Origin of the sequence: Galbibacter mesophilus (assembly GCF_023721415.1) — a bacterium.
Classification (GTDB): Bacteria; Bacteroidota; Bacteroidia; order Flavobacteriales; family Flavobacteriaceae; genus Galbibacter; species Galbibacter mesophilus.
In genome coordinates this window covers 115,344-346,029 of the sequence record NZ_JAMQVC010000001.1, presented here as the reverse complement: position 1 = coordinate 346,029, position 230,686 = coordinate 115,344, and the positions used below count along the sequence as shown (strand labels likewise).

Sequence of the window (230,686 nt, the reverse complement as noted above, 5' to 3'; positions counted from 1 at the left end):
ATACAGCATTTCAGGGATGTATGCACCTCCGAAATCTCCGTAATATCCTTTTTCGTTGACGTTGTATGTTTTCATATGCTTTGACAAAATTTTATCCTTCGACAAGCTCAGGATGACTAATTTTTCTATTTTATTGTGAGTTTTAAAACCTTAGTTGGTATATAAACTCTTTTAGTAATTCTACATTTTTTAATCCTGGTTCCAACTCAAACTTGCTATTCACATCGATGGCATGAATCGGTAGGTTAGAATCTAAACTTTTAAGTTTTTCCAGTTCCTCCATTCCAATGCCTCCGCTCAAAAAAAATGGCTTTTCGGATGGATAATTTTTAAGCACTTCCCAATTAAAAGTGTATCCATTTCCACCGGGAAGTTTTCCTTTTGTATCAAACAGGTAAAAATCGACCACGGTTTCGAAGGGGTTTAAAACGGAGAAATCGAATTCATCCTTTATGGAGAATACTTTAATAATTTTAATGCCTGTTTCTAATGAATTTAACTTGTTTTTTAGCTGTCGGCAATATTCAGGAGATTCATTTCCGTGTAATTGTATTCCATGCAATTGATGATTTTTTACTTTTTCAAGAACGAAATCAATTTCAGCATCTACAAATACACCAATTTTTTGAATACCAGCTGGTAAATTTGGCACATTGTCTTCATTAAAACGAGCCGATTTTTCATAAAAAATAAAACCTAGGTAATCCGGTTGAAGCTTCGCAACTGCTTCAATATTATCGAGAAATTTCATTCCGCAGATTTTGAGGAGTCCTCTCCTTAATTCTCCCTGGAGCGGGGACGAGGCTTTTTCTTGGTTCTCGATATTTAAATGAAATCGTTTCATTACTTAAAATTCATAATTGTTTATCCGAAAGGCCCTTTATAAATTCAGTAGCACTTTCACCTGGATTGTCGGTTTTCATAAAGTTTTCACCAATTAAAAACCCTTTGTAACCAAACGGCTGTAATTCTTGAATGGCCTCTACGGAGCTTATGCCACTTTCGGAAACTTTTACAAAATCGTTCGGGATTTTTTCTGAAAGCGACTTGCTTACATCCAAACTGACATCGAATGTTTTTAAATTCCTATTGTTTACACCGAGCATATCCAAACTTGGCATAACGGATTTTTGAAGTTCTTCTTCGTTATGAACTTCCAACAAAACATCCAAACCGAGATTTTTTGCAGTTTCTGAAAATAATTTGATTTCTTCGCGAGTTAATATAGCAGCAATAAGCAAAATTACATCTGCTCCGTAAGCTTTGGCTTCCAGCATTTGATAAGTGTCCACAATAAATTCCTTTCGTAACAGAGGCATTTTTACAGATGCTCTAGCCAATAACAAATCATCTAAAGAGCCGCCAAAATATTTTCCATCTGTTAAAACCGACATCCCACAAACACCAGCATTTTCGTATCCGACGGCTACATCTTGTACATTTAACGACTGATTAATAACCGATTTCGATGGCGAACGTCGTTTGTGTTCGGCGATAATACCGGTTTCACTTATTTTCAATTTTTCAGCCAAAGAAATACAATCACGCTCAAAAAGCACACTCGACTCCAATTGTGAAATTGGAATTAACTGCTTTTTTAAAGCAACTTCCTTTTTTTTATCGGCTACTATTTTATCTAAGATGTTCATTTTAGTTAATTGGTTAAAAATGCCCTTCGACAGGCTCAGGATGACTTTAGGGTTAGTTTCAATTTCAGACTGAGCTTGTCGAAGACTATATATCTCTGTATTCCTTAAATTTTCAATTCTTAAATCGTTAAACTTTTTAATTTCTGAAACGCCTCCAACCCTTTTCCACTTAATAAAGATTCTTTGGCTTGCTCAAATCCTTGAATCGGACTCAAATTCTTTACGGTGGCAATTGCCATTCCTGCATTGGCGCAAACTACATTGTTCTGTGCTTCTGTCCCTTTTCCGCTAAGGACATTCACGAAAATTTTTGCTGAAGCGTCTATGGTTTCGCCGCCTACAATATCATTTTGCCCGTGTTCTTTAACACCAAAATCGGATGCTTGCAACATTTGCTCGGTTTGGTTTCTAATGGCTTTCGTTGGACCAGTAAGGGAAATTTCGTCATACCCATCCAGGGCATGTAAAATCGTGTAATTTTTATCAGTGTTTTGGTATAAATAACCATACATTCTTGCTAGTTCCAAATTAAAAACGCCCACCATTTGGTTTTTAGGAAATGCGGGGTTAACCATAGGCCCAAGCATGTTAAAAAAGGTTTTTACGGCCAATTCCTTCCTGATAGGCGCAACATTTTTCATAGCCGGATGAAAAAGAGGTGCATGTAAAATGCAAATCCCTGCTTCGTCAATCGATTTTTTTAAGAAATCTAAATTATTGGAAAATTGAATTCCTAAATGCTCCATAACGTTACTTGACCCACATTTGGAAGAAACCCCATAGTTTCCGTGTTTAGTAACATGTACTCCAGCGCCGGCAGTAACAAAAGATGCAAGGGTGGAGACGTTGAATGTGTCTTTACCGTCGCCGCCCGTTCCACATAAATCGATGGTATTGTAATCTTCTAAGTTTACAGCTAAGCATAATTCTAAAAGTGCATCGCGAAAACCTTCCAACTCTTCAATTGTTACGCTTCGCATCATGTAAACGGTTAAAAAAGCCGCAATTTGACTCGTGTTATAAGCGCCATTGGAAATATTTACCAATACATTTTTGGCCTCTTCTTTCGAAATGGTTTCGTGATTTATTAATCTGTTTAGTATTTCTTTCATAAGTCCCACTAGCTCCCCCGAAGGGAAAAATTTATTTAATGGTTATTGGATATTTTTAACTCTCAAAATTTATTGGTCCCTCATTACCTATCTCCTTTGGGAGGGGTTAGGAATGTAGCCAATTCTCCAAAATCTTTTTCCCTTCTGGCGTTAAAACCGATTCGGGATGATATTGCACTCCACACACATCATACTCCGTATGGGTAAGCGACATAACTTGTCCGTTTTCATCGTAGGAAGTTGCTTTTAGTACATCGGGTAAATTGGGGTCTACCACCCAACTATGGTAACGGCCGACTTCAATTTCTTCTGGTAAATCTTTATATATGGGATTATCTGTTGAGACCTTAATTTTTGTAGCCACCCCGTGATACACTTCATCTATATTGATGAGTTTTCCTCCAAAAACCTCTCCAATGGCTTGCTGACCCAAGCAAACTCCAAAAATACTTTTTGTAGGGGCGTATGTACGAATAATTTCTTTTAAAAGTCCGGCCTCATCCGGTATGCCAGGCCCTGGAGAAAGCACTATCTTATCAAAAGGCGCCACTTCTTCAAGAGTTAATTGGTCGTTTCTTTTAACCGTGACTTCGCAACCTAAATCTTCCAAGTAATGTACTAAATTGTACGTGAAACTATCATAGTTATCTATAACTAATATTTTTTTCATATTCTTTTACTATAATTTAATATCCTTCGACCTTACCGTCCGAAAGGCAGGCAAGCTTAGGATGAAAACGTGATTTACTATAAACCACTAAATATCTTCTGCCATTTCCATTGCTTTTTTCAAAGCACCCAATTTATTATAGGTTTCTTGTAATTCGTTTTCCGGTTTCGACTCCGATACAATTCCCGCACCCGCTTGATAATACAGTTCGTGGTTTTTACTTAAGAATGTCCTAATCATGATTGCATGGTTAAAATTTCCGTCGAAATCCATAAAACCAATGGCCCCGCCGTAATAACCTCGGTTTGTAGCCTCATATTTGTCAATTAATTTAAGAGCCATATATTTTGGTGCTCCACTGAGCGTCCCGGCAGGGAAGGTATCTGCCACCACTTGCATGGTTGGAATTTCTTTCTTTTTCTGCCCCGTAACTTTGGAAACCAAATGAATAACGTGTGAAAAAAACTGAACTTCCCTGTAAGTTTCCACTTCCACGGTATTACCATTTCTGCTTAAGTCGTTTCTCGCAAGGTCTACCAACATTACGTGTTCACTATTTTCTTTCTCGTCGGCAGCCAGTTGTTTTGCCAGCTCAGCATCTTTTTCATCATTCCCCGTTCTTTTAAACGTTCCTGCAATGGGATGAATTTCAGCTTTGTTATCTTTAACAACAAGTTGAGCTTCAGGTGAACTTCCAAAAATTTTAAAATTTCCGTAGTCGAAATAAAACAAATAGGGAGAAGGATTTATAGACCTTAAAGCTCTGTACACGTTAAATTCATCACCTTTAAATTTTTGAGCAAAACGTCTGCTTAACACCAATTGAAAAACATCTCCACGATGGCAATGTTTTTTAGCTTGCTCAACTAGCTTTTTGTAGTCGTTGTCTTCTAATTTGGAAGTAGGTTCCCCGACTTTGGAAAAGTTATACGAAGCATAGTTTTTCGCTTGCAAAAGTTGATGTATTTCTTCAATATTGTTTTCGTCGCCGTAACTGTGACAAAATATATAGGCTTCATTTTTAAAGTGATTAATGGCAATAATATTTTGGTAAACCGCATAAAAAATGTCGGGAATATCTAAGGAACCTTCCTTTTTAGTGATTTCTATATCCTCAAAATATTGTACTCCATCATATGCTATGTATCCAAACAAACCGTTGTTTATAAACTTGAAGTCACTTTTTTCCGTCTTAAAATATTTGGTGAAATTTTCAATTTCCGAAGGTATATGAATATCTCCGTTTATTTTTTCTTCGGAAGCAACTCCGTCTGGAAATGTTTTTGAAATGATGCCATTTTCCACTTTGATAGTAGCAATAGGATTGAAACAGATGTATGAAAAACTGTTATCGTTGGCATGGTAGTCACTACTTTCCAACAAGATACTATTTGGGAAACGGTCACGAATTTTCAAATACACGCTAACCGGAGTAATAGTGTCGGCAAGTATTTGTTTGTAATGGGTTTTTAAGGAATACGATTTCATATAATTTCTTCTGGTTTTAACAAAAAAAAGGCTTGTCGTGATTGACAAGCCTTTACATATTTTTTTAAAATACTACAGCAATGCTACCTCACGACGTTTTACGTAAGTTAGACCACCACCATGTATTTGTTCTGAATGTTCTCATTTATGTTTCAAATATAGAAATCAATTTTAAACTTTCAAACAAAAAAGAATAATTACCACTAATTTTATATTGATTGTGACATTGTTATACAAAAAAAGGAGCCTTTTACAGCTCCTCTTTCTTCTTTCTCTTTCATAAACAATTTTTAGAAAACCAAATCTACTACAAGGTCGAACTCGTCGTAAATGGTTTTGTCACCAAGATTATCGAAGAAACTCCCCGAACCGTAACGAACATTGTATTTTGTTCTATCAATTTTTACGTTGGCTGTCGCTTTATTTCCGTAAACAGATAAATCAAAAGTAACTGGGTGGGTTTCACCTTTAATGGTTAGGTCGCCTGTAACCTCGTAAGAGTTTTTACCTGTCGCCTTTACGGTTGTGAAAGACAGTTTAGCTGTTGGATGGTTTTCAACGCCAAAAAAGTCATCAGACTTTAGGTGTCCGTCTAGTTTGGTTTTGTACTCTCCTTCCAAATCAGTTGAACCAATGGTTGTCATGTCTACTGTAAAGTTTCCACCTACCAATTTGTCGTCATCAAAAGCGAGTTCTCCGCTTTTTAAAGTTACATTTCCTACATGGGAACCAGTAACTTTGTACCCTTTCCATGTAATTTCGCTTTTTTCAGCATCTACTTTTTTCGTGTCCAAATCTTTAAAGGCAGAAGAGCCAATAACTACGGAGAATGCTAAGACCGATTTTAAAATTTTCTTTTTCATAGTATTTAATTTTTAATTATATAGTTGTTATTAAATGTTCATAAATAAATCAGAAGAGGGTTTGCGAACCTTTTTTAAATGTTGGTAAGCATCATCTTCAGCTCTGTATCCAACGGGTGCAATTACGGTAGGCGTAAGTCCTAGTTTATCAAGGCCTAAAATCTCTTTGAATTGCTCGGCATTGAAACCTTCCATAGGACAAGTGTCAATTTTTAAGTCCGCAGCCGCAGAGAGTAAATTTCCAAGAGCAATATAGGTTTGTTTAGCAGCCCAAGTACTTTTCATATCTTCAGACAATGGAGCTAAAGTGCCTTTAATCATCCCTGAAAATCCTTCCAGCTCAGAGGCTTCTAGATTTCTTGTTTTGCTGATGTTATTGATGTATTCGTCTACGTGGGAATCGTTCAAATTATCGATGCTAGCAAAAATGATTAGATGGGAAGCATCGGTAATTTGTGTTTGGTTCCAAGCTGCTGGTTTTAATTTTTCTTTCGTTTCTTGATCTGAAACAATAAGGACCTTGTAAGGTTGAAGTCCATAAGAAGATGCCGATAATTGAATAGCCTCTTTTAGGGTCTCCAAATCTTGTTCGGATACTTTTTTAATATTATCAAACTTTTTGGTGGCATATCGCCATTCTAGATTTTTAAGGTATGTACTCATTATTATTGTTATTACATTAATTGTATATACAAGTGTTTATTTAAATTTTTTTATTCTGAATCTCTGAGTTTTTCCAATATCAAATTGAATTGTTCTAATTCTTCTTTGGAAACATTTTTAATCATTGCTTGATGTTGATCGTCTATAGGTTTATCCAATTCTGAAAGCACATCCAAACCTTTTTGAGTGATGGTAATTTCAACTTTCCTCCGGTTGGCTTCGCATGTCACTCGACATACCAACCCCTTTGCCAAAAGTTTATCAACCAATCGTGTGGTGTTACTCATTTTGGTAATCATACGTTCTTGGATGGTGCTTAGATTGGCAGGTTTGCCTTTTTGCCCTCTAAGAATACGTAAAACATTAAATTGTTGCGTAGACAAATCAAATGGCTTAAGGATTTCAGAAGTACGATCGTGTAACACATTCGTTGTGTACATAAGATTTATCGCCGTCTTTCTTCCTAGAGGCATTTTATTAGACATTATGATATTTTCAATTTTCATTTGTATTAACAACAATTGTATGTACAAATGTATATTATTTATTCGGTTTATTGTACAACTTATTTATAATTTTTTGTTAAAAATCGCTTTGTTCTGTTCCGGATTAATACATTTAACCGATGCAATTAAACAGAGAGGACACATGAGAACGATAATTGTAGCAGTTATAACGGTGCTTTTTATGAGTTGTAATGAGCAAAAGAAGACCAATAACTTCTTTGCTTTGGGAGAATTTAATGAAGTGATCCCAATGGACACGTTGACCGCCAACAACTTTGCTATTCCTGTTTATAACTTTGACCAATTTGAGAAACTTCTTCAGAAAAAAAGTAAAACGACTTACGTGGTTAACTTTTGGGCAACATGGTGCAAACCTTGCGTAAAAGAGCTTCCTTCTTTTGAAAAATTACAAAGAAAATACAATCGGGACGGAGTGGAAGTAATTTTGGTAAGCTTGGATTTTCCTAAAAAGGCAGATAAAGTGTTGGTTCCCTTTCTTGAAAAAAAGAATTTCCGCAACCAAGTTTTACTTTTGGACGACCCCAAACAGAATACTTGGATTCCCAAAGTTGACCAAAATTGGTCGGGCGCCATTCCTGCCACTATAATATTTAATGAAAAAAAGCGTTTATTTTATGAAAAATCCTTTACCTTTAATGAATTAGAGGCTGAAGTGAAAAAATTTGTAGATTAACGTAACTAACCTTTCTTATGAAAATAATAAAGCTCATCTGCCTAATGGGTTTAATGTCGCTATTTGCAGCATTTACTACACCAAATTCATTTAATGAAGGTTACCAAGTAGGTGACAAGGCATCCGATTTTAAACTGAAAAATGTTGACGGTAAATTTGTTTCCCTTTCCGATTATGCGGAAGCGAAGGGTTTTTTGGTGATTTTTACCTGCAATAGTTGTCCGTACGCTAACGCTTATGAGGATCGGATAATTGAATTGGATAAAAAATATCAAAAAATAGGAGTGCCTGTGGTAGCTATAAATCCAAACAGTCCGGAGGTTCAGCCCAAAGATAGTTTTGAAAATATGCAAAAAAGAGCCAAGGCGAAAGATTATACTTTCCCATATTTACTTGATGAAAACCAGGAGGTTTTTCCAATGTATGGAGCCCAAAGAACACCGCATTGTTTCTTGTTAGAAAAAACAGATGGCGGTTATGAAGTTAAATATATCGGTGCTATCGACGATAATTACCAAGACGCCGAGGCGGTGGAAGTAAAATATGTAGAAAACGCAATTGATGCCATGCTTAGTGGCAATGAAATAGAAATTAAAAACACCAAAGCCATAGGTTGTTCCATTAAAGTGTAATCAATTTCAGAAAGAAAATTATAAATTTGTGATCCGAGATTTGAATCTCGGATTTTTTTATTTTCCTATTTGGGAAATTGTAGCTTAAGTTTACATCCTAAAAGATATTTATTAAAAACGTTTAATTTGAAAAAATAATACCATGGTAGATTTAACACAAGAAGAATGGGCAGAACAATTAAAAAACGATGAGAATGCAGTGGTTCTAGATGTTCGCACCGATGAAGAGGTAGAAGAGGGGTATATTCCTAATGCTATCCAAATTGATATTTACAAAGGTCAGGGATTTTTAGATGAAATTGAAGAACTTGATAAATCTAAAAACTATTATGTGTATTGTCGTTCAGGAAAACGTAGCGCGCAAGCTTGCATGCTAATGAACCAGGCCGGATTTGAAAACACAAACAATCTGTTGGGTGGTTTCATGGAATGGGAAGGAGAAGTCGCAGAAGACTAAAAAATACAAAAAGAAAATAATCTATATTTATAATATTTTTACTATCTTCTTTCAAAATATAGAATCGTCTAAATCTTGAAAGAAGATTTTTTGCATTATATCTGGAAGTTTAAAAAATTTAACGGTGTAGAATTGGCTACTCAGTCCGGCGACTTAATCGAGTTGGTTTCCCTTGGTAACTACAATCAACATTCCGGGCCTGATTTTTTAAATGCCCAACTTCGTATTGGTGGGCAGCTTTGGGCGGGTAGTGTAGAAATGCACTTGAAATCTTCTTTTTGGTATGCGCACCATCATCAAAACGATAATGCTTACAATAATGTAATCCTTCACGTGGTTTGGGAGCATGACGTGGAAGTTTTCAATGCCGCTAATGCCGCAATACCTACGTTGGAACTTCAAAATATAGTTGATGAAAAGACGTTGTACGACTATCAAAACTTAGTGCTTAGACGTAAAAAGTTCATTAATTGTGAAAAAGACCTTCCTCAAGTGGATACTTTCCATAAAAACAGATGGTTTGAAAGACTTTTTTTTGAACGACTTCAACAAAAAAGTAAATTTATTGAAAGTCTTTTAGGTGATTTAAAAAACGATTGGGAGGCGGTGCTTTTTCAGATGCTGCTTAAAAATTTCGGTACAAAAGTCAATGCCGCGAGTTTTGCATCCATTGGGAATCAACTTCCTTTCGGAGTTTTCCGTAAAAACACGCATTCGATTAAGGCTCTGGAAGCTTTACTTTTCGGAATCTCAAATTTGTTGCCACAAGAAGGTTTAGACAGTTACCCTAAGGAACTTTCCGAAGAATATCATTATTTAGCAAATAAATTTAAATTATCGGAAGTACAGATTGTTCCACAGTTCTTTAAACTACGACCTTATAATTTTCCAACATTGCGACTGTCTCAACTGGCTAATTTGTACCATGTCCAGCGGCAATTGTTTCATCAAATAATCAGCTGTAACAATCTTGATGATTTCTACGGACTTCTTCAGGCGACCGCTTCACCCTATTGGAATAACCATTTTACTTTTCAGAAAGAAGCATCGTCCGTAAGAAAGAAAAAGATAAGTAAGAATGTAGTCGATTTGCTTCTGATAAATACCATAATCCCTTTAAAATTTTGTTACGCCAAACAACAAGGAAAAGAGATTGAAGAAGAAATATTGACCCTTTTAAGGGGCTTAACGGCAGAGCGAAATAATATTGTAGACGCTTTTATAGAACACGGAGTTGAAGTAGCTTCCGCTTTAGAAAGTCAATCGGTTCTTCAAATGTATCATAACTACTGTGCTAAAAATAAATGCTTACAATGCGAAATTGGAGTGCAATTGATGGGGAGATAGTTTTTTAACGGGAAGGTTGTTATATTTGTGCCATGGGTTTTTTTCAAAACATGAGGTATTATTTCGAGCGACATGGGTATGCTGTATCTTCCCGTTTGGCCGATAGATTGGGAATGAAGACAAAAAATGTGCGTTTATTTTTTATTTACGCGTCGTTTTTTACCCTCGGAATATGGTTTTTTGTGTATTTAACACTGGCATTTTGGTTAAGGTTAAAAGACTTAGTGTACACCAAACGAACTTCCGTTTTTGATTTATAATACATGAATATATCTTGTTTTGAAGCATTTTCACTGCAATTTTGTAAATTAACTGTCCGTAAAGGCTAATCTATGTTTAAACTTTTCAAGTCTAAGTTTTATATTGCCATAGCTTTATTGGTTTTTATTTTTTCCTTCGGAATTTTGGGCTATAGGCTTTTGGGAGATTATTCTTGGGTAGAGGCAGCTTACATGACAGTCATTACCGTGACTACAGTTGGTTTTAGTGAGGTGCGCCCAACAGATGATGCGGATAAAATTTTCACCATAATTCTCATAATTTCCAGCGTGTTTATAGTGGCGTACGCCATTTCCGTGGTTACCGAGTATGTTTTGTCAAGGAGCTCACTGTTTCATATAAAATATCGAAAAATGAAAAAGCAAGTCGATAAGTTAAACAACCATATAATTATTTGTGGCTACGGAAGAAATGGCATGCAGGCAGCAAAAAAGCTCAAGGCATACGAGAAGGACTTCGTGGTTATAGAGCAGGATGAAGAATTGGTGAACAAATATAGTGATGACGTTTTGTTTGTTATTGGCAACGCAAATGAAGATGAGACGCTTCAAGATGCAGGTATTACAAGAGCTGCTTGTTTGATTTCTGCATTGCCCAACGATGCCGATAATCTTTTTGTAGTGCTTTCTTCGAGACAATTAAATAAGGAAATTACTATTATAAGTAGAGCTTCCCAAGAAACGTCCCAACGAAAACTCATTTTAGCCGGAGCCAATAAAACCATCATGCCCGATAAGATTGGCGGAGACCATATGGCTTCTCTAGTGGTGTTGCCAGATTTAATTGAGTTTATGGATCAACTTTCCATAGATGACGAAACAACGATTAATTTGGAAGAAGTAGCCGTGGATAATTTGCCCAACGGATATTTGTACAAGACTTTGGTAGATTTGGACCTTAGAAGACAAACCGGCTGTACAGTAATTGGTTATAAGCAACCAGACGGAAAATATGTGATTAATCCGGACGCTAATGTGGAATTATTGCCAAAGTCTAAGTTGATGGTTTTGGGGCAGCCTTCCCAAATTAAAAAACTCCATACCATATTTCAAATACCGGAAAATACATTTAACGGGTAAAATTTGAATAACCGCCTTTTTTTTATGATATTGCCGCGTCAGTTTTTAAGAATTTTATAATTTAAATATAACCTAAACATAATTCTTTATGAGAAAACAATTTCTCTCTATTTTAATGCTGTTGGGTTCTGTGGCATTATTTGCACAGGAGCTTACTGTAAAAGAAAACTTAATAAACCCTTCTACAGGAATTAATGATGGACAAGTAGAGTTGGAAGTAACCGGTGGACAACCTCCTTACGAATACAGATGGAGCAATCAAAGTACACCACTGGATTCTAATGTAGCTTCTGGATTAACGGAAGGTATCGATTATTCGGTAACTGTTACAGACGCGGCAGGAGCTTCCGTAGAAAAAACCTTTAAGATTGAATCCAAATCCATAACAGAGATATTTAACGGAACAATGACGCCAGCAGTAGCAGGTTTAAGTTCCGTTTTATTTTGGGATCCATTTGCAGCAATAGGATTGTACGATCCAATAATCTACGCAGATAAAAAGATGGTTTCCATCCCTGGCTGGACGGCTCAGACCGAAAATAAATTTACTTTAAAAAAGTGGTTGGTTGAAGATGGAGCCCATGTGGAAACAGGGGATCCCATTGCTGTAATCTCTAAAAAGGACGGTAGCGATGTAACTGCAACAGCGCTGGCCGATGGAGAATTGGAGCATTTGTTGGATGAAGGAAAAGTTATTTACAATGCCAACAATACCGAGCATAAAATTGAAACTAATGCTGATGTTTTTGCAAACATAGTGTACGATAATCCAATTCCGTTAACACATCCTAACGGCGATTTTCAAACGATAACCATTCCATTTATTGTTGTTTGGTTAATTTTTGGAGCAGCTTTCTTTACTTTGAGAATGGGATTCATCAATGTACGTGGATTTAAGCACTCATTGGAATTGGCTAAAGGAAAATATGATGATCCCAATGCGCCGGGAAGTATTACGCATTTTCAGGCTTTGGCAACTGCTGTATCTGCAACGGTTGGTCTAGGTAATATTGCCGGAGTGGCGGTAGCTGTATCTTTGGGTGGAGCTGGAGCAACGCTTTGGATGATTGTTGCAGGACTACTTGGAATGTCTTCTAAGTTTGTGGAATGTACATTGGGTGTGAAATATAGGGATATCCTTCCAGATGGACGTGTTTTTGGAGGTCCTATGAATTACTTGCGCTACGGTTTAGAGAAAAAAAATAAGTCAGGACTTGGAAAAGTTTTGGCGGTGTTATTCGCTGTTCTCGCTGTTGGTGCTTCTTTTGGAGGTGGAAACATGTTCCAGGCCAATCAATCTTTTGAAATTTTATCAGGTCAGTTTGCCTTTTTAGATGGAAACGGATTTTGGTTCGGTGTTATTGTAGCTATTCTCGTGGGGGTAGTAATTATTGGAGGAATTAACAGTATCGCAAAAGTTACTGGTAAAATTGTTCCTTTTATGGCAGCGGTTTATGTAATTGGAGCGTTGGTTGTAATTTTTGTGAATATTAAAAATATTGGACCTGCATTTGCCGCAATTATCGACGGTGCTTTTAGTCCGAGTGCTTTAAAAGGCGGTATTTTGGGAGTGCTAATAGTAGGTTTTCAAAGAGCTGCATTCTCTAATGAGGCTGGTGTGGGATCTGCAGCAATTGCACATAGTGTTGCGAAGACTAATCACCCACCATCAGAAGGTTTTGTTGCGTTGCTAGAGCCATTCATCGATACAGTTGTGGTTTGTACGCTTACCGCATTGGTGTTAATTTTCACAGGGATGCACGAAGTTTCTGGAGTCGCAGGGGCAGAGTTAACATCTACCGCATTTGGTAGTGTTATTTCTTGGTTCCCATACGTATTGGCAGCAGCCGTATTTTTGTTCGCCTTCTCAACTATGATTTCTTGGTCGTACTACGGAATGCGTGCATGGACATACCTTTTCGGAAAAAGTAAAAAAACAGAATTCGTTTATAAAATACTTTTCTTATTCTTTGTAGTGGTTGGGGCTTCGGTAAGTTTAGGAGCTGTACTTGATTTCTCGGATATGATGATTTTGGCGATGTCTTTCCCTAACATTATTGGATTGTATATAATGAGTGGCGAGGTAAGAAACGATCTTCGTGAGTATTGGAGAAAATACAACAACAACGAATTGTTTAAAAAGCAAAGAGTAGAGAAGAAAACTGCATAATAATAACTATTCATTTTAAATGAAACTCATGTCCCACTTCCGGTTTTCTAAAAGCCAACGAAGTGGGATATTTTTTTTGATATTAGGAGTGCTGCTCATTCAGTCTTTTTCAATATGGGGTCATCTTTTTAAGAAGGATAATGTGGTTTTTGATAACAATTTTTCTTCGGAAAGAGAAACTTTCGCCAAGCTGATAATGTATCCATTCAATCCAAACTATCTATCCGATTTCAAAGGGTATTCAATGGGGTTGTCGACGGAAGAAATTGATCGCCTTTGGGCATTCCGTAACAGCGGAAAATTCCTAAACTCGGCTTCCGATTTTCAAAAAGTAACGAAAATTTCGGATTCCCTTCTTCTTCAGTTGTCGCCTTATCTCTTGTTTCCGAAGTTTGAGAAACGGCAACCAACAATTTTTTCAGTAAAGAGATTTAAAAAGTTGGATGTAAATACCGCCACTGCTAAAGATTTTCAAAAGGTTTACGGTGTAGGCGAGAAGTTGGCGACAAGGCTTATTAAATATCGTTCTTATTTAGGAGGATTTTATTTTCTGGACCAATTAGATGAGGTTTATGGTTTAAACAAGGAGGTAGTGGTAAGACTAAAAGAGCATTTTGAAATACGCAAAAAGCCAAGTTTTGTCAAATTAAATGTGAATACGGCTTCAGTCAAACAAATAAGTGAAGTGACTTACTTGAGCTGGGAAATTGCCAAAAAAATCGTAACTTACAGAACGAAATATCATAAGATTGATTCAATTGCTGAATTAACAAAATTAGAAGACTTTCCTACCAATAAATTAAATAGAATTGAACTATATTTGACAACAGATTAGCTTTTTTAAGCTACAAATCTGCTGAGAATAACGAACACTTTTCGAAGAATAATATAAACTCCGCCTAAGTGGCTTAAAATTGAGGGATGGAATTGGATATCGCTGCACAAATGAATTTTGATTATACCGAAACACAGCAAATGGTTGCAACGGCAGCTAAAGATTTTGCTGAACAATATATAAGGCCGCATGTTATGGAGTGGGACGAATCCCAGACTTTTCCTGTTGAGGTTTTTAAAAAAGCTGGGGAGCTTGGTTTTATGGGAGTTTTGGTGCCAGAAACGTATGGTGGTTCGGGGCTAGGTTACCATGAATACATCGCGATTTTAGATGAAATCTCTAAAGTAGATCCATCTATTGGTCTTTCTGTAGCAGCGCATAATTCATTATGTACCAATCATATTTTAAGTTTTGGTAACGAGGAGCAAAAGCAAAAATGGTTGCCAAAGTTAGCCACTGCCGAATGGATTGGGGCTTGGGGGCTTACCGAACACAACACAGGTTCTGATGCTGGCGGAATGGCAACTACTGCGGTTAAAGATGGTAATGAATGGGTTATTAACGGAGCTAAAAATTTTATTACCCATGGTAAAAGTGGGGATATTGCAGTTGTTATTGTAAGAACTGGTGAAAAAGGAGATTCCCATGGCATGACCGCTTTTGTGGTTGAAAAGGGAACAAAAGGTTTTTCTAGCGGGAAGAAAGAAGATAAATTAGGAATGAGAGCCAGTGAAACGGCAGAATTAATATTTTCCGATTGTAGAATTCCCGATGAAAATAGGCTTGGTGAAGTGGGAGATGGGTTCATTCAGTCCATGAAAATTTTGGATGGTGGCCGTATTTCCATCGGAGCTTTATCCTTGGGGATTGCAAAAGGAGCTTACGAGGCTGCTTTAAAATATTCAAAGGAACGAGTTCAGTTTGGCAAAGCAATTTCCCAGTTTCAAGGAATCTCTTTCAAGTTGGCAGATATGGCAACTGAAATTGAAGCTTCAGAATTACTATTGCATAAAGCAGCTTTTGAAAAAAATGCAGGCAGAAAAATGACCAAGCTGAGCGCTATGTGTAAAATGTATGCTTCCGAAGCTTGTGTTCGCATTGCCAACGAAGCTGTGCAAATTCACGGAGGCTATGGATATACAAAGGATTATCCAGTAGAGAAATTCTACAGAGATTCTAAACTTTGTACCATTGGAGAAGGTACTACCGAAATCCAAAAAGTTGTTATCGCAAGAAATATTTTAAAGTAATTTGAAGTGACTAAAGTCCGATGCCCGAAGTCAGATGTCGGGACTTTGTGCTTTAATCTCACGTCTAGGTCACTGTAGCAGAAATAGATAGCGGTTGAATAATTTTTTATTTTTTTATTTCAAAAATTAAAATATTGTATATCTTTGCCGCCATTAAAGAAAGGAGGTGGTCAACTTATGTTAATTATACCAATAAAAGAAGGAGAAAATATAGACAGAGCGCTTAAGCGTTACAAGCGTAAATTTGATAGAACTGGTACAATGCGTCAGCTACGTAGCCGTCAGCAGTTTACAAAACCTTCAATAGAGAAAAGAGCTCAAATTCAGAAAGCAGCTTATGTTCAAAATTTAAGAGACCAAGAAGAAGTATAGTTTCTTTTTCTTGATAAGAATATTAGGAATCCCGTTTCAGTTGAAGCGGGATTTTTTATTTTTCAATCCTTCCAGAGTGGCGAGAATAACAAAAACGTTTTCCTTATATTTGGAATAAACCTATCCGTAATGCCATTTCAAAAATTCATCGACTATCTTCAGCTAGAGAAAAACTATTCCAAGCACACTATTTTGGCATATCAAAAGGATTTGGAGTCTTTTCTTGAATTTAACCAAACCCATTTTGAGGAAAATTCTATTCAGCAGGTAAATTATTCGCAAATACGTTCGTGGATTGTGTCCTTGGTGGAAGAAGGTTTAAGTAATCGAAGTGTGAATCGAAAAGTAGCTTCCTTAAAAGCATACTATAAATTTTTACTGAAAACGAAGCAGATTGAAATAAACCCTTTGGCGAAGCATAAGGCATTAAAAACGGAAAAGAAGCTTGAAGTTCCCTTTTCTCCGAAGGAAATGAAAGAAGTGTTGAACGATATGCAATTTGAAGATACTTTTGAGGGTTGCAGAGACAAGCTATTAATAGAATTGTTTTACGCTACAGGGATACGAAGAGCAGAACTTATAAACCTATCAGTTTCCGATGTAGATTTGGGTGGGCAAACAATCAAAGTTTTAGGGAAGCGTAACAAAGAACGTTTTGTGCCAATCCCTTCTCTTTGTTCCACACTTCTTAAGGAATATTTGGCAAAAAGGGAAGAGGTTGTTAATGAAGCCTCAGCGGACTGTTTATTTCTTCTTAAAAACGGTCATAAAATTTATGAAAGCTTTGTTTATAGAACAATAAATAAGTACCTTAGTAAGGTGTCAACCAAGTTAAAAAAGAGTCCGCATATACTTAGGCACACCTATGCAACACATTTGCTGAACAATGGGGCGGACTTGAATTCCGTTAAAGAATTGTTGGGGCATTCAAGCTTGGCTTCCACCCAGGTATATACGCACAATAGTATGGCAGAATTAAAAAAGCAATATGGCAATGCGTACCCTAGAAATTCAAAAAAGTAATAATTAAAATAATTTCTTCATGAAGCACTAATACGCAATTCGGTATGATGCCGAAAAAAGGAGCCCTGTTTAGGGCAATGTTTAACTTTAAATTGTAAAGGAAATGGATGTAAACACACAATCTGTCAATTTCAACGTAGATCAAAAATTGTTAAACTTCATTCAAAAAAGAATGAATAAATTAGATCATTATTACGACAGGGTCGTCTATTCTGATGTGTACCTAAAGGTTCAAAATACCAGTGAAAAGGAAAATAAAATTGCAGAGGTAAAAGTGCATGTGCCTGGAGATGAATACATCGTAAAGAAAAAGTGTAAAACATTTGAAGAAGCCATAGATTGCGCAGCCAATTCTTTAGAGCGTTCCCTCAAAAAAAGAAAGCAAAAATTAAGGGCTTATAGCTAGATAAAAATTTTATACAATTTGTTTTGTATAAAGAATAATTTATATACATTTGCAGTCCGTTAGAAATAGCGGACTTTTTTACTGAATACGCCGATGTAGCTCAGCTGGCTAGAGCAGCTGATTTGTAATCAGCAGGTCGTGGGTTCGAGTCCCTCCATCGGCTCAATAAAAAGAGTAGTGTTTTTTGATAATTTGATGATTTCTAGCAGTGTAAAAATAATCTTTGCAAAAAGATGAAAAATATGATTGTTTATTGAGAAATAATAATTATTTTTGCGCTCGGAATTTTTGAATAGGGAATTGAGATTCATTGTTCAGAAAAAATTGGGGAGATACTCAAGCGGCCAACGAGGACAGACTGTAAATCTGTTGGTTTTTACCTTCGCAGGTTCGAATCCTGCTCTCCCCACAAAACTTACTTCGGGTATGGCAATATGTTTGCGGAAGTATAGTTAGGAATTTAAAAATAATGCGGGAGTAGCTCAGTTGGTAGAGCGTCAGCCTTCCAAGCTGAATGTCGCGAGTTCGAACCTCGTCTCCCGCTCTAAATAGATAAGGGCTTGTTTTTATAAGTCTGTAAAATAGAGATGAGACTATCTTAAGGAAATAAGGTGTGTTCTCTTCTCTAATTCTAGTACTTTGAGTTTATGGTTTTTGTTTAAAGCGTTTTTAAAAGCTTATTTTTTATAAACTGAAAAGCTTAAACTTATTAGCCGGTGTAGCTCAGGGGTAGAGCGCTTCCTTGGTAAGGAAGAGGTCACGAGTTCAATTCTCGTCATTGGCTCTTGTTGCGTTTAAATTTGAACACTAATATATAACTAAGATTAAATTATTAAATCATGGCAAAGGAAACTTTTGATCGTTCCAAACCACACTTAAATATAGGTACAATTGGACACGTAGATCACGGTAAAACTACTTTAACTGCTGCTATTACTAAAGTTTTAGCTGATGCTGGTTTTTCTGATGCACGTTCATTCGATTCAATCGATAACGCTCCTGAAGAAAAAGAAAGAGGTATCACAATTAATACTTCTCACGTAGAGTATCAAACAGCAAATCGTCACTATGCACACGTTGACTGTCCTGGTCACGCGGATTACGTAAAGAACATGGTTACAGGTGCTGCTCAGATGGACGGTGCTATTTTGGTAGTTGCTGCTACAGATGGTCCTATGCCACAAACTCGTGAGCACATCCTTTTAGGTCGTCAGGTAGGTGTTCCAAGAATCGTTGTTTTCTTGAACAAAGTTGATATGGTTGATGATGAGGAGCTTTTAGAGCTTGTTGATATGGAAGTAAGAGAATTACTTTCTTTCTACGAGTATGATGGAGATAACGGTCCTGTTATTCCTGGTTCTGCTCTAGGTGCTTTGAATGGTGAGCAAAAGTGGGTTGACTCTGTAATGAAGTTGATGGAAGCTGTTGATGAGTGGATCGAATTGCCACAGAGAGATATTGATAAAGATTTCTTAATGCCTATCGAAGATGTATTTACAATTACAGGTCGTGGTACAGTTGCAACTGGACGTATTGAGTCAGGTGTTGCTAAAACTGGTGAGGCTGTAGATATCATCGGTATGGGAGCAGAGAAATTGGCTTCTACTATTACAGGGGTTGAGATGTTCCGTAAGATATTAGATAGAGGTGAAGCTGGAGATAACGTAGGTATTCTTTTAAGAGGTATCGAGAAAACCGATATCAAAAGAGGTATGGTTATCTGTAAGCCAGGTTCTGTAACTCCTCACGCTAAATTCAAAGCAGAGGTTTACGTTCTTAAGAAAGAAGAAGGTGGACGTCACACTCCATTCCACAATAACTACCGTCCTCAGTTCTACGTTCGTACAACAGACGTAACAGGTACAATTACTTTACCTGATGGAGTTGAGATGGTAATGCCTGGAGATAACTTAACTATTACTGTTGAGTTGTTACAGCCAATTGCATTGAGCAAAGGTTTACGTTTCGCTATCCGTGAAGGTGGTAGAACAGTAGGTGCTGGTCAGGTAACTGAAATTTTAGATTAATTTCGTATCAGTATAACAAGTTAAAGGGTGTCCCGTCGCAGGCGGGATGCCTTTCAACTTGAATAAACGGGTGTAGTTCAAGGGTAGAATACCGGTCTCCAAAACCGTTGATGGGAGTTCGAATCTCTCCACCCGTGCAAGTGTAAAAGTGTACGGTATTAGTCTTTAGGTTATAAAATTGATTAATTATCGTTCTTAATATATAGAGTTAAAATGGTAAGTTATATTAAAGAATCATTTGAAGAGTTAAGAGCTAATGTAACTTGGCCTACTTGGGCTGAAGGACAAAACCTTATGGTTGTTGTTGCTGTTTTCTCTATACTTTTTTCATTAGCAATATGGGGCGTTGATACAGTTTTCGCAAAACTGATTGAGCTTTATTTTGGAGTAATTGGTAATTAATATATAAAGACGGGTATTGCAATGGCAGAAGCGTTGGCAAAACAATGGTATGTAGTAAGGGCTGTAAGTGGTCAAGAGAATAAAGTTAAAGGCTACATAGAGCAGGATATAGCTCGTCTTGGATATGAGGATTATGTAGATGAAGTATTAGTGCCTACCGAGAAGGTGGTTCAAATACGAAACGGAAAAAAAATAAATAAAGAGCGTGTTTACTTTCCTGGCTATGTGATGGTGAAAGCCAACTTAGGAGGGGAGATTGTGCACGTTATTAAGTCTATTACTGGAGTAATTGGTTTTTTAGGTGAGGTTAAAGGAGGAGATCCTGTGCCGCTTAGAAAGTCGGAAGTAAATAGAATGTTAGGTAAGGTAGATGAGTTGTCTGTTAAGACAGATAACGTTGCTATACCTTTTGTTCTTGGTGAAACGGTTAAGGTGATAGATGGACCTTTTAATGGTTTTAATGGAACTGTTGAAAAGGTTAACGAAGAAAAGCGTAAGCTTGAGGTAATGGTGAAGATTTTCGGAAGAAAAACACCATTGGAATTGAGTTATATGCAAGTAGAGAAAATATAATAGTTACATTATATAGATTCGTCTTGCTTCCAATTAAATGAGACGATTCAAATTTAAATTGAACATACACAATGGCAAAAGAAGTTAGTAAAGTAGTTAAGCTACAAGTTAGGGGAGGTGCTGCGAATCCGTCGCCGCCGGTTGGACCCGCTCTAGGTGCTGCCGGTGTTAACATCATGGAGTTCTGTAAGCAGTTCAACGCTCGTACGCAGGACAAGCAGGGTAAAGTGTTGCCTGTTGTTATCACCGTTTACAAAGACAAGTCATTTGACTTTGTAATTAAGACACCGCCGGCGGCAGTTCAGCTTATGGAAGCGGCTAAGGTTAAAAAGGGTTCTGGTGAGCCAAACCGTAAAAAGGTGGCTAGCGTTACTTGGGATCAAGTAAAAGCTATCGCAGAAGACAAAATGCAAGATCTAAACGCGTTTACCGTAGAATCTGCTATGAGCATGGTTGCGGGAACTGCAAGATCTATGGGATTAACGGTTTCAGGTGATAAGCCTTTTTAAATCTTAAAAGAATCTAGAAATGGCAAAATTGACAAAAAAGCAAAAAGAAGCAGTTGCGAAAATCGACAGAAGTAAATTGTACTCTGTAGAAGAAGCTTCGCAATTGGTAAAAGATATCACTAACGTTAAGTTTGATGCATCGGTTGATTTGGCAGTGCGTTTAGGAGTAGATCCTCGTAAAGCAAATCAAATGGTTAGAGGGGTTGTTACACTTCCTCACGGAACTGGTAAAGATGTTAAAGTACTTGCATTGGTTACTCCAGACAAAGAGGCGGAAGCTAGAGAAGCTGGAGCGGACTATGTAGGGTTAGATGAATACTTACAAAAGATTAAAGACGGTTGGACAGATGTTGATGTAATCATCACCATGCCAAGCGTAATGGGTAAATTAGGTCCCTTAGGTCGTATTTTAGGACCAAGAGGTTTAATGCCTAACCCAAAGACTGGTACAGTTACTATGGATGTAGCTAAAGCGGTAAGTGAAGTAAAAGCAGGTAAAATTGACTTTAAAGTTGATAAAACAGGTATCGTTCACGCTGCTATTGGTAAAGCATCTTTTTCAGCAGATAAAATTGCTGGTAACGCCAATGAATTATTACAAACATTAATGAAGCTTAAGCCAACTGCGGCTAAAGGAACCTATGTGAAGAGTATCTTTATTTCAAGTACTATGAGTCCTAGTATTCCTGTAGATCCTAAGGCAGTTTAATAGGTAGTATAAATTTTTTAATCATGACTAGAGAAGAAAAGTTAACGGTAATAGAAGATTTAACTGCGCAGTTAGGTGATAATGGAAATATCTATTTAGCAGATATTTCAGGTTTGGATGCACAAACAACTTCTAATTTACGTAGAGCTTGTTTTAAAGCAAACATCAAACTCGCAGTTGTTAAAAATACATTGCTTGCAAAGGCAATGGATGCTTCTGATAAAGATTTCGGTGACCTTCCATCAGTACTTAAAGGAAATACTTCTTTAATGTTTTCTGAAACTGGAAATGGTCCTGCAAAAGTGATTAAGGATTTCCGTAAGAAATCAGATAAGCCTCTTTTAAAAGGAGCTTTTATCGAAGAGGCAATCTACCTTGGAGATGATAAGCTAGATGCATTAGTTAGCATCAAATCTAAAGACGAGGTTATTGGAGATATCATTACATTGTTACAATCACCTGCTAAGAATGTTATTAGCGGACTTAAGTCTGGTGGTGGTAAGTTAGCTGGTATCCTTAAAACTTTATCAGAAAGGGAATCATAAGTAGTACGCACTTAAACAATTATATATTTTAAAAATTTATTAAAACGATAGAAAAATGGCAGATTTAAAAGATTTTGCAGAACAATTAGTTAATTTAACAGTTAAAGAAGTAAACGAATTAGCTGATATCTTAAAAGAAGAATATGGTATTGAGCCTGCTGCTGCAGCTGTAGCTGTTGCTGGTGGTGCTGCCGCTGGTGGTGACGCTGCTGCTGAGGAGAAAACAGAATTTGATGTAATCCTTAAAGCTGCTGGTGCTTCTAAATTGGCTGTTGTAAAACTAGTTAAAGAATTAACTGGTCTTGGTCTTAAAGAAGCAAAAGAGATAGTAGATAGCGCTCCTAAAGCTATTAAAGAAGGAGTATCTAAAGACGAAGCTGAAGGTCTTCAGAAGTCTTTAGAAGAAGCTGGTGCTGAGGTAGAATTAAAGTAATTCTTACCTACAGCTTCAAGCTGTAAGATACGGTTTAGGTCCTTTCCAAATTTTATGGAAAGAGACCTAAACCCTTTTTGCGTATATAAATGTATACGTATTTATAATTTCATTTTAATCAAAATATTGTCCATTGATGTTCACAAATCAGACTGAAAGAATTAATTTCGCCTCTGCAAAGAATACGCCGGCTTATCCGGATTTCTTGGACATTCAGATTAAATCATTCCAGGATTTCTTTCAACTGGAAACAAAATCTGAAGAGAGAGGTAACGAAGGTCTTTATAACACCTTCTTGGAGAACTTCCCCATTACTGATACGCGCAATCAATTTGTACTAGAATTTTTAGACTACTTTATCGATCCTCCTCGTTACTCTATTCAAGAGTGTATTGAAAGAGGGTTAACGTACAGTGTACCCTTAAAGGCTAGACTAAAACTGTATTGTACAGATCCAGAGCACGAAGATTTTGAAACCATAGTACAGGACGTTTATTTAGGGGTTATCCCTTACATGACGCCAAGTGGTACCTTTGTTATTAACGGAGCTGAACGAGTAGTCGTATCGCAATTACACAGGTCTCCAGGTGTATTCTTTGGTCAATCGTTCCACGCAAACGGAACTAAATTATATTCTGCCAGAGTAATTCCTTTTAAAGGTTCTTGGATAGAATTTGCTACCGATATTAACAGCGTGATGTACGCCTATATCGATAGAAAGAAAAAATTACCTGTTACTACACTTTTCCGTGCCATCGGTTTTGAGCGTGATAAGGATATTTTGGAAATATTCGATCTTGCTGAAGAAATCAAGGTGTCTAAAAGCGGATTGAAAAAAGTGTTGGGTAGAAAGTTAGCGGCACGTGTGCTTAAAACTTGGCATGAAGATTTTGTTGATGAAGATACAGGAGAAGTAGTTTCCATTGAGCGTAATGAAATTGTACTCGATAGGGATACCATACTTGAAAAAGAACATATAGATGAAATTATAGAAACCGACGTAAAAACTATCTTGTTGCATAAAGAAGATAGCCAAACCGGTGATTATGCTATTATCTATAATACATTACAAAAAGACCCTACAAACTCAGAAAAAGAGGCTGTAGAACACATATACCGTCAATTACGTAATGCTGAGCCGCCAGATGAAGAAACGGCTAGAGGTATTATTGACAAGTTGTTCTTTTCTGATCAACGTTACAACTTAGGTGAAGTTGGTCGTTATAGAATGAACAAAAAGTTAGGCTTGGATATCGCAATGGATAAGCAGGTTCTAACAAAAGAAGATATTATTACCATTATTAAATATCTTATTGAGTTGATTAACTCTAAAGCAGAGATCGATGATATCGATCACTTGTCTAACCGTCGTGTTAGAACTGTGGGTGAGCAATTGTCTTCTCAATTTGGTGTTGGTTTAGCTCGTATGGCAAGAACTATTCGTGAGCGTATGAATGTGCGTGATAACGAGGTGTTTACGCCAATCGATTTGATTAATGCAAAAACATTGTCTTCTGTAATTAATTCTTTCTTTGGTACCAACCAGTTGTCTCAGTTTATGGATCAAACGAATCCGTTGGCAGAGATTACGCACAAGCGTCGTCTATCGGCACTTGGGCCAGGTGGTTTGTCAAGGGAAAGAGCAGGTTTCGAGGTTCGTGACGTTCACTATACGCACTACGGTCGTCTTTGTCCGATTGAAACACCTGAAGGACCAAACATTGGTTTGATTTCTTCATTGAGTGTATTCGCCAAAGTAAACGGTATGGGATTCATCGAAACTCCATATAGAAAGGTAGATAATGGTAAAGTAGATCTTTCAGAAATACTTTATTTAAGTGCTGAAGAAGAAGAGGAGAAGAAAATTGCACAGGCAAACATTCCTTTAACAGACGATGGAACGATCGATTCTGAAAAAGTAATTGCTCGTGAGGAAGGTGACTTCCCAGTGGTAGATCCAGATGAGATTCACTATACCGATGTTGCACCTAACCAAATTGCTTCTATCTCGGCATCTTTAATTCCATTCTTGGAGCATGATGATGCGAACCGTGCATTAATGGGATCAAACATGATGCGTCAGGCAGTTCCATTATTAAGACCAGAATCGCCAATTGTAGGTACTGGACTAGAGCGTCAAGTAGCTTCTGATTCTAGAGTATTGATCAATGCTGAAGGAAATGGTGTTGTGGATTACGTAGATGCTTCTAAGATCAGAATTAAATACGACAGAACTGAAAATGATAGATTGGTAAGTTTTGATGATGATTTCAAAACATACGATCTTGTTAAATTCAGAAAAACAAACCAAGGAACTTCTATCAACTTGAAGCCTATCGTAAGAAAAGGTGATAAAGTTGAAAAAGGACAGGTGCTTTGTGAAGGATATGCAACACAGCAAGGAGAACTTGCTTTGGGTAGAAACCTTCAAGTGGCCTTCATGCCTTGGAAAGGATATAACTTCGAGGATGCAATCGTGATTTCTGAAAAAGTGGTAAGAGAAGATATCTTTACCTCTATTCATATCGATGAGTATTCATTAGAAGTTAGAGATACCAAATTAGGTGCTGAAGAATTAACGAACGACATACCAAACGTTTCAGAAGAGGCTACAAAAGACTTGGATGAGTACGGTATGATTCGTATTGGTGCAGAAGTAAAACCTGGTGATATTTTAATTGGTAAGATTACTCCTAAAGGAGAATCCGACCCAACTCCAGAAGAAAAATTACTTCGTGCCATCTTTGGTGACAAAGCCGGTGATGTAAAAGATGCTTCTTTAAAAGCGTCTCCATCATTAAACGGTGTGGTAATCGACAAGAAATTGTTCTCACGTGCTATTAAAGATAAGCGCAAAAGAGCAAAAGATAAAGAAGACATCGCTAAGCTTGAACTTGAATACGAAACCAAGTTCACAGCGCTTAAAGATGTGTTGGTAGATAAGTTGTTCTCTATTGTAAATGGAAAAACTTCTCAAGGTGTATTTAACGATTTAGGTGAAGAAGTATTCCCTAAAGGAAAGAAATACACGCAGAAGATGTTAAATGCAGTTGATGATTTCGCACACTTAGTGAGCGGAACTTGGACTACAGATGATGAGACCAATGCGTTGATCAATGATCTTCTTCACAATTATAAAATTAAATTAAACGACCTACAAGGAGCGTTGCGTAGAGATAAGTTTACAATTTCTGTTGGAGATGAATTACCAGCGGGAATCATGAAACTTGCTAAAGTGTACATCGCTAAAAAACGTAAGCTTAAAGTAGGGGATAAAATGGCAGGTCGTCACGGTAACAAAGGTATCGTTGCGAGAATCGTTCGTCAAGAAGATATGCCATTCTTGGAAGATGGAACACCGGTAGATATCGTATTGAATCCACTAGGGGTACCATCGCGTATGAACATTGGTCAGATTTACGAAACCGTATTAGGTTGGGCTGGTAAAAACATCGGTAAGAAGTTTGCAACTCCAATCTTTGACGGAGCGTCTTTAGATCAGATTAATGAACTTACAGACCAAGCAGGAATTCCAAGATTCGGTCACACTTATCTTTATGATGGTGGAACTGGAGAGCGCTTTGATCAAGCGGCTACAGTGGGTGTAATTTACATGCTTAAATTAGGCCACATGGTAGATGATAAGATGCACGCTCGTTCTATTGGACCATACTCATTAATTACGCAACAGCCTTTAGGAGGTAAAGCACAATTTGGTGGTCAGCGTTTTGGTGAGATGGAAGTTTGGGCACTTGAAGCTTATGGAGCATCAAGTACGCTTAGGGAAATTTTGACTGTTAAATCTGATGATGTTATCGGTAGAGCAAAAACTTATGAGTCTATCGTTAAGGGAGAAATGATGCCAGAGCCAGGGTTACCGGAATCGTTCAATGTATTGATGCATGAATTGAAGGGTCTTGGATTAGACATTAGATTGGAAGAATAATATTTTTAGTAGAGGCACTTGGTTTTTGCTGAGTGCCTTCACTAAAATAATAGTCATCAACTATCTTACAGCAATGCTGAAAGGTTTTTAAAGAAAAATAAATTAATTCTTTCCAGTAAAAGCTGGAGAATTAAACCCTCGACGAGGGTAAATTACACTTAATTCATTATCACCATATATTATGGCTAGAAATAAAGATAAGAATACAGTTCAACAGAGATTTAATAAAATCTCAATCGGTTTGGCCTCTCCAGAATCTATTTTGGCAGAATCTAGAGGAGAAGTGCTTAAGCCGGAAACCATCAACTACCGTACACATAAGCCAGAACGTGACGGTCTTTTCTGTGAGCGTATTTTTGGTCCGGTAAAGGATTACGAATGTGCTTGTGGTAAATACAAAAGAATACGTTATAAAGGTATTGTTTGTGACCGATGTGGTGTGGAAGTTACCGAGAAAAAGGTACGTAGAGACAGAGTAGGTCACATTAACTTAGTGGTACCGGTAGCACATATTTGGTATTTCCGTTCTTTACCTAATAAAATTGGATATCTTCTTGGGTTGCCATCCAAGAAATTGGACATGATTATTTATTACGAGCGTTATGTGGTAATCCAGCCTGGAGATGCTAAAAACGCCGATGGAGATCCTGTACAAAAAATGGATTTCCTTACGGAAGAGGAATACTTAAACATTCTTGAATCCATTCCTGCTGAAAACCAATATTTGGAAGATACAGATCCAAATAAGTTTATCGCTAAAATGGGAGCTGAATGTTTGATCGAGCTTTTATCAAGAATCGATCTTAACGAACTATCTTACGAGTTACGTCACAAAGCGAATACTGAAACGTCTAAACAACGTAAAACAGAAGCACTTAAGCGTCTTCAAGTAGTAGAAGCGCTTCGTGAGTCTCAAAAGAATAGAGAAAACAATCCAGAATGGATGATCATGAAAGTGATTCCGGTGATTCCACCAGAATTGCGTCCGTTGGTTCCATTGGATGGAGGTCGTTTCGCGACTTCAGATTTAAATGATCTTTACCGTCGTGTAATTATCAGAAACAACCGTTTGAAGCGTTTGATGGAAATCAAAGCGCCAGAAGTAATCTTGCGTAACGAGAAGCGTATGCTTCAGGAATCTGTAGATTCTTTGTTCGACAACACTCGCAAGTCATCTGCGGTTAAAACAGAATCAAATAGACCACTTAAGTCACTTTCAGATTCATTAAAAGGTAAACAAGGACGTTTCCGTCAAAACCTTCTAGGTAAGCGTGTGGATTATTCAGCACGTTCGGTAATTGTTGTTGGACCAGAAATGAAACTGTATGAGTGTGGTCTTCCTAAAAATATGGCAGCTGAGCTGTACAAGCCTTTTGTAATTAGAAAATTAATTGAAAGAGGAATTGTAAAAACAGTAAAATCTGCTAAGAAAATTATAGATAAAAGAGAGCCTGTAGTTTGGGATATTTTGGAAAATGTTCTTAAAGGACACCCAGTACTACTTAACCGTGCTCCTACGCTTCACCGTTTGGGTATCCAAGCGTTCCAGCCTAAGCTTATCGAGGGAAAAGCAATTCAATTGCACCCACTGGTTTGTACGGCATTTAACGCGGATTTCGATGGGGATCAAATGGCGGTTCACTTGCCACTAGGTCCAGAAGCTATTTTGGAAGCACAAATGTTAATGTTGGCTTCTCACAATATTTTGAACCCCGCTAACGGTTCACCAATTACGGTACCTTCTCAAGATATGGTGCTTGGTCTTTACTATATGACCAAAGCTAGAAAATCTACAGAAGACCATAAGATTAAAGGAGAAGGATTGACTTTCTATTCTGCGGATGAAGTAACCATTGCTTTCAACGAGAAAAAAGTTGATTTGAATGCTATTGTTAAAGTTCGTGCGAAAGACTTCAATGAAGAAGGTGAGTTAGTACCGCAAATTATCGAAACTACTGTTGGTAGAATTCTTTTCAACCAAGTGGTTCCAGAAAAAGCAGGTTACATTAATGAAGTATTGACTAAAAAGTCGCTTCGTGATATTATTGGAAAAATCTTAAAGGCAACCGATGTGCCAACTACGGCAGATTTCTTGGATAAAATCAAGAGCATGGGGTATAACTTCGCCTTTAAAGGTGGATTGTCTTTCAGTTTAGGTGATATTATTATTCCTGAAGAAAAACACCCAATGATTGCGGAAGCAAACGAGCAGGTAGATGGAATTATGGCCAACTATAACATGGGTCTTATTACCAATAACGAGCGTTACAATCAGGTGATTGACGTTTGGACTTCTACCAATGCTATGCTAACCGAACTTGCAATGAAGCGTATTCGTGAAGATAACCAAGGATTTAACTCGGTGTTCATGATGCTTGATTCAGGAGCGAGGGGATCTAAAGAGCAGATTCGTCAGCTTACCGGTATGCGTGGATTGATGGCGAAACCGAAAAAATCTACTGCTGGTGGTGGAGAGATTATCGAGAACCCAATTCTTTCTAACTTTAAAGAAGGTCTTTCAATTCTTGAGTACTTTATCTCTACGCACGGTGCACGTAAAGGACTTGCGGATACGGCATTAAAAACTGCGGATGCGGGTTACTTAACACGTCGTTTGGTGGACGTTTCTCAAGACGTTATTGTAAACACAGAAGACTGTGGAACACTGCGTGGTGTAGAAGTGGAAGCCTTAAAGAAAAATGACGAAATCGTTGAGTCACTTGGAGAGCGTATTTTAGGACGTGTATCTCTACATGATGTGTACGATCCACTTACTGAAGAGCTTTTAGTTGGAGCAGGAGAAGAGGTTTCAGAAGAAATCGTTAAGAAAATTGAAGCTTCGCCAGTAGAAAGAATGGAAGTTCGTTCACCGCTTACTTGTGAGGCGAAACAAGGAATTTGTGCTAAGTGTTACGGTAGAAACCTAGCCACTGGTAAAATGGTTCAAAAAGGAGAGGCTGTTGGAGTTGTTGCTGCACAGTCTATTGGAGAGCCTGGTACACAGCTTACGCTTCGTACATTCCACGTGGGAGGTATTGCAGGTAACATTTCAGAAGAAAATAAAATCATTGCTAAATTTAACAGTAAGGTTGAAATTGAAGACCTTAAAACAGTTAAAGGAACCGATGCTGAAGGAAAAGAGGTTGATATTGTAATTTCTAGAACTGCCGAGGTTAAATTTATCGATGAGAAAACCAATATCACATTGGCAACCAATAACGTTCCTTACGGTTCTCAAATCTTTGTAAAAGATGGAGCTAAAGTTGAAAAAGGTACGATTATTTGTCAGTGGGATCCATATAACGCGGTAATTGTTTCTGAATTCTCTGGTAAAATTGCTTACGAGAATATTGATCAAGGGGTTACTTACCAAGTTGAAATCGATGAACAAACCGGTTTCCAAGAAAAAGTAATTTCTGAATCTAGAAACAAGAAACTTATCCCAACATTGTTGATTAAAAACAGTAAAGGGGAGACATTACGTTCTTATAACTTACCTGTTGGAGCTCACATTATGGTAGATAATGATGAGAAAATTGAAGAAGGAAAAATCCTTGTTAAAATACCAAGAAGATCTTCTAAAGCAGGGGATATTACCGGTGGTTTACCAAGAGTTACTGAGCTTTTCGAAGCACGTAACCCTTCCAACCCAGCAGTAGTTTCTGAAATTGATGGTGTTGTTTCTTTTGGAAAAATTAAAAGAGGTAACCGTGAGATTATTGTAGAATCTAAGTTAGGGGATATCAAAAAGTATTTGGTGAAGTTATCCAACCAAATTCTTGTTCAGGAGAACGATTACGTTCGTGCCGGTATGCCACTTTCAGACGGTTCTATAACTCCGGAAGATATCTTAAGAATTAAGGGGCCTTCTGCGGTTCAGCAGTACCTAGTAAATGAAGTACAGGAAGTATATCGTTTACAAGGGGTGAAAATTAATGATAAGCACTTTGAGGTAGTAGTACGTCAAATGATGCGTAAAGTTAATATCCAAGATTCTGGTGATACTACATTCTTAGAGCAACAATTAGTTCATAAAGATGACTTCATTGAAGAAAATGATAGAATCTTTGGAATGAAAGTTATCGAGGATGCAGGAGACTCTGAAACACTTAAGGCTGGACAGATTATCTCTCCACGTGAGTTGAGAGATGAGAACTCTATCTTGAGAAGAAATGACAAAGAACTTGTAGTGGCTAGAGATGCAGTTCCTGCAGTAGCTACACCAATATTGCAAGGTATTACAAGAGCATCATTACAAACCAAGTCGTTTATTTCGGCTGCATCGTTCCAGGAAACTACAAAAGTACTGAACGAAGCTGCGGTAAGCGGTAAGGTAGATGATCTTGAAGGATTGAAAGAAAACGTAATTGTTGGGCACAAAATCCCAGCTGGTACTGGTATGAGAGACTATGATGATATTATTGTAGGATCTAAAGAAGAGTACAATGAGATTATGGCTAGCAAACAACAGCAGCACGTTAACTTTTAATGTCTTTTAATATAGATATTCAAACCCCAAAGGATTTCCTTTGGGGTTTTCTTTTTTAAAATACTATTTTTACCCAAGTCTAAAGAAAATTATTCAAAGTCAATACTGCTTTAAATTTTATAAACTTTCAAACACATACTATGAGTGATCAAAACGATAAAAACAAAAATCAAATCAATATAGAACTGGACGATGCTACAGCAGAAGGGACGTATGCTAACTTAGCGATTATCAACCACTCCGTTTCAGAATTTGTGGTAGACTTCGTGAGCATTATGCCGGGCAGGCCGAAGGCTAAAGTTAAAAGCAGGATTATTTTAACCCCACAACATGCCAAAAGGTTTTTAAAGGCATTGGGCGATAATGTGCATCGCTTTGAGCAGGCACATGGCGAAATAAAAGATTACGAACAGCCACCTATGCCGTTGAACTTCGGGCCGACGGGCGAGGCTTAATTCGTTAATATAGAATTTAGAATCGTTGTTGGGTTGGAGCGGGCATCATTTTCTGCGTCTTCCACAATGTTGAATAGACCATCGGTTAATTGTTTGGTTATCGCATCGTTTAACTGTACTGTGCCGTTTGCAGAACTACCGGTGCCTAAAACCACCCCAACAATTTCATTTAAAGAACTGTTGTTCCCGCCAAGAGCATTGTCCAGCAAACTGTTTATTCCAAGACTTTCGGTTTTTGAAGTTACAACCGGATTGATGGCTTTAGTAAGATCGGTATAGGTTTTGTCCTTAAGGTATTGCGTGGCTGCTCCTTTTCCTCCAGAAAGTATGGCTATGGCATCTTGTGGAGTCATCTTATTTATGGCTTTCGTAACAATAGGCTTTGCGGCCGTTATGGAAGCTTCTGCTACTTCGCTGATAAGCGCTTTTTCTTTTTCTACAACGCTTGATAGTCCGTAGGATTCTAGTTTTCGATTGATGTCTTTTAACTCCTTGGGCATGGCGGCATCAATAAGAGCGTTGGTCATAAATGCTTCGGTATCGCCAAAAACAGCAAAGGCATCTTGTGTACCGTTTTTCAAAACGGACTGAACCGTGTTTAAAACAACACTGCTGTTTTGAGAACTTCCGTTAGTTGTATTCAAAGAAGTACAGCTGGAAGAAAATATGGTTATTGCTAAAACAATTAAAGGAAGTTTTTTAATGGATGTATTCATGATTAAGGTTTTTAATATTCAGTTTCTTAGGAAAGTTAAACTCTTTTTTCCAACTCTATAATTTCAAGATTTTTTATTTGTTCGCCATCAATTACAAACCGCAACATGGTTCTCACTTTATGGAATCCATGTTTTCCGGCTGCTCCAGGATTCATATGTAGTAGATTTAGTTTTTTATCCCACATTACTTTTAAAATATGGGAATGGCCACTGATGAATAATTTTGGAGGATTCTTTTTTATTTCTTCTCGAATTCTTTTATCGTAACGATTAGGATAACCACCAATGTGAGTAATCCAAACATCCACATTTTCACATGTAAAACGGTTGTTCTCTGGAAATTCCAATCTTATTTTATCGTTGTCTATATTTCCAAATACCCCCTTTAATGGTTTGTATTTTTGTATGGTATCCGTAACTTTAGAATCTCCAATATCGCCCGCGTGCCATACTTCATCAGCTTGATTTACATATTTAAGGATTTTCTCATCCAAGTAACTATGTGTGTCCGATAACAATAGGATTTTACGCATAAATTTCATTCTTCAGGGTAAAGGTATCATTTCAATTAGAGAAATCATATCAGCAATAAAAAAATGTCTTTAAATGATAGGAACATTAGTTTTTGATTCCTCAGCACTTTCTGCATTCAGTTGGTGCAAAATAATGGTATCTTTGTTTCTTGGTTAAAAAACAACATTACTTAGGTTTTGAGATATTTTTTAGAACTTTCATACAATGGTAAGCATTATCACGGCTGGCAATACCAACCCAATGCTATTTCGGTTCAGGAAGTGTTAGAAAATGCGCTTTCTACATTGTTACGAAGCGAAATACAAATTGTAGGCGCGGGAAGAACAGACGCTGGGGTACACGCCAAACAAATGTATGCGCATTTCGATGTGGAATCTATTGTTGATGAGGAAGAGCTTCATTATAAATTGAATAGTTATTTGCCTACTGATATTTCCATACAGAACATTCAGAGAGTTCAAGATGATGCGCATGCACGTTTCGACGCTGTCCAACGCAGCTATGAGTATTGGGTGGTTTCTCAGAAAAATCCTTTTTACACGGATTATGCCTATAATTTAAGGGCAGAACTAGATTTAGACGCCATGAATGAAGCGGCTGATTTATTATTGAAGTATAAGGATTTTCAATGTTTTTCAAAGTCAAACACCGATGTAAAAACTTATATTTGTGATGTTAGGAAGGCCGTTTGGGTTCGTCAAAACGACTTGTTGGTGTTTCATATTACGGCCGATAGATTTCTTCGTAATATGGTTCGCGCCGTGGTAGGGACTTTACTTGATGTAGGAATGGGAAAACGTACTATGGAGGACGTTAAAAAAATTATTGAAAGTAAAAATAGGAGCAACGCAGGAGCATCGGTTCCCGCTCACGGACTCTATTTAACGGAAGTTTTGTATCCAGAAAGAATATTTAAAATTAATGAGTAAAGATAAAACAGGAAATACATTCGATCTCGGGCTTTTTACCCGATTGATGAAATACACCAAACCATACCGACTCACTTTTATTGGTGTGGCAATTGCCGCTATTATGCTTTCGGTCTTTTCTTCTGTAAGGCCTATTTTATTGAAATATACTGTTGATGATTACATTTTGAATAAAGATAGTCATGGATTGCTGATATTTGTAGTGTACATGACAATTGTGCTTTTTTTAGAAGTAATCAGTCAGCTTTCTTTTATCTATTACGCGAATTGGCTCGGACAATCGGTTATTGAAGATATCCGGGTAAAACTTTTTAAGCACATGCTTCGTTTTAGAATGAAGTATTTTGATAGCTCTTCCGTGGGAGTGTTGGTTACTAGGGCGGTTAGCGATATTGAACGTATCGCGGCTATTTTTAGCGATGGGCTGTTCATGATTGTGAGCGACTTGCTAAAAATGATTGTGGTGGCAGGGGTAATGATCTATTTCGATTGGAAACTTTCGCTCATTATTTTTGCGGTGCTACCTTTAATGCTTTATGCTACCCGTTTGTTTCAGAAGGCTATGAAAAAAGCTTTTGTGGAGGTACGTAGAGAAGTTTCCAATTTAAATTCTTTCGTGCAGGAACGCTTGTCGGGAATGAAAATCGTACAGCTTTTTGTTCGTGAAAATGAAGAATATCAACAATTTAAAGAAATAAACGATAAACATAAAAAAGCTTGGGTAAACACCGTTTGGTACAACTCCATTTTTATTGCGGTAGTAGAATTAATGTCTTCTATCACAACAGGTTTAATTGTTTGGTTTGGAGGCTTACGTGCCGTTATGGATGGAGCGGAAGATTTAGGTAATATATTTATGTTTATCATGCTCTCTTCCATGATTTTTAGACCTCTAAGACAAATCGCCGATAAATTTAACACCCTTCAAATGGGTATGGTTGCTGCCAACCGTGTTTTTGATATTCTTGACACGGATAGTAAAATTGAAAACAAAGGAACCTTAAAGGCTAATAATTTAAAAGGTGAAATTTCGTTTAAGAATGTTCGTTTTGGGTATGTTCCAGATGAAGAAGTGCTTCACGGTATTTCCTTTGATGCAAAACCGGGGGAAACCATTGCAATTGTTGGAGCTACAGGCGCGGGTAAATCAACTATAATTAATTTGCTGAATCGTTTTTACGATATTAACTCCGGGGAGATTTTGGCGGATGGCACAAATATTTCTGAATTCACCATAAAATCATTACGTTCACAAATTGCCATTGTACTTCAAGATGTATTCTTATTTGCGGATACTATATTAAATAATATCACCTTAAATGATAATTCCATAAGAGAGGAAGATGTAGTGCAAGCTGCAAAAGATATCGGAATTCATAAATTTATTACGAGCCTTCCAGGCGGTTATCACTATAACGTAAAAGAACGTGGAAGCATGCTTTCCAGTGGTCAAAGGCAACTAATTGCGTTTTTACGGGCTTACGTAAGTAATCCGAGTATTTTAATTTTAGATGAAGCAACTTCTTCGGTGGACGGACATTCAGAAAAACTCATTCAAAAAGCTACCGATAAAATTACCAAAGGGCGCACTTCAATTGTCATTGCACACCGCTTGGCAACCATTAAAAAAGCCGATAAAATTCTGGTGATGGAAGCTGGGAACATTGTAGAATCCGGGACGCATGAAGAGCTTCTGAAAAAACCTGATGGTTACTATAGAAATCTATATGAAGTTCAGTTTTTAGCGGAAGAGGCCGTATAAAACATTTGAAAAATTATTTTACCCATGGCCAACAAAGAAAAACCTTCCAAGATTTGTTTAGTTTGTGGTAGGCCTTTTACGTGGCGTAATAAATGGGAGCGAGACTGGGAGCATGTAAAGTACTGCAGTGAAAGGTGCCGAAGAAATCGATGATTGTAAAACATGCTGTCTTCGTAAAAACTAAACGTAAAAAAATAGCTTCATCCAGCAGCAAAATCCTTTTGAGTCATTTACAACTGAATGAAGCTCTATTCAAAATTTAAGCCGTAAGAATTTAAAAGTCTATCACACTACGCCATAGGAATCTCCATCAGCAATAATTTACTGTCGGCTGTTGCGTTTATTTTTAGTTCCTCCGCTTCTCTAATGCCAAGGGCGTCTCTCTTTTCAAGAGTTTCATCGTTTATGGAAACATTACCTTCCAAAAGAAATGCGTACACCCCATTTTTTGGATTATGTAATGTGTAGTTCAACCCTTTTCCTGCATCCATTTCCGTAATGTTGAACCAAGCATCTTGATTGATGGTCACCCCAGCATCATCTGGGTTTGGAGATACAATTTGCTGAAATTTGTTCTTTCTGTCTTTCAACTCTAGACTTATTTGGTCGTAAGTCGGAGTGATATTTCGTTTTTTTGGCATCAACCAAATTTGAAGCAGTTTTACTTCCTTATCTTGGTTTGCGTTGTATTCGCTATGAACAACACCCGTTCCGGCAGACATAGATTGCACGTCGCCCTCTTTTATCACTTTTTTATTGCCCATACTGTCTTCGTGCTCCAAATCGCCAGATAACGGAATAGTGATAATCTCCATGTTGTCGTGTGGGTGCTTACCAAAACCTCTGCCCGGTGCAATTGTGTCGTCGTTTAATACACGCAAAACACCAAAATTTATACGCTGTGGGTCAAAATAATTGGCAAAACTAAAACTGTGATAGGCGTTTAACCAACCATGATCGGCATGCCCCCTTGTATCTGATTTATAAAGTGTTGTTTTCATAGATATTTTTTTAATTTTAACTTCAATAGTTAGACGTTGAAATATTTGTTTTCTTACAAATTACAAGCTTCTTCCTGTAAGTAAAGTTATCCATAAAAATGAATGCATTAAAATTAATCCTAACCAATAAAAAGTATTTTGCTCCTGCTTGGGTTTTCGCTTCTCTAAACATACTTTTTGGGACGTGGGCTATTTATATTCCAACTATAAAATCTAAATTGGAAATAACAGAAGGTCAATTGGGAATAGCATTGTTTTTCTTCGCTTTAGGGACATTGGTTTTCATTCCCATAGCGCCTTTGGTTATCAAAAAACTAGGAGTAGGACATTCTACCTTTCTTGGAATTGTTTTATACGCTGTTTTATTCTTGCTGCCATTTTTAGCTCCTTCATATTTACTTTTGGCAGTTTCTTTATTCATAGTAGGAGCAAGTTCCGGTTTGACGGATATTGTAATGAATACGTTGGTTTCTGAAGTTGAACGGGAAGATAATATAACTATTATGTCTGCCACACATGGCTTTTTTAGCTTGGGGGGTGTTATAGGCGCAGGCGTTGGAAGCCTCTTAAAGCTGTTTATTGAAACTCCTTGGGTGCATATGCTTTGCGTTATAATTTTTGTAGTAATTACTAACCTGCTACTATTTAAGTTTTACAAAAGTGTAAAAGGCACGGTTTCCAGTGGAGGAGGCATGGATTTAGCCTATTTAAAGCCGCTCTTTGGACTTTGCGTAATTGGATTTTTAATTTTAGCAAGCGAAGGAGCCATTGCAGATTGGAGTAGTTTGTACCTGAAAAATGTTACGCTTACATCATCAACTTTTCTTATAGGATTAGGGTACACATTATTCTCTGCGACGATGACGTGCGGTCGTTTTTTTGGGGATTTTGCAAGCGATAAATACGGAGCATTAAAGATTATAAATGTAGGAGTGGGAATAGGGGTTGTTGGCTATTTGTTAATTCTTACTGCCAATACTTTTTTGGCACTTCTTGGTTTTGGTTTGGTGGGATTAGGTTTTTCTGTAATCATTCCCGAATTATTTAGGTTAGCCGGAAAAGTGGATGGAGTGGAGCCCGCTAAAGGCATCTCGTTTATTGCAGGGATAAGCTTTGTCGGGTTTTTAACTGGACCGGTAATACTTGGATTTTTAGCAGATTTATCTTCGTTAAGGCTTAGTTTTACTGCGCTGCTTGTAGCGGCAATCATTGTTTTTTTTACCAGTTACTATTTAAGAAAGAAAAATGATTAATTTTTAGTTAGCGTTACATCAATATTAGTGAAATACAACTTAAAAACACCGTTTTCATTTTGGTGCATGGTAGCAATTTTTAAGCCTTCATAATCACGGTAATCTTCCCAAGTAGTTATCATACAATTAGACGAACTATTATCTTCGCGGTACACCCATTCTTTTATTTCGTGGTTTTCATCTAGATAAAAGTCATATGCATCACCAGGAGTATAGCCACCTTGGCTGTTATAGGTTATAGTTAGCTTTTGTAAAGAATCGTTGCTGATGGGGGCTTTTGCCATTGTCGGTTCATCATATTCCAAACCTGTATCCCAAACTAATTTATATGGAGCCAAAAGCCAATACACATCATTAATGAAGTTTTTATCGGCAATCAATTCTTCGTCACTTAAAATCTGACTTCTGTTAAAGGTTAAAGATTCCCCATCTTTAATGGCGGTTACTTCATTTTTTTTAGGATTCCACTCCCAGCTTCTTTCAAAATGGGTGGTGTCCCTATCAACGTTAAAAGTAAACTTTATCGTTTCTACCTTGTTCCACTTTTTAAAACCATGGGCGTGAGCAACTTTCTCCAGAGGATTTAAATCGGTAGTTTGCTCTTTTTCTTTTTTACAGCTAATGATAAAAATAAATATTGTGAAGAATAAGGTTATATGTTTCATTTGGGTTTTAATTTTTTATAAAAATAGACATTTTTTTTAATGAGTGATCCCTTGATGAAGATGTATGTTATAGTGTCAATTTTTGAGAAATAAAAACGCTTCTTTTTCTATAAAAGAAGCGTTTAATTTTCAGCTAAAACTGAATTGATTTCTCTAATTGGCAGGGATAATTATTTTATTCTAGCTTGAAACTCAGAAATTGTATGGTCATAACTTCTAAGCACGCGATCCCATTCTTTAAAGAGATGGTCATTTTTAACGCTAGTAAGTGGTTCACCAGACTCTTCACTCACAAGCTTAACTTTATAAACTAAAGGGCTAGTAGAAGATTCTTTTACAATCATTCGTGTTCTAATGGTGTTTTGTTTGAAAGTTTGTAAAGACCAAGCAGTTCTTAAATAACCAGTCTCTTTGTCGGTCATTTCGATTACATCAATATAATTTAAAACAATCTGATTGATTAGTTTCCACGCTTTGTCTTTATCCATGTCGTCTACTTTAATTTCAATATCAACATTAGCAATGTCTGTTTGTACGGAAGCATCAAAAGCATCATCGTTATGCATTTCGAAGTGGTGTGACTTTGGAGGGGCAGCCATTCCCTTTTGGTTACAAAACTCAATTTGCTCTACCAGATACCCTATTTTTTTTACTAAAACAGTAACACAGTCGTCTTTTTGGACTAATACTTCTGCCGATCCTTTTCCGACAGTTTTTCCATTTACAATAATTTCAGCGTCCGATTCCGAAGCGCTTACTTGAATTTTTTTCTTTCCATAGTAAACTTCATTTGATCTTGCTGGCGTCACAGAAAAGATTAGCACAGCAATGAAAGTTAGAATTGTAATTTTTCTTTTCATTTTTTTAGGTTGTTTAGTTTGTAAAAAAAGATTTATAAAAAAATCTGTTTTAATGTAAAAGCATTTCGTTAATTGTGTGTTACTTCCTTTATGATTTTAACAAAAACAGCTAATTTATTGTGCACAAACTTAGGTTCTTCTAATTTTTATCACAATACCCTTTTATGGGTATTTTTTATATATTAGAATAGTAAAATTCTTAATAATTTAAAAGTGAGTGATTTTAAAAAGATTTCAAATTATTGGCGGGCTAATTACACTTCAAAGGTGAAAAGCTCTAATAGATTAACTATTCCAGAATATTTGAAAAAAATGATTAAGCTGGTCGCTCCAGGAAAATCTTATTATTATATTGTGAATTTCCATACAATGGAAATAGAATACATTTCTGATAGTGTGAAAGAATTTACGGGATTGGAGCCTTCCACATTGACTATGGAGCATTTGCTTTCTTTTGTATCATCGTCGGATATTGACCTAGTTTATAAGAAGGAACAAATCATACAGAGTTTTTATATGCATTATTTGAAGCCAACCGAAATGCAAGATTATAAAATTATGTACACTTATAAAATGAAGCATACCACAAATAGTGAACGGATAATGCTACATCAAGCCACGCCGCTATCTTTGAGTAGTGAAGGTTGTTTTGTACATGTTCTTGGGATTCACAGCGATATTACTCCATTCTCAATTAAGGCAGCCAACGATTTATCGTTTATACACATTAATGGGGGGCAATCGTTTTTTAATGTAAATATCGATGCGGATGCTTTTACTGCCGAATGCTCGGAACAAGTGGGCAAAATAACAGGACTATTAACGAATAGAGAATTACAGGTTGTAAGAGAAATTGCTTTGGGAAGCAGAGTTTCGGATATAGCAAAACATTTAAATATATCCGAGCATACAGTTCATACTCATAAAAAAAATATCCTTAAAAAAGCTGGATGTAAAAATTCTACTCACTTAATTACGCTATGTTTAGCAGAAGGATTGATACAACTTTAATTTTTGTGAATTGGAGATTTTTAAAAACTTCCCTCTAAGTGATTTTTTTAAATCGATTTTTCAGACTTTCTTCTTTTTCCTAAATAAGCTACCATAAGATATTTTGGAAATCTTTGCGCAATATTTGTATAACCTTTTAAACGACTAAATAGCGCTCAGAGCTTTCTTTACCTAAAGCTCCCAAAATACAGTATTGCATCTATATAAAAGCATTTGTAAGTTTTATTTTGGTAAACGGTCCAATATAGCTGACTGTGTAAACAATTTTTTGATTTTCTATTTAGTTATTTTTAGTAGTTTGGTGTCTTTTGTTATTATAATTATAAAGTGTGGCTTTTTCTTGCCTGTAAAAAACTTTAAAATCGCTAATCCACCAGTTTTCCATGGTGAATTCTATTTTATGTTCGTCTCCCTGTACGTCTAATTCATAAACTTTAATACATCCGATTAACTATAAAATCAGGGTCCAGTTTTAATTAAAACTTCTTTTTTACAAGTTTTATAGACTCTGGTAGACTTTTAAAAAAGAGATTTCTGTTTGGTTAGAGAAATATGTTTGGAAAGGAAGCGCACATGAATACAAGAACAGTAATATGTGGGCCGTGTTTTTAGGTGAGGAAAGAATAGCAGCAAATAAAAAGCCTCCCGATATAAAAACGAGAGGCTTTTTCCCTAAACTAATACCTACTACTATGTAATGATTACTTTATATACGGCCGTATTTTGCTTTTGGATTACGGAAAAGTAATTTTTTTTTAAAAAATTATGGTCGTCGTCCAGTTGCAAGTCTGTAAAGAATACCTATAATGGCTAATACCAGTAAGATATGGATTAAACTTCCAACGGCTTCTCCAAAGCCAAAATAGCCAACTAACCATCCAATAATTAGAATCACAATAATTAACCAGATTAAATCTCTCATAATTAAATTTTTTAAGCACTGAAAATTCAGTGGGGTTGTTAGATACAATTTAATATAAAAAATTGATATTCAGAAGTTTTTAAATGAACATCATTTCAATTCGAAACTTAGAAGAAATACAAACTGAAATTTGAGAATAGAGTGGAAAATAAAAACCCTCACTTATTTAGTGAGGGTTCGTTGAATATATATAGACGCTTGGAGCGATATTTTAGTATTTTTAATATATACGCCACGATTACGGATTTGGATTTTGAAAGTGTGTTAAATAAAAGTAAAAAGGCAAGCTTACAACAGCCTGCCTTTTGGTAATTAGATATCTATGTTTCTTTAAAGAGAACGCATTCTTACTCTGGAGTGAGTTTTTTAACCCGCTCTTCATATTCATTAATAGCCTCGCGAACCATATCCACGTTATCTGATGCCCTTTGATGGGCGTCTTCCATTACTTTTTCTAGTTTAGCATCTGGATGCTGAAAAAGGTCGGTAATAACGTGGTTAATCTTGTCGATGCTACTTTCCTGTGTATTCTTAATATCTTCCAATTTTGAAAGAATTTTTCGCATTCTATCCAATTTTTCGCTCATAACTAATGTTTTAAAGTTCCATTAATATACGGAATAATTTTTTAAGACATTAATTATCAGCGTTTTTTAAGGTTTCTTTATACGTTGGATAATCGGTATATCCTTTTTCTCCTGGAACATAGAAAGTGGCTTCATCCCACTCTGCAATTGGTGCGTTCAAAGCAAATCGTTCAGGTAAATCAGGATTGGATATAAAGGGTTTGCCAAACGATACCAAATCGGCATTTCCTTCTTCAATAACCTTATTTCCTCTTTCTTGATTGAAGTTTGTATTAATCATTAGCGTACCATTGTACAAAGGTCTGTAATGCAATGCAATATCGCTCACTAAAAAAGGGACATCAGAGACATCGGTGAAGGGTTCCGACAAGTGTAAATATGCTAAATTGTAATCGTTCAATTTCTTTATGATATGGTCGAATGTTGGAATGGTTTCCTCGTCTGCTTCCATTCCGAAAGCACCATGCAAAGACGGATTTAGACGAACTCCGATTTTGTTTTCTGGGAATATCTCTTTCACTTCATCCAATACCTCAAAAAAGAACCGCGTTTTGTTCAAAATACTGCCACCGTAATCATCAGTTCTCTTGTTAGAACTATTGTTAAAGAACTGATGAAATAAGTACCCGTTTGAAGAATGGATTTCTACTCCATCAAAACCAGCAGCTTTAGCGTTCTTTGCAGCTTGTTTAAAATCGGCGATGGTTCTCTTTATGTCGCTAACTGTCATTTCCTTCGGCGTTACCGTTTCTTCAAATCCGTCAGGGGTATATACTTTTTCTTTCGGATTTACAGCACTTGGCGCTAAAGGCAAATCGCCATCGTGAAAATAAGGATGGGACATTCTTCCTACATGCCAAAGCTGGGCAAAGATTTTACCGTCTTTTTCATGAACGGCTTCAGTCACTTTTTTCCATCCTTCAACTTGTGCTTCAGAATGTATTCCAGGAGTGTTAATATAGCCAACGCCCTCTTTGGAAACTTGAGTTCCTTCAGAAATAATTAAACCTGCACTTGCTCTTTGTTGATAATACTTAGCATGGATGTCCGTTGGGGCATTTTCTTTGTTATCAGCCCTAGAACGTGTCATAGGAGCCATAATCACTCGGTTTTGTATGGTAATGTCTCCCAGTTGATAACTTTCCAATAACGGTTGATTTGATTTCATAGAATTTTTTCTTTTTAATTTTTAAATTAAGATGTTTCAACTTTCGGTCGTAATAGAATTGAATTCCTTAACACCAAAAGTTTGTATTAAAATTTCCTTCTCACTCAAATATAATAATCGCTAAGGGGGCTATATGATTAAGATTCGTTAATAAAACCATATAATTTGTTAACTTTGTAGGGTATCCCGCATAAGCGGGTCTTTTTATATTTCAAGATTTCATGCAAACGCCTAAGAAAATTGCGATTACCGGCAGCGGTCTCGTAGGAAGTTTATTAGCCATTTATTTACGAAGAAAAGGACACCAAGTGGATGTTTATGATAGGCGCCCAGATATTAGGACTACCGAGTTTTCGGGTCGTTCAATAAACTTGGCTATGTCCAACCGCGGCTGGAAGGCGTTGGAGACTATAGGCATGGCAGAACCCGTTAGGCAGATTGCTATCCCGATGGATAAAAGAGCCATTCATACCCCGGATAAACCCATGTATTTTCAGTATTACGGGAATGAAGGGGAGGCAATTTATTCCATTTCAAGAGGGATTTTGAATAAAAAAATGATTGACTTAGCCGAAAACGCTGGGGTGAATTTCATATTTAATTCCAAAGTGTGGGACGTTTCCCTTCCGGAAGCCATTATTTATACGGGTGATGCGGAAGACGAGGATTGGACACCGCATAAATATGATATGGTTTTTGGTGCTGATGGTGCTTTTTCTAGGATACGGCACAAAATGCAACGACGAAGTATGTTTAATTACAGTCAGCATTTTTTAAAAACGGGTTATAAAGAGTTAAGCATTCCTGCCAATAAAGATGGGAGTCATAAACTGAATAAAAATTCCCTACACATCTGGCCCAGAGGGGAGTTTATGTTTATTGCGTTACCCAATTTGGACGGAAGTTTTACCTGTACACTTTTCATGCCTATAGAAGGAGAGGTTTCTTTTGAAAGTCTTGACACCGAAACAAAGGTTGAAAACTTTTTTTCTACCCACTTTGAAGATGTAAAAGAGGACATCCCTAATTTAATTCGGGATTTCTTTAAAAACCCAACCAGTTCTCTGGTGACCATAAAATGTGAACCTTGGACGTACTGGGACAAGGTTGCATTAATAGGGGATGCCGCCCACGCTATTGTTCCTTTTTACGGACAAGGAATGAATGCCGGGTTTGAGGATATTACAGTTTTGAACGATTTAATGGAGAAGCATGGCGACGATTGGAAAACAATTTTTGCTGAATATGAAACGAGCCGTAAACCCAACACTGATGCCATAGCCGAACTTAGTTACCGCAATTTTATGGAAATGAGTTCTAAAACAGCTGATGATTCTTTTTTACTTCGGAAGAAGATAGAAAAACATTTTCATAATAAATACCCTGAAAAGTGGATTCCACTCTACAGCCGTGTCACTTTTTCTAACGACCCATACAAAGAAGCCCTCGAAATGGGGGATTTCCAACGAAAGATAATGGATGAGGTGATGGAAATGGAGAATATTGAAGATAAATGGGATAGTGAAGAGGTAGAAGATAAAATATTGGAAAAATTATCAAAATAATGCAATGCGCATAAATTACGATAACAAAGCTTTTAAACCTGTTGCAAACACGGAAAACGGACAAACTTCGCAGGAAACTATTTTTAAATATAAGCAAGAGGGGCAAATGGTTTCCGCAAACTATGGGGGCGGAGAGATTGCGAAAGGCCATCTTTTGGGTTTGGTCGATAAAGACGGTGTAATAACCATGTGTTATCACCAAATAGACATCCATGGAAATCTAAGAACGGGTAAATGTACTTCTGTACCCGAAATTATTGAAAATAATAAAATAAGGCTTCATGAAACTTGGGAGTGGACGTCTGGAGACTTTTCAAAAGGCACATCGATAATTGAAGAAATTTGAAAGGGAAAAAGTTAAAAATACTTTTAAAAGAGCAATAATCTAATTCTATTTTTCTTACCTTTTTCAATGATTTACACGATGCGCCACGTGTAGCAAATTAGAATTGAATATGGAAATATTAGTGTTGGGAGCTACTGGAAGAACAGGTCGTCATCTCGTAAGATTAATTTTGAACGAGGGCCATCAAGTAACGGCGTTTGTTCGGTCCCCAGAGAAATTACCTCGACCGCAAACTGGGGTTAGGGTAATTCGGGGTGATGGAATAGATATTTCCAATTTGCAAAATCTGTTCGGTAACCAACGCTTCGATGCGGTAATTATAGCCGTGGGAGCGGATTCGTTAAAGTGTTCTACGGTTCGCGGAGATGTTACGAAAAATGTTGTGAAGTGTCTTTCGCAAACCAATGCAAATCCCCGAATTTGGGTGGTGAGCTCTGCAGGGGCTAATGAAAGTTTGGGCCATCTAGGCTTTTTTAGCAGAACATTTGTGAATACCATTTTAAAAGGACATATTTCAGATCATGAAGCTCAGGAAAACTACGTGAGGGAGAGTTCTCTTCCTTATACTATTGTGAGGCCAGTGGGCTTGACTGATGAAATGATGAACCAAAAGAATTACTTGGTGATGGAAAGTGGAAGAGTGCAAACTACGAATATTTCAAGGTTAAGTGTAGCTGACTTTATCGTTCAAAATCTTGATAACCCAAAGTATCTTGGAAAAGCAGTAACGCTTTGTTCGTCTTCAGAAAAAAATAAATAATTCAAAAGTTAAGAATAGAGTTGTAAGGACTTTCAGTTTTTGTCCATTTCCCTTCTTCGCATAGGCATACTGTCAATTAAATCGTAAATTTTTTGAGGTTCGATAAGGAAAGGTTCTTTCAATTTTACTCCTCCATCTTTCCCAATTAAAACGATACCTTCAAAAGTTTTTTTTAATCCAGTTTGTTTCCAAAAGTGTAATGGGTTCTCTTTTGTTTCTTTCCGTCCTAAATAAACAGTTGTTGAATCGACTGTGAAAATTACTAAATCACGTTCAGAATTTTGCGCCTCGTTTTGAAGAAATAGCGTAGTTTGTTTACTGTTTAGTATATCGACTTCTTTGTTGTGCTTAATGATAACAATTCTCTTTTTCCATTTTAAATCATCTAAATCTATATGCTGTGCTTTCATGTTTAAGCCCGTAAGCGTAATAAAAAGTGTGAGGATAAAAAGTTTCATTTTCTGTTTAAGTTACAAAAAGTGGAGGAAAATGAAAAGCCCCGCAAAATTGCGAGGCTTCTATTTTTTAGATTGTTTGCTACCTAAGGTAAATTATACTTAATCGTAAATGGATTAAATCGCAGCAAACATATCTTCCATTTTCTGTCTTTCTTCCTCAGCTAACGCAGGGTCAACTAAAATTCTACCACTGTGCTCATCAGTGATGATTTTTTTACGGGAAGCAATTTCCATTTGTACTTGAGGTGGGATTGTAAAGAAAGAACCTCCAGAAGCTCCACGCTCAATCGGCACAACTGCTAAACCGTTTTTAACGCTTTTTCTAATTCTTTTGTAAGCAGAAAGAAGTCTTGGTTCGATAAGGTCTTCGTAAGAAAGACTCTTGTCCATCAACGTTTTTTCTTCTTTTTCTGTTTCCTTAAGAATATCGTCAAGTTCCCCTTTTTTGTGTTTCAAGTGGCTTTCTCTCTCCGCCAAACGCTCTTTAGTTTGAGAAATCACCTCTTTTTTCTGCTCAATTTGAGCTTTAAATTCTTTGATGTGCTTTTCAGCTAGTTCAATTTCCAATTCCTGAAATTCAATTTCTTTGGAAAGTGAGTTGAATTCCCTATTGTTACGAACATTTTTTTGCTGTTCAGCATATTTCTTTATAGAAGCTTTAGACTCTTCAATTAGGTTTTTCTTGTTAGAAATTTCCTGTGTAATTTCATCAAGGTTCCCGTTGAGTTTGTCCAAACGTGTTTTAAGACCTTCTACCTCATCTTCTAAATCTTCCACCTCTAAAGGTAATTCACCACGCACATTTCTTATTTCATCGATTCTAGAATCAATAAGTTGCAAATCGTATAAGGTTCTTAGTTTTTCTTCTACTGTTGCTTCTGTTTTCTTTGCCATATTTCTTATAAATACTTGACGGGATTTGTATTACAAACTGATAAAACGACTGCAAAATTAGTGAATTTTTTTGTAAGAAACTCAACTAAAAGATTTTTTGTGAACTGTTCAGTTTCATAATGACCAATATCGGCTATAATAATCTTGTTTTCAGCTTTATAAAAATCATGATACTTTACATCTCCTGTTATATAAACGTCGGCGCCAGCGGCGATAGCGTTGGGAATGGCAAACGCGCCACTGCCCCCCAATACGGCTATTTTTTTCACCTTTTTGTCAATGATTTCTGAGTGTCTCACACAACCGGTTTGCATCCGTTCTTTTACGAATGTAAGAAATTCTGTGGGATTTACCGCCGTTTCTAGTTCTCCAACCATCCCAATACCAATATGTTGGTTGGTATTTTCCAAAGTGGTAATTTCATAAGCAACCTCTTCATATGGATGATTTTTGAATAACGCTTTCAGGATTTTACTTTCTAAATGTTTGGCAAAGGTTACTCCAATTTGTGTTTCCTCTTCAAAATGTGTTACTCCTTTTTTCCCAACAACCGGATTGGAAGCTTCGTTGCCTTTAAAACTGCCTTTTCCAGTAACATTAAAACTGCAATGGTCGTAATTGCCAATAGAGCCTGCACCTGCATTAAACAAAGCTTCCCGCAAGGTGTCTGCATTTTTGGTAGGCACAAAAGTGACTAACTTTTTAATGGTGCTTTTCTGAGGGATAAGTATTTTTTTATTCTGAAGTCCCAGTACATCGCAGATTCTATCATTTACTCCAACAATGCTATTATCCAGAGCTGTATGAGTAGCATAAATCGCAATATTGTTCTTTATAGCTTTTAAAACCACACGTTCCACATAGTTCTTACCCGTGATTTTCTTGAGTCCGCTAAAAATGATAGGATGAAAACTTACAATAAGGTTGCAGTTTTTTTCAATCGCCTCGTCTACCACCGCTTCTAAAGTGTCAAGACAAACCAAGACTCCGGTTACATTTTCCGATTTATCGCCAACTAAAAGGCCTACATTGTCAAAATCTTCTGCATAGGGCAGGGGAGCAATTTCCTCTATGGCATTTATTACATCTTGAATAAGCATACAATCATTTTTTTTCAAAGATAAAATATTCTAATTTCGCCTTCATGGGAAGTTGGAGAAAATTGCTTTTACCGTTTTCATGGATTTACGGAGCAATCATATTGGTACGTAATTATTTATTTGATGTACAGGTTCTTAAATCGGTACGTTATAATTTTCCTGTAATCTGTATTGGGAATTTAAGTGTGGGCGGTACAGGAAAAACGCCTATGACGGAATATGTTGCTAAACTTTTAAACGTTTCTTACAAAACAGCTATTTTAAGTAGAGGTTATAAACGTTCTTCCAAGGGTTTTGTATTGGCTTCTGAAGATACCACCGTTGAAATTATAGGGGATGAACCTTTTCAGTATTTTCAAAAATTGAAAGGTGTAACAGTAGCGGTTGATGAAAATCGGCAACATGGAATTTCTGAACTTCAACAAACGTTAAATCCAGATGTGGTTATTTTAGATGATGCCTTTCAGCATCGAAAAGTAACCGCAGGACTCAATATTCTTCTCACTATGTACGGCGATTTGTATGTGGACGACCTGTTGTTGCCCGCTGGAAATTTGCGAGATCTTAAATCTCAAGCCAGAAGAGCAGCGATAATTGTGGTGACCAAATGCCCTATTGACTTGGAAGAAATCGAAAAGCAGGAAATCAAGAGGAAATTGAGGTTACGAGCTGGACAACAAGTTTTCTTTTCAACAATCGCCTATCAAAAGGAATTTTTGGGTTCCCAAAGCCAACTTTCCTTAGCAGCCATAAAAGACAAAAATTTTACTGTGGTAACAGGTATTGCCAATCCCGCGCCATTTCTGTCTTATTTAAAAGGACAAGGGTTGCAGTTTGAACATTTAAAATACAGGGATCATCACAAATTTTCTGCCCGTGAAATCGATACTTTAAAGAAGAAAGAGTTGATTGTAACTACCGAAAAAGACTATGTTCGCTTAGCTCCCGAATTGAATAATGTAGTTTATCTTCCTATTAAGACCACTTTTTTGGATGGTAAGGAAGCCTTTGATGCTGCCATTCTGAATTTTGTTCAAAACCACGGCTGATTAAACCCTGCTGCTAGCTTTTGCCAGTGCGTTCCCAATTATTTTATAGAATAAATCTGGTTTGAATGGCTTTGTGATAATATCGTTGCAGCCAGAGCTAAAGAAATCGTCAGTGCTTTCATCTAGCGTCAAAGCAGTCAATGCAATTATCGGGATGGTTGCATTAAAGGTTCTTATTTCTTCCGTAGCCTTTAATCCACTTATTCCAGGCATATGAATATCCATTAAAATAAGGTCGTAATTGTTTTTCTTAGCTAACTCAATCGCTTCATAACCATTGTCGGCAACATCAGCATTAACACCTTTTTTGGCTAACATTTTCTTGGTAATCACTTGGTTGATTTTATTATCTTCAACTACTAGAAAATAAAGGTCTTTTAATACAGCCTCTTCTATTTCCTCTGCCTCTTCCAGTTCTATTTCTGCTGGATCTGGAGCTTTAAATTCGAGGTCGAAAAAGAAGGAACTTCCCATTCCTATTTCACTTTTCACCTGAATATCACTATTGAATAAACTTAAAAGGCTTTTTACGATGGTAAGTCCGAGACCTGTTCCTCCATATTTTCTGTTGATTTGGATGGATCCTTGCGAGAAACTTTCAAAAATATTCTTCTGCATTTCTTCAGAAATTCCTATTCCTTCGTCGTTTACTTCAAAATGAATCTTATAGGTGTCTTCTGTAGCGCTTAATAACTTGGTGTGGACAATAACTTTTCCATTTTCTGTGAATTTCAAAGCATTTCCTACTAAGTTGATAAGGATTTGCGACAACTTTAATGGGTCTCCCACCAATTTTTTAGGCGTATTTTTATCAATATCCAAAATGATGGTATTCCTATTTTCCTTCGCCGTTTGTTTTAACGAATACACCACATCTTCCAATGTTTTCTGAAGATCAAAAATTATATTTTCAGCAATAAGTTTATTGGCGTCGATTTTATTTATTTGAAGAATATCGTTTATGAAATCCAATAAGTACTCCCCTGAAAATTTAAGCGATTTTAAATGCTCTTTTTGACTCTCTTTCGGATCTTCTTCAAGTAACAAATGCGTTAATCCAGTAACCGCATAAAGGGGTGTTCGCAGTTCGTGACTAACCGTGGAAAGGAACTGACCTTTGGCACGCATCGCTTTTTCTGCTTTATCTTTTGCTAACTGTAGTTCGCTGTTCTTCTTTAATAAAAGATCGTTTGTTTTAAACTTTATTTGGTTGTTTCTGTATAAAGAAATAGTTAGCAACGAAATAATGATAAGAAGCGCCGAGCTTAAAACAGAAGTAAGCTTAGAAACATTTACTTTTTGTTGTTGCTCAATTTCGTCTTGGCTCATTCGGGCGATAACATTGTTAAGGAATTTAGCTTCGTTGGTGTACGCAGCTTCATTTTGCGACCTTAAAATGTCTGGATTGAAGTATTTTTGTTTAATACTATCGGCTTTTCTATAATATAATAGGGCAGCGTGGTAATCTTTACTTCTGTTGGCAATTTCATATCTCAGTAAATTCGTGCCAAGAAGGATTTCTGGAAATTTATGTCGGGCAGCAATTCTAATAATATTGTCCAATAGAATTTGAGCGCTTTCAAGATTGTTGCCATTTACATAAATCTTTGCCAGTGTAAGCTGTGTTGCGGCAGAAAGGTATTCCTGTTCGTAGTCATGATCCGGTGGAATCATCTTTTGAAAGATAGACTTGGCTCTTCCATTTTGTCCTAACTCAAAATAAATTAACCCTTGATAATACAAAAGCGTGTTCAATAAGCTCTTGTCTTTGTAATCTGCTGATTCAAAAGCTTCTTTCACAAATGCTTCAGCTTGATTGGGTTGCCTGCTTTTTGCTTTTAAATACCCCTCTAAAATAGCGGTTAAGGCTTTTCCTTTGTTGTATTTGTAAAGACTTAGTACTTCCCGAGCTTCATGTAAGTAAATTTCTGGGTTTACCGGTTTGTTGTATTTAAGATTTAATCTTGCTGAAAGATTGTAAAAATCTACAATAGATTCATATGCATTTATAGAATTGGCAATTTGAAGTCCTTTTTCAATTTCCGATAGAGCAAGTTCGTAATTACCGTTGTTTTTGTGTTTGTAAACTCGTTGAGTAATAGCCTCAATACTGTCTTTAAAGGCAGTGTTTAGCTGGGCCCCTATGGAAATAGGGAGCAAGGTTAAGAAGATTATGAGGACAACACAGCGCATATTTAAATAAATGCTATGCTGTAAATATAATTATTTCTATTTAATAAGCTGAATTAATTCGACAACCCGGTTACTATATCCATATTCATTGTCGTACCAACCGATTATTTTTACCATTTTACCGATTACGGAGGTCATTTGAGCATCGAAAGTACAGGAATAGGGATTGTTTATAATATCCACGGAAACAATAGGATCTTCAGTATAAGAAAGAATATTCTTTAATTTTCCTTCGGAAGCTTTTTTAAAAGCCTCATTCACGGCTTCAATTGAAGTTTCTTTTTTAACGTTGAAAGTAATATCCGTCAAGGAACCATCCGGAACAGGAACACGAATTCCACAGCCGCCAATAACATCACTAAGCGACGGAAAAATACTTGTTAAGGCTTTTGCAGCACCGGTAGTAGTGGGCACAATCGACTGACTAGCGGCGCGAGCCCTTCTTAGGTCACGATGGGGTTGGTCATGCAGACTTTGATCTGATGTGTAAGAATGAACGGTCGTTATGTATGCTTGTTCAATACCGCACAGTTCGTTTATAACCTTAATCATGGGTGCTGCATTGTTGGTGGTGCAGGAAGCATTGGAAATAATAGTTTCCGAACCATCTAAAATATGCTCGTTCACACCTAAAACAACCATTTTAATGGATTCATCCACTGGGGGAACCGATAGTATTACCTTTTTTGCGCCGCCCAAAATGTGATGTTGCAATTGCTCACGTTTTTTAAATTTTCCAGTGGCTTCAATAACAATATCAACTTCCAACTCTTTCCAATTAATTGCTTCGATAGTAGCGCAATTTAAAAGCTGGAATTTTTTACCTTCAACAATGATGTGTTTATCATCAAAGGTTACTTCCTTAGATAAAACACCGTGAATACTGTCATACTTTAATAAATGACTTAAAGTTCTAGTGTCCGCCAAATCATTTATGGCAACCACTTCAATTTCGGGGTTTTCTAACAAAAGACGGAAAACAGTTCGGCCAATTCTACCGAATCCATTAATGGCAATGCGGGTTTTTTCCAAAACATTCAATATAAAATAACAATCGAGTCTTAAAATATTATTTGTTCATTTTTTTCATCGATAAAAAAACGAACCAAAAAAATCTAGGCTTGCTATAAAAATATGAGAAAATACTACGGAATCCCCAGCCACTGATAAAAATAACTCGCCCTTCCTTACGGTCGGTCTCAAACAGATTTTTATCATTTATCCCCTGCTGCTTCCTTGATTTTCAATATTTTTCTAGATAGGCCAAAGCAAACTTGAACAATGCAAAAACTTTTAAAATAATTATCTGTAATGATGCTTTGTCTAAAACATTTAGGAAGCTATTTATAAAATAGCAACTCTAGCAATACTAAAAATTGAAAAATCACTCAATATGCTTGTGCGCTTTATAAGATGATCTCACCAAAGCGCCACTTTCTACATGTCTAAATCCTAAATCCAGCCCTATTTCTTCATATTTTTTAAACTGATCTGGTGTTATAAACTGTTTTACGGGCAAGTGTTTTTTTGAAGGTTGCAGGTATTGACCAATGGTAACAACATCTACATTGGCATCTCTAAGGTCGTGCAAGGTTTCTATGACTTCTTCTTCTTTTTCACCTAAACCTAGCATGATACCAGATTTTGTACGTTTAATGCCTTGGTCTTTTAGATATTTTAAAACAGCAAGGCTACGGTCATATTTTGCTTGAATGCGCACTTCGCGGGTTAACCTTCTAACTGTTTCCATGTTGTGGGAAACTACTTCAGGAGAAACGGTAACGATTCTATCTAAATGTCTTTCGATTCCTTGAAAATCTGGAATGAGTGTTTCCAGGGTGGTGTTTGGGTTCATTCTGCGAATAGCTTTCACAGTTTCTGCCCAAATGATAGACCCCATATCTTTTAAATCATCACGATCTACAGAGGTGATAACCGCATGTTTTATGCCCATAATTTTAATGGAGCGCGCAACTTTTTCAGGCTCTTCCCAGTCTACCGTCTCCGGTCTTCCGGTTTTAACTCCGCAAAATCCACAAGATCGGGTACAAACATTCCCTAAAATCATAAAAGTGGCGGTACCTTCCCCCCAGCATTCGCCCATGTTTGGACAACTACCAGAAGTACAAATGGTATGCAGGTTGTATTTATCTACTAACCCTCTTAATTCTGTATATTTTTTTCCGGTCGGCAGTTTTACCCGTAGCCATTTTGGCTTTCCTTTTTTAGGAGGGGCAATGCTGCTGGCAGTATCTATACTCATAATTAAATATTAGGGTACAAAGATACAAAGTTATGTCTGAAAATTACGTTAAACGGGATGAAGTATTAAAGGCTTTAAAATCAGAGAATAGTTGCTAAATACCAAAGTGTAAACCCTATTAAAAATAGAATTCCCATCCAGCTCAAAATATGCATGCAGGTGCTAGGTTTCCATTTGTTTGGCATGTGTTTCGAGGTAACCAATTTATAATTTATGATGGCATAAAACGGAGCTGTAATGAAAGATAAAATAGTGGCGATATCGATAAGCAGTTTCATTTCGGATAGTAAGAAAAACAAAATACATATAGTCCCGATGGCTAAACTTATGATCCAATAGGGATAATAGTTTCGATTCTTCTTTTTTAAAATTAAAGATGTGCAGGCAGCCATTGCCCTTGGCGAAGCATCTAAAGTGGTAAGCGTAGTGCTAAACATAGCCGTAAATGCCGCTATCGCGATGACGTAATAGGTGTTGCTGCCAAGCGTTTCTGTGTACATGTTTATAAACTGAAATGCAAATTGGGTAGCACCGTTGTTAAAATCTTCATTGGATTGGTACATAACCAAAGCGCCCAAGCTTAAAAAGAAAACACCTAAAATAATGGTGCTGAGGTAGCCAATATTAAAATCGGTAATGGCTCTTTTTGTTTTGTAGGACTTTTGACCTTTCTTTTTTTCAAGAGCCCAAAGGGAATGCCAAACAGAAATATCTAAAGGTGCTGGCATCCAACCCATGAAGGCAATAATGAAGGCAATCCCGCCAATATCCGTTGGGAATGTTTGCGTAAGATTTATTGATTTTTCTGAAGATGAAAATGCCATTAGAATAGCAACTACGGTACACAGCGTAAGCGTACAGATTATGATTTTCATCAAATTATCCAAAAGCTTGTACTTTCCGATTAGTAAAATTAACAAGCAGCAAATGGTAACAATAACGCTCCATGTAATAGGATTGGCCGTAATGCCAAAAAGATTCGAAGCCAAACCTGCGGTAACAATGGTTACTGCGGTTTGTATTGTGAACATGGTAGTTAGGTTTAGTAAAAAATAAGCGTATAAAACACCTTTTCCCAATTTTTTATAACCGTCCAATAAGCTTTCGCCGGTAGCCATAGCATACCGCGGCGCATATTGAAAAAAGGGATATTTGAAAAGATGCGCGAGTAACAGCGCCCAAAGTAAGCTAAAACCATAATCGGCTCCGGCTCTGGTAGATTGAACTAAATGGGACACGCCAATGGCGGCTCCCGCAAATAGAAGTCCGGGACCTAATTTTTTAAGAAACTTAATCACGTTGGTTTTGGTTGAAGTTAATTTTTCAACTCGTGAAATTAAGGATTTTTTTAGCAAATCTAATTGCAAAAGAAATGATGTTGGGTAAAGTGGGAGTAGGGAGCAGAAAAAGTTTACAGTTTTATTTCTGATGAATAATTTCTGCCAACAATTTTTTTGCCCGTAAAATTTTAACTTTAACGTTGTTTAAGGGTTCGTCAAGCTCTTTGGCGATTTCTGCATAAGATAATTCTTGGAAAAACCGTAGGTTGATCACTTTTTGATAATGTGGCTTCAATTTTTTTATATGCTGAAGTAAACTTGCAAGATTTTGTTCTTTAATCAAATTATCTTCTGCGGAAGGGCTGTCGTCTGCCAGATTGTAAATATTGTTATCCTCTTGTTGAAGCGTTTTGTGGTTAATTTCCGATTTCTTTTTTCGGACTAAATCAATATGAATATTCTTGGAAATCGTGATGAGCCACGTTTTAAATTCATAATCATCGTTGTAGCTGTCAATTTTGTCGAAAGCCCTGGAGAAAGTCCTTATGGTGATATCTTCCGCGTCATTTTCATTACGCGTTCTTAAAAGCTGAAAACTGTAGACATCAATCCAGAAACTGTTCAGTAAAAAACTAAACGATTTTTGATCGCCTTCCTTGGCGTTTTTTATATGTTCTTTAATGGTCTGTTCAGAAATTTGCAATACGGCAACGTTTTCAGTAATAAGTGGGTTAATAAATGGCTAGTTATGATATCAGCCATTCATTATAAATTTATTTTAAAGCGAATTTAGTTTTGTTTTGCTTCTGCTTTGCAGTCTTGTTCTTCCGGTAATTTTCCGCAGAAACTACAAGCTTCTCCTTCTTTGTTTAAAAAAGGCGACTGGCTGGCGCAGGTTCCAGCGAACTTACCGTCTTTTTTACCCCAAATTTTTATGGCGATTCCGGCAAATGCTAATCCTAATAATACAATGCTAATGAGTGCTAATTTCATATGCTCTTATTCGTTGTTCTTTCTTTAGACGCAAAAGTCTGGAAAACATTTCAAAGCGTCCTCTTCTTTGTGGGTGCAAAGGTACAAAACATCTGGGAATCTATCTTTTGTCCAGCCTTTATTTATCCTTTCGTTTTCTAAGCGCTTCTTTGTTGTCTTGCCTAAATTTGGAAGGAGAAATTCCGTAGTGGTCTTTGAAAATTTTAGAGAAATAACTTTTACTGGAAATCCCTATCCTGTCTTGAATTTCCAACATGGAATAATCGGTTTCCGTGAGTAATGTTGTAGCGGTATTCAAGCGAATTCTTTTTATAAAATCGTTTACGGTTTCGCCGTAAAGTTCTTGAAATCCCATTTGTAATTTATTGGGGTTGACTCCTACTTGAGCGGCAATTTCGGTAATGGTGCCTAAATTGCTGAGGCTATGATGTATATGATTGGCAGCTTTTTCTATAAGCTTAATTTCACTTTGGCGTATCAATTTTTTCTGGTCGCCGTTTTCTTTGTCGTCTTTGTATTGTAGGATTTGTTGAGCTAGTACCAAATATGTTTTTCCTTCCAGAAATAAATTCCGTAGAAACCTTTCCTCGGCGTAATTATTAATATTTTTTAAGGTGTTTGCTATAATTAAGCTGTAAAAACCTTCGTAGTAGAAAGAGTCGTTACCGGTTTTATCTTTAAACAGTTTCAAAAGATTTTCATCGAGATCGTCCATGTCGCATCTCAATCTTTCTTCAAATAAAGCCCGGATGACTTCTACGCTGTTAATGCACACTTCCGTATTCGCTTTTACCCTAAAAATATGGCCAAAACTATTTTGACTAGCTACAATAGCATTCTGAAATTGAGAAATGTGGTTTTCTTCTTCGGAATTTTCAAAACGATGGTAAAAATCTCCTTTCAGACAAAAAATAAATTTCACAGGATGTACATCGTCTACCACAAATTGAATTTCAATATCTTCTTTAAAAGTACAGTTGTATTGAATAAGTCCAAGTCCTCTATTGAAATTAATGCCTTTTATTTTACCAGATCCATGTTTTTCTGGTATTTCCAAGATATACTCGTCGCAAATAACTTTATAATCAGCGTCCAACGCGCTTGCAATATCTTGAATAACTTCATCTATGGGTAAAGACTGAACTTGTATGCTAATCATGAATATTAAGTGGTTGTTGAAATAGTAGTCTAAAGTACTAATAATTTTTAAATAAGGTGCCTTTAAAAATTGGTGTCGGGAAGGAATGGTTTGTAAAATAAACGTATAATCTATTGGTTAGATATGCTATAAATAACACAATAGCAAATATTACTAACACAGATGGTTAAATGTTGAGGGTTGGTACGTGCTTACCGAAGTGAATATAGTATCTTTACAATACGCTGAAAAACCTTTTTACCTAACCATCGAGAAAGAATTTATGTATCAAGAATTAGACTTTGATGTACAAATGGATGTGGAATCCATTCAGGACATAAAAATTGTCCCATCCATTTTAAATGTGATTTGCAAAACCACAGGTATGGGGTTTGCCGCTGTATCACGGGTTACCGAAAAAGAGTGGGTAACGTGTACATCGCGGGATAATATTAATTTCAAATTAAAATCTGGCGATCAATTGGAGGTGAACAACACCATTTGCAATGAAATTCGTCAGCACGGACAAAAAGTGGTGATAGAAGATGCAAATCAGGATTTGTACTATTCATCACATCCTAGTCCGCCTTTGTATGGTTACCAAAGCTATATTGCGGTCCCTATTTATCGCAAAAACAAGGATTTTTTCGGAACTCTATTCGCTTTAGATCCAAAACCGGTAAAACTCAAGAGTCCGGAAATTTTAGATATGTTCAAAATGTATGCGGAATTAATTTCGTTACATCTTGAAATGACAGACGATTTAAAAGCAACAACCCTACAATTGAGGGAAGAGCGTAAAATTGCAGAACTACGCGAAACCTTTATTGCGGTTCTAGGCCACGATTTGAGAAATCCCGTTGGAACCGCAAGAATGTCTGCTGATATACTTCTGAAAACCGACCTTCCAGCACCAGTTTTGAGACAGTTGGAGATGATAAAATCTTCTTCTTATCGCATGCAGGAACTCATCGATAATTTATTGGATTTTGCTAAAGGGCATTTGGGAGATGGAATTAAACTGAAGCTCGAACGCAATAAAAAGGAACTGCTGAAAGAGTTGAAGCAAGTAGTGGCAGAAGCCCGTGCACTGGACCCCTCCAGAGAAGTTATTGAAAATATAAGAATTAAAGAAGATGTGCTTTGCGATCCGCACCGTATCGCACAACTTTTATCCAATCTCTTGGGGAATGCCTTAAAACACGGTAGTCGAAAGAAGCCATTGCAGGTAGACGTGTATATTGAGAATAGAAATTTTGTTATTTCCGTTATTAATGGTGGAAAGAAAATACCAGAAGAAAGGATTAATAACCTTTTCAAGCCTTATTATAAAGAGCATACACCTAAAAACGAAAGCGGCTTAGGACTGGGCCTATACATTGTTTCAGAAATTGCCAAAGCCCATAACGGAGTTGTTAATGTTAAATCAAACGACTTGCAAACTACTTTCACTTTTAAAATGCCCTTGGTGCGCAGGCCTATTGATTGATAGGTAGCTTATCTAAAATATTTATTTCCACTTCATAGAATCTTGGGTTGCCAAGTTCTGAAGTGGATTTCGTTTTTAAGCGAATATTTCTTTTAGCAATTTCTTACTTTCTTTTTAAGCTAAAAATGGAGGTTTGTTTTAATTACTACTGAAATTTAAGCATAGGTTTTAAAAGTCTTTTTCACTTTTAAGAATCGCATTTCTCTGTTTTAAAATGTATATTGCTTTATAAATTAGTAGTTAAAACTTTTTGCGGAATCCATTTTAAAAAGAAATTTTACTGCGAGAAGAATCAGAAAAACACCAAACCAACTTAAATACATTTTATGAAACTTCACTATTACTTTAAAAAGAGAGGCCCGTTTCTTTGGGCTGTTTTATTTTTTTCTTTAACCAGTGTGGCTCAAAGCTGGAAGCCTGCCGGAGATAAACTTAAAACAAAATGGGCGGAAAAAATTGATGTGAATAATGTTTTGGGCGAATATCCAAGACCCATAATGGAACGGAAAGAATGGAAAAATTTAAATGGATTGTGGGATTTTTCCATACAAGAAAAAAATGCCGATGCTCCACAACAGTTTAAAGAAAAAATACTGGTGCCCTTTCCTGTGGAATCCAGTCTTTCTGGCGTAATGAAAGATGTAGGGGCAGAAAAGGTAGTTTGGTATAACAAAGCATTCATAATCCCAAAAAGATGGGAGGGGAAGCGTGTGTTATTACATTTTGGGGCTGTAGATTGGAAAGCCGAAGTTTGGTTGAATGATATAAAAATTGGCTCTCACACCGGCGGTTATACACCTTTTTCATTTGATATTACACCTTTTTTAACTTCGGAAGATCAAAATCTTGTGGTGAAAGTATGGGACCCAACCAATGATGGGCCTCAACCAAGAGGAAAGCAGGTAGAAGAGCCTAAAGGAATTTGGTACACCCCAGTAACAGGAATTTGGCAAACGGTTTGGTTAGAGCCGGTTTCAGAAAAATACATTGAGAATTTAAGAATAACCCCAGATATTGATGCGAGTTCGGTGTCAATTCTAGCTGAAACTGACAACACCTCTTACGGAGATGTAGTTGAGGTTTCGGTAATGGATGGAGAAAAAGTTATTTCGGTGTCAAAAACTCGAGCAGATGAAGCGTTGCAGGTTCACTTGAAAGATCAAAAGTTGTGGTCGCCTGAAAATCCATTTTTATACAACGTTAAAGTTAGGCTCCTTTCCGAGGGAGAACAGGTCGATGAGGTTAATAGTTATTTTGCTATGCGTAAGATTTCTAAAAAGAGAGATAAAAATGGAATCGTTAGAATGCAGTTGAATAATCAAGATTACTTTCAATTTGGACCTTTAGACCAAGGTTGGTGGCCAGACGGGCTCTACACTGCGCCAACAGATGAAGCCTTAAAATATGATATTGTCAAAACAAAAGAACTAGGTTTTAATATGATCCGTAAACATGTAAAAGTTGAGCCCGCCAGATGGTATACACATTGCGATCGACTGGGAATGTTGGTTTGGCAAGATATGCCCAACGGAGATGAACAGCCAATTTGGCAAAACCGAAAGTATTTCGATGGAACCGAATTGAAAAGAAGTCCTAAATCCGAAGCAATCTATCGAAAGGAATGGAAAGATATCATGGATTATCTGTATTCTTATCCGAGTATTGTGGTTTGGGTCCCTTTTAACGAAGGTTGGGGACAATTTAAAACGGTTGAAATCACAGAATGGACCAAAAATTATGATTCTTCAAGATTGGTGAATTCCGCCAGTGGGGGGAACCATTTTCAAACAGGCGATATATTGGATTTGCATAACTATCCAGGTCCGCAGTTGTATTTGTACGATGCCCAGCGGGTAACAGTTCTTGGCGAGTATGGCGGTATCGGACTCCCACTAGAGGGACATTTATGGAAACCGGATAATAATTGGGGATATATCAAGTTCAAAAATTCCAAAGAAACTACTGCAGAGTATATTAAATATGCCGAGGAATTAAAGAAATTGGTAAAAGCCGGATTTTCCGCAGCTATCTACACCCAAACGACCGATGTGGAAGGGGAAGTGAATGGATTTATGACTTACGAAAGGAAAGTGGATAAAATGAATGTTGAAAAAGTAAGGAAAGTAAATAAAGAAGTGATTGAAACTTTGAAAGAATAAAAGAAAAAACGAGGGGCTGGTAATTCAGCCCCTCGTTTGTCTTTATAAATATATGTGAAATTACATGCTTTTTGTAATTGGCACTTCTACACGAAGTTTATCCCATCCCATAATCATTTTCGCTCCATCATCCATCGGTTCGAAAGCTATTGAAAATGCCTCTAGAGATTTGTTTCCACTTCCGGCAGGTACTTCAATACGCGCTACATCGTTTCCTTCGTTGTAAGAATAAGCACCCCAAACATCCACATCTTTGTTGATAATTACCGTCCATTTATCTTTTCCAGGAATGGTGAACAAACTGTATGTTCCAGCGGGAATTGGTTTTCCGCCAAGGGAAACGTCTTGGTAAAATTTAATTTCAGTGGCTTCATTAGCTCCCGTTCTCCAAACACTTCCGTAAGGAGCTAAGTCGGTACCTACCGTTCTGCCTTTTAATTGAGGTCTGCTGTAGATGACTTTCATCATCGGTGGTGCATTTTTTTCAGGTTTGAAATATACAATATCAGCAGGGCTTTTGTCTAATCCGCTAAATTTTTGGGCTTCAACTTGTGTTGAGAATGTGAAAGCTGCTATGAAAATCATAGCAATAATAGATTTTTTCATGATGTATTTAATTTGTTTTAGTGTTTATGTTTGTATAAAAATATAACTAGAACTTACAATTTTAAAAAGAAATACTATTAAAATTATGATAAAGGTTTATTTCTGAATCTTATTACTCATTTTTAGTTTATAAATGTAATCTTTATCGATGTATTTGTTTGTAAATAGAAACTAACAATGCATATTTGCCTTATAAATAATTAGAAATAGAATAATACGATATATATTATGTGTGGAATTGTTTGTGCATTTGATCTAAAAGAAAAAGCAGAGGACTTAAGACCTCAGTTGTTGGAAATGTCTAAAAAGGTGCGTCATCGTGGTCCCGACTGGAGCGGTATTTATAGCGATGATAAAGCTATTTTGGCACACGAGCGTTTGGCTATAGTAGATCCAGCTTCTGGAAAACAGCCTTTGTTGAGTGAAGACGGAAAATTGATTTTAGCTGCCAATGGTGAAATTTACAACCACAGGGATTTACGCAAGCAGTTTGAAGGAAAGTATACGTTCAGAACGGAATCCGACTGTGAGGTTATCTTGGCGCTTTATAAAGAGAAAGGTCCTGACTTTATAGATGAAATGAATGGAATCTTTGGATTCGCAATTTATGATGTCGAAAAAGATGAATACTTCGTGGCTCGCGACCACATGGGAATAATCCCGCTTTATATTGGTTGGGATAAAAACGGTACTTTTTATGTGGCTTCAGAATTGAAAGCTCTTGAAGGGGTTTGTACTAAAATACAATTATTTCCTCCTGGACATTATTTGCATAGCTCCGATGGGGAATTTAAAAAATGGTACGTTCGTGATTGGACGGAGTACGATGCGGTTAAAGAAAACGAAACCAGTATTCAGAAAATAAAAGAAGCTTTAGAGGCTGCCGTACACAGACAATTAATGTCCGACGTGCCTTATGGAGTTTTGCTTTCAGGTGGTTTGGATTCCTCGGTAACTTCGGCAATTGCCAAAAAATATGCTGAAAAAAGAATTGAATCCGATGATACTTCGGAAGCTTGGTGGCCGCGTTTACACTCCTTCTCTGTAGGTTTGGAAGGTTCTCCTGATTTAGCAGCTGCCCAAAAAGTCGCTGATCATATTGGGACAGTGCATCACGAGATTAAATTTACAATTCAGGAAGGATTAGATGCCATAAAAGATGTGGTTTATAACCTAGAAACATACGATATTACCACTATTAGAGCCTCCACGCCTATGTATTTAATGGCAAGGGTAATCAAGTCCATGGGTATAAAGATGGTGTTGTCTGGTGAAGGTGCCGATGAGCTATTTGGTGGGTATTTGTATTTCCACAAGGCTCCGAATGCAAAGGAATTCCATGAAGAAACCGTAAGGAAATTAAGCAAACTTCATATGTACGATTGTTTGCGTGCTAACAAATCGTTGGCGGCTTGGGGAATTGAAGGTCGTGTTCCGTTTTTAGATAAAGAATTTATGGATGTAGCGATGAGTATCAACCCTCAGGATAAAATGATAAACGGCGAGCGCATGGAGAAGTGGGTGGTAAGAAAAGCTTTTGAAGATTACCTGCCGGAAAGTGTTGCTTGGAGACAAAAAGAACAGTTTTCTGATGGTGTGGGTTACAGTTGGATCGACACTTTGAAAGAAGTGGTGAATCAAGAAGTGAGCGATGAACAATTGGCGAACGCTAAATTCAGGTTCCCGATTCAAACGCCAACTTCAAAGGAAGAGTTTTATTACCGTTCTATTTTTGAAGAGCACTTTCCATCGGATGCTGCAGCGCTTTGTGTTCCACAGGAGGCTTCCGTAGCGTGTAGCACGCAGATTGCATTGGAGTGGGATGAAGCTTTTAAAAACATGAACGATCCATCCGGTAGGGCAGTAGCAAGAGTGCATGCCGATGCTTATGAGAAATAATATTTCAATTTAATTTATATTTTGAACCAAAAACCCTGCTTCTGCGGGGTTTTTGGTTTTTCAGCATCTCGTTGAAATGTTAAATTTAGGTAAAATTGAATTTAAAGTGGTTTTTAGGCGATTTAAGCGCTTTTTGAAGTAATCAACAATTGTTGATAATTTAAAGCTTATTTGCGTTAAAAGCTTTAAAAACACCCTTAAATTTCGTATATTTGTAGGTGTTCAAAAAATGCACCTAAAAGTGCATTTTTTTATGGACATATGGTACAGAAATATATGTTTAAATAAACTTAGCACTGGCATTACGTTATATTGTTAAGTTATGATTCTTTTTTATTGTCCGGTTAATGGAAAATTAAAAAGGAATCTTTAATTCATTTTAAAAATATGAGCGAAGAAGCTAAAAAGCAGAATTATTCAGCCGATAGTATTCAGGCACTGGAGGGGATGGAGCACGTACGTATGCGTCCGTCCATGTATATTGGTGATGTTGGTGTGAGAGGATTGCACCACTTGGTGTATGAGGTGGTAGACAACTCTATTGATGAAGCGTTAGCTGGGCATTGCGATACTATTCGCGTGGTTATCAATGAAGATAATTCTATTACAGTTGAAGATAACGGTCGTGGTATTCCTGTGGATCTTCATAAGAAAGAAGGGATTTCTGCACTGGAAGTGGTAATGACCAAAATTGGTGCTGGGGGTAAATTCGATAAAGATTCCTATAAAGTTTCTGGTGGACTTCACGGTGTAGGTGTTTCCTGTGTGAATGCACTTTCCGAAAACTTAAAAGCTACGGTGTATCGCGATGGAACCATTTGGGAGCAAGAGTACGAGCGTGGAAAAACGCTTTATCCTGTAAAATCTGTTGGCGAAACTGACCTTAGAGGTACTTTGGTTACGTTTAAGCCAGATCCAACTATTTTCACGCAAACACTGGAATATAATTACGATACGTTGGCAAGTCGTATGCGAGAACTTGCTTTCCTTAATAAAGGTATTACTATTACCCTTACTGATAAACGTCATAAGGATGAAAAGGGAGAAGACATTTTTGAAAAATTCCATTCCGAGGAAGGGCTTAAGGAATTTATCCGCTTTTTGGATGGAAACCGTGAGCCATTAATTGCGGATGTTATTTCAATGGAAGGAGAGAAAAATGAAATTCCTGTTGAGGTAGCAATGGTGTACAATACCTCCTTTACGGAAAATCTTCATTCGTACGTAAATAATATTAACACACATGAAGGAGGAACGCATTTATCTGGTTTCCGAAGAGGACTAACAACTACTTTGAAGAAATATGCAGATGCTTCCGGATTATTGGATAAACTAAAGTTTGATATTTCTGGAGACGATTTCCGCGAAGGATTAACAGCTATCGTTTCTGTAAAAGTTGCCGAGCCTCAATTTGAAGGGCAAACAAAAACCAAGTTGGGTAACAGGGAAGTTACTTCTGCAGTTTCGCAGGCGGTTTCTGAAATGTTGGAAATTTATTTGGAAGAGCATCCAGATGATGCAAAAACCATTGTTCAAAAGGTGATTTTGGCAGCGCAAGCACGTCACGCGGCTAGAAAAGCTCGTGAAATGGTGCAGCGTAAAACGGTAATGAGCGGTGGCGGACTTCCAGGAAAGCTATCCGATTGTTCAGAGCAAGATCCTGAAAAATGTGAAGTTTTCTTAGTCGAGGGAGATTCGGCAGGGGGAACTGCGAAGCAAGGTCGTGATAGGAATTTTCAGGCAATACTTCCGCTTAGAGGTAAAATCCTGAACGTGGAGAAAGCCATGCAGCATAAGGTTTTTGAGAACGAAGAGATTAGGAATATCTTTACCGCCTTGGGTGTAACCATCGGTACGGAAGAAGACAGCAAAGCCTTGAATGTAGAGAAGCTTCGTTACCATAAAATTGTAATTATGTGTGATGCGGATGTCGATGGTTCTCACATTTCTACTTTGATTCTTACTTTCTTCTTTAGATATATGAGGGAATTAGTGGAAAATGGCAATATTTATATTGCCACTCCACCTTTATATTTGGTTAAAAAAGGAAATAAAAAAGCGTATGCTTGGAACGATAAGGAGCGCGATAGATTGAATGAAGAATACGGCGGAAGCGCAGGTATCCAGCGATACAAAGGTCTTGGAGAGATGAATGCGGAGCAGTTGTGGGACACCACTATGAATCCTGAGTTTAGAACCTTGCGACAGGTAACTATTGATAGCGCCAGCGAAGCAGACAGAATTTTCTCTATGCTGATGGGAGATGAAGTTCCGCCGAGAAGGGAGTTTATCGAGAAAAACGCAGTGTATGCAAATATCGATGCTTAACTGAAAGAACAAAACATTATTTATACCGAAAAAACTCATGATATCCTCATGAGTTTTTTTATTTTGCGCACTGTTTCAAATCTTAAAAAATAAAAATTGAACATGAAAAAATCACTTATTGCTGTTGCTTCACTTTTGTGTGTAACTACTCAAGCACAAGATAGCTTTGATGCCCTTTTAGCTGCAGGTGTGGAGGACGCGCAGCGTTTTACAAATGATTATTTAGCTCCCGGAACGGATGCTTTAATGTATGGAATTAACAACGGTTGGTATAATACCGCTAAGGTGAAACCGCTGTTGGGTTTCGAGATTTCCGTTATGGCCAACGCGGGAGTTATCGATGATAGTCAAAAACAGTTTTTCATGGATACAAATGATTACGAAAACGTATCCTTTGTCCAAGGTCCGTCAGCGCAAAATGTGGGAACGGTTTTGGGTGAGAACGATCCTGCTGTCTTGGTTGAGGTTACTTACGACGATCCTATATTTGGAAATGCATCCGTAGAATTGGAGTTGCCAAACGGTTTGGCAGCTGAAGGCTTGAGCTTTTTACCGACAGCCTTTTTGCAAGGAAGCATTGGTTTGTCTTTTGGTACTGAATTCAAAGCGAGGTTTGTGCCTAAGGTTAACTCCGATGATACAGAGATCGGGATGTACGGCTTTGGTTTGCAACATGAATTTACCCACTGGTTGCCAGCCGATAAATTATTGCCAGTTGCAATCTCAGGATTAGTTTCTTATACACATCTTGATGGAAAACACGATTTTACGGAAACTTCGGGGATAGAAGGCGAAAACCAACGTTTAGAAAATGATACCAATACATGGTTGTTTCAAGCAATCGCTTCCACTCGTTTGCCAATAATTAACTTTTATGGTGGCATCGGATATTTAACTGGGAAATCCGAATCAGATATTTTAGGGACCTATATTGTAACCAATGATGCGCTCGGACTTTCTTCGGAGGCTATTGTAGATCCGTATTCCGTTTCCAGCAAAGTTTCAGGGGTAAGAGGGACGCTAGGTACGCGACTGAAGCTCGGTTTTTTCCGCCTTAATGCGGATTATACTTTTGCAGAATACGACAGCTTTTCCGTAGGGCTAAATTTCGGATTTAGATAAATTAAATAAATTTCCTACACATTTATAGAAAATTTTTAATACATTAGTTTCATAAAATATTTAAAATTATAGTATGAAACTAAATCTAAAAATTAAAAACTTTTTAATGGTACTGTTGTTGTCTAGTGCTGGTGTATCTGCACAAGATAATGTGGAAGCTGATGTCAATATGTTTGATCCGGTTTATAACAGTTATTCAGGAAATAAATTATCTATAGTTAAGTTGGGTGATGGTACGGTCATAGAAGGCTATAAAAAGGATGTGGATAGAAAGAAAGGTCAAATTTACTACATTAAAATAAAAGACAGTGTTAGCGGGAAGAAGCATCGGATTGACTCTGAAGATATTGACGAAATGTATTTGTATCCTGGCGGACTTGAGAAATTAGGTAAAATTTCACGTTTTTTAGAGGATACAAGACAGTGGGAGAGTCGAAAGCTAGATGGGGATATCATTTCGCAAGGATATATTTATTTTAAGAAGCACACGGTGTCACTTAAAAATAAGAAAAAGCACAAAGATTATTTAATGCAGCTTGTGAATCCAACTTTTAGTGATAAAATTGAAGTTTATGGAGACCCAAATGCTAAGCGAACCACTTCAATAGGTATTGGTGGGTTTAATGTAGCTGGAGGTTTGGACAAGTCCTATTATGTAAAAAAGGGAGACGATATTTTTTGGTTAAATAAAAAAGATTTCAAAGAAGCTTATGATTCCTTATTCGCCGATAGTGAAGCCTTCAAACTGAAGTACCCTAAAAACAAAATAGAATGGAAAAATTTAGGGACTTACATTTTTGAATATACGAAGATGGTAAATTAAGCTGAACGACTTTTTATAACATTTTTTAATAATTTTCAAAGCTACTGATTGTGTTAAAATTAGTAGCTTTGTGTTTTAATACCATTTATTAATTGATATTACTGTAAAAGAAAATGGATGATTTTTTCTTTTAGCGAAGAAGAAAATAACAGCATAGCCTAAGCTACGGTTTTATTTTGTGATAAAGATAAAAGTAAAAAGACACATTTTATTCTAGTAATATTGATGAGTAAATGGAATAATATACATTCATTTAAACTAATAATATAAAAATATGAAAGTTACAGTTGTAGGAGCAGGAGCAGTAGGTGCTAGCTGTGCGGAGTACATCGCAATTAAAGATTTTGCTTCAGAAGTAGTTATACTAGATATCAAAGAAGGTTTTGCTGAAGGAAAAGCAATGGACTTAATGCAAACGGCTTCTTTAAATAATTTCGATACTAAAATTACAGGAACAACCGGCGATTATTCTAAAACAGCTGGTTCTGATATTGCAGTTATTACTAGTGGGATCCCTCGTAAGCCGGGAATGACACGTGAAGAATTGATTGGTATCAACGCAGGAATTGTAAAGGATGTTTCTAGCAACTTAATTAAGCACTCTCCGGATGTAACCATTATCGTTGTGAGTAACCCAATGGATACGATGACGTACTTGGTTCATAAAACAACTGGACTTCCTAAAAACAAAATTATCGGTATGGGCGGTGCATTAGATAGTGCTCGTTTTAAATACCGTTTGGCAGAGGCGCTTGGAGCTCCTATTTCTGATGTAGACGGAATGGTAATTGGTGGGCATAGCGATACGGGAATGCTTCCATTAACGCGCTTGGCTACTAGAAATAGTGTTCCTGTAAGCAAGTTTTTAGCCGAAGACCGTTTGGAGCAAGTTAAAGAAGATACCAAAGTAGGTGGTGCAACTCTTACTAAGTTGTTAGGAACCAGTGCTTGGTATGCGCCTGGAGCTGCGGTTTCTGGTTTGGTACAAGCAATTGCGTGTGATCAAAAGAAAATGTTCCCTTGTTCTGTCTTGCTAGATGGCGAGTATGGGCTTTCAGATATTTGTATCGGAGCACCTGTAATTCTTGGAAAGAATGGTATCAAAGAGATTGTTGAAATAGAATTGACAGATGCTGAAAAAGAAAAGCTTCAGGAAAGTGCTGAAGGTGTTAGAAAAACTAACGGACTTTTAGAGCTGTAATTTTCGCATTTCTATAATAGAATTTATTAGAATCCTACAAAATTAAATTTTGTAGGATTTTTTGTATTTAAAACTTCAAAAAAAATAATTGTCAATTCTTATCGTAAACCCTATATTTGTCCGTTTTTAAAATTGACCATTAAATAAATTTAGAATGCAGAATAAAGGACTTATTAGGCTGTTTGCTATTTTGTTTGGTATTGTAAGTATCTATCAATTGTCTTTTACATTTGTTGCAAACAAGGTAGAAGGAGAGGCAGAAACGTATGCACTTAACAAAATTTCGGATGCAGAGGAGAACTATGTAGCGAAGCGTGAAGCCGAAGAATCTAGGTATTTGGATTCTCTTGGAAGTCAAGAGGTTTTCAATCTAGGATTTGCTGAATTTACCTATGATGAGGTAAAAGAAAAAGAATTAAACAAAGGTCTTGACCTTAAAGGTGGAATTAACGTAATTCTTCAAATATCTGTTAAGGATATTTTGAAAGGATTGGCAAATAATACCAAAGATCCTGTTTTTAATAAAGCGTTGGCACAAGCCGATGAAGCTTCAAAAGACAGTCAAGATGATTATATCGACTTGTTCTTTCAAGAGTTTGAAAAAGCAAGTGCTGGTTCTACAAAACTAGCTTCTCCGGATATCTTTGCTAATAAAACGTTAAGCGAAGAGATTAATTTTCAAATGACTGATGAACAGGTTCAGCCTATCATCCGTAGAAAAATTGACGAATCTATTGTTTCTGCATTCGAGGTATTGCGTAAGCGTATTGATAAATTTGGGGTTACCCAACCAAACATTCAACGTTTAGGTACTTCTGGACGTATTTTGGTGGAATTGCCAGGAGCTAAAGACGTAGATAGAGTTAAAAATCTATTACAAAGCACTGCGCAGTTAGAATTCTGGGAAACGTATAAAGCAGATCAAGTGGCACCGTTTTTAGTAGCTGCTAATAATACACTTAAAGATATTGTTGCTCCTGCTGAAAAAGAAGAAGCACAAGAAGAAACTACTTCTGAAATCGATTCTCTTTTATCCAATGCGGAGGAAGATTCTTTAGATATTGCCAATCAAGTAAATCCTTTATTTGATTTATTGGTGAGCGGAGGTGCACAAGGATCTCCAGTTATTGCCATGGTAGCAACAAAAGATACTGCACAATTTATGCAGTACTTAAAAATGCCAGAAATAAAGCAGCAATTACCTGCTAACCTTCAATATGCAAAATTTGCTTGGGGAATTCCTCCAAAAGAGGCTTCGGTTGTTGAGTTGTATGCATTAAAAGGGAACCGTGAGAACATCCCTAACATGAGCGGTGACGTAATTACCGATGCTCAACAATCATACGATTTGGCAGGAAGGCCAGCAGTTTCAATGCAAATGAGTTCTAGAGGAGCAAAAATTTGGGAAGAGGTAACTGGCAAAGCTTTTAGAGAGCAAGGTAATATTGCTATTGTGTTGGATAATATTGTGTATTCTGCACCTGGTGTTTCTAAGGGAGCAATTACAGGAGGGAATTCAGAAATTTCTGGAAACTTTACACTAGACGAAGCAGCCGATTTAGCGAACGTACTTAGAGCAGGTAAATTACCAGCTTCAGCGGATATCATTCAATCAGAAGTTGTTGGTCCGTCGCTTGGTCAAGAAGCTATCGATAGCGGGATGTTCTCGTTTATTGTTGCTATGATTTTGGTATTGATTTGGATGTTGGCTTACTACGGTAGAGCTGGAATCTTTGCTGATATCGCTTTAGTTTTCAACATTGTTTTAATTTTCGGGGTGCTGGCAGGTCTAGGAGCGGTACTAACGCTTCCTGGTATTGCGGGTATCGTATTAACCATCGGTATGTCGGTTGATGCAAACGTAATTATATTCGAACGTATTAAAGAAGAATTAAGAGCTGGAAAAGGACAAATGCAAGCAATTGCAGATGGATTTAGCAATGCACTATCTTCAATTCTAGATGCAAATATTACCACTGGTTTAACAGCGATTATCTTATTATTATTCGGTACTGGTCCTATCCAAGGTTTCGCCACTACCTTATTAATTGGTATTGCTACATCTCTATTCACTGCAATTTTTGTAACAAGATTGTTGGTGGAGTGGAATGTTAAAGGTGGTAAAAACCCGATGACTTTTACAACTGGAATTACCAGTAAATTACCTAAGAATCCACACTTCGATTTTCTTGCGAAGCGTAAAGTGGCATATATTGTTTCTGGAATTTTAATCTTGATAAGTTTAACTTCATTGTTTACCAAAGGTCTTGAAGGTGGTGTAGATTTTGTTGGAGGCCGCTCTTATCAAGTTCGTTTTGTAAATCCAGTGAACCCATCAGAAATTGCGAACGATTTAAATGCAGTTTTTGGAAATACTGAAGTGAAAACGTTTGGTGATGCAAATCAGGTGAAAATAACAACTAAATATAAAGTTGACGAAGAAGGAACTGAGGTAGATCAGGAAATTCAAAAAAGTTTATTTACAACTTTGAAGAAATACCTTCCGGAAGGAGCTACTTATGAAGATTTCACTACAGGAAGTGGAACTGATAAAATTGGTATTCTTCAATCTATAAAAGTAGGACCAACGATTGCAGATGATATTAAGAAAAATGCAGTTTGGGCAATTATCGGTTCGCTAGCGGTTGTGTTCTTGTACATCTTATTACGTTTCCGTAGATGGCAATTCTCATTAGGTGCGGTAGCAGCTGTATTCCACGATGTATTGATAGTGTTGGGAATCTTCTCAATCACTTCAAGTATTATGCCTTTTAACATGGAGATTGACCAAGCTTTTATTGCCGCAATCCTTACTGTAATCGGTTATTCATTAAACGATACCGTAATTGTATTCGACCGTATTCGTGAAGTGGTTAAAGAGAAAGGATGGCGCGGTGGATACCATACCAACGAGGCTTTAAATAGCACGTTGAGTAGAACGCTTAATACCTCTTTAACTACCTTAGTAGTATTATTGGCAATCTTCATCTTTGGTGGTGAATCCTTACGTGGATTTATGTTTGCGATGATTGTGGGTATCGCTGTAGGTACGTATTCATCCTTATTTATCGCAACACCTGTTATGTTCGATACGCTTAAAGATAAAGGTGAAAAGAAGAATTAAAGGAATAAGTAATATAACTACAAAACCACCTTTTTAGGGTGGTTTTTTTTTGCCTTGGTAAATCCTATTTTTCATGCTGCTCAATAATCAAAAAGGAAACCGTATCTTTGCGGCATGACAAAAGAGGCGATTTTAGAGCGTGTAAATGCGGGGCAAATGCTACCGTTAATGGAGGAGTTTTACACCATACAAGGGGAAGGTTTTCATAAAGGAACAGCCGCTTACTTTATAAGAATTGGCGGTTGTGATGTGGGTTGCCATTGGTGCGATGTAAAAGAAAGCTGGAATGCAGAAACTCATCCACCAACGGAGGTTTCCCAGATTGTTGAAAACGCTGCTAAATATTCCCATACAATAGTTATCACTGGAGGGGAACCTTTAACATGGGATATGTCTTTTATCACTTCAGAATTAAAGAAAAAAGGACTCAAAACGCATATTGAAACTTCGGGAGCTTATAAATTAACTGGTGAGTGGGATTGGATTTGTCTATCGCCTAAAAAACTGAAATTGCCTACTGAAGAAGTCTATAAGAAGGCACACGAGTTAAAAGTGATTGTTTACAATCAGCACGATTTTGTCTTTGCGGAAGAGCAAGCGGCAAAAGTGAATGGAGATTGTATTTTGTACCTACAGCCCGAATGGAGTAAGCGTGATAAGGTAGTTCCTGAAATTGTAGATTATGTAATGAAAAACCCGAAATGGAAAGTATCGCTACAAACCCATAAGTATTTAAATATTCCTTAGGAGACAGGAGACAGGAGACAGGAGACGGGAGACGGGAGACCGAAGCCTGGGGTTTAAATGTTAGGCATTTTCATCTATTGTATGTTTGTAACTATATCCTTTTGCTGTTTTAAAATCGGTTGAAATTTTAAATAAGTGAGCGATCGCCAAAGCCATTCCAAGGGTCCAAATCGAAATTTTGTAAGCCAAAGTTTGCTGAAAACAATTTGAAATAGCAAAATACACAAACCAATTAGCGTAAATGTAACGGGGCCGTGTTCGCCGGTAAGACCCAAACCTACGCTTTGATAAATAAATACACAAATTATACTTTGGGTGATGTAATTGGTTAGCGCCATTTGCCCAAAAGGAGCCAGAATTTCAAGTTTTTTCTGCCAAAATGGATTGGTGTATAGCCAAGCCAATCCCGCTGCGTAAGCTAGCCCCAATGCAGGAACACCAAAGGCATAAACCAACGGCTGTATAATTCCTTTTGGTGCTAAGTTATAGTAGGCATCCGTAGTCATCATTTGTGCTAAAATAGTATTACAAGGAATTCCAATGAGGAATCCCCATTTTACTACCTTTTTAAAAAAAGAGATATGTGTTTCAAGATTTCTGAAAAGTGTCTTCCGCGCCACCCAATATCCCAATAAAAACATAGCTAACACTTTAAAAAATCTTCCTGTAAATATAAGATCGGGATAACGCCCAAAGAATGTCCCACCAATATTAATCATTATAATATCTTTATAAGAACCTGTTTTGTAAGTCTGAAGAATAGTTTCAAAGAATGCGTATTGCCCGGAAAGGTCTAGAGGAGGATTGCCTAAATTCCCAATCCATTTTAAGGAATATTGAAATATTGGAAGGGTCAGCAATATAGCAGTCCAAATAAGCAGGGATCTGTTGGAGAATTTGGTGAAAAATAGGAGTACGAATCCTAAAAGAGCATACACCGTAAGAATGTCCCCGACAAAAAACAGGAAGGCATGCAGAATTCCAAAAAGTAAAAGGATAAATAACCTACGCATAAAGCGACCTGTAAACTTGACGCCATTGGCTTTAGCGCGATTTAGTTGCAAAGCAAAACCAATACCAAAAAGTAAAGAAAAAATGGAGTAAAACTTCCCATCGGTAGTAAAGTGTATTATCCATAGCAAGATGTTACCTGCTTCAGCATTTGGTAAGTTGTTTTGAGCTTCTGGAGTCATAAAGAAATAACCCGAATGGGCAAACATATTTGCAATAAGTACGCCTATTAAAGCAAAGCCACGCAGTACATCGAGCACTTTGTAGCGCTCTTTACGGGAGGTTGGTTGGATTGTTGACATGTTTACCTTTTTTAAGTTGGCGATAGTAATCATTGATGATTTCTACCGTTAAAGCATACCATTTTTTATTGCTTAAGCAGTCTATCTAGAAGTCAAGGACAAGTATATATTTGGGATAGATTGATGAAGGACTTTCCAAAGTTAAAGGTAGAAACAGGAATTTTCAAGGGGATAAATCGCCATTATGGACAGGGAAAAAGCCTATTTTCTTTGGGGTAGTCAATTATTTTTGAAATTAATTTACCTAATTTAATTCAAAGACTGATGTCTGAAGACGAAAGGCTTTTTGGTTTAACTGAATACTGAATACTGAAAACTGCGAACTGCATACTAATATAATCGCGCTAAATAATCGTAATGGTCACCTTCCGCTATTAGTTCACAAGTAAGTCCCGCCATTTCGGCTAGTGTTTGCAAGGTATCAAAATCCAAATACAGCCAAGAAGTCGTTTCGGTCTGCCCTTTGTATTTCAGGGTGTAGCTTAGTTCGCCGTAATAATCGCCGTCCATGGGAATCCACTTTCCGCCGTCTTCATCTTCATCAAACATGTAAATAATATCGGAGGAATCGATAAGAATCTGGCCATCTTTTTTCAGTAAGCTTTTTAGGTGTTTTAATTTATTAGGAACTTCTTTATAGCGTTCAAAAATCCCCGTACCGTTCATTAGTAATAAAACAGTGTCGTATTCTTCATTTTTCAACTGAAAAACATTTCCGTGAACGGTTTTTTCAACACCTCTATTTTTACAAACCTCGATAGCGCCTTCAGAAATATCTAAAGCAGTTACATCAACTTTCTTTTTATTCTGAAGATAAAGAGAATGGCTCCCAGCTCCGCAACCAATATCTAAAACAGTTCCTCTTGCAAGTTGAAGGGCTTTTTGTTCCAAAACTGGCATTTCATCATACTCTCGAAAAAGATAAGAGACAGGAAGAATGTCTTCTTCAGAAATAGAAGTTTCTGTATAGATTTCTTCGGTGAAATTATCATTGTAATAATCTTGAATTGCGAGGCCTATGAGGTCTTTCATTAAAAAATGGTTGAAAGCATTATTCCAGCAAAAGTAGTGAGATTATCTTAAATCCGCAGTTATTTCAAGTTTTACAAGCGGCGTTTTGTAATTTTGCACTTCGGAAAAGTAAAATATGCAAGATTTCTTAAAACAACTCCCGCAACTGGCCAACGATAAAAAGGCTGAAAACAAAAAATACTTTGCGAAGCTTAAGAAGAAGCCGCCAAAGGATTTGGATTACGTGATGCAGGAATTGCACGATGAAGAATTTGAAAGAACCGATTGTCTTACCTGCGCAAATTGCTGCAAAACAACTGGCCCACTTTTTACCAATGCCGACATCGAGCGTATTGCAAAGCACTTAAAATTAAAGCCACAACAGTTTGTAGAAACCTATTTGCGAGTAGATGAGGATAATGACCATGTGCTTCAAGAGGTGCCTTGTACTTTTTTAGGACACGATAATTATTGCTTGATTTACGAAGTTAGACCCAAAGCCTGCCGAGAATACCCGCACACCGACCGAAAGAAATTCCATCAAATAGGAAATCTTACCATAAAGAACACAGCTATTTGTCCCGCCGCTTACAATATTGTAGAAGCCATGAAAGCCCGATTACCGAAGTAGGCTTGCGAAAAGGCGTAGAAATATAGTCCTTATTTATGTCTCTTCTTTAAGTGATTAAAGCAAATCGGTTCAGAAGATTTTTAGATTGTTCCAGGTGATTTCGGCCTGTCTAGAAAAATATTGAAAATCAAGGAAGCAGTGGGGATAAATGATAAAAATCTGTTTGAGTCCGACCGTAGGAAGGGCGAGTTATTTTTATCAGTGGCTGGGGGTTCCGTAGTATTTTCTTATATTTTTATAGCAAGCCTAGATTTTTTTGGTTCGTTTTTTCATCGATGGAAAAAATGAACATATAGAGTTTAGGTACAATCATTGTCTGATAGTCAAATTAAACAAATTCAACTTTCAAAATATTTGTATCTTGTAATTATGGAAAAGATTATCAGTTATTTTGAAACCATACCTTCCTCGCACCGCAGTCTTATTTTGATTTCGGGAATCACCTTTTTTTGGCTATTGGAATATGGTGTTCCACTGTTTAAATTTCAGTATAAAAAGTTCCGTCATGCTTGGCCAAACCTCTTTTTTACCTTAACAACGATTGTGGTAAACTTTGTCTTGGCATTCTTGCTGTTAAAGACGAGTGATTGGGTGGTAGAAACTCAATTTGGGGTTTTGCAATGGCTAAATATGCCGTTGTGGGCAACTATCTTGGTTGGATTGCTACTGTTGGATTTTATTGGCGCTTGGCTAGCGCATTGGGTACAACACAAAATAAAACCATTGTGGATGTTCCATCTCATCCATCATACCGATAATCATGTGGATACAACCACGGCAAACAGGCATCATCCCGGTGAAAGTGTGGTGCGATTTGTGTTTACCTTGCTTGGGGTTTTTATTGGTGGTGTTCCCGTTGGTATTGTTTTACTATACCAATCACTATCGGTAGTTTTTTCGCAATTTAACCATGCTAACATTAAATTACCGAAAGGTGTTGATTCTGCTTTAAGTTGGATTATTGTTTCGCCAGATATGCACAAAGTACATCATCACTATGTACTCCCATATACAGATACCAACTACGGAAATATATTTTCCATTTGGGACCGTATTTTTGGGACTTTTTCCCGTATGCGAAATGAAGATTTAGTGTATGGTGTAGATACGTACCCCGATGTTGACTCCAATACAGATGTAGTTAAACTCCTAAAAATACCATTCTCCAAGTATCGGGCACCAGAGGGCGCAAAATTTAAGTAGTGACGGACTATCTTTAAACTTTATATCTTCTTACAATTTTTTTTAGAGGATTCGAGCGAGAGTATATTAAATTTCTTAGTATTCAGCTTGGAGGTTAACGCGTTCTATACAGATTCTTTAATGGGAATTAGAAACTTGTTTTGGCCTGTCTAGAAAAATATTGAAAATCAAGGAAGCAGTGTGGGTAAATGATAAAAATCTGTTTGAGTCCGACCGTAGGAAGGGCGAGTTATTTTTATCAGTGGCTGGGGGTTCCGTAGTATTTTCTTATATTTTTATAGCAAGCCTAGATTTTTTTGGTTCGTTTTTTCATCGATGGAAAAAATGAACATTAGAATACAATATTTTATCAATCATAAATCAAATACTTCTCCCGAATCTTTTTAAATGCATCCAAATCGGTTTTCCAAGTTGCGCGGATTTCTTCACTTGTCAAACCCGATTCTATTTGCTTTCTCAATTTTTCCGTTCCGGCATGAAGGGTGAAAGAGCCATCTTTAAAAAACTCAGACTTGTCTTCAGTGCCATTGTAAGCCTTTATAAGCCATTCCAGATTTACGGCTTTCGGAGCATCAATATTGCTTAAATCTTCCCCGTAGCACAGCTTTCCATCATGTTTTGGATTTTTAGAACCGAAATTCGGTTTTGGGGTGTATGAAAAAGGAAAATGCTCTTTGTTAAACCAAGGAGCGCCATAACGCTGAAACTGAAACTCCGTTCCCCGTCCAGCATTGATGTTAGTCCCTTCAAAAAAACCAAGACTTGGGTATAATGCTATCGATTGGTCATTCGGTAAATTAGGGGAAGGCCTTATCGGGAGGTTATATGCCGAAGTGTGGTTATAGTTTTTGTTCGGAATTACCGTTAAATCACATTTCACGCCATTTTCGAGCCACTTTTCGCCATTCAACATTTTACCATACTCCCCAATCGTTAGTCCGTATACCAATGGAATAGGGACTTTTCCTAAAAAGCTGGCATGTTCTATTTCTAGAGTTGGTCCGTCTACATAGCTAGCATTCGGGTTTGGACGGTCTAAAACAATAACAGGAACGTTATTTTCCGCACAGGCCTCCATAACCAAATGAAGGGTAGAGGTATAGGTGTAAAAACGAACTCCAACATCCTGAATATCAAAAACAACTACGTCGAGATTTTGTAATTGTCCGGGAGCTGGTTTTTTATGTTTTCCGTAAAGGGAAACAATTTCCAAACCTGTTTTGGTATCAATATTCCCTTTTACATGTTCGCCAGCATCAGCCTTTCCGCGGAAGCCATGTTCGGGTGAAAATATCTTTTTTATATCAACGTTTAAACTTTTTAAAGTATCTACCAAATGGCTATAACTGCCATCTTTCCTGAAAACTACGGAAGTCTGATTCGCTACGATACCTACCTTTTTATTCTTCAGTAAAGGAAGATATTCTTCCATTCTATTGGCGCCGACAATAATTTTTTCTTCGGAAGTTGTTTCCGTCTTCGTAAGAGGAGCATTTTTTTTCGGTTGATTATTCCCGCAGGAAATCGCTACGAAAAACAATAATAAAAATGTATTTTTGAAGCTCATAAAGTATCGTATAGTTTGAATTTAGAATATTTTATTGCCAAACGCCTTATAAAGGGAAAGGAGCATAAAAGTAGTATATCGGCGCCAATTATAAAAATTGCCATTACCGCAATTGCTTTGGGCGTTATTATGATGCTTATAGCTATTGCCACGGGAGTGGGGTTGCAACGAAAGATTCGGGAAAAAATAGCAGCTTTTAATGGGCATATTCAAATCTACAATTACGATAATAATACTTCCGATGTCTCGGTAAACCCTATTTCCCTTCAGCAAGATTTTTATCCTGAATTTAAAACCGTAGACGGCATTAGCCATGTGCAAGCGGTTGCCACCAAAGGAGGAATAATTAGAACGGAAAACACCTTTGAAGGGATTATTGCCAAAGGGGTTGGAGCAGATTATAATTGGGAGCCTTTTCAGGATTTTTTAGTGGAAGGGCGCTTACCGGATTATACCAAAAAGAGAAATGAAGAAGTTCTTATTTCCCGCTATTTGGCAAACAGACTTCATTTTAAAGTGGGAGACACGTTTTGGGCATTTTTCCTTAAGGAAGATGTTAGCGATATTCCCAATCAAATAAAATTTGAAATCGTAGGGATTTACGATAGCGGATTTCAAGATTTTGATGCCAATTATATCTTTACTGATTTACGCCACATTCAACGCATGAACCGCTGGAAAGACAATCAAGTAGGAACATTTGAGGTATTTGTGGATGATTTTGATAAAATTGAACAAAAAGGACGTGAGATATACGGAGTTACCCTTTCTACATTGGACTCGCAGACTATTTCCCAAAAGTATTATACCATTTTTGAATGGCTGGCGTTGTTCGATTTCAATATTGCAATAATCATTGGTATTATGGTAATTGTGGGCGGGATAAACATGATTACCGCTTTGTTGGTTTTAATTTTAGAGCGTACCCAAATGATTGGTCTTTTAAAAGGCTTGGGAAGTAGCAATTGGAGCATACGTAAAATCTTCCTATACAACGCTGCTTACTTACTAGTTGTAGGATTGTTCTGGGGCAATCTCATCGGACTCGGGGTGTTGTTTCTTCAGCAAAAATTTGGCTTTATTTCGTTAGATGCCTCCACGTATTACGTATCCCAAGCGCCAGTATATATCAACCCAATTCATGTTATTGTGCTTAACGTGGGTGTGTTATTGCTATGTATGCTCATGCTTTTAATTCCGTCTTACATTATCACCAAAATCTCTCCGGCGAAGTCCATTAAGTTTGAATAAATTTTACTCGATAATCGAGATTTAAATGCTCCTACGCTTACCTGTTCGAAATGCTAGCGCAAGCCCTGCGCCGAGAATGTTTACCTAAATAGATTAACAAACAATACTATTTTTGATGTATTCTACCCCTTAGGGGATGGGGGAGAAGGGTGATTAACAGGCATAGTTTCCATTTAGGGAGCATTAAAAGCCATATAAACAGCCTTCGTAGTGAAAAAAGCATGCTTCCATTCGATAATTTGATGCTTACTTGTGATACATTATCGCTTATTAGGCGCATCGGAAGGCTTCGAAGCCTTAAATTATCTAAAATAAAGGATAGAAAATCAAAAAATAGGCTGCCTATATGGCTTTTAAGCCTTAAAAACATGAAACTAAGTGTCTCTCTATCACTTCGAAGTACCTTTTTATCACTTAAAATGATGTCAGTCAAGGTATCGGACTTCCTAGTAAGGGTTAAAACTCATAAATTTTCAGAAATAGACGTGTTTGCATGGGGTAGAAGGCTGATGATTTCAAAAAAAAGGGATAAAATAACATTTATAAACTGTTGTGCTTCCCTTCCGAGGTAATCGGGATGGGGTGTGACCCATGTCAAGATGGGGTGCTCCCTGTGTGTTTATGCTTGTAACATGTGTTTTTAATAAACCATCGCATTTCACAAATCAAAACGTATCTTTGCACCTATGCAAACGAAGAAGAAAGACATACGGGCGTTGACGAAGGACCAATTGCGGGATTTTTTTGTGTCTCAGGGAGACAAGGCTTTTCGCGGAAATCAAGTATATGAATGGTTGTGGGGGAAAGCGGCATACTCTTTTGAAGAAATGACCAACATTTCCAAAGAAACCCGACAAATGTTGGAAGATAACTTTGTAATCAACCACATAAAGGTGGACCAAATGCAGCGGAGTAGTGATGGCACCATTAAAAATGCAGTGCGTTTGCATGACGATTTAATTGTGGAATCGGTTTTAATTCCTACGGATACCAGAACCACGGCGTGCGTTTCCAGTCAGGTTGGGTGTAGTTTAGATTGTAAGTTCTGTGCTACCGCCAAATTGAAAAGGATGCGTAATTTAAATCCAGATGAAATTTACGACCAAGTAGTGGCCATTGATAACGAAAGCAGGTTGTATTTCGACCGTCCGTTGTCCAATATTGTTTTTATGGGAATGGGCGAACCACTTATGAATTACAACAATGTACTGGCGGCTATTGAAAAAATAACTTCTCCGGAAGGATTGGGAATGTCACCCCGTAGAATCACCGTTTCCACATCGGGTGTTCCTAAAATGATAAAGAAAATGGCAGATACCGAGGTAAAGTTTAAACTTGCGGTTTCACTGCACTCTGCCATAGACGAAGTACGTACTTCCATCATGCCTTTTAATGCTACCTTCCCTTTAGCCGACCTTCGGGAGGCGCTTCAATATTGGTACAGCAAAACAAAGAGTAGAATTACCTACGAATATGTAGTTTGGCGTGGCGTAAACGATAAACCGAAAGACGCCGAAGCACTTGTACAGTTTTGCAAATTTGCCCCTTCCAAAGTAAATATAATTGAGTACAACCCCATTGGCGATGAAATGTTTCATCAGGCAGATAGCGCTGCTTTAGATATGTACAGGGAAATTTTAGAACGTAATGGCATTACCGTAACCGTAAGGCGTTCCAGAGGAAAAGATATCGATGCCGCATGCGGTCAATTAGCCAATAAATCGTAAGATTTAGATTTTTGTTCGGAATGGTTATCTGAGATTTCTACTGAATTTATTCCGATTAAAATCATTTTTACCCAATAGGAAAAAGTTTCTTCGAGTTCACTATCTTTACGCTTTCTATGAAAGTAGTAGAACAAATTAAAGAACCCATACGTACGGAAATGGAGCTTTTTGAGAAAAAGTTCCATGAATCCATGTCTTCAAAAGTAGCGTTACTTAACCGTATCACGTATTACATTGTAAACAGAAAGGGAAAGCAAATGCGACCCATGTTTGTTTTTCTCGTAGCCAAAATGGTTTCCGGAGGAAAAGTAAACGACCGTACTTATCGAGGGGCAAGTGTAATCGAGTTGATACACACTGCTACTTTGGTGCATGATGATGTGGTAGACGACAGTAACCGAAGAAGAGGTTTTTTCTCGTTGAACGCTCTTTGGAAAAACAAAATTGCTGTACTGGTAGGGGATTATCTTCTTTCCAAAGGCCTGTTGCTTTCTATAGATAATGAAGATTTTGATTTGCTGAAGATTATTTCCGTAGCCGTTAGGGAAATGAGTGAAGGGGAGTTGCTACAGATTGAAAAGGCACGTAGGCTAGATATTACTGAAGAGGTATACTACGAAATCATTCGCCAGAAAACAGCTACTTTAATTGCTGCCTGTTGTAGTTTGGGAGCTTGTTCCGTAAAACCGGATTCTGATGAAGTTCCTCAAATGCGAAAATTTGGTGAGTTAATCGGAATGGCTTTTCAAATTAAAGACGATTTATTTGATTATACCGACGGCCCAATTGGCAAACCGACGGGAATCGATATTAAGGAGCAAAAAATGACGTTGCCGCTAATTTATGCGCTCAATACAGCGTCTAAAGAAGATAAAAAATGGCTGATCAATTCCGTTAAAAAATACAATAAAGACAAAAAACGGGTAAAAGAGGTTATTACCTACGTAAAAGATAACGGCGGACTAGAATATGCCGAACAGAAAATGATAGCTTTCCAAGAAGAAGCATTGCAAATTCTTTCCAAATTCCCTGACTCTGTTTACAAAGATTCTTTAGAATTAATGGTAAACTACGTAATTGAGCGTAAGAAGTAAGGTTTAACTACTCTTTATTTAAAAGAAAACTCTTTTAGGACTTCACAGAGGCCAACTCCTTTGCTGCATAGGCAGCTCCAATTATACCAGCCTCGTTAAGTGTTTCTGCTTGTATAGTAGGTACTTTCATGTCGAGGTATTTCTCGTATTCTTCAAAGTACTTGCTGCCCCCACCACCGATGATAAATAAGTCTGGACTTAAAATTAGGTGAACGTAATTCAAAAACTTATTAAAACGCTTTCCCCATTTTTTAAAGCTCATATTTTTGCTTTTCCTAACGGAGTTTGCGGCGTAGTTTTCTATATTCTTATATTTCTTGAAGTACATCTGTCCCAATTCAAAATTTGGGATTAGTTTACCGTCGTAGAAAGCTCCGCAACCTAGTCCGGTACCAACAGTAATAATAAGTACAAAACCTTTTTTGCCCTTTCCAGCACCAAAGTTCATTTCGGCTATTCCAGCTACATCTGCATCATTAGCAACTGCGAAAGGAAGTCCTGTTTCTTGTTCAAAGAGATTTTCAGCGTTTACACCAATCCATTTTTTATGAAGATTACTTTCAGTAAGTGTAATACCGTTTTTAATAGCAGTTGGAAATCCGCAGCCAACAGGGCCTTTCCATTCAAAATGATCAACAATCTGTTTTATTACGGCTGCCATGGCTCCTGGGGTAGCAGGTCTAGGGGTTTCAATTCTAAATCGTTCAGTAAGTAAAACACCTTTATCAATGTCTACGATTGCCCCTTTCATTCCTGAAGCTCCTACATCTATACCTAAAATCTCCATTTATTTAATTTTTGCTAAAAAAGAAATATTTAATGGTAAAAGTAATGGATTGTAGTTATTATTCCACGTTTTTTTACTGTTTTTATAAAATCAAATTAACTTTTAGGTTATATTTATTCTGTAATGAAATAGCTGTTTTCGGATTTTATAAATGTAATTAAGTATGGAATATTTTAGTACATCTCCCACTGAATTAATTGGTTACGCGGCCTCTATAGGCGTGTTGCTTTCTTTTTTTATGAAGGAGATTAGGAGATTGCGGGTTGTTAATTCTATAGGGTGTCTCCTTTTTGTAATTTATGGGTTTTTATTACCGTCCATCCCTGTAATTCTTACCAACATAGCCATTCTGGGAGTTAACTTCTATTACCTAATATTTAGAAAAGATAAGGTATAAAAAAAGGTTTAGATGTGTTTTCTAAACCTTCTTGTACCGGGAATGGGAGTCGAACCCACACGCCCTAATGGACACATGGCCCTCAACCATGCCTGTCTACCAATTCCAGCATCCCGGTGTTTATATTTGCGAAAATAAAAAAAGTTAAGCTATTTGCTCAACTTTTTTTTGTTCTTAGTGACCCGACTGGGGCTTACCTCGACTTCGCTCGGTAGAGGCTTCTCGCCAAATACTACAAGGAATGATAAGCTTTACTAGCCAAAAGTCATAATGTGACCCGACTGGGGCTCGAACCCAGGACCCCAACATTAAAAGTGTTGTGCTCTACCAACTGAGCTATCGAGTCTAAAAAAAATAATAGCCCAAAAAGGCTATTTTGTAAATATTGTTTCGTTATGCTCTAAAAAAATGCATAACATTGTAACAGAAATGTTACAAAGTGACCCGACTGGGGCTTACCTCGACTTCGCTCGGTACAGGCTTCTCGCCAAATACTGCAAGGAATGATAAGCTTTACTAGCCAAAAGTCATTAAGTGACCCGACTGGGGCTCGAACCCAGGACCCCAACATTAAAAGTGTTGTGCTCTACCAACTGAGCTATCGAGTCAATAACGTAATTTTAAAGTACGTTGCAAAACGTTTGTCGTTTGCGGGTGCAAATATAAGACCATTTATTTATAATTCAAGCCATTTTTAATATAAATTTGTCATTTTTTTAGGTGCGTAGCCTAAAACCATGATAATTAATAATTTGAACTGAAATGACACAAGTGTTACTGGGATATATGGGAAGCGGTAAATCTACTGTTGGTAGACTATTGGCTGAAAAACAATCGTTACATTTTATAGATTTTGATGATTACATTGAAAATAAAGAAGGCTTAAGCGTTCCAGAAATTTTTAAACAGAAAGGGGAAATTTATTTCAGAAAAAAAGAAGCCGAGTATCTTCAGCAGTTATTGGCTGAAAAACCAAAAGCCGTTGTTTCGCTTGGAGGCGGAACTCCTTGTTTTGGGAATAATATGCAGGATGTTTTAAAAGCTACTGAACATGTTTTTTATTTGAAACTTTCCGTAGACGCTCTTGTGAAAAGATTGACCTTGGAAAAAGAACAGCGTCCACTTATAAAAGAAATTGGTGATGATGAGCTTTCTGACTTTATAAGAAAACATCTATTTGAAAGAAACTTCTTTTACCTCCAGGCGCCTCACATTATTAATGTTGAAAATGAGACTCCAGAAGAGCTGGTCGAAATAATTTTGAAAAAATTAGTTTAAATACACGGCGTCGTTTCCTTCTTCAAAAACTACAGAAACATGTTCCTGTAGGGAAGTGGAGAGGGAAATGCCTTTAAAATCGGCTTTAACAGGATATCTTTTATGGTTTCTGTCGACTAAAACTACCGTTTTTATTTTTTTAATGGGGACGTTTAAAAAATGTTTTACGCCGTAGATTAGAGTACCGCCAGAATTTAAAACGTCATCTACTAAAACAATAGCTTTGTTTTGGTAACCGTCTTTGTCAATAGAAGTTTCAATAGGTTTTAGAAGTTGTTCTTTATCTATTTTAACTTCACACAATTGCGTATTGATATCCGCGATTTCTCGCATTGTATCGTTGATTTTTTTTGCAAGTTCTAGTCCGCCAGAAGCAATTCCCGCAATAACGATTTCCTCTTCATCCACATAGGTTTCATAGATTTGATAAGCAATTCGTTTTATTTTATGCTGAATTTCCTCGTGGTTCAATATTTTATTTTGGTTACTTGCCATTGCTCAAATATTTTAGTCAAAGATAGTAAGAAATGCAATTAAAAGTTTAGTTGAGCAGGGAAAGGTTTCAAAGTGATAGGCCCATTATTTAATCACTATTTTTTTAATAGTTTCTTCGCCGCTGCTGGCTTTCAGTCGTACAATATAAACCCCTGGAGGTTGACTCCCGAACGTAACGTAAGAATTACTGGTGGTAATCTCTGTTGTGTAACAAAGTTGTCCTGCAATATTAAATAGGTTGAAGGTTACTTTTTCATTTGTAAAATCTTTCGTGTAAACATTTATACCATTGGTAGTGGGATTTGGAAAGATGTAAAAAGGAGTGTCTGTTAGAAAAATAGTTGTGGTAATTTCGGATAGAATTGTAGCTCCCGACTTCAATTTTATTTCTAATTGATATCGGTTAATGCCTTGGGTGGGGTTGTTGTCTAGCGACACAAAACTGCTTCCACTTGCAGTATTCAGGGTGGTAATGGGAATTCGTTCATTTTCTCTCAAAGAAAATACGGTTGCTGATTCAATATTGAAAGAGCTGTTAAGACTAGTAAAAATGCTTACGGTGGAAGTTTCCAAATCGGTATTTGCAAGGAAATTGTTTATGTAGCATATATTTTCGGATTCATTTACATTAATGGTTTCACTTCTTGCTCCTAAAAGACCATTTTCCAAAATGGGAGCAACTGCATAATACATCTTGTTTTCTTCAATTTTAGGTATAACAAAACTAGTGTCTTTAACGGTTGTTAGCGGAGCCATTCTATTATTTTCAAGTCGAAACAGCTGATATTCATCTACATTTTTAAGCGCATTCCATTTAATTTCTTTTGTGTCATTGCAGTTTAATGAAACCCGTACTCTTGGCGAAAAACTATAAGTAAAAATCGGTGATTCATAAGTTTGTGTGCTGGTTTTTATCCGAAGCTTGGCTGCTGAGTTTGTTTCGTTGGGGGCGTTATAAAGGTAGTTTCCTTTCGTTAGGTTTATATTGCTCTCAATAAGTTGCCAAGTGTTCCCGTTGTCGAAGCTTATTTCTAAATCGCCAATTTCTTCGCTCAGTGTGCTTTTCCATTTGAAGTTTGCAATAGATTCTCCATTGTAGGGTACATTGTCTGAAGATAACGGGTAGTGCCATTCAAAGGAATTGTCTGTTAAAAAATGATACGCAATCGCATATTTTTGCGATGCTGTTTGCAGAGCGTTGCTTTTCACGGAAAGCGTATAATTTTCTTTTGTTGGGTTTTCAATAACAATCTGCTCAATATTGTTTTTGTTGTCCACTCCCTCTTTCGCAGTTTGATTTAAGATATTTTCATTTGGAGAATCGTTTAAAATAAGGGGGTAGATTGTAATTGTTCCATCGGTTGCTGTAATGTCCAAATCGTTAACTAAAGCAATATTGTCGTTCGGATTAGCAGCAGGGTCTAGCCATGTTAAGGTGACTTTTATACTTTTAGTGTTTTCTGGTATTTCAATTGTGTGATTTTTTTTACTACTTGCTGAAATTTCATCTAAAATAAACTGCTCATTTTTTAGAATGTCAAGGCTTTCAGAAAGGTTTAATTTTCCAAAACCACTTTTATAATCTGGCCCTTTTTCTTCAATGTCATCGGCACCCGCAATTAGCATAGCCTTCATTAAATAAGAAGGAATATTGTCTTGGTAAAGAAGGTTGTATTTTTCTTGGAGCAATGCAGCGGCACCGGCTGTAATGGCGGCAGCGTTCGAGGTTCCAAATGAACTGTATGCCACCAATTCTGGTTTTATGCGGCCATCCGGAGCAGGCCCTTTAGACGATATTTCTATGACTTGATTATTGTAGTTGCAGGCTCCTACTGATAGGGTGTTTTTCGAATATTTAAAGTTTCCAGTGAGGTTGGCGATCGGACCCAAATCTTTGTATTTACCTTCGGTAGATGAGACCGAACCTTGGTTTCCGGCTGAAAAAACATGTAGTATATTGGGGAGCTCATAACTTTGCGCGTCGTAAAGGCTTGCCAATGCTCCGTAAAAAGGTTCTATGGACGTGCCGTATGAATGATTCTGAATGGTAATGTCATTCTCTAAAAAATAATTGTTTTCATCTGGAGGTAGTGAATTGAAGTTGGAAGAAGCTACTTTTGAAAATGGTGCAACCCCAAAACTATTCATCGCGGAATTGCCTAGTCCGGAAGTAATAGTGGCCATATCGGTGGCATGGGTTCCAATCTCGTTGGTGGTCGTGTCGGGAACAATAGTTTTACCGAGTAAATCTATATCATCTCGGTATAACAATTCATCTTTTACTGATATTGTGATATCGCTTCCTTGTAAGTTTATTTCTTCGTTGCGGACTTTTGTAATGTTATTCACCGTTAAGTCCATATCCAACACAATAGATTCTGTATTAGGTGAAAGTTGTTCCTCTCCAATATAATTTACGAAGGGTTGTTGAAGCAGTTTCTTCTCAACTACGGAAGTATTGGTTTTTATAATAAAGAAATCATCGATTCTTTTGATGATTTCAATTTCATTTAACCCTTGAAAATATGAGTGCGCCATATCTCCATTCGAGCTGGAAACGGTAAAGAGGGCGCTTCTTTTATTTTGAATGTTAGCATTTAGTTTCCAAAGATTATTGGCTTTTAAGATAGATGTAGGTTTTATTAGCTTTTCAATTTCGGATGGGTTTTTTGTACTTGCAATAAAATGGTTGTTGTCTAAAACCCTCTTAATTTCATAACTGCTATTGGTTGGGATAGCGTTTTTAAATGTATTGTGTTTAACGAGATAATATGAGGTAGTGTTCTCTGTTTTTCCTTCCTCTTTTTTGTCTAAAATGAAGTGTTGCCAATCCGTTTTTTGCTGCGAAAAGCAATTTAAACTGATTGCGAAAGCAATAATTAAGGTTAAGTGTTTCAATTTCAGCTTATTTGTTTGCAATATACTCATTATTTGGGTCGAATTTTTAACAACTATTCAATATTTATGTAACATTTTGTCTGTTTTAAAACTTTTTAAATCATTTTTGTTACAAATAAAACATTCGATTATTAGGATTAAATGATGCATTTCATCGATGAAGTGCTTTGTACGCTTTATCCTACGATTCATACTATAACGTTTTCGTATTTAAAATATGATTTTAAATTATGTTAAATTAACAAATTATACTCATTTTTTAGTCTTGAAATGTTTTAAATTTAGGAATATCAAAAAGTTGCAACTTTATAACATTAACTTAAAAAATTATTGAGATGAAAAAAATCAAATTAATCATGTCTTGGGGAGCCTTGGTTGCCCTTTTATTCGCTTCTTGTGCTAAAGATGAAGTAGATAGCCCTGTTGAAGAGTCACAAAATATCAGTCAAGAGGTACTCGATAAAATTGGCTCTTTATCTTTAAATACTAATGATGTTGTTATGAAAGACATTCCGCTACCGGATGGCACTTTGGTGTCTAGATATGTGGTGGAAGGAGATATTACCATCGACCCCGATAAATTAGACGGGATGAGTATTTATGGAGGTATCACTACAGAGCAATACCGTACAAATAATTTGGTAAGTTCGCCTAGGACATTAACCGTAATTGGTTACACAGGCGGTGGAGGTTATGCTCTAACCAATAGCATGCGTACGGGATTGCAATGGGCAGTAGCTAATTACAATCGTTTAAACCTTGGGATAACCATGTCCTTGAGTTTTGCTGCTAGTACCAACGCAGATATGGTAGTTTACCGCAATCCAACTGAAAGTGGGGCTGGAGGTTCAGCAGGATTTCCTAGTGGAGGTAATCCAAATAAATTTATTCAAATTTTTACTGGATTGGATAACGCCAGTAATAATGTAAATGAACATGTAGCCACTCATGAAATTGGTCATTCCATTGGATTTAGACATACAGATTGGTTTAGCCGTCAAAGCTGTGGTCAAAATGTAAACGAAGGTACAGCTGGAGTAGGAGCGGTGCATATTCCAGGAACACCTACGGGATATGACTCCACTTCAATCATGCTATCTTGTTTTAGCTTTAGTACAAATGGGGAGTTTAACAACAATGATATTACAGCGCTTAACTTCTTATATTAAAAGTGGATTGCTGAAAAAAACTGGTTAAAAGGAAAAAATTGCTATGGGCGGATGATATAACATCATCCGCTTTTTTTGTGGTATTAAAAATGGAAAAAGATAAAATGAAAAAACTCCGGTAATCAGCCGGAGTTTATTCATCAATCAAAAAACGAACAGTTTATGATAAACTGTTGTTGCTTTCTATATTTTTAGAGAATCATTTCAATTTTCAATGAAAGTAATAATCTCGATTCTTAGCAAATCTATTTTCAGTAGTAAAATACAAAAAAATAAATTTATAGAATTATCCTAAATAGGTTTTTAGGATTTTACTTCTCGAAGTGTGCTTAAGTCTCCTAATCGCTTTTTCTTTAATTTGGCGAACACGCTCACGGGTTAAATCAAAAGTTTCTCCTATTTCCTCTAGCGTCATTGGATGTTGGTCTCCCAAACCAAAATATAGTCTTATTACATCTGCTTCGCGAGGCGTAAGGGTTTCTAAAGCTCTTTCAATTTCTGTACGAAGTGATTCGTGCAATAAGTCTTTATCTGGGTTTGGTGATTCACCACTACGCAAAACGTCGTAAAGGTTAGAATCTTCACCCTCCACCAAAGGAGCATCCATCGATACATGGCGCCCAGAGTTTTTCATAGACTCTTTCACATCATTGATAGACATGTCTAGCTCTTTCGCAATTTCTTCCGCAGAAGGAACACGTTCATGAGCTTGCTCTAAAAATGCATAGGTTTTATTAATTTTATTAATAGAACCAATTTTGTTCAACGGCAAACGAACAATCCTAGATTGCTCTGCCAACGCCTGTAGGATAGATTGACGAATCCACCATACGGCGTACGATATAAATTTAAAACCACGCGTTTCATCAAAACGTTGTGCAGCTTTAATAAGACCTAAGTTACCTTCGTTAATTAAGTCAGGCAAAGTTAATCCTTGGTTCTGGTATTGCTTTGCTACCGAAACCACAAAACGTAAATTGGCTTTCGTAAGTTTTTCTAAGGCAATTTGGTCTCCTGCCTTAATTCGCTGTGCCAATTCTACTTCTTCGTCTGCTGTGATTAAGTCTACCTTACCAATTTCTTGAAGATACTTGTCCAGGGAAGCGGTTTCTCTGTTGGTAACCTGCTTCGTGATTTTGAGCTGTCTCATCTATTCTCTCCTGATTGTTTTAAATGAATAATCTTGGTGTACAGGTATTATACGAAGCAAACAGAGAAAAGGTTACAAAAAAAGATGAAATATTTTTATAGGAGTATTTCTAAAAACAAAAAACCCGCCATGCTACTGCGATGGCGGGTTTTAATTTTTTATAAATTAAATATTATCCTTTCAACCATGCTTCACGTAAAGCATCTTGTAGAGGTGTTGTAGTCTCCATTTTGGTAAGCTTCTTTTTCATGATGCTAGGTGTGCCAGCTTTTCCGGTGAGGGTAATTTCTTCCCCATCTCTATCTACAACAAGTGTAACTTCGGCATCTGGTTGCCATGACATAGAGCCCATAATTACATTTCTAATTGCTTCTACCGTAAATTCGGTTCCATTCACCGATTTAATGATGTCCCCACTCTGCAATCCGATTTCCTTCATTGAGGAGTTTAATTCAGTATCCCTTACAAAAATCTCTTTGTTTTCTGGTTTTACATCAATAAAGGGAATTTGACCGTTTAGGAAAAAAGAAGTGGTAATTATTTCATCTTCAAATGTGAGTCCGGCTTTTCCTAAGAAATCTTCATAGTTAATGGGCGTGTCTCCTATAACATAGGTATTAAAAAATGAATCAACTTCTGGATAGGTTAAAGAAACTATTTTATCAAAAAGCTCTTCATCTTTAAAGGATTTGTCCATGCCGTACTCTTGGGAAAGTTGCTTCATAAGCCATAAGATTCCTTTCTCACCATTGCTTTGCTCCCTTATTATTAAATCTACGCACATACCGATTAGCGCACCTTTTTCATACACGTTGGCATAGTTTTTCTTATAAGGTTCAACCAAAACGTTTTTACTCATTTCAGTAAAAGAAAGGCTGTCGTTATATCTTTTAGAATTTTCTATTTTTCCTGCAATTCTATCATAAAAAGCCTGCTCATCTATTAATCCTTGGTTTATTTGGAAAAGGTTGGCAAAGTATTCCGTTACCCCTTCATACATCCAAAGGTGTTTAGACATTTTTGGGTCGTTATAATCAAAAAACTCAATTTCTTCAGAATGAACCGTTAGCGGGGTTACAATATGGAAAAACTCATGGGATACTACATCTGTCATGGTTTCCACCAAAGCTTCTTTTGGCATGGATTCTGGTAAGACAACTGTTGTACTGGTGTGGTGTTCTAGTGCACCAAAGCCAGTTGGATCTCCTTCTTCCATAGCGCTTAAAAACAAAAGGATATCATACTTTTTGGTAGCATTGATGTCTCCCAAAAACGTTTTTTGCGCTTTCATCATTTTTTCCATCGGCTCTTTGATGCTCAAAGCGGAATATACTTTGTTAGGAGAATACACCGCTAAGGTAACTTCAATGTCGTTCACGGAAAAATTTTCCATATCAGGCTTGGCGTACATTATTGGATTGTCTGTTACTTCAAAATAACGGTTTGCCAAAAAAGTATCGGTATTGGGTTTTGGGTCTTTAGCGGTAACTTTTTCCAAAGAAGTTGATGCTTTAAAGCCAGATGGATGTGTAAAAGTAAGTTGGTATGGTCTTTCCTTTAAATCGGAAAAATAGCCAACAAACATATGAAGGTTTAAAAAGAAGTTTTTGTTTGCCTCAATATTTGATCCAGCGGGAGAAAAAACAGGCTCTTCGAAATCGGCTTCAGAATCAAAAGAATCGTTTACATCGTATTCAATTCTATCAAAATTGGTTGCATTGCTTATTTTCCAGGTGTTTTTATCTACGCTAACAATTTCCATAGTATTGTTGTCGTAATCGTAAGCAGTTACGTTTTCCAAAAACTGACCGTAATCATTATTGCTGTATGTTCCAGGTACCGTTTTCGGGATATAAAAATTTATAGTTTCAGAAGTAAATCTTCCCGGATCTACCGATACATGTACTTTATCATCTTTCACATTCACCAAATCGATGTTGGCATCTACAGGAACATTGGTCGCTAAATCGTTAACTTTTGGCGTACAGGCCAATACGGTTGCAGCCAAAGCTGAAAATAGTATTTTCTTCATTTTGAGTAATTATCAATTCATGCATTAGACAAACTTGTAGGGTAAAAGTTACAAGTTATTTAAACAAACTTTCAAGGTAAACAGCAACGCCATCTTCCTTGTGGTGGCTTGTTACTGCTTTTGCAACGGCTTTTACCTCGTCGCGGGCGTTGGAAACAGCAACTCCGTGACCAACGGCGCCTATCATTTCCACATCGTTATAATTGTCTCCAAAGGCAATCACTTCCTCCAAAGAAATAGAGGGATAAAAATCTTCTAGCAAAAGCTTAATCCCAGTAAGTTTGGAAACCTCTTTATTGGCAATTTCAATATAAGTGTCTTTAGAGCGGTATAGATGTAAAGAATCGTTAAAATTATCTTCCAAAAATTTAAAAATCCCATCGATATAGGCTGCATCGCCCATACACATTATTTTATGGGCGCCTTTGCCTGTTTCCTTCCAAAGGGAAACCACGTCTTTATTTTTCTTGATTTCCGGAGTTATTTTGGTATTGTTTTCTTCCCGTTTTGCCCAATAATCCATCTCTTCTACATACCAATTGTTGTGGTTAAAGAGGCCGATGTGTATTTTTTCTTCGGAAGTATTTTCGTTGAATTCAACAAGGGCTTCAATAATATTTATAGGAATTTCGGTGGAATGAATCGTTTTTTCACCTGCTGTTACCAAAGCGCCATTAAATGCGATAAGCGGCTCGTTAACAATATTCAATTTTTCTTGCAAATGATGCATTTGCTTAGGCATTCTCGCCGATACCAATACCAACGGAATGTGATTGATTTTTTTAAATTGAGAAATGGTGTTTTCGGTTAAATCTCTATCGGGACCCAAAAGAGTCCCGTCGATATCTGTAAAAATAATTTTGTACATAAACGTTTATGGTGTCGTTTTTATAAATGGAATTTCTTGTCCGTTTTGGTATAGTGTAAGTCCAACAATGGTATCATTCTCATCGCGGTCGAATACAATTTTTGCTTTTACCACTTTATAAATAAAAGTATCCTTTCCTTGGTAGAAAACCGGAAACTCAGGCTGGCCTTGCAGTTGCGCCTGCAGTGTGTCTTCTTTCAGAATAAAATCATAAGAGAATTTTAGTCCGTCGTTAATATAATTCCCTTCATATTCAATCAATTCTTCTACGGAAATGGCGACTTCTTCCTTGGCTACGTCCAGCGGATTTTTCTTCGGATCTATCAAAAACTCTGCAATATCTTCGGCCGGACTCGATCCAGAGTTCGTTAAAACAGCGATTACCCTTTTATTCTCCTTGTCAACCGCCAAAAAGGTTCTAAAACCACCTGTTCCTCCGCCGTGGAAAATAATGTTGTCTTCGTTAATAAACCAACCTAAACCATGTTTGTTCCCATCTTGGTCCGTGAATTTAGTAGTGGACGCTAATTTTTGGGAAGTAGCAAGCGGACTATCATTTTTTAAATAGCTTTTTCCATATTTCAAAAGATCCTTTACACTAGCTTTTAAACCGCCAGCAGCAGCCATTGCTTTAAAATGCCAATGATGTACTTCCTGCGTTCCCATGTATCCTTTGGCTAAGTTTTCTGTCTGTGTCTCTGAAACTTTTAAAAAAGTGTTATCAAGTTTTAGCGGACTTAAAATTTCATTTTGAAGCGAAGCCGTGTACGATTGTTTTCGTTCCATTGCCAAAATTTCACCTAACAAACCAACGCCTAAATTGGAGTATGAAAAGTTCTTGTCCACACTTTTCGGAATATAGTGAGCCAAAAATGTAAACATTTCTTTTCTGCTGTAATTGGCATAAGGATCCATTTGGTTTTTCGGTTTCAAATTATCCGGTAGTCTTGGCAATCCGCTTGAATGGGTCGATAGACTTTGCAATGTAACATCAACGCCTTTTTTATCGGTTAGTTTAATGGAGTCTGGTAGAAATTTATTGGCTGGATCTTTTAAGGACATTCTTTTTTCGGTAATGCCTTTTGCCAAAAGCAAGCCCGTGTAAGTTTTAGTGATGGAGCCTATTTCGTATAAAGTGTTTTCATCTGCTTTTACTTTTTGCTCCAAATTTTTAAATCCATGCACGTAATAATGTGTGCCGGTCGAATCCAATACCCCAATAGCGATGGATGGATTTATTTGATTCCTAACCCGATATTGAACTTCTTTTTTTACAACTTCAGGAATTTGGGTAAAACCGAAATGGAAAAATAAAAATAAGACTACATAAAAGGTAGTATGTTTAGTATTCATTGTTAACAGTCTGGATTTGTTGCTTTTCATTTGTCAATTTAAAATACAACATAATAAATAGGTGTTTGTTAGGGTTTATAGTTTTCTAGCGTTGAGGTAATTGGTTTGTAAAGGTAAGAAAGTAACGGGAATTTTAAAGAGGTCTTTACGCTTTAATTCTTTGCGAAAATCCGTATTTTTAAGGAGTTTACTTACCCGTTATCGTTTATGTTGCGTAACCTGTCTAAAAAGAGAACGTAAACTTAACAAAGGCGAATAGTTAAGTATAGTATTTTTGAATTAAAATCATCATTATGCGTTTATTAGTAATTGCAACTTTACTTTTTGTACAGCATATTTTTGGGAATACCCCTTTTTGGGGACAAACCGGTCACCGCGTTGTAGGAGAAGTGGCATCAGAAAATATTAAAAATAGCACCAAGCGAAAAATAGAGAAACTCTTAGATGGACAAAGTCTGGCAATGGTAGCTACCTATGCCGATGAAATAAAATCTGATAAAAGATATAGAAGTTTCAGTCCGTGGCACTATGTAAACTTTCCTTTTGATAAAAAATACACGGAAGTTACACCTAGCGAGGACGGTGATATTATAACTGGAATAGAAAAGTGTATTTCTGTTCTAAAAGATGAAAATGCTACTAATGATGATAAAGTTTTTTATTTGAAAATGTTAATTCATTTGGTTGGGGATTTGCATCAGCCGTTACATGTTGGTAGAGCAGAGGATAAGGGAGGCAACGATATTCAAGTTCGCTGGTTTGGAGACGGTAGTAACTTACACCGCGTCTGGGACAGCGATATGATTGATTCTTACGGAATGAGTTATACTGAGCTCTCTGAAAATCTGCCTAAGTACAGTAAAACACAAAGAAAAATAATTGTAAACGGAAGCATTCTAGATTGGGCAGAAGAATCGCAGAATCTGGCTATAAAGGTGTATGAATCTGCCGAAGTTGGTGAAAAATTGGGATACAATTATATGTACGACCATTTCAGCACAGTACAAGAGCAGTTAAAAAAAGGAGGGCTGCGTTTGGCAAAAATACTGGACGATATCTTCTAATGTTTTTGATACTCCAAGCGGTATTGCTTAGGGGTTTTCCCGAAATGCTTCTTAAAAGATTTCGTTAAATGACTTTCATCCGTAAAGCCTAGTTCGTAGCCAATTTCAGAAATGGTATAATTGGTGTTTCTAAGTCGGTACTTTACAAGCATCAATTTGTAGTTAATAATATATTGACGGATGCTTTCCCCTGTTTCCTTTTTAAATAGGTTTACAATATTGGCTTGAGACATATTAAATTGCGCGGCCAGATTTTCAATCTTCATTAATTCTTCATCATACACATTACTTCGTATATACGCTAGAATTTGGTCAGTACGTTTTAAATTAATGGAAGGGTCTATTTCTTTGTTTGGCGTATATTTTTTTATGATGTTTCTAGCAATTATACTTAAGCTAGTGGTCAACCCGTTGGTTATGATACTCCAATAGAATTCATTTTTAGTTTTGTATTCTTCTACTATAAAGTCGTGTATTCGCCATAATCTTTCTCGATCTTCTTCATTAGAAATGCAATCGCCTGGCATTATGTTGGGGTGATGTAAAATGTGTTCAATTTGTTGCAACCAATACTTTCTATCTGGAAGACTAGATTTATTGGAAAACAATATTTCTGTGAATTTAATAGAGGTGTAAGTTGTTTCTTCTGAAGGATCAATAGCGTACATGTCTTCGGGCGCCATGAGAAAAATACTGTTGGCAAGGTAATGCACATCAATTTTATTGATAATCATTTTTCCCAATCCTTCTTTGATGTACAAAATTTGAAAGAAATTGTGTTTACGGTCCAAAGTCATTTTTCGGTCGGTCTTTCCTTCCGTAAGCATAAAGCCTTCATGAAATATATCAGTATTCACAATTTACTTTTGGTGTTTAATGTTAAAATTGGTTAAAGCTCATGGAATGAGTTAATTAAATCAAAAATAGAAAATTTTTAAGCAGTTTTTACAAGTTTGCACCTTTATCAGCGGCGTATCTTTGTACTGTAATTCAAAGGAATACAAAAGTTCTTATAAAATATTTTTCATAGTGGTGTTTTTATCACCTTTTTAATTTTTTTGGTTGGTTAGTTAAGGGCCGTACAAATCCCCCCAATCCTCTATCCCCTAAACCTGTACGGCTCTTTATTTTAGGATGATGGATAGGGGTTGTTTGATTATTTTTTAAGTTGGTTAGTTTGAAAAAGCTGTATTTTCCCTAAAATACAGCTTTTTTTTTGTTTTAAAAGTCTCAAACTCTAAACGTATTGTCCGTATTACCGTTTTTGTTTCTTTAACTAAAAATCACAATACATTATGATGAAAATTGAAGGTTTGTCTTTTTTAAAGATGGAAATTTTTTGCTTGTTTTTTACAAGTTCTAAAGTGGCTGGCCGATGTACCTTTGTAATGTAATAAAGAAAGAGAAAAGTTCTTTAAAATATTTTTTCATAATAGATGTTTTTTTTGATTTGATTATTTAGCAGAGTCGTACATTTTTCATAGTTAGCCCCTTAAATTGTACGGCTCTACTATTCAAAAAGTTTGAAAATTGAAAATTAGTGCTGAAGAGATATTCCTTCAGTATCACTATATAAAAACTTGTTTGATTATTTTTTAAGTTGGTTAGTTTAAAGAAGCCGCATTTTTCCCTAAAATGCGGCTTCTTTCGTTTTAATAGAGTTCAAATTCCAAAATAAAGTTTTCGCAAATTGGATGATTTTGTAAATCAAGATCCAATTCAATCGTCTTTTTTAATCTTCAATCACTGTTTTCAATTCATTTCGATATTGAGAGGGTGTTTTTCCAGTGAATTTTTTAAACGATTTATTGAAATACGAAAAGTTATTAAATCCGCTCTCAAAGCAAATTTCTGTAATCCCTATGGGCTTTTCGGCCAAAAGTTTGGAGGCGTGCACCAGTCGGTATTCATTTACAAAATGCGTAAATGTTTTCCCTGTAATCTGCTTAAAATACCTGCAAAAAGAAGGCACGGTCATTCCGGAAATATTGGCAATTTCGTCCAGTGTTATAGGTTCCTGGAAATTCTTCTTTACATAATTGAACACCACATTGATGCGGTCGTTGTCCTGTACATCGGCTTGCATAGAAAAACCTTCAGCGTTCAATATTTGATATTCTTCAGAGAGTTGAAGTTCATTTAAAATGGAAAGAAAGCCTAATAAACGCTCAAAGTTGTTCATTTTTTCCAATTCTTCAATGCGGTTGCCAATTACCTCTTTTGTTTTTCCTGTGAAGGCCAAACCACCTTTGCATCGTTTAAAGAGTAATTTTATGTTGTTCATTTCGGGTTTCGACATCAATTCGGCTCCAAGAAAATCTGGAAGCATTTGTATTACTACCTCATTTTCGTTACCAGTAAATTCATCTGTAAATCCGCAGTGGGGAAGATTGGAGCCAATAAGTATTAAGTCACCATCCGTATAATAAGAAATGTGACTCCCAATCTGTCTTTTACCAGCGCCTCCCTTAACATAAACCAGTTCAATTTCTGGATGAAAATGCCAGTAGGAAGAGTTTTGGTTTTGCTTCTCATCATACTTCATAAAGGAGAAAGAACTCCCAAAAGTAGGGTTGATTACTTCTAAAGCAGGTTTTTTAATACTCATAATCAAATATTTAGGTTCTTAAATATAAACGCTTAATATGCAGCAAATATATGAAAAATTACCTTAAAAGTGTTCTATTTTAACCTTTACGTTTTCTTAACATATCATTTATGATAAAATAGGACATAAACTGGAAAATTGTGCAGTAGTGTACCCTGTGTTTCGAACCTATCTTTGTAACGTAGTTAAAATGAACGTATAACTCTTAAAAATTGCAAAAGATGAAAAACACATTAAGAAAAAGCATGCTAGTTGTAGTATTGAGTATTGCAACTTTGGCGATGACCAGAGCAAACGACTTTTACTTATCAGTAAAAAGTGACGACAACAGAACTGTAGATCTTTTCCTTGAGCAATCAAGCCACCCAATGAGTATCTCTTTTGAAGATGCTAGAGGGGAAATTTTATACAACTATAATCATAAAAGCCTATCCACAAACGCAAAACGATACAAATTCGACGATTTGCCTAACGGAGTTTACTATTTTGTTCTTGAAGACGATATAAAAATAGAAAGAGTACCAGTTTTATTTACAAACACGAAAACTATCGTAGAAACTGGAAAAGTAGAAACAGTTTACAAACCTTATTACAGAGTTGATAACAACATGGTGAGTGTTAATCTATTGACTATTGATGAAACACCTGTTGAAATCAAGGTTTACGATGAAGCAACAAACGCTTTATTGCACGAAGAAGTTTTAAAAACGGGAAAAAGTGTTGGAAAAAGATTTGATTTCTCATCTGCAAGATATGAATCTTACAGATTTGAAGTAACCCACAACGGGAATACATTTTACAAAACAGTTAGCTTGTAATCTTACAATTAGATTTTGAAGTTGGAAAAGGGAGTAGTTAGAGCTCCCTTTTTTTTGTTTATAGATACCAGTATGCCCAAAACATGAGTCCGAATTGCAAGGGGATTCGGGCAATTAAGACCCACCTAGGAGCTATTTTTTCAAACTTTTTATCTTCCAGCATGTAAATATGTACGGGAATAAATGCAATAAGCATTAAGATAATTCCCCAAAGCGCTATATCCTTAAATTGTGTAAATAGAAGCAATCCAAAAACAATTTCTGCAACCCCACTGAGGTACACCATCGCTTTTTGAAAAGGAATGTAAGAAGGCATTATAGAAACATACATTTTTGGTTTTACAAAATGTAAGAGTCCAGCAATAATATATAAAGCTGCCATCAGATAAAAGTGCCAACCATTATCCATTTTTAGTGGTTTTAATCCAATTATTAATTTTGTCCTCCAACAATTTTAGAGGGATGCAACCTGATTCCAATACTTTATTGTGGAAGATCTTAATATCAAATGCATCTCCCAGCTCTTTCTGGGCTTTGTTTCTAAGAGCAATTATTTTTAATTGTCCGATTTTATAGGACAATGCTTGCCCTGGCCAAGACATATAGCGCTCTATTTCTGCGATTATACTTTCTTCAGATTCTGCTTCATGATCTAGGGAATACTGTATAGCCTCTTCTCGAGTCCATCCTTTTGTATGGATTCCGGTGTCTACTACTAATCGTATAGCTCGGTGCATTTCGGCGCTTAGCATCCCAAAATATTGGTAGGGATCATCATAAAGTCCCAGTTCTTTTCCTAAAGATTCTGAATATAAAGCCCAGCCTTCGCCGTACGCACTGTACCACAATGTTTTTCTGAAATCAGGTAAGTTTTCATTTTCTTGCTGAAGGGAGATTTGGTAATGATGGCCAGGAATGGCTTCATGAAGGAACAAATCTTCGTCGCTGTACATGTTGTATTTTTTTACGTTGGGAATAGGAACATAGAAAATACCTGGGCGTGTTCCGTCCAGCGATCCAGGGTTGTACTCTGCGCTGGCAGAAGCTTCCCGGAAAGATTCGGTTCTCCTTACTTCAAACGCTGTTTTTGGGGTTAGATCGAACAATTTATTCAGTTGCGGTTTCATTTTTTCATGAATCGCATTAAAATTGGCAATCACTTGTTCTGGCTTATCAAACGGCATTAACTCATCAGCCGTTCTAACCGCTTGGAAAAAATCTTTTAAATCTCCTGCAAAACCAACTTGTTGCATTACTTTCTTCATTTCTCCTTCCAAACGTTTTACTTCGCTCAAACCTAATCTGTGAATAGAATCTGCTTCAAGTGAAGTAGTGGTGTAGACTTGTATTTGGTGACCGTAATAGGCATTTCCCCTTGGTACTTGGTTGATTCCTGCGGTTTCCCTAGAAGCTTGTAAGTAAGTATTTGCAAAAAAGTCTTCCAGTTTTTTATAGGTTGGAATAATTTTGTTTGCTACCATAGCTTCGTAAGCTGCAGCTAATGTATCTTTTTCCGCTTTAGAAAAAGAGGAAGGAAAATTTTTTGCGGGCGTATAAAACAAATGTTCGGTAGGTTCACCACTAGAAAAACTAGCCATTTGCGGTATTACTTTTACGGTAAGACTTTTTGGTAAAACGTAGCCCATTTCCATGCCTTTCTTCATGTTAACGATGGCCGTGTCGCACCAAACCACATAATCATCCAGCCGCTTCAACCAGTTTTTATAATCTTCAACCGTTTTAAAAGGCTGAGCCGAAGTCCCACCGGCGAGCTGGCCAATGGTTTGTGGCAGAGATGAAAACTGATTGATAGGAGTGAGTTCCGTTGGGTAAAGTAGTCCGTTTAAATTCGTGTTGCATTCCCACATCAACACATCGTAGCTCATTTTTTGCTCTTTGCTCAACGAATCTTTATCGTATTCTAGAAGCGCCTCTTTGTATTTGTTGTAGAAATCGGTTTGCTTCTTTTTAAAAGCTTGGGAAATATCATTGGGAAGGTAATCGTTGTAGCGATCATCGCCGGCATAGGTGGCATTTAAAGGGTATAGTTTTAGACTTTCTTCATAGTAATTTTTAAAAACCGAATCTATAGAAGCTTGTTTTTCAACAGCCTCTTTTTTTTCAGGAGTGTTTTTACAAGCAATAAATAAGGGGATGAATGCCAAAAGGAATTTTAATCTTTTCATTGGTTTTTGAGTTAGTGCGTTAAATAGGGGGCAAGAGTTGATTTTTAAATATATTCTTCCCTTCGAAAGCGTACTGCTTCCCAGTCGGGATTTATTTTAATATTTTTTACACGCTCGTAACGGTGTTTCGCTAACGGATGCCAATCGTAATCATCTGTAATGTCGGTTTTTAGTTTTTCTGATATTTTCCTAGGATGCGCCACCCAAAGTACCACATCGTCTTTTAGTTTAGGATGAAGGGTATGAAATTGATCTTCCAGCTCTTTGATGGTGGATACAAAAATTAACGCAAACTCCATTTTATTTACCTGAATCAACGATTGATAAATGTCGATATCTACCAAAGATGCCAATTCCTCCGCAAAACCTTCGGGTTCATTTAAAATGAGGATTTCCTTTTGGTTTTCCAGTTTCAGTTTTTCAAATAAAGTTTTCATCTCTTACTATTTATTTATGGACTCATACAGAAAGATACGCGCGACTGATTTCGCAACTACAAGTTATGAAAAAATAATGAATGCTTAGGATATTTTGCTTCAGAAGAAAGGTGCAATTGCGTTGAAAGTGACCTTCAGAATAAAAGGATAATTGAACATGCGATATGAAACAAATGTTACCAACTTCCTCCAGCGCCACCGCCGCTAAATCCGCCACCGCCGAAGCCGCCGCCAAAACCGCCACCGCCAAAACCACCTCCCGATGATCCGCCACCAAAGCTTCCGCCGCCCCGACCAAGGTTGCTAAGGATAATCATGTCCATTAAATCGAAACCGCCACCTCTTCGGCCACGGTTCCCACCACCGCGATTTTTACGCGATAGGATAATCATGATTATGATAAATAAGATGAAAAAGAAAATGATTCCGCCTCCACTAGAAGAAGAACTTCTCTTTCTTTGTTTGGCCGATCCTTTGTAGGTTCCGCTAAAAAGGTCAATTAAAGCGTCGGTACCTTTATCGAGACCGCTGTAGTAGTCGCCTCTTTTAAATTCCGGAATAATGACATTTCTTACAATTTCACCATTGATTCCAGCCGTAAGCTTTTGTTCGAGTCCGTACCCGGGAGAAATCCATATTTTACGCTCCTTTTCAGCTAAAAGAATAAAGACCCCATTATCTTCATTTGCTTGTCCAATTTTCCATTCATGGGCCCATTTAGGAGCAAGCGTTCCAATGTATTCACCATTTATGGTTGGTACCGTAGCAATCACAATTTGTGTGCTGGTGGTATCGGCATAATTTATAAGTTTCTGTTCTAACGCAGTTTTTTCCGAAGCAGAAAACACATTGGCATAATCATAAACGCTTGTTTGCTTTTCCGGTAATTTCGGAATATCAAATTGTGCAAATATTGAGTGCAGCAATATACTTCCAAAGAAAAATAAAAATGATAAGAATTTCTTTTTTGGTGTCAACATACTAACTTTTCGAAATTTCATTTGGAAGTTCGTTTACGTCGTCGTGCTGCCAAGGAAAATGTGCCTGTAATTCCTGTCCTGCCCTTAAAATCCCCTCTACAAGTCCGTCTTTGAATTGATTCTTTTTAAAATGTGCTAGAATAATATCTTTGGTGCTGTTCCAAAAATCATCTGGAACCAGTTTATCAATCCCTTTATCACCGTAAATGGCAAACGTTTTATCTGCGGTAGCAACATAAATAAGTACGCCATTCTCTTCTTTTGTGTTGTCCATTTTAAGGTAATGGAAAACTTCGTATGCCCGTTTTAATGGATCTTTTTTGCTGGAAGCTTCAATGTGCACACGAATCTCGCCAGAAGTTTCTTTTTCTGCTTGCCGGATTGCCTCTACAATTTCATTTTCTTCTTCTGAAGTAAGAAATGCTTCAACTTTAGACTTCTTCATAATGAAAGGCTTACGAATTTTTTAAGGGAAAAGATATTTTTCTCGATTTAGAACTGGTTGGATTTCTTATCCTTCGTTGTTGCTATTAAAGTCAAACTCCACATCTACAGGTCTTTCCGCACCAGCTTCCGCATCAAAATAAGGCTTACCTTCAAAGTCGAATAATCCCGCTAAAATTTTGTTTGGAAATTTTTTTACATGATTGTTGTAAGGTTTAATGGCTTCATTATAACGTACACGTGAGGTTTGAATACTGTTTTCTGTACTGGTAAGCTCGTCTTGAAGTTTCAAAAAGTTTTGATTTGCCTTCAATTCAGGATAACGCTCCACAGTCACCAAAAGCCGGCTCAAGGCACTACTTACTTGACCTTGCGCTTGGTTAAACTGCTCTAGTTGTTGCGCATTTAAATTATCAGCATTTACATTTACCGATGTAGCTTTGGCACGTGCTTCAATTACCTCGGTTAGTGTGTTACGCTCAAAATCGGCAGCTCCTTTTACCGTATTTACTAAATTTCCAATTAGGTCATTTCTACGTTGGTAAGAGGTTTGTACATTTCCCCAAGCTTCAGAAATATCTTCATTGTACCTAACCGCGGTATTGTTGAAGCGAACGGCCCAATTGTAAATACCAAAACCAATGATTGCCAAAACTATTAAACCAATGATCCACTTTTTCATACGTCTGAATTTTATTTTTAAGTTGCTATTTTTATTGTTGTAGTTAATTGCTCAATAAAAGCTCGTTAGTTACAGCTGCTCCTTAATTTTTATAAGCTCAGCCTTTACTCCTTCCAATTTACGAATTATCTCAAAATTAGAAAGTGTTTTTTGTTTTTGTTCTTTTAAGTGAAGTTTTGCGCCGTCCAAAGTAAATCCTCTTTCCTTTACCAAATGATAAATCAAACTGAAATTTTTAATGTCTTCTTGGGTGAATTTTCTATTGCCCTTGGCGTTTTTTTTCGGATTGATAATATCAAATTCCTTGTCCCAAAAGCGAATAAGCGATGCATTCACATCAAACGCTTTGGCAACTTCGCCAATACTATAATATAATTTTTCGGGCAGGTTAACATGCATTAGTCAAGCGATTGGTTTTCTTGTGATGCAACATGTAATAAAGCTTCGTATTCCTCTGCAGAAAGCGTTCCGTAGTAAAAATTAATAGGATTTATACGTTGGCCGTCTTTCCATACTTCATAATGTAAATGCGGTGCTTGCGACCTTCCTGTACTTCCTACAAAGCCAATTAAATCGCCTCGTTTTACTTTTTGGCCAGACCTTACTTTGTATTTGCTAAGGTGCGCATAAAGACTCATATAACCAAAACCATGGTCAATTCTAATGTGTTCTCCAAATCCAGAAGATCTATTGTCTGCTCTAGTTACAACACCATCTCCGGTAGCGTAAATTGGAGTTCCTCTTGGTGCTGTAAAATCCATTCCGTAATGCATTTTTCTCACCTTTGTAAAAGGATCCGAACGCCAACCGTAACCCGAAGCCATTCTGGTTAGATCTTCATTGCTAACCGGCTGAATCGCAGGAACCGCTGCCAATAGTTTTTCCTTTTCTTTGGCAAGTTCTGTAATTTCATCAAGGGATTTCGATTGAATAACCAATCTTTTCTGAAGTTTTTCCAGTTTTTTGGTAGCATCAATAATTAAATCGGAGTTATTGAAACCTTCTAATTTTTTATATCTATTAATTCCGCCAAAACCAGCGTTGCGCTGTTCAGCAGGAATGGGACTTGCTTCAAAATATAAACGATAGATGTTGTTGTCGCGGTCTTCAATATTGGCTAGCACTTCCTCCATTTGAGTCATTTTTTTATTCAATAACTCAAATTGAAATTCATAATTTCTCAATTCCCTCGCTTGCGAAAGTTCCTTTGGGGTGTTTACCAAATTTGTATTCAGTAAAATTAAAAGGCAGATACCGCCAAAAAGAAAAGAGGCTACTAAAAATAAACTAATATTGACAATTTTTTTGCCTTTTTTAGGCTCAATTCTTCGGTAGGATAACGTATCAGAATCGTAATAATATTTTACCTTCGCCATTAGTTTAAAAATTCTATTTTTGCCAATTAAATAAGCGTACTACTAAATTGTGTAACGAGCAAATATAAAAATTGTTTTTATAGTGAGCGCAATTTTTAGTAAATGTTAAGAGAATATTGGGGATAGCGAATCAATTTTAAATAAATTACCATTCAGTATAATCCCATAAAAATAAAAACAGAGAGAAGATGAACTCTAAAGAGATAAGAAGGCAGTTTTTAAATTTTTTCGAAGCCAAGAAACACCAAATTGTTCCTTCGGCACCAATGGTAATAAAAGATGATCCTACGCTAATGTTTACCAATGCGGGGATGAATCAGTTTAAAGAGTACTTTTTAGGTAATAAAACACCAAAAAATACGAGGGTGACAGATACCCAGAAATGCCTTCGTGTGAGTGGTAAACATAACGATTTGGAAGAAGTTGGAAAAGATACCTACCACCACACCATGTTTGAAATGTTGGGGAATTGGAGCTTTGGAGATTATTTTAAAAAAGAAGCCATACAATGGGCGTGGGAATTGCTTACCGAAGTCTATAAAATAGACAAAGATATTTTGTATGTAACTGTTTTTGAAGGTGCTGAGGGAGAAGGTTTGCCAATAGATCAAGACGCCTATGATCTTTGGAAAGAAATTGTTCCTGAAGATAGAATTATCCTAGGGAATAAAAAGGATAATTTCTGGGAGATGGGCGATCAAGGGCCATGCGGACCTTCTTCGGAAATTCATGTGGATATTCGCTCTGCGGAAGAAAAAGCAAAAACTCCTGGCGCCGAATTGGTAAATCAAGATCATCCGCAAGTAGTGGAAATTTGGAACTTGGTTTTTATTGAATTCAATAGAAAAGCTGATGGTTCGCTGGAAAAATTGCCTGCGAAACATGTGGATACGGGAATGGGCTTCGAGCGTTTGTCGATGGTGCTTCAAGGTAAAAAAAGTAACTACGACACCGATGTTTTTACACCTTTAATTCGTGAAATCGAAACTATTACCAATTCTAAATATGGAACTGCCGGAAAAGTAGGCGAAGAAGTGGATATTGCCATTCGTGTAATTGCCGATCATGTCCGTGCCGTTTCATTCGCCATTGCCGATGGGCAGCTTCCTAGCAATACAGGTGCTGGTTACGTAATCCGTCGGATTTTACGTCGGGCCATTCGCTACGGATTTACCTTTTTAAATCAGAAAGAACCTTTTATTTACAAGTTAGTAGATACGCTTACCAAACAAATGCAAGAGTTTTTCCCAGAATTGAAAAAGGAGAAAAATATAATTGTAAATGTAATTCGGGAAGAAGAGAATTCTTTCTTAAGAACCTTAGCACAAGGATTGGTATTGCTCGATTCGATTATAGATGCCAACGACGACAAGATTATTGCGGGAAGCAAAGCTTTTGAGTTGTACGACACATATGGATTTCCAATCGATTTAACGGCCTTGATTCTTCAGGAAAAAGGATATCAGCTCGATCAAAAAGGGTTCCAAATAGAATTGGAAAAACAAAAAAATAGATCGCGTGCCGCTACAAAAGTAGAGACAGGCGATTGGGAAGTGCTTATCGACGATCCAGAGGAGGAATTCGTAGGCTACGATATGCTGGAAGCTCAGGTAAAACTTACTCGTTACCGTAAAGTGGAAAGCAAAAAGGACGGTGAAATGTATCAATTGGTATTTAATATTACACCTTTTTATGCTGAAGGCGGCGGACAAGTAGGTGATAAAGGATATTTAGAGGCTTCTAATGGCGATGTAATTTACATTGTAGATACTAAAAAAGAGAATAATTTAATCATTCACCTATCTAAAAACCTTCCAAAGAACTTAGATGGAACTTTTAAGGCTGTAGTAGATGAAAAACAGCGCAGTAGAACAGCTGCCAACCATACGGCTACACACTTACTGCATCAAGGATTAAGAGCGGTTTTGGGTACACATGTAGAACAAAAAGGAAGCATGGTGCATAGTGGTTATTTACGTTTCGATTTCTCTCATTTTAGTAAAGTTTCTTCGGAGGAACTTACCCAAGTGGAAGATTTTGTAAATGCGAGAATTAGAGAGCAATTGGCATTGGAGGAAAACAGAAGAATGCCCTATCAGCAAGCTATTGATGAAGGAGCGGTTGCATTGTTTGGAGAAAAATACGGCGATTTAGTGCGTACAGTGAAGTTTGGCGAAAGTATGGAACTTTGCGGAGGAACGCATGTGAAGAATACAGCTGATATTTGGCATTTTATTATTACTTCGGAAAGTGCTGTCGCGGCTGGGGTACGTAGAATTGAGGCTATTACGAGTGATGCAGCGAAGGACTATTTTGCAAGTCAAACGGAAGCTTTTAAAGAAGTAAAGTCGATATTAAAAAGTAATAACGATCCGGTAAAAGCGATCGTTGCGTTGCAGGAAGAAAATGCTGCGATGAAGAAGCAAATAGAGCAATTGCTGAAGGATAAGGCTAAAGGACTCAAGGGAGAACTTAAATCGGAGTTGGAAACGGTTAACGGAGTTCAATTTCTAGCGAAGAAAGTAGATTTGGATCAAGGAAGTATAAAGGATTTGGCTTTTGAATTGGGAAGCGAATTTAAAAACTTGTATTTGTTGTTTGCATCAGAAAATGATGGAAAAGTTTTGCTAACCTGTTATGTTTCCAAAGAAATTGTTCAGGAAAAAGAATTGAACGCCGGACAAATAGTGAGGGAGCTCGGTAAACTCATTCAAGGAGGGGGTGGCGGACAACCATTCTTTGCTACGGCAGGAGGTAAGAATCCAGCAGGAATTCCAGAAGCTCTTGATAAAGCGAAGGATTTTATAGGGTAAAATTTAATAATTCATAAAAATGGATTGTCGAGAAGTATTTTTTGGCAATCTATTTTTTTTAGTAAGTTGAAAAGATTATTTTCGCCACAAATAATTAATTTAAACTATATTAAGATGAGAGAATTATTGCCCCTAATCGGAATTTTAACTTTGCTTTTTACTGCTTGTTCTAAAGATGATGATTCATCAACAACTGATCCAGCCGAAGATTTGGTGTTACCTAAAACCATAAGATACACTTATATTGATTATCCTGAAGACAACAGTGCAGTTAATGTTACCTATAACGAAAATAAAATCGTGGAGGTTTTGGGTGTAGACGGTTCATCTAAAAGTGTTTTCACCTATGATGGAGATTTTATTAGTCAAATTGTTGACTATGATATTGATGAGAACGGAAATGAAGTATTTGATTTTTCGAATACTTATACTTATAAGGATGGAAAATTAAGTTCTGCATTATCAAAGGAGGTATCTTCCCAAGATGGTACTGAATTTTATGTTCAGAAAACTGTTTACTCCCATGATTCTGATGAATATGTTTCGTATGTGATGTACGATGTGAATGAAGAAACTAACGAAGAAACCAAATATGGAGAAGGTAGATTATATTTTAAAGATGGTAACTTGGTGAAGGATGAAGAATTTTATGAGGGTGAATCAAGTTACGCAGATACATACGAATACGATGATAAGAAATCTCCACTGTCTAATGTTTTAGGATATAACTTATTATTAGATAATTCAAAAGAAATTAGCAAAAATAATGTGGTTAAGGAAAGCTTCAGCTACTCCAGTGGTGAGCCCAATATTGACATATACGAATATGAGTATAACGAAGATGGCTATCCTATCAAGAAAACCGAAATCGGTGACAATGGAGAGGATTATATAATAACAGAATATACTTATTAGAAAATAAATTTTTCAACATTTTAAAACCGGCGAAAGAGAACCTTTCTGCCGGTTTTTTGTTTGAGGGGTTGGTTGGACAATTACAAAATTGAGCTAACTAAAATGAAAAAATTAAACGTTAGTTTGCCGCTTTAGCTTTTTTCGTAATCGAAAGGCCCAAATAGTTGGGATTAATGCGATAAGCAGGCCGATTAATAAACCTTTTAAAGTAAAGCGAAGTGTTTGGTTGGTGTCAATATCGTGCCGATGATTCCAGAACTCCACGATTTTGCCATCTTTAATCCTAAAAACATTAATTATAGGGAGCGTTCCAGAACCAAAAAGAATTTTTCCAAACAATGTTTTCGGTTCGTACTTCATAAGCCAGCGGGTTGCCACTAAGTCGCCTTCTGCAATTTGATAATCTATGGTAACTTGGTTGCTGCCGTTATTCCAGAACATATCTGCAACATTCTTTTGTTCTATTGCTGGCTCGGTAACGTTTTTTCTGTCGCCAATATCATGAACCACATATTCATCGGCAACATAATCTTTGTATTTGTCGGTATTATTAGTAGCCCACAAATCTTGATAGAAATTTTTGGCTATTTCTTTGTTTTGTTTCAGTTTCTGAAAAGTTTTTGATTCTTCCGTTTGGGCAAAACAGATTTCAAAAATTAAAAGAATGAGTCCGAATAGAAATAGCCTTTTCATAATTATAAAATTTATAGAATTGATTAAAACGCTAACCGACGCTCGCGTGCTGTTATACAGTTCAATTCAGGGCAAAGGGTATCATAAAAAGCATAAACGGGAGAAGTAGAACGGGTGAATTGTGAGTATTTGTGAATTTCCCCGTGATGCTCGAACTTAATCACTAATTTTTGATGTGACATGAAAGTTGAAGGGATATTGGCATATTCTTTATCTACAAAATATACCCTAAATCTATGGGAGTAGCCGCTAAATGTTATTTGTGCGTGAATTGGAATTTTACTCCCGTTCCATAAAATGGATTGTTGTTCTGTGTTTACACTCGTTTTTTCAATTTTAAATGTTGAAGAATTCATATTAGTTTGGATTGGTTGTTGATTTGTTTGCCCAAAACTAACTAATTATCAAGGGTATAGTAAGAGGTAAATCCTTGTATTAAAAAGGGGGTTTTTCCTGATTCGGAAGAGAAAGAAAGATTATCTAAAAAGTATTTTATGAACGATTGTCGGTCAAATCATGTTGCAAGTCTAAGTCACGTTGGAAGTCCGACCGTGGTTTTTGTCAGTCTGAGCTTGTCGAAGACAGATAGCCTTCGACAAGCTCAGACTGACAAATTGTATTTCTGTTTGGAGTTTTACAGCACTTCGCAAAACAGGCCTTCATCAGTTTTGGAAACTTTTACAAGTTTGTGTTTTGTAAGTCCCTTAATGGTTTTGTCCCATTTTTTATTGCTCAATCCCGATTGGTTTTTTAATTCTTCCAATGGCATTTTTGTTTCTTTTTTAAGTATTTCAAGAACGGCTTTTTCTTCATCGTTCAAAGCAACTTCAGTCTTTTTCTCTGGTCGCATTTGTGGGAAAAATAAAACCTCTTGAATAGAAGCATTATTGGTTAACAGCATTACCAAACGGTCAATACCAATACCAATACCTGATGTTGGAGGCATTCCATATTCCAAAGCTCGAAGGAAATCCTGATCAATAAACATCGCTTCGTCGTCTCCTTTTTCAGATAGTTTTAACTGCTCTTCAAAACGTTCTCTTTGGTCTATTGGGTCGTTAAGCTCAGAATAGGCATTTGCCAACTCCTTACCGTTTACCATTAGTTCAAAGCGTTCTGTAAGTGCAGGATTGTCGCGGTGTTCTTTGGTAAGCGGACTCATTTCCTTTGGGTAGTCCGTAATGAAAGTAGGCTGAATGTAGTTGTGTTCACACTTTTCGCCAAAAATTTCATCAATAAGCTTCCCAATACCCATGCTTTCATCTACCGGAATGTCTAATTTAGTACAAACTTCACGTAATTCTTCTTCATTCATCCCTGCAACATCAAAGCCGGTGTGGTCTTTAATAGCCTGTAGAATAGGAACACGAGGATAAGGTGCCGTAAAATTAATTTCGTTTTTACCAACCGTTACTTTCGGACTCCCAGTAGCATCGGTGGCCACTTTTTCCAGTAACTCCTCCGTCATATTCATCATCCAGTTGTAATCTTTGTAAGAAACATACAGTTCCATTACCGTAAACTCAGGATTGTGGGTTTTGTCCATTCCTTCATTACGGAAATCTTTAGCAAACTCATACACCCCATCAAAACCGCCAACAATTAATCTTTTTAAATACAGCTCATTGGCAATACGCAAATACAATGGAATATTTAAAGCATTGTGGTGCGTAACAAATGGTCTGGCAGCAGCACCACCGGGAATAGCCTGAAGAATAGGCGTTTCCACTTCAATATAATCACGCGCGTTAAAAAATTCGCGCATGCTATTGGTTATTTTGGTACGCTTTTTAAACGTTTCTTTTACATGCGGATTCACAATTAAATCAACATAACGTTGTCTGTAGCGTAATTCTGGATCGTTAAACTCATCGAAAACCTTTCCGTCAGCATCTACTTTCGGCAGTGGTAAAGGTCTAAGGGATTTATTTAGAACGATAAAATTTTTCACCATTACCGTCATTTCCCCTACTTGGGTTTTAAATAATGTACCTTCAATTCCAATGATATCACCAATATCCAACAGCTTTTTATAAACATCATTGTAAAGCGTTTTGTCTTCGCCTGGGCAAATTTCGTCCCTGTTGAAGTAAAGTTGAATACGACCTTCACTATCTTGCAACTCAGCAAAGGAAGCTTTTCCTTGAATACGTCTGCTCATTAACCTACCGGCCAATACCACCTTTTTATCCTCTTCAAAATGCTGTTTCACCTTTTTAGAAGTGTGATCTACCGGATATAAATCGGCAGGATAAGGATTAATGCCCAATTCACGTAGCTTTCCAAGCTTTTCTCTACGAATAATTTCCTGTTCTGAAAGTTGCATAATTTATCTTGTCATTTTAAGCCTGCGAAGATACGGAGTATTTAACAATCTATCAATCAATTTGTATTATTACTGAAGCTAAGTTCTGAGTGTATTCCAAAGCAGCACTGGAAATATTATTGCTGAAATAATTCTGATAAAATTGTAACAAATCTTAAAGTTTAGCGTCTTAAAAATAGAGGCATATTATATTTGCATCGTCTTCAGAAGTAATCAAGCTGAAGTTAACTGCTGATTTTTTCAGCATAAATATTTTCATCAATCAAAAAAAAGTAAAAAATGAGTATTTGGAGAGTGTTACTTTCAATTCTTTGTCCGCCCCTAGCCGTGTTAGACAAAGGATGTGGTTCTATAATTATTGTATTTCTGTTATGGCTATGCGGCTGGATTCCCGGCGTTATTGCAGCCTTAATCATTTTAAATAATCCTAACAGATAACTTTACTTCTGAAAAACCAGTTGGATTCCATTTCCGGAATCTTCAATGGTCAATTCGTTGCCGGTCAAATCAATAATGTCAAAAATATTGAAGGCTTCTTCGTCGTCAAATAAAACTAACTGAAGATTTTCAGAAACCGCATACTTGAAGGCCTCGGCTGCAGTACTGTTGCACACATCGTTCATGTCTTTTCCGTAAGATTGTGTAATTACATCTTCTAAGTTTACAAAGTTTAGATAGGTTTGAGAAGTACATTCATCTGGTGCAGTAAGCATTCCATTCTGGGTGACACCCGTTAAAAACCATTGCCCGATGAGCCGTTGATTGTAGGGCGTGTATCCGTCATCGTCGTTTGAGCAAGAAGTGAACGTTATAAATAGGGTTAAGAGCGAGAAGAATAGAAATCGTTTCATGATTGGTCTAATTTGTTGGTATTCATAAAATTAGTAAAAAAATGAATATGTGGGAATTTTAGTTGATTGTAATGGACATTAGGAAATCCTTCAGTTTTATGTAATTGTTTAGGAAGTTGTATTTTTGTATAGGAATTTGAAAGAGATGAATAAGAAAGTTGTTTTAAGAGATTTAGGGTATAAGGATTACAAAGAAACGTGGGACTATCAAGAGGTGCTATTTAAAGAGATTCTGGATCTAAAAATTAGAAACAGACGCGAAAATAGGACAGATGAGACCACTAATTACTTTCTTTTTGTGGAGCACCCGCATGTGTATACGTTGGGAAAAAGCGGTGACCTAAGCAATTTGCTATTGAATGAAGTACAGCTGAAAGAAAAGCAAGCTACCTTTTATAAAATCAACAGGGGAGGCGATATTACATACCATGGTCCCGGCCAGATTGTTGGGTATCCTATTTTGGACTTAGACAATTTTTTTACGGATATTCATAAATACTTACGTTTTTTAGAAGAAGTAATTATTCTTACTCTCGATGAATACGGCGTAAAAGCCACGAGAAGTGAGGGCGAAACGGGCGTTTGGATAGATGTAGGAACCCCGTTTGCCAGAAAAATTTGTGCCATGGGTGTTCGTGCTTCACGATGGGTTACCATGCATGGTTTTGCTCTAAACGTAAATGCTAACTTAGGCTATTTTGATAATATTATTCCCTGCGGAATTCGAGGCAAGGGCGTTACCTCTTTAAATGTAGAGCTTGGGGTGGAGAAAGTAGATGAAACGGAACTGAAAAAGAAGCTTTTAAAACATTTTCAAACCCTTTTTGAAGCAGAATTTATTGAAAATGTAAACGCTTAATTTTTCAATTGACTATACTCTGACTAAATTCTTTTTGCAGCCGAACAATATTTGCGCGTAGCAACATGAAATAAGCCGGTAGCAATGCACGATTGATGAGTAGCAATAGAAAGTAAGCCGGTAGCAATACATGATAAGCCAGTAGCAATGGAAAATCAATTGGTAGCAACGTGATTTGAGTCAGTAGCAACCCAAAAATGATGAGTAGCAATTCAAAAGTGATGGATAGCAACCAAATTTTACAATTAAACTTTCATTTTAGAGGATAAGGCTATAGACTTTTAATTTTTACAATAGATGTATTAATTTAGTTTATAGCAGATTATCGAGTTTTTATCTCCCACTGTTACAAATTCCAAGTTTTTATCATTGTCCATGTCATCCAAATCGATAGCCGAGTCTCCATAGACTGGGAAATTTTCAATCATTTTGGCATTACTATCAAATAAATAGACTTTGTGCGTTTGTTTATCGGTGGTAGAAACATAAATTTTATCACCAATATAAAATATTTTGGGTTGCGTGTAGATGCCAAAATCCAAAGTTGCTTCATTGTCTTTAATGCTCAGTTTGTTTTCAGAAATAGAAGTCAATGTATGTATGGTGGCATCGATGAGGTGATTTTCTTTAAATCCTTTTTCAATTTTGTTCAGGCCACCTTTTTGGTCCACTTGAATAAGATCGCCAGAGGTGTTTGTAGTAGTGAACTTACGATCGTACAAATAGACTTCGTTTCCGGAGAAATCAATACTGCCTTTAACTCGTATTCTTACGTCACCCGTTCTGTGGAGAATATCCAGCTTGCCATCACTTTCCTGTAAAATAATATAATCCTTGTTTCCAATACGTATATGCTTCGGAGGATTAATTATAGTATTCTCAGTTTCTTTCAGAATAAAGCCATCAACAATATCTGCATTTCTGTTGTACATTTTTATCTGTTTTCCCATTACCACTAAGAATCGGTAGTCTTTATTGTTGCTATAATCAAAAACCGCTAGGGGCTGGGTGATTTTAGAATTGAATTCCAATGGAAATGGGTTGACATCCTCTCCGTTTCTGTCTACAATTCTAAATTTTTTGTCGGTTGTAAAAGCTAGTTGCAGTCGGCCATTTCTGTATAAATCAACCTGTGTGATATCGCCTAAAATTTTCCCCTCCAATTGTTTTTTCCAAAGTAATTTCCCGTCTGTACCTATTAAATAAAGGTTGTTCTCCGTGTCCTGCACCACAATTTCTTTCTTCTTGGTGTAGTGATTTAATACAAATTGAGGTCTTGTGGCAATATCAGCATCAAGCGTAGTGGTAAACATCTGAGTTATAATGTTCGATTGTACCGTAGATGTATTGGCTTTTTTAAGAAGTGTATGGAAATGGGCAAAATCACCTTCAGCAATATATTGAAAGGCAATAAATTTATAATCGTCAAACGATTTGTTTTCAATGGATTTTTCAAATTCTTCGTTCAGGATATTGTTAGAAGATTTAAGTTTTTCGAGATTCCCAATGCCCAATATAGTAGACTCATCGGCGAGTTCGCTTCTTAAATTTTTGTAGGAAGGCAATTGAGCAAGGGTAGCGCTATTTTGATAGTTTGAAATTATACTTTCTATATCGCTTTCATTTTCAGCAAAGACATAAAAATCGTCTACTTTGGAAACAAAATTAGTTGTGTTGCCTTTTGTGAATTTAGAAAAATGAAGTGAAATAATTTCTTCTTGATTAAGAGCCCAAATAGGATAGTCGCGAAAACTTTTCTTTTCCTTTACATATTTTTGCAGTCGGTCTTCAAAATCCAAATTGTCATTCATTAGAAAGGCAAAAACCTTTTCTTCATCCGTTCCTATTTCAATCATTTCACTAACCGTGTGGAAAAGTGAGTCGGTTACTTTAGTGGCGGAAGGCTCGTTTCCAGTAAGTGAAGGGTAGGAGATAAAGTAGGTTGCATTAATAGGTGTTATTTCGGCTGCCAAGCTATTCTTGGGCATAGAGCGCTTAAAAGTATTTAGTGTATTCTTTATGGAGTCGTTGGCAACAGCAATACCATTGAGCTTTACATAGTCTTGGGCTATGCTTGCATCAAGGGAAGTCCAATCGTTAAAACTAAAAACTTGTGTAGTTGTTTTTTCAGAAAGGACCTGTTCGAAGAAATACCGTCCTTTTTTATGGTTCACGAAAATATTGGCAGCAACATTCCTTTGGGAAACTTCATAAAGCTTTTGTAGTTCTGCAGGGCTTTGTAAATTATTGGAATTCCGAATAAAGTTTTCAATAATCAGTCGGGAAGAAGATCCAATAAAGTAATTGTTGATAGTAGTGCTGAATAATTTCTTGTCATTAATAGTTAGTGCTTTTATACTGGCATTTTCATAAGTAATAGTTTCCAATTTCCGGTTAACGGAAGAATCTATTTTGAATAAATTATTATGGTTTTTACTGATGAAGGTGTATTCAAATTTATTTTTCCCAATTTCATTGAAAGCAATAAGGGCTGTGGATTTCGGCTCTATATAATCTAATGTTGAAATTAATGATGAAGCATTCTTATAAACACTACTGTTGTTAATTAACTTTAGGAAGTCATTATTAATAAGTTCACTCTTAAAACCATTAAAGTCGTTTACCCTAATAACTACTGTGGCATTTCGAGGAGTGTATGCGATAAGGTTGTCTGGTTTTGTAGGGGGCTCTTTTTTACAAGAAAATAAAAAGGAAGATATTATTAAAAGGGCTATTAATTGCTTCATTGAAAAATGATTTTCAACAAAAATAAAATTTATACCATTGAAACGTAAAGTAGTTTAGTAAAAATAACTTTTGTTTATAAAAATCGTTGCAAGAATAGCGTATAATCTATGAGATAACGAAATTTATGAGAATACCTCATCAATTAACATAATTTAATATTTATTTTTTTTTTTTAATATTTTTTTAAGATATTCGTGCTACGCTAAATTCAAATTAATTAAAAATATGAGATCAAAGTTTACTTGGTTGCTGTCGCTTCTAATGGTGATAGCATTTCAGTTCTCCTATGCGCAGGAGAAGACAATTACTGGTACGGTGACGGACCAGGATGGGCTTCCGTTACCGGGAGCAAGTGTAAGGATTAAGGGTACATCAACCGGTACCCAAACCGATTTCGACGGGAATTATACTATTAACGCCTCTACTGGAGAGGTATTGGTGTTTTCTTTTGTTGGTCAGAAAACAGAAGAGAAAACGGTTGGAGCTGCAAGTGTAATCAATATTGCCTTGGAACAGGATGCTCAGGCATTGGAGGAAGTTATTGTTACGGGACAGGGCTCTGGAATACAAAAGAAGAGACTTTCAACGACGGTAGATGTTATTGATGCTGAGCAGATTGACCGTCTTCCAGCAACCCAAATTGACCAAATTTTACAATCAAACGCACCTAGTGCTCAGATAAGATTAAGTTCTGGTCAACCAGGGACTGCGGCGATTATTCGAACTAGAGGTCCCATTAGTGCAGCATCATCTTCAACTCCTGTTGTAATTGTGGATGGTATTAGAGTGGATAACTTAAACTCCAATCCTGAACTTGGATTGGATACTGGTGGAGCAAGTGTTTCTGCTTTAGCCGATATTCCAGTTGAATCTATAGAAAAGATTGAATATATTAAAGGTGGTGCAGCCACCACATTGTACGGTGCAGATGCCGCTAATGGTGTAATACAGATTATAACCAAAAAAGGTAAAGAAGGTAAAGCAACCGTGTTTTATGAAGGTAGAGTTGGTGTTATTAAGGGAACCAAGGATTATTTGGAATATGATAGAACCGCGGAGGCGTTGTTTGATCCAGGAGTTTCAATAGAGCACAGGTTTGGTATTAATGGCGGTTCCGAAAAATTCACCTATAATTTCGGAGGTAGTCTGTATGAAGATGATTCTTTTAATGATGTTAATGAACAAGTTAGAAGAAGTTTTACCTTCGGATTTGGAGCAGAAGTTTCTGATAAATTAAGATATCAAGGTTCTTTTTCGTATACAGGATTCGAGAACACCCTGGATTTCAATGCTAATACAAGTTTTTCGAGATTCTCAAATTTCGAGGGAGGTGTGTTTGGTGATTTAAATGAACTTTCAGATGCTGAATGGCAAGCTGAAATCGAAAGATCGGATGCTATAGCTCCTTTAGTTGATATAAACAGAAAAATTAACCGTTTCACTGCGTCAAACAAATTTACTTACGACATTACCGGTAATCTACAAGCAAACGCTACTTTAGGGGTGGATTATAGGGAGTCAAAAGATGAAGAGGTTGATAGTAATGCATTACAAATTGCTCTAGGTTCGATTCCAGAAGGTACGACTGATCAGGCTTTTCTGTCTAGAGTTTTAAGGTCTTCTTTTACTACTACTGCAGACCTTAACTTTACTCATTCTTATGACATGGAGAATTTTTCATTTGTAAGTATACTAGGTGGGCAATTTTTTCGAAGTTCAGATTTTCAGAATAGATTAGATGGTTCAGGTGGAGTTGATGGTACTTCCTCCATAAATAATTTTTCAATTAGAACGGCGTCAGATTTTTTGTTGGAAAACGCAAACTATGGATTGTACTTTTTGGAAAATATTGGGATTTATAATGTAGCATATTTGGAGCTTGGAGGTAGGTTAGATAAGAACACTTCAGCTGGAGAGAATACAAGTGCTATTTTCTTACCTAAAATAGGAGTAACTTATAACATATCAGACCATGAATTTTACAGAGAAAGTGGTTTGTATAATGCTGTATCGACCCTGAAGCTTAGAGCAAATTATGGAGAAGCAACTAATTTTGCTCAACCATTTTCTCAGGATAAAACCTTCGCTTTAGAGTCTTTTTTGGAGCAACCTGCCTTTAGATTTGATCAGCCTGGAAACCCAGATTTGGTTTCTGAACTTGTAAAAACATATGAGTTTGGAGTTGATTTAGGTTTTCTTTACAATCGTTTAAATTTTGGTGTTACTTATTATAATGCCACTACGGAGGACGCATTATTTACACCCGGAGCACCTCCTTCTTCAGGTCAATTAAATCAAATTCAGAATATAGGTGAGATTGAGAACAAAGGATGGGAGTTTGAATTGAACGCCAAAATATTGCAAGGTCAGAATCATAATTTATCAATGGGGGTCTCCTATAACACTAATGAAAACTTAGTTACTAGTACAGGAGGAAGTGCACCATTTAACGTAGGTGGTTTTACGGTAATTGGATCATGGGTTGAAGAAGGTGAAAGCTTAGGATACTTGCGAGGTACTATTGCAGAGTTGCAAGATGATGGTACTTATGCATTTACACCTAACGCTTCTCTAGGTAAGACGTTCGCTCCTTACTTTGGATCTCTTAACTTAAATTATTCTTACAAAAACTTTAGTCTTTTTGTAACAGGTGATTATCAGTATGGAGGAAGCATTGTTGACTTAAGTTTTCTCCTAAGGGTGTTAAGAGGTGTTGATTCAGAAGGTATTCCTGATGAGTTATTCGGACAAACATCACCTTTTAATTACACTAATTTTGTAACTTTTGACAACGACTTCTTTAAAATAAGAAACATTGGAGCTTCTTATCGTTTTGGTGATGCACTTAAGCCTTTTAATGATGTTATATTATCATTTAACGTAACTAATCCTTTTAACTGGACCGCTGGTGATTTCGACCCTGAAATTACTGGATCAGGTATTGGTACCCAAAATGGATTTTCAAGTGGTGGATTTGCCTACGGTACTGAATCTGCACCTAGAATTTTCTTGACATCTTTAAAATTTCAATTTTAAATAAAAAAAAATGAAAAAATTTATATATATAAATATTTTAGCGGCACTCATAGTTTCGAGTTGCACAGATAATTTTGACGGCGCTGTAGACTTTACAGACGTAGAAAATCCTAATCTATCAGAGCAATCAGTTGTTGGTCAACCAAACTCTTCAGAGATTTGGTTAACAGGTATTGAAAGGGAGGTATCGCTTACCTTGAATGAAATTCTGATACTAGCAGAGTTAGGTTCGGATAACTATGTTAATACTCAAACTTTTTATAGCCAGTTCTTGGATAATTTGGACATTAGGACTACGGATCCTGATATTAGAGATACTCAATTTAGAATTGCTCGATTGAGGGAAGCTGCTTTATTTGGATTGGAAACTGTGGGACCTGCCGATGTTAATTACAATACTGAAACAGAAGCTGAGTACCATTTCTTCGAGGGGTTATCTTATCTGTTCTCAGGAATGTATTTTTCTGGACTTCCACAGGAAGAACTAGGGCCAATCATTTCTTCAGATGATAACTATTTAAGTGCCATTGAGTCATTTAACCAAGCAATTTCGCTTAATGCTAAACCGGAATATCATTTGGCTAAAGCTCGTGCCAACTATTACTTAGGAGATAAGGTGAATGCAGTAGCATCTGCAAATAGCGCATTGGCACTAAGCAATGATTTTATAAGATTTGCTAACTTTGATGCAGCTAATGGGCCAACAAATACCATGGAGAGTGCTTTATACGGCCGTGCAACATTTGATGATTTTCAGCCTTTACCAACTTTAGACTTTCTGGATCCAAAATATTCTTTTTTGTCTGCATCTGAAGACGCTCCTGTAGCTTATCTTAAAGCGGAAGAAGCTCATTTAATTTTAGCTGAAGCCGATATCACCGATGGTAATTTAAGCTCTGCCCAAATGAAAATGGAAGATTTATTGAATTTAGTTAGTACACGGGAGGTAAGAAATATTGACGATAATATTGAACAAAGATCACAAATTGATCCAGGTTCAAGACCGGATAGTACAAATGTTGTTGTTAATGGTCGTTCTGGGCTTGTTTTGTATAGACTTGGGGATAGAATTGATGTTCCTTCAGTGTCTGGTACTTCATTGACTCAAAGTGAAATTGGTGGAATTGGTAATGAAGATGAAGCGTTAAGGCTACTTTATAGAACTCGACAAGAAATTTTTATTTCTGAAGGTATTAGATTTGTGGATATGGGGGTGAAACTAGTAGTAACCGAAAACGAAATACTTCAAAATCCCAACGTTTCCGAAGGAGATCCTTCTACAGTTCCAGTGATACCTTCTTTTATATCTAGTATTGTTGGTGATTTAGATAAAATAAATTATGAGCCTGGCTCAGGAACGGCAACTACTGAAATTGATTTAAATGAAATTCTAGTAGCTAACAAATCTTCCGATGCAGTTTTGCCATTTAATTAAAGACTGTATTCTAAGTATAAATTAGAGAAGCTGCCTCCCACCTTGGAGGCGGTTTTTTTATTTAAATTCCAAAACAAATAATTGTTTCTTACTGTTTTTATTGAAAATTTTTTAGAAGTGTTAACGTCAACTTCTAATACGACCTCGAACGGTAATTTTATTTTTTAAATCCAATTGGGAAGGACTGATTTCGTTGATCATTTGGTTGGTTTTATTAGGATTTTTGAGATAAAATGTCTTTGAACATCCTAAAGCTCCAACCGCAACTGCTCCGGTAATAACCGAAAAGACTTACGGTGATATTTGGTTGCTCCGTATTTCTTTATAGCTTCTCGGTGTTCTTTTGTTGGGTATCCTTTATTTTTTTTCCAATTGTACATAGGGAATTCTTCATGGATTTGCTCCATGTAAGCATCACGATAGGTTTTTGCCAAAATGGAAGCTGCTGCTATGCTCAAATATTTACTGTCGCCTTTAATAATGCATTGATGGGGTATTTCGCAGTACGGTTTAAACTTGTTGCCATCCACAATAATATGCTCAATGTTGGTTGTAAGCTGTTCCAAGGCTCGATGCATCCCTAAAATGGAAGCATTTAAAATGTTGATTTCATCGATTTCTGAAGGAAAAATGTGAGAAACTCCGAAGCAAAGGGCTTCAGATTCTATTATAGGTCGCAGAAGATTCCTTTTAATTTCCGTTAGCTGCTTAGAATCGTTTATTATCTCATTGTCGAATTCAGAAGGCAATATTACAGCCGCAGCGGTAACCGGTCCGGCTAAACAACCTCTTCCGGCTTCATCGGTTCCGGCTTCAAATTTGTAATGGCTATAAGATTTCAGCATTTTAGTCGTTATTGTGTTGATGAATAAAGGAGCATCAGCTTTCAAAGGTAAAAGATAAAATTTATACAAAGTGAACTTCAGTAGAAATTACGAACAGGACAACTTAGCTTTATATTTATGAAACCAGGCTCGTCGAAATATAGTTGGAGCATATTGTTAATCATGATTTTGTGTTTAAAATTTATTACTGGTTCATTTCAAGCAAATAATTTACCTTTGCTTTCAAACTAAAAATGGATGAGGTATATTAATTTCGTTTTGTTATTCTTTGTCATTGGATTGGGCTTTGGTTATGCGCAAACTGAGACGGATGCCGAAGTAGCTTCGGATACAACCTCGGTTCTTTCTGAAAGGAAATTCAACAAAAAAAAGGAAGACAAAAAAGAATTTGCAATCGAAGATTATAAAATTATTTCTTACGAAAGGGATACTACCCACTTCGACACTACACTTACCATTTTCAAAGAATACAAATACAATTACCTTCGGAAGGACAATTTTGAACTGTTGCCTTTTGCGAACGTTGGTCAGACTTACAACATTCTAGGAGCCGAGACCGAGCAAAAAGGCTTTTATCCAAGAATGGGGGAAGAGGCAAAGTATAATAATTACATGGAAGTTGAAGATATTGATTATTACCATGTACCAACCCCATCCACCGAACTGTTTTATAAAACTGTGATGGAGCAAGGGCAAGTGCTGGATGCCTTGATTACTTTAAATACATCTCCGCAGTTTAATTTTTCTTTCGCCTACAAGGGTACCCGTTCTCTGGGAAAATATCAGCATATTTTATCCAGTACGGGAAATTTCAGATTTACAACCAACTATCATACTAAAAGCGGAAAATATCAAATGAGAGGACATATTACCTCTCAAGACATACTGAATCAAGAAAATGGTGGATTGGCAGTTCCAGAGCAGTTTACTTCTGGAGACGAAGAGTTTCAAGACCGTTCCCGTATTGATGTTCGATTTGAAGACGCCGAGAATTTTCTGTTAGGTAAGCGATATTTTTTAGATCATCAATATTTTCTTTTTAAAGAACAAGATTCACTTCGTAATTACGGACTATCAATTGGGCATGAGCTCACATATGAAACCAAGATTTATGAATTCCGTCAAGGAAGAGCCAATCCTTATTTTGGAGAGTCCTTTCAAGCAAGTAATTTGGAGGACCGCGCTAGGTTAAAAACATTCAATAATCAGCTCAACTTAAATTATAACAATAAGATAATCGGGGAAGCTTCCTTTCTGGTGAACTTCTATCGTTACAATTATTATTTCAACAGTCTCGTTGTCCAAGAAAATCAAATTATTGGAAATCAGATGCAGAATAATGAAATTTCCTTGGGAGGTAAGTGGAAAAAGAGGATAGGCGGGTTTACGGTGGCTGCCGATTTTACCCAAAATATCGTGGGCGATATGGGCGGAACGCTCCTGAATGCTGAAGCGGGCTACGAAGTAAACGACGATATCAGCGTTCGAGCCAACTTACACGCATCTTCACGAATGCCAAATTTTAATTATTTGTTGTATCAAAGTGATTATCAATCGTATAATTGGCAGAACGATGATTTTGAAAAACAAAACATAAGCACCTTCGAAGGTACAGTAGCTTCAAAGAAATGGGGAGAATTAAGCGTGGCATATACCATACGCGATAAATATGCGTATTTCCAAGAGGTTTTAGATCAAGGAGATTCTACTTCCAGTATTGCTGATGACGTTCAAACCGTCTTACCAACACAATTTTCTGGATCGATCAACTCCATGAAGGTTAAATTTTCCAACGATATTCACTTTTTACGTAAATGGGGATTGGCAAATACTTTAATGTATCAAAATGTAAATCAGAGTGAAAACATTTTAAATGTTCCGCAGTTCACTACGCGCAATACTTTATATTACTCCAATCATTTGTTTAAAAAAGCATTGTATATACAAGTTGGATTAACAGCTAAATATTTCACGGAATATTACATGAATTCTTACAGTCCGGTGCTTGGGGAACTGCTGGTGCAGGACAGGGAGGAAATCGGTGGTTTCCCCATGATGGATTTCTTTATTAACGCTAAAGTCCGCCGTACCAGAATTTATCTCAAGGCAGAACAGTTTAATACTTTCTTTGCCGAGCCAGACTACTTTACGGCTCCAAATTATCCTTATCGTGACTTTATAGTTCGTTTTGGCGTGGTTTGGAATTTCTTTACGTAATTTTATGTTCTGAACCTTTTAGCTGAAAAACATGACCATAGAACAGTTTTCCAAAGACTTTCCTTTAGTTAGTCAATATACCTATGTAAATACGGCCGCAAGCGGATTACTTTCCGAAGAATTGATGGAGTGGCGGCAAACTCACGATATCGATTTGTTGATTGGGGGAAGTAAATTTAGGGAGTCCACTCATAAACTTATAAAAGAAATCCGAAGCGAGGTAGCCCAATTTTTGGATGCTAAAGCCGACCAAACTGTTCTAGTGCCTAATTTTTCATTTGCGCTAAAAACACTGGTTGCTGGGTTGGATAAAGATAAAAGCATATTGTTGTTGGAAGATGATTACCCTTCCTTGAACTGGCCGTTTAAAAGCAGCGGATTTAAAAAAGTGCAAACCCTATCTTCTGAAGGAATGTTGGAAGAAGACATAGAAGAAACATTTCAAAAAGAAAGCCCTGACGTTTTTGCTTTTAGTATCGTTCAGTATTTAAACGGAATCAAAATCGATTTGGACTTTATAAATCGCTTGAAGAAAGAGTATCCCGAAACCATTTTTATTGCTGATGGCACCCAATTTATTGGCACTGAAAAGTTTTCTTTTGAACAATCGGGAATCGATGTTTTGGGAGGGAGTGGCTATAAATGGTTGCTCGCCGGCTTTGGCAATGGTTACATGGCTTTTAAATCGCACATGGTAGATAAATTGTATGCAAAGTCATTTGACTTTGAGCCTCAGAAAGAGCCTTTTCTTCAGGATAAAAACCATCTTCAGTACCATTTTGAACCAGGGCATATTGATACGCTTAACTGCGGGAGCCTTTTGTTTTCAATTAAGAAGTTTAACGAAATAGGAATTGACACTATTGAGAATTATTTGAAAACACTTTCGGAATATGCAGTGAAACGCTTTTCGGACTTAAATTTATTATCAGATAAAATAAAGAGTCGAAATGAGCATTCTACCATTTTTAGCTTGAAAGTAAATAAGAAAATGCAAGAAGAATTAGTGGCTCGAAATGTGGTGTATTCTGTTCGTGGAGAAGGTGTTAGAGTGAGTTTTCATTTGTATAACACTACGAAAGACATAGATAGAGTTTGCAATATTTTAAAACATCAATAAATCTATTTGTTATTTTTTCTATCCTAATTTTACGCATTTCCTTTTTTAGTTAAGGCTGTTTTAATAAAATGATAAATATTTGTTTACTAGTTGTTTAAGAGGATTTTAATTTATTCTTTTGATAAAGTATTAACTGGATTAAAACATCTTAATTATGGCAATTTCAAAACAGTATTTAAAATCTAGACCGGTTTGTAAGGTAACTTTTACCGTTCCCGCAGAAGGTGCAGAAAACGTTTGGGTGGTTGGTGATTTCAACGAATGGAATAAAAAGTCAGCAGCACTTAAAAAATTGAAGAATGGAAACTTTAAGGGTACTTTTGAAGTTCCTAAAGACGAATCTTACGAATTCCGATACATTATCGATGGGAATTATATAAATGAAGCAGAGGCAGATGATTTTCGATGGAATGACTATGCGGGCACAGAAAATGCAGTTTTATCTGTTTAGTGCTCTAAACGGTCGTTCATTTCGTCTATAAAATCTTTGTAGAACTTTTCAACTACGTTTAAATCGTATTTTTCATCAACTGGAATAATTGCCCCGTTCCAGTTGCCAAGAATCCATTGCCCGTTTGCTAGTGGTTTTAAGTTGGCGTAATCGATTTTTTTGTTGCTGAAGGGATACGCGTAATAATAAGGTAATTGGTAAACGTTATCATCAGCAATTGCGTAGCCTAATCCGAATCCTTTTTCTTGGCTGTTATCTTCATAAACCAGCATTCCCGTATCAAAATGATGCGGCCAAACATAAATTGAAGAAGTATTATTTTGCTGAACTTTTACACTTTCCAATGCTTTTTGCGCAATGTTGCGTTGTTCGATGAGCTGTAAAATTATCTTTTCATCCTCATTATCTAATGACACAAACGTATCGAAAGGGGTTTCTATTGAAAAACCTAAGTCGTGATGATATTTACTGGCGGATAATCCAAAATCTTCCAGCGTTTCTCTTATCCAAGAATCAATGCCACTTTCTGTAAGTCCTAATAAATCGAGCTCTTTAAAAGTATCATTCTTATAAATTCTTAGGTAAACCTCTTGGTAACTAAGTTCAAGATACAAGTCATTCACTTTTTGTGACTGCAATGCGCTTTTAGAAATAGACCATATCAAAGCAGACTGACTATCATCAGGGCGTTTTTCAAGGTAACTATTGCTGAATGCAGCCAAGTATTGCGCTAAATGATGAAATTTGTTCTGTGTACTATTGATTAGTTCCATAATTTTCTAAATACTGAATACGTAATTTTTAAAAAGGTTGTTATCATCCGTAAATTGGTCGATAACTTTTAAATTGGATCTTTCTGCGAGCCAGTTTACCGTATGGTCATCGTATTTTTGGGAAATTTCCGTATGGATGGTTTCCCAAGCATCAAAATTCACGGTGAGATGAAGTTTTTTCAAAGTAACCTTTAGGTTTTCTTTTGCTACCAAAAAACTTTTCGCGGTTCCCGTTTCTGGGTCATACGTTTCCCAATGTAGAAATTGGTCAAGGTCGAAATTGGCTTCCAGTTCCCTATTGATACGGGTCAATAAATTTTTGTTGAAAGCTTCGGTAATTCCGGCTTTATCGCTGTATGCGTTAATTATTTGCTGCGGATGTTTCTTTTGATCAAACCCCATGAACAATAAATCGCCTTCATTCATACTTTGCTGTATGTTTTGAAGAAATTCAATCGCTTTCTCATGTAGCAAATTGCCAATATTTGAGCCTAAAACCATAATTACCTTTTTCCGGTGCTTATATTCAGCAAGCTTGCTCAAAACTTCAAAATACATTCCTTCTTGGGGCTGTACGTCCACATTCGGTAATTCCACCGCCAATGATTCTTTTAGATCTTTTAAAACATACTTACTAATATCAATGGGCAAATAAGTGAATTTATATTGCTCGTCATTTAAATATTTTAAAAGTACTTTAGTTTTTTTCCCATCTCCTGCACCCAATTCAATAAGGTCGAAACCCGTTGGGCCGGCAAACTTTTCGGCCAAGGATTTTTTATGGGTTTCAATAATGTTGTATTCTGCATTGGTTAGATAATATTCCGGCATGTTCATTATTTGCTGAAATATTTTATCCCCTTTCTCGTCATAAAAGTATTTAGATGATAATTTTTTGGGGTATGCTGTTAAGCCTTGGTACACATCTTCTTCAAATGCGTTTATAAAGTTGGGCATCTTTTCTTCTGTATGTAGTTTATCGTTTAGCAAGCCTAATTCCTGTAAATTGCCACCGTAAATGTGGATGAAAAAAGTTGCGATATGTGTATCTGGAATGGTCTTTTGCAGTTACTACGGAAGCACCGCGAAGTACTTTTTGGTTCACCATAAATTTCCCGTTGTATTCTCCTAATGCTCCTGGCTCTTTTTTGTAAAAAGGGTAGGGGGTGTAGGCACTTTCGGTCCATTCCCAACGTTTGCCCCAATCAAAATAATCTTGTGCAACTTCCCATTCAAATTCCGTGGGTAATTTCAATCCTTTCCACTCTGCATAGGCAAAAGCCTCGTAATAAGAAACATGGGTTACAGGCGCTTCCATATCCAAAGGTTTTAGTCCTTTAAAAGTATATTGATGCCACTCCTTGTCAATTTTATGCCAGTAAAGCGGACACTTAATTTCGTTCTGCTGAACCCAGTCCCAACCTTCGGCATGCCAATAGATGAAATTTGAGTAACCGCCATCATTTATAAATTCGAGATACTCTTCGTTGGTTACTAGTTTATTGGAGATTTTATATTTATGAAGAAAAACCTTGTGCTTTCCTAATTCGTTATCAAAACAAAAATCAGTAGTTGCATGACCTATTTCATAGGTGCCTTCCGGAATTTTAATCCATTTATTTTTTTGCTTTTCGATTAAGTTTTCTTCAAAAGTTTCAGAAAAATGAGGAAAAATAGGGTTGTTCCCTAAAATGTATTTTATATCCGTAAACAAAAGCTCTTGATGCTGCTGTTCATGGTTAATTCCAATGGTAATGAGTTTAGCAATTTCTTCATTTAAATTATCATCCAAGAATTCAGAAACATGATTGGTTACATGGTCTCTATAGCGATATACTTCCTCTACGGAAGGACGGGTTAAATTACCGCGATTGGTTCTCAATACGCGTTTTCCCATGCTCTCGTAATAACTGTTGAAGAGAAAGCTAAATTGTGGATCGAATTCTTCATAATCCTCTACAAATTTCTTGAGCACAAACTCCTCAAAAAACCATGTTGTATGACCCAAATGCCATTTAGGCGGAGAAACATCTACAGTGGGTTGTACCACATAATCTTCTTGGGTGAGCGGGGCGCAGATCTCTTCAGTAGCTTGCCTAGTTTGAAGGAAATTACCGATAATTTCGTTGGTGATTAACATTAATAATCGTTTTCTTTAATTTTTTGTACTAAAAATAACGATTTTAACAAAGGCTTTGTAGAATTGCTAGTTAAAAGATGTTAAAGTGGCAAAAGCGGTAAATTCTACGATTGCTAGCAAAAAGTTTAAAACCAAACTTTAAACTGCCACCGCTCCTTTAATATGTGGATGTGGGTTATAGTTTTCCAGCGTAAAATCCTCAAAAGTAAAACTGAAAATATCTTTCACTTCGGGGTTTAATTTCATAGTGGGTAACGGTCTTGGTGTCCGGGATAGTTGAAGTTCCAGCTGCTCTAGATGATTATTGTAAATGTGAGCATCCCCGAAAGTGTGGATGAAGTCACCAGCTTCGTATCCGCATACCTGTGCCATCATCATGGTAAGAAGGGCATAGGAAGCAATATTAAAAGGAACTCCCAAGAAAATATCAGCGCTTCGTTGGTACAGTTGACAAGATAGTTTGCCATCTGCTACGTAAAACTGAAAGAACGCATGGCAAGGAGGTAAAGCAGCTTTACCATTGGCTACATTTTCTGAAAATGAAACGGCAGTGTCTGGCAAAACGCTCGGATTCCAAGCAGAAACCAACATACGGCGACTGTTTGGATTGTTTTTCAAAGTATCAATAACCTCTTTTATTTGGTCAATTTCTTCACTGTTCCAATTGCGCCATTGGTGTCCGTACACGGGTCCTAAATCACCATTTTCATCAGCCCACTCGTTCCAGATACGCACTCCGTTTTCCTGTAAATATTGAACGTTGGTATCACCATTAAGAAACCAAAGCAATTCGTAAATAATGGATTTTAAATGAAGTTTCTTGGTGGTAACCATTGGGAAACCCTCACTTAGATCAAACCGCATCTGGTAACCAAAGACACTTTTGGTGCCCGTTCCTGTACGGTCTCCTTTTTCATTTCCATTTTCCAATACGTGCTTTACAAGGTCGTGATATTGTTTCATCTTACATCGTTCTTAAAGTGAGTGTTTTTAGGCTTTTCTTGTCATTCTGAGCATGTCGAAGAACAATTTTAATAGGAAGTAGCCTCACTCCCTAACGTACGATACGAAAATATAAAATCGAGTAGAAGATTTTTGAAATCGATGGTTTAATTTATCAAGATGTTATCAACTACCACTAGAAATCAGTATTTCCGTAGTTAAAAGTAGGGTCTAGTTTGGTAGCTTTCATTCCAATTCTAAAGATTACGTAGGTAACATTTTTAAAAGGATCGTTGTAATTTCCAGCAACTAAATCGGCATTCGAAACATTTTCGGGCACTAATTTTCCGTAGGTCGGATAATAATATGCGTTTGCATTTATCAGTTTTAAAAAATCCTTACCTCTGGCCAACACGCAAAATCCCGGAGTGAGCGCACCTATTTTTATACGTTCGTTGCCACTTGTATAGTCATTTTTTGCTTTTTGGGAAAGCGCCAACCGCAAAGGCCTACTTTTAAACAACACCTCAGGATCCGATTTGTCCAGTTTATTCAGTAATTCATCAACCAGATTAATGGCGGAAGCAGTAATGGCAGGAAAACCAATGGTACTGGTAAAAACCTGACCAGTCCCAGATTTAAAGAAATTGAAAATACGCTGCCACCATTTCGGTTCTTCGTGTTTTACCACTTCAAAAGTCATTTTTGCCAAGCCACCCGGGATTTCAATGGGTCGGTTAGCAAAAGCCTCTTTAAAATCTGCTTTTAAATCTTTAGGGGTTGCGGGTTTGTTTTTCGTTTTATTGTAAAGGTCGAGTCCCGCGGCAATGCTCCAAAATACGGTTTCAAAATAGGAGTTAGAAGAACTTTCGTCTTTCCCAATATTTATGCGCATGGTAGCCCGCGTTCGTTTATTTATTTTTACATCGTCCCCTATATGAAAAGATTGCATTTTTAAATTGACCAACACATCAGGCTGCTCTTCTGAACCTTCAATGTCAGGATTCACCTCAGAAGACTCCAGTACGGCTGCACCCTCCTTTTTATCAGATAATTGAAAGATAATAAATTGATTGCTAAGGTCTTTTTCAGAAATGATGGATTGCTCTTCATCTATAAAAGCGATAATACCTTTGCCTGTTGGTGACGCGTAAGCTGCTAGTTCTTCGTTATTTACTGCTGAAGTCAATTCGTTATCTGTTTCAGCAAAATAACTGGGTACAAGAACTTTATTTTGATTGAATTGAAATGCTTTCATGGTAGGGCTAATTTAGCCTAAAGATACGGAGAGAAATTTAATTATTCTGTGGGACTAGAGTATTTAGGATTTAGAAAGAATAGAAAAGTTAAGAAGTTAAAAAGTATAAAAGTCAAAAAGTAGAATTGCAGAAATTCTTGTTGATAATTGAGTGACCAACATTGCCATTAACCTCCACTTATAAATGGAAAAAGGCGTAAAAAACTAAAAACATAAAAAAATACTTACCCAATAATCATCCCAGCGATAGTTGCTGAAAGTAGGGAAGCCAAAGACCCACCAATTACTGCCTTCATACCAAATTCCGATAACGTTTTTCGCTGACCAGGGGCAAGTGAGCCTATGCCACCTATTTGAATACCGATGGAAGCAAAATTTGCGAAACCACAAAGCATGTAAGTGGCCATAATTACCGATTTATTATAAGTGAAATGCGTTAAGCTGTTGATGTCTTTTAAGTTGGCTAATTGCACATAGCCTACAAATTCGCTGGCAGCCAGTTTAATTCCCAGTAGCTGCCCCATAAGCATCATGTCTTCTTTGGCTACGCCAATAAGCCACATGAGCGGTGCAAAAATAAAACCAAGAATTGACTCTAGGGAGAACGATTCGTAAGGAGTATGTTCCGCCAAAAGGGTATTCAAACTTGTGAGTCCGCCAAGCCAACCCAAAATGTAATTAATCATAGCGATAAAAGCAATGAATACGAGTAACATAGCTCCCACGTTCGCAGCTAGTTTTAAACCTTCGGTGGTTCCGTTGGCGATAGCATCCAAGATATTGGCTCCAATTTTATCAGAAGAAACTTCTACATTGGTGTTTACCTTTTCCTGTTGCGGATAAAGTATTTTTGAAACGACAATTGCTCCCGGTGCTGCCATGACTGATGCTGCCAACAAATGTTTGGCAAATTGCAAACGTAGGGCAGGGTCATCACCGCCCAAAAAACCGATATAAGCCGCCAAAACACCTCCGGCAACGGTAGCCATACCACCAACCATAACCAAGAGAATTTCTGAACGGGTCATACGTTCTAGATAAGCTTTTATCATTAAAGGCGCTTCCGTTTGTCCTAAAAAGATGTTTCCTGCCACGGAAAGACTTTCTGCGCCAGATATGCCTAAAAGTTTAGAGAGCACTGTGGCCATTCCCTTTACAATTACTTGAATTACTCCTAAGTAAAATAAAACAGATGTTAAAGCGGAAAAGAAAATTATAGTGGGCAGTACTTGAAATAAAAATATGTAACCAAAACTGGTGGTGTCCATTAAGTCTCCCAATAAGAATTCACTACCCGCGGCGGTGAAGTCCAACACCAACACGAAAATGCTACCAACCCATTCAAACGCTTTTTGAACAAAGGAAACTTCCAATATACCTACCGCTAAAATAAGTTGTGCCCCAATACCAATACCTACAGTTTTCCAGTTAATGGCTCTTCTGTTACTGCTGAAAAGAAATGCGATAAATAGCAGGCAGAACATACCCAAAGCGCCGCGCCAGAGGCTTTGAAAGCTAAATCCTTGATTGGGAATTAAATCTTTTTTTTCTGAAGGTGAAACGATACCACCTTTAATCGTTTCGCTACCGGGAATAAATTTAAAAACGTTCGCTTTATTGGTAAAAACGAGGGTAGTATCGGTAATCTCATTGATTTTAAATCGCTCTAGACTATCGGTTGGAGAATTATAGTAGAGGATGAGGTTGTTATTTTGAAAAATATAACTTCCTGAAAATTCTTGATTTTTATTACTGAAGGAAAAATCTCCGTTGTTAAATTCGAGCTGTTCTATTGTATTATCGTCGCTAGGAATCCACTTTTTTTCAATGTCTTGAGCTGTCAAACTTCCCGTAAGAAAAATAGTTAACAGTAGTAAAAGAAATTTTTTTAACACGTTTCTTAAGTATTGATGTTAGTATTTTTACGGTAGATTGATTAACGGTGGAGAACTATTTTTCTTCTCTCTTAGAAATTTCGTCCCTTATTTTCGCTGCTTTCTCGTAATCTTCATTATTTACAGCGCCATCCAGCATGGTGTACAATTCTTGTAAGGAATAAGTTTTGTAGGAAGTTTCACTTTTTGGAGCCGACTCATTACTTAAAACTTCATCTACAATTATGCTTTCTTCCTGTTGCTCTTTTTCATCTTTAGGAGCAAATTTCAAGTAAATTCCAGCTTTGTCAAGTATGTTTTTGTAAGTGAAAATCGGAGCGTTAAATCGAAGTGCTAAGGCAATAGCATCACTAGTCCTAGCATCTATAATTTCTTCAATTTTATCGCGCTCACAAATGATACTGGAATAAAAAACACCGTCTACCAATTTGTGTATTATGACTTGCTTTACAACAATTTCGAACCGATCGGCAAAACTTTTAAACAAGTCGTGTGTAAGTGGCCTTGGTGGTTTTATTTCGTTTTCCAGTGCTATGGCAATAGATTGTGCTTCAAATGCTCCAATAACAATAGGGAGTTTTCTTTCGCCGTCTACTTCATTAAGAATCAATGCGTATGCACCATTTTGCGTTTGGCTGTAAGAAATCCCCTTTATGTTTAATTTTACTAAACTCATACTTCATTATAAATAGCAAAGGCTGTCTAAATTATGGGCAAATCCCAAAAATTTAGACAGCCCTTTAGGGGCACAATTTAACAAAAATTATGCGTTATTCGCTTTAAATTCTTTCAATTTTTCGATTAGCTGAGGAACAACCTCAAAGGCATCCCCAACAACACCGTAATCTGCGGCTTTAAAGAAAGGCGCTTCTGGATCGTTATTGATAACCACTTTTACTTTGGAAGCATTGATACCAGCCAAATGTTGAATGGCTCCAGAAATACCGATTGCGATGTATAAATTGGAGGCAACAGGCTTTCCTGTTTGTCCAACGTGCTCGCTATGCGGTCTCCATCCCATATCTGAAACAGGTTTGGAGCAAGCTGTGGCAGCACCTAAAACATCAGCCAATTCTTCAACCATTCCCCAGTTTTCAGGGCCTTTTAGTCCGCGACCTCCAGAAACAACGATTTCTGCATCAGCAATTGGCACTTTCCCAGTAACCTTATCTACAGAAGAAACTTCCGTAGTAAAATCAGCATCATTCAACGATGGTGAAAAATCTTCAGTTGAAGCGGCACCATCGCTTTCTTTCAGTCCAAAAGCGTTTTTAGACAATCCTACCAATTTTACATCCGTAGTAATTTCAGTAACATTAAAAGCTTTATTGGTAAAAGCAGTACGTTTCACTTTAAACGGGCTGTCACTTTCTGGTAATGCAACCACGTTAGAAGCGTAACCAGCGTTTAAGTTTACCGCTAAAATAGGAGCTAAGAACTTGGCATTTGCGCTAGAACTGACCACTACTACTTTACTGCTTTCCTTTTCGGCAGCTTGCTTTAGCACATCTGCATATGCTTTGGCGTTAAAATTATTCAGTTTATCATTTGAAACGGTCAAAACTTTTTCTACACCATACTTTCCAAGTTCGCTCACGTCATCAGCATTAACGGCAACGGCAGTTACGCTTGTGCCAAGCATATCTGCTACGCCTTTTGCGTAGGAAGCAACTTCAAAAGCTGTTTTTTTAAGTTTTCCGTTTTCGGTTTCGGTATATACAAGAACAGACATATGTTTTTAGTTAAAAAAGTTAAAAGTTAAAAAGTTAAAAGTTGAGTGTTTCTCAATGTAGAGAGCGATTCTAATTTCTATTCAGCTCCCTACCTTTATCTTTTCACTTTATGTTTTGTTATATTACTTTCGCGTCGTTGTGTAATAGATTCACCAATTCATCTAAATTATCAGGTGAAACCATTTTAACGTCTCCTTTAGGTGCTGGTTTTTCAAAAGAAACAGCCTTCGTAGCGTTACCTCCGTCAACAGGTTCTTTTACATCTAAAGATTTTTTACGCGCCATCATAATACCTCTCATGTTAGGTATTTTAAGGTCGCTTTCTTCTACCAATCCTTTTTGTCCGCCTATTACAAGAGGGAAAGAAGTTTTTAAGGTTTCTTTTCCACCATCGATTTCACGGATAGCCGTTGCCGTTTGACCTTCCACTTCTAAACTGATACAGTTATTCACAAAATTTGCATCAATTAAGGTGGCTAGCATACCTGGAACCATTCCGCCGTTATAGTCAATCGATTCTCTTCCTGCAATCACCAAATCAAAATCTTTGGCGATAGCCGCCAATTGTTTGGCAACGAAAAAACCATCAGTAGGTTTTGTATTTATTCTAATAGCCTCGTCTGCACCAATAGCTAATGCTCTTCTAAGGGTAGGCTCTGTATCTGCCTCTCCAACATTAACAACGGTTACACTTGCTCCTTGCTTTTCTTTGAACCACATGGCACGTGTTAAACCAAATTCATCATTCGGATTTATAACAAATTGCACGCCATTTGTATCAAACTTGGTGTCTCCATCAGTAAAGTTTATCTTTGATGTAGTGTCTGGTACGTGGCTTATACACACTAATATCTTCATATTTTAGGTAATTTTTTGTGATTTTACTAAACGTGCTACGAAGATACTGATAATTTCCAAAATATGCTATGCATGCATAATAATTTTTTATTAAAATCTTATTGAGTTAGTTGAGTAAGAATTACTATTTTTGCTAAGCCTAAAAAAACAGACGTTAATAATATCAAATACAATAAATGAAAACAATTCAGTTTAGAGAAGCCGTATGCGAGGCGATGAGCGAAGAGATGCGTAGGGACGAATCGATTTACTTAATGGGTGAAGAGGTAGCCGAATACAACGGTGCGTACAAAGCTTCTAAAGGAATGTTAGACGAATTTGGCCCAGAACGCGTATTGGATACTCCAATTTCTGAGCTTGGTTTTGCCGGGATCGGTGTGGGTTCTGCCATGAATGGTAACCGACCTATTATTGAGTTTATGACTTTTAACTTCGCCTTGGTAGGGATCGACCAGATTATAAACAACGCTGCAAAGATTCGCCAAATGTCTGGCGGACAGTTTAATTGTCCTATTGTATTTCGTGGTCCAACAGCTTCTGCAGGTCAGTTAGGGGCAACCCACTCTCAGGCTTTTGAAAATTGGTTTGCAAACACGCCTGGATTGAAAGTTGTAGTTCCATCAAATCCTTACGATGCGAAAGGCCTTTTAAAAGCAGCTATCCGCGATGACGATCCAGTGATTTTCATGGAGTCGGAGCAAATGTATGGTGATAAAGGTGAGGTGCCAGAAGATGAATACACAATCCCGTTAGGTATTGCTGATATTAAAAGAGAAGGGAAAGATGTAACTATTGTTTCCTTCGGAAAAATTATTAAAGAAGCTTATAAAGCAGCCGATGAACTTGAAAAAGATGGCATCAGTTGTGAAATTATAGATTTAAGAACGGTTAGACCGATGGATCATGAAGCCATTCTAAAATCCGTTAAGAAAACAAATCGATTGGTTATTCTGGAAGAAGCTTGGCCTTTTGGTAACGTTGCTACTGAAATTACGTACCAAGTGCAATCCAAAGCATTCGACTTTTTAGATGCGCCTATCGTAAAAATAAATACAGCAGATACACCTGCACCATATTCTCCTGTTCTTTTGGAGGAATGGTTGCCTAATTATGAAGATGTTATCAAAGCTGTAAAAAAAGTTTTATACAAATAAGAGATTTTTACCGTTATTATAACTTCACTGACTATCTTTAGCCAGTGAAGTTTTTTTGTTTTATGAAGTATTTACTATCCCTAATTTTAATTTTATTCACGTTAATGCTTTCCGCCCAAACCAAAGTAAGTGGTGTGGTGGTGGATGGAGCAGGGATAGAAATTCCTTACGCCAATGTTATGTTCCCTAATTCTACGGAGGGAACCATTACCAATGAGGAAGGACGATTTTACTTAGAATCAGAGAAAAGTTATGATTCCCTAACGGTTTCATTGCTTGGGTTTGCTACGGAAGTTTTAAAACTGGAGAAAAAAGCCAATTACAATCTTAAAGTGGTGCTTAACGAAGGGGAGGAGCTGGATGAAGTTGTTCTTTACGTTGGGAAACAGCCCAAAAAAGGTAATCCGGCGATTGCTATTCTGAAAAAAATATGGGCAAAGAAACGACAAAACGGGATTTACCTTTTTGATCAATATAAATATAACAAATACGAAAAAATAGAATTCGATTTCAATACAGTAGATAGTGCTTTTATGAGTCGAAAAATCTTCAACGGAATGGAATTTATTTTTGATGAAGTAGATACATCCAATATCACAGGAAAAACGTATTTGCCTATTTTTATCAACGAGGCCGTTTCCGAAGTATACGGAGATAACAAGCTTAATGAGAAAATTGAAAAACTGCGCGGGAATCAAAACTCTGGCTTCAGCAACAATCAGAGTATTATTTCCTTTGTTAAAGATCTGTATGCCGATTATAATATTTATAACAATTACATAAAACTCTTCAATAAAAGTTTTGTGAGTCCGCTTTCCAAAACGGGCGTGGATGTTTATAATTATGTGCTTTCAGACAGTGCTTTTATAGACAATAAATGGTGTTATAATATTGTGTATTATCCTCGACGCAAAAATGAAATGACCTTTAAAGGTGATTTTTGGGTGAACGACACCACTTTTGCGGTAAAGGATATTAATATGCAGGTTTCTAAGAGTGCCAACATTAATTGGGTGAAAGAACTGTATATTGAGCAGGAGTTTGAAGTATTGAGCGATTCGGTTTTTCTGCTGAAAAGGGATTATTTATTGAGTGACTTTAGCCTTCGGAAAAAAGAAGAATCCCGTGGACTTTATGGAAAACGCACCACGGTTTACAATAATTACGTTTTTGATGAAGAGAAGCCAAAGAGTTTTTACACCAAACGTGTAGATCCTTACAATGAGGTGGTTTACAATCGTGATAGTACTTTTTGGAATCAGAACAGATTGGAAAGTTTAAATGATGACGAGCGTGGGGTGTACAAAATGCTGGACACTTTAAAAACGGTGCCCAAGTTTAAGCGCCTAACCGATTTGGCGACTATTTTGGTTTCTGGATATGTGGAATTTCCAAGTATTAATTTTGACTACGGACCTATTTATTCCACTTTTGGATATAACGAAGCAGAAGGAATACGTCTTCGTACAGGGGGAAGAACCTATTCAGGGCCTAATGATCCTTGGCGAATTGAAGGGTACACTGCTTACGGATTTAAAGACAAAAAGTTTAAATACGGTATTTCTGCGAAGTGGTTGCTGGATAGAAAAAATAGATTGATAATTTCTGGAGGGACCCGAAGGGATATTGAGCAATTGGGAACCAGTTTAACGTCTTCTTCAGATGTTTTAGGTCGTAGTTTTGCTTCGTCTGCTATTTTCACTGCAGGCGCCAACAACACCCTTACGGATATAAACTTGACAACATTCGGGGTGCAATACGAGCCTATGAAGAATTTTGTGCTTCGTACAGAAACCAATTTTAGAACATTGCGCTCAGCGTTGCCAGATGATTTCAACTTAGATTACGTTGATCCGGAAGCTCCAGGCGGAATTTCTAGCGAAACAAAACAGTTTGATATTAATGTTTCCATCGATTTTACGCCTGGACGTAAAACAACGGGCTATGGTGTGGAAAGAAATAACGTTAGCAGTAATTTTCCTCGATTGTATTTAGTGTACACTGCCGGACTAGAAGGCTTTTTGGAAAGTGATTTCAACTACGAAAAATTACAGTTTTATTATCGTCAACCGTTCCAGTTGGGGGGATTGGGACGCACTATTACCACAATAGAAACAGGAAAAACATTCGGAGCCGTTCCTTTAGGTTTGTTGAGTCCCATTCCTGGAAACCAAACCTATTTCTCCATTTTTAATACGTTTCCTAACTTAAATTTCTACGAATTTGTAACCGATACTTATGTTTCTGGACAGATTGAACACAATTTCAACGGACGTCTCTTCTCGAAAATTCCGTTTTTAAAGAAATTGGATTTACGTGAAATTGTGGGCTTGCGCGGAGTTTGGGGTGAAATTTCCGATGAAAATATAGCGCTTAGTGCGCCTGCGGGAGCTATGTTAAGGGCGCCTTCCGAAAATGTTTATTACGAATATTCATTTGGGGTTGCCAACATTTTTAAACTGTTGCGTATCGACTTTAACTTCCGAGGAAATTATCTCGATATCCCCGATGCAAGACCGTTCTCCATTACTGGGAATTTAGAGTTTGTTTTTTAGGTTTTTTTGTTGAGTTAAGGAGGTAAAGAGTTAAGTAGGGAAGGAGTTGAAAAGGCAATTAGTTATTGGTTAATTATGAATTTAGTTAATTGAAAGGATTGAGGATGAAAATTTTCCGACATTCAGCAATCACCCAGCTTCCAGCATTCAATATTTAGGTTGAAAATTATACGTAGCCATTATTTTGTAGTTTATTTCACTTCCTTCATCAAAAAATACTATTCCCGCGCCGCGGGGAGGGTGATTTGCTTGCGGGAAAGGTGATTGCCTACGCGGGGAGGGTAAATTAGGGCGCGGGAAAGGCTGATGAAGATGAGGGAAGGGTCACCGGGACGAAGGAAGCGTTCCTCAGCTTGCGGGAAGTCTCATTTATATTCAAGGAAATAGGTTTTATCCGCTACCGCACGATTATATCGTGTGGACTTGAAGGATTGGGTAGGTGTAAGCTATCCAGTCTTCTAACACCCAGCCTCCAACCACTTTAACCATAACTTAATCTTTCTTTCGTTGCTTTTAATGCAGTATTTCACTACTTTTGCACTCCATTTTAAAGAAGTAATAAACAAATTCAGAAGTTCATTAGCGCTGGATTTACAATTCAATAAATAAATGAGTTCAGATCAAATAGAGTCTTTCGATGTGCTTATCGAAATCCCAAAGGGGAGCAGAAACAAATACGAGTACGATTTTAAATTAAAGAAAATCCGTTACGATCGTATGATTTTTTCATCTATGATGTACCCAGCAGATTACGGTTTCGTGCCAGAAACGTTGGCGTTGGACGGCGATCCGTTGGATGTTTTGGTATTGGTTACCGAGCCTACCTTCCCAGGTTGTGTTATGGAAGTGAAGCCAATTGGTGTTTTCCATATGGAAGACGAGAAAGGACCTGATGAGAAAGTAATTTGTGTTCCTGTTTCCGATCCTATTTGGAACCGTGTAAGGGATTTAAGCGAATTAAATCCGCACTTAATTAAAGAGATTGAACACTTTTTCCAAGTGTACAAAGATTTAGAAAAGAAAAAGGTTTCCATCGGTGGATGGGGTAATTTGCAGGAAGCTAAAGAAATTGTAGCTGCATGTATCAACCGTTTCCAAGATAGTGATGTTCCAAGAGAAGAAGTGAGTATCGACTAACTTTTTTAAATACATAAAATATTTCAAAAGCAGTAACCTAAAAGTTGCTGCTTTTTTTATTCTATTGATTTGCTTACATTTATAAAGATTAATAATTAACCGACGCATCAATATGAAATATTATCCGCCTATTCTTCACATTAAAATGATTCAATTAGCAATTTCTTGTAAATGAATCACCGCCTTTTTTTGAAAACACCCCACACTAAGATAGAGTAATTACTAACACGCCAGGATGATGGTTTTTGGGTGTCCCATCTAACTGCTTAAAAGAAATAAATATAAACAGATGAAATCTAATATTATTTACATTCCAATTTTAATGGCCATCCTTGGCCTTATTTTTATGGGTATAAAAGCTGCTTGGGTAAAACGCCAACCCGCTGGGAACGAACGCATGCAATCTATTTCCAAAAGTATTAAAGAAGGAGCACTTGCTTTTCTAAACGCGGAATACCGACTGCTATTCATTTTTGTTATTATTGCCTCTATTGCACTCTTCGGAATATCGGTCTTGGTGGAAACTACCAGTTGGATGATTGTTCCTGCTTTTATCATTGGGGCTGTTTTTTCTGCTCTCGCAGGAAATATCGGTATGCGCATCGCTACGGAAGCCAATGCAAGAACTACCGAAGCTGCCAAAACCAGTTTGCCGCAAGCTTTAAAAGTGTCTTTTGGTGGTGGAACGGTAATGGGGCTTGGTGTTGCTGGATTAGCAGTACTAGGATTGAGTCTATTCTTTTTGGTTTTTACTGGACAATTTCTGGGAACTTCCAGTTCTTTTTATGATGATATGACCATTGTTTTAGAAGCCTTAGCAGGTTTTTCGCTTGGAGCGGAATCCATAGCTTTATTTGCTAGAGTTGGGGGCGGAATTTACACAAAAGCCGCCGATGTGGGTGCCGATTTGGTTGGAAAAGTAGAGGCAGGTATTCCGGAGGATGACCCTAGAAACCCCGCAACCATTGCAGATAACGTTGGTGATAATGTAGGTGATGTAGCTGGAATGGGTGCTGATTTATTCGGGTCTTATGTCGCAACGGTTCTTGCCGCCATGGTGCTGGGAAATTATGTTATTCGGGATATGAGTATCGATGCTCCTTTCGCGGATGATTTCAATAATATGGGTCCGATTCTCTTACCTTTGGTGATTGCTGGAATTGGTATTCTGGCCTCCATTATTGGAACATTTCTAGTAAAGATTTCTTCGAATGATGCCAAAGAGCCCCAAGTACAGAAAGCGCTGGATATGGGAAATTGGATTGCGATTATTTTAACCTTAATAGCCAGTTATTTTTTAATTGATTATATGCTTCCGGAGGTTATGAACATGAAATTCTTCGGAAATGATTACACCGTAGCCATTCCTTCCATAAACGTATTTTGGTCGGCTTGTATTGGTTTGGCAGTGGGTGCGCTTATCTCCTATGTTACTTCTTTTTATACCAGTTTGGGTAAAAAACCGGTCTTGGATATCGTTCAAAACAGTTCTACTGGTGCGGCAACAAATATTATTGCTGGACTCGCAGTAGGGATGAAATCCACTTTTTGGTCGGTTCTATTATTTGCTGCGGCTATTTATGGGTCTTATGAATTGGCTGGTTTCTACGGGGTAGCATTGGCAGCTTCTGCTATGATGGCGACTACAGCTATGCAATTGGCCATTGATGCTTTTGGTCCTATTGCTGATAATGCAGGTGGGGTTGCAGAGATGAGTGAATTGGAGCCTGAAGTTAGGGAGCGTACTGATATTTTGGATTCCGTAGGAAATACCACCGCGGCAGTTGGTAAAGGTTTTGCCATTGCTTCTGCAGCTTTAACAGCCTTGGCTTTATTTGCGGCCTATGTAACTTTTACGGGAATTGATGGAATTAATATTTTTAAAGCAGACGTGTTGGCTGCACTCTTTGTGGGTGGAATGATTCCAGTAGTTTTTTCAGCATTAGCTATGAAGTCAGTTGGTAAAGCGGCGATGGAGATGGTCCAAGAAGTGCGTAGACAGTTTAGGGAGATTCCAGGGATACTAGAAGGTACTGCAAAACCTGAATATGGTAAATGTGTGGAGATTTCTACCAATGCCGCACTTAGGGAAATGTTATTGCCAGGACTATTAACAATCATTACTCCAATTGTAATCGGACTCATATTTGGTCCAGAGCCTCTTGGAGGTTATATGGCCGGTGTTTGTGTGTCTGGAGTTATGTGGGCAATTTTCCAAAATAATGCCGGAGGTGCTTGGGATAATGCTAAAAAGTCTTTTGAGGCAGGAGTGGAAATTAACGGGGAAATGACCTTCAAAGGTTCAGATGCTCATAAAGCTGCCGTTACGGGCGATACCGTAGGAGATCCTTTTAAAGACACTTCAGGACCATCAATGAATATTCTTATTAAATTAACCTGTTTGGTTGGCTTGGTGATAGCACCAATTCTCGGCGGGCATACTTCTGAAGCCATGGTGGCCAATTCAAAAGAAATCATTCAGAAGGAAATTACTATAAAATCGAATGCGGAAAAGTATGAATCGGCAAAAGCGGTTATAACCACTTCAAAAATGGTAAATGGAGAAATGGTGAAAGAGGAAGTTGTGATTGAAGGAACACCTGCAGAGATTGAAGCACAAGTAAAAGAAATGAAGAAGGAAGAATAAATCGGGTGTTAAAATCGATGTAAATAATTGTAAATCAAAATAATATAATTAAATTTACAGGTAAACTGTTGCTTGTGTTTAGAGTAGGGCGCAAGTAACTTGGGGTAGTTTTGAGAAGCTAAAAACGTTATCTTAACGTTTTTAGCTTCTTTTATATCTGCCAATGCTTTCGCTGTTATAATCCCGACCTTCAGCGTCGGGATCTGTTCTTTCTGTGCTCGAATTTCAAAAACCTTGGTTTATCGAAATGCGTTGATTTTAATAATCCTTATCATTAGTTTTTATTTTCCAGCTTCAAATAGTACCTATTTCCATAATTTTGATTATGTTACCCTTATGGAAGTAGTAAAGATGAAAGATTTTAAACTGAATTTAAAGTATTGGTTCGATAAAGTAATCAACGATGCAGATGAAGTCGCGATAAAATGCAAAGGAGCCAAAGATTTGGTCATAATTTCTTTGGATGAATATAATTCATTTAAAGAGACTATTCATTTGTTAACAGGAAAGAATAGGGATATTCTTTTGAATTCCATCAAAGAATTAGAAGCTGGAGATAGGGTTGAAAATGATTTTAAGAATTTTGATTGAAATAATTCATTTTCAGCTTAGAATGATCATGAGGTAACTAAAACAACCCGTATATTTCGGCATCTATTTTATTAATTATTTCTCCAAGGTCTTCGGGGTTGTCTACAAAATTATATTTATCTACATCAATAATTAAAAGTTTTCCTTTATCATAACCTTGTATAAAAGCTTCATAACGTTCATTCAATCGACTTAAATAATCAATGGAAATAGAGTTTTCGTATTCGCGTCCTCTTTTGTGAATTTGATTCACTAAGTTGGGAATAGAGCTTCTCAAATAAATTAATAGATCCGGCGATTGTACCAAGCTTTCCATCAAGGTGAAAAGGGAAGAATAGTTCTTAAAATCTCTGTTTGTCATTAATCCCATGGAGTGCAAGTTGGGCGCAAAAATATAGGCATCTTCATAAATAGTTCTATCCTGAATGATTTTCTTACCGCTTTCCCGGATTTCCAAAATCTGTCGGAACCTACTGTTCAAGAAGTAAATCTGAAGATTAAAACTCCATCGTTCCATTTGGTTGTAAAAATCATCCAAGTAAGGATTGTCCACAACGTCCTCAAAATGAGGCTCCCATTTAAAATGTTTGGATAGAAGTCTGGTTAAGGTCGTTTTTCCGGCGCCAATATTGCCTGCAATTGCAACGTGCATGGGTTTGTTTGTTTTATTGATATAGTAACTTTGGTAAAGATACAAGATATCGTGGTTTGACGAAAAATAATTTGGGGTCAACACAGGAAATCTATCCAGTTGCTAGGAAAATGGATATCATAGTAATTTTCGTGTTAAAAAAATGTGTTAAAGATTTTTCAGTTACAATCTTATCATTACATTTGTACCAGAATTTTGAGGAAAGATTTGACTGATTGCCACCTCGTAAAAAAAGAGCTAAAGCAGTGAAGAACTCCTTTAGACGTGCCTGTCAAAATTCTTTTTCTCCTTTACATATAGAATTTAAAATTTATGGCATATTTATTTACATCAGAGTCGGTTAGTGAAGGACATCCTGATAAAATAGCAGATCAAATTAGCGACGCGCTTTTAGATAATTTTTTAGCATTCGATCCTGAAAGTAAGGTGGCTTGCGAAACGTTGGTTACCACAGGACAAGTAGTACTGGCAGGAGAAGTAAAAAGTGCTACTTACCTTGATGTTCAGTCTTTGGCTCGCGAGGTAATCAACAAAATTGGTTACACCAAAGGTGCATATCAATTCAGTGGGGATTCCTGTGGTGTTATTTCGTTAATCCATGAGCAATCACAAGACATCAATCAAGGGGTAGACCGTGCTTCCAAAGAAGAACAAGGGGCAGGAGATCAAGGGATGATGTTTGGCTATGCAACCAACGAAACCGAAAACTACATGCCTTTGGCGTTAGATATTTCCCATAAAATTTTAATGGAGTTGGCTAATCTTCGGAAGGAAGAAAAGGAGATTACCTACTTAAGACCTGATGCAAAAGCGCAAGTAACCATAGAATATTCTGATGAAAACGTGCCACAGCGTATTGATACCATCGTAATTTCTACGCAACACGATCCTTTTGATGCTGATGATGAAAAGATGTTGGCTAAAATCAAAAAGGATATCTTGGAAATTTTAATGCCGAGGGTTATAGCACAATTACCGGAATATGTTCAAACGCTCTTCAGTGAAGATATAAAATACCATATCAACCCAACCGGAAAGTTTGTAATTGGGGGGCCTCACGGAGATAGCGGATTAACAGGAAGAAAAATTATAGTTGATACTTATGGTGGAAAAGGAGCACACGGAGGTGGTGCTTTTAGCGGAAAAGACCCGAGTAAAGTAGACCGAAGTGCGGCTTATGCGGCAAGGCACATAGCCAAAAACCTAGTAGCGGCTGGTGTTGCCGATGAGGTTCTAGTGCAAGTGAGTTACGCCATTGGAGTGGTGGAGCCTACTTCTATTTTTGTAAATACTTACGGAAGTGCGAATGTTGACTTAAAAGATGGAGAAATTGCCAAAAAAGTAGCGGAACTTTTCGACATGCGTCCTTTTGCTATTGAAGAGCGATTGAAGCTTAGAAATCCAATTTATTTGGAGTCGGCTGCTTACGGACATATGGGGAAACAACCGCAAACGGTAACAAAGGTTTTCGAATCACCTTACAACGGTAGAATTGAAAGGGAAGTTGAGTTGTTTACGTGGGAGAAATTGGATTTTGTAGATAAAGTAAAAGAAACTTTTGGTTTATAGCCAAATTTCCAATGTATCCTTTGGAAAATCAAATATATTTTCTGAATCTTTGGAGTTCGATGTTTTAGGAGTTTCCTAATAAATATTTAAGTAAAAATACCCACTCGATGGGAAGTTCATAAATAAATTGTTAATGTTATCAAGAAAGGCGGAGGGAATAGACCTGTTGATGCCTTAGCAACCCTTTACCCTGAATTTGTTTCGGGGCTACAAGAAGGTGCTACATTCTACCACATTTTAATGTGGATAGATAACAAGAATTTTATTCTTACACGTTTACGTTTTTCTTGTTAACATTTTTTTGGTCGAGCTATTTGTTCGGCAAGAATTAATTAAAAAATAAAAGAAATGGGTAAACAAGAATTTTCAACAAACGCATTACATGCTGGTCACGATGTGAAAAGTAATGGAGGTACAAGAGCAGTGCCCATCTACCAAACATCATCATATGTTTTTAATAATGCAGACCATGCCGCCAATCTATTTAATTTATCTGAGCCAGGTTTTATCTACACGCGCCTAAATAACCCAACCAACGATGTTTTGGAGCAGCGCCTAGCCGCTTTAGATGGAGGGATTGCAGCGGTAGTGACCGCTTCTGGTACTTCAGCAATTTCAACAGCGCTTTTAACACTATTGAAATCAGGAGATCATATCGTAGCTTCCAGTAGCTTGTATGGCGGAACGTATAACTTATTGAGTAATACATTGCCTAGGCTGGGAATCACAACCACATTTGTAGATCCAGACGAAGCAGGCAATTTTCAAGCAGCAGTTCAAGATAATACACGCGCAATTTTTATAGAGTCGTTAGGAAATCCAAAACTTGATGTGTTGGATATTAAAGCAATTGCTTCGGAAGCGAAGAAAGCAGAAGTTCCGTTAATTGTTGATAATACGGTAGCTACTTCATATTTGGTAAAACCAATTGAGCATGGAGCAAATATTGTTATTCATTCTTTAACCAAATACATCTGCGGAAATGGAACTTCATTGGGAGGCGTTATTGTAGATGCAGGTACATTTAATTGGGGCAATGGTAAGTTTCCGGAATTTACCGAGCCTTCGCCAAGTTATCACGGATTGGTATATCACGAAGTGCTTAAAGAAGCTGCTTTCATTGCTAAAGTTAGAATTGAAGGTTTACGCGATTTCGGTGCGGCACTTAGTCCGCTGAATGCATTTCAGATTTTACAAGGTTTGGAAACGCTTCCTATCAGAATAAAAAAACATAGTGAAAATGCTTTGGAACTTGCCAAGTGGTTACAGGATCAACCAGAAGTGGCATGGGTAAAATATCCAGGGCTGGAAGGCAATCAATATAAAAAATTAGCTGATGAATACTTGCCGGAAGGACAAAGCGGTTTGGTTACATTTGGTGTTCATGGAGGCTATGAATCGGCTAAAATAGTAGCGGATACTACCGAGATATTTTCCCTGTTGGCCAATATTGGCGATACCAAATCATTGATTATCCATCCAGCAAGTACAACCCATCAACAATTAAATGACGAATCTCAATTGGCTACAGGAGTTACAAAAGATTTAATACGGCTTTCAGTAGGCCTTGAAGCAATTGAAGACCTTAAAGCAGACCTAAAAAAGGCCTTTGAAAAAATTAAAAAATAAATACCTTGACAGATAAATTGTTACATATTCCTTTAAAAGACTTTCAAACGTTAAGTGGTGCTTCGCAAGACATAAACCTATCGTATCAATTGTTTGGTAAGCCTTTGCACAGCGCTCCTATCGTGATGGTGAACCATGCGCTTACAGGAAATTCTGACGTTAGTGGTGAGCAGGGTTGGTGGAAAGATTTAATAGGTGAAGGAAAAGCTATCGATACAAACTACTACACCATTTTAGCTTTTAATGTTCCTGGGAATGGCTATGACGGATTTGTAATTGATAATTATAAAGATTTTGTAGCGCGCGATGTGGCTCGGATTTTTCTTTTGGGACTGGAAGCGCTTCAAATTAAAAAATTGTACGCACTTATCGGGGGCTCCCTTGGCGGAGGAATCGCTTGGGAAATGGTTGCGCTAAAGCCTGCGATAACCGAACATTTTATTCCCGTGGCTACCGATTGGAAATCTACTGATTGGTTGATTGCAAATTGTCAAATTCAAGAACAGTTTTTGGTGAATTCCAAGCAACCGGTACACGATGCGCGTATGCACGCCATGCTTTGTTACCGAACTCCAGAGTCGTTTAAATCCCGTTTCAAACGTACCACAAATGAGGAGTTGCAAGTTTTCAATGTGGAAAGTTGGTTGCTTCATCACGGGAAAAAATTACAGGAACGCTTTCAGCTTTCAGCTTATAAATTAATGAATCAGTTGCTAAAAACAATTGATGTAACCCGAGATCGTCCCGAGCATTTCAATGTTTTGGAGTCTATCGATGCGAATGTGCACATTATTGGGGTGAATTCAGATTTGTTTTTTACTGCTGAAGAAAACCGCGAAACCTACAAGCAGTTGGCGCAATCGAGCGACCGTGTGCGTTACGGGGAAGTGGTTTCGGTGCACGGACATGATGCGTTTTTAATAGAATATGAACAATTGGAAAAATTAATAGGGAACATATTTCAATCGGCCCTTAAAGACAATAAAATGAAAGTATTAAAATTTGGAGGGAAATCGCTTGCCAATGGTAAAGGGATTAACAATGTTGTAGAGATTATAGAGAATAAAGTTAAAGAAGGGGAGCGCATAACCGTTGTTGTTTCCGCAAGAAACAATGCCACAAACGAGCTAGAAAGTATCTTGGAAACCGCAGCGGATGGGCAGGATTATGGACATTTATTCGAGGCTTTTAAAAAATATCAAACCGAAGATTATCCAAAAGCCGATTTGTCTGTCGAATTCGACCGATTGGAAAAATTGTTTTCCGGTGTTAGTTTGTTGGGCGATTTCAGTACCAAAATCAAAGATGAGGTATTAGCACAAGGCGAAATTATTTCGGCAAAGCTTATAACTGAAATCCTTCTAGAAAAAGGAATCAATGCCAATTTTACAGATTCGCGTGAACTCATTAAAACCGATGAAAAGTTTGGAGATGCACAGCCGTTGGAGAAAACTTCCAAAGAAAATGTTTTAAAGCATTTTGCCAAACATAATGGAACTACGGTCAATATTGTAACCGGATTTATAGGTTCCAACAAAAACAATGAAACCACTACTTTGGGTAGAAATGGCAGTAATTATACTGCTTCTTTATTGGCTAATTTCCTTGATGCTGGCGAATTACAAAGTTTTACACATGTAGATGGTATTTTTACCGCGAATCCGGACTTGGTGCCAACAGCGCAACGAATTGAAGAATTATCTTTTAACGAAGCCAATGAGCTAGCAAATTTTGGAGCAACTATTTTGCATGCAAAGACCATAATTCCGCTTCTGGAAAAGAATATTCCATTACGTATTTTAAATACTTTCAATCACGACAACAAAGGAACGCTTATAACGGCTAACCCGAAAAAAGAAGGGATTAAATCGCTGTCAGTTCTGGAAAATGTGGCGTTGGTTAATTTGGAAGGACGAGGTTTGCTTGGGAAAGCCGGTGTGGATGCCCGAATTTTTAATGCGCTTGGTAGAAAGGATATTAGTGTAAGTATAATTTCACAAGGTTCTTCGGAAAGAGGAATTGGATTGGTGGTAAATGCTAAAGATGCTACCGAGGCAATGATTGCTTTGGAAAAAGAGTTTGAAAACGATTTTTACTCCAAAGATGTCAATAAAATTTCCGTGGTGGATGATGTGTCGGTGATTTCCATTATTGGGCAAGATTTAAGTTCGTTTCACAAACCTTATAACGCGCTGATAAAGAATCAAGTGATTCCAATTTTGTTCAACAATACCGTTACGGGAAAGAATGTGAGTTTGGTGGTGAAAAAATCCGAGCTTCATAAGGCACTGAACGTAATTCACGGTGAGATTTTCGAAATTTCCAAAAAAATAAACATCGCAATTTTCGGCCATGGATTAGTGGGTGGAACGCTGATAGACCAAATCCTTACTTCCGCAGCAAATATTGAAGAGCGTAAGAAAATTAAATTGAACATTTTTGCGGTTTCCAATTCCAGACAGTTGTTGCTTGCGAAAGAAGGTATCGATACAAATTGGCGTGATGCTATTAAATCTACAAACCATTCGGCGCAAGTGAACGATGTAATTGCTTTTGCAAAAGATCATCATTTGGAAAATTTAATTGCGATAGACAACACAGCCAGTAAAGATTTTGTAGCAAACTATAAAACGTTGGTGGAGAGTGGATTTGATTTGGTGTCATCCAACAAGATTGCCAATACTTTAGACTTTGGTTTTTACAAAGAACTGCGAAGTTTACTGGAGAAAAATCAGAAGCAATATTTATATGAAACCAATGTGGGAGCCGGACTTCCATTAATTGATACGATTCGTATTTTGCACCTTTCTGGGGAGAATATTACACGTATTCGAGGTGTTTTCTCTGGGACGTTGAGTTATTTGTTTAATAGGTTTTCTTCGGAAGAAAAATCTTTCAGTGATATTTTAAAAGATACAATTGATGAAGGTTTTACAGAACCAGATCCTCGGGAAGATTTATATGGAAATGATGTGGGTAGAAAACTGCTCATTTTAGCACGGGAATTGGACTTACAAAACGAGTTTGAAGATGTGAATATTGAAAATCTTGTTCCTGAAAAATTACGGGATAAACATGTGCCGGAGTTTTTGAAAAGCTTAGGGGAATTTGATGCTCCATATTTAGAAAAGAAGAAAAATCAGCAGCCCGGACATGTGTTGCGATATGTAGGAGATTTGCATGGTGATTTGCAGCAGGACAAAGGTGTGTTGGACGTGAAATTGGTTTCCGTTCCTTCCGATAGCGTGTTAGGACAAGTAAAGGGAGCCGATTCAATATTTGAAATTTATACCGAATCCTACGGAGATAGACCTATTGTAATCCAAGGAGCAGGGGCTGGAGCAGCTGTTACCGCGCGCGGTGTATTCGGTGACATTTTAAAATTGGCCGAAAAAGGATAACCGTAGGGACAGACCTAGGTGTCTGTCCGTAACCAACGGACATGTCCATCAAATAAAACAACCGTAGTGACAGACCGGTGTGTCTGTCCAAAAAAAATGCAGGCACAGACCCATGCGCCTGTCCAAAATAACGGATGGACACATAGATTCGTCCCAACAAAAAAATATAAAGAATGAACAAAAAACATTTTGAAACCGAGGCAATTCGCACGCAAATTGAAAGAACGGAATTTTTAGAACATTCAGCACCACTGTATTTGTCTTCTAGTTTCGTATTTGAAGATGCCGAAGATATGCGAGCATCCTTTGCAGAAGAAAAAGAGCGTAATTTATACAGTAGATTTACCAACCCAAATACAACGGAATTTGTAGATAAAATCTGTAAAATGGAAGGAGCGGAAGCTGGTTATGCTTTTGCAACGGGAATGTCTGCTGTGTTTTCAACATTTGCGGCTTTACTGAATAGCGGCGACCATATTGTATCGGCAAGATCGGTGTTTGGTTCTACGCATGCCTTATTTACCAAATTTCTTCCGAAGTGGAACATAGAAACTTCTTATTTCAAAGTGGATGAAGTAGATTCCATTGAAGAGTTAATTCAGCCTAACACCAAAATTTTGTTCGCTGAAACCCCGACCAACCCAGCGGTTGATGTATTGGATTTAGAATTTTTAGGTGAAGTTGCCAAGAAACACAATTTAATTTTAATTGTGGATAATTGTTTTGCAACACCTTACCTGCAAAAACCTATAGATTTTGGAGCTCACATCGTGGTGCATTCCGCTACAAAATTAATAGATGGACAAGGTCGTGTGTTGGGTGGTGTAGCTGTTGGACCGGCGGACTTAATCCGAGAGATTTATCTATTTTCCCGAAATACAGGTCCGGCATTATCGCCGTTTAACGCTTGGGTGCTTTCCAAAAGTTTAGAGACGTTGGCGGTACGTGTGGATAGGCATTGTGAGAATGCATTAAAAGTTGCTGAATTTTTAGAGGCGCACGATAAAGTGAATTTTGTAAAATATCCTTTCTTAAAATCGCATCCCCAATACGAAATCGCTAAAAAGCAAATGAAAAAAGGAGGTAGTATTGTAGCTTTTGAAGTAAAAGGAGGGGTTGAAGCAGGAAGAAGATTTTTAAACAATATAAAAATGTGCTCACTTTCTGCAAATTTGGGAGATACTCGTACGATTGTTACGCATCCAGCATCTACTACGCACAGTAAACTTTCAGAAGAAGATAGACTGCAGGTGGGAATTTCTGACGGACTGGTTCGTGTTTCCGTCGGACTTGAAAATGTAGAAGATGTAATCGCAGATTTAGAGCAGGCTTTGGGGTAGCACAATCCGTTGAGAGTCAAATAAAATCCTCATTTTGAGTGAGGATTTTTCCTTTTCTTGAATTCTTTAGTTAAAAATCAACAAAAACGTTGGGATTTCTAGAATTATATATTACTTTCGCTATTAAATTCTATTAACCTATCGATTAAGTAGAGTAATAAAGGTAAAGAAGATGATTTTAGATAAGGTATTACAGGGGAGTCGTAGCAAGACAGGTGCTGAGAAAAGTGCCGCAGGAGATAAGATTTCAAGGAGCATAGCAAAATCGGTTAGTTGGCGAATTGTAGGAACCATGGATACCATTTTAATTTCATGGATTATTACTGGAACAATAGAATTAGCACTATCCATCGGTTTGGTGGAATTAATAACCAAAATGACCCTTTACTTTTTTCATGAGCGAATTTGGGAGCGAATTAAGTGGGGTAAATAATTAGAAAACAAAGAAAATGCAAAGTTTTAGAACAGAGATTGAAAATCCCGTTGTAGAAAAAGACATCATTGAGTTAGAAAAGAAAATTCGTCTTTTTAGAGAAGGGAAAGTAGATGAAGAACGCTTTAGAAGCTTGCGTTTGGCCCGTGGAGTTTATGGCCAAAGGCAAGAAGGCGTGCAGATGGTTCGTATAAAATTACCTTACGGAAAGGTAACGGGAGATCAGTTGTTGCGTATTTGCGATGTTTCTGATGAATATTCAAGAGGTAGGTTGCATATCACTACGCGTCAAGACATACAGATTCACTACGTGAGTTTGGACAGAACGCCAGAATTGTGGGCGGAACTTGAAAAAAGTGATGTTACCATTCGAGAGGCTTGCGGAAACACCGTTAGAAACGTAACTGCTAGTCCGGAAGCGGGTATCGATCCAAACGAACCTTTTGATGTTACACCCTATGCGCACGCTACGTTTCAGTTCTTTTTAAGAAACCCTATTTGTCAGGAAATGGGACGTAAATTTAAAATGTCCTTTTCTTCTTCAGATAGTGATACAGCACTTTCTTATATTCATGATCTTGGATTTATTCCGAAGATAAAAAATGGTGAGAAAGGATTTAAAGTAATGCTTGGTGGCGGATTGGGTTCTCAGCCCAGACATGCAGACGTAATGTATGAATTCTTGCCAGCGAATCAAATAATTCCAGTAATTGAAAGTGTATTGCGAATTTTTGATCGCCACGGGGAACGTGCAAAGCGTTTAAAAGCAAGGATGAAGTTCTTAATAAAAGATATTGGACTAGAAGCTTTTCTGCAACTGATTGAAGAGGAGAAATTGGCGCTATCAAACCATTCTTATCCAATTAGTGAGGATGGCTTTGATTTAGACCGCTCTGTGGTTGATGCAATAGCTGTTCCTAAAGTGGATTTAAAAGATGTAGATGGATACGAGAAGTGGAGAGATGCTAACGTGTATCCACAAAAACAAGATGGTTTATTTTCCATTGGAATAAAAGTTAAACTAGGCGATTTTTATACAGATAAAGCAAGAAAGCTGGCGCATTTAATTCAGAAATATGCTGCTGATGAATTACGCTTAACATTACGTCAGGATATTTTAATCCGTCACGTAAAAGCCGATTTATTGCCTTTGTTTTACTTGGAGTTGAAAGAACTCGGTTTTGTAGACTTAGGTTACAATTCCACTGCAGATATTACAGCTTGCCCAGGGACAGATACGTGTAATTTGGGAATTGCAAGCAGCACAGGAATTGCCGATGTATTGGAAGACATGTTGCAAAAAGAATATCCGCAATACATTAACAATCACGAGGTGGCTATAAAAATCAGTGGCTGTATGAATGCTTGTGGGCAGCACAATATGGCACACATTGGGTTTCAAGGAATGTCCATTCGTACCAAAAATAAATTGGTCGCTCCAGCACTTCAAATATTGTTGGGAGGCGGCGTTTTAGGAGATGGAGCAGGAAGATTTGCCGATAAAGTAATAAAAATTCCATCTAAGAGAGGGCCGCAGGCACTGCGTTCTATCCTAGATGATTTTCAGCAGAATAAGGAAGAAGGAGAAAATTTCTTGGCTTATTACGATAGAAAAGAGCAGAAATATTTTTATGATTATCTTAAACCTTTGTCAGATACAGACAATCTAACTGAAGATGATTTTGTAGATTGGGGCCATGATAAAGCGTATGTTCAGGAAGTAGGTGTCGGGGAATGTGCCGGTGTAGTTATCGATTTGGTAGCAACACTTCTTTTCGAAAGTGAAGAGAAAATTGAAAAAGCCCAACTTTCTTTCAATGAAGGAAAATGGGCAGATAGTATTTATCAATCGTACACATCGTTGATAAATACCGCCAAAGCATTGTTAACCGCAGAAAACAAAAAAACCAATACCCAAGCGGGTATCATAAATCAGTTTGACGAAGTGTTTGTCTCAACCGGGAAGGTTTCACTAAACTTATCTTTCCACGATCTCGTTTATCAAATCAAAATTAATAAACCATCTGAAGAGTTCGCCAAATTATTTCTTGAGGATGCGCAGGCATTTTACAAGAAAGCAGATGCCTTCAGAAGATTAGAATTAGCTAATGCAGACAAATAACCAACCAAAACTGACTTTGATAGGGGCAGGTCCGGGAGATCCGGACTTGCTCACTATTAAGGGGATGAAAGCTTTACAAAATGCCAACATTGTTTTATACGACGCTTTGGTAAACCCACAATTGTTGGAGCATGCACCAAATGCTTCACATATTTTTGTGGGAAAAAGAAAAGGATGCTATGCCTTTCAACAAGAACAAATTAATGAACTTATTGTTAGCAGCGCACGAGCGCATGGACATGTGGTTCGTTTAAAAGGGGGTGACCCATTTGTTTTTGGTAGGGGCGCCGAAGAAATGGAGTATGCAATTTCCCATGGTGTAGAAAGTGAATTTGTTCCCGGAATTTCATCCGCATTAGCGGTTCCGGCGTATCAAAATATCCCGATTACAAAGCGGGGAAGTTCAGAAAGTTTTTGGGTAATTACGGGCACCACCAAGAACCATAAACTATCAAATGATGTGGTGCTGGCGTCGAAGTCGTCTGCCACCGTGGTAATTTTAATGGGCATGAGCAAACTGGGAGAAATCACGGCCTTGTTCAAAAATGAAAATAAGCACGATGTTCCGGTGGCCATTATTCAAAGTGGCACTACTCCAGAAGAAAAAGTAGGTATTGGAACCATCGAAACTATCGAGCAGGTAGTGGCTGACAAACAGCTTTCCAATCCGGCTATAATTTTAATCGGAGAAGTAGTAAAGCATCGCGAAAAAATAGCGGAAATAACGAAGGAAGTAGCAATCTTTTAAAATTGAAGAGATGGAAGGGGAAGAAAGAAACGAGTTATACCCTGTATTTTTAAAGGTAAATAATTTACAAACCCTTATTGTAGGTGGGGGAAATGTCGCTCTGGAAAAACTTACTTTTTTACTGAAGTCGAGTCCGAATGCCCAAGTACAAATGGTAGCGCCTTATTTTAGGGAAGAAACCATTGAAAAGGCAGAAGCACATGGTGTAGAAATGATAAATGACATCTATGCCGAAAAATACTTGGAGGGAAAGCATATTGTAATTGCCACGACGGATAAGGAAGAGGTGAATGTACAAGTGTATAAAGACTGTAAAGAGAGAACCATTTTGGTAAACGTAGCCGATAATCCTCCATATTGCGATTTTTACATGGGTGGAATCGTTACAAAAGGAAACGTAAAAATAGCGATTTCTACCAACGGGAAATCACCCACAACAGCGAAAAGACTTCGTCAATTTTTTGAAGAAGTTATTCCTGAAAATATTGATGATTTGGTGAAAAATTTGAACGAGTATCGAAAAACCATCAAAGGTAATTTTGAAGAAAAAGTTGAAAAACTGAATGAGTTTACCAAGAGTTTGGTTGAAAAATAAAAAGTAGAATTTAAATATAAAAAGTTCCGTTGAACGGGAAAAAAGGGAAATCATGATTAAAACAGATATATTAATAATTGGAGCGGGTCCAACTGGATTATTCACGGTGTTTGAAGCAGGATTATTGAAGTTAAAATGTCATTTGATAGATGCCTTGCCGCAACCGGGTGGGCAGTGTTCAGAAATTTATCCGAAGAAACCCATTTACGATATTCCAGCTTTTCCAGAGATATTAGCAGGAGATTTAGTAAAAAATCTTTTGGAGCAAATAAAATCTTTTGAACCAACTTATACGTTGGGTGAAAGAGCAGAAACTATTGAAAAACTGGAGGATGAAACTTTTATTGTAACTACAAACAAAGGTACTAAACATCATGCCCCCGTAGTGGTTATTGCAGGTGGTTTGGGAAGTTTTGAGCCTAGAAAACCTCAAATCGAGAATATTACGAAATACGAAGATAACGGGGTTGCTTACATGATTAAAGACCCAGAAGTTTATCGAGATAAAAAAGTTTTAATTGCTGGAGGAGGAGACTCAGCTTTAGATTGGTCTATTTTCTTAGCAGATGTTGCTTCAGAAGTGTATTTGGTACACAGAAGAAATGAGTTTAGAGGTGCGTTGGACTCCGTTGAAAAAGTAGCTGAACTTTCCAAAAAAGGAAAAGTAGAGTTAATTACCGAGGCAGAAGTAACCCAATTGCACGGGGATGATAAATTAGAAGCGGTAACGGTAAAACATCTAAAAGATGGTGAATCGCATATAGAAGTTGACAGCTTTATTCCGTTGTTCGGACTTTCACCTAAGCTTGGACCTATTGCCAATTGGGGATTGGAAATTGAAAAGAATGCTATTAAAGTGAATAATGCATACGATTATTCTACCAATATTCCTGGAGTTTATGCCATTGGAGATGTTAATACATATCCTGGGAAATTAAAATTAATACTTTCTGGTTTCCATGAAGCTGCGGTTATGTGCCAGAGCGCTTATCAACGAATATTCCCGGATAAAAAGTACGTTATGAAATACACTACTGTTGGCGGCGTGCAAGGTTTCGATGGAACTAAAAAAGAAGCCAAGAAAGAAGTGGTGAAGAGTATTGTTTAACGGCTTTTTAATTATAACTTATTAAAAGCGGATACTTTAAGAAGTATTCGCTTTTTTAGTGTGAGTATATTTTCTTTATTTGCAACTATTATACATTTTTACAGATGAAGAAAATTCTTATAATTATTGTGATAGTTTTTAGTTTTCAGAAAGTACATTCTCAAAATAGTGATGTGGAAAAGTCTATTTTTGGAATCCAAACAGGATTTCTTGGGCTTTGGGGATTTAATGAAGCAAGGTTGGCGTCTAAATTGGCTTTACGCTCTGAAATAGGCTTAAATGCTGGCTTTTTTAGCGGCACTTTTATAGAAGATGGTTTCATATTAACACCAAGTATTACGGTCGAGCCTCGGTATTACTACAATATTAAAAAAAGGAATGAAAAGGGAAAATCCACTTTTCATAACGCGGCTACTTTTCTTGCTTTAGATGTCACCTATTTACCAGACTGGTTTACGATTTCTAATTTGGACAATGTGAGTGTGCTCGATAATGTTTCTTTCATTCCTAAATGGGGAATCCGAAGAAATATTGGTAAGCATTTTAATTATGAGGTTGGTTTTGGCCTTGGATACCGTTTCTACTTTTCAGATGAATTGGCACATCCAGAAGATAAACAAGAGCTGGCGGGAGACCTTCATTTAAGAATAGGATATACGTTTTAAATTCCAAGGTGTATAATACCTCATTTTATAGCCAAAATTATATTCATTTATAACAATTTCCATTTGTCTAACAGTAAAATGTAAATTATATTTGCGGTTCGATTGTTCATTACTTATTGAGCGTTATCAAGAAAGGTGTAGGGATTAGACCCGCAGAAGCCTTAGCAACCCTTTACCCTGAACTTGTTTCAGGGTCTTAAGATTCAATTTAGTTTTTTAAGACTCTTGTACATACTAGTTTCGGGGCTACAAGAAGGTGCTACGTTCTACCTTTACCCTGAATTCGTTTCAGGGTCTTTTTAAGACTCTTAGATTTAAAAAGACTCAAAAACTTCAGTGGTTAAGGACAGATAACAAAAAAGACTTCCTTTTTTATATCACAAATTCTTGATACGCCCTTACAAATTGAATATTTAAGTATTCAAATAGTTGAACTATGCCATGTTTTCTGCTGAAAAAAGAAAGCGAAAAATACGATTAATCGGTACGAATGAAAGATATTAGAAAAGAACTTGAAAAACGCATTTTAGTCCTAGACGGCGCCATGGGCACCATGTTGCAGCAGTACAAATTTACCGAAGCCGATTTTCGAGGCGAACGTTTTAAAGATTTTGAACATCCATTACAGGGTAATAACGATTTACTGTCTCTTACCCAACCAAAGGCAATCGCAGAAGTACACGCTAAATATTTTGAAGTAGGTGCAGATATCGTAGAAACCAATACGTTTTCAGGAACAACCATTGCCATGGCCGATTATCATTTGGAAGATATCGTTTATGAACTCAATTATGAGTCTGCCAAAATAGCTAAAAAAGTTGCAGACGAGTTCACTGCCAGAAACTCTGAAAAACCACGTTTTGTTGCAGGCGCCATTGGGCCTACAAACAGAACGGCAAGTATGTCGCCAGATGTAAACGACCCCGGCTATCGAGCCATTACATTTGAAGAACTTCGCATAGCCTACAAACAACAAGTAGAAGGTTTGATAGATGGTGGCGTGGATGTTTTGCTGGTGGAAACCATTTTTGATACGTTAAATGCCAAAGCTGCTCTATTTGCTATTGAAGAAGTAAAGGAAGAGCGAAATATCGACACTCCTGTTATGGTAAGTGGCACGATTACCGATGCTTCCGGAAGAACGTTATCCGGTCAAACAGCCGAAGCTTTTTTAATAAGTATTTCGCATATTCCATTGTTGAGTGTCGGATTTAACTGTGCTTTGGGAGCCGACCAGTTGCTGCCCTATGTAAAAAGACTTTCGCAGAAATCACCTTTCTATATTTCAGCTTATCCAAATGCAGGTTTGCCAAATCATTTTGGGGAATACGACCAAACTGCTGAAGAAATGCAAAAAATGATACGGGATTATATGGAGCAAAATGTTGTAAATATTGTAGGGGGATGCTGTGGAACAACTCCAGAGCATATAAAAATGTTGGCGGAAATAGCGCAAGAGTATACCCCTAGAAAAATTTATGAAGAAAGCTTTAGTTAAATGTGAAATTGTCATGCTGAGCTTGTCGAAGCATAGATGGAGATCAATGAAATGGACACAAAAAACAAACAACCAGTATTGGATACCCACAAAATAACAACGAACAACGAACAGCGAAAACCGCTCGTTCTCTCCGGATTAGAACCTTTGGTAATAGACGAAAACACCAATTTTGTAAATGTTGGGGAACGTACTAATGTTACCGGTTCCCGAAAGTTTCTTCGCCTGATTAAAGAAGAAAAATATGACGAAGCGCTGGAAGTTGCTCGCGCTCAAGTAGAGGGAGGAGCGCAGATTATCGATATAAATATGGATGAAGGAATGCTCGATGGTAAATACGCCATGGTGAAATTCCTAAATCTTATCGCTGCGGAGCCCGATATTGCCCGCGTACCGATTATGATTGATAGCTCAAAATGGGAAATCATTGAAGCTGGTTTGCAAGTAGTACAAGGTAAAGGTGTCGTAAACTCAATAAGTTTAAAAGAAGGGGAAGAGCAGTTTTTGCATCATGCTAAGCTGATAAAAAGATATGGAGCCGCAGTAATCGTGATGGCTTTTGATGAGGTTGGACAAGCGGACAGTTATGAGCGGCGCATTGAAATCTGTAAAAGATCTTACGACATTCTAGTAGATAAAATAAATTTTCCCCCTCAGGATATAATTTTCGATCCGAATATATTCCCAGTAGGAACTGGGATGGAAGAACATCGCCAGAATGCAGTAGATTTCTTCAGAGCCACGAAATGGATCCGGGAAAATCTTCCGCATGCGCATATTAGTGGAGGGGTGAGTAACGTTTCGTTTTCCTTCCGAGGAAATAATACAGTTCGTGAAGCGATGAATGCAGCCTTTCTTTACCACGGAATCCAACATGGTATGACGATGGGAATTGTAAATCCCGAAATGCTAGAGATTTATGATGAGATTGATAAAGAACTGCTGGAATATATTGAAGACGTTTTACTGGACCGTCGGGACGATGCTACGGAACGCCTGTTGGATTATGCTGAAACCGTTAAGGGAAATGGCAAAACGAATGAAAAGCAAGCTCAAGAATGGCGTAGCGGTACTTTGCAGGAGCGAATAACACATTCTTTGGTGAAAGGAGTTTTGGAGTTTGTGGAGGAAGACGCAGAAGAGGCCCGTCAATCAGTGGCGAAACCTATCGAGGTAATTGAAGGCTATTTGATGAACGGGATGAATGTGGTTGGTGATCTCTTCGGAAGTGGGAAAATGTTTCTTCCACAGGTTGTAAAATCCGCTCGGGTAATGAAAAAGGCCGTGGCGTATTTGTTGCCGTTCATCGAGGCAGAAAAGGATGAAACCTCTCGTTCAGCTGGTAAGATATTAATGGCCACTGTAAAAGGGGACGTGCACGATATTGGTAAAAATATTGTGAGCGTAGTGTTAGGTTGTAATAATTACGAAGTTGTAGATTTGGGGGTAATGGTGCCGCCTGAAAAGATTATACAAACCGCCATTGATCAAGAAGTAGATATTATTGGGTTAAGCGGACTCATAACGCCTTCACTGGATGAAATGGTGTATTTGGCCAAAGAATTGGAAAAACTTAACCTTTCTATTCCTGTTATGATCGGTGGGGCAACTACTTCAAGAGCACACACTGCAGTTAAAATTGCTCCGGAATATTCCAAAACGGTTGTGCATGTTAACGATGCATCCAGAGCGGTGAATGTAGCGAGTAATTTGCTAAATCCGAAATCGAAGGAAGAATATGGGTTGTCTTTAAAGACTGAATATGATAAACTTCGGGAAGGATTTTTAAACCGTTCAAGAGAGAAAAACTTTTTAACCATAGCGCAAGCCAGAGACAACAAACTGCGTCTCGATTGGGAACAATTCACTCCGTTTAAGCCTAATTTTATAGGAGTTAAGGAAGTTAGTGTAACGCTCGAAGAGCTATTGCCGTATATCGATTGGACACCATTTTTTAGATCGTGGGAATTGCATGGGAAATATCCTGCCATTTTAGAAGATGAAGTAGTCGGGAAAGAGGCTACCAAATTATTTGCGGAAGCCAAAGAAATGTTGAATAGTATCGTAAATGAGAAATGGCTAACAGCAAAAGGGATTTTAGGAATTTTTCCCGCAAATCAAGTGGACGACGATGATATTCAGTTGTATGATGAAGCTGGAAATGAATTGAATAGATTCTTAACCCTTCGCCAGCAATCAGAAAAAAATAAAAGGGCGAATAATATTGCTTTGGCAGATTTTATTGCTCCTAAAGAAAGTGGAAAGCAAGATTACATGGGAGCGTTTTGTGTGACCACCGGTTTTGGGGTGGATGAAATTTCTGATGAGTATGTAAAGAACCTGGATGATTATAATTCCATCATGATTAAAGCTTTGGCAGACCGCTTGGCGGAAGCTTTTGCTGAATATCTACACGAGAAAGTCCGTAAAGAAATTTGGGGCTATGCTTCCGAAGAAAATTTGAGTAATGAAGAATTAATTAAGGAAACATACAAGGGAATTCGTCCAGCACCTGGTTATCCAGCATGTCCAGATCATTTAGAGAAGAAAACGATATGGAAATTACTTAAAGTGGAAGAAACCATTGGAGTAAAATTAACGGATAGTTTGGCAATGTGGCCAGCATCATCAGTTTCTGGTTACTATTTCGCCAATCCAGAAAGTAAGTATTTCGGACTAGGAAAAATTAAGGAAGACCAAGTAGTGGATTACGCCCAAAGAAGAGGAATTTCTGTTGAAGAAGCCACCAAATGGTTAAATCCAAACATAGCAGATTGATGAATTGAAGTTAAAAGGTAAAAGTGAAAAGTATAAAGTGAAGGAAAAGCGATAATCGCTCCAGTTTTTGATAGCTTTATAGTAAGGCATGTAAAAATTGAAAATGGGTATGATTCATAAAATAAACTTAACTTTTTTTCTTCTTAACTCTTTAGCTTTTGAAAATCAGAAGCCTATAAAATAAAAAAAATGTCATCCTTAGCTTGCCTGTCAGAGAGGTTGGTCGAAGGATAAAAAAATAGAAAATGAAAGTAACCGATCATATAAAAAAAGCCGAGGGGAAAACGTTGTTTTCCTTTGAAATTATACCGCCACAAAAGGGCAAGAATATTCAAGAACTCTACGATAACATCGATCCGTTAATGGAGTTCAATCCGCCTTTTATCGATGTGACGACTTCACGTGAGGAGTTTGTTTACATAGAAAAAGACGGACTTTTCGATAGGAAAATTACCCGTATGAGACCTGGAACAGTGGGAATTTGTGCAGCGTTGAAACACAAATACAATGTAGATACTATTCCTCATGTGCTTTGCGGTGGTTTTACCAAAGAAGAAACCGAATATTTATTGGTAGATTGTCAATACCTTGGAATAGAAAATGTGATGGCCCTTCGCGGGGATGCCATGAAACACGAACGTTATTTTAAACCCACGGATGGCGGTCATGCCTACGCTACCGATTTGGTAAAACAAATTAGAAACATGTGCGATGGGAAGTATTTACATGAAACCATAGAAGCATCCAATTGCTCGGATTTCTGTATTGGAGTTGCTGGCTATCCTGAAAAGCATTTGGAAGCGCCGTCATTAGATTTCGATTTAAAGAAATTAAAGGAAAAAGTGGATGCTGGAGCCGACTATATTGTAACGCAAATGTTTTTCGACAATAGCAAATTTTTCGAATTTACAGAAAAGGCGAAAGCTTATGGAATCAATGTCCCGATTATTCCTGGAATTAAGCCTATTGCGGTAAAAAAACACCTTCAATTATTACCTCAAGTATTTAAAATTGATTTGCCAGAAGATCTGGTAAATGCCGTGGATAGCTGTAAAAATAATAAGGAGGTTCGTCAAGTAGGAATCGAATGGTGCATTCAGCAATCCAAAGAATTAAAAGATGCGGGTGTTCCATTATTGCACTATTATTCCATGGGAAAATCAGACAATATAAAAGCAATTGCTTCGGAACTATTCTAAAAATAGTATACTTTTGTCGCGAAATCATCTCTATGAAGCGATTACTCGTTATTCTATTATTTGCAATAACTTTTGTTGGAACAGCCCAGGAAAGCTCAAAAATGTATTCGTCTTACTTCGATGTAAATTATTTCTACGGAAATATTTCGAGGCACAATAACGATATCCTTCATTTAATAACAGGTCACCCTGAGGGATTTATTCTCAGTTGGAATCAAAAAACTTACGGAAATAAAGAGTGGGAGCAATTATATAATTATCCCGATTATGGAATCTCCTTAGGGTATCAGGATTTAAAGAATGAGTTTATGGGCGATAATCTCGCTCTTTACGGACATTACAACTTCTACTTTTTTAATCGAAATTTAATGCTCCGAATCGGTCAGGGTATTGCCGTGGCTTCCAATCCGTACGACAAAGAGGAAAATTTTAGAAATGTAGCTTTCGGTTCAAAATTATTGAGCAGTACTTATTTAATGCTCAATTATAAAAGAGAACGTATTTTTGGGCGACTTGGCGTTCAAGCAGGTCTTTCTTTAATTCATTATTCTAATGGAAATACAAAAGCGCCTAATACCAGTATTAATTCCATTACATTCAATGTAGGATTAAATTATCAGCTTCAGCAACAAGATCCAGCTTATCAAATCACAGAAGGACTTACCAATAAGTTTAATGAGCCAGTACGTTATAATTTTGTATTCCGAAGTGGCGTAAACGAAAGTGATGTCATCTCCAGTGGGCAATTTCCTTTTTATGTTTTCTCTTTTTATGCTGATAAGCGAATCAATAAAAAAAGTGCATTGCAATTGGGGACCGATGTGTTTTATTCCAATTTTTTAAAAGAATTTATTAAGTATAGCAGTATCGCTTATCCAGAAAGAGGTATTGATGGTTCAGAAGATTACAAACGAGCAGGTATTTTCGTTGGTCATGAGTTGTTTATCAACAGGCTTTCAGTAATTACACAAGCGGGATATTATGTATATTATCCCGTAGATTACGAAGGTAGAATGTATTTGCGCGGAGGAATAAAAGGGTATATCACCCAAAAGAAAAAGTTATTCGCCACGGTAGCTGTAAAAGCTCATGCAGCGCAGGCAGAAGGAATAGAAATAGGAATTGGATATAGATTGTAAGGTTGATTTTAATGAACAGAGTTAAAAGCGAAATTACTGATATGGTGAGATTTTAAAAACCTTATCCAGAGAATAGTAATCAAAAGCTCCGAAGACAGGAGCGTAGGCACGGAGCGACGCGGAGTTTTGATTACGGTTTTTCGACTTCATGGTCGAAAAAATTCCTTGGATAAGGCGCCTTTTTCTTTGTTTCGTTTCTTTTGGGCGAGCAAAAGAAATGAAAGGCCTTATCAAGGAAATATTCTTAGAATTGTAATTTGCTCAAAATTAGTTTCTATGTTGGGTCTTTCGTTTAAAGTTAATTTAATGAACATAAAAAAGAACATATTAAGATTTGTAAGCTTCTTTTTGCTTGGGTTTTTAATAACCTCATGCGACAGTAAAGACGCCAACGACTGCATCCAAGCTTCTGGAAAAACGATTCGTGAAGAAAGAAACATAACTCCTTTTTCTCGGATTTTAGTAAATGAAGAAGTTTCCGTAGTCATAAAACAAGACTCAATTTACAAAGTGGAAGTCCAATCTGGGGAAAACCTTTTAAATGATATTAAGGTTGAAGTGGTTAATGACCAATTAATTTTAACCAATAATAATATTTGTAACTTTTTTAGGGAATATAACAATACAACCATTTACATAACAGCACCTAACCTTACCGAAATTAGAAGCGCCACCCAAAGGGATATTCGCTCCGATGGTATTCTTAAAGTCGATAATCTGGCCTTATTATCAGAGAATTATTTAAACAACGAATATCTTACCAGCGCTAATTTTTACTTAGAAGTGGAAGCGGAATCCCTTCGGATGGTTTTCAATGGAATCTCCAATGTTTTTATCAATGGAAAAGCTAAAAACTTAAATATAAACATGGCTTCAGGAAATGGAAGGTTTGAAGGGAGAAACTTCTTAGTTGAAAACGCCAATATTTACCATCGTGGTTCTAACGATCTTATTGTAAATGCAAGCACTTCTTTAAAAGGTGATATTTTCAGCACAGGAAATGTTATTTTAGTGGGCCAGCCCGAAACCGTTGAAGTGACTGAACATTATAAAGGAAAACTTATAATTGAGGAGTAAGGGCTAAGATTTATTTTTGAATTAAATTTAGTGAGATAGATATTTTAATATTTGGTGTGAATACGTCCTTTCAAATTACGTCGATTAAAATTAGAAACTCGATTTTGATCTTGCTTTTTGAGAGTGAAATAAGTAAAAAATGGTAATCCAAAGGCTACTAATACGTATCCACTTTTAGAATAAAAAAGCATAGTAATGGCTATTACTATAACAACTAAAGTTACCAATAGGGAGGTTATTAAAGGTGAGTTTGAGGGATTGGCAAAAAGTTTATCTACATGAAATTCATTCTTCGTTCCACATGCCTTACAACTGAGATTTTTATTCTCTCCGTCTTTCATTGCAAATTCAACTCGTGTATTTGCATTGGTTCGATAAGGAATTTCATGATTACAATTTGAGCAGTTACCATAAACTTTCATATTAAGATATTTTAGGGGTTATATTTTTTAAGAATTTTTATTAGAGTTTAATTTTTCTAAAAATAGAGATTATTTTTGAATAAAATCATTGAAGTTTAAAAAGATTGAACCAATACTTATTTCAATTTCCACTACGAATTTCTCATTTTCTTTTAACTTTACATCCGAACACTATTTATATCATTTTTAATGAAAATTCAAGAGACCAAACTAAAAGGATGTTTCCTTATCGAACCTACTGTTTTTCACGATGAGCGGGGCTATTTTTTTGAGAGTTTCAATCAGTTAGTGTTTGAAAAAGCTGTCGGCCACAAAGTAGATTTTGTACAAGACAATCAATCGTTTTCTAAAAAAGGGGTTATCAGGGCGCTTCATTTTCAAAAAGGGGATTATGCTCAGGCAAAATTGGTAAGGGCCGTTCAAGGGATCGTGTTGGATGTGGCGGTGGATTTGCGCCCTAATTCCGAAACATTTGGTCAGCATATCGCTGCAGAGCTTTCAGCAGAAAACAAAAAACAACTTTATATTCCCCGTGGTTTTGCCCATGGTTTTGCAACGCTCAGTGAAACTTCAGAGTTTGCCTATAAGTGCGATAATTTCTACCATAAGGAGGCTGAAGGCGGCATAATTTATAACGATCCTACCTTAAAAATTGATTGGAAGATTGCTTCGGAAGACGTTATAATTGCCGAAAAAGACCGCACACTTCCCTTGTTCAAAAATTTTTTCAGTATAAAGTAATAGTTGATTGCCTCTAATTTCAATACTTTATGTGCTAAATGTGAAGATGGTACCGTGCAAATGACTTTCTTTAAATTTCTATTCTAATTTTAAAAGACTTGTAGAGCATTCAAAAATCTATAAATTAAACGGTTAGCTTTCAATTTATGGATTGCAGGCGCAACGGATTCAGCATGTTTTTGTAATTTTCTGAAAATAATTTAAGGCTCAGGCAACCTATGCCATTCGACTTGCGTCTATGTAAATAGAACCAACAATGAGAAAAATCTTGAAAGTAATACCGCTAAACAGCAACCAGGACAAGCTAATTAAAAAAGCAGTTCGGGGGCAAAGGGGAGCACAAGAAGAAATCTATAATCAGTTTTCTCCAAAAATGCTTTCGGTTTGCAGGTATTATGTAAAAGACATTCATTTTGCTGAAGATGTGATGATTACCGGTTTTTTTAAAGTGTTCAAGTATCTCGATTCCTATCAATTTAAAGGAAGTTTTGAAGGTTGGATACGGAGAATTATGGTGCGGGAATGTTTAACCTTTTTAAGACGTAAAAATAGATTGATTTTTTTTGAAGAAAATCATGAAAGTGTTTTTAAGGATAGCCATACCATTGATTTTCAGGATGTAGTGGACGTAGCATATCTGCAAAAAATCATTGATGAACTGCCCGAAGGTTACAAAACAGTTTTCTTATTATTTGCGGTGGAAGGCTATTCGCATAAAGAAATATCGGAACAATTGAAAATTAAGGAAAACACTTCCAAGTCGCAGTTGTTTAAAGCCAGACGGATGCTGCAGGAAAAATTAAACGAAACAAACAAACAAGGTTATGAGTCGAAATCCTCTTGACGAACATATTAAAAAAAATCTGGAATCCAGGGAGATAACTCCATCTGAAAATTCTTGGCATTCACTAAAGGATAAATTGGAGGCTGATGAAGTTTCCGTTCAGACTTCGTCTTTCAAAAAATTCTATTGGGTAGCTGCAGCAATTGTTATAATGTTGCTCGCTGGGGGCACTTATATTTTTTCTGAAGGCTTCAATAAAGACGAGCCGCAAATAGTAGCTAAGGAGGCTAAATCAGAAAGTAGTAAAAATCAGCTTGAAGAGAATGCCTTGCAAAATGAGATTGAGGAACCTGTAGTGGCGTCGGAAAGCAAACCAATTAAGAAAACTTTAGAGTCCCGAGAAGAGCCCAAAGACACTAAAGAAGCTATCCTGATGCCCGAGGAGTCGTTAGTGGTTACAGAAAAAAAGGAAGAGGAAACCGATTATGAAACTGAAAAAATAAATGAGGTAGCATCGAAAATCGTAACGCTTCAAGAGAGCAATTCGGTGACGGATGAGGAAATAGAAGCTTTGTTGCTAGAAGCTCAAAAATCCATTTACAAAGAGCGTATGGCGTTGCAATCCCCAGATAGTTTAAGTGCGCTGGCTCTATTGGAAGAAGTAGAAACTGAGCTGGATCAATCATTTAAGGAAAAAGTTTTTGAAGCCATCAAAGAAAGTTTTGTCAAGGTAAGAACCGCTGTGGCAGAACGCAAGGAGTAGTTTATTCATCAATCAAAAAATCAAAATTATGTTTTCAAAAAGAATCTACGTCGCTTTAGCGGCCCTGTTTTTTAGTGTTCAATTTCTAAGTGCTCAAACGGAAGAAGAAATGGATAGTTTACAAGTTCCCAATCAGCAAGAAATCGAGCACCTTGAAGCACAAAAACAAATGATTATCAATCAGGAAAAGGAAAAATTGAAGGAAGAAGTTCAACAGATTTCAGATGAAATATCTGCTGGAAAAATTTCTAAAGAAGCTGGCCAAGCAAAAAAAGAAGCGGCTGCCGAAAGAGCGGCTTTGAATATTCAGAATAAAACAAGTATAATAGATAACGAAATTGCTTTGTTGAGTAGGGGCGAAAACTTCGATACCAAGTCGACATTTTTTGATAACGATTGCGACGATTTTTGGGATTTTGACTGTGATTCAAAAGACCATGAACGGGTCTATGATAAAAGAACCTATTCGGATATTGTAATTGCATTTGGCTTTAATAATGCCATTATCGATGGAGAATCGTTTAATGAAACTCCTTATAAAGTGGGAGGGAGCAAGTTCTTTGAGATTGGTTGGCAGTGGAAAACCCGCCTGCTTAAAAACAGCAATGCTATACGTGTAAGTTATGGAATCACCTACCAAACGAGTGGTTTGAAAGCAGATGACAATATGTATTTTGTTAAAAATGATGAGCTTACAACCCTCGAGGAGTATGACGGCGTGGTGCATAAAGCCAAATTAAGAATGGATAATTTTGTAATACCTGTTTATTTTGAGTTTGGTCCGTCCGTAAAGAAAAACAAAGGAAGTTATTACCGCTACTCAACCCAACACAAATTTGTATTTGGCATCGGGGGCTACGCCGGATTGAATACGAGTACGCGCCAAAAATTTAGGGCGACAAATACGGAAGGGATTAAGTTTGAAGAAAAAATTATAGATAATTACAATACGGAAAACTTTATTTACGGAATTGGGAGTTATATTGGGGTGAGCGGTTTTGCATTGTATCTGAAGTACGATTTGAACGAAATTTTTAACAATCCCAATGTTTCACAACATAATATTTCCTTAGGTTTGCGAATGGAATTATAATACTTTTGAAAAGCTAAATATCAATCAGATTGTTTCTGCTGAATCCTGTTTTAGTATGCCGAAGGGTATATTGTATTTCCTCAGAAGTATTTTTACCGAGCCATTGCAAAATATTTAATAAATTTAGAATACAAAAAGCCTAAAATTGATTTCCAAAGCGACCATAGACAAAGTTTTTGATGCTTCCCGTGTAGAGGAAGTGATTGGCGATTTTGTGCAATTGAAAAAATCGGGGACCAATTTCAAGGGTTTAAGTCCATTTACAGACGAAAGAACTCCAAGTTTTATGGTTTCGCCAGTAAAGCAAATCTGGAAGGATTTCAGTAGTGGCAAAGGCGGAAATGTCGTTGCTTTTCTAATGGAACATGAGCATTATACTTATCCTGAAGCAATAAAATATTTAGCAAAGAAGTATGGAATAGAGGTTGAAGAAACGGAGCAAACCAATGAAGAAAAGGAAAAATCCAGTGAGCGGGAAAGTATGTATTTGGTGTCGGAATTCGCTCAGGGCTATTTTCAATCCACTTTAAAAAATACAGAGCCCGGAAAGGCCATTGGATTAACTTATTTCAAGGAACGTGGATTTTCAAAAGAAACTATAGACAAGTTTAAATTAGGATATTCGCTAGACGAATGGGACGCCTTTACAAAAGAGGCCTTGGGGAAAGGGTATCAATTGGAATTTCTGGAAAAAACAGGACTTACCATCGTAAAGGAAAAGGAGGGCTCTCCCGATAAACGAATGTTCGACCGCTTTAAAGGGCGTGTGATGTTTCCTATTCACTCCATGAGTGGGCGTGTTTTAGGTTTTGGCGGGCGAATTTTAACTTCCGATAAAAAAGCTGCAAAATATCTTAATTCACCGGAAAGTGATATTTACCATAAGAGCAAAGTTCTTTATGGAATTTATCATGCAAAACAGGCAATTGCTAAAGAAGATAACTGCTATTTAGTGGAAGGGTATACGGATGTTATTCAGTTTCATCAAAGTGGAATTGAAAATGTAGTAGCGTCTAGTGGAACGGCACTAACACCCGATCAAATCCGATTGGTAAACCGACTTACCAAGAATATTACGGTTTTATTTGATGGTGATGCCGCGGGACTTCGAGCTTCTATTCGTGGGATTGACCTTATTCTGGAACAGGGGATGAACGTAAAAGTATGTACTTTTCCTGAAGGGCAGGATCCCGATAGTTTTGCGCGCGAACATGACAAGCAAGAGCTGATAAATTTTTTAGAAGAAAATGCTACTGATTTTATTCGGTTTAAAGCATCTCTTTTAGTAAAGGAGGCTCAAAATGATCCTATTAAAAAGGCGGAAACCATCCGTGATATTGTACACAGTATCTTTAAAATTCCAGATCGAATACAGCGGGAAGTGTATATTCAGGAATGTTCCAGAATTATGGATATTTCTGAAGATGTTCTTTACAATACCTTGGCACAATTGGGAAGTAAAGAAATTTCCGATGCCAATAAGAAATACAAGGAAGAAAGAAAGAAAAATACTTTACAGAAGGTTGAAAGTACTTCAGAAAATGTATCACGAAAAGTTAATCAACTAGACGAATTGGAAAAATCGATTATTGCAATCTTGCTTTTTCATGGTGATAAAACAGAAACCTTTTCGGACGTTGTTCTTGAAGAAGATGAAGAAGGGAATATGACGGAAAAAGAGGTCAAGGTTGATTTGAAAGTGTACGAAAAGATTTTTCTAGACCTTCAAACCGATGAAATAGAATTGGCCAATGAACATTTTAATGCAATTTACACGCAATTAATAGAGATGTACAATCGTGAGGGCCAATTAAAGATGGACGACTTTCTTCAGCAGTTAACTTTTGAGCAAAACGCTTTGGTCGTGGATATTTTAATGAATGAAGAAAAATATGCATTGTCCAATTGGGAGAGCAAAGATATTTTGGTGAAGGACAAAGATATGTCGGTGCGTCTTTTGGTTTTTCAAACCATTTCCATGCTACGCTTAAAGTTGTTGAACATGTTGGTTGATAATATCCACACACTAATCGGTGCAAACAACAACGCTACTAGTGTGCAACTTGAAGATGTGAAAAATTATTGGGAACTACGAAAAATTCTTTCCGAACGATTTGGATTGGTAACCAACACCACTTTTCACTCTTAATAGAGTTCCAAAGCTTTGGCCTGCTGAAGCATATCCACCATGTTATCTACATTGAGTTTTCTCATTAATCGAGCCTTGTAGGTGCTAACTGTTTTTTCATTGAGCTGTAATTCTTCGGCCACTTGTTTGTTGCGTCGACCGGCTGCCAATAATTTCAAAACTTCAATTTCTCTTGTAGATAATTTTCTAAAAAATTTACGGGGTTTGCTAGAGCCTTCATCAAATGCCAACCGCTGTGCCAATTCGTTCGTAATAAACATGCCACCTTCAGCAATTTTAGCTATGGCGGCTCGAAGAATATCGATGGATGCGGTTTTGGAAACGTAGCCCGATGCGCCTGCTCTTAAAGTACTCAGCGCGTACACTTCTTCTGGTTGGGAGCTATAAATAAGAACAGAAATACTTTGATGATCTTTTTTCAATCTTCTCAATGCCGTAATACCATTAACCTCAGGAATGTCCATTTCCATTAAGACAATGTCGGGTTTTTTTACGGCAAGTATATTGAACAATTCTGTAGTTGTGGAGACTGTTCCAATAATTTCAATTTCTTCGTCTTTTTCGAAAATGGTGCTAAGACCTATCCTTACTATGGGATGATTATCTGCTATTAAAACCTTAATCATAGTACTTTATTTTAAAGTTTGTTAGAATAAGCCATAACAATGCAGAACGTACTTTATACGCTTCATGTTAGCTTGGGGGAAAACAAGTTATTTGTAAGTAAATATAGTAAAAATAAGTCTTATTTTCAAATATTTACGGGATAACTACAGAAACTATTTTTTTAACGCTTCAGGGATTTCACAAACCGGTATTGGTACCATTTTGTGTTTATTCGCTCGGTTAAAACGGGTGTAAATGTCGAAGACTTCTTGTTGCCTACCGCTGAAGTGGGAAGACGTTTTGCCTTCGTCTGCCATTTGCATAGCCCATTCCAACTCTGGGTAGGAAGCTCCAATTTGGTCTTCGTCTGTTCTATCGTCTCCCCAGAGTCCGTCTGTAGGAGCTGCGGTTTGTATTTCTTTATTAACACCTAAAACCTTTGCAATTTCGTAAACTTCAGTTTTAAGCAAGTCGGCAATCGGACTCAAATCTACGCCGCCATCTCCGTACTTGGTGTAAAAACCTACACCAAAATCCTCCACTTTGTTTCCCGTTCCGGCTACCAAATATGTTTCCAATGCAGCAAAATAATAAAGAGACGTCATACGTAAACGGGCGCGGGTGTTTGCCAATGTCATAAATCTATCTTCTTCGTTTTCAACTTTTGGAAAGGCATCTACCAAACTGTCAAAAACAGGCGTAAGGTTTACTTGAGTAGTTTTTACATTAGGAAAGTTTTCTTGAAGCCACTTAATATGGTTTAACGCCCTGCTTACTTGATTTTCCGCTTGATGAATGGGCATTTCAAGGCAGAGTACATCCAATCCTGTTTTAGCACATAGCGTAGAAGTGACCGCAGAATCAATTCCGCCAGAAATACCAATCACAAAGCCATTTACTTTAGCCGATTCAGCATAATTTTTAAGCCAAGAAACAATATGTGTAATAATTTTTTCAGTTTGCATAATTCAATGTTCTAGAATACGTTTATCTTTTCAAAAGTAAAATTAAAAAGGACTGGTACATTTTTACTTTCTTCTAACTTTGTAAACAAATGTAACAGATTCTTAAATTTATAAAAAACGAAAACACTTTTGCTTATAAAATAATGTGTATGAAGAAATTTTTGTGCTTTCTTTTTGTCATTTTGATAGTATATGCTTGCGCTACCGAATCTCAATTGGAAAAAGAGATTGGAAATATCCCTGTTGAAATTGAAATAAAAAGATTTGATAAAGAATTTTCTGAAGCGTCACCTTCGGATTTACCTAAGTTGAAAAGGGAATATCCCTATTTATTTCCTGAACAATTTCCAGATAGCGTTTGGGTAGCTAAAATGAATGATACTTTGCAAATAGAATTGTTTGATGAAATAAGCAAGCAATATCCTGATTTCGAATCGGACACAAGTGAAATAAGATCGCTCTTTCAACATATAAAATACTATTTCGAAAATTTTGAAGCGCCAAAAGTGGTTACTGTAATTTCGGATGTAGATTACAAGAACCGCGTAATTTATGCAGATACTTTACTGTTGCTGGGGCTAGATAACTATTTGGGGAAAGAACACCGTTTTTACGGAGGAATACAGCAATACATTAAAAACGATTTTGAAAAGGAGCAAATAGAGGTCGATATAGCTAAAACAATCGCTACTAGCAAAATTAGGAGCCCAAGAAACCGAACTTTTTTAGCTCAAATGGTTTACTACGGAAAACTCTATTACATAACACAGTTGTTTATCCCTTTCCGAGAAAGCAATCAAATTATAGGATATACAGAAGAAGAATATAATTGGGCGAAAGCCAATGAAAACTATATTTGGCGCTATTTTATTGAAAGAGAGCTTCTTTTTTCCACCGATAGGAAATTAAGCGAACGTTTTATAGATCCTGCCCCGTTTTCTAAGTTTTATTTGGAACTAGACAACGAATCACCAGGCCGATTGGGCCGATTTATTGGCTGGGAGATTGTACGTTCGTATATGGAAAATAATGAAGTATCTTTGCAGCAAATGCTGAACACATCAGCAGAAGAAATTTTTAATAATTCAAAATATAAACCCGAAAAGTAATGGCTAAAACACATCGCTCTGATATAAATTTACATATAGAACTCGATGAAAATAAAGTGCCCGAAAAATTGAGTTGGACGGCTAAAGATGGTGGCGTGGAAAATGAGAAAGCAAAGGCTTTTTTACTTTCTGTATGGGATAGCGACAAGCAAGAGACTTTAAAAATTGATCTTTGGACAAAGGATATGCCGGTGGATGAAATGAAAAAGTTTATGCACCAAACTTTGGTTTCCCTTAGCGATACCTATCAGAGAGCTACCCAAGATGATAAAATGACGGCCACAATGCGTGATTTCTGCAGCTATTTTGCGGAAAAATTGGAGCTTACCAAATAATACCATTTGTTCGTTAACATTACTCGAATAAAATGAAATTCTCCAAGCTTATTTTTGTTTACAATGCCAAAGGCGGGCTATGGAATGAGGCGGTCGGTGCAGCACACAAAATTTTGAGTCCGAATACCTATGCTTGCAATCTCTGTAAACTCACCCACGGAAATTTTAAAGAAAAAGAAGCTTGGAAATCCTTCAGGGAATCTTCAGAAGTAACGATGAAGTTTTTTCATATTGAAGATTTTCAGAAGAGATATCCTGAATTTTCAAATACCGAATTGCCTGCTGTTTTCAGCGAAAGCAAAGCTGGAAAAGTAGAAGCATTTTTATCTTCAGAAACCATTAATGCCATCGGGAGTATAGAGGAATTAATGGAAGTAATTCGGGTAAAACTAAAAGAGTAATTGTAACAATTCTTCTTGTTGTTCGTCTTCCCAGTATAACCAATACAAAATAAGATGAACAAAATTTTAAGTTTACTAGCCGTAGCCATAATCATGGTGTCTTGTGGTGCTTCCACTCCTTATGATTCTTTCAGAAAAGAAAATAAAGATGATATTGCGTTTTCATTAAGCGCCTCCAACTTTTTAGTTAATATGTTTGTAGATGACGAGGATTTGAAAGAGCTCAATGAGGTGGTAAGTGGAATTTCTAAATATCGTGTTTTGGTGGGGCAAGAGGTTTCTTCTTCTTCCTTGGAAACTCAGTTTAACAATTTTGTAAGTAAAAAAGGCTATGAATCGTTGATGTATGTGAATAGCGACGGGGCAAGAGTGGGACTTTATTATTTTGAGAGAAGGGGAAAAATAAGAGAAATCCTTATGAAGGTAAAAGACGATGAGGACTTTGTGGTGCTAAGTGCCGAAGGGAACATTAAAATAAAAGACCTTGATAAATTAATGAGCAAAGCTGTTGTTGAATTACAATAGCCCTTATTTAATTTGGCTGTTGATTTCTTCAATGTAATTCAACACTTCATCCCTTCCGGTTTTTGATGAGGACGAAGTGATGAAATAATTCGGAGCTTCTTCCCAAACACCTTCCAGGAGCGCGTCAATATAATTGTTAACGTTCCGCTCGATGGCTTTTGGTTTCAACTTGTCTGCCTTGGTAAATATGATAGAAAATGGAATTTGGTTTTCCCCCAGCCACTCCATAAATTCCAAATCGATTTTTTGAGGCTCGTGTCGAATATCAATTAAGACAAAGGCAGAAACCAATTGCTGGCGTTGCTCAAAATAGGCAGTTATAAATTTCTGAAAGGTACTTTTGGCTTTTTTTGAAACTTTTGCATATCCATAGCCCGGCAAATCCACTAAGAACCAGTTTTCATTTATTTTAAAATGATTGATCAACTGAGTCTTTCCTGGCTTGCCGGAAGTTTTAGCTAAATTTTTACGGTCGGTAAGCATGTTGATAAGCGATGACTTTCCAACGTTGGACCTGCCGATAAAGGCGTATTCTGGAAGAGGTTCGTTCGGACATTTACTAACGTCGGAATTACTCATTACAAAATGGGCCGATTTAATCTGCATAGAAGACTATTGTAAGTTTCTTTTTTCTAGCCAAGCATCCAAAATAGTGTTGAAATCGTTGGGATGCTCCATCATTGGGGCATGTCCACATTTTTCAATCCAAAACAATTCAGAATCCGGTAAAAGTTCATGAAATTCCTTCGCTACCGATGGCGGCGTTACTGTATCATTTTCTCCCCAAATTATACAAGTTGGAGTGTGCATGTGCGGCAAGTCTTTTGCCATATTATGTCTAATTGCACTTTTTGCAATGGCTAAGGTCTTTACCAGCTTATTTCGATCGTTAACCGTGGCAAAAACTTCATCTACTATTTCTTTGGTTGCTACCGCAGGGTCGTAGAAAACATCCTGACTTTTCTTTTTAATAAATTCGTAGTCACCTCTTTTTGGATAACCGTCGCCCATGGCATTCTCATACAAACCGGAGCTTCCGGTAATAACCAAAGCCTTCACTTTTTGTGGGTATAATTTGGTATGTAACAAACCGATATGTCCTCCTAAGGAATTTCCTAAAAGAATAACGCTATCTAAGTTTTTAAACTCTATAAATGCTTCTAAATAATTGGCAAAGTTCTTTACGTTTGTTTTTAGTAAAGACATGCTGTATATGGGGAGCTGAGGGATTAATACTTTGTATCCTTTTGCTGAAAAATAATTGGCTACACCGCTAAAATTGCTTAATCCACCCATCAATCCATGGAGTACAATCATTGGGGTTCCTTCTCCAACTTCCAAATAAGTAAATTTACCTTCCTTCTTTAAATCTTGTGTCATTAAGGATTAATTACATTCTTCGGAAACAAATATAGGCATTTCGAAATTATATTGAACGATTTCTAACAGCCCTGTCTATTTATTCCTTAAAAATCGCAAAAGTATCATTTTTCCGTCTTAAATAAAGAAAGCTTCAGTTATTAACAATTTTATAACGCACGCATTTACTGATGGTTGACGTCGATAGAGGGAATTTATCAACAAAGTGGTAAAAAGTGGCTAAAAGTGGTAAAAAGTGGTAAATATTTCTTTATATTTGAAAAGTTAACGACAAAACCATCCGGGGGTGATCCAGTTTTCAGAAGAATATGAGTGTAAGGCAGATAGCAAAGGGCGCATAATGGTGCCGTCTTCTTTGCGTGCTAAACTTGCCCCGGTTTTACAGGATGGTTTGGTGTTGAAACGGTCTATTTTTCAAAAATGCTTGGAGATTTACACCATGGCGGCTTGGGAGAAAGAAATGAAGCAAGTTGGAAAACTAAATCGCTTTGTGAAAAAGAATAATGACTTCATCCGTCAATTTACTGCAGGAGTTCGTGTCGTTGAGATTGATGCTAGCGGAAGGTTGTCGCTTCCTAAGAATTTAATGGCATTTGCCGATATTGAAAAAGAGGTGGTGCTTTCTGAATCGATAGATAGAATTGAGGTTTGGGATAAGCAGAAATATTACGACGTGCTTGAGGAAGGAGCGTCGTCGTTCTCTGATTTAGCAGAAGATGTAATGGGTGGTTTTGAATTAAATGAAGGAGAAGATGGAGTATCATAACCCAGTTTTGTTAAAGGAAACCGTTGATGGTTTGGCGATAAAGGAAGATGGAGTGTATGTAGACGTTACGTTTGGTGGCGGAGGGCATTCCAGAGAGATTTTAAGCAGGCTGGGGGAGAAAGGGAGATTGTTTGCCTTTGATCAAGATGAAGATGCGGTTAAAAATAAAATAGATGATGAGCGGTTTGTGCTGATAGAAGAGAATTTTAGGTTCTTAAAGCGTTATTTGAAATTCTACGGAGTAACAGAAGTGGATGGTGTATTGGGTGATTTTGGGGTTTCGTCGCACCAATTTGATGTGGCAGAACGTGGTTTTTCTACCCGTTTTGAAGCCGATTTGGATATGCGGATGAGCAAAAGAAACCCGATTTCTGCTAAAGAAGTAGTGAACGATTATTCGGAAGCAGACTTAAGAAGTGTCTTCAGTTTGTACGGGGAGCTTCGGAATGCTGCTGCGATTGCTAAAACCATTGTGGAGAAGCGAGCGGAATCACCTATAAAAACTTCCGAAGAATTAAAAGTTGCTTTAAAAAGGTTTTTGCCTCAGCATAAGGAGCATAAAATTTTGGCGCAAATCTATCAAGCCATTCGTATTGAGGTGAACCAAGAGATGGAGGTGTTGCGCGAGTTTTTGTTGCAAACTCCAGAGGTTCTTAAAAAAGGTGGGCGGTTGAGTGTGATAAGTTATCATTCGTTGGAGGATCGTTTGGTGAAACGATTCATGAGAGCCGGGAAGTTTGAAGGGGAGCCTGAAAAAGACTTTTACGGGAATATAGATGTTCCTTTAAGGAAAGTGGGCGGATTGATAACGCCATCGAGAGAAGAAATAAAACAAAATAATAGAGCGCGTAGCGCAAAATTGAGAATAGCAGAAAAGTTGTAATAAAAACATGAGGAAAGGGATTCTGGACATATTGAAAGGAAAGTTTTTAGTAAGCGAAGATTCTTTTAAGAATTGGCGCTTTATTCTTTTTGTGTCTATGTTGGCCGTGATAATGATTTCCAGTGCGCACCAAGCTGACAAGAAAGTGCACGATCTGGCAAAACTTACCAATGAAGTTTTGGAGTTGCGAAGTGAATTTGTAGATGTAAGGACGAAAGTGCAACAGGTGAGATTGGAATCGAATGTAACGGCCAAAGTGGTTTCATCTGGTTTGAAGCCGTCTTTAATTCCGCCGAAAAAAATTAGGGTTGCCCATAAAAAATGAAATTATGCCAATAACCGATAAAAACATATTAAGCCGCTTGTATTTCGTCGCAGGGTGTATGTTTTTCTTCGCCTTGGCAGTTGTGGTAAAATTATTTGCCATTCAATTTTCTGAAGGGGAGAAATACAGGGCGCTTGCCGAGCAACGTACCATTAAGAATTTTACAATTGAACCGAAAAGGGGCAATCTGTATTCTGATGATGGCAGTCTGTTGGCTACTTCAGTGACCAAATACGACATCCGTTTTGATGCCGTTACCCCGCAACATAAAGTGTTTGAGAGAAATATAAAAGCTTTGTCGGATTCTTTGTCAAAAGTATTGGGCAGATCGTCTTCCTATTATCAAAATTTAATGCGAAAGGCGCGGGCTAACAAGAACCGCTATTTACTTATCGCAAGGGATTTGGGGTATACGGAATATATTCAGATTAAAAATTTCCCTTTATTCAATTTAGGTCCTTACAAAGGTGGGATAATTGTGGAGCAGGAAACCAAAAGGGAATATCCTTTAGGCGGAATTGCGCACCGAAGCGTCGGGTACGAACGTGTAGACGATCAAGGGTATTACACAAGAGTTGGTTTGGAAGGTGCTTTTGGCGATTATTTAAGAGGAACCGAAGGGCATCGTCTAAAACAAAAAATAGCCAAAGGACAATGGAAACCCATTACCGATTACAATGAAGTTGAGCCTAAAGACGGCTATGATGTGGTTTCTACCATTAATGTGAATATTCAGGACATTGCCCATCACGCACTTTTAAATCAGTTAGAAAAATACAAAGCCGATCACGGTTCTGTAGTAGTTATGGAAGTGGCGACAGGAGAGATTAAAGCGATATCCAATTTAGGCCGTACCAAAAGTGGAAGTTATTACGAGCGTTTGAATTACGCCGTAGGGGAGTCCCATGAGCCAGGCTCCACCTTCAAATTAATGTCCATGATTGCTGCTTTGGAAGATGACGCGGTGGATACTAGTGATGTTATCGACACAGAAAAAGGTATTATCTCATTCTACGGAAAAAAAGTAAGGGATTCCAAGCATGGTGGTTACGGTGAAATCACAGTTTCTGAAGTATTGGAGCGTTCCTCGAATGTTGGAATTGTAAAAATTATCGATAAACATTATAAAAGCCAGCCTGAAAAATTTGTCAACCGTCTTTATAATATGGGACTGAATGAGAAACTGGGAATGTCTATAAAAGGCGAGGGAAAACCAATCATCCCACACCCAAATGATAAAAGCAGGTGGAGCGGGATTGCCCTGCAATGGATGGCATACGGGTATGGAGTGTCTTTTACGCCGTTGCAAACACTTACTTTCTATAATGCGGTTGCCAATGGTGGTGAGATGGTGAAGCCGAGATTGATAAAAGAAGTTCGTGAATGGGACAAGGTGGTTCATAAGTTCGATAAGGAAGTTATCAATCCTTCAATCTGTTCCAAAGAAACAATATCCAAAGTACAGGAAATGCTCAAAAATACAGTTGAAAGTGAACACGGAACAGGGCATGGCCTGTATTCTCCTAATTTTTCCATGGCCGGTAAAACGGGGACTTGTCAGAAAGATTATAGAGATAAAAGCAAACTAAATTATATCTCCAGCTTTGCGGGTTATTTCCCTGCTGAAAATCCGAAATATTCCTGCATCGTCGTAATTCACGAACCCGATAAAAGCGTTGGGTATTACGGAGCAGATGTGTCGGGGCCGGTGTTTAAAAGTATTGCACAGAAAATTTATACCAATTCTCCGTTAATCGATACGATTGAAGAGTTGGATGAAGAGAATTCGAAAGTTGAAAAAGATTACAAGGCTTATTACGCCCAAGTGAAGAAGCGAAATGAAAAAATGCCAAATGTGGAAGGCATGAGCGGAATGGATGCGGTTTCTTTACTCGAAAATCTTGGTGTGAAAGTTAGGGTGGAAGGAAGTGGAATAGGAAAGGTGAAAAGTCAGTCGGTTAAAAGCGGACAAAAATTGGAGTCGAACCAAACAGTAGTGTTGCAGTTATCATGATGTTGTTAAAAGACATATTATATAGGGTTACCATTAATGCGGTTGTTGGCAATACGGTAACGCATGTGAATTCCATTCATTTTGATTCCCGAAAGGTATCTTTGGATGATGTTTTTGTCGCTGTGCCCGGTACTGTTGTAGATGGACATAATTATATTACCAAAGCCGTTGAGGCAGGGGCAATAGCTGTTATTTGCGAGAAACTTCCTGAACAAACAATTAACGGGGTTACCTACGTGGAAGTGGAAAATTCGCACAGGGCATTGGCTATAATGGCAGCTAATTTTTATAAAAACCCTTCAGCAAATTTAAAATTGGTAGGGGTTACAGGAACTAACGGAAAAACTACTGTAACTACGTTGCTTTACAATTTGTTTAAAAAAGCAGGTTTTAAAGTCGGGTTGCTTTCTACCGTAAAAGTTATGGTTGGGGATGAAGACTTTCCAGCAACACATACAACGCCAGATTCCATCACTATAAATGAATATTTAAAAAAGATGAACGATGCGGGGGTGGAGTTTTGCTTTATGGAAGTAAGTTCCCATGGAATCCATCAACAGCGAACAGCAGGTTTGCAGTTTGCCGGAGGTGTTTTTACCAATTTGTCGCACGATCATTTGGATTATCATAAAACTTTTGCTGAATACAGGGATACCAAAAAAATATTCTTTGACGAACTGCCTAAATCAGCATTTGCGCTTGTAAATGTAGATGATAAAAATGGTTTGGTAATGTTGCAAAACACCAAAGCCAATAAGGTTACGTATGCCTTAAAATCGTATGCCGATTACAAAGCACAAGTCCTCGAAAATCAATTTACAGGATTGTTGCTGAAAGTGAATGACAACGAGGTATGGTCAAGATTGATTGGAAGTTTCAATGCCTATAATTTATTGGCGGTCTATGCTGTTGCTGATCTTCTGGGATTGGAAACGTTGGAGACGCTTCAGTACATGAGCGAATTGGAAAGTGTTGGCGGCCGGTTTCAGTATTTTATTTCCGAAGAAAAAATCACCGCAATAGTAGATTACGCGCACACGCCAGATGCATTAAAGAATGTTTTGGAAACTATAAATACTATTAGAACCGGGAATGAAAGTTTGATTACAGTGGTAGGTTGTGGTGGGGACCGTGATGCTGCAAAAAGACCGGTAATGGCAAATATCGCTTCGCAATTGAGCAGTAAAGCCATTTTTACTTCCGATAACCCAAGAACGGAAGATCCAAAAAAGATTATTGAAGACATGGAGGTGGGGGTAGAACCTCAAAATTATAATAAAACAATTTCTATAGAAGACAGAAAGCAAGCAATTAAAACGGCTTGCCAGTTTGCAAAGCCAAACGACATTATCCTTATCGCGGGAAAAGGTCACGAAACCTATCAAGAAATAAATGGGGTTCGTAATCATTTTAACGATTTGGAGGTAGTAAAAGAATTATTGTCAAACGTACAAAAATAAGCAAGGCCCTCAAAAAGAGGAATAAACGAGTTATATGTTATACTATTTATTCGAATTTTTAGAAAAACAATATCAATTACCGGGAGCGGGATTGTTTCAGTTCATCACCTTCAGGGCCTCTGCTGCGGTGCTATTGTCGTTGTTGATATCTACCATTTATGGAAAGCGAATTATCAATTATTTGCGATCGAAACAAATTGGTGAAAGTGTTAGGGAGTTAGGCTTGGAAGGCCAATCGCAAAAAGCGGGAACACCAACTATGGGGGGTATCATTATCATCTTATCTACCCTAATTCCTGTTTTGTTGTTTGCTAAACTGGAGAACATCTACATTATCGTGTTGATTGTAACTACGGTTTGGATGGGAGTTATAGGTTTTGTGGACGATTACATTAAGATTTTCAAAAAAGATAAAGAAGGATTAAAGGGTAAGTTTAAAGTTCTCGGTCAAATCGGAATCGGATTGATTGTTGGAGCGACCTTATATTTTCACCCGAACGTTACGGTAAAAGAAGAGTTAAAAACTGAAAATAAAGTGGAGGTAGTAACGCGAAGCGATGCGAGTCTGGACTATGGAGATGAGGAGAAATCTACCAAAACCACCATTCCATTTGTTAAAGATAACGAGTTTGATTATGCCTTGTTGCTTTCTTGGATGGGAGATAATTACAAAAGTTACGCTTGGTTAATTTTTATTCCAATTGTGGTATTCATTATAACCGCAGTGTCCAATGGCGCCAATTTAACCGATGGTATTGATGGCTTGGCAGCTGGAACCTCGGCGATTATCGCGTTGACCTTGGGAATTTTTGCTTGGGTTTCGGGTAATATCATTTTTTCAGATTATTTAAATATCATGTACATCCCTAGGGCGGGGGAAATAACGGTTTTTATCGCTGCTTTTGTGGGGGCATTGGTTGGATTTTTATGGTATAACACATTTCCGGCGCAAGTTTTTATGGGTGATACAGGGAGCTTAACCATAGGCGGAATAATTGCGGTTATCGCAATCGCTATTAGGAAAGAATGGCTAATACCTATTCTCTGCGGAATTTTCTTAGCTGAAAATTTATCCGTAGTCCTTCAGGTGAGTTTCTTTAAATACACAAAGAAAAAATATGGAGAAGGAAGGCGTATTTTTTTGATGTCGCCTCTTCATCATCACTATCAAAAGAAAGGATATCATGAAAGTAAAATCGTAACCCGTTTTTGGATTGTAGGAATATTGTTGGCAGTTATAACGGTAGTTACCCTCAAGTTGCGATAAAGCGTAACTCGTAACTCGAATAATATGAAAAGGCTTGTAGTACTTGGTGGAGGCGAAAGTGGTGTGGGAACAGCCATTTTAGGAAAGAAAGAAGGATTTGATGTTTTTGTTTCCGATAAAGGAAACATCAAAGAAAAATATAAGAACGTTCTTAAAAATATTGAAGTTGATTGGGAAGAAGGGGAGCATTCGGAAGATAAAATTTTGAATGCCGACCTCGTAATGAAGAGTCCGGGAATACCCGATAAAGCGCCGCTAGTTAAAAAGCTGGTGGAAGCAAAAATAGCTGTTGTTTCAGAAATTGAATTTGCTTCGGAATATACAGGTGCAACAATCGTGGGGATTACCGGAAGCAATGGCAAAACAACCACTACTATGCTTACCAACCATCTACTTAAAAATGGAGGATTGAACGTAGGTATGGCTGGTAATATCGGGGACAGTTTTGCGCAAATGGTAGCTGAAAGCCATAAGGATTTTTACGTATTGGAAATCAGTAGTTTTCAGTTGGATGGAATTAAAAATTTTCATCCACACATTGCTATCATTACCAACATCACCCCAGATCACTTAGACAGGTATGATTATAAGTTTGAAAATTACATTGCTTCCAAGTTTAGGATTGCCATGAATCAAACACAAGAAGATTACCTTATTTATGATGCCGATGATGCCGTAATTACCGATTGGCTTGAAAAGCATCCGGTAAAAGCACAACTGTTACCATTTTCAGTTGAAAAGAAGATAGAAAATGGAGCGTATTTAGAGAATAATAAGATTATAATAAACATAGATAAACAGCATTTAGAAATGTCAACAGATACATTAACATTAGAAGGGAAGCACAACACTAAAAACGCCATGGCGGCTTCTACAGTAGCACAATTATTAAAAATTAGAAAAGCAACCATTCGTGAAAGTCTTGAGAATTTTCAGGGAGCTTCCCATAGGTTAGAAAAAGTGTTGAAAATTCAGAATGTACAATACATAAACGATTCTAAAGCAACCAATGTAAATGCTACATTTTATGCGTTGGATAGCATGAAAACCCCAACAGTTTGGATTGTAGGTGGACAAGATAAGGGGAACGATTACTTATCGCTTATGCCTTTAGTACGCGAAAAAGTAAAGGCTATTGTTTGTTTAGGGCTTGATAATGCCAAAATCATAGAAACCTTTGGTAGTGTAGTAGATTTTATTGTGGAAACAACCTCAATGAAAGATGCAGTAAAAATTAGTAAAGAAGTAGCCGAAAAAGGAGATTCCGTTTTATTGTCTCCAGCATGTGCTTCTTTCGATCTGTTTACCAACTATGAAGATCGAGGAGACCAGTTTAAAGAAGAAGTAAGAAAGTTATAATCGATAAAAAAAGAGCCTTACCAGTGCAGGAAATATTTAAAAATATAAAAGGGGATAAAGCTATTTGGGCCGTTGTGGGCCTTTTGGCGCTGTTTTCCTTTTTACCTGTTTACAGCGCAAGTACTAACTTGGTGTATGTGGTAGGTAATGGTACTACTTTAAGTCATTTGTTTAAACATGGAGTGCTACTTTTGATGGGAATTTGTGTGATTTATGCTGTGCATAAAATTCCGTATCGATATTTTAAAGGCTTATCCATTATAGCAATGCCAATAGTTATCCTATTGCTTGTTTATACGTTAGCACAAGGAACTACCATTGGTGGAGCCAACGCAAGTAGATGGATACAGGTGCCTTTTGTAGGGATAACATTTCAAACCTCTACTTTGGCATCTATTGTATTGCTTATTCACGTAGCAAGATATTTGGCAAAAATAAAAGATAGAACCATCAGTTTTAAAGAGAGTATTGTGCCACTTTGGTTACCAGTTTTTGTGGTGCTGATGCTTATTTTGCCTGCCAACTTTTCTACTACTGCTATTATCTTTTTTATGGTATTAACACTATGTTTTTTGGGTGGATATCCATGGAAATATTTAACAGCCATAATCGGAGCGGGGATATTGGGGTTGACCATGTTTGTGCTTACCGCAAAGGCTTTTCCTGGATTGTTCCCAAATAGAGTGGATACGTGGATTAGCCGAATTGAAAGTTTTGCTGATGATGAAGATACGGAAGCTGATTATCAAATAGAGAAAGCTAAAATAGCCATTGCAACGGGAGGAGTTATTGGCGTTGGTGCAGGAAAAAGTGTAATGAAGAATTTCCTTCCTCAAAGTTCATCCGATTTTATTTACGCAATCATTGTTGAAGAATATGGACTTGTGGGCGGACTCATAATGGTGCTTATTTATTTGCTGTTACTCTTTAGAATTGTAGTCGTTGCCCACAAGTCGGAATCCACTTTTGGGAAACTGCTGGTCATTGCGGCCGGATTGCCTATCGTTTTTCAGGCATTCATCAATATGGCGGTAGCAGTAGAGTTATTCCCTGTAACGGGTCAAACGCTTCCGCTAATCAGTAGCGGGGGTACTTCCATTTGGATGACTTGTTTGGCCATTGGTATTATTCTAAGTGTAAGCGCTAAGCGACAGGAAAAGTTAGAGAAAGAAGAAGAAAAAGTTGAAAATCAAAATCCGTTAGACGTTTTAAGTGAGCAATTATAGATTCATATTATCCGGTGGAGGGACAGGTGGTCATATCTATCCCGCAATTGCTATAGCCAATGAGCTAAAGCAAAGGCACCCCAATGCCGAATTTTTGTTTGTAGGCGCTCAGGACAGAATGGAGATGGAGAAAGTGCCGCAGGCAGGATATAATATTAGAGGATTATGGATTTCTGGAATTCAGCGGAAGCTAACACTCAGTAATCTGATGTTTCCTTTCAAGTTGATGAGTAGTCTTTGGAAGTCAAAAAGCATACTAAAAGAATTTAAACCACATGTGGCTATTGGAACGGGCGGTTTTGCAAGCGGACCATTGCTTAAAATGGCTTCAGAAAAAAATATTCCATGCGTGCTTCAGGAGCAGAATTCGTTTCCTGGAATTACAAATAAGTGGCTGTCAAAAAAAGTGGAAAAGATTTTTGTAGCCTATGATAAGTTGGAGCGGTTTTTTCCTTCTGAAAAAATTGTAAAAACGGGTAATCCTGTTCGTCAGGATTTGTTGGAAATCCAAGGCAAAGAAGAAAAAGGTAAAAGATTTTTTAAGCTGAAGGAAAATCGTAAAACCCTGTTTGTCATGGGTGGAAGTTTAGGTGCACGAAGAATAAACCAATTAGTTGAAAAAGAGCTAAACTTTTTTAAAGAAAACAACGTACAAATTATATGGCAATGCGGTAAACTGTATTATGAAGAATACAAAAAGTACGAGAGTGAAATGATAAAAGTGAATGCTTTCATAAATGATATGAACTTGGCCTACGCGGCGGCAGATTTTATTATTTCAAGGGCGGGAGCCATTTCTGTTTCAGAGTTGGCCATAGTAGCAAAGCCTACTTTTTTTATACCATCGCCCAATGTTGCGGAAGATCATCAAACCAAAAATGCTTCAGCCGTAGCTGAAAAAAATGCCGCAATTTTATTGAAGGAGAATAAATTGGATGAAGTATTTGAAAATACTTTTTTATCTGTTTTTAATTCCGAAGAAAAGCAAAAAGAATTAAGTGGGAATTTTAAAAAATTGGCGTTGCCCAATGCTACCAAAACCATTGTTGACGAAATAGAAAAACTTTTAAAAACTGCTTAAAAATATATGAACTTACAAACAATACATAACGTTTACTTTATCGGCATAGGCGGCATTGGTATGTCTGGGCTGGCGCGTTATTTTAAGTTCATTGATAAAAATGTTGCTGGCTACGACAAAACACCCAGCGAGATTACACAGGGCTTGGAAGAATCTGGTATTGCAGTTCATTTTAACGATAATGTTGAAGCAATTCCAGCCGATTTCAAGAATAAAGAAAATACATTGGTAGTGTACACCCCGGCGGTACCGAAAGATCATTCCGAATATCAATATTTTATTACCAACGGTTTTGAAGTGCAGAAAAGAGCTGCTGTTTTAGGCTTAATCACAAAAGACTCGTACTGCTTTGCGGTGGCTGGAACTCATGGAAAAACCACAACTAGTAGCATACTGGCGCATATATTGAAAGAAACGGGAACACCAATTACAGCCTTTTTGGGAGGTGTTTCAGAGAATTTCAATAGTAACTTTTTAATTGAAGGCAGCGCTTATACGGTTGTGGAAGCTGATGAATTTGATCGTTCATTTTTGCATTTATCGCCAACTGTATCTTGCATTACATCCATGGATGCCGATCATTTGGATATTTATGGAAACAAGCAGGAGTTAGAACGTACTTTTAACGATTTCGCTTCCAGATTAAAATCCAACGGTAAACTATTTGTTAGAAATGGATTGCCTATTGAAGGAATTACCTATGGTATTGAGGATGACTCCGATTATACCATTCAAAATATTAAGATCACAAACTCAACCTATCTATTCAACGTGGTAACCCCTACAGAAACTATTGAAGGGGTTACGTTTAACAAACCAGGAAAACACAATTTGTTGAACGCATTGGCGGCATTGGCAATGGCGGCAACATTAGGCACCCCCCTAAGTCGCCTTGCCGAAGCGCTTGCCAGTTTTAAAGGGATTAAACGAAGGTTTTCATATCAAATCAATCAAGAAAATCTAGTTTACATAGACGATTATGCACACCACCCTACGGAAATCGATGCTGTTTATGAAGCAGTAAAGAGTGCACACCCAAATAAGAAAATTACCGTAATCTTTCAGCCCCATTTATTTTCCAGGACGAAAGATTTTGCCCCAGAATTTTCACAGAGCTTAACCCGTTTTGACGAGATTATTTTATTAGACATTTACCCAGCTCGGGAAAAACCGATTGAAGGAATTACATCAGATTGGTTGTTGGAAATGATAACAAACCCCAACAAGCAAAAAGTTGCCAAAGAAAACCTTTCTGAGGCAGTACGAAAAAGTGATTCCCAGGTTTTTTTAACCCTTGGTGCTGGAGATATTGGACTAGAAGTGAATACCTTAAAAAAAACGTTAAGTGAAAAAATATTTTAACCATATAAAAATTGGGATAGTGCTGCTAGCATTGGTATTTTTGTACTCTTTTTCAAATAGCAGAAATAAAAATCGTACCGTAAGCAAGCAATCAGACATCGTTTTTTTAAACGATGAGGGGCATTTTATTACCAGAAATACAGTTAATAAGTTGTTGATACAAAATGAAGTGGATACTTCGGGCGTACCAAAAGAAAAATTAGCTTTGAATAGAATGGAGCAGTCTCTTGTCGCCAATGAAATGGTGCAAGAGGCTGATGTGTACGTTTCTGTAACTGGGGAGATTGGGGCAAAAATCCGCCAGCGTACGCCTATAGCGCGTGTTGCATCCAATCCGTCTTTTTATATTGATGCTGAAGGAAAAAAAATGCCTTTGTCGCCAGTGTATGCTGCACGTGTTCCTTTGGTAACCGGTGTAGGTGATAAAAGCGACATAACAAAACTTTATAAACTTTCTGAGTTTATATATGAAGATGAATTTCTGAAAAAGAATATTATCGGGATTCATCAAAAAAAAGATCATTTTGAATTAAAGTTGAGAACTGAAGACTTCGTGATTCTTTTGGGAGAAGCCGAAAAGCTAGAAGCGAAGTTCAACAATTTTAAAGCTTTTTATCAAAAGGGATTACACGATAAAACGTTAGGGAAATACAAAGCGGTAAACCTTAGCTTTGATAACCAAGTAGTGTGTACCAAAAAATAGATTATGGAAAATACTAAATACGCGGTAGGATTAGATATAGGGACCACAAAAATTGTGGCCATGATCGGTCGTGAGAACGATTATGGAAAGATTGAGATTTTAGGTATTGGAAAATCTAAAAGCTTAGGGGTGCATCGGGGTGTGGTTAACAACATCACACAAACCATTCAATCCATTCAACAAGCCGTTCAAGAAGCTGAAAGTGTATCCGGATTGAAAATCCATGATTGCGTAGTAGGAATCGCAGGGCAACATATTCGAAGCCTTCAGCATAGTGATTACATCACTAGATCAGATTCCGAAGAAGTAATAAGCGATATAGATTTAGATAAACTTTGCAATCAGGTTTATAAACTGGTAATGCTTCCAGGGGAAGAGATAATTCATGTCCTTCCGCAGGAATATAAAGTCGATGGACAAGCAGAAATAAAAGAACCTATTGGAATGTATGGTGGCCGATTGGAAGCCAATTTTCACGTGGTGGTTGGGCAAGTATCGTCTATTAGAAATATTGGTAGGTGTGTAAAAAGCTCTGGTCTTGATTTGGCGGGAATTACCTTAGAGCCGTTAGCTGCTGCAAATGCTGTTTTGAGTCAGGAAGAAAAGGAAGCAGGTGTAGCATTGATTGATATCGGTGGAGGAACTACCGATTTAGCCATTTTTAAAGATGGAATTATACGTCATACCGCAGTAATTCCTTTTGGAGGAAATGTGGTTACGGAAGATATAAAAGAAGGATGCTCCATAATTGAAAAGCAGGCAGAGCTCTTAAAAATAAAATTTGGATCAGCTTGGCCTGGTGAAAACAAGGATAACGAAATAGTTTCCATTCCTGGTTTAAGGGGAAGGGAGCCCAAGGAAATTACATTGAAAAACCTTTCTAAAATCATCCATGCCCGTGTGGTGGAGATTATAGAACAGGTGTACATGGAAATTAAAAACTACGGTCACGAGGATCAAAAGAAAAAATTGATTGCAGGAATTGTGTTAACAGGCGGTGGTAGCCAGTTGAAACATTTAAAGCAATTGGTAGAATACATCACGGGAATGGATACTAGAATTGGATATCCAAATGAACATTTAGCAGGAGATTCTGATGCGGAAGTGGCTAGTCCGGTGTATGCAACGGCTGTTGGTTTGGTGATGAATGCCATTCAGCAGCAAAAGAAAAATGGAGTGAAAACTGTGGAGAAAGAACCGCAACCAACTTCAGAAGAAAAAGAAGAAACAGAAAATATCGAACATAACCAAACCGAGCCCCAACCAACGGAACCACCAAGAGAGCGTAAAAGCTTTTTGGAAAAATGGTCTGAAAAATTAAAAGACTTTTTAGATAACGCAGAATAGGTTACCAACGTCTAGCATGCGTAAAAAAATGAATAGTAAGTAGCAAAAAGGAAAACAGGGTAAAAAAAATTATTATGAGTAGCAACACAGATTTAGGGAACATCTCATTCGACTTACCAAAAAATCAAAGTAATGTAATTAAAGTTATTGGCGTTGGAGGCGGCGGTAGCAATGCAATTAATTACATGTTTCAACAGGGAATCAATGGGGTGGATTTTGTGGTTTGTAATACAGATTCGCAAGCACTGCAAAATACAGGCGTACCGAATAAAGTTCAATTGGGGGTTTCTTTAACCGAAGGATTAGGCGCAGGTGCCAATCCCGAAATTGGGGAACAGGCAGCGATTGAGAGCTTGGAAGAGCTCCAATCTATGCTAGATACCAACACTAAAATGGTATTTATCACCGCTGGAATGGGTGGAGGAACCGGAACAGGTGCGGCTCCTGTTATTGCAAAGTTGGCAAAGGATATGGATATTCTTACTGTTGGAATTGTTACCATACCTTTTCAGTTTGAAGGAAAAATGAGAAATCAACAGGCGCAACGTGGCGTGGAAAAGTTACGCGCACATGTGGATTCCCTAATTATGATTAACAACAATAAACTAAGGGAAGTCTATGGAAACCTTGGTTTCAAAGCTGGTTTTTCTAAGGCAGATGAAGTGTTGGCAACGGCAGCTAGGGGAATTGCAGAGGTAATAACTCATCATTACACTCAAAACATCGATTTACGTGATGCAAAAACTGTGCTTTCCAATAGTGGGACCGCCATTATGGGTTCTGCTACTGCTACGGGGGCTAACCGTGCGCCAGAGGCTATTATGAAAGCTTTGGATTCGCCACTTCTTAACGATAATAAAATCTCAGGTGCTCAGAACGTATTGCTACTTATCGTTTCTGGAGCTGAAGAGATTACATTGGATGAAATTGGAGAAATCAACGATCATATACAGAATGAAGCTGGGCACAACGCCAACATTATCATGGGTGTAGGGGAGGACGAAAGTCTTGGCGATTCTATTGCCGTTACGGTTATTGCTACTGGATTCAACCCAGAGCAGCAGCATGAGATTGTGAATACTGAAGCAAAAAAAATTATCCATACCCTGGAAGATGAACAAAAAGCTGTCCACGATCTTACTCCAAAAAATAACCCTACAAGATTTTCCAACCAACCTGTTGAAGCGCCAAAAGAAGCTCAACCAGAGCCGGTAAAAGAAGAAAAAATTGTAAAACATACCTTGGTTGATGATACGCAGGATGAGCCAAGCATGGAGTTGATACCAACTTCAGAATTGATTAAAAATATCAATGTTGTTTACGATGAGGTTACTTTAGAAAATGACGATGATTTTGTAATTATAGATACTACAGCAAAATTAAGGGACATCGATGTGGTGGATCCAGAAATAGTGCGTCCGGCAGAAGCCAAAAAGCAAACGATGCTTTCTTTTGATATGCCGCTGAATGAGAATGATCAAGAAGAAGAGGAAGAGCAAAATACGGTTACTTTCGACTTTTCGGAGGATGTTAATGATTACGAGGTGAAGGACCATGTTGAAGTGATTCCCGTAACGGAAGTTTCCCAAGATGGAACAAAGCGATATAGTTTGGATGATTACATGGAAATGGAAGATCAATTGAACAACGCTAAACCTTCAGCAAAAAAAGAAGAAAAAGTAGAAGAGGAATTGGCTTTTAAGAAGAAAGTCGTTGAAGAAAAGCCTTCTGATAATCAAGTTTCTGAAGAAGTAGACCCAATGAACAGTTCTATTGAGGATAGTTTGAGAAGTAGAGCAGAAGAGCGTCGACGCAAGTTGAAAGACTTCAACTATAAATTTCACAATAATGCCTCCAAGATTGAAGAAATTGAGAAACAGCCAGCGTACAAGCGTATGGGAATCGATTTGGAAGACAGAAGAAATTCTGATCAATCATCAAGGATGAGTTTAGGATCAGACAGTAACGATGAAATGCAATTGAGAAGTAATAATTCTTTTTTGCATGATAACGTAGATTAAACGAATTGTTAATAGGTTATTCGCAAGTAACCCGAAAACTTTACTGCTCCCATTTTTTATATAGGAAGTTTGTATAAGTTTTCGGGTTATTTTTTTATCTTCGCACAGCAAAAAATAGAACAGCACTGTTATGAGTTTACAAGATAAGGTAATGGCAGAAATGAAAGCAGCGATGAAAGCTAAAAATGCACCAGCATTGGAGGCATTGCGAGCTGTTAAATCGGAGTTGCTGTTGGCTAACACAAATGCTGCCACTAAAGACGGACTTTCTGAAGAGGAAGAGATTAAGCTATTACAGAAATTGGTAAAACAGCGTAAAGACAGCGCTGCTATCTACAATGAGCAAGGAAGAGCCGATTTGGCAGATCCAGAGTTGGAGCAAGCAGCAATAATCGAAAAGTTTCTTCCAGAGCAACTTAGCGAAGAGGAAATTGCGAAGGTTGTGGAAGAAATCATTGCAAAGACTGGTGCAGAAGGAATAAAAGACATGGGGAAGGTAATGGGAATGGCTTCCAAGGAATTGGCAGGTCGAGCGGATGGAAAAACTATTTCTACTGTAGTAAAAAGTAAATTGAGTTAAAAATAATAAATTCCTGCTTTAGCAGGGATAATAGGCCCCGTAGTTCAACTGAATAGAATATCAGATTTCGGCTCTGAGGGTTGCAGGTTTGAATCCTGCCGGGGTCACGAATAAATAGTTCAATAAGAAAAAACGCCAAGCTTGCTTGAGCGTTTTTTTGTTTGAACTATTTTCAAAGCGGAGCTTTGCAGGAAGGGCGAAGCCAATCCTGTTCACGAAAGGTCAATAATATTACGCCAAGCTTGCTTGAGCGTTTTTTTGTTTGAACTATTTTCAAAGCGGAGCTTTGCAGGAGGGGCGAAGCCAATCCTGTTTATGAAGGGTCAATAATATTACGCGCAAGCTTGCTTGCGCGTTTTTTTGTTTGAGCTATTTTCAAAGCGGAGCTTTGCAGGAGAAGCGAATCCAATCCTGTTCACGAAAGGTCAATAATATTACGCCAAGCTTGCTTGCGCGTTTTTTTGTTTGAGCTATTTCCAAAGGAGAGCTTTGCAGGCGGGGCGCAGCCAATCAATATACTTTCAATTATTTAGTAGGGAGATTGTTTTTTAACAGCAAGTTTTACGAGATACTTTCGATTTGTATGAACCTCTAATCGATATTATATTTATAAACAAAAAAATCCATCGGGTGAGCGATGGATTTTTATTGAGATATTTAATGAATTTATAACTTCAAAGAAGCACTCAAGATAAGTTGAGAAGGACGGGTGTCTATTCTTCCGCTTCCTCCAAACCCTACAAATTCTGCTTCGTTATCACTGAAACCTCTCTCGTAACGTAGGTCTATTCCTAAGTTTTCACCCAAGTTTACACCAACACCCATATTAAGGCCTACTGTAAAATCATTTTCAACATCATTTAAGGTTACCCCTTCTAAATCGGTATCAAGAATGTACTGTAAAGATGGTCCAGCAAAAATATGTAGAGGCCCAATAAGGTTTAGTCCTAGCAATAATGGCGCGTCTAATTTGCTCATTTCAAATTTACTATCAATATCAGCTCTTTCGTATTTCGAATTGGTTTTGGTATATACCAATTCAGGTCTAAAATACAATGTTCCGAAGTCAACTTTACCAAATCCACCTATGTGAAATCCTATTTTAGAGTCAGAGCCTATGTTTCTTGTGTCTTCGAAAACTTCGGCATCCCCGTTGGAGTTAAAATTGAAACCTCCCTTAAGTCCAAATCCAGAACCGGATTGTGCAAAGCCTGTAAAACCTGCCAAGAGGCAAATTATTAAAAGTGATTTTTTCATTTGTTTGTGTTTTTTAAGATGTTAATTAAACCTATAAACTGAAAAGCTTTCGGTTTATTTTCTTTTTAACACTTTTGTAACAGCTTTAACAATTGCTTCACTGTTTAAGCCGTACTTGTCCATTAACTGCGCAGGAGTACCACTTTCCCCAAAGGTATCTTGGGTTGCAACGAATTCCTGTGGAGCCGGTGTGTTGGTTGCCAATGTTCTAGCAACACTTTCTCCTAACCCGCCTAAAAAGTTATGTTCTTCCGCAGTAACTACACAACCTGTTTTAGAAACAGAAGCAAGAATAGCTTCCTCGTCGAGAGGTTTAATGGTATGGATGTCAAGAATATCTGCAGAGATACCTTGTTCTGCTAATTTTTCACCTGCAAGAATAGCTTCCCAAACTAAATGTCCGGTTGCAATAATGGTTACATCGGAACCGTCGTTAATTTTTACAGCTTTCCCGATTTCAAATTTCTGATCAGCAGGAGTGAAGTTCGGCACTGCAGGGCGTCCAAAACGCAAATAAACCGGACCATGATGTTCTGCAATGGCAATAGTAGCCGCTTTAGTTTGATTAAAATCACAAGGATTGATAACGGTCATTCCAGGAAGCATCTTCATAAGTCCGATATCTTCCAATATTTGGTGTGTCGCCCCGTCTTCCCCAAGTGTTAAACCAGCATGGGAAGCACAAATCTTCACGTTTTTATCAGAATAAGCGATAGATTGTCTAATTTGGTCGTAAACCCTTCCAGTAGAAAAGTTAGCAAATGTACCTGTAAAAGGAATTTTTCCACCAATAGTAAGTCCGGCGGCAATACCCATCATGTTCGCTTCAGCAATCCCAATTTGAAAGAAACGCTCTGGATTTTCGTTAATGAAATCTTGCATTTTTAAAGATCCCACCAAGTCGGCGCAAAGGGCCACTACATTTGGGTTGGTTCTACCCAGTTCGGTAAGTCCCGCTCCAAATCCGCTTCGTGTATCTATTTTTTCTGTGTATGTATATTTTTTCATTTTAAAATTTTCTTGTGTTAAACAATCAGTTGGATAAAGGCTTAATAATCCCCTAAAGTTTCTGGATTTTGAGCCAATGCTTTTTCCAATTGTTCGTCGTTTGGAGCTTTACCATGCCAAGCATGCGTACCCATCATAAAATCAACTCCATGTCCCATTACGGTGTGCAAAAGAATACAAACAGGTTTTCCTTTTCCAGTTCTGCTTTTAGCCTCTTTTAGTCCGGCAATTACAGCCTCTAGGTCGTTTCCTTTTTCAATTTCCATAACATCCCAGCCAAAAGCTTCAAACTTCTGTTTTAAATCCCCTAGCGGAAGTACATCGTTGGTTGCACCGTCAATTTGTTGTCCGTTAAGGTCTATTGTAGAAATTAAATTATCAACTTTATTTCCGGCGGCATACATAATCGCTTCCCAGTTTTGACCTTCTTGCAATTCGCCATCACCGTGCAAGCTATATACTATATGATTGTCTTTATTGAGTTTTTTAGCCAGTGCCGCACCAATAGCAACCGACATACCTTGTCCTAAAGATCCTGAAGCAATTCTAACGCCAGGTAAGCCTTCATGAGTGGTTGGGTGCCCTTGTAAACGGGAATCAATTAATCTAAAAGTGTTTAGTTCTTCCACAGGAAAATAGCCTCTTCTGGCTAAAACACTATAAAATACAGGCGAAATATGGCCATTGGATAAAAAGAACAAATCTTCGCCAATACCGTCCATTTTAAAATCGGTATCCAATTCCATAATTTCGTTATAAAGTGCTACAAAAAATTCTGCACATCCTAAAGAACCTCCAGGGTGGCCAGAATTTACTTTATGCACCATTCTTACAATATCCCTTCTTACTTGGGTTGTCAAATCGTTTAATTGTTGTGTCTCTGGCATCTGTAATCGTTAATTAATTATCTCAAACAAAAATAAACCTTTATAAAACCTTGGCAAAGTAATTTTCGACACATATTTTATTGTTTTGTTTGAAATGTAAGATTTTACGATGCTATTTTGGGCGAAAACGTACATTTCTTGACCATGAGTTCTTATATTTGCACGTTTTAATAAGAATTAGGTTGACGGTATTTTCTTCGGAAGATTACATCGATTTTATACTGAAGAGTTAGCAGGAATGGATTTTAAGTTAGTAGGAAAAGATAGCGGAAGCAAAGCAAGGGCAGGAGTAGTTACTACCGACCACGGCGAGATAGAAACGCCTATTTTTATGCCGGTAGGTACAGTGGCTTCTGTAAAAGGAGTGCATCAAAGGGAGTTGAAGGAAGATATTAATCCAGATATTATTTTGGGGAATACCTATCACCTGTATTTACGTCCGCAGACTAATATTCTTGAAGCCGCTGGTGGATTGCATAAGTTTATGAATTGGGACCGAAATATCCTTACCGATAGTGGAGGTTACCAAGTGTATTCTTTGTCTGCCAACCGAAAGATTAAAGAAGAAGGAGTTAAGTTTAAAAGTCATATTGATGGTTCCTATCATTTTTTCACCCCAGAAAATGTAATGGATATCCAACGTACCATCGGGGCAGATATCATTATGGCTTTTGATGAGTGTACACCGTACCCTTGCGATTACAATTATGCGAAACGTTCCATGCACATGACACACCGTTGGTTGGATAGATGTATTAAGCGTTTTAACGATACGCCTGATAAATATGGATATCAGCAAACGCTGTTTCCCATTGTTCAAGGTTCTACGTATAAAGATTTGCGCAAGCAATCTGCAGAATATATCGCCAATTCAGGAGCAGAAGGAAATGCTATTGGTGGACTCTCAGTCGGGGAGCCTGCTGAAGAAATGTACGCAATGACCGATGTGGTTTGTGAAATCCTTCCGGAAGACAAACCGCGTTATTTAATGGGCGTTGGAACACCAATCAATATTTTGGAAAATATTGCATTGGGTGTAGATATGTTCGATTGCGTTATGCCTACCAGAAATGCTAGAAACGGGATGCTTTTTACCGCACACGGAACCATAAACATTAAAAACAAAAAGTGGGAAGCCGATTTTTCCCCGATTGATGAAATGGGGATAACCTACGTAGATACCTACTATTCCAAAGCGTATTTGCGACATTTGTTTGCCGCTAACGAATATTTAGGAAAACAAATTGCTACAATTCATAATCTAGGCTTTTATTTGTGGTTGGTTCGTGAAGCTAGAAAACATATCTTAGCAGGGGATTTTTACGATTGGAAAAATACAATGGTAAAACAAATGGATAAGAGATTGTAGGTAGAATTGATAGGGAAGCAAATATTAAAGAGTCTAGAGTCAAGAAGTTAGACGAAAAAATTGCCAACTGATTTCTGACAACTGAACACTGAACACTGCCTACTGAATTCTGGCTACTGAATATTGAAAAACTGAAAACGATAAAGTGAAAATAATAGATTGGTATATATTAAAAAAGTATTTAATGACCTTTTTTGCAATGATTATGCTATTTATTCCCATAGGCATCATGGTGGATGTTTCGGAAAAAATAGATAAAATGATTGATAATGAAGCCCCAACCGATGCTATTATCTCTTATTATATTGATTTTACTTTTTACTTTGCCAGTTTCTTATTTCCGATATTCTTGTTTTTGTCTATCATCTGGTTTACTTCCAAACTAGCGAATAATACAGAAATTATTGCCATTTTAAGTTCGGGGATTTCATTTTGGCGCTTTTTACGGCCTTATTTTATCGGAGCTTCCATTGTGGCCGCTTTTTCATTCGTTTTGGGAATGTTTATTGTGCCGGATGCAAGTGAAGGGTATAATGACTTTAGAATAAAATATTTAAAAGGAGGTCGGGATAAAGATCGGGAAACTACTAATCTTTTCAATCAGATTAATGACAATGAATATATCTACGTAAGCAGTTTTACGCCAAGCACGAAAATTGGCTATAACTTTACGCTGGAACATTTTGACGGAAACGAACTTCAGTATAAAATAAGAGCGAGCAATATACGGTGGATCGATAAAGACAGCACCTACCGATTGAGTGGTTATGTGAAGAGAACGGTAGGCGAAAACAACGATATTCTGGAAAAGGAAAACCGTTTGGATACGCTATTCGAATTCGATTTAGATGATCTCACGCCTGTTTCGTATGTGGCCGAAACCAAAAATTTATTCGAACTTAATCAATTTATAGAAGAACAACGAAAAAAGGGCGCGCCCAACATCAACACCTATTTGGTGGTTAAATACAAACGGTGGAGCCTGCCTATTTCGGCATTTATTTTAACCCTTATTGCAGTTTCTGTGTCTTCCATGAAACGAAGGGGCGGTATGGGTGTGAACTTGGCCATTGGTATTTCCTTGGCTTTTATGTTCATTTTCTTTGACAAGGTATTTGGTACCATGGCAGAACAATCTGATTTTTCACCTTTATTGGCGGTTGCCATTCCTAACATTTTATTTGGGATCCTCGCGATCTACCTTCTTAACAATGCTAAACGATAAACTTAAAAATTATCTTCATCTACACTTTATTGTGTTTATTTGGGGATTTACGGCAGTGCTTGGTGCACTTATTACCATCGATGCAATTCCGCTGGTATGGTTCAGGATGCTTTTGGCTTCTTTCTTTGTTTGGCTATACGTAGCTTTTAAAAAGTTTCCGCTTAAAGTCCCAAAAAAGGCGTTGGGAATTTTTATAGTGGCTGGAATAACTATCGCCTTGCATTGGATTTTCTTTTTTATGGCCATTAAAGTTTCTAATGTTTCGGTAACCTTGGCAACTATTTCAACAGGTGCTTTTTTTACTGCAATATTGGAACCTATTTTTTACAAAAGAAAAATCATCTGGTATGAAATTGCTTTTGGGGTGATTGTTGTTTTCGGACTTTACATTATTTTTTCGGTAGAGACAGCCTATTTTCTTGGAATAGTGTTCGCCTTAATTGCAACGTTATTATCAGCAACATTTTCACTTATAAATGGTAAGCTTGCCAAACAGCATAAACCCTCTGTAATTTCTTTTTATGAGCTGACTTCCGGAGTAATATTTATCAGTCTTTATTTATTGGTGACGGGAAGCTTTTCTTCGGAATTTTTCATACTTTCTGCATCAGATTGGATCTATTTAGTACTTTTGGGAAGCATCTGCACCGCTTATGCCTTTATCGGATCCGTGAAAGTAATGAAGCTTATCAGTCCGTACACGGTGATGTTGACCATAAATATGGAGCCGATTTACGGAATTATTTTAGCTTTTGTAATTTTAGGGTCATCCGAAGAAATGAGCGAAGAATTTTATATTGGAGCTTTAATTATTCTGTCTACTGTGCTGGCTAACGGCATTTTAAAGAATTCTTTAAAAAGAAAAGCGCTAGTAGGACAGACTAAATAGTTTAAAATTTTATATTTGTACGCTAATAAATTATCAAAACAAAACTCATGGAGTATTTAGATTTTGAGTTGCCAATCAAAGAACTTGAAGAACAGTTGGATAAATGTAAAGTTCTTGGATCAGAAAGTGATATCGACGTTTCTGATACCTGTAAGCAATTAGATAAAAAGTTAGAAAAGACCAAAAAAGAAATATATAAAAACTTGACTGCCTGGCAGCGGGTTCAATTATCGAGGCATCCCTCAAGACCTTACACATTAGATTATATTAAGGCGATTTGCGGAGATACATTTTTAGAGCTTCATGGCGATAGAAATGTAAAAGATGACAAAGCGATGATTGGCGGATTGGGTAAAATAGGAGACCAAACCTATATGTTTATCGGTCAGCAAAAAGGGTATAATACTAAAACCCGTCAGTATCGAAACTTTGGGATGGCAAATCCTGAAGGATACCGAAAAGCGCTTCGCCTCATGAAAATGGCAGAAAAATTTAATATTCCTGTTGTTTCCTTGATCGACACTCCCGGTGCTTATCCTGGAATTGAAGCCGAAGAAAGAGGACAAGGGGAAGCCATTGCAAGAAATATATTGGAAATGACCCGCCTTAAAGTGCCAATTATTGTTTTGATCATTGGTGAAGGTGCTTCTGGAGGAGCCTTAGGAATAGGGGTAGGAGATAAGGTATTGATGCTGGAAAATACATGGTACTCGGTAATCTCCCCAGAATCCTGTTCTTCTATTCTTTGGAGAAGCTGGGAATACAAGGAGCAAGCTGCAGAAGCTTTAAAACTTACTGCTACCGATATGAAAAAACTTCATTTGGTAGATGACATTATTAAAGAACCATTGGGTGGAGCTCATGCTGATAGGGAAACTACTTTTAAAACCGTAGAAAAGAAAATTTCTTCGGTTTATGAAGAATTAAAAAAGTTATCCCCAGCCGATTTAGTTAAAAAACGTATGGACAAATATTCAAACATGGGAGTGTTCAGCAATTAACCCCTTTGTTTGTTACCTTATTGTTAAGACCGAAGTTTGCGCTTCGGTTTTTTTTAACTTTATTAACAAGAATTAAAAGTTATCAACAGGTAAATTGTTGACGATCAGTTAAAAACGAAGACTGATTTTTAACCCGATGTAAGACCACAATTATTTACATTCGTAGTCATGGAAAAAATAAACCCAATACAAGGAGTCAAAATAGATAAGTCCAATATAATTCAATTGGAAAAAGGGAAAATACCCCCGCAAGCCATTGATTTAGAGGAGGCTGTGTTGGGTGCGATGATGATTGATAAGAAAGGGGTAGATGAAATTATTGATATTCTACACCCAGATGCTTTCTATAAAGATGCCCATAAATACATCTACGAAGCGGTTGTTCAGCTTTTTGAAACCTCAGAGCCGATTGACTTATTAACAGTTTCTGCGCAGTTGAAGAAAAACAAAAGACTGGAAAGTGTAGGTGGGGATTTTTACTTGATTCAACTTACGAAAAAAGTGTCTTCATCGGCGCATATTGAGTTTCATGCACGTATTATCCTTCAGAAATACATTCAGCGAAGCCTTATAAAAATTTCAAGTGAAATTATTGAAGATGCTTACGATGAAGGAACGGATGTTTTTGATCTTTTGGACAATGCCGAGGCTAAATTGTATGAAGTAACCCAGGGGAATATTAAAAAATCTTCAGAAACTGCTCAAAGCTTGGTTATTCAAGCCAAGAAAAAAATTGAAGAAATTTCCAATAAGGAAGGTTTGAGTGGAATTCCATCAGGCTTTGATAAATTGGATAAGTTAACATCTGGTTGGCAACCCAGTGATTTAATTATTGTGGCGGCAAGACCAGGTATGGGTAAAACCGCGTTAACGCTTTCCATGGCGAGAAATATGGCGGTAAACTCTAATATTCCTGTAGCTTTTTTCTCTCTGGAGATGTCCTCTGTACAGTTAATTACTCGTTTGATTTCTTCGGAAACTGGTTTGTCTTCAGAAAAACTGAGAACTGGTAAACTGGAGAAGCACGAGTGGGAGCAGCTTAACGTAAAAGTAAAATCGCTAGAGTCTGCGCCGTTATTTATAGATGATACGCCTTCCCTTTCTATTTTCGATTTAAGGGCAAAAGCACGTCGTTTAGCATCCCAACACGGCATTAGAATGATAATAATAGATTACTTGCAATTAATGACGGCTGGAGGGTCGCAAAAGGGAGGAAACCGTGAGCAGGAAATTTCTACCATTTCCCGAAACCTAAAAGCGCTGGCAAAAGAATTGAACGTTCCGGTAATTGCATTATCTCAGCTTTCCCGTGCGGTAGAAACTCGTGGGGGAAGTAAAAGACCATTGCTTTCCGATCTACGTGAATCTGGGGCGATTGAGCAGGATGCCGATATTGTTTCCTTTATATACCGTCCTGAATATTATAAAATTGAGGAGTGGGACGACGAAGAACGCAGTCCAACACAGGGACAAGGAGAATTTATTGTTGCTAAGCACCGTAACGGTGGTCTGGAGAACATACGCCTTAAGTTTATCGGTCACCTTGGTAAGTTTGACAACCTAGACGATTTCGATTCACCTTTCGAGTTCCAATCAAAAATGAACGACGGAGATGAGAATCCGTTTAGCACCAAAGACCTTCCAAGCGCCGACGAAGCTTTTGGTAGTTCCATGAACAATGATTTTGACGATAATGACGTGCCGTTTTAAACTTTGTGAATAGTAATTTGCAAGATGTTCTTCCTATTTTTAGGAAGCTTTAATAATTTGTTCAGCAAGATGAACAAGATTAGTAACGTTAAAATCTGATTTTGGGTAGAAGGGATTATAAATCTCTTTTTTTCTTTGGATGTATGCTGTTTTAAGTCCAGCCTTCTTAGCTCCGAATAAATCCCAATCGTGTGAAGCCACCATAATCAATTCGGAAGTTTTTAAGTCTTGTTTTTCTGCCACGGATAAATAAATATCCTTAAATGGTTTATACTTTTCAACACTGTCTACTGAATAGAAACCATCGAACAAATGCAAAATTTCAGCATTCGAAAGTTGCTCTTGCATCATTTCCTTGGAGGAGTTAGACACAGCAAATAACTTGATATTTTCATTTTTTAGATGCTGAAGTGCCGATTTTACGTCTGTATAAGCGGGTAACTTTTTAAAGGCGCTTAGTATTTCTTGTTTGGTTTCCTTTGTCAGCTTTTTATCGTTTTCATAAAAAACATTTTCTAAAGCAGCGCCAGCCAACTCTCCAAAATTATGGTAAGTATCCATTATTCCTAATACAGTAGAGCTGTGTAATAGCTTTGCAAACCAATATTTTAAAACAAAGGGATCCTCAAAATACTTTTTGAATTCTTTATCCAACAAATTTAAATTGAGTAGCGTTTCATTCATGTCAAAAAAGACAGCTCTAATCATAATTTGGTATGTTTAGCCCTAAAACAATGTCTCTGTTGGCTGTTAAAATATCATTTTTCATTTCAAGTTGAATTACCCCAGAACCACCACGGTTTTTATCGGACTGTTTAATTTTATCTATTAGCAAAGGGTCACTTTCAAATAGATAATTGGACAGGTAGTAGGGAACTGTGTTTGGCTCCTTCACATAAATATGAATGTGTTCAGGTTCGTTGCTCGTTGGGTAACTCGCCGGACGAAACGTATAAAAAATATACTTACCATCATTTCCAGTTTTTAGCCATGTTCTGTGCTGCCCATGTCTTTTTTCCCAGCCTATCGGCTGGTTACTCGATTGGTAAATTCCTTTTCGGTCTACTTGATAGATGTATAACACAACATCGCTGGCAGGCGTTTTTCCATCCTTTTGAAAAACGGTTCCAGTTATTTTTATTTTCGGGTCATTTTTCAAAAAGCCGGGAATTGTATCGATGGCATTTGGTTTTATATTTAATTTCTTATAATCCAACAAAGCCTCACAATCTTCACAGGGACCACCTACATTTCTTTCCGTTTGTCCTTTACAAGAACTAACATTTAGAAGCAAAATAATTAAAAATACATTCAAGTAAATATTCATGATTTTAATTTCATTCCGTACCAGCATCATTGATAATGGTCTTTGGTTACAATCAAAATAGTATCAATAACTATTCCATTGAGTGTACTCCAAACATGTTTCCTTCGGTATCAGAAGCTAGCACGATGAAACCATGCTGCCCAATAGCCATTTTTGGTTTAAAAATTTTTCCACCTGCCTTTTCAACGCGGTTTTCTTCCACACTGCAATCCTTACTACCAAAGTAAATAAGTGTGCTGTTGTTACCAGGGGATACACCTTCCATTTTGGCTAGGGCTCCACCGGCACCGTGGTTATTCATATCTGAAGGGAAAGTGTACATTTCCATGTCGTCTTCCGTAGGATTTGGTAAATGTTGCATGGTAGTTTGAAAAACTTCTTCATAAAATTTCTTCGCCCTGTTCATGTCGGTTACATAAATTTCAAACCAAGTGGCAGGGTTGGGTAAGGCTGCATTTTTCATATTAAAAGAATTATTGGTTAATGAGTTTTTTGTTTTTATATAGCTAATATTCAGTGGGTTGAAAGTAAAATTAGTAAAAAAAATAATGCGATATCCCAGTTTTTAAAATAGGAATAAAAAGTAATTGTTTGATAATGTTTACTTTACAGTGGAAGCTACGTTAAAATAGTTCTACTGCCAGTTGGAAGAAAAATTAATTGCTAGATTTGAAGTTAAACCATGGGAAGATTGCGAATTCGCATTTCTTCCGCAACTGTAAACACACCTAACGTATGAAATTGAATGTTTTAAGAGTCTTTATTTTCTTGTTTTTCAGCAATTATATGCTGGCTAACGATATTGATAAATATTTGCTTTTCCCTCCGCAGGAAATGACCATAAAACAAGATGCCCCTGCCATCAAACAATTGCAATTAACGGATTTTAAAAACTTTTTACAGACCAGTATTCAAAAGAATTCTGCCGGTATTTGGCAGTTGACTCTTGGGAACGAAGTGATTGATGTTCATTTTGCAATTGATGCTAGTCTGGCTCATTTTGATGCGTATGCGTTGAACATTAAAAAGTCTTCCGTTAATCTCATTGCCAAAAACAAGAATGCTCTTTTATATGGGAAACAAACTTTATTGCACTTAGTAGAATATGCGCAGTCTAAAAATAAGGCGCTTCCTACAGTGCAGATTTCAGATTGGGCTAATTTTGAAAAAAGGGGCTACATGCTCGATGTTAGTAGAGATAAAGTTCCTACCATGCGCAGCCTTTACCAGCTTATAGATCAATTGGCTTCTATGCGTTTTAATGAATTTCAATTATATATTGAGCACACCTTTGCCTATAGAAATCACTCGGTAGTTTGGGAGAATGCTAGTCCGCTTACGGCGGAAGAAATACAACAGCTCGATGCATATTGTGTAAAAAAAGGGATTGATTTAGTACCGAATCAAAATTCCTTTGGGCATATGGAAAATTGGTTGAAGCATGATGAATACCTTGATTTAAGTGAATGTGAAACCGATTGTAACACTATTTGGGGGAATCGTAAAAGAACGGCGCTGGCTCCCACTAATCCTGCCTCTTTTGAATTAATGCAAGAGTTATATGCCGAGTTGATACCCAATTTTTCCAGTAAATACGTTAATATTGGATGTGATGAAACGGTGGAATTAGGATTAGGTAAATCCAAGGCGCTTAGCGACGAAATTGGTAAGGGACAGGTGTACTTGGATTTTCTTAAAAAGTTAAATGCTGAAATAAATAAAAATGGAAAGCTCACCCAATTTTGGGGTGATATTATTCTGAACCATCCCGAACTCATTAAGGATTTACCGGATAATATGACAGCATTGGTCTGGGGGTATGATGCAACTTACCCATTTGATGAAAACTTGGCGAAGTTCCATGAGGCAGGTATCGATTTTTATGTTTGTCCAGGAACTTCCACATGGCGTTCCGAAATTGGGAGGAACCATAATGCTTTTATCAACCTTAAAAACGCTGCTGTAGAAGGCCAAAAATATGATGCAAAAGGATTCTTACTTACCGAGTGGGGGGATTTTGGTCATTTTCAACCTAAATCAGTGAGTTATCCAACATTGATGTTAGGAGCGAGCTATGCTTGGAATTATAAAGATAAAACCTCAGACAATCTTGCCTTTTTGCTCAATACGTATCTATTTAAAGATGCAACAGGCAATACTGCCAAAGCACTGCTAACCTTAGGAGATGCCTATTTAAAAGCTGATATTCCTGCAGGAAATGCCAACGCGTTTCATTTAATGATTCGTAGGTATAAATGGACCATGATGGGGCATTACCAAACCAAACATCTCAATAAAAAAGGGTTATTGGCTGCTCAACAGGAAATTGAGAAAGGGTTAAATTATCTTCAAAAAGCAAAGCCAACTTCTATCGATGCGGCTATCCTTGTTCAAGAGTTACAGCAGGCCGCTAGTTTGGCATTGTTTGGTATTGAGTTAGGTTTGGCTAGACTCGACGCTAAGAATTTGGCAACAGAAGGAATTTCTTCACGTAAAAAAGAAGAATTATCAGAAGAACTTTCTGAACTAATAGAAAACCATAAAAAAGTTTGGGTTTTAAGAAATAGGGAAGGGGGATTAGCAGATTCCGCAGGGAAATTAGAAGAATTAGTAGAATATCTAAACCAGTAAATTTAAAGACTATCAAGCCTATCTTTTACAGATAGGCTTTTTATTTTGGTTTAATGGGAGACCGCTTTTAACCCAATGATGGAACAAATTAAGGTTGTAATAAAGAATAACCGTAAAAACGTAGCAGGTTCTTTAAATACTAGAATACCTACTAAAACAGTACCCACCGCGCCAATTCCTGTCCATACGGCATAGGCAGTTCCCATGGGTAAACTTTGGGTAGCTTTAATAAGTAGCCCCATGCTTATTAAAAGAGTAACAACAAAGCCTGCATACCACATATACATTTCATTCCCTGTAGCTTCTTTGGCCTTGCCTAAGCAAAAGGCAAAAGCAACCTCAAATAGGCCTGCAATAATTAGAATAATCCAATTCATTGTTTACGATTGTTTTTGTAAATAGGCTATTCCGCCCAAACGGATTTGCTGCAAATCATTTGCCATTCGTCATTTTTTTTCTGAAGCAAATTAAAGCCGCCGCCATATGTATTTCTATAGTAATAAACTGCCATGGAATCCCCTCTAAAAACCACAGGAAATGAAATAGTTTCGGTTTTGTGCGGCAAGTGCTTTTTACTCATTTTTGAATGCAAACCTGTAACTGATCGATCAATTCTACCCACACTTTGCAGCCTAAACTTTTCTTTAATATATGCCAGTTCTTCTACTGAAATTTTACCGGTGACGTCTTCAACGGTAGGAGTGCAAAGGTAAAAGTCGGTTAATTCTTCCTCAAACAAGGTGTCTAGAGGTTTCCCGATATCCGAAGTAATACTTTCATAATATATTTTGTTACTGGAGTGTTTCACAATGGCCTTTAGCGCCTCTTTGGAAGGTTTATCCAGTCTAGTTGAAGAGCAACTGAGTATCGAAAAAAACGATATGGTCACTAAAAGATATTTCACATTAAAAATTTTCATGAGGTAAATACGAATTGTTATCGCTAATATACAAATACGTTATTAGTCAGTCGCTGGTGTTGTCTAAATTTAAGAATACTTTTTCGCAGCCGACGCTAGGTTTCGCTCGTACTAATCCAAGAATGAATTCATTTAGCTGTGTTAACCATACTTTTAGGTACTACGGTTATTTTTTTAGGTGTTACACCTAAAATTTTAGGTTCGACACCTAAATTTTTAGGTCCCGAGCCTAAAGTTTTAGCCTCTTGACCTAAACGTTTAGCCTTATTCGTTAAATTTTTAGGTAAATCACCTAAACGTTTAATGAGCATACCTAAAGTTTTAACCCTTATACCTAAAGTTTTAAGCGGGAAGCCTAAAAATATGATCAAAACACCTAAACGGATCATGACAGGACGTAAAAGGAAGGTTGTTTTGCCAAAAAAGAGGATGGATAGACCTAATAGTTTATTGATTCGCGCTTAAATATTATCTCCTACGTATGAGAGAAAAAAATAAAGGGAAAAAAATCAACTTGAAAAGAACAGTGTTAAAAACCAGTCTTTTTTAATATCCTTTTGTAAGAATTATACTTATTTTAGTTGATATTATGAATGCTATGCGTTTCTATGCTAGTCAGCTGCAAGCTTAAAAAACACCGGATATAATAAATGAATATAAAGCATAATCAAATAAATATAACGGAAGAAAACCCATTTGAAAACTGTAAACTTAACAGAAAAAAATATGCTGACGTTCTTTCAAACATAGTTAATTCTTATACCTATGGTTTTGTCCTTCGAATAAATAATAAATGGGGAACTGGAAAAACCACGTTTGTAAAAATGTGGGAACAATATTTAAACAATGAGCAGATTTGAACTTAATAATTTTGAAAATGTACTTTTGATTGATGATTCAATCTTAATTAGCAATACGTTCTATCAGTCTGTTGACCATTTTAAGTTTCGAAATAAAAATTCCAAATCAGATGAACTCATTGCAATTGCAAGTATTCATGAGATTCAATACCATTCCATAGGAAACGTATTGACCTTAAAGGTTGGACTAAGGGTTGTGAAGCTAGAATTTAGTAAACACGAAAGGATGCTAGAATTCATAGATGTTGTAAAAAAAGATGATTTTAAGCTTATGAAAGAAGAAAGTATAGGCTTTAAAGGGGTGTCGGTTCAAGTGCTATTTTTCTTATTCATTCTTTTAATAATAGCATTTGTAATATTTGAAAAATCAGGAGTAAATGGAATTTTAAGAAAGACGTCTTTATTCGCAGGAATCATAGTAGCCGTATTTATAATAATTAAAAAACTATTAAAAAGTAAAATCGTGACTTATAAAAATGCTACTCATCACTAGTTTAAAACTTCTCTGAAATAGCTGGCAGTTACATCAGAAATCACTTTATACTTTGCAGGTTGAATTATTCTAATAAATTGAGAACCCCAACAACCCTACTTTTCATTCAATAAAATTATGTTTTTGCCTTTTCAGGGTGTAACTTTGGCATTTTAACCGAATATTCAACATAACTGCATACAAATGAACATCCTTATTTTAGGTTCTGGAGGCCGAGAGCACACATTTACTTGGAAAATTGCACAGAGTGAAAAAACTACAAAGCTGTTTGTAGCACCCGGAAATGCGGGTACAGCCAAAATAGCAACCAACGTAGCTATTTCTGTAACCGATTTTCCTGCAATTAAAAAATTGGTATTAGACGAGAAAATAGAAATGGTGGTTGTAGGCCCAGAAGATCCTTTGGTGCAAGGTATTCACGACTTTTTCTTAAATGATAATGCCCTTAAAAGTATTCCCGTTATTGGACCTGATAAGAGTGGCGCCATTTTGGAAGGAAGCAAGGAGTTTGCCAAAGAGTTCATGGCACGACACAACGTTCCAACGGCGGCGTACCAAAGCTTTACGGCTAAAAGTCTAGAGGCAGGATATGAATTTTTAGAAACTTTAAATCCGCCTTACGTTTTAAAGGCAGACGGACTCGCAGCTGGAAAGGGTGTTTTGATTATAAACGACCTTGAAGAAGCTAAAGTGGAGCTTAAAAACATGTTGGTGGATGCCAAGTTTGGTAATGCCAGCAACAAAGTAGTTATCGAAGAGTTTTTAAGCGGTATTGAGTTAAGTGTGTTTGTACTTACGGATGGTAAAAACTACATCACGTTACCTACAGCCAAAGACTACAAGCGTATTGGAGAAGGAGATACTGGCCTAAACACAGGTGGTATGGGCGCAATTTCCCCAGTTCCTTTTGCTGATGCTGAGTTTATGCAAAAAGTAGAGGAGCGCATTGTTAAGCCTACTATTGAAGGTTTTCAAAAAGATGAAATTAATTACAAAGGCTTCGTTTTCATAGGCTTGATTAAAGTGGATAATGAACCTTACGTTATTGAATACAACGTGCGTATGGGAGACCCAGAAACAGAAGTGGTTATTCCAAGAATTAAAAATGACATGGTAACCATGCTTACCGCTGTAGCGGAAGGTAATCTGGATTCTGTTAAGTTGGAACTGGATAAAAGAACAGCTACTACAGTTGTGGCAGTTTCCGGAGGCTATCCTGAAGCATACGAAAAAGGAAAGGAAATTACCGGGATTGATAACGTAACTGACTCGATAGTTTTCCATGCAGGAACACAGTTGAAGGGCGATACCGTGCTATCATCAGGGGGACGTGTGTTGGCGGTAACTTCTTATGGAAATGATTTTAAAGAAGCGTTGGCAACATCGTATGCTAGTTTAGAAAAAATCAGTTTTGATAAAATGTACTTCAGAAAAGACCTAGGTTTCGATTTATAATTGTATTTTTCAGTTAGTTTACGACTTGGGAATATGATTGAGACAAATTTTACATATACAAAGGAGCATGTCCCTAAAAAGTGGCTGCTCCTTTTTTTATTGTTTATAAATTTGCACATGGGTTTTGCTGCTTATATTCTGGTTCCCATGGATGCCGAAACCCAGAAAGACCACCTCAAAGCCTATGGAATTACTTATTGGGTGCTCAGTAAAAATGAAAAAGTAAAATGGCTGCTGAATTATCGTGGCGGCTCTTTTTTAATGCCCGATACGGAAGAAATACGAAAAGAGTGCCAAATACGAGGCGTTTCTTTTGAAGTAATATCCGATTCCAAAACGGAACAAATGTTAAAGGAAATAAGCAGTCCGTCCAAAAATCAAGAATCGGTTATCCTTGAAAAAGCTCCTAAAATTGCGGTGTATTCTCCAAAAGGAAACCTGCCATGGGATGATGCAGTAACTATGGTGCTTACCTATGCTGAAATTCCCTACGATATTGTATACGACCGCGAAGTATTGCAGGGAGATTTGTTGTTATATGATTGGTTGCACCTTCATCACGAAGATTTTACTGGACAGTATGGGAAATTCTACGGAGCTTACAGGGCGACGCCTTGGTATATCCAAGAAAAGAAAGAAGCAGAAGCACTGGCCGCAGAATTGGGGTATGATAAAGTATCCGAAGAAAAGCTGGCCGTAGCCTTAAAGATTAGAGATTATGTAGTAGGTGGTGGCTTTATGTTTGCCATGTGTTCGGCTACCGATAGTTTTGACATTGCCCTTTCTGCAGAAGGAGTGGATATATGCGAACCCATGTTCGATGGCGACCCTTCCGCACCTAACTATCAAAACAAAATAGACTTCTCAAAAACGTTTGCTTTTGAGAATTTCTTGTTGGAACGAAACCCAATGGAATATGAATTTTCTTCTATTGATATGACTTCGAAGAGACGTTCCGTAAAAAAAGAAACCGATTATTTTACGTTGATGGAGTTTTCAGCCAAATGGGATCCAATTCCAACGATGCTTTGCCAGAACCATACAGCTTTGGTAAAAGGTTTTATGGGTCAAACTACAGCTTACGATCCCAATACTATTCGCCCTACGGTTCTAGTGATGGCAGAAAACAAAGTGAACGGCGAAGCTCGATACATTCACGGCATTAAAGGAAAAGGTTTTTTTACTTTTTACGGTGGACACGACCCTGAAGATTATCAACATAGGGTTGGTGATCCTAAAACAGAACTTTCTTTACACCCCAATTCTCCTGGCTATCGCCTTATACTTAATAATGTGCTATTTCCAGCTGCCAAGAAGAAAAAACAGAAAACATAAGTTACTATTTTCTACACACCCACTCCTTTGTTTTCAATAAACTGATAGTCAAAAGGATAGAGCATTCAATCTTCAATAATACTATTTTATCATTCTATTATCATATTGATAATTAAGTCTTTAATTATCGATAATATGTCAATTTTTCCCGATAAAATTTATTAACTATACAATGACCAAGGATTTTTGTAGAATAAAATAACTACTAAAAATCCATACCCTACGATAAAATAGACACCAAAAACTTACTAAAACCTATTTTATCTAGAAACCAACATCATTAACTGTAAACTTAAATTATTTATTATGAAAAAAATTACTTTCAGTTTTAAAAAATTGATTGGAATTGCGCTTATGTGGTGCATTCCTTTGCTAGCTTTCGGGCAGGCAATTAACACCAAAAAGAACTACATCCGTGTAGATCAATTTGGATATTTTGAAGAAGCGACCAAAATAGCTGTTATCGCTAAAGCGGTCAATGGGTTTAACTCCGGAGCGGGAATCAACCTAGACATCAATGTAAATGTCAAATTAAAGAATGCCAATAACAACAATACCGTATTTCAAGCAAAGGCAACTGTTTGGAATGGAGGTAACACGCACGGACTCTCTGGAGACAGGGGCTGGTGGTTTGATTTTTCTTCCTATGAGACGCCGGGGGATTATTATATTCAGGTTACCGAAACTGGAGGGAATACGGTAAACTCCAATACCTTCGAAATAAGTAACAATGTCTATGATGATGTGTTGCGGGCTGCTGTGGAAATGTTTTACTACCAAAGGGTAAGCATAGACAAAACGGCTGCTTACGGTTCTGGAGCTGATTGGACGGATACCTCTTGGTACACCAAAGCCAACCAAGACAACAATGCCAAATACCTCTACAGTTCAGAAAGAAGAAATGTAAGTAAAGGTTGGATTGATGCCGGAGACCCAAATAAGTATATCACTTTTGCTCTTGAACCTGTTCATAATTTATTGACTACCTATGAACAACACCCTGGTTTTTGGGATGATTTCACGCTACGTATTCCTGAAAACAACAATGATTTACCTGATATTTTAGATGAAATTAAATGGGAAATCGATTGGATAAAAAACATGCATCGAAACGATGGTAGTGTGCACAGCAAAGCAGGGATAAAAGAAGATTTTAATTACATCTCGCCGCCCAGTACTGATACAAGAGAGCGTTACTATGCGCAAACTTGTCCAGTTGCCTCGGTGGCAGCCGCAGGTATGATGGCACATGCTGCGCTAGCGCTAGATGATTTTCCATCGCAATCTTCTTATGTTTCCGATTTAATTACAAGAGCTGAAAAATCATGGGATTATTATAGTAACTCACCAGATAAGGATGCGGTTTGCGACAACGGCGAAATAGAAGCTGGTGATGCCGATGGTTCAGGGAATCATTATTTGGTAGAGAATGTGGCCGAAGCTGTTTGCGCAGCTGTATACCTGTATGCCGTAACCGGAAAATCTAAATACAATGATTTTGTAAAGAATAACTATGCCCAGGCAAGGGCTTTTGTTTCGGGTGATTGGGGTATTTATCGGTCCAACCAAAGTGAAGCAATTTTGTTTTATACCACGCTTCCCAATGCCGATAATGCAACAAAGACTGCTATTCTAAACAAGAAAACAGGAAAGAACACTGAGTCCCCAGGACTACATACCATTAGTGATAACGCTGATTTTTACAGAATCAATCCGTTTTATCTCAATTGGGGAAGTAACAGTTTAATTGCCAGACAAGGTTCCGATACATATGATTTTATTAATTACAATCTGGAAACTTCCCAGCACAGCAATTACCAAAAAACCACCGACGGAATCTTACATTATTTTCATGGGGTAAATCCGCTCGGACTGTGTTATTTAACCAATATGTACAGCTACGGTGCAGAGTTGTGTGTGGATCAATTGTGGCACACATGGTTTTTCGTAGATGATAAATACGATGGTGCGCCAGACCCATCGCAAGGAATCGTGGGGCCTGCTCCTGGGTTTATGACAGGAGGCGCCAATCCACAAGCCAATGGAAGTACGGTTATTACGTTAAACGGAGTTCGATATGGCAGTGCTACCTTAGGTAACCAGCCATCTTTAAAAGCCTTCGCCGATGAAAACAAATATATCAATGTAGAAAATCAAAGTCCTTTCGCCTTGGTGGAACCTGCTATTTACTATCAAAGTGGGTATATAAAATTCTTAGCAAATTACGTTGCTACTGTTGGTGGCGGTTCTAACCCTCCAGGAAACAATGACAGCGGGGAATTCGAGATTGAAAATGTTTTTCAAGTAGTGAATGAGGCGGGCAGTAACAATACCGTTGGCCCCGACACCTACAATCCTAATGCTAGTGCCGGAGTGCATGTAAGGTTATTTGACACAAACGATGAGCTGTCTTTTCCATTTACCGTAAACCAGTCGGGGGACTATAAAATTGATATTCGTTTGCGAGTTGGGGAAGCTTCTGGAACTACTTCTAATTTGGCGGGACAATATGAAATAAAAGTGAATGGCAATGTATCTAGTTTCTCGTTGGATAATAGTTCTATTTCCGCACTGGACTTGGATACGTACTGGGGGAATTTAACGAACACGGTGTCTTTGAGTGCAGGAACGCATACCATAAATATTCGTGCCAAGGCCAATTGGCTAAAGGCAGATAAATTTAGCTATGCGCTGCAAAATAGCGTGCCGGATCCCGAACCGAGCTCACCGGTATTTTTCATTAAGAATAAGCAGACAGGGAAATATTTACGGGCCGAAAATAGCAGTGTTGGCGCTAAAATTCAGGTGGCTGCGAATGACAACTCCAATATTTTCAAATGGGAAAAGGTAACAACTTCCGATGGTTATTTCTTTCTGAAGAATATAGAAACAGGAAAGTATTTTAGACCAATTACCACGAGTGATGGTTCCTTAATGGAAGCTCAAAACACCACTGCAAACGGAACTAGAACTCAGTGGATAGAAGTTTTGTCTCCGGATAACACTAATTTTTATTTGAAAAACAGGGATTCCCAAAAATATATCCGTCCACAAAACGGGAACGCGGTCTCCGATGTAGAATTGCGACCAAGTTCGTATACAGGCGATTGGACCCGATGGTCTTACGAACCCGCTACGGTAACACCGCCAAGTGGAGATATTGTAATTCGTGCCGCCGGCGATTGTGGGATTGAAGATATGGAGTTACGTGTTAATGGACAAGTAGTAAAATCCTGGCAAAATGTGGGAACTTCTTTCGCTAATTATACTTACAGTGGTTTTACCAGCGGAAGTATATCCGTTCACTTTACGAATAATGATAATCCTGAAACAGGCTGCAGCGATAAAAACTTAACAGTTGATTGGATTGAAGTCTGCGGAAACCGATTGCAAACAGAAACGGAAGCTACGGAGAACTCCGATTGCTGCCAAAGCGTTCCAGATAAACTATTTACCAACGGTAATTTCGATTTTGGTTCGCGTAGCTGTAATGCTTCCAGCGCAAGAAGCAGTTCTGAAACAACCGAAGAAGTTTTGGTATTAGAGAATGAAGAAGAAACGATTGCCGATGGGATATTTATGTATCCAAATCCGGTAAAAGACGGTGTTTTAACCATTTCTTCTGAAGATAGAATACACGTAACCATTTATGATCTCAGTGGAAAACCAGCAATTTCGCAAGAAAATGTAAACGGAGAACAGGCCTTGAATGTAAGTAAACTGAATCCTGGAATCTATATTGTTACCGTTATTTCCCAATCCACTGGGGAAAAGCATACCACCAAAATTTTAATCGAGTAAATTATCTTTTGATTGGAAAACAAACACACCAATGTTTTGACAATCAGAATTGACTTTTTAAGTAGATAGTTAGCTTGCTTAAAGTTGAAGGCTGCCCATTTTTAGGGCAGCTTTCTTATTTTAAATAGAGTTTTATTTAGGATAATCGTTATCATGCTATTCTCAATTTGGAAATATTGAAGAAGAACATCAACTTTGCTCTATGGAATTTTATCAAACAGAAATAAGGCTAAAAGCGCAAAAAAGAGGGTTTCACCTCATTACAGACGAGATACTTCGGGCATTTCCCGAAATAAAAAATATTACTGTTGGTCAGTTACAGGTTTTTATTAAACATACCTCTGCCAGTCTTACGGTAAACGAAAACGCAGATCCTACCGTACGCACCGATTTTGAAAGCCACATGAACCAAATGGTTCCCGAAAATGCGCCTTACTATATCCACACTTATGAAGGACCCGACGATATGCCAGCACACATAAAAGCATCTTTAATGGGGGCTTCTGTCCAAATTCCCATTTCCAATGGGCGCCTGAACTTAGGTACGTGGCAAGGAATCTATCTTTGCGAACACCGTGATCATGGAGGTGCTAGAAAGGTGGTGATTACTGCTTTCGGGAATTAAGCGTTACGCTTCTTTCGCTTCGATAAGTTGATTAAGGATATATTCAACTCCGTTTTCATCGTTGCTTTTTGTTTGGTATTTTGCTGTTTTAACCACGTTTGGATGAGCATTTTTCATGGCGTAGCTAAAATCTGCCAGTTCCAGCATTTCCAAATCGTTGTTATAATCTCCAAAAACCATTGTTTCTTCTTTGGTAACCCCTAATTTCTCCTGAAGTAATTTTAAGGCATACCCTTTATTTGCATTGGGATGCGAAAGGTCTAACCAGTTTTTTCCTGATACTTTTACTTGTAACGAATCTTCGAGGTGCTTTACGGAAGGATAAATGTAATCTTCAGAACTTTCAAAATGGTACACCGCGATTTTTACTAGTTCTTTTTTATCAACACTGGTAAGGTCTTCTACCAATTCATAAGATGTGTAGAATTCATTAAAAAAATCGATAAAGCCTTTGTCTTTCGTTTCGATGTAAGAGGTTGATGTGCCGCATAAAACGACAAATACATCCTCAATATCACGAAGTAGGGCAATTAGCTCATCGGTGCGTTCTGCAGGTAAATTGGTAACCAGTAATTCCTCATTTCCCTGTTTTGCTAGTCCGCCATTCTCAGCGATTACAGTGATATCATCAGAAATGGTTTTAAGCTTATTGATAATACTATTGTATTGCCTTCCGCTTGCTGCAGCGAAATGGATGTTGTTTTGGCGTAATTTTTTAAACAATTCAAAAAAATCATTGCTTACTTCCCCTTTGCTATTAAGCAGGGTGCCATCCATATCGGTTACTACCAATTTTACTTTAGATAAATCCATATTTAAAAATAATAAGCTGCAAATGTAATGTTTATACGCTAATTTGACGTTAATTGTTTGTTAGGATGAGGTTGTTTTTCTTTTAGATGTTGGGTGCTGGTTCGCGCTTCCTTATTCTTTGTTCTTTGTTCTTTGCTCTTTGTTCTTGTTTCTTGGTTCTGCCTTGCGTTAGCGATTGCAGCAAGCTACCGTGTAGCGCGGAAAGCGCGACCCGAGGAAGCGATAGCGGACTTGGGGAACGCCCAAGTAATACCACTTATGATTAGAATTTACCGTAATAAAACACTTTTTTTTCCTTTCTAGTTCATTATAAAAAGAAACCGTAACTAAGGCTATGCTTTATTTTTCTAATTCCTATAAAGAAAAAAATATCATTTTCTTTTACAGTAAATTCTAAGCACAAATGGTATAAAAAAAATCCGATCTTAAAAAAGACCGGATTTTTATAAGCGGATAATATATTGTTAAACGTTAACTCACTAAATGGGAGCTTATTTTACTTTCTCAACGATTGCTTTAAAAGCTTCTGGGTGGTTCATTGCTAAATCGGCTAAAACCTTACGGTTAAGTTCGATATCTGCAGCTTTTACTTTCCCCATAAACTGAGAGTAAGACAAACCGTGCAATCTGGCACCTGCATTAATACGGGTAATCCACAAAGCGCGGAACGTTCTTTTCTTATTTCTACGGTCTCTGTACGAGTATTGCATCGCTTTTTCAACCGCATTTTTGGCTACTGTCCAAACGTTTTTACGTCTTCCGTAGTAACCTTTTGCTTGCTTCATCACCTTTTTTCTTCTTGCGCGTGAAGCTACTGAATTTACTGATCTTGGCATAATTTTACTTTTTTGTAGCAGGCGGTCGAAAAATCGACACTTTGTTTCACAACTTTTTACTTTCTGTGTGGCCTGACTCCAGGGTTAAACAATTTAAATTGAACCTAAAGAACTGATTACTTTAAACGTAATTGTTCTTTGATACTTCCCTCATCTGCTTTGTCTACTAAGGTAGAGTGAGTAAGGGCTAGCTTACGCTTTTTAGACTTCTTTGTTAAGATGTGACTTTTAAAAGCGTGCTTTCTTTTAATTTTACCAGTTCCTGTAAGCTTAAAACGCTTTTTGGCACTGGATTTTGTTTTCTGTTTAGGCATAATCCTAATATTTATTAATTATCTCGCTTATTCTTTTTTATTCCTTTGGATAGTAAAACTTCGTACCTCGTACTTTTAACTTTGTACTTTTGACTTTGTGCTTTATTTGGTTTTCTTAGGAGCGATGAACATAGTCATACGCTTACCTTCCAATTTAGGCATTTGTTCCACTTTTCCGATATCTTCCAATTCTGATGCTAAACGAAGCAACAGGATTTCTCCTTTATCTTTATAAACAATCGAGCGTCCTTTAAAGAATACATAGGCTTTTAATTTAGCGCCTTCTTTCAAGAACTTCTCTGCGTGTTTCTTTTTGAATTCGTAGTCATGATCGTCTGTATTTGGCCCAAAACGAATCTCTTTTACAACTACTTTAGAGGCTTTCGCCTTCATTGCTTTCTCCCGTTTTTTCTGCTCGTAAAGGAACTTTTTATAGTCCATTACCTTACAAACAGGGGGTTTAGCATTGGGTGAAATCTCAACAAGATCCAAACCCAGTTCTTCAGCTTTTGCTAAAGCTACTTTGGTTGGGTAAACATCCATTTCCACATTATCCCCTACCAGTCTAACTTCTGGCACACGGATTTCCCTATTGGTTCTGTGTGGGTTTTTTATCTCTCTTCTTTGAGCGTTTCTGTTAAATCTTTTAATTGCTATGGCTTATAAATTTTAATTAAACTTTATTTAATATATCAAAACTTCTTTAATGTACGATTGATTTCTGAATTTATCAAATCTGAGAACTCATTTATTGATATAGTTCCTATGTCGCCTTCTCCGTGTTTCCTTACAGAAATAGTACCATCTTTTTCTTCTTGCTCCCCTACAATCAGCATATACGGGATTTTCTTCATCTCTGCGTCCCGTATTTTCTTACCGATGGTTTCGTTTCTGTTATCTACGAGGGCGCGAATTTCGTCATTTTCCAATAAATTTAAAACTTTTTCGGCATATTTTTCATATTTCTCACTGATAGACAATATAATAGCCTGCTCTGGCATGAGCCACAATGGGAAGTTTCCTGCGGTGTGCTCCAAAAGTATAGCAATAAAGCGCTCCATGCTGCCAAACGGCGCACGGTGTATCATTACAGGTCGGTGCAACTTATCGTCGCTTCCTTTGTAGTTTAAGTCGAAACGTTCTGGTAAATTGTAATCTACCTGAATGGTTCCCAGCTGCCAACTTCTGCCAAGGGCATCTTTCACCATAAAGTCTAATTTCGGACCGTAGAAAGCTGCTTCGCCAGTTTCAATTACATAATTTAGACCTTTCTCTTTTGCTGCGGAAAGAATGGCATTTTCTGCTTTCTCCCAATTCTCATCCTTACCAATGTATTTATCGGGGTTTTCAGGATCTCTCAGCGATACTTGTGCCGTAAAGTTTTCAAAACCTAAAGAACCGAAAACATACAATACTAAGTCGATAACGTTTTTAAACTCTTCATCCAATTGGTCCGGTGTACAGAAAATATGGGCATCGTCTTGTGTGAATCCGCGAACCCTTGTTAGTCCGTGTAACTCCCCACTTTGCTCATAACGATAAACGGTACCGAATTCTGCATATCTCTTCGGTAATTCTTTATAACTCCATGGACGTGCATTGTAAATTTCGCAGTGATGCGGACAGTTCATTGGTTTCAGTAAAAACTCTTCGTCCATTTTTGGAGTGTGGATAGGTTGAAAACTATCTTCCCCATATTTGGCATAATGTCCGGAGGTTACATACAGCTCTTTTTGACCGATATGCGGTGAAACTACTTGTTCATAACCTGCTTTTTTCTGGGCTTTCTTTAAAAAGTTCTCCAAACGTTCGCGTAAAGCGGCGCCTTTTGGTAGCCATAAAGGTAAGCCTTGACCTACTTTTTGAGAAAATGTGAAAAGTTCCAATTCTTTTCCAAGCTTTCTGTGGTCACGCTTTTTTGCTTCTTCTAAAAGCTCTAGATATTCTTTTAAATCTTTTTGCTTCGGAAAGGAAATCCCATAAATACGGGTAAGCTGCGGTTTGTTTTCATCACCACGCCAGTACGCACCAGCAACCGACAGTAATTTGATCGCTTTTACGATTCCTGTATTCGGGATGTGCCCTCCGCGACAAAGATCCGTAAACGTATCATGGTCGCAAAAGGTAATAGTTCCGTCTTCAAGGTTTTCAATAAGTTCCACCTTGAATTCGTTCCCTTGTTTTTTATAGAAATCTAGTGCCTCTGCTTTGGTGACAGCGCGCATCTTATAATCATGTTTTCCACGAGCGATTTCCAGCATTTTAGCTTCAATGGCAGAAAAATCCTTTTCAGAAATACTATGCTCCCCTAAATCTACATCATAATAAAAACCATTGTCAATAGACGGTCCAATAGTAAGTTTTACTCCAGGGTACAATTCCTCAAGGGCTTGTGCCATAATGTGGGAAGTAGAGTGCCAAAAGGCCTGTTTCCCTTCGTCATCGTTCCACGTATAAAGCGTAAGACTTCCGTCGGTGGTTAATGGGGTTACCGTTTCTACTTTGGTGCCATTAAAGTTTGCAGAAATTACATTGCGGGCTAAACCTTCGCTAATGCTTTTTGCCACATCCATTGGAGTTGCATTTTTTTCAAACTCCTTAACCGATCCGTCGGGTAAAGTAATCTTAATCATTATATACGTTGTTTTTCAGTCTGCAAAGATAAGTCGAAGTCTTTACGCGTACAACTGTATTTTTGGTTGGTTTGCATAATTGTTTTTTAAGAATATGTCAAGTTTGAACGGTTTAATAAGTGGAAGTTTAAGCGTTCTAAAAGTTGTGCTTTGAAACTTATAAATCGAAGCTTAAGAGGTGTCATGTATTTATAACTGCTAGAACGCTCGTTTTCAGTAAGCAATCAAATAACCAAATTATCAACTTATCAAATTAAAAAGCTATAATTCCGAAGTGTACAAATTAAGCGGTCCGTTAATTAAATATTAATAAAAACGAGTTGAAAAGTTAAATTTTTGTTGTGATTTAATAAATTTTGCCTATTTTTAGTAAAAATTTTAACATCTAAAAGATTTTGGAAATAGGTCTAGTACATACTGTTACGCATTGCAAGCCACTTTCTCTTCAGGGGTTGCAGCCTATTTTTGATTGTTAGGGATTTTCTTTTACCCCTAGCAAATTTTGCCGATTGTTTTAGTTCGGCGTTTTCCCTTAACTTAAATTCACTCTTTGTTGTAATACCATTTTTATATGTATCGCACCAATTTAAATTACGCAACCACACCAAACCTTTTATGTAAGTCGCTTACATTAAAAGGTCTTCAGCCAATTTTTGACTGTTAAAAACATTCTTTCTTAAGTCTCGTAAAGTGCTTTTTTACAAAAGCGCCAATCGACTTATTGTTCTATATGCATGTTCTATTCTGAACGACGCATGTTCTAGTATTATATCTAAATTTTAATCAAACTATCTTAAAATGAAACTACCAAATTATTTAATTATTTGTTTGTTGATGTGTTTTGTAGTAACGGCATCGTATTCGCAACGCGTCATTACGGGCTCTGTTGTGGATCAAGACACACAAGAACCTTTATTGGGAGCCAATGTTGTAGTTCCTAATTCAACTCAAGGTGTTGTAACCGATTTCGATGGTAATTTTTCTATCGATGTTCCTGAAACCACCACTTCGTTGGAGGTATCTTATATTGGTTATGAATCTAAAACTGTAACCCTTACTGAAAAAAATGAATATCAAATTTCTCTGAGTCAGGGAGAAGTGCTTGATGAAGTTGTTGTGGTTGGGTATGGTACCCAATCGGAAAAAGACGTTAGTAGTAGTATTCAAACTATAAAAAATGATGATGTTGCTAAAATACCGACATCCAGTTTTGAAAATACTATTCAAGGACAGACGCCGGGGGTTAATATTGCAGCTTCCTCGGCAACGCCCGGTGCTGCCGTAAATGTAAATATCCGTGGGGTGTCCTCTATTTCAGCGAGTAGTCAGCCTTTATTTATTGTAGATGGGGTGCCGCTGGTTTCCCGAAATAATTCTGCTTTAAATAGCAATATTCAGCCAGCCAACCCAATCGCAGATATTAGCCCTAGTGATATTGAATCGATAACCATTCTTAAAGATGCTGCTGCTGCTTCCATTTATGGTTCTAGAGGAGCGAATGGAGTTATTTTGATAAAAACTAAAAGAGGTTCGCAAGGAAAAACTTCGGTAGATGTTGGGTATTATACTGGTTTCTCAACAATAACAAATACTCCAGAAATGGTGAACAGTACTAAGTTCAAGGAGTTTTTTAATACAGCTGCGGAATTTGACGGCTTGGGACCAGATTACTTCGATTGGATTGATACTTCAAATGGAGTGAACACTGATATTTATGATGAAATTTTAAGAACCGGAATTACCCAAAACCTGGACGTAAGTGTAAGTGGAGGTTCTGAAAAAACAAAATTCTATTTAAGTGGAAACTATTTCGATCAGGAAGGGATTCAAATCGGACAAGGATTTAAGAGATTGAGTTCAAGAATAAATCTTGATCATAAAATTAGCGACAACTTAAAAGTTGGAACCACGACTTTTATCAGTAGAGGTGACCATGAAAGAACAATCAATGAAAATGATGAATTTGGGGTGATTACCAACGCTCAAGGGTGGGATCCAACGGCTCCTATTTTTGATGAGGACGGAAATTACACCAATCCTTTTGATTACAATACATGGTGGCCGTTGGAAAACCCAGTTTACATTGCAGAAGAGTATGTAAATACTTCTAGAAGTACTCGTATACAGTCATCTAATTTTATAGAATGGGATTTGGTTCCAGACTTAACATTTAGATCCGCTTTTTCATTGGAGTATTCTAATTTTGTAGAAGAATCTTTTGTGCCGGTAGGATCCAACAAAGCGCCTAATGGAGAGGCTATATTTGCAACGTATGAAGAAACTACTTGGCAGTGGGAAAATACGTTGAATTACAATAAAATATTTGGTGGTGTTCATGCATTTGATCTTACAGCAGGTTGGACATTGCAAGAAACAAAAGCACAATTTTCAGATCAATCAGGAGTTGGTTTTGCAACGAATAACACAGCCAGTATTTCTGCAGCGGGAACTATTTTAACAAGTACCTCGGGGAAAAATCAATTCGGATTGCAGTCTTTCTTCGGAAGAACAAATTACACGTTTGATAACCGTTATATTTTCTCATTTACATTAAGAGCGGATGGTTCTTCCCGTTTTGGAGAAGACAATCAGTACGGTTATTTCCCATCGGGATCTGTAGCTTGGCGATTGAATCAAGAAGACTTTTTTGATGTAGAAAGCATTTCAAATTTGAAGTTTAGAGCTAGTTACGGTATTACCGGAAACCAAGAAATTTCTTCAAACTGGGTAGGAACTTACTCCTTAAACGCAAACTACGATGGTACGCCAGGTACCGCGCCAAATCGATTACAAAATAGTGATTTAGGGTGGGAGCAAACCAAGCAGTTTAACGTTGGTTTAGACTTTGGAATGTTCAATCAACGCGTAAGCTTTACAGCGGATTATTTTAATAAGCAAACAGAAGATTTGTTGCTGAGTGCTAATGTATCTGGGTTAACAGGTTTTGGTTCCGTATTTAAAAACATTGGTGAAATTCAGAATACAGGTTTTGAATTCAGTGTAAATGCAGGTGTGATTGAGGGTGATGGCTTCAACTGGAATACAGGGTTTAATATTTCGTTCTTGGATAATGAGATTAAAAGCCTGTTAAATGACGGTGAAATAATAGGAAGAAACCATATTTTAAAGGAAGGTGAAGCAGTAAGTACTTTGTTTTTAATAGAATACAATGGGGTTGATCCTCAAACAGGGGATGCCTTGTTTACCGATGTTAATGGTGATGGAGAAATTGATTTTGACGACAGACAAATTGCGGGAAGCGCGCTACCAAGTTATTTTGGTGGATGGACAAACAATTTCTCCTATAAAGGATTTAGCCTAACTGCTAACTTTCAGTTTTCAGGAGGAAATAAAATATTTAATCAAAGTAGACACGTTTACGACAACTTTGGTTTCACCAGAAGTGGTATTCCTTATGCCAACATAAGCGAGCGTGTGTATAATAATTACTGGAGAGAGCCAGGTCAAATTACAGATGTTCCTAGACCTTCAACGGAAGCTGGACAATTACAACGTTTCAGTTCGCAGTTTTTGGAAGATGGGGACTACATCCGCTTAAAGACCTTACGTTTAGGGTATAACATTCCGAAGAACATTTCAGATAAACTCGGCTTAAGCAACTTATTGCTTTATGTACAAGGTCAAAATGTATTTACCATTACCGATTACTTAGGTTTTGATCCGGAAGTTTCTACCAATACGGCCAGTCAAGGGGATTTGAATGTATTACAAGGTGAAGATTTTGGAACCTTAGGGCAGGCAAGAACTATTACCATTGGTTTAAATACATCATTTTAATAACTACTGAATTTTATAAAGATGCAAAAGATAAATATTTGGCTTTTAGCTACAGCAATATGCCTTTTTGTTTCACTGCAGAGTTGTAGTGAGGTTTTAGAGGTAAATCTAGATGACGAAGTGCCTTCTGAAGAGGCAATAACAGATCAGATTTCATTGAATTCTGCCGTTGTAGGATTGTATGACATTCTACAGAGCGGAACCTATTACGGCGGAGAATTTACATTGGTCCACGCCGTTACGGGAGGTATAGGAGATGCTTCTGGTTTTCGCGAGCGTTTTATCGAATTAGAAAATGCAAAAATTCCTACTACAAACCTTTACATTGAAAGTGCTTGGATTGATGCGTATGCGGTTGTAAATGCTAGTAATTTAATTCTAAATAAAGCTGAAGAATTACAAATAGACGATGCCAATGCTATTGGTTCCGGTCATTTTTTGAGAGCATTAGGTCTTTTTGATGCATTACGTCAATTTGGACAATTTACGGATATGAATTCTGAATTTGGTATACCTGTCTTCACTAATTACATTGGTGCAGACGAAGCTTTAACAATTCCAAGAGCCTCCGTATCAGAAGCGTATCAACAAATTATTTCAGACCTTTTGATGGCAATCGATATGTTGGACTATAGCGATAACAGATTTTTTGCTTCAAAAGCAGCAGCCGAAGCGTTATTGGCGAGAGTGTATTTATACCAAGGGGAATATGCCATGGCCGAGCAATACGCCGATGCGGTAATTAGTAATGGGGATTATGATTTAAATAGAGATTACAATGATATTTATGACGTTGAAGGTTCTTTGGAAGCTATTTTGGAACTTCAATTTTTAGATACCGACGGGAATAGCCTTACATCATTTTTGTCTATTGGAACACCAGAAATTTCTGCTAGCTATGATGATTTCTATGTGAATATGGCAGATGACGACGATCCGAGGGGTGATAAATATTACGACGATGGAAGAGTAGTTTTTGTAGATAAATACGGGACCAATGATGGTGAAGTAAGTGCCAACGCAATTCTAATAAAACTATCTGAAATTTATTTAATAAAAGCAGAAGCGCAAGCAAGACAAACACCCAATAACTTAACCGATGCTATCGAAACCCTAAACATGGTGCGCACAAGATCGCTGCCAGGCATGCCTATTACAGCTGCCGATGCACCAAATTACGATGCCTTTGTAGATGTTCTTTTGGAAGAAAGAGCAAGAGAATTAGCTTTTGAAGGGCACCGCTGGTTTGATGTTGTGCGTTTGGAAAAGGCAGAAGAAATTTTAGGGATCGAATCTTTTAGAACGGTGTATCCAATCCCCCAATCGGAAGTTGCTATTTCCGGAGGAGTCATTGTTCAAAATCCTGGGTACTAGATACCCACCCCAAACCTATAGTCGGGAAGCCTTTTAGTTTCATGTTTCGTAAAAGGCTTTCCCGACTTAAAACATCGTTTAGAGAATTAAAATTCGTTTTTGATTCTTTTCTTATTAATCCCTCATAAAAGACACAGCCTACGTTGCTTGTTTAGTGGTAGGATGGATCGTGGACGTTGAACGTCTTATTGAGTTGAATTATAATATTTAGAATGAGTAAAAAGCAAAAATTTTCGTTGTGCATACATGGTGGTGCAGGAGTGATAAGTAAAGAGGAACTTTCCGATAAAGAGAAAAAAGCAATCGTGAAAGATCTGAAAAAGAGCCTTACGGCAGGAGAAAAAATCCTTGAAAAAGGAGGAAGCGCCGTAGATGCGGTTTGCGCTGCGGTTGAGGCTTTGGAAAACAGCGCCTATTTTAATGCAGGAAAAGGGTCTGTATATGCTAGAAGCGGAAAACATTTCTTGGAAGCTTCCGTAATGGAAGGAGCCACTTTACAAGCAGGTGCGGTAGCTAATAGCGAACGGGTTAAAAATCCGGTGTTGTTTGCCAAGGAACTTTTGAAAAATAAAGATGTGGTTATGATGTCTGGAACAAATGCCGATGTTTTTGCTGAAAAATTAGGTTGTGAAATGGTAGAAAACCAGTATTTTGACAACGATTTCAGAAAGAAACAATGGGAGCAGGCGAAGGAATTATCAGAAGATGCCATTTTTCTGGATCATTCAAACCTAAAAATGGGAACCGTAGGTGCAGTAGCAATTGATTCTGATGGAAATGTAGCCTCGGCAACTTCTACGGGAGGAATGACCAATAAATTAGATGGACGTGTTGGAGACACAGCAATTATAGGATGCGGTACTTATGCCAATAATAAAACTTGTGCCGTTTCTTGTACGGGAATTGGCGAGTTTTTTATTCGGGCTACAGTTGCCTCCACAGTTTCCAACTTAATGGAATACGGACAACTTTCTTTGGAAGAAGCGTCTAAAATCGCCATTCATGAACACCAGGGAAAAATGGGTGGTGAAGGCGGACTCATAGCCGTGGATAAAAATGGTGGCTTTACAATGCCGTACAATTCCGGCGGGATGTATCGTGGTTTTGTAACAGATTCCGATAAGAAAGTTTTCATCTGGGATGATGAAGAATAAAACTTAAAAAGCAAATTATGAAACTCTCAAAATGGTTTAGAGTACTTTTATTGTGTTTTGTTTTTTTTAGCTGTGAAAGTAAAAAAGCAGATTTAAATGAAACGCTAGCTGATGAAAAATTGAAAGTTGAAAATACTGCAAAAGGAAAGCTATTCATTATCGGTGGTGGTAAAAGACCTCCTGAGTTGATTCGAAAGCTTCTTACTGTTAGTGATTTTACTTCGGAAGATTATTTGGTGATTCTTCCTATGTCTAGCAGCGAACCGGATTCTGCGGTGTATTATGCTTCTAAACAATTTTTAGAGTTAGGCATTTCCGAAGAAAAAATAAAGGGATACAATTTTCAGAAAGAAAATAATAATCCAAATTGGATTGACTCTCTAGAACAGGCAAAGCTCATTTATATTTCTGGCGGCGACCAAACTAAGTTTATGGATGTGACACTAAATACGCCTATTCAAAAAGCAATAAAATCGGCTTATGAGAAAGGGGGTATCATTGCAGGAACGAGTGCAGGCGCAGCAGTAATGAGTAAAAAAATGATTACTGGAGATGAGTTTAAACATCCAGAATACACGGGTGACTTCAAAACCATTGAGGCAGATAATATTGAGATTGTAGAAGGATTGGGACTTTTGGAAAATGCAATTATCGATCAGCATTTTATTCAGCGTATGCGTATGAACCGTTTGCTAAGTGTAGCGTTGGAGCATCCACGGGAAACAGCCATAGGGATAGATGAGTCTACCGCAATTATTGTGGAAGGCGACTCTGCCACGGTAGCTGGGAAATCCCAAGTGATTGTAGTAAAAAACAAGGCTACTAAAATTCAGAAACAGAACGGACTACTGGGTGGTGATTCCCTTCAAACCCAAGTAGTTTTGCCAGGAAAAAAATTCAGTTTAAGAAACCACTAAATAGTGCACAAATGCAACTAAAGAAATTTCCAGACACGATTACCATTATTCTTGTGATAAGTCTTTTTTTTATTGCACTTACATGGATTGTTCCAGCCGGAGAATTTGATACGGCTGTAGTTGATGGAAGAGAAGTGATTGTAGCGGGTTCTTACAAAGAAGTTGCCCCTAAACCGCAGGGAATTGCCGCTTTTTTAACGGCTCCCATTAAAGGTTTTAATGCTGCATCCTTTGTAATTGCATTTGTATTCTTGGTAGGGGGTGCATTTTCAGTAATTACTTACACGGGCGCTATAAATGCAGGCTTGTACCGAATAATCACCTTCGGAAAGAAATATCCACAATATAAAAAAGCAATCTTAGCAGGAATTACCGCATTGTTTTCCTTAGCGGGAGCTACTTTTGGGATGAGTGAAGAAGTATTGGTGTTTATTTTAATTACCATTCCTCTAGCAAAAGCGATGGGCTATGATGCTTTATTGGGAACAGCCATTCCAGTTTTGGGAACGGGTGTTGGTTTTGCGGGCGCAATTACAAATCCGTTTACCATTGGTATTGCACAGAGTATAGCTCAAATTGCAATTTTTAGCGGAATTGAATACCGATTAATAGTGTGGGTTATTTTAACTTCCATTGCATGCATTGCCATTGTTCGTTATGCTGCTAAGTTGGATAAAGATCCGAAGAATAGTTTGCTAATAAATCAGGAAAACCAAGAAGAAGAAAATTACGAAACTGCTGATTTCCCTGAATTGAATTCGTCAAGAAAATTGATATTGATTACTTTTTTTCTTGCGTTGGTTTTGCTCATCATTGGAGTGGTTTATTTTGAATGGTATATCAATGAAATAGCGGGCTTGTTTATTGGACTTGCAATGGTTTCAGCCTTTATTTTTAAAATTCCAATTAACAAAGCAATTGCCGTTTTTATTGATGGTGCCAAAGAAATGATGACGGCCGCCTTGGTCATCGGCTTGGCAAAAGGATTATTGGTCATAGCTCAAGATGGAAAGATTATAGACACTATTTTAAATGAAGTCGCTTTGGTCGCAGGAAATATGCCCAAATTTGTTTCTGCAGAATTGATGTTTGTTTTTCAATGTTGCTTAAACTTTTTTATTCCTTCTGGTTCGGGACAGGCAGCTTTAACAATGCCCATTATTGCTCCTTTAAGCGATTTAATTGGTGTGAGTAGGCAAGTAGCTGTGCTGGCTTTTCAAATGGGGGACGGATTAACAAATGTAATTGTGCCAACCAGCGGGGTTACCATGGGCGCTTTGTCTATTGCAAAAATCCCATACAACAAATGGTTACAGTGGATTTTACCAATTTTCATATTGTTGGTTATAGTTGCAATGCTGTTGATGTTGCCACCGCTACTATTATTTAGTTGGTGATTTTTAAAAAACTGAACTACTTTAATGACTCATAAATAGGAATATAAATGTCAGGTCGAGCGCAGTCGAGACCACATTTTACATGCTTGAAGCCTAGATTACCTCTCGACTGCGCTCGAGGAGAAAGTAAATTAAGTAAGACAGATTACGGATATTCGAATAAAAAATTAATTTAAAACAATATGAAGATGGATTATTTAAGAATGATGTTTTTAATGATAGGAATTTTAGTTATTTCCTGCTCTTCAGGAGGAGAAGACGAAACACAAACGACTCCAGAACCGGATCCGCCGGTAGCATCAAAAGATTATGTGTCGTATGTTACGGGAAGTGAAACTGATAAAAAAACGACGCCGAAAGGAGGAATTTGCCTAATGGGAGGCGCGACAGAAAACGACCGTGCCATGAAATGGTTTTTAAACCGTGCCGATGGTGGTGATGTTTTGGTGTTGCGTACTTCTGGAAGTGACGGCTATAACAACTACATGTTTTCAGAGTTAGGAGTCGATCTAAACTCTGTAGAAACCATTGTTTGCAAGAATGCAAAAGCTAGCGATGATGATTATCTACATACGCAAATTAACAATGCAGAAGCCATTTGGTTTGCAGGCGGTGATCAATGGGATTATGTTTCGTTTTGGAGAGACACAAAAGTAGCGGAACTCATTAATAAAGCCATTACGGAAAGAAATATAGTTATTGGCGGTACCAGCGCCGGAATGGCCATTCAAGGAGGGTTTTATTATTCGGCACAACGAGGGTCGGTAAAATCAGATGAAGCGTTGATGAATCCTTATAATCAGGATATGACAATTGGAAACGAAGAATTTATAGATAATAAAATTCTTGCTGAAGTAATTACCGATACCCATTATGACAATCCTGATCGGAAGGGTCGTCACGTAGCTTTTCTTGCAAGAATTCGTAAAGATAACGGTGTTGCAGGAAAAGGAATCGCATGCGATGAATATACGTCTGTATGTATTGATGAAAAGGGTTTGGCTACCATCTATGGAGGAGCACCTGATTATGATGACAACGCTTATTTTATTCAACCAAATCCAGAAATTGAAAACAATGCACCAGAGGTTTGTGAAGATGGGGAACCTTTGGAATGGAATAAAAATAGCAAAGCATTAAAAGTATATGCAGTAAAAGGCACCAATGACGGTAACCACACCTTCAATCTTAACGATTGGCAAACAGCTAATGGAGGTGAGTGGCAATATTGGTATGTGGAAAATGGTGAGTTAAAGGAATAAGCTTCTCTTGGAACGGGTAAGCGATAAATAAAATAAGATAGGTTTTATGGGAACTAAACATTCCTACTAAATTTTTCAAATAAGACTGGATTTTTCAGTTTCAGATTTTAACCAACGCTCTTATGAGTTGTTAGAAAATCTGTACACATTTTTATTAACCTTTTAAATCTTACATTATGAAATCATTCTTAAATGTTACGCTTGCCTTTTTATGTATTGTAATCTGCTCTTGTTCCGAAGAGCAAACCGAAGAAGCAACTTTAAACCCGGCCTTTGCTACGACTTCCAACAATTACACATCCTATAAAGTTGGAAGCACCAACGATAAGACTACAAGTCCCCAAGGAGGAGTCTGCTTAATGGGTGGTGCTACAGAAGATGATAATGCCATGAAATGGTTCTTAAACCGCGCAAAAGGTGGTGACGTTTTGGTTTTA

General features: G+C 37.3%; 204 protein-coding genes, 9 tRNA genes and 1 riboswitch (2 of these 214 only partly in view). Of the genes, 127 read left to right on the top strand and 86 right to left on the bottom strand.

Annotation, left to right across the window (positions count from 1 at the left end; genetic code table 11):
• The 9 genes from trpB to NDQ75_RS01465 form a co-directional block, all read right to left on the bottom strand.
• A protein-coding gene (trpB, locus tag NDQ75_RS01505) for a tryptophan synthase subunit beta (protein ID WP_202028995.1) crosses the window boundary here: on the bottom strand, positions 1-75 show its 5' portion. Its footprint begins 1,110 nt before the window's first position; only the first 75 of its 1,185 coding nucleotides appear in the window; the start codon lies at positions 73-75; the stop codon falls past the left edge of the window.
• A gap of 67 nt (positions 76-142) precedes the next feature.
• Positions 143-751 (bottom strand): phosphoribosylanthranilate isomerase, encoded by a 609-nt coding sequence (locus NDQ75_RS01500; RefSeq protein WP_202028993.1) that lies wholly within the window; start codon positions 749-751, stop codon positions 143-145.
• Between the two features lie 103 nt (positions 752-854).
• Positions 855-1,649 (bottom strand): indole-3-glycerol phosphate synthase TrpC, encoded by a 795-nt coding sequence (gene trpC / locus NDQ75_RS01495; RefSeq protein ID WP_202028992.1) that lies wholly within the window; start codon positions 1,647-1,649, stop codon positions 855-857.
• A 119-nt stretch (positions 1,650-1,768) separates the two neighbouring features.
• A complete protein-coding gene (trpD, locus tag NDQ75_RS01490) occupies positions 1,769-2,761 on the bottom strand; it encodes an anthranilate phosphoribosyltransferase (protein WP_202028991.1) in 993 nt (330 codons plus the stop codon).
• 106 nt (positions 2,762-2,867) lie between these two features.
• The gene (locus tag NDQ75_RS01485; RefSeq protein WP_202028990.1) at positions 2,868-3,431 is read right to left on the bottom strand and encodes an anthranilate synthase component II; all 564 of its coding nucleotides are present in this window, start codon (positions 3,429-3,431) and stop codon (positions 2,868-2,870) included.
• Positions 3,432-3,518: 87 nt separating this feature from the next.
• The gene (locus NDQ75_RS01480; protein ID WP_202028989.1) at positions 3,519-4,919 is read right to left on the bottom strand and encodes an anthranilate synthase component I family protein; all 1,401 of its coding nucleotides are present in this window, start codon (positions 4,917-4,919) and stop codon (positions 3,519-3,521) included.
• Positions 4,920-5,209: 290 nt separating this feature from the next.
• Positions 5,210-5,782 carry a YceI family protein gene (locus NDQ75_RS01475; RefSeq protein ID WP_202028988.1) on the bottom strand — a complete coding sequence of 191 codons (573 nt, stop codon included), beginning with the start codon at positions 5,780-5,782 and terminating at the stop codon, positions 5,210-5,212.
• Positions 5,783-5,812: 30 nt separating this feature from the next.
• Positions 5,813-6,445 carry an NAD(P)H-dependent oxidoreductase gene (locus NDQ75_RS01470; RefSeq protein WP_202028987.1) on the bottom strand — a complete coding sequence of 211 codons (633 nt, stop codon included), beginning with the start codon at positions 6,443-6,445 and terminating at the stop codon, positions 5,813-5,815.
• Positions 6,446-6,495: 50 nt separating this feature from the next.
• On the bottom strand, positions 6,496-6,951 hold the full coding sequence (locus NDQ75_RS01465; protein WP_202029128.1) for a MarR family winged helix-turn-helix transcriptional regulator: 456 nt from the start codon (positions 6,949-6,951) through the stop codon (positions 6,496-6,498).
• A 142-nt stretch (positions 6,952-7,093) separates the two neighbouring features.
• Between NDQ75_RS01465 and NDQ75_RS01460 the strand changes: the two genes are divergently transcribed.
• From NDQ75_RS01460 to NDQ75_RS01330, 27 genes are all read left to right on the top strand, one after another.
• A complete protein-coding gene (locus NDQ75_RS01460; protein WP_202028986.1) occupies positions 7,094-7,645 on the top strand; it encodes a TlpA family protein disulfide reductase in 552 nt (183 codons plus the stop codon).
• A gap of 17 nt (positions 7,646-7,662) precedes the next feature.
• Positions 7,663-8,277 (top strand): thioredoxin family protein, encoded by a 615-nt coding sequence (locus NDQ75_RS01455; protein WP_202028985.1) that lies wholly within the window; start codon positions 7,663-7,665, stop codon positions 8,275-8,277.
• Between the two features lie 142 nt (positions 8,278-8,419).
• The gene (locus tag NDQ75_RS01450; protein ID WP_202028984.1) at positions 8,420-8,734 is read left to right on the top strand and encodes a rhodanese-like domain-containing protein; all 315 of its coding nucleotides are present in this window, start codon (positions 8,420-8,422) and stop codon (positions 8,732-8,734) included.
• A gap of 75 nt (positions 8,735-8,809) precedes the next feature.
• Positions 8,810-10,081, top strand: coding sequence for a DUF2851 family protein (locus NDQ75_RS01445; RefSeq protein WP_202028983.1), 1,272 nt, complete (start codon positions 8,810-8,812; stop codon positions 10,079-10,081).
• Positions 10,082-10,113: 32 nt separating this feature from the next.
• Complete coding sequence (locus NDQ75_RS01440; RefSeq protein WP_202028982.1) at positions 10,114-10,341, top strand: PspC domain-containing protein; 228 nt, start codon at positions 10,114-10,116, stop codon at positions 10,339-10,341.
• Positions 10,342-10,413: 72 nt separating this feature from the next.
• Positions 10,414-11,439, top strand: a complete 1,026-nt coding sequence (locus NDQ75_RS01435) for a potassium channel family protein (protein ID WP_202028981.1) — start codon at positions 10,414-10,416, stop codon at positions 11,437-11,439.
• A gap of 88 nt (positions 11,440-11,527) precedes the next feature.
• Positions 11,528-13,609 (top strand): amino acid carrier protein, encoded by a 2,082-nt coding sequence (locus tag NDQ75_RS01430; RefSeq protein WP_202028980.1) that lies wholly within the window; start codon positions 11,528-11,530, stop codon positions 13,607-13,609.
• A gap of 28 nt (positions 13,610-13,637) precedes the next feature.
• Positions 13,638-14,444 carry a ComEA family DNA-binding protein gene (locus NDQ75_RS01425; RefSeq protein ID WP_202028979.1) on the top strand — a complete coding sequence of 269 codons (807 nt, stop codon included), beginning with the start codon at positions 13,638-13,640 and terminating at the stop codon, positions 14,442-14,444.
• 110 nt (positions 14,445-14,554) lie between these two features.
• The gene (locus tag NDQ75_RS01420; protein ID WP_202029127.1) at positions 14,555-15,694 is read left to right on the top strand and encodes an acyl-CoA dehydrogenase family protein; all 1,140 of its coding nucleotides are present in this window, start codon (positions 14,555-14,557) and stop codon (positions 15,692-15,694) included.
• Positions 15,695-15,871: 177 nt separating this feature from the next.
• Positions 15,872-16,066: a 30S ribosomal protein S21 gene (gene rpsU, locus NDQ75_RS01415; RefSeq protein WP_202029126.1), complete on the top strand. Its 195-nt coding sequence runs from the start codon at positions 15,872-15,874 to the stop codon at positions 16,064-16,066.
• Between the two features lie 129 nt (positions 16,067-16,195).
• Complete coding sequence (locus tag NDQ75_RS01410) at positions 16,196-17,089, top strand: tyrosine-type recombinase/integrase (RefSeq protein ID WP_202028978.1); 894 nt, start codon at positions 16,196-16,198, stop codon at positions 17,087-17,089.
• 103 nt (positions 17,090-17,192) lie between these two features.
• Positions 17,193-17,495, top strand: a complete 303-nt coding sequence (gene hpf, locus NDQ75_RS01405) for a ribosome hibernation-promoting factor, HPF/YfiA family (RefSeq protein ID WP_202028977.1) — start codon at positions 17,193-17,195, stop codon at positions 17,493-17,495.
• An 89-nt stretch (positions 17,496-17,584) separates the two neighbouring features.
• A tRNA-Thr gene (locus NDQ75_RS01400) sits at positions 17,585-17,658 on the top strand.
• A 163-nt stretch (positions 17,659-17,821) separates the two neighbouring features.
• A tRNA-Tyr gene (locus NDQ75_RS01395) sits at positions 17,822-17,904 on the top strand.
• 62 nt (positions 17,905-17,966) lie between these two features.
• A tRNA-Gly gene (locus NDQ75_RS01390) sits at positions 17,967-18,039 on the top strand.
• A 168-nt stretch (positions 18,040-18,207) separates the two neighbouring features.
• Positions 18,208-18,279: transfer RNA gene (locus NDQ75_RS01385), tRNA-Thr, on the top strand.
• A gap of 55 nt (positions 18,280-18,334) precedes the next feature.
• Positions 18,335-19,522, top strand: coding sequence for an elongation factor Tu (tuf, locus tag NDQ75_RS01380; protein ID WP_202028976.1), 1,188 nt, complete (start codon positions 18,335-18,337; stop codon positions 19,520-19,522).
• Positions 19,523-19,588: 66 nt separating this feature from the next.
• A tRNA-Trp gene (locus NDQ75_RS01375) sits at positions 19,589-19,659 on the top strand.
• Between the two features lie 76 nt (positions 19,660-19,735).
• Positions 19,736-19,924 (top strand): preprotein translocase subunit SecE, encoded by a 189-nt coding sequence (secE, locus tag NDQ75_RS01370; protein WP_202028975.1) that lies wholly within the window; start codon positions 19,736-19,738, stop codon positions 19,922-19,924.
• Positions 19,925-19,945: 21 nt separating this feature from the next.
• Positions 19,946-20,497, top strand: coding sequence for a transcription termination/antitermination protein NusG (nusG, locus tag NDQ75_RS01365; protein WP_202028974.1), 552 nt, complete (start codon positions 19,946-19,948; stop codon positions 20,495-20,497).
• Positions 20,498-20,568: 71 nt separating this feature from the next.
• Complete coding sequence (gene rplK, locus NDQ75_RS01360; protein WP_178951241.1) at positions 20,569-21,006, top strand: 50S ribosomal protein L11; 438 nt, start codon at positions 20,569-20,571, stop codon at positions 21,004-21,006.
• A gap of 19 nt (positions 21,007-21,025) precedes the next feature.
• Entirely contained in the window at positions 21,026-21,715 is a 690-nt protein-coding gene (rplA, locus tag NDQ75_RS01355) for a 50S ribosomal protein L1 (protein ID WP_202028973.1), read from the top strand.
• A 23-nt stretch (positions 21,716-21,738) separates the two neighbouring features.
• A complete protein-coding gene (gene rplJ / locus NDQ75_RS01350) occupies positions 21,739-22,260 on the top strand; it encodes a 50S ribosomal protein L10 (protein ID WP_202028972.1) in 522 nt (173 codons plus the stop codon).
• A 55-nt stretch (positions 22,261-22,315) separates the two neighbouring features.
• The gene (gene rplL, locus NDQ75_RS01345; protein ID WP_202028971.1) at positions 22,316-22,693 is read left to right on the top strand and encodes a 50S ribosomal protein L7/L12; all 378 of its coding nucleotides are present in this window, start codon (positions 22,316-22,318) and stop codon (positions 22,691-22,693) included.
• A 136-nt stretch (positions 22,694-22,829) separates the two neighbouring features.
• Complete coding sequence (rpoB, locus tag NDQ75_RS01340; protein ID WP_202028970.1) at positions 22,830-26,639, top strand: DNA-directed RNA polymerase subunit beta; 3,810 nt, start codon at positions 22,830-22,832, stop codon at positions 26,637-26,639.
• 181 nt (positions 26,640-26,820) lie between these two features.
• Positions 26,821-31,128, top strand: a complete 4,308-nt coding sequence (rpoC, locus tag NDQ75_RS01335) for a DNA-directed RNA polymerase subunit beta' (protein ID WP_202028969.1) — start codon at positions 26,821-26,823, stop codon at positions 31,126-31,128.
• Between the two features lie 140 nt (positions 31,129-31,268).
• On the top strand, positions 31,269-31,583 hold the full coding sequence (locus tag NDQ75_RS01330; RefSeq protein WP_202028968.1) for a DUF3467 domain-containing protein: 315 nt from the start codon (positions 31,269-31,271) through the stop codon (positions 31,581-31,583).
• Here the strand turns inward: NDQ75_RS01330 and NDQ75_RS01325 are convergent.
• Both NDQ75_RS01325 and NDQ75_RS01320 read right to left on the bottom strand, forming a co-directional pair.
• Complete coding sequence (locus tag NDQ75_RS01325; protein WP_202028967.1) at positions 31,580-32,299, bottom strand: DUF4197 family protein; 720 nt, start codon at positions 32,297-32,299, stop codon at positions 31,580-31,582. The two genes, NDQ75_RS01330 and NDQ75_RS01325, sit on opposite strands and share 4 nt — an antisense overlap.
• Before the next feature lie 35 nt (positions 32,300-32,334).
• A complete protein-coding gene (locus NDQ75_RS01320) occupies positions 32,335-32,832 on the bottom strand; it encodes a metallophosphoesterase family protein (protein WP_202028966.1) in 498 nt (165 codons plus the stop codon).
• Between the two features lie 177 nt (positions 32,833-33,009).
• Here NDQ75_RS01320 and truA point away from each other — a divergent pair, with 177 nt between their 5' ends.
• From truA to NDQ75_RS01305, 3 genes are read left to right on the top strand one after another with little or no spacing between them, the layout of a single operon-like run.
• On the top strand, positions 33,010-33,762 hold the full coding sequence (gene truA / locus NDQ75_RS01315; RefSeq protein ID WP_202028965.1) for a tRNA pseudouridine(38-40) synthase TruA: 753 nt from the start codon (positions 33,010-33,012) through the stop codon (positions 33,760-33,762).
• Positions 33,755-35,524, top strand: a complete 1,770-nt coding sequence (locus tag NDQ75_RS01310) for an ABC transporter ATP-binding protein (RefSeq protein ID WP_202028964.1) — start codon at positions 33,755-33,757, stop codon at positions 35,522-35,524. Before truA ends, NDQ75_RS01310 begins: the two co-directional genes overlap by 8 nt.
• Before the next feature lie 24 nt (positions 35,525-35,548).
• Complete coding sequence (locus NDQ75_RS01305; protein WP_202028963.1) at positions 35,549-35,677, top strand: DUF2256 domain-containing protein; 129 nt, start codon at positions 35,549-35,551, stop codon at positions 35,675-35,677.
• Positions 35,678-35,814: 137 nt separating this feature from the next.
• On the opposite strand, the gene NDQ75_RS01300 is transcribed toward NDQ75_RS01305, so the two are convergent.
• Positions 35,815-36,525, bottom strand: a complete 711-nt coding sequence (locus NDQ75_RS01300) for a pirin family protein (RefSeq protein WP_202028962.1) — start codon at positions 36,523-36,525, stop codon at positions 35,815-35,817.
• 98 nt (positions 36,526-36,623) lie between these two features.
• Here NDQ75_RS01300 and NDQ75_RS01295 point away from each other — a divergent pair, with 98 nt between their 5' ends.
• Positions 36,624-37,778 (top strand): MFS transporter, encoded by a 1,155-nt coding sequence (locus tag NDQ75_RS01295; RefSeq protein ID WP_202028961.1) that lies wholly within the window; start codon positions 36,624-36,626, stop codon positions 37,776-37,778.
• Here NDQ75_RS01295 and NDQ75_RS01290 read toward each other — a convergent pair.
• Positions 37,775-38,443, bottom strand: coding sequence for a hypothetical protein (locus NDQ75_RS01290; RefSeq protein WP_202028960.1), 669 nt, complete (start codon positions 38,441-38,443; stop codon positions 37,775-37,777). The genes NDQ75_RS01295 and NDQ75_RS01290 overlap by 4 nt on opposite strands.
• 170 nt (positions 38,444-38,613) lie before the next feature.
• Positions 38,614-39,303 (bottom strand): hypothetical protein, encoded by a 690-nt coding sequence (locus NDQ75_RS01285; protein WP_202028959.1) that lies wholly within the window; start codon positions 39,301-39,303, stop codon positions 38,614-38,616.
• 213 nt (positions 39,304-39,516) lie between these two features.
• On the opposite strand from NDQ75_RS01285, the gene NDQ75_RS15950 reads away from it, so the two are divergent.
• Complete coding sequence (locus tag NDQ75_RS15950) at positions 39,517-40,314, top strand: response regulator transcription factor (RefSeq protein ID WP_202028958.1); 798 nt, start codon at positions 39,517-39,519, stop codon at positions 40,312-40,314.
• Positions 40,315-41,077: 763 nt separating this feature from the next.
• Here NDQ75_RS15950 and NDQ75_RS01275 read toward each other — a convergent pair.
• The 3 genes from NDQ75_RS01275 to NDQ75_RS01265 form a co-directional block, all read right to left on the bottom strand.
• The gene (locus NDQ75_RS01275; RefSeq protein WP_178951271.1) at positions 41,078-41,236 is read right to left on the bottom strand and encodes a lmo0937 family membrane protein; all 159 of its coding nucleotides are present in this window, start codon (positions 41,234-41,236) and stop codon (positions 41,078-41,080) included.
• Between the two features lie 347 nt (positions 41,237-41,583).
• Entirely contained in the window at positions 41,584-41,823 is a 240-nt protein-coding gene (locus tag NDQ75_RS01270; protein ID WP_202028957.1) for a hypothetical protein, read from the bottom strand.
• A 49-nt stretch (positions 41,824-41,872) separates the two neighbouring features.
• Positions 41,873-42,991 (bottom strand): alkene reductase, encoded by a 1,119-nt coding sequence (locus tag NDQ75_RS01265; RefSeq protein ID WP_202028956.1) that lies wholly within the window; start codon positions 42,989-42,991, stop codon positions 41,873-41,875.
• Positions 42,992-43,212: 221 nt separating this feature from the next.
• Between NDQ75_RS01265 and NDQ75_RS01260 the strand changes: the two genes are divergently transcribed.
• The 3 genes from NDQ75_RS01260 to NDQ75_RS01250 all read left to right on the top strand — a co-directional run bounded on the left by NDQ75_RS01260 (position 43,213) and on the right by NDQ75_RS01250 (position 45,662).
• Positions 43,213-44,556, top strand: coding sequence for an FAD-dependent oxidoreductase (locus tag NDQ75_RS01260; RefSeq protein ID WP_202028955.1), 1,344 nt, complete (start codon positions 43,213-43,215; stop codon positions 44,554-44,556).
• Between the two features lie 4 nt (positions 44,557-44,560).
• On the top strand, positions 44,561-44,902 hold the full coding sequence (locus tag NDQ75_RS01255; protein ID WP_202028954.1) for a n-acetylglutamate synthase: 342 nt from the start codon (positions 44,561-44,563) through the stop codon (positions 44,900-44,902).
• Between the two features lie 109 nt (positions 44,903-45,011).
• Positions 45,012-45,662, top strand: a complete 651-nt coding sequence (locus NDQ75_RS01250; RefSeq protein WP_202028953.1) for an NAD(P)-dependent oxidoreductase — start codon at positions 45,012-45,014, stop codon at positions 45,660-45,662.
• Between the two features lie 32 nt (positions 45,663-45,694).
• Here the strand turns inward: NDQ75_RS01250 and NDQ75_RS01245 are convergent, their stop codons facing one another.
• From NDQ75_RS01245 to NDQ75_RS01235, 3 genes are all read right to left on the bottom strand, one after another.
• On the bottom strand, positions 45,695-46,120 hold the full coding sequence (locus NDQ75_RS01245; RefSeq protein ID WP_202028952.1) for a DUF4174 domain-containing protein: 426 nt from the start codon (positions 46,118-46,120) through the stop codon (positions 45,695-45,697).
• Positions 46,121-46,234: 114 nt separating this feature from the next.
• Positions 46,235-47,014 carry a zinc ribbon domain-containing protein gene (locus NDQ75_RS01240; protein WP_202028951.1) on the bottom strand — a complete coding sequence of 260 codons (780 nt, stop codon included), beginning with the start codon at positions 47,012-47,014 and terminating at the stop codon, positions 46,235-46,237.
• Positions 47,015-47,019: 5 nt separating this feature from the next.
• Complete coding sequence (locus tag NDQ75_RS01235) at positions 47,020-48,114, bottom strand: Nif3-like dinuclear metal center hexameric protein (RefSeq protein WP_202028950.1); 1,095 nt, start codon at positions 48,112-48,114, stop codon at positions 47,020-47,022.
• 44 nt (positions 48,115-48,158) lie between these two features.
• Here NDQ75_RS01235 and lpxK point away from each other — a divergent pair, with 44 nt between their 5' ends.
• Positions 48,159-49,163 (top strand): tetraacyldisaccharide 4'-kinase, encoded by a 1,005-nt coding sequence (lpxK, locus tag NDQ75_RS01230; protein ID WP_202028949.1) that lies wholly within the window; start codon positions 48,159-48,161, stop codon positions 49,161-49,163.
• Here the strand turns inward: lpxK and NDQ75_RS01225 are convergent, their stop codons facing one another.
• From NDQ75_RS01225 to NDQ75_RS01195, 7 genes are all read right to left on the bottom strand, one after another.
• Entirely contained in the window at positions 49,164-51,356 is a 2,193-nt protein-coding gene (locus NDQ75_RS01225; protein ID WP_202028948.1) for a tetratricopeptide repeat-containing hybrid sensor histidine kinase/response regulator, read from the bottom strand.
• Between the two features lie 36 nt (positions 51,357-51,392).
• On the bottom strand, positions 51,393-52,388 hold the full coding sequence (gene gap / locus NDQ75_RS01220; protein WP_202028947.1) for a type I glyceraldehyde-3-phosphate dehydrogenase: 996 nt from the start codon (positions 52,386-52,388) through the stop codon (positions 51,393-51,395).
• 352 nt (positions 52,389-52,740) lie between these two features.
• Positions 52,741-53,619, bottom strand: a complete 879-nt coding sequence (lipA, locus tag NDQ75_RS01215) for a lipoyl synthase (RefSeq protein ID WP_202028946.1) — start codon at positions 53,617-53,619, stop codon at positions 52,741-52,743.
• Between the two features lie 80 nt (positions 53,620-53,699).
• Positions 53,700-54,917: an Nramp family divalent metal transporter gene (locus NDQ75_RS01210; protein ID WP_251762009.1), complete on the bottom strand. Its 1,218-nt coding sequence runs from the start codon at positions 54,915-54,917 to the stop codon at positions 53,700-53,702.
• Positions 54,918-55,038: 121 nt separating this feature from the next.
• On the bottom strand, positions 55,039-55,602 hold the full coding sequence (locus tag NDQ75_RS01205; protein WP_202028945.1) for an RNA polymerase sigma factor: 564 nt from the start codon (positions 55,600-55,602) through the stop codon (positions 55,039-55,041).
• 86 nt (positions 55,603-55,688) lie between these two features.
• Positions 55,689-55,892, bottom strand: coding sequence for a membrane or secreted protein (locus tag NDQ75_RS01200; RefSeq protein WP_202028944.1), 204 nt, complete (start codon positions 55,890-55,892; stop codon positions 55,689-55,691).
• Positions 55,893-56,010: 118 nt separating this feature from the next.
• Positions 56,011-57,051 carry a helix-turn-helix transcriptional regulator gene (locus NDQ75_RS01195; protein ID WP_202028943.1) on the bottom strand — a complete coding sequence of 347 codons (1,041 nt, stop codon included), beginning with the start codon at positions 57,049-57,051 and terminating at the stop codon, positions 56,011-56,013.
• 199 nt (positions 57,052-57,250) lie between these two features.
• Between NDQ75_RS01195 and NDQ75_RS01190 the strand changes: the two genes are divergently transcribed.
• Both NDQ75_RS01190 and NDQ75_RS01185 read left to right on the top strand, forming a co-directional pair.
• Positions 57,251-58,519 carry a GAF domain-containing sensor histidine kinase gene (locus NDQ75_RS01190; protein ID WP_202028942.1) on the top strand — a complete coding sequence of 423 codons (1,269 nt, stop codon included), beginning with the start codon at positions 57,251-57,253 and terminating at the stop codon, positions 58,517-58,519.
• 326 nt (positions 58,520-58,845) lie between these two features.
• On the top strand, positions 58,846-60,678 hold the full coding sequence (locus NDQ75_RS01185; RefSeq protein ID WP_202028941.1) for a glycoside hydrolase family 2 protein: 1,833 nt from the start codon (positions 58,846-58,848) through the stop codon (positions 60,676-60,678).
• A 60-nt stretch (positions 60,679-60,738) separates the two neighbouring features.
• Here the strand turns inward: NDQ75_RS01185 and NDQ75_RS01180 are convergent, their stop codons facing one another.
• Complete coding sequence (locus tag NDQ75_RS01180; RefSeq protein ID WP_202028940.1) at positions 60,739-61,284, bottom strand: DUF2911 domain-containing protein; 546 nt, start codon at positions 61,282-61,284, stop codon at positions 60,739-60,741.
• A 228-nt stretch (positions 61,285-61,512) separates the two neighbouring features.
• Between NDQ75_RS01180 and asnB the strand changes: the two genes are divergently transcribed.
• The 7 genes from asnB (at position 61,513) to NDQ75_RS01145 (ending at position 72,528) form a co-directional block, all read left to right on the top strand.
• Positions 61,513-63,183, top strand: coding sequence for an asparagine synthase B (gene asnB / locus NDQ75_RS01175; protein ID WP_202028939.1), 1,671 nt, complete (start codon positions 61,513-61,515; stop codon positions 63,181-63,183).
• A 387-nt stretch (positions 63,184-63,570) separates the two neighbouring features.
• On the top strand, positions 63,571-65,511 hold the full coding sequence (gene gyrB, locus NDQ75_RS01170) for a DNA topoisomerase (ATP-hydrolyzing) subunit B (protein WP_202028938.1): 1,941 nt from the start codon (positions 63,571-63,573) through the stop codon (positions 65,509-65,511).
• A gap of 102 nt (positions 65,512-65,613) precedes the next feature.
• Complete coding sequence (locus NDQ75_RS01165; protein WP_202028937.1) at positions 65,614-66,633, top strand: DUF6588 family protein; 1,020 nt, start codon at positions 65,614-65,616, stop codon at positions 66,631-66,633.
• 73 nt (positions 66,634-66,706) lie between these two features.
• Positions 66,707-67,456, top strand: a complete 750-nt coding sequence (locus tag NDQ75_RS01160) for a hypothetical protein (RefSeq protein WP_202028936.1) — start codon at positions 66,707-66,709, stop codon at positions 67,454-67,456.
• A gap of 274 nt (positions 67,457-67,730) precedes the next feature.
• Positions 67,731-68,657 (top strand): malate dehydrogenase, encoded by a 927-nt coding sequence (gene mdh / locus NDQ75_RS01155; RefSeq protein WP_202028935.1) that lies wholly within the window; start codon positions 67,731-67,733, stop codon positions 68,655-68,657.
• A gap of 154 nt (positions 68,658-68,811) precedes the next feature.
• Positions 68,812-71,781, top strand: coding sequence for a protein translocase subunit SecDF (gene secDF, locus NDQ75_RS01150; RefSeq protein ID WP_202028934.1), 2,970 nt, complete (start codon positions 68,812-68,814; stop codon positions 71,779-71,781).
• A 114-nt stretch (positions 71,782-71,895) separates the two neighbouring features.
• The gene (locus NDQ75_RS01145; protein ID WP_202028933.1) at positions 71,896-72,528 is read left to right on the top strand and encodes a 7-carboxy-7-deazaguanine synthase QueE; all 633 of its coding nucleotides are present in this window, start codon (positions 71,896-71,898) and stop codon (positions 72,526-72,528) included.
• A gap of 74 nt (positions 72,529-72,602) precedes the next feature.
• Here NDQ75_RS01145 and NDQ75_RS01140 read toward each other — a convergent pair whose 3' ends face one another.
• Positions 72,603-73,841, bottom strand: coding sequence for a DUF418 domain-containing protein (locus NDQ75_RS01140; protein ID WP_202028932.1), 1,239 nt, complete (start codon positions 73,839-73,841; stop codon positions 72,603-72,605).
• A 330-nt stretch (positions 73,842-74,171) separates the two neighbouring features.
• Positions 74,172-74,873, bottom strand: coding sequence for a class I SAM-dependent methyltransferase (locus tag NDQ75_RS01135; RefSeq protein ID WP_202028931.1), 702 nt, complete (start codon positions 74,871-74,873; stop codon positions 74,172-74,174).
• A 115-nt stretch (positions 74,874-74,988) separates the two neighbouring features.
• On the opposite strand from NDQ75_RS01135, the gene NDQ75_RS01130 reads away from it, so the two are divergent.
• Complete coding sequence (locus NDQ75_RS01130) at positions 74,989-75,483, top strand: YkgJ family cysteine cluster protein (protein ID WP_202028930.1); 495 nt, start codon at positions 74,989-74,991, stop codon at positions 75,481-75,483.
• Between the two features lie 369 nt (positions 75,484-75,852).
• Positions 75,853-76,686, top strand: coding sequence for a sterol desaturase family protein (locus NDQ75_RS01125; RefSeq protein ID WP_202028929.1), 834 nt, complete (start codon positions 75,853-75,855; stop codon positions 76,684-76,686).
• A 349-nt stretch (positions 76,687-77,035) separates the two neighbouring features.
• Here NDQ75_RS01125 and NDQ75_RS01120 read toward each other — a convergent pair whose 3' ends face one another.
• Positions 77,036-78,253: an exo-beta-N-acetylmuramidase NamZ family protein gene (locus NDQ75_RS01120; RefSeq protein ID WP_202028928.1), complete on the bottom strand. Its 1,218-nt coding sequence runs from the start codon at positions 78,251-78,253 to the stop codon at positions 77,036-77,038.
• A 15-nt stretch (positions 78,254-78,268) separates the two neighbouring features.
• On the opposite strand from NDQ75_RS01120, the gene NDQ75_RS01115 reads away from it, so the two are divergent.
• From NDQ75_RS01115 to NDQ75_RS01105, 3 genes are all read left to right on the top strand, one after another.
• Entirely contained in the window at positions 78,269-79,504 is a 1,236-nt protein-coding gene (locus NDQ75_RS01115) for an ABC transporter permease (protein ID WP_202028927.1), read from the top strand.
• Between the two features lie 686 nt (positions 79,505-80,190).
• Positions 80,191-81,231 carry a 23S rRNA (adenine(2503)-C(2))-methyltransferase RlmN gene (gene rlmN / locus NDQ75_RS01110; protein WP_202028926.1) on the top strand — a complete coding sequence of 347 codons (1,041 nt, stop codon included), beginning with the start codon at positions 80,191-80,193 and terminating at the stop codon, positions 81,229-81,231.
• Between the two features lie 116 nt (positions 81,232-81,347).
• Positions 81,348-82,325, top strand: a complete 978-nt coding sequence (locus NDQ75_RS01105; RefSeq protein ID WP_202028925.1) for a polyprenyl synthetase family protein — start codon at positions 81,348-81,350, stop codon at positions 82,323-82,325.
• A gap of 34 nt (positions 82,326-82,359) precedes the next feature.
• On the opposite strand, the gene ppgK is transcribed toward NDQ75_RS01105, so the two are convergent.
• The gene (ppgK, locus tag NDQ75_RS01100) at positions 82,360-83,112 is read right to left on the bottom strand and encodes a polyphosphate--glucose phosphotransferase (RefSeq protein WP_202028924.1); all 753 of its coding nucleotides are present in this window, start codon (positions 83,110-83,112) and stop codon (positions 82,360-82,362) included.
• A gap of 163 nt (positions 83,113-83,275) precedes the next feature.
• Here ppgK and NDQ75_RS01095 point away from each other — a divergent pair, with 163 nt between their 5' ends.
• Positions 83,276-83,509 (top strand): YgjV family protein, encoded by a 234-nt coding sequence (locus NDQ75_RS01095; protein WP_202028923.1) that lies wholly within the window; start codon positions 83,276-83,278, stop codon positions 83,507-83,509.
• A gap of 34 nt (positions 83,510-83,543) precedes the next feature.
• Here the strand turns inward: NDQ75_RS01095 and NDQ75_RS01090 are convergent.
• The 3 genes from NDQ75_RS01090 to NDQ75_RS01080 all read right to left on the bottom strand — a co-directional run bounded on the left by NDQ75_RS01090 (position 83,544) and on the right by NDQ75_RS01080 (position 84,117).
• A tRNA-Leu gene (locus NDQ75_RS01090) sits at positions 83,544-83,627 on the bottom strand.
• A gap of 155 nt (positions 83,628-83,782) precedes the next feature.
• A tRNA-Lys gene (locus NDQ75_RS01085) sits at positions 83,783-83,855 on the bottom strand.
• 189 nt (positions 83,856-84,044) lie between these two features.
• A tRNA-Lys gene (locus NDQ75_RS01080) sits at positions 84,045-84,117 on the bottom strand.
• Between the two features lie 154 nt (positions 84,118-84,271).
• On the opposite strand from NDQ75_RS01080, the gene NDQ75_RS01075 reads away from it, so the two are divergent.
• A complete protein-coding gene (locus tag NDQ75_RS01075; RefSeq protein WP_202028922.1) occupies positions 84,272-84,787 on the top strand; it encodes a shikimate kinase in 516 nt (171 codons plus the stop codon).
• Here NDQ75_RS01075 and NDQ75_RS01070 read toward each other — a convergent pair.
• Both NDQ75_RS01070 and NDQ75_RS01065 read right to left on the bottom strand, forming a co-directional pair.
• Positions 84,779-85,282 (bottom strand): phosphoribosyltransferase family protein, encoded by a 504-nt coding sequence (locus tag NDQ75_RS01070; protein ID WP_202028921.1) that lies wholly within the window; start codon positions 85,280-85,282, stop codon positions 84,779-84,781. The genes NDQ75_RS01075 and NDQ75_RS01070 overlap by 9 nt on opposite strands.
• 84 nt (positions 85,283-85,366) lie before the next feature.
• On the bottom strand, positions 85,367-88,210 hold the full coding sequence (locus NDQ75_RS01065) for a S8 family peptidase (RefSeq protein WP_202028920.1): 2,844 nt from the start codon (positions 88,208-88,210) through the stop codon (positions 85,367-85,369).
• Positions 88,211-88,515: 305 nt separating this feature from the next.
• On the opposite strand from NDQ75_RS01065, the gene NDQ75_RS01060 reads away from it, so the two are divergent.
• On the top strand, positions 88,516-89,349 hold the full coding sequence (locus NDQ75_RS01060; RefSeq protein ID WP_202028919.1) for a M57 family metalloprotease: 834 nt from the start codon (positions 88,516-88,518) through the stop codon (positions 89,347-89,349).
• Positions 89,350-89,635: 286 nt separating this feature from the next.
• On the opposite strand, the gene NDQ75_RS01055 is transcribed toward NDQ75_RS01060, so the two are convergent.
• The 4 genes from NDQ75_RS01055 to NDQ75_RS01040 form a co-directional block, all read right to left on the bottom strand.
• On the bottom strand, positions 89,636-90,499 hold the full coding sequence (locus NDQ75_RS01055; protein ID WP_178951504.1) for a sigma-70 family RNA polymerase sigma factor: 864 nt from the start codon (positions 90,497-90,499) through the stop codon (positions 89,636-89,638).
• A 172-nt stretch (positions 90,500-90,671) separates the two neighbouring features.
• On the bottom strand, positions 90,672-92,531 hold the full coding sequence (locus NDQ75_RS01050) for a M61 family metallopeptidase (RefSeq protein WP_202028918.1): 1,860 nt from the start codon (positions 92,529-92,531) through the stop codon (positions 90,672-90,674).
• A gap of 55 nt (positions 92,532-92,586) precedes the next feature.
• The gene (locus NDQ75_RS01045; RefSeq protein WP_202028917.1) at positions 92,587-93,399 is read right to left on the bottom strand and encodes an HAD family hydrolase; all 813 of its coding nucleotides are present in this window, start codon (positions 93,397-93,399) and stop codon (positions 92,587-92,589) included.
• A 6-nt stretch (positions 93,400-93,405) separates the two neighbouring features.
• The gene (locus NDQ75_RS01040; RefSeq protein ID WP_202028916.1) at positions 93,406-94,752 is read right to left on the bottom strand and encodes a serine hydrolase; all 1,347 of its coding nucleotides are present in this window, start codon (positions 94,750-94,752) and stop codon (positions 93,406-93,408) included.
• A 293-nt stretch (positions 94,753-95,045) separates the two neighbouring features.
• Between NDQ75_RS01040 and NDQ75_RS01035 the strand changes: the two genes are divergently transcribed.
• Positions 95,046-95,816: a S1/P1 nuclease gene (locus tag NDQ75_RS01035; RefSeq protein ID WP_202028915.1), complete on the top strand. Its 771-nt coding sequence runs from the start codon at positions 95,046-95,048 to the stop codon at positions 95,814-95,816.
• Here NDQ75_RS01035 and NDQ75_RS15945 read toward each other — a convergent pair.
• On the bottom strand, positions 95,813-96,673 hold the full coding sequence (locus NDQ75_RS15945; protein WP_202028914.1) for a helix-turn-helix domain-containing protein: 861 nt from the start codon (positions 96,671-96,673) through the stop codon (positions 95,813-95,815). The genes NDQ75_RS01035 and NDQ75_RS15945 overlap by 4 nt on opposite strands.
• An 875-nt stretch (positions 96,674-97,548) precedes the next feature.
• Entirely contained in the window at positions 97,549-98,424 is an 876-nt protein-coding gene (locus tag NDQ75_RS01025) for an AraC family transcriptional regulator (protein WP_202028913.1), read from the bottom strand.
• A 221-nt stretch (positions 98,425-98,645) separates the two neighbouring features.
• Between NDQ75_RS01025 and NDQ75_RS01020 the strand changes: the two genes are divergently transcribed.
• Complete coding sequence (locus tag NDQ75_RS01020; protein ID WP_202028912.1) at positions 98,646-99,242, top strand: DUF3244 domain-containing protein; 597 nt, start codon at positions 98,646-98,648, stop codon at positions 99,240-99,242.
• Positions 99,243-99,300: 58 nt separating this feature from the next.
• On the opposite strand, the gene NDQ75_RS01015 is transcribed toward NDQ75_RS01020, so the two are convergent.
• The 8 genes from NDQ75_RS01015 to NDQ75_RS00980 form a co-directional block, all read right to left on the bottom strand.
• Positions 99,301-99,651, bottom strand: coding sequence for a DoxX family protein (locus NDQ75_RS01015; protein WP_202028911.1), 351 nt, complete (start codon positions 99,649-99,651; stop codon positions 99,301-99,303).
• Positions 99,644-101,428 carry a DUF885 domain-containing protein gene (locus NDQ75_RS01010; RefSeq protein ID WP_202028910.1) on the bottom strand — a complete coding sequence of 595 codons (1,785 nt, stop codon included), beginning with the start codon at positions 101,426-101,428 and terminating at the stop codon, positions 99,644-99,646. The genes NDQ75_RS01015 and NDQ75_RS01010 overlap by 8 nt, the downstream gene beginning before the upstream one ends.
• Positions 101,429-101,472: 44 nt before the next feature.
• Complete coding sequence (locus tag NDQ75_RS01005; RefSeq protein WP_202028909.1) at positions 101,473-101,865, bottom strand: hypothetical protein; 393 nt, start codon at positions 101,863-101,865, stop codon at positions 101,473-101,475.
• 176 nt (positions 101,866-102,041) lie between these two features.
• Positions 102,042-102,866 (bottom strand): TPM domain-containing protein, encoded by an 825-nt coding sequence (locus NDQ75_RS01000; RefSeq protein WP_242513688.1) that lies wholly within the window; start codon positions 102,864-102,866, stop codon positions 102,042-102,044.
• Positions 102,847-103,290 carry a TPM domain-containing protein gene (locus NDQ75_RS00995; protein WP_202028908.1) on the bottom strand — a complete coding sequence of 148 codons (444 nt, stop codon included), beginning with the start codon at positions 103,288-103,290 and terminating at the stop codon, positions 102,847-102,849. The genes NDQ75_RS01000 and NDQ75_RS00995 overlap by 20 nt, the downstream gene beginning before the upstream one ends.
• Positions 103,291-103,356: 66 nt before the next feature.
• The gene (locus NDQ75_RS00990; RefSeq protein WP_202028907.1) at positions 103,357-103,971 is read right to left on the bottom strand and encodes a LemA family protein; all 615 of its coding nucleotides are present in this window, start codon (positions 103,969-103,971) and stop codon (positions 103,357-103,359) included.
• A 69-nt stretch (positions 103,972-104,040) separates the two neighbouring features.
• A complete protein-coding gene (locus NDQ75_RS00985; RefSeq protein WP_202028906.1) occupies positions 104,041-104,370 on the bottom strand; it encodes a MerR family transcriptional regulator in 330 nt (109 codons plus the stop codon).
• On the bottom strand, positions 104,370-105,347 hold the full coding sequence (locus tag NDQ75_RS00980) for a M23 family metallopeptidase (protein ID WP_202028905.1): 978 nt from the start codon (positions 105,345-105,347) through the stop codon (positions 104,370-104,372). Before NDQ75_RS00980 ends, NDQ75_RS00985 begins: the two co-directional genes overlap by 1 nt.
• Before the next feature lie 188 nt (positions 105,348-105,535).
• Here NDQ75_RS00980 and alaS point away from each other — a divergent pair, with 188 nt between their 5' ends.
• The gene (alaS, locus tag NDQ75_RS00975; protein ID WP_202028904.1) at positions 105,536-108,160 is read left to right on the top strand and encodes an alanine--tRNA ligase; all 2,625 of its coding nucleotides are present in this window, start codon (positions 105,536-105,538) and stop codon (positions 108,158-108,160) included.
• Between the two features lie 126 nt (positions 108,161-108,286).
• Positions 108,287-109,075, top strand: a complete 789-nt coding sequence (locus NDQ75_RS00970) for a hypothetical protein (RefSeq protein ID WP_202028903.1) — start codon at positions 108,287-108,289, stop codon at positions 109,073-109,075.
• Positions 109,076-109,186: 111 nt separating this feature from the next.
• Here NDQ75_RS00970 and NDQ75_RS00965 read toward each other — a convergent pair whose 3' ends face one another.
• The 3 genes from NDQ75_RS00965 to lysS all read right to left on the bottom strand — a co-directional run bounded on the left by NDQ75_RS00965 (position 109,187) and on the right by lysS (position 112,094).
• Positions 109,187-109,768 (bottom strand): nuclear transport factor 2 family protein, encoded by a 582-nt coding sequence (locus NDQ75_RS00965; RefSeq protein ID WP_202028902.1) that lies wholly within the window; start codon positions 109,766-109,768, stop codon positions 109,187-109,189.
• A 23-nt stretch (positions 109,769-109,791) separates the two neighbouring features.
• Positions 109,792-110,124 carry a hypothetical protein gene (locus tag NDQ75_RS00960; protein ID WP_202028901.1) on the bottom strand — a complete coding sequence of 111 codons (333 nt, stop codon included), beginning with the start codon at positions 110,122-110,124 and terminating at the stop codon, positions 109,792-109,794.
• A gap of 278 nt (positions 110,125-110,402) precedes the next feature.
• Positions 110,403-112,094 carry a lysine--tRNA ligase gene (gene lysS / locus NDQ75_RS00955; protein WP_202028900.1) on the bottom strand — a complete coding sequence of 564 codons (1,692 nt, stop codon included), beginning with the start codon at positions 112,092-112,094 and terminating at the stop codon, positions 110,403-110,405.
• A gap of 279 nt (positions 112,095-112,373) precedes the next feature.
• Between lysS and NDQ75_RS00950 the strand changes: the two genes are divergently transcribed.
• Positions 112,374-112,532: a YqaE/Pmp3 family membrane protein gene (locus NDQ75_RS00950; RefSeq protein WP_202028899.1), complete on the top strand. Its 159-nt coding sequence runs from the start codon at positions 112,374-112,376 to the stop codon at positions 112,530-112,532.
• A 2-nt stretch (positions 112,533-112,534) separates the two neighbouring features.
• Here the strand turns inward: NDQ75_RS00950 and NDQ75_RS00945 are convergent, their stop codons facing one another.
• The gene (locus NDQ75_RS00945; RefSeq protein ID WP_202028898.1) at positions 112,535-112,945 is read right to left on the bottom strand and encodes a lipocalin-like domain-containing protein; all 411 of its coding nucleotides are present in this window, start codon (positions 112,943-112,945) and stop codon (positions 112,535-112,537) included.
• Between the two features lie 145 nt (positions 112,946-113,090).
• On the opposite strand from NDQ75_RS00945, the gene lipB reads away from it, so the two are divergent.
• A complete protein-coding gene (lipB, locus tag NDQ75_RS00940; RefSeq protein ID WP_202028897.1) occupies positions 113,091-113,804 on the top strand; it encodes a lipoyl(octanoyl) transferase LipB in 714 nt (237 codons plus the stop codon).
• Positions 113,805-114,106: 302 nt separating this feature from the next.
• Here the strand turns inward: lipB and NDQ75_RS00935 are convergent, their stop codons facing one another.
• Positions 114,107-116,551 carry a ribonuclease HII gene (locus NDQ75_RS00935; RefSeq protein WP_202028896.1) on the bottom strand — a complete coding sequence of 815 codons (2,445 nt, stop codon included), beginning with the start codon at positions 116,549-116,551 and terminating at the stop codon, positions 114,107-114,109.
• A gap of 226 nt (positions 116,552-116,777) precedes the next feature.
• On the opposite strand from NDQ75_RS00935, the gene NDQ75_RS00930 reads away from it, so the two are divergent.
• Both NDQ75_RS00930 and NDQ75_RS00925 read left to right on the top strand, forming a co-directional pair.
• The gene (locus NDQ75_RS00930; RefSeq protein ID WP_202028895.1) at positions 116,778-119,588 is read left to right on the top strand and encodes a TonB-dependent receptor domain-containing protein; all 2,811 of its coding nucleotides are present in this window, start codon (positions 116,778-116,780) and stop codon (positions 119,586-119,588) included.
• A gap of 10 nt (positions 119,589-119,598) precedes the next feature.
• Positions 119,599-121,023, top strand: a complete 1,425-nt coding sequence (locus NDQ75_RS00925; RefSeq protein WP_202028894.1) for a tetratricopeptide repeat protein — start codon at positions 119,599-119,601, stop codon at positions 121,021-121,023.
• 248 nt (positions 121,024-121,271) lie between these two features.
• Here the strand turns inward: NDQ75_RS00925 and NDQ75_RS00920 are convergent, their stop codons facing one another.
• Positions 121,272-121,868: a ribonuclease HII gene (locus NDQ75_RS00920; RefSeq protein WP_202028893.1), complete on the bottom strand. Its 597-nt coding sequence runs from the start codon at positions 121,866-121,868 to the stop codon at positions 121,272-121,274.
• Positions 121,869-122,105: 237 nt separating this feature from the next.
• On the opposite strand from NDQ75_RS00920, the gene NDQ75_RS00915 reads away from it, so the two are divergent.
• The 3 genes from NDQ75_RS00915 to NDQ75_RS00905 all read left to right on the top strand — a co-directional run bounded on the left by NDQ75_RS00915 (position 122,106) and on the right by NDQ75_RS00905 (position 125,656).
• Positions 122,106-124,085 carry a putative porin gene (locus tag NDQ75_RS00915; RefSeq protein WP_202028892.1) on the top strand — a complete coding sequence of 660 codons (1,980 nt, stop codon included), beginning with the start codon at positions 122,106-122,108 and terminating at the stop codon, positions 124,083-124,085.
• Between the two features lie 31 nt (positions 124,086-124,116).
• Entirely contained in the window at positions 124,117-125,205 is a 1,089-nt protein-coding gene (locus NDQ75_RS00910) for an aminotransferase class V-fold PLP-dependent enzyme (protein ID WP_202028891.1), read from the top strand.
• Positions 125,206-125,359: 154 nt separating this feature from the next.
• On the top strand, positions 125,360-125,656 hold the full coding sequence (locus NDQ75_RS00905; protein ID WP_202028890.1) for an isoamylase early set domain-containing protein: 297 nt from the start codon (positions 125,360-125,362) through the stop codon (positions 125,654-125,656).
• On the opposite strand, the gene NDQ75_RS00900 is transcribed toward NDQ75_RS00905, so the two are convergent.
• The 9 genes from NDQ75_RS00900 to NDQ75_RS00860 form a co-directional block, all read right to left on the bottom strand.
• On the bottom strand, positions 125,653-126,429 hold the full coding sequence (locus NDQ75_RS00900; protein ID WP_202028889.1) for a hypothetical protein: 777 nt from the start codon (positions 126,427-126,429) through the stop codon (positions 125,653-125,655). The two genes, NDQ75_RS00905 and NDQ75_RS00900, sit on opposite strands and share 4 nt — an antisense overlap.
• A gap of 6 nt (positions 126,430-126,435) precedes the next feature.
• On the bottom strand, positions 126,436-127,386 hold the full coding sequence (locus tag NDQ75_RS00895) for an L-histidine N(alpha)-methyltransferase (RefSeq protein WP_202028888.1): 951 nt from the start codon (positions 127,384-127,386) through the stop codon (positions 126,436-126,438).
• 19 nt (positions 127,387-127,405) lie between these two features.
• Entirely contained in the window at positions 127,406-128,569 is a 1,164-nt protein-coding gene (gene egtB / locus NDQ75_RS00890) for an ergothioneine biosynthesis protein EgtB (RefSeq protein ID WP_202028887.1), read from the bottom strand.
• Positions 128,570-128,707: 138 nt separating this feature from the next.
• A complete protein-coding gene (locus NDQ75_RS00885; RefSeq protein ID WP_202028886.1) occupies positions 128,708-129,532 on the bottom strand; it encodes a thymidylate synthase in 825 nt (274 codons plus the stop codon).
• Between the two features lie 175 nt (positions 129,533-129,707).
• Entirely contained in the window at positions 129,708-130,769 is a 1,062-nt protein-coding gene (locus tag NDQ75_RS00880; protein ID WP_202028885.1) for a hypothetical protein, read from the bottom strand.
• 224 nt (positions 130,770-130,993) lie between these two features.
• A complete protein-coding gene (locus tag NDQ75_RS00875; RefSeq protein WP_202028884.1) occupies positions 130,994-132,664 on the bottom strand; it encodes a nucleoside transporter C-terminal domain-containing protein in 1,671 nt (556 codons plus the stop codon).
• Between the two features lie 55 nt (positions 132,665-132,719).
• Positions 132,720-133,340: a bifunctional nuclease family protein gene (locus NDQ75_RS00870; RefSeq protein ID WP_202028883.1), complete on the bottom strand. Its 621-nt coding sequence runs from the start codon at positions 133,338-133,340 to the stop codon at positions 132,720-132,722.
• Between the two features lie 87 nt (positions 133,341-133,427).
• Positions 133,428-134,396 carry an electron transfer flavoprotein subunit alpha/FixB family protein gene (locus NDQ75_RS00865; protein WP_202028882.1) on the bottom strand — a complete coding sequence of 323 codons (969 nt, stop codon included), beginning with the start codon at positions 134,394-134,396 and terminating at the stop codon, positions 133,428-133,430.
• A gap of 118 nt (positions 134,397-134,514) precedes the next feature.
• Positions 134,515-135,255 (bottom strand): electron transfer flavoprotein subunit beta/FixA family protein, encoded by a 741-nt coding sequence (locus NDQ75_RS00860; protein WP_202028881.1) that lies wholly within the window; start codon positions 135,253-135,255, stop codon positions 134,515-134,517.
• 176 nt (positions 135,256-135,431) lie between these two features.
• Between NDQ75_RS00860 and NDQ75_RS00855 the strand changes: the two genes are divergently transcribed.
• From NDQ75_RS00855 to NDQ75_RS00835, 5 genes are all read left to right on the top strand, one after another.
• Positions 135,432-136,409, top strand: coding sequence for a pyruvate dehydrogenase complex E1 component subunit beta (locus tag NDQ75_RS00855; protein WP_202028880.1), 978 nt, complete (start codon positions 135,432-135,434; stop codon positions 136,407-136,409).
• A 62-nt stretch (positions 136,410-136,471) separates the two neighbouring features.
• Complete coding sequence (locus tag NDQ75_RS00850) at positions 136,472-138,964, top strand: DUF5686 family protein (RefSeq protein ID WP_202028879.1); 2,493 nt, start codon at positions 136,472-136,474, stop codon at positions 138,962-138,964.
• 609 nt (positions 138,965-139,573) lie between these two features.
• Positions 139,574-140,101 carry an inorganic diphosphatase gene (locus NDQ75_RS00845; RefSeq protein ID WP_202028878.1) on the top strand — a complete coding sequence of 176 codons (528 nt, stop codon included), beginning with the start codon at positions 139,574-139,576 and terminating at the stop codon, positions 140,099-140,101.
• 289 nt (positions 140,102-140,390) lie between these two features.
• Positions 140,391-142,748 carry a sodium-translocating pyrophosphatase gene (locus tag NDQ75_RS00840; protein ID WP_202028877.1) on the top strand — a complete coding sequence of 786 codons (2,358 nt, stop codon included), beginning with the start codon at positions 140,391-140,393 and terminating at the stop codon, positions 142,746-142,748.
• A gap of 252 nt (positions 142,749-143,000) precedes the next feature.
• Positions 143,001-143,339 carry a type II toxin-antitoxin system Phd/YefM family antitoxin gene (locus NDQ75_RS00835; protein ID WP_251762008.1) on the top strand — a complete coding sequence of 113 codons (339 nt, stop codon included), beginning with the start codon at positions 143,001-143,003 and terminating at the stop codon, positions 143,337-143,339.
• 37 nt (positions 143,340-143,376) lie between these two features.
• Here the strand turns inward: NDQ75_RS00835 and NDQ75_RS00830 are convergent, their stop codons facing one another.
• Entirely contained in the window at positions 143,377-143,991 is a 615-nt protein-coding gene (locus tag NDQ75_RS00830; RefSeq protein WP_202028875.1) for a deoxynucleoside kinase, read from the bottom strand.
• 312 nt (positions 143,992-144,303) lie between these two features.
• Here NDQ75_RS00830 and metK point away from each other — a divergent pair, with 312 nt between their 5' ends.
• From metK to NDQ75_RS00755, 15 genes are all read left to right on the top strand, one after another.
• Entirely contained in the window at positions 144,304-145,560 is a 1,257-nt protein-coding gene (gene metK, locus NDQ75_RS00825) for a methionine adenosyltransferase (RefSeq protein ID WP_202028874.1), read from the top strand.
• 133 nt (positions 145,561-145,693) lie between these two features.
• A riboswitch (SAM riboswitch) is annotated at positions 145,694-145,817 on the top strand.
• A 91-nt stretch (positions 145,818-145,908) separates the two neighbouring features.
• Positions 145,909-147,189, top strand: a complete 1,281-nt coding sequence (locus tag NDQ75_RS00820; protein ID WP_202028873.1) for an O-acetylhomoserine aminocarboxypropyltransferase/cysteine synthase family protein — start codon at positions 145,909-145,911, stop codon at positions 147,187-147,189.
• Between the two features lie 5 nt (positions 147,190-147,194).
• Positions 147,195-150,590, top strand: a complete 3,396-nt coding sequence (gene thrA, locus NDQ75_RS00815; protein ID WP_202028872.1) for a bifunctional aspartate kinase/homoserine dehydrogenase I — start codon at positions 147,195-147,197, stop codon at positions 150,588-150,590.
• Between the two features lie 173 nt (positions 150,591-150,763).
• Positions 150,764-151,930 carry a trans-sulfuration enzyme family protein gene (locus NDQ75_RS00810; protein WP_202028871.1) on the top strand — a complete coding sequence of 389 codons (1,167 nt, stop codon included), beginning with the start codon at positions 150,764-150,766 and terminating at the stop codon, positions 151,928-151,930.
• Between the two features lie 172 nt (positions 151,931-152,102).
• Entirely contained in the window at positions 152,103-152,363 is a 261-nt protein-coding gene (locus NDQ75_RS00805; RefSeq protein WP_202028870.1) for a DUF2061 domain-containing protein, read from the top strand.
• A gap of 16 nt (positions 152,364-152,379) precedes the next feature.
• A complete protein-coding gene (locus NDQ75_RS00800; protein ID WP_202028869.1) occupies positions 152,380-154,485 on the top strand; it encodes a HEPN domain-containing protein in 2,106 nt (701 codons plus the stop codon).
• Entirely contained in the window at positions 154,472-155,233 is a 762-nt protein-coding gene (gene cobA / locus NDQ75_RS00795; protein WP_202028868.1) for a uroporphyrinogen-III C-methyltransferase, read from the top strand. The genes NDQ75_RS00800 and cobA overlap by 14 nt, the downstream gene beginning before the upstream one ends.
• Positions 155,234-155,243: 10 nt before the next feature.
• A complete protein-coding gene (locus tag NDQ75_RS00790) occupies positions 155,244-155,828 on the top strand; it encodes a precorrin-2 dehydrogenase/sirohydrochlorin ferrochelatase family protein (protein ID WP_202028867.1) in 585 nt (194 codons plus the stop codon).
• A gap of 52 nt (positions 155,829-155,880) precedes the next feature.
• The gene (locus tag NDQ75_RS00785) at positions 155,881-156,936 is read left to right on the top strand and encodes an NAD(P)/FAD-dependent oxidoreductase (protein ID WP_202028866.1); all 1,056 of its coding nucleotides are present in this window, start codon (positions 155,881-155,883) and stop codon (positions 156,934-156,936) included.
• A gap of 104 nt (positions 156,937-157,040) precedes the next feature.
• Positions 157,041-157,601, top strand: coding sequence for a hypothetical protein (locus NDQ75_RS00780; protein ID WP_202028865.1), 561 nt, complete (start codon positions 157,041-157,043; stop codon positions 157,599-157,601).
• A 490-nt stretch (positions 157,602-158,091) separates the two neighbouring features.
• A complete protein-coding gene (locus NDQ75_RS00775; RefSeq protein WP_202028864.1) occupies positions 158,092-159,099 on the top strand; it encodes a homocysteine S-methyltransferase family protein in 1,008 nt (335 codons plus the stop codon).
• Between the two features lie 51 nt (positions 159,100-159,150).
• Entirely contained in the window at positions 159,151-161,877 is a 2,727-nt protein-coding gene (metH, locus tag NDQ75_RS00770; protein WP_202028863.1) for a methionine synthase, read from the top strand.
• 245 nt (positions 161,878-162,122) lie between these two features.
• Positions 162,123-163,076, top strand: a complete 954-nt coding sequence (gene metF / locus NDQ75_RS00765) for a methylenetetrahydrofolate reductase [NAD(P)H] (RefSeq protein ID WP_202028862.1) — start codon at positions 162,123-162,125, stop codon at positions 163,074-163,076.
• 32 nt (positions 163,077-163,108) lie between these two features.
• Positions 163,109-164,215 carry an acyloxyacyl hydrolase gene (locus NDQ75_RS00760; RefSeq protein WP_202028861.1) on the top strand — a complete coding sequence of 369 codons (1,107 nt, stop codon included), beginning with the start codon at positions 163,109-163,111 and terminating at the stop codon, positions 164,213-164,215.
• Between the two features lie 306 nt (positions 164,216-164,521).
• Positions 164,522-165,292 (top strand): head GIN domain-containing protein, encoded by a 771-nt coding sequence (locus NDQ75_RS00755; protein WP_207190453.1) that lies wholly within the window; start codon positions 164,522-164,524, stop codon positions 165,290-165,292.
• 44 nt (positions 165,293-165,336) lie between these two features.
• Here the strand turns inward: NDQ75_RS00755 and NDQ75_RS00750 are convergent, their stop codons facing one another.
• Entirely contained in the window at positions 165,337-165,714 is a 378-nt protein-coding gene (locus tag NDQ75_RS00750; RefSeq protein WP_202028860.1) for a hypothetical protein, read from the bottom strand.
• 189 nt (positions 165,715-165,903) lie between these two features.
• Between NDQ75_RS00750 and rfbC the strand changes: the two genes are divergently transcribed.
• The 5 genes from rfbC (at position 165,904) to dnaG (ending at position 171,244) form a co-directional block, all read left to right on the top strand.
• Positions 165,904-166,455 carry a dTDP-4-dehydrorhamnose 3,5-epimerase gene (rfbC, locus tag NDQ75_RS00745; RefSeq protein WP_202028859.1) on the top strand — a complete coding sequence of 184 codons (552 nt, stop codon included), beginning with the start codon at positions 165,904-165,906 and terminating at the stop codon, positions 166,453-166,455.
• A gap of 256 nt (positions 166,456-166,711) precedes the next feature.
• Positions 166,712-167,299: an RNA polymerase sigma factor gene (locus tag NDQ75_RS00740; protein ID WP_242513687.1), complete on the top strand. Its 588-nt coding sequence runs from the start codon at positions 166,712-166,714 to the stop codon at positions 167,297-167,299.
• Complete coding sequence (locus NDQ75_RS00735) at positions 167,280-168,002, top strand: hypothetical protein (protein WP_202028858.1); 723 nt, start codon at positions 167,280-167,282, stop codon at positions 168,000-168,002. Before NDQ75_RS00740 ends, NDQ75_RS00735 begins: the two co-directional genes overlap by 20 nt.
• A 28-nt stretch (positions 168,003-168,030) precedes the next feature.
• Positions 168,031-169,095: a hypothetical protein gene (locus tag NDQ75_RS00730; protein WP_202028857.1), complete on the top strand. Its 1,065-nt coding sequence runs from the start codon at positions 168,031-168,033 to the stop codon at positions 169,093-169,095.
• A 145-nt stretch (positions 169,096-169,240) separates the two neighbouring features.
• A complete protein-coding gene (gene dnaG, locus NDQ75_RS00725) occupies positions 169,241-171,244 on the top strand; it encodes a DNA primase (protein WP_202028856.1) in 2,004 nt (667 codons plus the stop codon).
• Here the strand turns inward: dnaG and NDQ75_RS00720 are convergent.
• Together NDQ75_RS00720 and nadE are read right to left on the bottom strand one after the other, a co-directional pair.
• The gene (locus tag NDQ75_RS00720) at positions 171,241-171,870 is read right to left on the bottom strand and encodes a response regulator (protein WP_202028855.1); all 630 of its coding nucleotides are present in this window, start codon (positions 171,868-171,870) and stop codon (positions 171,241-171,243) included. The genes dnaG and NDQ75_RS00720 overlap by 4 nt on opposite strands.
• Before the next feature lie 153 nt (positions 171,871-172,023).
• Positions 172,024-172,815, bottom strand: coding sequence for an NAD(+) synthase (nadE, locus tag NDQ75_RS00715; protein ID WP_202028854.1), 792 nt, complete (start codon positions 172,813-172,815; stop codon positions 172,024-172,026).
• A 149-nt stretch (positions 172,816-172,964) separates the two neighbouring features.
• Between nadE and gldB the strand changes: the two genes are divergently transcribed.
• Genes gldB through NDQ75_RS00695 form a run of 4 tightly spaced genes read left to right on the top strand, consistent with a single transcriptional unit; the run spans position 172,965 to position 175,185 of the window.
• A complete protein-coding gene (gene gldB, locus NDQ75_RS00710; RefSeq protein ID WP_202028853.1) occupies positions 172,965-173,924 on the top strand; it encodes a gliding motility lipoprotein GldB in 960 nt (319 codons plus the stop codon).
• Positions 173,924-174,259, top strand: a complete 336-nt coding sequence (gene gldC / locus NDQ75_RS00705; protein WP_202028852.1) for a gliding motility protein GldC — start codon at positions 173,924-173,926, stop codon at positions 174,257-174,259. Before gldB ends, gldC begins: the two co-directional genes overlap by 1 nt.
• 32 nt (positions 174,260-174,291) lie before the next feature.
• The gene (locus NDQ75_RS00700; protein ID WP_202028851.1) at positions 174,292-174,660 is read left to right on the top strand and encodes a GTPase; all 369 of its coding nucleotides are present in this window, start codon (positions 174,292-174,294) and stop codon (positions 174,658-174,660) included.
• A 54-nt stretch (positions 174,661-174,714) separates the two neighbouring features.
• Positions 174,715-175,185 carry a DUF4252 domain-containing protein gene (locus tag NDQ75_RS00695; protein ID WP_202028850.1) on the top strand — a complete coding sequence of 157 codons (471 nt, stop codon included), beginning with the start codon at positions 174,715-174,717 and terminating at the stop codon, positions 175,183-175,185.
• Positions 175,186-175,188: 3 nt separating this feature from the next.
• Here the strand turns inward: NDQ75_RS00695 and yihA are convergent, their stop codons facing one another.
• A complete protein-coding gene (gene yihA / locus NDQ75_RS00690; RefSeq protein ID WP_202028849.1) occupies positions 175,189-175,791 on the bottom strand; it encodes a ribosome biogenesis GTP-binding protein YihA/YsxC in 603 nt (200 codons plus the stop codon).
• Between the two features lie 6 nt (positions 175,792-175,797).
• Positions 175,798-176,565, bottom strand: coding sequence for an alpha/beta fold hydrolase (locus NDQ75_RS00685; protein ID WP_202028848.1), 768 nt, complete (start codon positions 176,563-176,565; stop codon positions 175,798-175,800).
• A gap of 286 nt (positions 176,566-176,851) precedes the next feature.
• Between NDQ75_RS00685 and mraZ the strand changes: the two genes are divergently transcribed.
• The 15 genes from mraZ (at position 176,852) to NDQ75_RS00610 (ending at position 193,066) form a co-directional block, all read left to right on the top strand.
• Positions 176,852-177,331, top strand: coding sequence for a division/cell wall cluster transcriptional repressor MraZ (gene mraZ / locus NDQ75_RS00680; RefSeq protein ID WP_202028847.1), 480 nt, complete (start codon positions 176,852-176,854; stop codon positions 177,329-177,331).
• Positions 177,318-178,214 (top strand): 16S rRNA (cytosine(1402)-N(4))-methyltransferase RsmH, encoded by an 897-nt coding sequence (gene rsmH, locus NDQ75_RS00675; protein WP_202028846.1) that lies wholly within the window; start codon positions 177,318-177,320, stop codon positions 178,212-178,214. The genes mraZ and rsmH overlap by 14 nt, the downstream gene beginning before the upstream one ends.
• Positions 178,215-178,221: 7 nt before the next feature.
• A complete protein-coding gene (locus NDQ75_RS00670; RefSeq protein WP_202028845.1) occupies positions 178,222-178,539 on the top strand; it encodes an FtsL-like putative cell division protein in 318 nt (105 codons plus the stop codon).
• Positions 178,540-178,543: 4 nt separating this feature from the next.
• Positions 178,544-180,553 (top strand): penicillin-binding protein, encoded by a 2,010-nt coding sequence (locus NDQ75_RS00665; RefSeq protein WP_202028844.1) that lies wholly within the window; start codon positions 178,544-178,546, stop codon positions 180,551-180,553.
• Positions 180,550-182,013 carry a UDP-N-acetylmuramoyl-L-alanyl-D-glutamate--2,6-diaminopimelate ligase gene (locus tag NDQ75_RS00660; RefSeq protein ID WP_202028843.1) on the top strand — a complete coding sequence of 488 codons (1,464 nt, stop codon included), beginning with the start codon at positions 180,550-180,552 and terminating at the stop codon, positions 182,011-182,013. Before NDQ75_RS00665 ends, NDQ75_RS00660 begins: the two co-directional genes overlap by 4 nt.
• Positions 182,014-182,047: 34 nt before the next feature.
• Positions 182,048-183,280, top strand: a complete 1,233-nt coding sequence (mraY, locus tag NDQ75_RS00655; RefSeq protein ID WP_202028842.1) for a phospho-N-acetylmuramoyl-pentapeptide-transferase — start codon at positions 182,048-182,050, stop codon at positions 183,278-183,280.
• Positions 183,281-183,304: 24 nt separating this feature from the next.
• Positions 183,305-184,639 (top strand): UDP-N-acetylmuramoyl-L-alanine--D-glutamate ligase, encoded by a 1,335-nt coding sequence (gene murD / locus NDQ75_RS00650; RefSeq protein WP_202028841.1) that lies wholly within the window; start codon positions 183,305-183,307, stop codon positions 184,637-184,639.
• Positions 184,640-184,662: 23 nt separating this feature from the next.
• Positions 184,663-185,865, top strand: a complete 1,203-nt coding sequence (locus tag NDQ75_RS00645) for an FtsW/RodA/SpoVE family cell cycle protein (protein ID WP_202028840.1) — start codon at positions 184,663-184,665, stop codon at positions 185,863-185,865.
• Positions 185,852-186,946: an undecaprenyldiphospho-muramoylpentapeptide beta-N-acetylglucosaminyltransferase gene (gene murG, locus NDQ75_RS00640; RefSeq protein WP_202028839.1), complete on the top strand. Its 1,095-nt coding sequence runs from the start codon at positions 185,852-185,854 to the stop codon at positions 186,944-186,946. Before NDQ75_RS00645 ends, murG begins: the two co-directional genes overlap by 14 nt.
• A 6-nt stretch (positions 186,947-186,952) precedes the next feature.
• A complete protein-coding gene (murC, locus tag NDQ75_RS00635) occupies positions 186,953-188,308 on the top strand; it encodes a UDP-N-acetylmuramate--L-alanine ligase (RefSeq protein ID WP_202028838.1) in 1,356 nt (451 codons plus the stop codon).
• Positions 188,292-189,011: a cell division protein FtsQ/DivIB gene (locus tag NDQ75_RS00630; protein WP_202028837.1), complete on the top strand. Its 720-nt coding sequence runs from the start codon at positions 188,292-188,294 to the stop codon at positions 189,009-189,011. The genes murC and NDQ75_RS00630 overlap by 17 nt, the downstream gene beginning before the upstream one ends.
• A gap of 3 nt (positions 189,012-189,014) precedes the next feature.
• Positions 189,015-190,358, top strand: coding sequence for a cell division protein FtsA (gene ftsA, locus NDQ75_RS00625; RefSeq protein WP_202028836.1), 1,344 nt, complete (start codon positions 189,015-189,017; stop codon positions 190,356-190,358).
• 74 nt (positions 190,359-190,432) lie between these two features.
• Positions 190,433-192,379: a cell division protein FtsZ gene (ftsZ, locus tag NDQ75_RS00620; protein ID WP_202028835.1), complete on the top strand. Its 1,947-nt coding sequence runs from the start codon at positions 190,433-190,435 to the stop codon at positions 192,377-192,379.
• A 130-nt stretch (positions 192,380-192,509) separates the two neighbouring features.
• Positions 192,510-192,959: a GatB/YqeY domain-containing protein gene (locus tag NDQ75_RS00615; protein ID WP_202028834.1), complete on the top strand. Its 450-nt coding sequence runs from the start codon at positions 192,510-192,512 to the stop codon at positions 192,957-192,959.
• A 33-nt stretch (positions 192,960-192,992) separates the two neighbouring features.
• A tRNA-Arg gene (locus NDQ75_RS00610) sits at positions 192,993-193,066 on the top strand.
• A 559-nt stretch (positions 193,067-193,625) separates the two neighbouring features.
• Here NDQ75_RS00610 and NDQ75_RS00605 read toward each other — a convergent pair.
• From NDQ75_RS00605 to NDQ75_RS00595, 3 genes are read right to left on the bottom strand one after another with little or no spacing between them, the layout of a single operon-like run.
• Positions 193,626-194,216, bottom strand: coding sequence for a porin family protein (locus NDQ75_RS00605; RefSeq protein ID WP_202028833.1), 591 nt, complete (start codon positions 194,214-194,216; stop codon positions 193,626-193,628).
• A 54-nt stretch (positions 194,217-194,270) separates the two neighbouring features.
• Entirely contained in the window at positions 194,271-195,224 is a 954-nt protein-coding gene (locus NDQ75_RS00600) for a transketolase family protein (protein ID WP_202028832.1), read from the bottom strand.
• A 41-nt stretch (positions 195,225-195,265) separates the two neighbouring features.
• Positions 195,266-196,111 carry a transketolase gene (locus NDQ75_RS00595; protein ID WP_202028831.1) on the bottom strand — a complete coding sequence of 282 codons (846 nt, stop codon included), beginning with the start codon at positions 196,109-196,111 and terminating at the stop codon, positions 195,266-195,268.
• Between the two features lie 238 nt (positions 196,112-196,349).
• On the opposite strand from NDQ75_RS00595, the gene tgt reads away from it, so the two are divergent.
• The 5 genes from tgt (at position 196,350) to dnaB (ending at position 202,305) form a co-directional block, all read left to right on the top strand.
• Positions 196,350-197,480, top strand: coding sequence for a tRNA guanosine(34) transglycosylase Tgt (gene tgt / locus NDQ75_RS00590; protein ID WP_202028830.1), 1,131 nt, complete (start codon positions 196,350-196,352; stop codon positions 197,478-197,480).
• A gap of 145 nt (positions 197,481-197,625) precedes the next feature.
• Entirely contained in the window at positions 197,626-198,705 is a 1,080-nt protein-coding gene (locus tag NDQ75_RS00585; protein WP_202028829.1) for an LptF/LptG family permease, read from the top strand.
• Complete coding sequence (locus NDQ75_RS00580; protein ID WP_202028828.1) at positions 198,692-199,594, top strand: DMT family transporter; 903 nt, start codon at positions 198,692-198,694, stop codon at positions 199,592-199,594. Before NDQ75_RS00585 ends, NDQ75_RS00580 begins: the two co-directional genes overlap by 14 nt.
• Positions 199,595-199,641: 47 nt before the next feature.
• Positions 199,642-200,595: an acetyl-CoA carboxylase carboxyltransferase subunit alpha gene (locus NDQ75_RS00575; protein WP_202028827.1), complete on the top strand. Its 954-nt coding sequence runs from the start codon at positions 199,642-199,644 to the stop codon at positions 200,593-200,595.
• 168 nt (positions 200,596-200,763) lie between these two features.
• Complete coding sequence (gene dnaB / locus NDQ75_RS00570; protein WP_202028826.1) at positions 200,764-202,305, top strand: replicative DNA helicase; 1,542 nt, start codon at positions 200,764-200,766, stop codon at positions 202,303-202,305.
• Positions 202,306-202,344: 39 nt separating this feature from the next.
• Here dnaB and NDQ75_RS00565 read toward each other — a convergent pair whose 3' ends face one another.
• From NDQ75_RS00565 to NDQ75_RS00555, 3 genes are all read right to left on the bottom strand, one after another.
• A complete protein-coding gene (locus NDQ75_RS00565; RefSeq protein WP_202028825.1) occupies positions 202,345-203,013 on the bottom strand; it encodes a haloacid dehalogenase type II in 669 nt (222 codons plus the stop codon).
• Entirely contained in the window at positions 203,006-203,632 is a 627-nt protein-coding gene (locus NDQ75_RS00560; protein WP_202028824.1) for a dioxygenase family protein, read from the bottom strand. Before NDQ75_RS00560 ends, NDQ75_RS00565 begins: the two co-directional genes overlap by 8 nt.
• 70 nt (positions 203,633-203,702) lie before the next feature.
• A complete protein-coding gene (locus tag NDQ75_RS00555) occupies positions 203,703-204,095 on the bottom strand; it encodes a VOC family protein (RefSeq protein WP_202028823.1) in 393 nt (130 codons plus the stop codon).
• A gap of 272 nt (positions 204,096-204,367) precedes the next feature.
• Here NDQ75_RS00555 and NDQ75_RS00550 point away from each other — a divergent pair, with 272 nt between their 5' ends.
• Entirely contained in the window at positions 204,368-206,263 is a 1,896-nt protein-coding gene (locus NDQ75_RS00550; RefSeq protein ID WP_242513686.1) for a beta-N-acetylhexosaminidase, read from the top strand.
• Between the two features lie 50 nt (positions 206,264-206,313).
• On the opposite strand, the gene NDQ75_RS00545 is transcribed toward NDQ75_RS00550, so the two are convergent.
• The 3 genes from NDQ75_RS00545 to NDQ75_RS00535 form a co-directional block, all read right to left on the bottom strand.
• Positions 206,314-206,640 (bottom strand): DMT family transporter, encoded by a 327-nt coding sequence (locus NDQ75_RS00545; protein WP_202028822.1) that lies wholly within the window; start codon positions 206,638-206,640, stop codon positions 206,314-206,316.
• Positions 206,641-206,666: 26 nt separating this feature from the next.
• Entirely contained in the window at positions 206,667-207,167 is a 501-nt protein-coding gene (locus NDQ75_RS00540) for a hypothetical protein (RefSeq protein WP_202028821.1), read from the bottom strand.
• Positions 207,168-207,310: 143 nt separating this feature from the next.
• Positions 207,311-207,571, bottom strand: a complete 261-nt coding sequence (locus tag NDQ75_RS00535) for a hypothetical protein (RefSeq protein WP_202028820.1) — start codon at positions 207,569-207,571, stop codon at positions 207,311-207,313.
• Positions 207,572-207,832: 261 nt separating this feature from the next.
• Between NDQ75_RS00535 and NDQ75_RS00530 the strand changes: the two genes are divergently transcribed.
• The 6 genes from NDQ75_RS00530 (at position 207,833) to NDQ75_RS00505 (ending at position 215,751) form a co-directional block, all read left to right on the top strand.
• Positions 207,833-208,042, top strand: coding sequence for a P-loop NTPase fold protein (locus NDQ75_RS00530; protein ID WP_202028819.1), 210 nt, complete (start codon positions 207,833-207,835; stop codon positions 208,040-208,042).
• A complete protein-coding gene (locus NDQ75_RS00525) occupies positions 208,029-208,535 on the top strand; it encodes a hypothetical protein (RefSeq protein ID WP_202028818.1) in 507 nt (168 codons plus the stop codon). Before NDQ75_RS00530 ends, NDQ75_RS00525 begins: the two co-directional genes overlap by 14 nt.
• A 183-nt stretch (positions 208,536-208,718) precedes the next feature.
• Positions 208,719-209,990, top strand: coding sequence for a phosphoribosylamine--glycine ligase (purD, locus tag NDQ75_RS00520; protein WP_202028817.1), 1,272 nt, complete (start codon positions 208,719-208,721; stop codon positions 209,988-209,990).
• A 117-nt stretch (positions 209,991-210,107) separates the two neighbouring features.
• Positions 210,108-211,325: an asparagine synthetase B gene (locus NDQ75_RS00515; protein WP_202028816.1), complete on the top strand. Its 1,218-nt coding sequence runs from the start codon at positions 210,108-210,110 to the stop codon at positions 211,323-211,325.
• 306 nt (positions 211,326-211,631) lie between these two features.
• A complete protein-coding gene (locus tag NDQ75_RS00510; protein ID WP_202028815.1) occupies positions 211,632-215,126 on the top strand; it encodes a glycoside hydrolase family 9 protein in 3,495 nt (1,164 codons plus the stop codon).
• A 202-nt stretch (positions 215,127-215,328) separates the two neighbouring features.
• Complete coding sequence (locus tag NDQ75_RS00505; protein WP_202028814.1) at positions 215,329-215,751, top strand: secondary thiamine-phosphate synthase enzyme YjbQ; 423 nt, start codon at positions 215,329-215,331, stop codon at positions 215,749-215,751.
• A 3-nt stretch (positions 215,752-215,754) separates the two neighbouring features.
• On the opposite strand, the gene NDQ75_RS00500 is transcribed toward NDQ75_RS00505, so the two are convergent.
• The 5 genes from NDQ75_RS00500 to thrS form a co-directional block, all read right to left on the bottom strand.
• Entirely contained in the window at positions 215,755-216,564 is an 810-nt protein-coding gene (locus NDQ75_RS00500; RefSeq protein ID WP_202028813.1) for an HAD family hydrolase, read from the bottom strand.
• A gap of 491 nt (positions 216,565-217,055) precedes the next feature.
• Entirely contained in the window at positions 217,056-217,400 is a 345-nt protein-coding gene (gene rplT, locus NDQ75_RS00495) for a 50S ribosomal protein L20 (RefSeq protein ID WP_202028812.1), read from the bottom strand.
• 116 nt (positions 217,401-217,516) lie between these two features.
• Complete coding sequence (gene rpmI, locus NDQ75_RS00490) at positions 217,517-217,714, bottom strand: 50S ribosomal protein L35 (protein ID WP_202028811.1); 198 nt, start codon at positions 217,712-217,714, stop codon at positions 217,517-217,519.
• A gap of 102 nt (positions 217,715-217,816) precedes the next feature.
• On the bottom strand, positions 217,817-218,329 hold the full coding sequence (gene infC, locus NDQ75_RS00485; protein WP_317191292.1) for a translation initiation factor IF-3: 513 nt from the start codon (positions 218,327-218,329) through the stop codon (positions 217,817-217,819).
• A gap of 77 nt (positions 218,330-218,406) precedes the next feature.
• Entirely contained in the window at positions 218,407-220,347 is a 1,941-nt protein-coding gene (thrS, locus tag NDQ75_RS00480) for a threonine--tRNA ligase (RefSeq protein ID WP_202028810.1), read from the bottom strand.
• Between the two features lie 798 nt (positions 220,348-221,145).
• Here thrS and NDQ75_RS00475 point away from each other — a divergent pair.
• The 7 genes from NDQ75_RS00475 to NDQ75_RS00445 form a co-directional block, all read left to right on the top strand.
• On the top strand, positions 221,146-224,145 hold the full coding sequence (locus NDQ75_RS00475) for a SusC/RagA family TonB-linked outer membrane protein (RefSeq protein ID WP_202028809.1): 3,000 nt from the start codon (positions 221,146-221,148) through the stop codon (positions 224,143-224,145).
• A 21-nt stretch (positions 224,146-224,166) separates the two neighbouring features.
• A complete protein-coding gene (locus tag NDQ75_RS00470; RefSeq protein WP_202028808.1) occupies positions 224,167-225,519 on the top strand; it encodes a RagB/SusD family nutrient uptake outer membrane protein in 1,353 nt (450 codons plus the stop codon).
• Between the two features lie 212 nt (positions 225,520-225,731).
• Positions 225,732-226,673, top strand: a complete 942-nt coding sequence (locus tag NDQ75_RS00465; RefSeq protein ID WP_202028807.1) for an isoaspartyl peptidase/L-asparaginase family protein — start codon at positions 225,732-225,734, stop codon at positions 226,671-226,673.
• A gap of 17 nt (positions 226,674-226,690) precedes the next feature.
• Positions 226,691-227,590 (top strand): cyanophycinase, encoded by a 900-nt coding sequence (locus NDQ75_RS00460; RefSeq protein WP_202028806.1) that lies wholly within the window; start codon positions 226,691-226,693, stop codon positions 227,588-227,590.
• An 11-nt stretch (positions 227,591-227,601) separates the two neighbouring features.
• Positions 227,602-228,987: a YfcC family protein gene (locus tag NDQ75_RS00455; RefSeq protein ID WP_202028805.1), complete on the top strand. Its 1,386-nt coding sequence runs from the start codon at positions 227,602-227,604 to the stop codon at positions 228,985-228,987.
• Between the two features lie 188 nt (positions 228,988-229,175).
• On the top strand, positions 229,176-230,249 hold the full coding sequence (locus tag NDQ75_RS00450; RefSeq protein ID WP_242513685.1) for a cyanophycinase: 1,074 nt from the start codon (positions 229,176-229,178) through the stop codon (positions 230,247-230,249).
• 176 nt (positions 230,250-230,425) lie between these two features.
• On the top strand, positions 230,426-230,686 hold the 5' portion of the coding sequence (locus tag NDQ75_RS00445; RefSeq protein WP_202028804.1) for a cyanophycinase. Its footprint extends 810 nt past the window's final position; the window shows 261 of its 1,071 coding nt (coding positions 1-261); it begins with the start codon at positions 230,426-230,428; its stop codon lies beyond the right edge, outside the window.

Coding starts and splice junctions, on each gene's coding strand:
- NDQ75_RS01465 (WP_202029128.1), bottom strand. CDS start 6,951: ATGAAAATTGAAAATATCATAATGTCTAATAAAATGCCTCTAGGAAGA.
- NDQ75_RS01130 (WP_202028930.1), top strand. CDS start 74,989: ATGCAAGATTTCTTAAAACAACTCCCGCAACTGGCCAACGATAAAAAG.
- alaS (WP_202028904.1), top strand. CDS start 105,536: ATGAACTCTAAAGAGATAAGAAGGCAGTTTTTAAATTTTTTCGAAGCC.
- NDQ75_RS00860 (WP_202028881.1), bottom strand. CDS start 135,255: ATGAAGATATTAGTGTGTATAAGCCACGTACCAGACACTACATCAAAG.
- NDQ75_RS00915 (WP_202028892.1), top strand. CDS start 122,106: ATGAGGTATATTAATTTCGTTTTGTTATTCTTTGTCATTGGATTGGGC.
- NDQ75_RS00755 (WP_207190453.1), top strand. CDS start 164,522: ATGAACATAAAAAAGAACATATTAAGATTTGTAAGCTTCTTTTTGCTT.
- gldC (WP_202028852.1), top strand. CDS start 173,924: ATGGCTAAAACACATCGCTCTGATATAAATTTACATATAGAACTCGAT.
- NDQ75_RS01300 (WP_202028962.1), bottom strand. CDS start 36,525: ATGAAAACAACACTTTATAAATCAGATACAAGGGGGCATGCCGATCAT.
- NDQ75_RS00595 (WP_202028831.1), bottom strand. CDS start 196,111: ATGCCAGAGACACAACAATTAAACGATTTGACAACCCAAGTAAGAAGG.
- NDQ75_RS01145 (WP_202028933.1), top strand. CDS start 71,896: ATGACAAAAGAGGCGATTTTAGAGCGTGTAAATGCGGGGCAAATGCTA.
- NDQ75_RS00990 (WP_202028907.1), bottom strand. CDS start 103,971: ATGAAAAAGTGGATCATTGGTTTAATAGTTTTGGCAATCATTGGTTTT.
- NDQ75_RS00575 (WP_202028827.1), top strand. CDS start 199,642: ATGGAGTATTTAGATTTTGAGTTGCCAATCAAAGAACTTGAAGAACAG.
- NDQ75_RS01010 (WP_202028910.1), bottom strand. CDS start 101,428: ATGAAAAGATTAAAATTCCTTTTGGCATTCATCCCCTTATTTATTGCT.
- NDQ75_RS00820 (WP_202028873.1), top strand. CDS start 145,909: ATGGGTAAACAAGAATTTTCAACAAACGCATTACATGCTGGTCACGAT.
- NDQ75_RS00465 (WP_202028807.1), top strand. CDS start 225,732: ATGAGTAAAAAGCAAAAATTTTCGTTGTGCATACATGGTGGTGCAGGA.
- NDQ75_RS00785 (WP_202028866.1), top strand. CDS start 155,881: ATGATTAAAACAGATATATTAATAATTGGAGCGGGTCCAACTGGATTA.
- rplJ (WP_202028972.1), top strand. CDS start 21,739: ATGACTAGAGAAGAAAAGTTAACGGTAATAGAAGATTTAACTGCGCAG.
- lpxK (WP_202028949.1), top strand. CDS start 48,159: ATGGGAAGTTGGAGAAAATTGCTTTTACCGTTTTCATGGATTTACGGA.
- NDQ75_RS00515 (WP_202028816.1), top strand. CDS start 210,108: ATGGGTTTTGCTGCTTATATTCTGGTTCCCATGGATGCCGAAACCCAG.
- NDQ75_RS01455 (WP_202028985.1), top strand. CDS start 7,663: ATGAAAATAATAAAGCTCATCTGCCTAATGGGTTTAATGTCGCTATTT.
- NDQ75_RS01040 (WP_202028916.1), bottom strand. CDS start 94,752: ATGAATACTAAACATACTACCTTTTATGTAGTCTTATTTTTATTTTTC.
- rpoC (WP_202028969.1), top strand. CDS start 26,821: ATGGCTAGAAATAAAGATAAGAATACAGTTCAACAGAGATTTAATAAA.
- thrS (WP_202028810.1), bottom strand. CDS start 220,347: ATGATTAAGATTACTTTACCCGACGGATCGGTTAAGGAGTTTGAAAAA.
- NDQ75_RS01050 (WP_202028918.1), bottom strand. CDS start 92,531: ATGAAGAAAATACTATTTTCAGCTTTGGCTGCAACCGTATTGGCCTGT.
- NDQ75_RS01045 (WP_202028917.1), bottom strand. CDS start 93,399: ATGTACAAAATTATTTTTACAGATATCGACGGGACTCTTTTGGGTCCC.
- NDQ75_RS01105 (WP_202028925.1), top strand. CDS start 81,348: ATGAAAGTAGTAGAACAAATTAAAGAACCCATACGTACGGAAATGGAG.
- NDQ75_RS00505 (WP_202028814.1), top strand. CDS start 215,329: ATGGAATTTTATCAAACAGAAATAAGGCTAAAAGCGCAAAAAAGAGGG.
- NDQ75_RS00965 (WP_202028902.1), bottom strand. CDS start 109,768: ATGAAAAGGCTATTTCTATTCGGACTCATTCTTTTAATTTTTGAAATC.
- NDQ75_RS00615 (WP_202028834.1), top strand. CDS start 192,510: ATGAGTTTACAAGATAAGGTAATGGCAGAAATGAAAGCAGCGATGAAA.
- NDQ75_RS01475 (WP_202028988.1), bottom strand. CDS start 5,782: ATGAAAAAGAAAATTTTAAAATCGGTCTTAGCATTCTCCGTAGTTATT.
- NDQ75_RS01290 (WP_202028960.1), bottom strand. CDS start 38,443: ATGAAACATATAACCTTATTCTTCACAATATTTATTTTTATCATTAGC.
- NDQ75_RS01265 (WP_202028956.1), bottom strand. CDS start 42,991: ATGAAATCAAATCAACCGTTATTGGAAAGTTATCAACTGGGAGACATT.
- NDQ75_RS00920 (WP_202028893.1), bottom strand. CDS start 121,868: ATGCTGAAATCTTATAGCCATTACAAATTTGAAGCCGGAACCGATGAA.
- NDQ75_RS00525 (WP_202028818.1), top strand. CDS start 208,029: ATGAGCAGATTTGAACTTAATAATTTTGAAAATGTACTTTTGATTGAT.
- NDQ75_RS01235 (WP_202028950.1), bottom strand. CDS start 48,114: ATGCTTATTCAAGATGTAATAAATGCCATAGAGGAAATTGCTCCCCTG.
- NDQ75_RS00555 (WP_202028823.1), bottom strand. CDS start 204,095: ATGAAAAATGCAGCCTTACCCAACCCTGCCACTTGGTTTGAAATTTAT.
- NDQ75_RS01310 (WP_202028964.1), top strand. CDS start 33,755: ATGAGTAAAGATAAAACAGGAAATACATTCGATCTCGGGCTTTTTACC.
- NDQ75_RS01060 (WP_202028919.1), top strand. CDS start 88,516: ATGAAAAAAATCAAATTAATCATGTCTTGGGGAGCCTTGGTTGCCCTT.
- NDQ75_RS01065 (WP_202028920.1), bottom strand. CDS start 88,210: ATGAGTATATTGCAAACAAATAAGCTGAAATTGAAACACTTAACCTTA.
- NDQ75_RS00980 (WP_202028905.1), bottom strand. CDS start 105,347: ATGGCGAAGGTAAAATATTATTACGATTCTGATACGTTATCCTACCGA.
- NDQ75_RS00565 (WP_202028825.1), bottom strand. CDS start 203,013: ATGATTAGAGCTGTCTTTTTTGACATGAATGAAACGCTACTCAATTTA.
- NDQ75_RS01430 (WP_202028980.1), top strand. CDS start 11,528: ATGAGAAAACAATTTCTCTCTATTTTAATGCTGTTGGGTTCTGTGGCA.
- tgt (WP_202028830.1), top strand. CDS start 196,350: ATGGATTTTAAGTTAGTAGGAAAAGATAGCGGAAGCAAAGCAAGGGCA.
- NDQ75_RS00665 (WP_202028844.1), top strand. CDS start 178,544: ATGCCAATAACCGATAAAAACATATTAAGCCGCTTGTATTTCGTCGCA.
- NDQ75_RS00685 (WP_202028848.1), bottom strand. CDS start 176,565: ATGACACAAGATTTAAAGAAGGAAGGTAAATTTACTTATTTGGAAGTT.
- secE (WP_202028975.1), top strand. CDS start 19,736: ATGGTAAGTTATATTAAAGAATCATTTGAAGAGTTAAGAGCTAATGTA.
- metH (WP_202028863.1), top strand. CDS start 159,151: ATGGACACAAAAAACAAACAACCAGTATTGGATACCCACAAAATAACA.
- NDQ75_RS00730 (WP_202028857.1), top strand. CDS start 168,031: ATGTTTTCAAAAAGAATCTACGTCGCTTTAGCGGCCCTGTTTTTTAGT.
- NDQ75_RS00560 (WP_202028824.1), bottom strand. CDS start 203,632: ATGAATATTTACTTGAATGTATTTTTAATTATTTTGCTTCTAAATGTT.
- NDQ75_RS00930 (WP_202028895.1), top strand. CDS start 116,778: ATGAGATCAAAGTTTACTTGGTTGCTGTCGCTTCTAATGGTGATAGCA.
- NDQ75_RS00450 (WP_242513685.1), top strand. CDS start 229,176: ATGGATTATTTAAGAATGATGTTTTTAATGATAGGAATTTTAGTTATT.
- NDQ75_RS00855 (WP_202028880.1), top strand. CDS start 135,432: ATGAAAACAATTCAGTTTAGAGAAGCCGTATGCGAGGCGATGAGCGAA.
- lysS (WP_202028900.1), bottom strand. CDS start 112,094: ATGCAACTTTCAGAACAGGAAATTATTCGTAGAGAAAAGCTTGGAAAG.
- NDQ75_RS00905 (WP_202028890.1), top strand. CDS start 125,360: ATGGCAATTTCAAAACAGTATTTAAAATCTAGACCGGTTTGTAAGGTA.
- rplA (WP_202028973.1), top strand. CDS start 21,026: ATGGCAAAATTGACAAAAAAGCAAAAAGAAGCAGTTGCGAAAATCGAC.
- NDQ75_RS00900 (WP_202028889.1), bottom strand. CDS start 126,429: ATGGAACTAATCAATAGTACACAGAACAAATTTCATCATTTAGCGCAA.
- nadE (WP_202028854.1), bottom strand. CDS start 172,815: ATGCAAACTGAAAAAATTATTACACATATTGTTTCTTGGCTTAAAAAT.
- NDQ75_RS01160 (WP_202028936.1), top strand. CDS start 66,707: ATGAAACTAAATCTAAAAATTAAAAACTTTTTAATGGTACTGTTGTTG.
- NDQ75_RS00530 (WP_202028819.1), top strand. CDS start 207,833: ATGAATATAAAGCATAATCAAATAAATATAACGGAAGAAAACCCATTT.
- murC (WP_202028838.1), top strand. CDS start 186,953: ATGAACTTACAAACAATACATAACGTTTACTTTATCGGCATAGGCGGC.
- NDQ75_RS00880 (WP_202028885.1), bottom strand. CDS start 130,769: ATGAAAGCATTTCAATTCAATCAAAATAAAGTTCTTGTACCCAGTTAT.
- murD (WP_202028841.1), top strand. CDS start 183,305: ATGAAAAGGCTTGTAGTACTTGGTGGAGGCGAAAGTGGTGTGGGAACA.
- NDQ75_RS00750 (WP_202028860.1), bottom strand. CDS start 165,714: ATGAAAGTTTATGGTAACTGCTCAAATTGTAATCATGAAATTCCTTAT.
- NDQ75_RS01075 (WP_202028922.1), top strand. CDS start 84,272: ATGACACAAGTGTTACTGGGATATATGGGAAGCGGTAAATCTACTGTT.
- NDQ75_RS00720 (WP_202028855.1), bottom strand. CDS start 171,870: ATGATTAAGGTTTTAATAGCAGATAATCATCCCATAGTAAGGATAGGT.
- rplL (WP_202028971.1), top strand. CDS start 22,316: ATGGCAGATTTAAAAGATTTTGCAGAACAATTAGTTAATTTAACAGTT.
- gldB (WP_202028853.1), top strand. CDS start 172,965: ATGAAGAAATTTTTGTGCTTTCTTTTTGTCATTTTGATAGTATATGCT.
- NDQ75_RS01120 (WP_202028928.1), bottom strand. CDS start 78,253: ATGAGCTTCAAAAATACATTTTTATTATTGTTTTTCGTAGCGATTTCC.
- gyrB (WP_202028938.1), top strand. CDS start 63,571: ATGAGCGAAGAAGCTAAAAAGCAGAATTATTCAGCCGATAGTATTCAG.
- NDQ75_RS01005 (WP_202028909.1), bottom strand. CDS start 101,865: ATGAAAACTTTATTTGAAAAACTGAAACTGGAAAACCAAAAGGAAATC.
- NDQ75_RS01135 (WP_202028931.1), bottom strand. CDS start 74,873: ATGAAAGACCTCATAGGCCTCGCAATTCAAGATTATTACAATGATAAT.
- purD (WP_202028817.1), top strand. CDS start 208,719: ATGAACATCCTTATTTTAGGTTCTGGAGGCCGAGAGCACACATTTACT.
- secDF (WP_202028934.1), top strand. CDS start 68,812: ATGCAGAATAAAGGACTTATTAGGCTGTTTGCTATTTTGTTTGGTATT.
- rpsU (WP_202029126.1), top strand. CDS start 15,872: ATGTTAATTATACCAATAAAAGAAGGAGAAAATATAGACAGAGCGCTT.
- ppgK (WP_202028924.1), bottom strand. CDS start 83,112: ATGGAGATTTTAGGTATAGATGTAGGAGCTTCAGGAATGAAAGGGGCA.
- NDQ75_RS01245 (WP_202028952.1), bottom strand. CDS start 46,120: ATGAAACTTTTTATCCTCACACTTTTTATTACGCTTACGGGCTTAAAC.
- NDQ75_RS00925 (WP_202028894.1), top strand. CDS start 119,599: ATGAAAAAATTTATATATATAAATATTTTAGCGGCACTCATAGTTTCG.
- NDQ75_RS00735 (WP_202028858.1), top strand. CDS start 167,280: ATGAGTCGAAATCCTCTTGACGAACATATTAAAAAAAATCTGGAATCC.
- NDQ75_RS00510 (WP_202028815.1), top strand. CDS start 211,632: ATGAAAAAAATTACTTTCAGTTTTAAAAAATTGATTGGAATTGCGCTT.
- NDQ75_RS00460 (WP_202028806.1), top strand. CDS start 226,691: ATGAAACTCTCAAAATGGTTTAGAGTACTTTTATTGTGTTTTGTTTTT.
- NDQ75_RS01435 (WP_202028981.1), top strand. CDS start 10,414: ATGTTTAAACTTTTCAAGTCTAAGTTTTATATTGCCATAGCTTTATTG.
- NDQ75_RS00950 (WP_202028899.1), top strand. CDS start 112,374: ATGAGTATTTGGAGAGTGTTACTTTCAATTCTTTGTCCGCCCCTAGCC.
- NDQ75_RS00580 (WP_202028828.1), top strand. CDS start 198,692: ATGCTAAACGATAAACTTAAAAATTATCTTCATCTACACTTTATTGTG.
- NDQ75_RS01420 (WP_202029127.1), top strand. CDS start 14,555: ATGAATTTTGATTATACCGAAACACAGCAAATGGTTGCAACGGCAGCT.
- NDQ75_RS00500 (WP_202028813.1), bottom strand. CDS start 216,564: ATGGATTTATCTAAAGTAAAATTGGTAGTAACCGATATGGATGGCACC.
- NDQ75_RS01460 (WP_202028986.1), top strand. CDS start 7,094: ATGAGAACGATAATTGTAGCAGTTATAACGGTGCTTTTTATGAGTTGT.
- NDQ75_RS00475 (WP_202028809.1), top strand. CDS start 221,146: ATGAAACTACCAAATTATTTAATTATTTGTTTGTTGATGTGTTTTGTA.
- rlmN (WP_202028926.1), top strand. CDS start 80,191: ATGCAAACGAAGAAGAAAGACATACGGGCGTTGACGAAGGACCAATTG.
- rplK (WP_178951241.1), top strand. CDS start 20,569: ATGGCAAAAGAAGTTAGTAAAGTAGTTAAGCTACAAGTTAGGGGAGGT.
- NDQ75_RS01095 (WP_202028923.1), top strand. CDS start 83,276: ATGGAATATTTTAGTACATCTCCCACTGAATTAATTGGTTACGCGGCC.
- NDQ75_RS00455 (WP_202028805.1), top strand. CDS start 227,602: ATGCAACTAAAGAAATTTCCAGACACGATTACCATTATTCTTGTGATA.
- NDQ75_RS01025 (WP_202028913.1), bottom strand. CDS start 98,424: ATGAGTATTAAAAAACCTGCTTTAGAAGTAATCAACCCTACTTTTGGG.
- NDQ75_RS01015 (WP_202028911.1), bottom strand. CDS start 99,651: ATGGATAATGGTTGGCACTTTTATCTGATGGCAGCTTTATATATTATT.
- NDQ75_RS00985 (WP_202028906.1), bottom strand. CDS start 104,370: ATGCATGTTAACCTGCCCGAAAAATTATATTATAGTATTGGCGAAGTT.
- NDQ75_RS01200 (WP_202028944.1), bottom strand. CDS start 55,892: ATGAAATTAGCACTCATTAGCATTGTATTATTAGGATTAGCATTTGCC.
- NDQ75_RS01250 (WP_202028953.1), top strand. CDS start 45,012: ATGGAAATATTAGTGTTGGGAGCTACTGGAAGAACAGGTCGTCATCTC.
- nusG (WP_202028974.1), top strand. CDS start 19,946: ATGGCAGAAGCGTTGGCAAAACAATGGTATGTAGTAAGGGCTGTAAGT.
- NDQ75_RS01035 (WP_202028915.1), top strand. CDS start 95,046: ATGCGTTTATTAGTAATTGCAACTTTACTTTTTGTACAGCATATTTTT.
- NDQ75_RS01275 (WP_178951271.1), bottom strand. CDS start 41,236: ATGAGAGATTTAATCTGGTTAATTATTGTGATTCTAATTATTGGATGG.
- NDQ75_RS00740 (WP_242513687.1), top strand. CDS start 166,712: ATGAGAAAAATCTTGAAAGTAATACCGCTAAACAGCAACCAGGACAAG.
- NDQ75_RS00885 (WP_202028886.1), bottom strand. CDS start 129,532: ATGAAACAATATCACGACCTTGTAAAGCACGTATTGGAAAATGGAAAT.
- ftsA (WP_202028836.1), top strand. CDS start 189,015: ATGGAAAATACTAAATACGCGGTAGGATTAGATATAGGGACCACAAAA.
- NDQ75_RS00895 (WP_202028888.1), bottom strand. CDS start 127,386: ATGCCCAACTTTATAAACGCATTTGAAGAAGATGTGTACCAAGGCTTA.
- NDQ75_RS00470 (WP_202028808.1), top strand. CDS start 224,167: ATGCAAAAGATAAATATTTGGCTTTTAGCTACAGCAATATGCCTTTTT.
- NDQ75_RS01470 (WP_202028987.1), bottom strand. CDS start 6,445: ATGAGTACATACCTTAAAAATCTAGAATGGCGATATGCCACCAAAAAG.
- NDQ75_RS00660 (WP_202028843.1), top strand. CDS start 180,550: ATGATGTTGTTAAAAGACATATTATATAGGGTTACCATTAATGCGGTT.
- NDQ75_RS01500 (WP_202028993.1), bottom strand. CDS start 751: ATGAAATTTCTCGATAATATTGAAGCAGTTGCGAAGCTTCAACCGGAT.
- trpD (WP_202028991.1), bottom strand. CDS start 2,761: ATGAAAGAAATACTAAACAGATTAATAAATCACGAAACCATTTCGAAA.
- NDQ75_RS00670 (WP_202028845.1), top strand. CDS start 178,222: ATGAGGAAAGGGATTCTGGACATATTGAAAGGAAAGTTTTTAGTAAGC.
- ftsZ (WP_202028835.1), top strand. CDS start 190,433: ATGAGTAGCAACACAGATTTAGGGAACATCTCATTCGACTTACCAAAA.
- NDQ75_RS00695 (WP_202028850.1), top strand. CDS start 174,715: ATGAACAAAATTTTAAGTTTACTAGCCGTAGCCATAATCATGGTGTCT.
- trpC (WP_202028992.1), bottom strand. CDS start 1,649: ATGAACATCTTAGATAAAATAGTAGCCGATAAAAAAAAGGAAGTTGCT.
- mraY (WP_202028842.1), top strand. CDS start 182,048: ATGTTATACTATTTATTCGAATTTTTAGAAAAACAATATCAATTACCG.
- NDQ75_RS01195 (WP_202028943.1), bottom strand. CDS start 57,051: ATGATTAGCATACAAGTTCAGTCTTTACCCATAGATGAAGTTATTCAA.
- NDQ75_RS01425 (WP_202028979.1), top strand. CDS start 13,638: ATGTCCCACTTCCGGTTTTCTAAAAGCCAACGAAGTGGGATATTTTTT.
- NDQ75_RS00800 (WP_202028869.1), top strand. CDS start 152,380: ATGCAAAGTTTTAGAACAGAGATTGAAAATCCCGTTGTAGAAAAAGAC.
- NDQ75_RS01070 (WP_202028921.1), bottom strand. CDS start 85,282: ATGGCAAGTAACCAAAATAAAATATTGAACCACGAGGAAATTCAGCAT.
- rpmI (WP_202028811.1), bottom strand. CDS start 217,714: ATGCCTAAACAGAAAACAAAATCCAGTGCCAAAAAGCGTTTTAAGCTT.
- NDQ75_RS00935 (WP_202028896.1), bottom strand. CDS start 116,551: ATGAAGCAATTAATAGCCCTTTTAATAATATCTTCCTTTTTATTTTCT.
- yihA (WP_202028849.1), bottom strand. CDS start 175,791: ATGCAGATTAAATCGGCCCATTTTGTAATGAGTAATTCCGACGTTAGT.
- NDQ75_RS00870 (WP_202028883.1), bottom strand. CDS start 133,340: ATGAGTTTAGTAAAATTAAACATAAAGGGGATTTCTTACAGCCAAACG.
- NDQ75_RS01000 (WP_242513688.1), bottom strand. CDS start 102,866: ATGAAATTTCGAAAAGTTAGTATGTTGACACCAAAAAAGAAATTCTTA.
- NDQ75_RS00550 (WP_242513686.1), top strand. CDS start 204,368: ATGAAATTGAATGTTTTAAGAGTCTTTATTTTCTTGTTTTTCAGCAAT.
- rpoB (WP_202028970.1), top strand. CDS start 22,830: ATGTTCACAAATCAGACTGAAAGAATTAATTTCGCCTCTGCAAAGAAT.
- NDQ75_RS01240 (WP_202028951.1), bottom strand. CDS start 47,014: ATGGCAAAGAAAACAGAAGCAACAGTAGAAGAAAAACTAAGAACCTTA.
- metF (WP_202028862.1), top strand. CDS start 162,123: ATGAAAGTAACCGATCATATAAAAAAAGCCGAGGGGAAAACGTTGTTT.
- NDQ75_RS01225 (WP_202028948.1), bottom strand. CDS start 51,356: ATGCGCTGTGTTGTCCTCATAATCTTCTTAACCTTGCTCCCTATTTCC.
- NDQ75_RS01125 (WP_202028929.1), top strand. CDS start 75,853: ATGGAAAAGATTATCAGTTATTTTGAAACCATACCTTCCTCGCACCGC.
- NDQ75_RS01450 (WP_202028984.1), top strand. CDS start 8,420: ATGGTAGATTTAACACAAGAAGAATGGGCAGAACAATTAAAAAACGAT.
- rfbC (WP_202028859.1), top strand. CDS start 165,904: ATGAAAATTCAAGAGACCAAACTAAAAGGATGTTTCCTTATCGAACCT.
- hpf (WP_202028977.1), top strand. CDS start 17,193: ATGGATGTAAACACACAATCTGTCAATTTCAACGTAGATCAAAAATTG.
- asnB (WP_202028939.1), top strand. CDS start 61,513: ATGTGTGGAATTGTTTGTGCATTTGATCTAAAAGAAAAAGCAGAGGAC.
- NDQ75_RS00790 (WP_202028867.1), top strand. CDS start 155,244: ATGGAAGGGGAAGAAAGAAACGAGTTATACCCTGTATTTTTAAAGGTA.
- dnaB (WP_202028826.1), top strand. CDS start 200,764: ATGGAAAAAATAAACCCAATACAAGGAGTCAAAATAGATAAGTCCAAT.
- NDQ75_RS00945 (WP_202028898.1), bottom strand. CDS start 112,945: ATGAAACGATTTCTATTCTTCTCGCTCTTAACCCTATTTATAACGTTC.
- mdh (WP_202028935.1), top strand. CDS start 67,731: ATGAAAGTTACAGTTGTAGGAGCAGGAGCAGTAGGTGCTAGCTGTGCG.
- NDQ75_RS01410 (WP_202028978.1), top strand. CDS start 16,196: ATGCCATTTCAAAAATTCATCGACTATCTTCAGCTAGAGAAAAACTAT.
- lipA (WP_202028946.1), bottom strand. CDS start 53,619: ATGAGTATAGATACTGCCAGCAGCATTGCCCCTCCTAAAAAAGGAAAG.
- egtB (WP_202028887.1), bottom strand. CDS start 128,569: ATGTTAATCACCAACGAAATTATCGGTAATTTCCTTCAAACTAGGCAA.
- NDQ75_RS01260 (WP_202028955.1), top strand. CDS start 43,213: ATGCAAACGCCTAAGAAAATTGCGATTACCGGCAGCGGTCTCGTAGGA.
- NDQ75_RS00535 (WP_202028820.1), bottom strand. CDS start 207,571: ATGATCCGTTTAGGTGTTTTGATCATATTTTTAGGCTTCCCGCTTAAA.
- NDQ75_RS01255 (WP_202028954.1), top strand. CDS start 44,561: ATGCGCATAAATTACGATAACAAAGCTTTTAAACCTGTTGCAAACACG.
- NDQ75_RS01440 (WP_202028982.1), top strand. CDS start 10,114: ATGGGTTTTTTTCAAAACATGAGGTATTATTTCGAGCGACATGGGTAT.
- NDQ75_RS00805 (WP_202028870.1), top strand. CDS start 152,103: ATGATTTTAGATAAGGTATTACAGGGGAGTCGTAGCAAGACAGGTGCT.
- NDQ75_RS01485 (WP_202028990.1), bottom strand. CDS start 3,431: ATGAAAAAAATATTAGTTATAGATAACTATGATAGTTTCACGTACAAT.
- NDQ75_RS00810 (WP_202028871.1), top strand. CDS start 150,764: ATGAACAAAAAACATTTTGAAACCGAGGCAATTCGCACGCAAATTGAA.
- NDQ75_RS01165 (WP_202028937.1), top strand. CDS start 65,614: ATGAAAAAATCACTTATTGCTGTTGCTTCACTTTTGTGTGTAACTACT.
- NDQ75_RS00840 (WP_202028877.1), top strand. CDS start 140,391: ATGAAATCTAATATTATTTACATTCCAATTTTAATGGCCATCCTTGGC.
- NDQ75_RS00865 (WP_202028882.1), bottom strand. CDS start 134,396: ATGTCTGTTCTTGTATATACCGAAACCGAAAACGGAAAACTTAAAAAA.
- NDQ75_RS01320 (WP_202028966.1), bottom strand. CDS start 32,832: ATGCGTAAAATCCTATTGTTATCGGACACACATAGTTACTTGGATGAG.
- NDQ75_RS01055 (WP_178951504.1), bottom strand. CDS start 90,499: ATGAGACAGCTCAAAATCACGAAGCAGGTTACCAACAGAGAAACCGCT.
- NDQ75_RS00700 (WP_202028851.1), top strand. CDS start 174,292: ATGAAATTCTCCAAGCTTATTTTTGTTTACAATGCCAAAGGCGGGCTA.
- NDQ75_RS00605 (WP_202028833.1), bottom strand. CDS start 194,216: ATGAAAAAATCACTTTTAATAATTTGCCTCTTGGCAGGTTTTACAGGC.
- NDQ75_RS01270 (WP_202028957.1), bottom strand. CDS start 41,823: ATGAGCGAAAAATTGGATAGAATGCGAAAAATTCTTTCAAAATTGGAA.
- NDQ75_RS00960 (WP_202028901.1), bottom strand. CDS start 110,124: ATGAATTCTTCAACATTTAAAATTGAAAAAACGAGTGTAAACACAGAA.
- NDQ75_RS00910 (WP_202028891.1), top strand. CDS start 124,117: ATGACCATAGAACAGTTTTCCAAAGACTTTCCTTTAGTTAGTCAATAT.
- NDQ75_RS01185 (WP_202028941.1), top strand. CDS start 58,846: ATGAAACTTCACTATTACTTTAAAAAGAGAGGCCCGTTTCTTTGGGCT.
- NDQ75_RS01330 (WP_202028968.1), top strand. CDS start 31,269: ATGAGTGATCAAAACGATAAAAACAAAAATCAAATCAATATAGAACTG.
- NDQ75_RS00600 (WP_202028832.1), bottom strand. CDS start 195,224: ATGAAAAAATATACATACACAGAAAAAATAGATACACGAAGCGGATTT.
- cobA (WP_202028868.1), top strand. CDS start 154,472: ATGCAGACAAATAACCAACCAAAACTGACTTTGATAGGGGCAGGTCCG.
- NDQ75_RS01325 (WP_202028967.1), bottom strand. CDS start 32,299: ATGAATACATCCATTAAAAAACTTCCTTTAATTGTTTTAGCAATAACC.
- NDQ75_RS00545 (WP_202028822.1), bottom strand. CDS start 206,640: ATGAATTGGATTATTCTAATTATTGCAGGCCTATTTGAGGTTGCTTTT.
- rplT (WP_202028812.1), bottom strand. CDS start 217,400: ATGCCAAGATCAGTAAATTCAGTAGCTTCACGCGCAAGAAGAAAAAAG.
- NDQ75_RS00775 (WP_202028864.1), top strand. CDS start 158,092: ATGAAAGATATTAGAAAAGAACTTGAAAAACGCATTTTAGTCCTAGAC.
- NDQ75_RS01305 (WP_202028963.1), top strand. CDS start 35,549: ATGGCCAACAAAGAAAAACCTTCCAAGATTTGTTTAGTTTGTGGTAGG.
- lipB (WP_202028897.1), top strand. CDS start 113,091: ATGAATAAGAAAGTTGTTTTAAGAGATTTAGGGTATAAGGATTACAAA.
- NDQ75_RS00850 (WP_202028879.1), top strand. CDS start 136,472: ATGAAGTATTTACTATCCCTAATTTTAATTTTATTCACGTTAATGCTT.
- NDQ75_RS00845 (WP_202028878.1), top strand. CDS start 139,574: ATGAGTTCAGATCAAATAGAGTCTTTCGATGTGCTTATCGAAATCCCA.
- NDQ75_RS01020 (WP_202028912.1), top strand. CDS start 98,646: ATGAAAAACACATTAAGAAAAAGCATGCTAGTTGTAGTATTGAGTATT.
- NDQ75_RS01180 (WP_202028940.1), bottom strand. CDS start 61,284: ATGAAAAAATCTATTATTGCTATGATTTTCATAGCAGCTTTCACATTC.
- NDQ75_RS01285 (WP_202028959.1), bottom strand. CDS start 39,303: ATGAAAAGAAAAATTACAATTCTAACTTTCATTGCTGTGCTAATCTTT.
- tuf (WP_202028976.1), top strand. CDS start 18,335: ATGGCAAAGGAAACTTTTGATCGTTCCAAACCACACTTAAATATAGGT.
- NDQ75_RS01140 (WP_202028932.1), bottom strand. CDS start 73,841: ATGTCAACAATCCAACCAACCTCCCGTAAAGAGCGCTACAAAGTGCTC.
- NDQ75_RS01480 (WP_202028989.1), bottom strand. CDS start 4,919: ATGAAATCGTATTCCTTAAAAACCCATTACAAACAAATACTTGCCGAC.
- metK (WP_202028874.1), top strand. CDS start 144,304: ATGGCATATTTATTTACATCAGAGTCGGTTAGTGAAGGACATCCTGAT.
- NDQ75_RS01295 (WP_202028961.1), top strand. CDS start 36,624: ATGAATGCATTAAAATTAATCCTAACCAATAAAAAGTATTTTGCTCCT.
- NDQ75_RS00780 (WP_202028865.1), top strand. CDS start 157,041: ATGAAGAAAATTCTTATAATTATTGTGATAGTTTTTAGTTTTCAGAAA.
- rsmH (WP_202028846.1), top strand. CDS start 177,318: ATGGAGTATCATAACCCAGTTTTGTTAAAGGAAACCGTTGATGGTTTG.
- NDQ75_RS00760 (WP_202028861.1), top strand. CDS start 163,109: ATGAAGCGATTACTCGTTATTCTATTATTTGCAATAACTTTTGTTGGA.
- NDQ75_RS00830 (WP_202028875.1), bottom strand. CDS start 143,991: ATGCACGTTGCAATTGCAGGCAATATTGGCGCCGGAAAAACGACCTTA.
- NDQ75_RS00995 (WP_202028908.1), bottom strand. CDS start 103,290: ATGAAGAAGTCTAAAGTTGAAGCATTTCTTACTTCAGAAGAAGAAAAT.